The 224674-nt window shown below is 67.5% G+C and carries 218 protein-coding genes, 5 tRNA genes, 1 other RNA gene and 1 pseudogene (1 of these 225 only partly in view); 138 read left to right on the top strand and 87 right to left on the bottom strand.

From position 1 onward, the window contains the following. Positions 1-38: 38 nt before the first annotated feature. On the bottom strand, positions 39-1928 hold the full coding sequence (gene parE / locus AC1DCJ_RS01610) for a DNA topoisomerase IV subunit B (protein WP_038689167.1): 1890 nt from the start codon (positions 1926-1928) through the stop codon (positions 39-41). Positions 1929-2090: 162 nt separating this feature from the next. Here parE and AC1DCJ_RS01605 point away from each other — a divergent pair, with 162 nt between their 5' ends. From AC1DCJ_RS01605 to truD, 8 genes are all read left to right on the top strand, one after another. Next, positions 2091-2330: a hypothetical protein gene (locus AC1DCJ_RS01605; protein ID WP_137189126.1), complete on the top strand. Its 240-nt coding sequence runs from the start codon at positions 2091-2093 to the stop codon at positions 2328-2330. 379 nt (positions 2331-2709) lie between these two features. Then, a complete protein-coding gene (locus tag AC1DCJ_RS01600) occupies positions 2710-4368 on the top strand; it encodes a CTP synthase (RefSeq protein WP_313243816.1) in 1659 nt (552 codons plus the stop codon). Positions 4369-4405: 37 nt separating this feature from the next. Continuing rightward, on the top strand, positions 4406-4750 hold the full coding sequence (locus AC1DCJ_RS01595) for a hypothetical protein (RefSeq protein WP_478069921.1): 345 nt from the start codon (positions 4406-4408) through the stop codon (positions 4748-4750). 128 nt (positions 4751-4878) lie between these two features. Next, positions 4879-6171, top strand: coding sequence for a phosphopyruvate hydratase (eno, locus tag AC1DCJ_RS01590; protein ID WP_428711954.1), 1293 nt, complete (start codon positions 4879-4881; stop codon positions 6169-6171). 4 nt (positions 6172-6175) lie between these two features. After that, positions 6176-6523: a cell division protein FtsB gene (ftsB, locus tag AC1DCJ_RS01585; RefSeq protein WP_038689160.1), complete on the top strand. Its 348-nt coding sequence runs from the start codon at positions 6176-6178 to the stop codon at positions 6521-6523. Next, a complete protein-coding gene (ispD, locus tag AC1DCJ_RS01580) occupies positions 6520-7218 on the top strand; it encodes a 2-C-methyl-D-erythritol 4-phosphate cytidylyltransferase (protein WP_478070121.1) in 699 nt (232 codons plus the stop codon). Before ftsB ends, ispD begins: the two co-directional genes overlap by 4 nt. Positions 7219-7253: 35 nt before the next feature. Continuing rightward, complete coding sequence (gene ispF / locus AC1DCJ_RS01575; RefSeq protein WP_038689156.1) at positions 7254-7751, top strand: 2-C-methyl-D-erythritol 2,4-cyclodiphosphate synthase; 498 nt, start codon at positions 7254-7256, stop codon at positions 7749-7751. Beyond that, positions 7748-8785: a tRNA pseudouridine(13) synthase TruD gene (gene truD, locus AC1DCJ_RS01570; RefSeq protein ID WP_313243818.1), complete on the top strand. Its 1038-nt coding sequence runs from the start codon at positions 7748-7750 to the stop codon at positions 8783-8785. The genes ispF and truD overlap by 4 nt, the downstream gene beginning before the upstream one ends. Positions 8786-9339: 554 nt before the next feature. Here the strand turns inward: truD and AC1DCJ_RS01565 are convergent. Next, positions 9340-9879, bottom strand: a complete 540-nt coding sequence (locus tag AC1DCJ_RS01565; RefSeq protein WP_137189132.1) for a Smr/MutS family protein — start codon at positions 9877-9879, stop codon at positions 9340-9342. Between the two features lie 187 nt (positions 9880-10066). On the opposite strand from AC1DCJ_RS01565, the gene surE reads away from it, so the two are divergent. From surE to AC1DCJ_RS01545, 4 genes are read left to right on the top strand one after another with little or no spacing between them, the layout of a single operon-like run. Then, a complete protein-coding gene (surE, locus tag AC1DCJ_RS01560; RefSeq protein WP_038689150.1) occupies positions 10067-10846 on the top strand; it encodes a 5'/3'-nucleotidase SurE in 780 nt (259 codons plus the stop codon). Beyond that, positions 10843-11520: a protein-L-isoaspartate(D-aspartate) O-methyltransferase gene (locus AC1DCJ_RS01555; RefSeq protein WP_038689147.1), complete on the top strand. Its 678-nt coding sequence runs from the start codon at positions 10843-10845 to the stop codon at positions 11518-11520. Before surE ends, AC1DCJ_RS01555 begins: the two co-directional genes overlap by 4 nt. Positions 11521-11539: 19 nt before the next feature. Beyond that, complete coding sequence (locus AC1DCJ_RS01550) at positions 11540-12154, top strand: YqaA family protein (RefSeq protein WP_314404598.1); 615 nt, start codon at positions 11540-11542, stop codon at positions 12152-12154. Continuing rightward, on the top strand, positions 12151-12933 hold the full coding sequence (locus AC1DCJ_RS01545) for a peptidoglycan DD-metalloendopeptidase family protein (protein WP_038689143.1): 783 nt from the start codon (positions 12151-12153) through the stop codon (positions 12931-12933). Before AC1DCJ_RS01550 ends, AC1DCJ_RS01545 begins: the two co-directional genes overlap by 4 nt. 243 nt (positions 12934-13176) lie before the next feature. Here the strand turns inward: AC1DCJ_RS01545 and AC1DCJ_RS01540 are convergent, their stop codons facing one another. Then, entirely contained in the window at positions 13177-13551 is a 375-nt protein-coding gene (locus AC1DCJ_RS01540) for an Mth938-like domain-containing protein (RefSeq protein WP_137189133.1), read from the bottom strand. A gap of 13 nt (positions 13552-13564) precedes the next feature. Beyond that, positions 13565-13870, bottom strand: a complete 306-nt coding sequence (gene yhbY, locus AC1DCJ_RS01535; protein WP_038689139.1) for a ribosome assembly RNA-binding protein YhbY — start codon at positions 13868-13870, stop codon at positions 13565-13567. A 65-nt stretch (positions 13871-13935) separates the two neighbouring features. Here yhbY and rlmE point away from each other — a divergent pair, with 65 nt between their 5' ends. The 18 genes from rlmE to AC1DCJ_RS01445 all read left to right on the top strand — a co-directional run bounded on the left by rlmE (position 13936) and on the right by AC1DCJ_RS01445 (position 31847). After that, positions 13936-14568 (top strand): 23S rRNA (uridine(2552)-2'-O)-methyltransferase RlmE, encoded by a 633-nt coding sequence (rlmE, locus tag AC1DCJ_RS01530; protein ID WP_038689137.1) that lies wholly within the window; start codon positions 13936-13938, stop codon positions 14566-14568. A 53-nt stretch (positions 14569-14621) separates the two neighbouring features. Continuing rightward, on the top strand, positions 14622-16568 hold the full coding sequence (ftsH, locus tag AC1DCJ_RS01525) for an ATP-dependent zinc metalloprotease FtsH (RefSeq protein WP_038689135.1): 1947 nt from the start codon (positions 14622-14624) through the stop codon (positions 16566-16568). A gap of 100 nt (positions 16569-16668) precedes the next feature. Further along, positions 16669-16857, top strand: a complete 189-nt coding sequence (locus AC1DCJ_RS01520; protein WP_038689133.1) for a hypothetical protein — start codon at positions 16669-16671, stop codon at positions 16855-16857. 91 nt (positions 16858-16948) lie between these two features. Further along, entirely contained in the window at positions 16949-17449 is a 501-nt protein-coding gene (locus tag AC1DCJ_RS01515; RefSeq protein WP_320488253.1) for a hypothetical protein, read from the top strand. 57 nt (positions 17450-17506) lie between these two features. After that, on the top strand, positions 17507-18406 hold the full coding sequence (gene folP, locus AC1DCJ_RS01510; RefSeq protein ID WP_478069920.1) for a dihydropteroate synthase: 900 nt from the start codon (positions 17507-17509) through the stop codon (positions 18404-18406). Beyond that, positions 18406-19359 (top strand): tRNA (adenosine(37)-N6)-dimethylallyltransferase MiaA, encoded by a 954-nt coding sequence (miaA, locus tag AC1DCJ_RS01505; protein ID WP_478069919.1) that lies wholly within the window; start codon positions 18406-18408, stop codon positions 19357-19359. Before folP ends, miaA begins: the two co-directional genes overlap by 1 nt. Before the next feature lie 106 nt (positions 19360-19465). Continuing rightward, positions 19466-19750, top strand: a complete 285-nt coding sequence (gene hfq, locus AC1DCJ_RS01500; RefSeq protein ID WP_137190031.1) for an RNA chaperone Hfq — start codon at positions 19466-19468, stop codon at positions 19748-19750. Between the two features lie 26 nt (positions 19751-19776). Beyond that, on the top strand, positions 19777-21087 hold the full coding sequence (gene hflX, locus AC1DCJ_RS01495; protein ID WP_038689128.1) for a ribosome rescue GTPase HflX: 1311 nt from the start codon (positions 19777-19779) through the stop codon (positions 21085-21087). A 447-nt stretch (positions 21088-21534) separates the two neighbouring features. Next, positions 21535-22029 carry a CinA family protein gene (locus AC1DCJ_RS01490; protein ID WP_137189137.1) on the top strand — a complete coding sequence of 165 codons (495 nt, stop codon included), beginning with the start codon at positions 21535-21537 and terminating at the stop codon, positions 22027-22029. Positions 22030-22064: 35 nt separating this feature from the next. Further along, the gene (gene ubiB, locus AC1DCJ_RS01485; RefSeq protein ID WP_478069918.1) at positions 22065-23741 is read left to right on the top strand and encodes a 2-polyprenylphenol 6-hydroxylase; all 1677 of its coding nucleotides are present in this window, start codon (positions 22065-22067) and stop codon (positions 23739-23741) included. A gap of 751 nt (positions 23742-24492) precedes the next feature. Further along, positions 24493-25143, top strand: coding sequence for a transcriptional repressor LexA (gene lexA, locus AC1DCJ_RS01480; RefSeq protein WP_128096926.1), 651 nt, complete (start codon positions 24493-24495; stop codon positions 25141-25143). A 204-nt stretch (positions 25144-25347) separates the two neighbouring features. After that, on the top strand, positions 25348-26388 hold the full coding sequence (recA, locus tag AC1DCJ_RS01475; protein WP_137189140.1) for a recombinase RecA: 1041 nt from the start codon (positions 25348-25350) through the stop codon (positions 26386-26388). A gap of 115 nt (positions 26389-26503) precedes the next feature. Continuing rightward, positions 26504-26995, top strand: coding sequence for a recombination regulator RecX (recX, locus tag AC1DCJ_RS01470; protein WP_313424594.1), 492 nt, complete (start codon positions 26504-26506; stop codon positions 26993-26995). A gap of 105 nt (positions 26996-27100) precedes the next feature. Further along, positions 27101-29749: an alanine--tRNA ligase gene (gene alaS / locus AC1DCJ_RS01465; protein WP_478069917.1), complete on the top strand. Its 2649-nt coding sequence runs from the start codon at positions 27101-27103 to the stop codon at positions 29747-29749. Positions 29750-29890: 141 nt separating this feature from the next. Then, entirely contained in the window at positions 29891-30094 is a 204-nt protein-coding gene (gene csrA, locus AC1DCJ_RS01460) for a carbon storage regulator CsrA (RefSeq protein WP_019183311.1), read from the top strand. An 81-nt stretch (positions 30095-30175) separates the two neighbouring features. Continuing rightward, positions 30176-30268: transfer RNA gene (locus AC1DCJ_RS01455), tRNA-Ser, on the top strand. A gap of 200 nt (positions 30269-30468) precedes the next feature. Then, a complete protein-coding gene (locus tag AC1DCJ_RS01450; protein ID WP_478070120.1) occupies positions 30469-31470 on the top strand; it encodes a sensor histidine kinase in 1002 nt (333 codons plus the stop codon). Beyond that, a complete protein-coding gene (locus tag AC1DCJ_RS01445) occupies positions 31470-31847 on the top strand; it encodes a response regulator (protein WP_137189143.1) in 378 nt (125 codons plus the stop codon). The genes AC1DCJ_RS01450 and AC1DCJ_RS01445 overlap by 1 nt, the downstream gene beginning before the upstream one ends. 70 nt (positions 31848-31917) lie before the next feature. Here AC1DCJ_RS01445 and AC1DCJ_RS01440 read toward each other — a convergent pair whose 3' ends face one another. Further along, the gene (locus AC1DCJ_RS01440; RefSeq protein WP_137189144.1) at positions 31918-32289 is read right to left on the bottom strand and encodes a hypothetical protein; all 372 of its coding nucleotides are present in this window, start codon (positions 32287-32289) and stop codon (positions 31918-31920) included. Between the two features lie 331 nt (positions 32290-32620). Here AC1DCJ_RS01440 and AC1DCJ_RS01435 point away from each other — a divergent pair, with 331 nt between their 5' ends. Then, a complete protein-coding gene (locus AC1DCJ_RS01435; RefSeq protein ID WP_478070119.1) occupies positions 32621-34768 on the top strand; it encodes a TonB-dependent siderophore receptor in 2148 nt (715 codons plus the stop codon). Between the two features lie 140 nt (positions 34769-34908). Then, the gene (locus AC1DCJ_RS01430; protein ID WP_478069916.1) at positions 34909-36057 is read left to right on the top strand and encodes an aldo/keto reductase; all 1149 of its coding nucleotides are present in this window, start codon (positions 34909-34911) and stop codon (positions 36055-36057) included. Between the two features lie 54 nt (positions 36058-36111). On the opposite strand, the gene AC1DCJ_RS01425 is transcribed toward AC1DCJ_RS01430, so the two are convergent. Then, positions 36112-36813, bottom strand: coding sequence for a pirin family protein (locus tag AC1DCJ_RS01425; protein ID WP_478069915.1), 702 nt, complete (start codon positions 36811-36813; stop codon positions 36112-36114). Positions 36814-36955: 142 nt separating this feature from the next. Here AC1DCJ_RS01425 and AC1DCJ_RS01420 point away from each other — a divergent pair, with 142 nt between their 5' ends. Together AC1DCJ_RS01420 and AC1DCJ_RS01415 are read left to right on the top strand one after the other, a co-directional pair. Further along, positions 36956-37882, top strand: a complete 927-nt coding sequence (locus AC1DCJ_RS01420) for a LysR family transcriptional regulator (protein ID WP_478069914.1) — start codon at positions 36956-36958, stop codon at positions 37880-37882. 130 nt (positions 37883-38012) lie between these two features. After that, positions 38013-39158, top strand: coding sequence for an alpha/beta hydrolase family protein (locus AC1DCJ_RS01415; RefSeq protein ID WP_478070118.1), 1146 nt, complete (start codon positions 38013-38015; stop codon positions 39156-39158). A gap of 307 nt (positions 39159-39465) precedes the next feature. Here AC1DCJ_RS01415 and AC1DCJ_RS01410 read toward each other — a convergent pair. The 10 genes from AC1DCJ_RS01410 to AC1DCJ_RS01365 form a co-directional block, all read right to left on the bottom strand. After that, a tRNA-Arg gene (locus AC1DCJ_RS01410) sits at positions 39466-39542 on the bottom strand. A gap of 82 nt (positions 39543-39624) precedes the next feature. After that, positions 39625-39701 (bottom strand) — tRNA-Arg (locus AC1DCJ_RS01405). A gap of 53 nt (positions 39702-39754) precedes the next feature. Beyond that, positions 39755-39831: transfer RNA gene (locus AC1DCJ_RS01400), tRNA-Arg, on the bottom strand. 61 nt (positions 39832-39892) lie between these two features. After that, the gene (locus AC1DCJ_RS01395) at positions 39893-40732 is read right to left on the bottom strand and encodes an alpha/beta hydrolase family protein (RefSeq protein WP_478069913.1); all 840 of its coding nucleotides are present in this window, start codon (positions 40730-40732) and stop codon (positions 39893-39895) included. Continuing rightward, complete coding sequence (gene thiD, locus AC1DCJ_RS01390; RefSeq protein ID WP_478069912.1) at positions 40729-41538, bottom strand: bifunctional hydroxymethylpyrimidine kinase/phosphomethylpyrimidine kinase; 810 nt, start codon at positions 41536-41538, stop codon at positions 40729-40731. The genes AC1DCJ_RS01395 and thiD overlap by 4 nt, the downstream gene beginning before the upstream one ends. Before the next feature lie 36 nt (positions 41539-41574). Next, positions 41575-42246, bottom strand: a complete 672-nt coding sequence (locus tag AC1DCJ_RS01385; RefSeq protein WP_313243835.1) for a YoaK family protein — start codon at positions 42244-42246, stop codon at positions 41575-41577. A gap of 42 nt (positions 42247-42288) precedes the next feature. Continuing rightward, positions 42289-42795, bottom strand: a complete 507-nt coding sequence (locus AC1DCJ_RS01380) for a hypothetical protein (protein ID WP_478069911.1) — start codon at positions 42793-42795, stop codon at positions 42289-42291. Beyond that, positions 42792-44189, bottom strand: a complete 1398-nt coding sequence (locus tag AC1DCJ_RS01375) for a PhoH family protein (protein ID WP_478069910.1) — start codon at positions 44187-44189, stop codon at positions 42792-42794. Before AC1DCJ_RS01375 ends, AC1DCJ_RS01380 begins: the two co-directional genes overlap by 4 nt. 81 nt (positions 44190-44270) lie before the next feature. After that, a complete protein-coding gene (locus AC1DCJ_RS01370; protein ID WP_478069909.1) occupies positions 44271-44750 on the bottom strand; it encodes a peroxiredoxin in 480 nt (159 codons plus the stop codon). Positions 44751-44828: 78 nt separating this feature from the next. Then, a complete protein-coding gene (locus AC1DCJ_RS01365) occupies positions 44829-45389 on the bottom strand; it encodes a glycine cleavage system transcriptional repressor (RefSeq protein WP_038689096.1) in 561 nt (186 codons plus the stop codon). Positions 45390-45552: 163 nt separating this feature from the next. Between AC1DCJ_RS01365 and dapA the strand changes: the two genes are divergently transcribed. After that, the gene (dapA, locus tag AC1DCJ_RS01360; RefSeq protein WP_141058677.1) at positions 45553-46446 is read left to right on the top strand and encodes a 4-hydroxy-tetrahydrodipicolinate synthase; all 894 of its coding nucleotides are present in this window, start codon (positions 45553-45555) and stop codon (positions 46444-46446) included. Positions 46447-46473: 27 nt separating this feature from the next. Continuing rightward, entirely contained in the window at positions 46474-46995 is a 522-nt protein-coding gene (locus AC1DCJ_RS01355; protein WP_137189154.1) for a hypothetical protein, read from the top strand. 231 nt (positions 46996-47226) lie between these two features. Here AC1DCJ_RS01355 and fdxA read toward each other — a convergent pair whose 3' ends face one another. Together fdxA and AC1DCJ_RS01345 are read right to left on the bottom strand one after the other, a co-directional pair. Next, positions 47227-47550 carry a ferredoxin FdxA gene (gene fdxA / locus AC1DCJ_RS01350; RefSeq protein WP_137189155.1) on the bottom strand — a complete coding sequence of 108 codons (324 nt, stop codon included), beginning with the start codon at positions 47548-47550 and terminating at the stop codon, positions 47227-47229. A 254-nt stretch (positions 47551-47804) separates the two neighbouring features. Next, positions 47805-48713 (bottom strand): SMP-30/gluconolactonase/LRE family protein, encoded by a 909-nt coding sequence (locus AC1DCJ_RS01345; protein ID WP_137189156.1) that lies wholly within the window; start codon positions 48711-48713, stop codon positions 47805-47807. Between the two features lie 328 nt (positions 48714-49041). Here AC1DCJ_RS01345 and AC1DCJ_RS01340 point away from each other — a divergent pair, with 328 nt between their 5' ends. Continuing rightward, positions 49042-50472: a sugar porter family MFS transporter gene (locus tag AC1DCJ_RS01340; protein ID WP_313424569.1), complete on the top strand. Its 1431-nt coding sequence runs from the start codon at positions 49042-49044 to the stop codon at positions 50470-50472. A gap of 152 nt (positions 50473-50624) precedes the next feature. Here the strand turns inward: AC1DCJ_RS01340 and AC1DCJ_RS01335 are convergent. Beyond that, positions 50625-50699 (bottom strand) — tRNA-Glu (locus tag AC1DCJ_RS01335). Between the two features lie 50 nt (positions 50700-50749). Here AC1DCJ_RS01335 and pcnB point away from each other — a divergent pair. The 6 genes from pcnB (at position 50750) to pgi (ending at position 56418) form a co-directional block, all read left to right on the top strand. After that, a complete protein-coding gene (gene pcnB, locus AC1DCJ_RS01330; RefSeq protein WP_038689084.1) occupies positions 50750-52123 on the top strand; it encodes a polynucleotide adenylyltransferase PcnB in 1374 nt (457 codons plus the stop codon). Positions 52124-52126: 3 nt separating this feature from the next. Then, positions 52127-52615 (top strand): 2-amino-4-hydroxy-6-hydroxymethyldihydropteridine diphosphokinase, encoded by a 489-nt coding sequence (gene folK / locus AC1DCJ_RS01325; protein ID WP_478069908.1) that lies wholly within the window; start codon positions 52127-52129, stop codon positions 52613-52615. Positions 52616-52646: 31 nt separating this feature from the next. Further along, positions 52647-53462 (top strand): 3-methyl-2-oxobutanoate hydroxymethyltransferase, encoded by an 816-nt coding sequence (gene panB, locus AC1DCJ_RS01320; protein WP_141058681.1) that lies wholly within the window; start codon positions 52647-52649, stop codon positions 53460-53462. Next, entirely contained in the window at positions 53459-54301 is an 843-nt protein-coding gene (gene panC, locus AC1DCJ_RS01315) for a pantoate--beta-alanine ligase (RefSeq protein ID WP_137189159.1), read from the top strand. The genes panB and panC overlap by 4 nt, the downstream gene beginning before the upstream one ends. Positions 54302-54526: 225 nt before the next feature. Next, positions 54527-54907: an aspartate 1-decarboxylase gene (gene panD, locus AC1DCJ_RS01310; RefSeq protein WP_038689075.1), complete on the top strand. Its 381-nt coding sequence runs from the start codon at positions 54527-54529 to the stop codon at positions 54905-54907. Then, complete coding sequence (gene pgi, locus AC1DCJ_RS01305) at positions 54904-56418, top strand: glucose-6-phosphate isomerase (protein ID WP_038689073.1); 1515 nt, start codon at positions 54904-54906, stop codon at positions 56416-56418. Before panD ends, pgi begins: the two co-directional genes overlap by 4 nt. Before the next feature lie 377 nt (positions 56419-56795). Here pgi and AC1DCJ_RS01300 read toward each other — a convergent pair whose 3' ends face one another. Both AC1DCJ_RS01300 and AC1DCJ_RS01295 read right to left on the bottom strand, forming a co-directional pair. Next, the gene (locus AC1DCJ_RS01300; protein WP_038689071.1) at positions 56796-57374 is read right to left on the bottom strand and encodes a response regulator transcription factor; all 579 of its coding nucleotides are present in this window, start codon (positions 57372-57374) and stop codon (positions 56796-56798) included. Continuing rightward, complete coding sequence (locus AC1DCJ_RS01295; RefSeq protein ID WP_038689069.1) at positions 57371-58597, bottom strand: ATP-binding protein; 1227 nt, start codon at positions 58595-58597, stop codon at positions 57371-57373. Before AC1DCJ_RS01295 ends, AC1DCJ_RS01300 begins: the two co-directional genes overlap by 4 nt. Positions 58598-58725: 128 nt before the next feature. On the opposite strand from AC1DCJ_RS01295, the gene ispG reads away from it, so the two are divergent. The 3 genes from ispG (at position 58726) to AC1DCJ_RS01280 (ending at position 61550) form a co-directional block, all read left to right on the top strand. Further along, positions 58726-59991 (top strand): flavodoxin-dependent (E)-4-hydroxy-3-methylbut-2-enyl-diphosphate synthase, encoded by a 1266-nt coding sequence (gene ispG, locus AC1DCJ_RS01290; RefSeq protein ID WP_478069907.1) that lies wholly within the window; start codon positions 58726-58728, stop codon positions 59989-59991. Further along, entirely contained in the window at positions 59972-60721 is a 750-nt protein-coding gene (locus tag AC1DCJ_RS01285; RefSeq protein ID WP_313243849.1) for a phosphatase PAP2 family protein, read from the top strand. The genes ispG and AC1DCJ_RS01285 overlap by 20 nt, the downstream gene beginning before the upstream one ends. Before the next feature lie 181 nt (positions 60722-60902). Then, positions 60903-61550 (top strand): response regulator, encoded by a 648-nt coding sequence (locus AC1DCJ_RS01280; RefSeq protein WP_038689063.1) that lies wholly within the window; start codon positions 60903-60905, stop codon positions 61548-61550. A 109-nt stretch (positions 61551-61659) separates the two neighbouring features. On the opposite strand, the gene AC1DCJ_RS01275 is transcribed toward AC1DCJ_RS01280, so the two are convergent. From AC1DCJ_RS01275 to zwf, 5 genes are all read right to left on the bottom strand, one after another. After that, complete coding sequence (locus AC1DCJ_RS01275; protein WP_141058686.1) at positions 61660-62319, bottom strand: bifunctional 4-hydroxy-2-oxoglutarate aldolase/2-dehydro-3-deoxy-phosphogluconate aldolase; 660 nt, start codon at positions 62317-62319, stop codon at positions 61660-61662. A 198-nt stretch (positions 62320-62517) separates the two neighbouring features. Next, on the bottom strand, positions 62518-64434 hold the full coding sequence (edd, locus tag AC1DCJ_RS01270) for a phosphogluconate dehydratase (RefSeq protein ID WP_448135627.1): 1917 nt from the start codon (positions 64432-64434) through the stop codon (positions 62518-62520). Positions 64435-64479: 45 nt separating this feature from the next. Continuing rightward, positions 64480-65202, bottom strand: a complete 723-nt coding sequence (pgl, locus tag AC1DCJ_RS01265; RefSeq protein ID WP_141058688.1) for a 6-phosphogluconolactonase — start codon at positions 65200-65202, stop codon at positions 64480-64482. Beyond that, the gene (gene glk, locus AC1DCJ_RS01260) at positions 65199-66206 is read right to left on the bottom strand and encodes a glucokinase (protein WP_313243851.1); all 1008 of its coding nucleotides are present in this window, start codon (positions 66204-66206) and stop codon (positions 65199-65201) included. The genes pgl and glk overlap by 4 nt, the downstream gene beginning before the upstream one ends. Beyond that, positions 66203-67645, bottom strand: a complete 1443-nt coding sequence (zwf, locus tag AC1DCJ_RS01255) for a glucose-6-phosphate dehydrogenase (protein WP_313424545.1) — start codon at positions 67643-67645, stop codon at positions 66203-66205. The genes glk and zwf overlap by 4 nt, the downstream gene beginning before the upstream one ends. 354 nt (positions 67646-67999) lie before the next feature. On the opposite strand from zwf, the gene AC1DCJ_RS01250 reads away from it, so the two are divergent. Further along, positions 68000-69094, top strand: a complete 1095-nt coding sequence (locus AC1DCJ_RS01250) for an ABC transporter ATP-binding protein (protein ID WP_137189171.1) — start codon at positions 68000-68002, stop codon at positions 69092-69094. A gap of 269 nt (positions 69095-69363) precedes the next feature. On the opposite strand, the gene ygfZ is transcribed toward AC1DCJ_RS01250, so the two are convergent. Then, on the bottom strand, positions 69364-70227 hold the full coding sequence (ygfZ, locus tag AC1DCJ_RS01245) for a CAF17-like 4Fe-4S cluster assembly/insertion protein YgfZ (RefSeq protein ID WP_478069906.1): 864 nt from the start codon (positions 70225-70227) through the stop codon (positions 69364-69366). A 39-nt stretch (positions 70228-70266) separates the two neighbouring features. Here ygfZ and AC1DCJ_RS01240 point away from each other — a divergent pair, with 39 nt between their 5' ends. The 10 genes from AC1DCJ_RS01240 (at position 70267) to AC1DCJ_RS01195 (ending at position 77502) form a co-directional block, all read left to right on the top strand. After that, entirely contained in the window at positions 70267-70440 is a 174-nt protein-coding gene (locus AC1DCJ_RS01240; protein ID WP_081797234.1) for a DUF1674 domain-containing protein, read from the top strand. A 56-nt stretch (positions 70441-70496) separates the two neighbouring features. After that, positions 70497-70889 carry a succinate dehydrogenase, cytochrome b556 subunit gene (sdhC, locus tag AC1DCJ_RS01235; RefSeq protein ID WP_038689047.1) on the top strand — a complete coding sequence of 131 codons (393 nt, stop codon included), beginning with the start codon at positions 70497-70499 and terminating at the stop codon, positions 70887-70889. Beyond that, on the top strand, positions 70886-71272 hold the full coding sequence (gene sdhD, locus AC1DCJ_RS01230) for a succinate dehydrogenase, hydrophobic membrane anchor protein (RefSeq protein ID WP_038689045.1): 387 nt from the start codon (positions 70886-70888) through the stop codon (positions 71270-71272). The genes sdhC and sdhD overlap by 4 nt, the downstream gene beginning before the upstream one ends. Positions 71273-71303: 31 nt before the next feature. Next, the gene (gene sdhA, locus AC1DCJ_RS01225; RefSeq protein ID WP_141058690.1) at positions 71304-73094 is read left to right on the top strand and encodes a succinate dehydrogenase flavoprotein subunit; all 1791 of its coding nucleotides are present in this window, start codon (positions 71304-71306) and stop codon (positions 73092-73094) included. A 163-nt stretch (positions 73095-73257) separates the two neighbouring features. Then, on the top strand, positions 73258-74043 hold the full coding sequence (locus AC1DCJ_RS01220; RefSeq protein WP_038689041.1) for a succinate dehydrogenase iron-sulfur subunit: 786 nt from the start codon (positions 73258-73260) through the stop codon (positions 74041-74043). A gap of 185 nt (positions 74044-74228) precedes the next feature. After that, on the top strand, positions 74229-74477 hold the full coding sequence (locus AC1DCJ_RS01215) for an FAD assembly factor SdhE (protein WP_038689039.1): 249 nt from the start codon (positions 74229-74231) through the stop codon (positions 74475-74477). Then, the gene (locus AC1DCJ_RS01210) at positions 74428-74877 is read left to right on the top strand and encodes a hypothetical protein (protein ID WP_478069905.1); all 450 of its coding nucleotides are present in this window, start codon (positions 74428-74430) and stop codon (positions 74875-74877) included. Before AC1DCJ_RS01215 ends, AC1DCJ_RS01210 begins: the two co-directional genes overlap by 50 nt. 23 nt (positions 74878-74900) lie before the next feature. Further along, complete coding sequence (locus tag AC1DCJ_RS01205) at positions 74901-76142, top strand: lipoprotein-releasing ABC transporter permease subunit (RefSeq protein WP_478069904.1); 1242 nt, start codon at positions 74901-74903, stop codon at positions 76140-76142. Beyond that, positions 76135-76953 (top strand): ATP-binding cassette domain-containing protein, encoded by an 819-nt coding sequence (locus AC1DCJ_RS01200; RefSeq protein WP_137189176.1) that lies wholly within the window; start codon positions 76135-76137, stop codon positions 76951-76953. The genes AC1DCJ_RS01205 and AC1DCJ_RS01200 overlap by 8 nt, the downstream gene beginning before the upstream one ends. Positions 76954-77040: 87 nt before the next feature. Continuing rightward, positions 77041-77502 (top strand): DUF6491 family protein, encoded by a 462-nt coding sequence (locus tag AC1DCJ_RS01195; protein WP_428711797.1) that lies wholly within the window; start codon positions 77041-77043, stop codon positions 77500-77502. A 93-nt stretch (positions 77503-77595) separates the two neighbouring features. Here AC1DCJ_RS01195 and AC1DCJ_RS01190 read toward each other — a convergent pair whose 3' ends face one another. The 3 genes from AC1DCJ_RS01190 to ftsY all read right to left on the bottom strand — a co-directional run bounded on the left by AC1DCJ_RS01190 (position 77596) and on the right by ftsY (position 80638). Next, on the bottom strand, positions 77596-77865 hold the full coding sequence (locus AC1DCJ_RS01190; RefSeq protein WP_038689032.1) for an oxidative damage protection protein: 270 nt from the start codon (positions 77863-77865) through the stop codon (positions 77596-77598). Between the two features lie 3 nt (positions 77866-77868). Beyond that, entirely contained in the window at positions 77869-79008 is a 1140-nt protein-coding gene (gene mutY, locus AC1DCJ_RS01185) for an A/G-specific adenine glycosylase (RefSeq protein WP_478069903.1), read from the bottom strand. Between the two features lie 181 nt (positions 79009-79189). Beyond that, positions 79190-80638, bottom strand: a complete 1449-nt coding sequence (gene ftsY, locus AC1DCJ_RS01180) for a signal recognition particle-docking protein FtsY (RefSeq protein ID WP_478069902.1) — start codon at positions 80636-80638, stop codon at positions 79190-79192. A 518-nt stretch (positions 80639-81156) separates the two neighbouring features. Here ftsY and AC1DCJ_RS01175 point away from each other — a divergent pair. Then, positions 81157-81444, top strand: a complete 288-nt coding sequence (locus AC1DCJ_RS01175) for a hypothetical protein (RefSeq protein WP_478070117.1) — start codon at positions 81157-81159, stop codon at positions 81442-81444. 275 nt (positions 81445-81719) lie between these two features. Here AC1DCJ_RS01175 and htpG read toward each other — a convergent pair whose 3' ends face one another. After that, complete coding sequence (htpG, locus tag AC1DCJ_RS01170) at positions 81720-83618, bottom strand: molecular chaperone HtpG (RefSeq protein ID WP_478069901.1); 1899 nt, start codon at positions 83616-83618, stop codon at positions 81720-81722. 532 nt (positions 83619-84150) lie between these two features. Here htpG and rsmD point away from each other — a divergent pair. The 6 genes from rsmD (at position 84151) to AC1DCJ_RS01140 (ending at position 88955) form a co-directional block, all read left to right on the top strand. Further along, a complete protein-coding gene (gene rsmD, locus AC1DCJ_RS01165; RefSeq protein ID WP_478069900.1) occupies positions 84151-84756 on the top strand; it encodes a 16S rRNA (guanine(966)-N(2))-methyltransferase RsmD in 606 nt (201 codons plus the stop codon). A 7-nt stretch (positions 84757-84763) separates the two neighbouring features. Further along, positions 84764-85273 carry a pantetheine-phosphate adenylyltransferase gene (gene coaD / locus AC1DCJ_RS01160; protein ID WP_038689023.1) on the top strand — a complete coding sequence of 170 codons (510 nt, stop codon included), beginning with the start codon at positions 84764-84766 and terminating at the stop codon, positions 85271-85273. 48 nt (positions 85274-85321) lie between these two features. Continuing rightward, the gene (locus AC1DCJ_RS01155; RefSeq protein WP_038689021.1) at positions 85322-85813 is read left to right on the top strand and encodes a hypothetical protein; all 492 of its coding nucleotides are present in this window, start codon (positions 85322-85324) and stop codon (positions 85811-85813) included. Positions 85814-85938: 125 nt separating this feature from the next. Beyond that, entirely contained in the window at positions 85939-86220 is a 282-nt protein-coding gene (locus AC1DCJ_RS01150) for a YfhL family 4Fe-4S dicluster ferredoxin (protein WP_038689019.1), read from the top strand. Next, the gene (gene ggt / locus AC1DCJ_RS01145; RefSeq protein WP_478069899.1) at positions 86217-87959 is read left to right on the top strand and encodes a gamma-glutamyltransferase; all 1743 of its coding nucleotides are present in this window, start codon (positions 86217-86219) and stop codon (positions 87957-87959) included. The genes AC1DCJ_RS01150 and ggt overlap by 4 nt, the downstream gene beginning before the upstream one ends. 108 nt (positions 87960-88067) lie before the next feature. Beyond that, entirely contained in the window at positions 88068-88955 is an 888-nt protein-coding gene (locus AC1DCJ_RS01140; RefSeq protein WP_038689015.1) for an MBL fold metallo-hydrolase, read from the top strand. A 235-nt stretch (positions 88956-89190) separates the two neighbouring features. Here the strand turns inward: AC1DCJ_RS01140 and AC1DCJ_RS01135 are convergent, their stop codons facing one another. Together AC1DCJ_RS01135 and upp are read right to left on the bottom strand one after the other, a co-directional pair. Beyond that, entirely contained in the window at positions 89191-89475 is a 285-nt protein-coding gene (locus AC1DCJ_RS01135) for a PsiF family protein (protein WP_478069898.1), read from the bottom strand. Between the two features lie 105 nt (positions 89476-89580). Further along, positions 89581-90216 (bottom strand): uracil phosphoribosyltransferase, encoded by a 636-nt coding sequence (gene upp, locus AC1DCJ_RS01130; RefSeq protein ID WP_141058702.1) that lies wholly within the window; start codon positions 90214-90216, stop codon positions 89581-89583. A 199-nt stretch (positions 90217-90415) separates the two neighbouring features. On the opposite strand from upp, the gene AC1DCJ_RS01125 reads away from it, so the two are divergent. The 6 genes from AC1DCJ_RS01125 (at position 90416) to AC1DCJ_RS01100 (ending at position 97074) form a co-directional block, all read left to right on the top strand. Beyond that, positions 90416-92920 carry a TonB-dependent receptor gene (locus tag AC1DCJ_RS01125; protein ID WP_392732936.1) on the top strand — a complete coding sequence of 835 codons (2505 nt, stop codon included), beginning with the start codon at positions 90416-90418 and terminating at the stop codon, positions 92918-92920. Next, complete coding sequence (locus AC1DCJ_RS01120) at positions 92920-94020, top strand: phytase (protein WP_478069897.1); 1101 nt, start codon at positions 92920-92922, stop codon at positions 94018-94020. The genes AC1DCJ_RS01125 and AC1DCJ_RS01120 overlap by 1 nt, the downstream gene beginning before the upstream one ends. Then, entirely contained in the window at positions 94017-95399 is a 1383-nt protein-coding gene (locus tag AC1DCJ_RS01115) for a purple acid phosphatase family protein (protein WP_478069896.1), read from the top strand. The genes AC1DCJ_RS01120 and AC1DCJ_RS01115 overlap by 4 nt, the downstream gene beginning before the upstream one ends. 49 nt (positions 95400-95448) lie before the next feature. Further along, the gene (locus AC1DCJ_RS01110; RefSeq protein ID WP_478069895.1) at positions 95449-96084 is read left to right on the top strand and encodes an inorganic diphosphatase; all 636 of its coding nucleotides are present in this window, start codon (positions 95449-95451) and stop codon (positions 96082-96084) included. A 31-nt stretch (positions 96085-96115) separates the two neighbouring features. Further along, positions 96116-96559: a hypothetical protein gene (locus AC1DCJ_RS01105; RefSeq protein ID WP_478069894.1), complete on the top strand. Its 444-nt coding sequence runs from the start codon at positions 96116-96118 to the stop codon at positions 96557-96559. Positions 96560-96645: 86 nt separating this feature from the next. Continuing rightward, complete coding sequence (locus tag AC1DCJ_RS01100) at positions 96646-97074, top strand: hypothetical protein (RefSeq protein ID WP_137189192.1); 429 nt, start codon at positions 96646-96648, stop codon at positions 97072-97074. A gap of 6 nt (positions 97075-97080) precedes the next feature. On the opposite strand, the gene AC1DCJ_RS01095 is transcribed toward AC1DCJ_RS01100, so the two are convergent. From AC1DCJ_RS01095 to AC1DCJ_RS01075, 5 genes are read right to left on the bottom strand one after another with little or no spacing between them, the layout of a single operon-like run. Next, positions 97081-97407: a tetratricopeptide repeat protein gene (locus AC1DCJ_RS01095; protein WP_478069893.1), complete on the bottom strand. Its 327-nt coding sequence runs from the start codon at positions 97405-97407 to the stop codon at positions 97081-97083. Continuing rightward, positions 97398-97964, bottom strand: a complete 567-nt coding sequence (locus AC1DCJ_RS01090) for a flavin reductase family protein (RefSeq protein WP_478069892.1) — start codon at positions 97962-97964, stop codon at positions 97398-97400. Before AC1DCJ_RS01090 ends, AC1DCJ_RS01095 begins: the two co-directional genes overlap by 10 nt. Then, the gene (locus AC1DCJ_RS01085; protein ID WP_478070116.1) at positions 97964-98593 is read right to left on the bottom strand and encodes a superoxide dismutase; all 630 of its coding nucleotides are present in this window, start codon (positions 98591-98593) and stop codon (positions 97964-97966) included. The genes AC1DCJ_RS01090 and AC1DCJ_RS01085 overlap by 1 nt, the downstream gene beginning before the upstream one ends. 55 nt (positions 98594-98648) lie before the next feature. After that, the gene (locus AC1DCJ_RS01080; RefSeq protein WP_478069891.1) at positions 98649-99095 is read right to left on the bottom strand and encodes a hypothetical protein; all 447 of its coding nucleotides are present in this window, start codon (positions 99093-99095) and stop codon (positions 98649-98651) included. After that, positions 99092-99697 (bottom strand): RNA polymerase sigma factor, encoded by a 606-nt coding sequence (locus AC1DCJ_RS01075; RefSeq protein ID WP_478069890.1) that lies wholly within the window; start codon positions 99695-99697, stop codon positions 99092-99094. Before AC1DCJ_RS01075 ends, AC1DCJ_RS01080 begins: the two co-directional genes overlap by 4 nt. 105 nt (positions 99698-99802) lie before the next feature. On the opposite strand from AC1DCJ_RS01075, the gene AC1DCJ_RS01070 reads away from it, so the two are divergent. Beyond that, on the top strand, positions 99803-100129 hold the full coding sequence (locus AC1DCJ_RS01070; RefSeq protein ID WP_038688996.1) for a hypothetical protein: 327 nt from the start codon (positions 99803-99805) through the stop codon (positions 100127-100129). Between the two features lie 6 nt (positions 100130-100135). On the opposite strand, the gene AC1DCJ_RS01065 is transcribed toward AC1DCJ_RS01070, so the two are convergent. Beyond that, entirely contained in the window at positions 100136-101209 is a 1074-nt protein-coding gene (locus AC1DCJ_RS01065) for a catalase family protein (RefSeq protein WP_478069889.1), read from the bottom strand. A gap of 182 nt (positions 101210-101391) precedes the next feature. Continuing rightward, positions 101392-101970 carry an SMI1/KNR4 family protein gene (locus AC1DCJ_RS01060; protein WP_478069888.1) on the bottom strand — a complete coding sequence of 193 codons (579 nt, stop codon included), beginning with the start codon at positions 101968-101970 and terminating at the stop codon, positions 101392-101394. A gap of 140 nt (positions 101971-102110) precedes the next feature. Here AC1DCJ_RS01060 and AC1DCJ_RS01055 point away from each other — a divergent pair, with 140 nt between their 5' ends. Next, positions 102111-103526, top strand: a complete 1416-nt coding sequence (locus AC1DCJ_RS01055) for a cryptochrome/photolyase family protein (protein ID WP_478069887.1) — start codon at positions 102111-102113, stop codon at positions 103524-103526. A gap of 136 nt (positions 103527-103662) precedes the next feature. After that, on the top strand, positions 103663-104358 hold the full coding sequence (locus AC1DCJ_RS01050) for a YiaD family glycine zipper/OmpA-like lipoprotein (RefSeq protein WP_137189199.1): 696 nt from the start codon (positions 103663-103665) through the stop codon (positions 104356-104358). Positions 104359-104839: 481 nt separating this feature from the next. Here the strand turns inward: AC1DCJ_RS01050 and AC1DCJ_RS01045 are convergent, their stop codons facing one another. Together AC1DCJ_RS01045 and AC1DCJ_RS01040 are read right to left on the bottom strand one after the other, a co-directional pair. After that, entirely contained in the window at positions 104840-107881 is a 3042-nt protein-coding gene (locus AC1DCJ_RS01045; protein WP_478069886.1) for a TonB-dependent receptor, read from the bottom strand. Positions 107882-108196: 315 nt separating this feature from the next. Next, positions 108197-109219, bottom strand: a complete 1023-nt coding sequence (locus AC1DCJ_RS01040) for a LysR family transcriptional regulator (RefSeq protein ID WP_137189201.1) — start codon at positions 109217-109219, stop codon at positions 108197-108199. Between the two features lie 141 nt (positions 109220-109360). On the opposite strand from AC1DCJ_RS01040, the gene AC1DCJ_RS01035 reads away from it, so the two are divergent. The 7 genes from AC1DCJ_RS01035 to AC1DCJ_RS01005 all read left to right on the top strand — a co-directional run bounded on the left by AC1DCJ_RS01035 (position 109361) and on the right by AC1DCJ_RS01005 (position 117603). Further along, positions 109361-109588, top strand: a complete 228-nt coding sequence (locus tag AC1DCJ_RS01035; RefSeq protein WP_038688981.1) for a hypothetical protein — start codon at positions 109361-109363, stop codon at positions 109586-109588. Then, a complete protein-coding gene (locus tag AC1DCJ_RS01030) occupies positions 109585-110358 on the top strand; it encodes an SDR family NAD(P)-dependent oxidoreductase (RefSeq protein ID WP_038688979.1) in 774 nt (257 codons plus the stop codon). The genes AC1DCJ_RS01035 and AC1DCJ_RS01030 overlap by 4 nt, the downstream gene beginning before the upstream one ends. A gap of 90 nt (positions 110359-110448) precedes the next feature. Continuing rightward, positions 110449-111663 carry an efflux RND transporter periplasmic adaptor subunit gene (locus AC1DCJ_RS01025; protein WP_478069885.1) on the top strand — a complete coding sequence of 405 codons (1215 nt, stop codon included), beginning with the start codon at positions 110449-110451 and terminating at the stop codon, positions 111661-111663. A gap of 160 nt (positions 111664-111823) precedes the next feature. Then, positions 111824-114994, top strand: coding sequence for an efflux RND transporter permease subunit (locus AC1DCJ_RS01020; protein WP_141058712.1), 3171 nt, complete (start codon positions 111824-111826; stop codon positions 114992-114994). Between the two features lie 25 nt (positions 114995-115019). After that, positions 115020-115757: an SDR family oxidoreductase gene (locus tag AC1DCJ_RS01015; RefSeq protein WP_137189203.1), complete on the top strand. Its 738-nt coding sequence runs from the start codon at positions 115020-115022 to the stop codon at positions 115755-115757. After that, positions 115751-117181 (top strand): efflux transporter outer membrane subunit, encoded by a 1431-nt coding sequence (locus AC1DCJ_RS01010; RefSeq protein ID WP_038688971.1) that lies wholly within the window; start codon positions 115751-115753, stop codon positions 117179-117181. The genes AC1DCJ_RS01015 and AC1DCJ_RS01010 overlap by 7 nt, the downstream gene beginning before the upstream one ends. Positions 117182-117336: 155 nt before the next feature. Next, positions 117337-117603 (top strand): hypothetical protein, encoded by a 267-nt coding sequence (locus AC1DCJ_RS01005; RefSeq protein WP_241658870.1) that lies wholly within the window; start codon positions 117337-117339, stop codon positions 117601-117603. 1 nt (position 117604) lies between these two features. On the opposite strand, the gene AC1DCJ_RS01000 is transcribed toward AC1DCJ_RS01005, so the two are convergent. The 5 genes from AC1DCJ_RS01000 to AC1DCJ_RS00980 form a co-directional block, all read right to left on the bottom strand. Next, complete coding sequence (locus AC1DCJ_RS01000; protein ID WP_478069884.1) at positions 117605-117988, bottom strand: VOC family protein; 384 nt, start codon at positions 117986-117988, stop codon at positions 117605-117607. Between the two features lie 151 nt (positions 117989-118139). Then, on the bottom strand, positions 118140-119006 hold the full coding sequence (locus AC1DCJ_RS00995; protein WP_478069883.1) for an endonuclease/exonuclease/phosphatase family protein: 867 nt from the start codon (positions 119004-119006) through the stop codon (positions 118140-118142). Positions 119007-119138: 132 nt separating this feature from the next. Next, on the bottom strand, positions 119139-119381 hold the full coding sequence (locus tag AC1DCJ_RS00990) for a hypothetical protein (protein WP_137189206.1): 243 nt from the start codon (positions 119379-119381) through the stop codon (positions 119139-119141). 880 nt (positions 119382-120261) lie between these two features. Further along, on the bottom strand, positions 120262-120930 hold the full coding sequence (locus AC1DCJ_RS00985) for a hypothetical protein (RefSeq protein ID WP_137189208.1): 669 nt from the start codon (positions 120928-120930) through the stop codon (positions 120262-120264). A gap of 2 nt (positions 120931-120932) precedes the next feature. Next, the gene (locus tag AC1DCJ_RS00980; RefSeq protein ID WP_137189209.1) at positions 120933-121343 is read right to left on the bottom strand and encodes a g-type lysozyme inhibitor; all 411 of its coding nucleotides are present in this window, start codon (positions 121341-121343) and stop codon (positions 120933-120935) included. A gap of 120 nt (positions 121344-121463) precedes the next feature. On the opposite strand from AC1DCJ_RS00980, the gene AC1DCJ_RS00975 reads away from it, so the two are divergent. Genes AC1DCJ_RS00975 through AC1DCJ_RS00965 form a run of 3 tightly spaced genes read left to right on the top strand, consistent with a single transcriptional unit; the run spans position 121464 to position 123084 of the window. After that, positions 121464-121775, top strand: coding sequence for a hypothetical protein (locus AC1DCJ_RS00975; RefSeq protein ID WP_137189210.1), 312 nt, complete (start codon positions 121464-121466; stop codon positions 121773-121775). Positions 121776-121809: 34 nt separating this feature from the next. After that, positions 121810-122481 carry a hypothetical protein gene (locus AC1DCJ_RS00970; RefSeq protein WP_137189211.1) on the top strand — a complete coding sequence of 224 codons (672 nt, stop codon included), beginning with the start codon at positions 121810-121812 and terminating at the stop codon, positions 122479-122481. Between the two features lie 54 nt (positions 122482-122535). Continuing rightward, positions 122536-123084: a GNAT family N-acetyltransferase gene (locus AC1DCJ_RS00965; RefSeq protein WP_137189212.1), complete on the top strand. Its 549-nt coding sequence runs from the start codon at positions 122536-122538 to the stop codon at positions 123082-123084. Here AC1DCJ_RS00965 and AC1DCJ_RS00960 read toward each other — a convergent pair. After that, on the bottom strand, positions 123042-123563 hold the full coding sequence (locus tag AC1DCJ_RS00960) for a DUF1203 domain-containing protein (protein ID WP_478069882.1): 522 nt from the start codon (positions 123561-123563) through the stop codon (positions 123042-123044). The two genes, AC1DCJ_RS00965 and AC1DCJ_RS00960, sit on opposite strands and share 43 nt — an antisense overlap. Positions 123564-123749: 186 nt before the next feature. Between AC1DCJ_RS00960 and AC1DCJ_RS00955 the strand changes: the two genes are divergently transcribed. Next, entirely contained in the window at positions 123750-124475 is a 726-nt protein-coding gene (locus AC1DCJ_RS00955; protein WP_478069881.1) for an enolase, read from the top strand. A gap of 133 nt (positions 124476-124608) precedes the next feature. Beyond that, positions 124609-125040 carry a GNAT family N-acetyltransferase gene (locus AC1DCJ_RS00950; RefSeq protein ID WP_478069880.1) on the top strand — a complete coding sequence of 144 codons (432 nt, stop codon included), beginning with the start codon at positions 124609-124611 and terminating at the stop codon, positions 125038-125040. Positions 125041-125071: 31 nt separating this feature from the next. Here the strand turns inward: AC1DCJ_RS00950 and AC1DCJ_RS00945 are convergent, their stop codons facing one another. Then, positions 125072-125581, bottom strand: coding sequence for a P-loop nucleotide/nucleoside kinase family protein (locus AC1DCJ_RS00945; protein ID WP_478069879.1), 510 nt, complete (start codon positions 125579-125581; stop codon positions 125072-125074). A gap of 245 nt (positions 125582-125826) precedes the next feature. On the opposite strand from AC1DCJ_RS00945, the gene AC1DCJ_RS00940 reads away from it, so the two are divergent. Then, positions 125827-126732, top strand: coding sequence for an ADP-ribosylglycohydrolase family protein (locus AC1DCJ_RS00940; protein ID WP_478069878.1), 906 nt, complete (start codon positions 125827-125829; stop codon positions 126730-126732). A gap of 97 nt (positions 126733-126829) precedes the next feature. Here AC1DCJ_RS00940 and ssrA read toward each other — a convergent pair. The 6 genes from ssrA to smpB all read right to left on the bottom strand — a co-directional run bounded on the left by ssrA (position 126830) and on the right by smpB (position 130304). Then, positions 126830-127229: a transfer-messenger RNA gene (gene ssrA, locus AC1DCJ_RS00935) on the bottom strand. Between the two features lie 114 nt (positions 127230-127343). Beyond that, entirely contained in the window at positions 127344-128414 is a 1071-nt protein-coding gene (locus tag AC1DCJ_RS00930) for a tetratricopeptide repeat protein (protein ID WP_478069877.1), read from the bottom strand. A gap of 89 nt (positions 128415-128503) precedes the next feature. Continuing rightward, the gene (locus AC1DCJ_RS00925) at positions 128504-128866 is read right to left on the bottom strand and encodes a DUF6713 family protein (RefSeq protein WP_478069876.1); all 363 of its coding nucleotides are present in this window, start codon (positions 128864-128866) and stop codon (positions 128504-128506) included. 49 nt (positions 128867-128915) lie between these two features. Next, positions 128916-129275: a hypothetical protein gene (locus AC1DCJ_RS00920; protein WP_038688945.1), complete on the bottom strand. Its 360-nt coding sequence runs from the start codon at positions 129273-129275 to the stop codon at positions 128916-128918. Positions 129276-129366: 91 nt separating this feature from the next. Then, positions 129367-129804, bottom strand: a complete 438-nt coding sequence (locus AC1DCJ_RS00915) for an N-acetyltransferase family protein (protein ID WP_478069875.1) — start codon at positions 129802-129804, stop codon at positions 129367-129369. Continuing rightward, positions 129801-130304 carry an SsrA-binding protein SmpB gene (gene smpB / locus AC1DCJ_RS00910; protein WP_038688943.1) on the bottom strand — a complete coding sequence of 168 codons (504 nt, stop codon included), beginning with the start codon at positions 130302-130304 and terminating at the stop codon, positions 129801-129803. Before smpB ends, AC1DCJ_RS00915 begins: the two co-directional genes overlap by 4 nt. A gap of 59 nt (positions 130305-130363) precedes the next feature. Here smpB and AC1DCJ_RS00905 point away from each other — a divergent pair, with 59 nt between their 5' ends. After that, positions 130364-130792: a type II toxin-antitoxin system RatA family toxin gene (locus tag AC1DCJ_RS00905; protein ID WP_128096163.1), complete on the top strand. Its 429-nt coding sequence runs from the start codon at positions 130364-130366 to the stop codon at positions 130790-130792. 3 nt (positions 130793-130795) lie between these two features. Further along, positions 130796-131056: an RnfH family protein gene (locus tag AC1DCJ_RS00900; RefSeq protein ID WP_478069874.1), complete on the top strand. Its 261-nt coding sequence runs from the start codon at positions 130796-130798 to the stop codon at positions 131054-131056. Between the two features lie 17 nt (positions 131057-131073). On the opposite strand, the gene AC1DCJ_RS00895 is transcribed toward AC1DCJ_RS00900, so the two are convergent. Further along, the gene (locus AC1DCJ_RS00895) at positions 131074-131469 is read right to left on the bottom strand and encodes an outer membrane protein assembly factor BamE (protein ID WP_137189221.1); all 396 of its coding nucleotides are present in this window, start codon (positions 131467-131469) and stop codon (positions 131074-131076) included. 103 nt (positions 131470-131572) lie between these two features. Between AC1DCJ_RS00895 and fur the strand changes: the two genes are divergently transcribed. After that, positions 131573-131989: a ferric iron uptake transcriptional regulator gene (gene fur / locus AC1DCJ_RS00890; RefSeq protein ID WP_038688936.1), complete on the top strand. Its 417-nt coding sequence runs from the start codon at positions 131573-131575 to the stop codon at positions 131987-131989. A 166-nt stretch (positions 131990-132155) separates the two neighbouring features. Further along, positions 132156-132641: a CPCC family cysteine-rich protein gene (locus AC1DCJ_RS00885; RefSeq protein WP_478069873.1), complete on the top strand. Its 486-nt coding sequence runs from the start codon at positions 132156-132158 to the stop codon at positions 132639-132641. A 25-nt stretch (positions 132642-132666) separates the two neighbouring features. On the opposite strand, the gene AC1DCJ_RS00880 is transcribed toward AC1DCJ_RS00885, so the two are convergent. Then, positions 132667-133890: an SGNH/GDSL hydrolase family protein gene (locus AC1DCJ_RS00880; RefSeq protein ID WP_478069872.1), complete on the bottom strand. Its 1224-nt coding sequence runs from the start codon at positions 133888-133890 to the stop codon at positions 132667-132669. A gap of 95 nt (positions 133891-133985) precedes the next feature. Here AC1DCJ_RS00880 and AC1DCJ_RS00875 point away from each other — a divergent pair, with 95 nt between their 5' ends. Continuing rightward, positions 133986-134903 carry a LysR family transcriptional regulator gene (locus AC1DCJ_RS00875; RefSeq protein ID WP_478069871.1) on the top strand — a complete coding sequence of 306 codons (918 nt, stop codon included), beginning with the start codon at positions 133986-133988 and terminating at the stop codon, positions 134901-134903. Positions 134904-134995: 92 nt separating this feature from the next. Here the strand turns inward: AC1DCJ_RS00875 and recN are convergent, their stop codons facing one another. Continuing rightward, a complete protein-coding gene (recN, locus tag AC1DCJ_RS00870; protein ID WP_478069870.1) occupies positions 134996-136657 on the bottom strand; it encodes a DNA repair protein RecN in 1662 nt (553 codons plus the stop codon). Positions 136658-136768: 111 nt separating this feature from the next. On the opposite strand from recN, the gene hrcA reads away from it, so the two are divergent. The 6 genes from hrcA (at position 136769) to AC1DCJ_RS00840 (ending at position 144047) form a co-directional block, all read left to right on the top strand. Next, positions 136769-137836, top strand: coding sequence for a heat-inducible transcriptional repressor HrcA (hrcA, locus tag AC1DCJ_RS00865; RefSeq protein WP_038688925.1), 1068 nt, complete (start codon positions 136769-136771; stop codon positions 137834-137836). A gap of 84 nt (positions 137837-137920) precedes the next feature. After that, positions 137921-138436 (top strand): nucleotide exchange factor GrpE, encoded by a 516-nt coding sequence (grpE, locus tag AC1DCJ_RS00860; protein ID WP_478069869.1) that lies wholly within the window; start codon positions 137921-137923, stop codon positions 138434-138436. Between the two features lie 186 nt (positions 138437-138622). Further along, entirely contained in the window at positions 138623-140551 is a 1929-nt protein-coding gene (gene dnaK, locus AC1DCJ_RS00855; protein ID WP_137189226.1) for a molecular chaperone DnaK, read from the top strand. A gap of 161 nt (positions 140552-140712) precedes the next feature. Then, complete coding sequence (gene dnaJ / locus AC1DCJ_RS00850; RefSeq protein ID WP_038688919.1) at positions 140713-141846, top strand: molecular chaperone DnaJ; 1134 nt, start codon at positions 140713-140715, stop codon at positions 141844-141846. 186 nt (positions 141847-142032) lie between these two features. Further along, positions 142033-142941, top strand: coding sequence for a pyridoxal kinase (gene pdxY / locus AC1DCJ_RS00845; protein ID WP_478069868.1), 909 nt, complete (start codon positions 142033-142035; stop codon positions 142939-142941). Beyond that, a complete protein-coding gene (locus tag AC1DCJ_RS00840; protein ID WP_448133448.1) occupies positions 142938-144047 on the top strand; it encodes a prephenate dehydrogenase in 1110 nt (369 codons plus the stop codon). The genes pdxY and AC1DCJ_RS00840 overlap by 4 nt, the downstream gene beginning before the upstream one ends. Positions 144048-144215: 168 nt before the next feature. On the opposite strand, the gene AC1DCJ_RS00835 is transcribed toward AC1DCJ_RS00840, so the two are convergent. From AC1DCJ_RS00835 to AC1DCJ_RS00815, 5 genes are all read right to left on the bottom strand, one after another. Continuing rightward, a complete protein-coding gene (locus tag AC1DCJ_RS00835) occupies positions 144216-144419 on the bottom strand; it encodes a hypothetical protein (RefSeq protein WP_137189229.1) in 204 nt (67 codons plus the stop codon). Between the two features lie 71 nt (positions 144420-144490). Continuing rightward, on the bottom strand, positions 144491-146257 hold the full coding sequence (locus tag AC1DCJ_RS00830) for an ABC transporter transmembrane domain-containing protein (RefSeq protein ID WP_141058735.1): 1767 nt from the start codon (positions 146255-146257) through the stop codon (positions 144491-144493). Then, complete coding sequence (locus AC1DCJ_RS00825; RefSeq protein ID WP_313243926.1) at positions 146250-146858, bottom strand: IMPACT family protein; 609 nt, start codon at positions 146856-146858, stop codon at positions 146250-146252. The genes AC1DCJ_RS00830 and AC1DCJ_RS00825 overlap by 8 nt, the downstream gene beginning before the upstream one ends. Before the next feature lie 42 nt (positions 146859-146900). Continuing rightward, positions 146901-147881 carry a hypothetical protein gene (locus AC1DCJ_RS00820; RefSeq protein WP_478069867.1) on the bottom strand — a complete coding sequence of 327 codons (981 nt, stop codon included), beginning with the start codon at positions 147879-147881 and terminating at the stop codon, positions 146901-146903. Continuing rightward, a complete protein-coding gene (locus AC1DCJ_RS00815) occupies positions 147878-148396 on the bottom strand; it encodes an RNA polymerase sigma factor (RefSeq protein WP_244880244.1) in 519 nt (172 codons plus the stop codon). The genes AC1DCJ_RS00820 and AC1DCJ_RS00815 overlap by 4 nt, the downstream gene beginning before the upstream one ends. 272 nt (positions 148397-148668) lie before the next feature. On the opposite strand from AC1DCJ_RS00815, the pseudogene AC1DCJ_RS00810 reads away from it, so the two are divergent. Further along, positions 148669-151494, top strand: a pseudogene (locus tag AC1DCJ_RS00810) (bifunctional diguanylate cyclase/phosphodiesterase); the annotation flags it as partial. Between the two features lie 67 nt (positions 151495-151561). Here the strand turns inward: AC1DCJ_RS00810 and AC1DCJ_RS00805 are convergent. Further along, positions 151562-152155, bottom strand: coding sequence for an LOG family protein (locus AC1DCJ_RS00805; RefSeq protein WP_038688904.1), 594 nt, complete (start codon positions 152153-152155; stop codon positions 151562-151564). A gap of 258 nt (positions 152156-152413) precedes the next feature. Next, positions 152414-153910: an aminotransferase class III-fold pyridoxal phosphate-dependent enzyme gene (locus AC1DCJ_RS00800; RefSeq protein WP_478069866.1), complete on the bottom strand. Its 1497-nt coding sequence runs from the start codon at positions 153908-153910 to the stop codon at positions 152414-152416. Positions 153911-154123: 213 nt separating this feature from the next. On the opposite strand from AC1DCJ_RS00800, the gene queA reads away from it, so the two are divergent. The 6 genes from queA (at position 154124) to fabV (ending at position 161672) form a co-directional block, all read left to right on the top strand. Further along, positions 154124-155188, top strand: coding sequence for a tRNA preQ1(34) S-adenosylmethionine ribosyltransferase-isomerase QueA (queA, locus tag AC1DCJ_RS00795; protein ID WP_137189235.1), 1065 nt, complete (start codon positions 154124-154126; stop codon positions 155186-155188). 261 nt (positions 155189-155449) lie between these two features. Further along, positions 155450-156580 carry a tRNA guanosine(34) transglycosylase Tgt gene (gene tgt / locus AC1DCJ_RS00790; protein ID WP_128096752.1) on the top strand — a complete coding sequence of 377 codons (1131 nt, stop codon included), beginning with the start codon at positions 155450-155452 and terminating at the stop codon, positions 156578-156580. A 151-nt stretch (positions 156581-156731) separates the two neighbouring features. Continuing rightward, positions 156732-157079: a preprotein translocase subunit YajC gene (gene yajC / locus AC1DCJ_RS00785; protein WP_038688897.1), complete on the top strand. Its 348-nt coding sequence runs from the start codon at positions 156732-156734 to the stop codon at positions 157077-157079. Positions 157080-157139: 60 nt separating this feature from the next. After that, positions 157140-158993 carry a protein translocase subunit SecD gene (gene secD / locus AC1DCJ_RS00780; RefSeq protein ID WP_137189236.1) on the top strand — a complete coding sequence of 618 codons (1854 nt, stop codon included), beginning with the start codon at positions 157140-157142 and terminating at the stop codon, positions 158991-158993. A 16-nt stretch (positions 158994-159009) separates the two neighbouring features. Next, the gene (gene secF / locus AC1DCJ_RS00775; protein ID WP_038688893.1) at positions 159010-159987 is read left to right on the top strand and encodes a protein translocase subunit SecF; all 978 of its coding nucleotides are present in this window, start codon (positions 159010-159012) and stop codon (positions 159985-159987) included. Positions 159988-160415: 428 nt separating this feature from the next. Continuing rightward, a complete protein-coding gene (fabV, locus tag AC1DCJ_RS00770; RefSeq protein ID WP_428712701.1) occupies positions 160416-161672 on the top strand; it encodes an enoyl-ACP reductase FabV in 1257 nt (418 codons plus the stop codon). 51 nt (positions 161673-161723) lie between these two features. Here the strand turns inward: fabV and AC1DCJ_RS00765 are convergent, their stop codons facing one another. Both AC1DCJ_RS00765 and AC1DCJ_RS00760 read right to left on the bottom strand, forming a co-directional pair. After that, complete coding sequence (locus tag AC1DCJ_RS00765) at positions 161724-162929, bottom strand: MFS transporter (protein ID WP_478069865.1); 1206 nt, start codon at positions 162927-162929, stop codon at positions 161724-161726. Further along, the gene (locus AC1DCJ_RS00760) at positions 162926-164167 is read right to left on the bottom strand and encodes an MFS transporter (protein ID WP_478069864.1); all 1242 of its coding nucleotides are present in this window, start codon (positions 164165-164167) and stop codon (positions 162926-162928) included. Before AC1DCJ_RS00760 ends, AC1DCJ_RS00765 begins: the two co-directional genes overlap by 4 nt. A 133-nt stretch (positions 164168-164300) precedes the next feature. On the opposite strand from AC1DCJ_RS00760, the gene AC1DCJ_RS00755 reads away from it, so the two are divergent. Next, a complete protein-coding gene (locus AC1DCJ_RS00755; protein WP_478069863.1) occupies positions 164301-164888 on the top strand; it encodes a TetR/AcrR family transcriptional regulator in 588 nt (195 codons plus the stop codon). A 62-nt stretch (positions 164889-164950) separates the two neighbouring features. Here the strand turns inward: AC1DCJ_RS00755 and AC1DCJ_RS00750 are convergent, their stop codons facing one another. The 3 genes from AC1DCJ_RS00750 to AC1DCJ_RS00740 form a co-directional block, all read right to left on the bottom strand. Beyond that, the gene (locus AC1DCJ_RS00750) at positions 164951-167023 is read right to left on the bottom strand and encodes a GGDEF/EAL domain-containing response regulator (protein WP_314403421.1); all 2073 of its coding nucleotides are present in this window, start codon (positions 167021-167023) and stop codon (positions 164951-164953) included. Between the two features lie 90 nt (positions 167024-167113). Next, on the bottom strand, positions 167114-168298 hold the full coding sequence (locus tag AC1DCJ_RS00745; RefSeq protein WP_102100685.1) for a BaiN/RdsA family NAD(P)/FAD-dependent oxidoreductase: 1185 nt from the start codon (positions 168296-168298) through the stop codon (positions 167114-167116). An 8-nt stretch (positions 168299-168306) separates the two neighbouring features. Continuing rightward, a complete protein-coding gene (locus AC1DCJ_RS00740) occupies positions 168307-168855 on the bottom strand; it encodes a YaeQ family protein (protein WP_478069862.1) in 549 nt (182 codons plus the stop codon). Positions 168856-168977: 122 nt separating this feature from the next. Here AC1DCJ_RS00740 and AC1DCJ_RS00735 point away from each other — a divergent pair, with 122 nt between their 5' ends. Continuing rightward, positions 168978-169364: a hypothetical protein gene (locus AC1DCJ_RS00735; RefSeq protein WP_478069861.1), complete on the top strand. Its 387-nt coding sequence runs from the start codon at positions 168978-168980 to the stop codon at positions 169362-169364. After that, positions 169361-170242, top strand: a complete 882-nt coding sequence (locus tag AC1DCJ_RS00730; RefSeq protein WP_478069860.1) for a pseudouridine synthase — start codon at positions 169361-169363, stop codon at positions 170240-170242. Before AC1DCJ_RS00735 ends, AC1DCJ_RS00730 begins: the two co-directional genes overlap by 4 nt. A 228-nt stretch (positions 170243-170470) precedes the next feature. Here the strand turns inward: AC1DCJ_RS00730 and AC1DCJ_RS00725 are convergent, their stop codons facing one another. Then, entirely contained in the window at positions 170471-170947 is a 477-nt protein-coding gene (locus tag AC1DCJ_RS00725; protein WP_141058446.1) for a YaiI/YqxD family protein, read from the bottom strand. A 300-nt stretch (positions 170948-171247) separates the two neighbouring features. Between AC1DCJ_RS00725 and AC1DCJ_RS00720 the strand changes: the two genes are divergently transcribed. From AC1DCJ_RS00720 to pcaC, 16 genes are all read left to right on the top strand, one after another. After that, complete coding sequence (locus tag AC1DCJ_RS00720; protein ID WP_017356920.1) at positions 171248-171457, top strand: cold-shock protein; 210 nt, start codon at positions 171248-171250, stop codon at positions 171455-171457. Between the two features lie 154 nt (positions 171458-171611). Beyond that, a complete protein-coding gene (locus AC1DCJ_RS00715) occupies positions 171612-172304 on the top strand; it encodes a glutathione S-transferase family protein (RefSeq protein ID WP_478069859.1) in 693 nt (230 codons plus the stop codon). Positions 172305-172341: 37 nt separating this feature from the next. Then, positions 172342-173907, top strand: coding sequence for a protein adenylyltransferase SelO (locus AC1DCJ_RS00710; RefSeq protein WP_478069858.1), 1566 nt, complete (start codon positions 172342-172344; stop codon positions 173905-173907). A 300-nt stretch (positions 173908-174207) separates the two neighbouring features. After that, the gene (locus AC1DCJ_RS00705) at positions 174208-175719 is read left to right on the top strand and encodes a right-handed parallel beta-helix repeat-containing protein (protein WP_478069857.1); all 1512 of its coding nucleotides are present in this window, start codon (positions 174208-174210) and stop codon (positions 175717-175719) included. Between the two features lie 23 nt (positions 175720-175742). Further along, the gene (locus AC1DCJ_RS00700) at positions 175743-177038 is read left to right on the top strand and encodes a carbohydrate porin (protein ID WP_478069856.1); all 1296 of its coding nucleotides are present in this window, start codon (positions 175743-175745) and stop codon (positions 177036-177038) included. Beyond that, the gene (gene aroD / locus AC1DCJ_RS00695; RefSeq protein WP_258317445.1) at positions 177038-177925 is read left to right on the top strand and encodes a type I 3-dehydroquinate dehydratase; all 888 of its coding nucleotides are present in this window, start codon (positions 177038-177040) and stop codon (positions 177923-177925) included. The genes AC1DCJ_RS00700 and aroD overlap by 1 nt, the downstream gene beginning before the upstream one ends. A 49-nt stretch (positions 177926-177974) precedes the next feature. After that, positions 177975-179294, top strand: coding sequence for an MFS transporter (locus tag AC1DCJ_RS00690; RefSeq protein ID WP_478069855.1), 1320 nt, complete (start codon positions 177975-177977; stop codon positions 179292-179294). Between the two features lie 10 nt (positions 179295-179304). Further along, complete coding sequence (locus tag AC1DCJ_RS00685) at positions 179305-179448, top strand: hypothetical protein (RefSeq protein ID WP_161578696.1); 144 nt, start codon at positions 179305-179307, stop codon at positions 179446-179448. After that, positions 179445-180140 carry a 3-oxoacid CoA-transferase subunit A gene (locus AC1DCJ_RS00680; protein ID WP_038688858.1) on the top strand — a complete coding sequence of 232 codons (696 nt, stop codon included), beginning with the start codon at positions 179445-179447 and terminating at the stop codon, positions 180138-180140. Before AC1DCJ_RS00685 ends, AC1DCJ_RS00680 begins: the two co-directional genes overlap by 4 nt. Beyond that, on the top strand, positions 180137-180784 hold the full coding sequence (locus AC1DCJ_RS00675) for a 3-oxoacid CoA-transferase subunit B (protein ID WP_137189252.1): 648 nt from the start codon (positions 180137-180139) through the stop codon (positions 180782-180784). Before AC1DCJ_RS00680 ends, AC1DCJ_RS00675 begins: the two co-directional genes overlap by 4 nt. Position 180785: 1 nt before the next feature. After that, positions 180786-182000: a 3-oxoadipyl-CoA thiolase gene (gene pcaF, locus AC1DCJ_RS00670; RefSeq protein WP_478069854.1), complete on the top strand. Its 1215-nt coding sequence runs from the start codon at positions 180786-180788 to the stop codon at positions 181998-182000. Between the two features lie 106 nt (positions 182001-182106). Then, positions 182107-182817, top strand: a complete 711-nt coding sequence (gene pcaH, locus AC1DCJ_RS00665; RefSeq protein ID WP_478069853.1) for a protocatechuate 3,4-dioxygenase subunit beta — start codon at positions 182107-182109, stop codon at positions 182815-182817. 4 nt (positions 182818-182821) lie between these two features. After that, positions 182822-183385, top strand: a complete 564-nt coding sequence (gene pcaG, locus AC1DCJ_RS00660) for a protocatechuate 3,4-dioxygenase subunit alpha (RefSeq protein ID WP_478069852.1) — start codon at positions 182822-182824, stop codon at positions 183383-183385. A gap of 69 nt (positions 183386-183454) precedes the next feature. Continuing rightward, on the top strand, positions 183455-184798 hold the full coding sequence (locus AC1DCJ_RS00655) for a 3-carboxy-cis,cis-muconate cycloisomerase (protein ID WP_478069851.1): 1344 nt from the start codon (positions 183455-183457) through the stop codon (positions 184796-184798). A 19-nt stretch (positions 184799-184817) separates the two neighbouring features. Further along, complete coding sequence (pcaD, locus tag AC1DCJ_RS00650) at positions 184818-185594, top strand: 3-oxoadipate enol-lactonase (protein WP_478069850.1); 777 nt, start codon at positions 184818-184820, stop codon at positions 185592-185594. Positions 185595-185838: 244 nt separating this feature from the next. After that, positions 185839-186231, top strand: coding sequence for a 4-carboxymuconolactone decarboxylase (gene pcaC, locus AC1DCJ_RS00645; RefSeq protein ID WP_313243949.1), 393 nt, complete (start codon positions 185839-185841; stop codon positions 186229-186231). A gap of 89 nt (positions 186232-186320) precedes the next feature. Here pcaC and AC1DCJ_RS00640 read toward each other — a convergent pair whose 3' ends face one another. Both AC1DCJ_RS00640 and AC1DCJ_RS00635 read right to left on the bottom strand, forming a co-directional pair. Next, positions 186321-187175 (bottom strand): IclR family transcriptional regulator domain-containing protein, encoded by an 855-nt coding sequence (locus AC1DCJ_RS00640; protein ID WP_141058436.1) that lies wholly within the window; start codon positions 187173-187175, stop codon positions 186321-186323. A gap of 95 nt (positions 187176-187270) precedes the next feature. Further along, the gene (locus tag AC1DCJ_RS00635; RefSeq protein ID WP_478069849.1) at positions 187271-189697 is read right to left on the bottom strand and encodes a membrane-bound PQQ-dependent dehydrogenase, glucose/quinate/shikimate family; all 2427 of its coding nucleotides are present in this window, start codon (positions 189695-189697) and stop codon (positions 187271-187273) included. Positions 189698-190004: 307 nt separating this feature from the next. Here AC1DCJ_RS00635 and AC1DCJ_RS00630 point away from each other — a divergent pair, with 307 nt between their 5' ends. Then, positions 190005-190541 carry an adenine phosphoribosyltransferase gene (locus tag AC1DCJ_RS00630; protein ID WP_478069848.1) on the top strand — a complete coding sequence of 179 codons (537 nt, stop codon included), beginning with the start codon at positions 190005-190007 and terminating at the stop codon, positions 190539-190541. Between the two features lie 241 nt (positions 190542-190782). Here AC1DCJ_RS00630 and dbpA read toward each other — a convergent pair whose 3' ends face one another. Genes dbpA through AC1DCJ_RS00615 form a run of 3 tightly spaced genes read right to left on the bottom strand, consistent with a single transcriptional unit; the run spans position 190783 to position 193494 of the window. Beyond that, entirely contained in the window at positions 190783-192159 is a 1377-nt protein-coding gene (gene dbpA, locus AC1DCJ_RS00625) for an ATP-dependent RNA helicase DbpA (RefSeq protein ID WP_038688839.1), read from the bottom strand. A gap of 48 nt (positions 192160-192207) precedes the next feature. After that, positions 192208-192492 carry a hypothetical protein gene (locus tag AC1DCJ_RS00620; protein WP_137189258.1) on the bottom strand — a complete coding sequence of 95 codons (285 nt, stop codon included), beginning with the start codon at positions 192490-192492 and terminating at the stop codon, positions 192208-192210. A gap of 27 nt (positions 192493-192519) precedes the next feature. After that, positions 192520-193494 carry a YeiH family protein gene (locus tag AC1DCJ_RS00615; protein WP_478070115.1) on the bottom strand — a complete coding sequence of 325 codons (975 nt, stop codon included), beginning with the start codon at positions 193492-193494 and terminating at the stop codon, positions 192520-192522. Positions 193495-193704: 210 nt separating this feature from the next. Here AC1DCJ_RS00615 and AC1DCJ_RS00610 point away from each other — a divergent pair, with 210 nt between their 5' ends. Both AC1DCJ_RS00610 and AC1DCJ_RS00605 read left to right on the top strand, forming a co-directional pair. Then, positions 193705-194613: a LysR family transcriptional regulator gene (locus AC1DCJ_RS00610; RefSeq protein WP_478069847.1), complete on the top strand. Its 909-nt coding sequence runs from the start codon at positions 193705-193707 to the stop codon at positions 194611-194613. A gap of 36 nt (positions 194614-194649) precedes the next feature. Continuing rightward, positions 194650-196533 carry an ATP-binding cassette domain-containing protein gene (locus tag AC1DCJ_RS00605; RefSeq protein WP_478069846.1) on the top strand — a complete coding sequence of 628 codons (1884 nt, stop codon included), beginning with the start codon at positions 194650-194652 and terminating at the stop codon, positions 196531-196533. A 301-nt stretch (positions 196534-196834) separates the two neighbouring features. On the opposite strand, the gene AC1DCJ_RS00600 is transcribed toward AC1DCJ_RS00605, so the two are convergent. Then, on the bottom strand, positions 196835-197296 hold the full coding sequence (locus tag AC1DCJ_RS00600; protein ID WP_038688828.1) for a c-type cytochrome: 462 nt from the start codon (positions 197294-197296) through the stop codon (positions 196835-196837). A gap of 9 nt (positions 197297-197305) precedes the next feature. Then, on the bottom strand, positions 197306-197716 hold the full coding sequence (locus tag AC1DCJ_RS00595) for a c-type cytochrome (RefSeq protein ID WP_137189262.1): 411 nt from the start codon (positions 197714-197716) through the stop codon (positions 197306-197308). Between the two features lie 205 nt (positions 197717-197921). Between AC1DCJ_RS00595 and AC1DCJ_RS00590 the strand changes: the two genes are divergently transcribed. From AC1DCJ_RS00590 to AC1DCJ_RS00580, 3 genes are read left to right on the top strand one after another with little or no spacing between them, the layout of a single operon-like run. Continuing rightward, positions 197922-199070 carry an efflux RND transporter periplasmic adaptor subunit gene (locus tag AC1DCJ_RS00590; RefSeq protein WP_428712687.1) on the top strand — a complete coding sequence of 383 codons (1149 nt, stop codon included), beginning with the start codon at positions 197922-197924 and terminating at the stop codon, positions 199068-199070. Beyond that, entirely contained in the window at positions 199067-202573 is a 3507-nt protein-coding gene (locus tag AC1DCJ_RS00585; RefSeq protein ID WP_478069845.1) for an efflux RND transporter permease subunit, read from the top strand. Before AC1DCJ_RS00590 ends, AC1DCJ_RS00585 begins: the two co-directional genes overlap by 4 nt. Next, a complete protein-coding gene (locus AC1DCJ_RS00580; protein ID WP_313424342.1) occupies positions 202570-205659 on the top strand; it encodes an efflux RND transporter permease subunit in 3090 nt (1029 codons plus the stop codon). Before AC1DCJ_RS00585 ends, AC1DCJ_RS00580 begins: the two co-directional genes overlap by 4 nt. A gap of 749 nt (positions 205660-206408) precedes the next feature. On the opposite strand, the gene AC1DCJ_RS00575 is transcribed toward AC1DCJ_RS00580, so the two are convergent. The 6 genes from AC1DCJ_RS00575 to ykgO all read right to left on the bottom strand — a co-directional run bounded on the left by AC1DCJ_RS00575 (position 206409) and on the right by ykgO (position 211189). Further along, the gene (locus AC1DCJ_RS00575) at positions 206409-207644 is read right to left on the bottom strand and encodes a TraB/GumN family protein (RefSeq protein WP_478069844.1); all 1236 of its coding nucleotides are present in this window, start codon (positions 207642-207644) and stop codon (positions 206409-206411) included. Further along, positions 207637-208167, bottom strand: coding sequence for an N-acetyltransferase family protein (locus AC1DCJ_RS00570; protein ID WP_478069843.1), 531 nt, complete (start codon positions 208165-208167; stop codon positions 207637-207639). Before AC1DCJ_RS00570 ends, AC1DCJ_RS00575 begins: the two co-directional genes overlap by 8 nt. A 19-nt stretch (positions 208168-208186) precedes the next feature. Further along, positions 208187-209074: a carbon-nitrogen hydrolase gene (locus AC1DCJ_RS00565; RefSeq protein WP_137189268.1), complete on the bottom strand. Its 888-nt coding sequence runs from the start codon at positions 209072-209074 to the stop codon at positions 208187-208189. A gap of 417 nt (positions 209075-209491) precedes the next feature. Next, positions 209492-210529 (bottom strand): agmatine deiminase family protein, encoded by a 1038-nt coding sequence (locus AC1DCJ_RS00560; RefSeq protein WP_478069842.1) that lies wholly within the window; start codon positions 210527-210529, stop codon positions 209492-209494. Positions 210530-210581: 52 nt separating this feature from the next. Further along, the gene (locus AC1DCJ_RS00555; protein ID WP_038688813.1) at positions 210582-210908 is read right to left on the bottom strand and encodes a hypothetical protein; all 327 of its coding nucleotides are present in this window, start codon (positions 210906-210908) and stop codon (positions 210582-210584) included. A 155-nt stretch (positions 210909-211063) separates the two neighbouring features. Next, entirely contained in the window at positions 211064-211189 is a 126-nt protein-coding gene (gene ykgO / locus AC1DCJ_RS00550) for a type B 50S ribosomal protein L36 (RefSeq protein WP_005409283.1), read from the bottom strand. A 194-nt stretch (positions 211190-211383) separates the two neighbouring features. Between ykgO and cmk the strand changes: the two genes are divergently transcribed. The 8 genes from cmk (at position 211384) to galU (ending at position 219690) form a co-directional block, all read left to right on the top strand. Continuing rightward, positions 211384-212064, top strand: a complete 681-nt coding sequence (cmk, locus tag AC1DCJ_RS00545; RefSeq protein ID WP_038688809.1) for a (d)CMP kinase — start codon at positions 211384-211386, stop codon at positions 212062-212064. A gap of 193 nt (positions 212065-212257) precedes the next feature. Next, on the top strand, positions 212258-213943 hold the full coding sequence (gene rpsA, locus AC1DCJ_RS00540) for a 30S ribosomal protein S1 (RefSeq protein ID WP_038688807.1): 1686 nt from the start codon (positions 212258-212260) through the stop codon (positions 213941-213943). 87 nt (positions 213944-214030) lie between these two features. Next, the gene (locus AC1DCJ_RS00535; RefSeq protein ID WP_017355596.1) at positions 214031-214336 is read left to right on the top strand and encodes an integration host factor subunit beta; all 306 of its coding nucleotides are present in this window, start codon (positions 214031-214033) and stop codon (positions 214334-214336) included. 98 nt (positions 214337-214434) lie between these two features. Next, the gene (locus AC1DCJ_RS00530) at positions 214435-214725 is read left to right on the top strand and encodes a LapA family protein (RefSeq protein WP_038688804.1); all 291 of its coding nucleotides are present in this window, start codon (positions 214435-214437) and stop codon (positions 214723-214725) included. Positions 214726-214731: 6 nt separating this feature from the next. Next, the gene (gene lapB / locus AC1DCJ_RS00525) at positions 214732-215910 is read left to right on the top strand and encodes a lipopolysaccharide assembly protein LapB (protein WP_137189270.1); all 1179 of its coding nucleotides are present in this window, start codon (positions 214732-214734) and stop codon (positions 215908-215910) included. Positions 215911-215925: 15 nt separating this feature from the next. Beyond that, entirely contained in the window at positions 215926-216885 is a 960-nt protein-coding gene (locus AC1DCJ_RS00520; protein ID WP_478069841.1) for an MraY family glycosyltransferase, read from the top strand. Between the two features lie 16 nt (positions 216886-216901). Continuing rightward, positions 216902-218809 (top strand): polysaccharide biosynthesis protein, encoded by a 1908-nt coding sequence (locus AC1DCJ_RS00515; protein ID WP_038688798.1) that lies wholly within the window; start codon positions 216902-216904, stop codon positions 218807-218809. Continuing rightward, on the top strand, positions 218806-219690 hold the full coding sequence (galU, locus tag AC1DCJ_RS00510) for a UTP--glucose-1-phosphate uridylyltransferase GalU (RefSeq protein ID WP_081797227.1): 885 nt from the start codon (positions 218806-218808) through the stop codon (positions 219688-219690). Before AC1DCJ_RS00515 ends, galU begins: the two co-directional genes overlap by 4 nt. A 311-nt stretch (positions 219691-220001) precedes the next feature. On the opposite strand, the gene AC1DCJ_RS00505 is transcribed toward galU, so the two are convergent. The 3 genes from AC1DCJ_RS00505 to AC1DCJ_RS00495 form a co-directional block, all read right to left on the bottom strand. Further along, positions 220002-221210 (bottom strand): acetyl-CoA C-acyltransferase, encoded by a 1209-nt coding sequence (locus tag AC1DCJ_RS00505; RefSeq protein ID WP_137189272.1) that lies wholly within the window; start codon positions 221208-221210, stop codon positions 220002-220004. Positions 221211-221232: 22 nt separating this feature from the next. Beyond that, the gene (locus tag AC1DCJ_RS00500) at positions 221233-223605 is read right to left on the bottom strand and encodes a 3-hydroxyacyl-CoA dehydrogenase/enoyl-CoA hydratase family protein (protein WP_447593185.1); all 2373 of its coding nucleotides are present in this window, start codon (positions 223603-223605) and stop codon (positions 221233-221235) included. A gap of 75 nt (positions 223606-223680) precedes the next feature. Continuing rightward, on the bottom strand, positions 223681-224343 hold the full coding sequence (locus AC1DCJ_RS00495) for a TetR/AcrR family transcriptional regulator (protein WP_038688790.1): 663 nt from the start codon (positions 224341-224343) through the stop codon (positions 223681-223683). 320 nt (positions 224344-224663) lie between these two features. Between AC1DCJ_RS00495 and ndk the strand changes: the two genes are divergently transcribed. Next, positions 224664-224674, top strand: the 5' end (the start) of a protein-coding gene (gene ndk, locus AC1DCJ_RS00490; RefSeq protein ID WP_038688788.1) for a nucleoside-diphosphate kinase. It continues 415 nt past the right edge of the window; 11 of the gene's 426 nt are visible here — the first part of the coding sequence; it begins with the start codon at positions 224664-224666; its stop codon lies beyond the right edge, outside the window.

The following is a 224674-nucleotide window of genomic DNA, read 5'->3' as shown; positions in this document are numbered from 1 at the left end:
AGGCGGGCTTTCTCATCGGGCGGCGGCTGGCGCTGCGATCACACTTCCAGCGAGGCCAGGTCGCCCTTGTTCTCCAGCCATTGCTTGCGGTCGCCCGCGCGCTTCTTGGCCAGCAGCATGTCCATCAGCGAGTGCGTCTGTTCGCCATCGTCGATGGTCAGCTGCACCAGGCGGCGCGTATCGGGGTGGATGGTCGACTCGCGCAGCTGCGGTGGATTCATCTCGCCCAGGCCCTTGAAGCGGGTCACGCTGACCGTGCCCTTGATCTTCTCGCGCTCGATCTTGTCCAGCATGGTGCGCTTCTCTTCTTCATCCAGCGCGTAGAACACCTGCTTGCCCACGTCGATACGGAACAGCGGCGGCATTGCCACGAACACGTGGCCGGCATCGACCAGCGCCGGGAAATGCTTCAGGAACAGTGCGGTCAACAGCGTGGCGATGTGCAGGCCGTCCGAGTCGGCGTCGGCCAGGATCACCACCTTGCCGTAGCGCAGCCCGCTGATGTCGTCTTTGCCCGGGTCGCAGCCGATCGCGATGGCGAGGTTGTGCACTTCCTCCGAGGCCAGCACGCTGCCCGAGGACACTTCCCAGGTGTTCAGGATCTTGCCGCGCAGCGGCATGATCGCCTGGAAATCCTTGTCGCGCGCCTGCTTGGCACTGCCGCCGGCCGAGTCGCCTTCCACCAGGAACAGCTCGGTGCGCGACAGGTCCTGGCTGATGCAGTCGGCCAGCTTGCCAGGCAGGGCAGGGCCCTGGGTGACCTTTTTGCGGGTCACCAGCTTTTCGGTCTTCAGGCGCGCGCTGGCGCGCTCGATGGCCAGCTGGGCGATCTTCTCGCCCATGTCCACGTTCTGGTTCAGCAGCAGGCTGAAGGCATCGTGTGCGGCACCCTCCACAAACCCGGCGGCCTGGCGCGAGGACAGGCGCTCCTTGGTCTGGCCGCTGAACTGCGGGTCGGTCATCTTCAGCGACAGCACGAACGACACCCGGTCCCACACGTCTTCCGGGGCCAGCTTGACCCCGCGCGGCAGCAGGTTGCGGAAGTCGCAGAACTCGCGCAGCGCCTCGGTCAGGCCGGTGCGCAGGCCATTGGCATGGGTGCCGTGCTGGGCGGTCGGAATCAGGTTGACGTAGCTTTCCTGGACCAGCTCGCCTTCCGGAATCCAGGCCAGGGCCCAGTCCACGATCTCGTTTTCTTTCTTCAGGTGGCCCACGAACAGGTCGGCCGGCAGCATCTCGCGCTCGCCCAGCTCGGCCTTGAGGTAATCGCTCAGGCCATCTTCGTAGTACCAGGTGTCCTGCTCGTCGGTGGCTTCGTCGCGCAGCTTCACGGTCAGGCCGGGGCACAGCACCGCCTTGGCGCGCAGCAGGTGGCGCAGGGCGCGCAGGTTGTACTTGGGCGTATCGAAGTACTTCGGGTCGGCCCAGAAGCGCACGCGGGTACCGGTGTTCTTCTTGCCGACACTGCCCACCACTTCCAGCGGGCTGGCGCGGTCGCCATTGCGGAAGGTGATGCGGTGTTCGCTGCCCTCGCGCTTGATGTGCACCTCGACCAGGGTCGACAGCGCATTGACCACGCTCACGCCCACGCCGTGAAGGCCGCCGGAGAAGGTGTAGTTCTTGTTGTTGAACTTGCCGCCCGCGTGCAGGCGGGTCAGGATCAGCTCGACGCCGGGGATCTTCTCCTCGGGGTGGATGTCCACCGGCATGCCGCGGCCGTCATCGCTGACCTCGCAGCTGCCGTCCTTGTACAGGGTGACCTCGACCGTACGGGCATGCCCGGCCAGGGCCTCATCGACGGCGTTGTCGATGACTTCCTGCGCCAGATGGTTCGGGCGGGCGGTGTCGGTGTACATGCCGGGGCGGCGCTTGACCGGGTCCAGGCCGGACAGGACTTCAATATCGGCGGCGTTATAACGGGCGTTCATCTGTTTTCATATAGCGCAAAGCGACGGCGAAGTTTGCGGTCTGGACGGTTTTTTTGCACGCCGCACGTTCAGGGGGCGGCCGACCAGGGGTGGATACACTGTGCGTGGTGGAAACCGTACCCCGGCGACCCCATCCCAAGCCGATACCGCGAGGAGTGACCCATGAAGAAGTTGCTGACCATCGTTGCCATTGCCGCCGCCGTCGTGGCCGTGCCGCTGGCCATGGCCCAGAACGCCGGACAGGGCCAGCCCACGCCGCAGCAGGGCGAGCAGGCCGACAAGGCGCAGTCCGAGGCGGACGCCAAGGCCAAGCGCCGGGCCCAGGCCACGGCCGAGATGAAGGCCAAGGGCGCGCAGGCCCCGCAGAAGGAAGAAGAGGAAGAGGCCAAAAAGAAGCGCTGAGCCTTCTTCCGCTGCCATGGGCGCCCCGGCCTTGCCGGGGCGCCTTTTTTTGTGGGGACCGCAATCCAGTGCTTGGGCTTGCGGCCTCCAATCTGTAAACTAGCGCTTTCCGGGAGCAGTGCGTGTCATCCATCAGCGAATGGACTGGCCTGATCGTGCGCGATCGCCAGCAGGGTAGGCAGAAGGTGACGGTCCCAACGGCGACCGGCACGGCCACCCCGACCTCGCCGACCGGTCCCCGCGCTGCCTCCCCGATCCCGTCCCCGGTGCGTGTGTCCGCCGCCCCGACCGACCGGATCCGCCCCCTTTTCCCCTTCACGTCGTCCGCCGCCCTGCGCGCCGGCGCCGTCTCCCCCTTCCTGACAGGACACCCCCAGCCATGACTCCCTTGATCTTCGTAACCGGCGGCGTAGTGTCCTCGCTCGGCAAAGGCATTGCCGCCGCGTCACTTGCCTCCATCCTTGAAGCCCGTGGCCTCACCGTCACGATGATGAAGCTCGACCCGTACATCAACGTCGATCCGGGCACCATGAGCCCGTTCCAGCACGGCGAGGTCTACGTCACCGACGACGGCGCCGAGACCGACCTGGACCTGGGCCATTACGAGCGCTTCGTGCGTACCCGCCTGAGCCGCAAGAATTCGGTCACCACCGGCCGCATCTACGAGAACGTGATCCGCAAGGAGCGCCGCGGCGACTACCTGGGCGCCACCGTGCAGGTCATCCCGCACATCACCGACGAGATCCGCCGCTGCATGGACGAGGCGACCGAAGGCTTCGACGTGGCCCTGGTCGAGATCGGCGGCACCGTGGGCGACATCGAGTCGCTGCCCTTCCTGGAGGCGATCCGCCAGGTGCGCACCGAGCGCGGCCCGGAAAAGGCGCTGTTCATGCACCTGACCCTGGTGCCGTACATCGCCGCTGCCGGCGAGCTGAAGACCAAGCCCACCCAGCACTCGGTCAAGGAACTGCGCTCGATCGGCATCCAGCCGGACGTGCTGCTGTGCCGTTCCGAGCAGGTGGTGCCGGATTCGGAGCGCCGCAAGATCGCCCAGTTCACCAACGTCTCCGAGCGCGCGGTGATCAGCGTGCCGGACGTGGACGTGCTGTACCGCATCCCGATGGGCCTGCACGCCCAGGGCCTGGATGACATCGTCATCAACCAGTTCAAGCTCGGCGACAAGGCCGGCCCGGCCGACCTGCACGAGTGGGAAGCGGCGGTGGACGCCACCCTGCACCCGCTGGACGAGGTCACCATCGCGGTGGTCGGCAAGTACGTCGACCACCAGGACGCCTACAAGTCGGTCGGTGAGGCGCTCAAGCACGGCGGCCTGCGCCAGCGCACCAAAGTCAACCTGAAGTGGCTGGAAGCCCAGGACCTGGAAGGCAGCGACATGGGCGCGCTGAAGGACGTCGACGGCATCCTGGTGCCGGGCGGCTTCGGCGACCGCGGCTTCGAAGGCAAGGTGCTGACCTCGCAGTTCGCCCGCGAGCAGCAGGTGCCGTACTTCGGCATCTGCTACGGCATGCAGGCCGCGGTGGTCGATTTCGCCCGCCACGTGGCCGGCCTGGAAGGCGCCAACAGCACCGAGAACGATCGCCAGTCGCCGAACCCGGTGATCGGCCTGATCACCGAATGGCGCACCGCCACCGGCGATGTGGAAAAGCGTGACGACAAGAGCGACCTCGGCGGCACCATGCGCCTGGGCCTGCAGGAGCAGCGCCTGAAGCCGGGCACGCTGGCCCGCGAGCTGTACGGCAAGGACGTGGTGTCCGAGCGCCACCGCCACCGCTACGAGTTCAACAACCGCTACCGCACCCAGCTGGAAGATGCCGGCCTGGTGATCGCCGGCAAGTCGATGGACGACACCCTGGTGGAAGTGGTGGAACTGTCGCGCGACCAGCACCCGTGGTTCCTGGCGTGCCAGGCCCACCCGGAGTTCCTGTCCACCCCGCGCGATGGCCACCCGCTGTTCATCGGGTTCATTCGTGCCGCGCGTGAGCGCAAGGCCGGCGCCCCGCTGGACGCGGGCGCCTGATCGCGCTGCGCACCGGTCGCCCTGCCGGGCGGCCGGCATGAGCCCGGACCCGCAGGCGGCGCAGAACGTGCGCCGCCGCTGGCGCGCCTGGCCCTGGGGCTGGGCCGCGCTGCTGCTGTCGATCGGCGCCTGGGCCTGCACCTTCATGCTGGTGGTGCTGGTGATGACCAGCATGGGCATGCCGGGCGATGGCAGCCATGCCCTGCAGGGCAGCGCCCCGTACCTGTATTTCACCCTGGCGCTGGGCGTCGGCCTGCTGCTCGGCGGCGTGGTCGCCAGCGTCCTGGCCATGCGCCTGCGCCGACAACCGGCCGGGGGCGTGTGCGCGCTGGTGCTGATGGCGCTGCTGCTGGTGGCGCTGCTGGTACCGGCGCTGTTCTAGGCCGCTGTCGCCGCGGCCCGCCCGCACGCCGATTTGGCAAGCGGCAGGTGGATGGCGATAATCACGCGGCAGCTTTTTCAGCGCTCCTTTTTTGGCGTTTCCCCTTCCTGACTGGTAACCGGCCCACCATGACCACGATCCGCAGCATCCACGCCCGTGAAATCCTCGACAGCCGTGGCAACCCCACGCTGGAAGCCGATGTCATCCTCGAGGACGGTTCGTTCGGCCGCGCCGCGGTTCCGTCGGGCGCCTCGACCGGCAGCAAGGAAGCAGTGGAGCTGCGTGACGGCGACAAGACCCGTTACCTGGGCAAGGGCGTGCGCAACGCCGTGGCCAACGTCAACACCACCATCGCCAACGCGCTGAAGGGCTATGACGCCGCCGACCAGGAAGGCCTGGACCGTCGCCTGATCGACCTCGACGGCACCGAGAACAAGGGCCGCCTGGGCGCCAACGCGCTGCTGGCCGTGTCCATGGCCACCGCGCACGCCGCTGCCGCCGCCAACAAGCAGGCGCTGTGGCAGTACCTGGCCGCCAAGACCGGCGTGACCCCGTCGCTGCCGGTGCCGATGATGAACATCATCAACGGCGGCGCGCATGCCGACAACAACGTCGACTTCCAGGAGTTCATGGTGCTGCCGGTCGGCTTCACCTCGTTCTCCGAAGCGCTGCGCGCCGGCACCGAAATCTTCCATTCGCTCAAGTCCGTGCTCAAGGGCCATGGCCTGAGCACCGCCGTGGGCGACGAAGGCGGCTTCGCGCCGGACTTCCGCAGCAACGTCGAAGCGCTGGATACCATCCTGGAAGCGATCGGCAAGGCTGGCTACACCGCCGGTGAAGACGTGCTGCTGGGCCTGGACGTGGCGTCCACCGAGTTCTACGAAAACGGCAAGTACAACCTGGTGGGCGAGAACAAGCGCCTGACCTCCGAGCAGTTCGTCGACTTCCTGGCCGACTGGGCCGCGCAGTACCCGATCATCACCATCGAAGACGGCCTGGCCGAGAACGACTGGGCGGGCTGGAAGCTGCTCACCGACCGCATCGGCAGCAAGGTGCAGCTGGTGGGCGACGACCTGTTCGTGACCAACCCGAAGATCTTCAAGGAAGGCATCGCCTCGGGCACCGCCAACGCCATCCTGATCAAGGTCAACCAGATCGGCACCCTGACCGAGACCCTGGAAGCGATCGCCATGGCGGACGCGGCCAACTACGCAGCCGTGGTCTCGCACCGTTCGGGCGAAACCGAAGACACCACCATCGCCGACATCGCCGTGGCCACCACCGCCACCCAGATCAAGACCGGCTCGCTGTGCCGCAGCGACCGCGTGGCCAAGTACAACCAGCTGCTTCGCATCGAAGAAGCGCTGGGTGCGGGTGCGCGCTACGCCGGCCGTGATGCGTTCGTGTCGCTGAAGCGCTGATCCCATGCGCAACTGGCGTTGGATGTTGCTGCTGCTGGCGCTGTTGCTGGCGTGGCTGCAGTACCGTTTCTGGTTCGGCCCGGGCAATTCAGGTGAAGTGATGACCCTGGAAGCCCAGGTCGACAACCAGAAGCGCGACAACGCCGGTCTGCAACAGCGCAATGACGCGCTGGCCGCCGAGGTCAAGGACCTCAAGGAAGGCCAGGCGGCCATCGAAGAACGGGCGCGCAGCGAGCTGGGCATGATCAAGCCCGGCGAGAAGTTCTACCGCGTGGTGGAAGATGCCCCGGTTGCGCCCGCGCGCGCGCCGGTGGCCGTCGACCCCGACGCCCCGCACCAGGACGTGCCCTGATGGGTACGGTCTGGGCGGTGGTGCCCGCGGCCGGCCGCGGCACCCGCTTCGGCGGGGAGACCCCCAAGCAGTATCTGGTCGCGGGCGACCGGGTATTGCTTGCCCATACGCTGGAAGCCCTGCTGTCGCACCCGGTCGTGGCCGGGGTGATGGTGGTGGTCGCCGACGGCGACACCGACTGGCCGGGCTGGCAGTCGCTGGCCGACAAGCCGATCCTGACCTGCATCGGTGGCGCCACCCGCGCCGCCTCGGTGCTGGCGGGGTTGCAGGCCTTGCCCGACAGCGTGCGGGCCGATGATTTCGTGCTGGTGCATGACGCCGCACGGCCCAATCTGGCGGCCGCCGACCTCGGCCGGCTGCTGGAAGTGGGACGCAATGATCCGGTCGGGGCGATCCTGGCCTCGCCGGTGCGCGACACCCTCAAGCGTGCCGGCGACGACGGCGGCATCGATGCCACCGAGCCGCGTGCCCGCCTGTGGCGCGCGCTGACCCCGCAGCTGTTCCGCCGCCACCAGCTGGCACGGGCCCTGCAGGAGGCGGCCGACGCCGGCGTGGAGGTCACCGACGACGCCATGGCGATGGAGCGGCAGGGGCTGCGCCCGTTGCTGGTGGAAGGCAGCGAGGACAACTTCAAGGTCACCACCCCGGCCGACCTGTCCCGATTCGAATTCGAGCTGGCGCGTCGCGGGTACTGAGCTCGCGCGCGTCGCCACAACTGCAGGTTTTTGCCATGAACACCGCACCATTCCCGCCGGTCCGCATCGGACAGGGCTACGACGTCCACGCCTTTGGCGAGGGCGACCACGTGATGCTGGGCGGTATCCGCGTGCCGCACAGCTGCGGCGTGCTGGCCCACAGCGACGGCGATGTGATCCTGCATGCGCTGTGCGATGCGATGCTGGGCGCGCTGTCGCTGGGCGACATCGGCGTGCACTTCCCGCCGACCGACATGCGCTGGAAGGGAGCCGACAGCGCGCACCTGCTCGACCATTGCAACGGCCTGCTGCGCGAACGCGGCTGGCAGGTCGGCAACACCGACATCACCGTGATCTGCGAGCGGCCCAAGGTGGGACCGCACGCGGCCGCCATGCGCGAGCGCATCGCCAGCGTGCTCGGCGTGGCGCTGGACTGCGTGAGCGTGAAGGCCACCACCTCGGAGAAGCTGGGCTTCACCGGGCGCGGTGAAGGCATTGCCGCTCAGGCCGTCGTGCTGCTGGTGGCGCTGTGATCGCGCTGCCGCTGGCGTTCGGCGCGCCGTTGCTGACCGCGAAGATCCGCACCACCCCCGACGATTTCCAGGTGGACGAGCTGCCCGCGTTCGAGCCGAGCGGGGAGGGCGAGCACCTGCTGCTCACCATTCGCAAGCGCGGCGCCAATACCGTGCACGTGGCAAAGGTGCTTGCCCGCTGGGCCGGGCTGCCGGACATGGCGGTCAGCTACGCCGGCATGAAGGATCGCCATGCGGTCACCACCCAGCGTTTCAGCGTGCACCTGCCCAAGCGGATCGCGCCGGACCCGGCGCTGCTGGCCTCCGATGAAATCGAGGTGGTCGAATCCACGTGGCACAACCGCAAGCTGCAGCGCGGTGCGCTGGCCGGCAACCGCTTCAAGCTGGTGTTGCGTGACGTGCAGGGCGATGCGGCGGCGATTGACGAGCGGTTGTCGTTGATCGCCGCGCGCGGCCTGCCGAACTGGTTCGGCGAGCAGCGCTTCGGTCGCGACGGCGGCAACGTGCCGGCCGCGCTGGCGATGTTCGGCGGGCGCCGGATGCGCCCGGACCAGCGCTCGCTGCTGCTCTCGGCGGCGCGCTCGGCGTTGTTCAACCAGGTGCTCGCCGAGCGCGTGGCGCAGGGCAACTGGGACGCCCCGCTGGACGGCGAGGTGTGGATGCTGGACGGCAGCCGCAGCGTGTTCGGTCCCGAGCCGTTCACCGACCTGCTGGCCGACCGCCTGGCGCGGTTCGACATCCATCCCAGCGGCCCGTTGTGGGGTGAAGGCGAGCTGCGCAGCAGCGAAGCGGCCGCGGCGCTGGAACTGGCCGCGGTCAGCGACGAGCAGTCGCTGGCGCTGCGCGCAGGGCTGGAAGGGGCACGCCTGAAGCAGGAACGCCGCGCGCTGCGCCTGCGCCCGGCGATGCTGCAGCACCAGTGGCTGCAGCCGGACGTGCTGGAACTGAGCTTCGCGCTGCCGCCGGGCTGCTATGCCACCGCGGTATTGCACGAGCTGGGGCCGGTAGAAGACGCCAGTCAGCCCGACGCCTGAACCACGCGCCGGAACGGAATGCAGCCGACCAACGGTCGGCCAGACCCACACCCAGGTAGAGCCGACCGTTGGTCGGCGTGGCGCGGTGCGTGGCTCCCCGGTGCCGGAACGGAAGGCAGCCGACCAACGGTCGGCTCTACGCGTCAAATCCACGCGCCGGAACGGAAGGCAGCCGACCAACGGTCGGCTCTACGCGCCAGATCCACGCGCCGGAATGAAATGCAGCCGACCCACGGTCGGCCAGATCCGTGTCCGGTAGAGCCGACCGTTGGTCGGCTTGGCGCGGTGCGTGGCTTCCCGGTGCCGGAACGGAAGGCAGCCGACCAACGGTCGGCTCTACGCGCCAGATCCACGCGCCGGAATGAAATGCAGCCGACCCACGGTCGGCCAGATCCACACCCGGTAGAGCCGACCGTTGGTCGGCTTGGCGCGGTGCGTGGYTTCCCGGTGCCGGAACGGAATGCAGCCGACCAACGGTCGGCTCTACCCGCCAGATCCACGCGCCGGAACGGAATGCAGCCGACCAACGGTCGGCTCTACCGCTGTGGCGGGTGTTATCGGTTGCTCAGAAGCACCAGCACCGCGCCGGTGCCGCCTTGGCCGGCCGGCGCCGAATGGAAGGCCAGTACGTCGTTGCGCTGGCGCAGCAGGCGGTCGACCAAGTTCTTCAGTACCGGTGCGCCGCCGTCGGACTGCAGGCCTTTGCCGTGAATGATGCGCACGCAGCCATGCTCGTGCGCATGCGCTTCCAGCAGGAACTGGCGCAGCAGGGTTTCGGCCTGCGCCACCGTGGCGCCGTGCAGGTCCAGTTCGTCCTGCACCGAATACTGGCCACGCTTGAGCCGCTGGAACATGCGCGCAGGCAGGTTGTCGCGGCGGTAGCTGGCGGTGTCGCCGGCTTCCAGCGGGCTGCTGTCGCGCAGCAGCCGCGCGAACTCGCCGCGTGCCTCCTGGTCATCGCGTTCGGCCATGCGCGCGCGCGGCTTCGGCTTGGGCGTGGGCGGTGGCGCCGCCGCGGGCTTGCGCAGGGGTGTGACCTCGCCGATGGCCGAACGGAACAGCGCGGCGGGGTCTTCGTCTTCAGGATGTGACATCCGTACAGCGTAATGCCAGGCGAGGGCAGCTGCCTACGGTTTCCGGGGTAGGACGATCTGCCCGCTTGCGGCACAATAGCTGACGCACTTGCGCGGTCGACCCGCCCCATCTGGGGACGCGCCGGCCCCGCCAACGCTGGAAAGTGATGGAATCGAAGTCTTGAAAAATCAAGCGGTTAAATCGCAGATGCGGATCCTGGTCAGCAACGACGACGGTGTCGACGCCCCCGGCATCAAGATGCTTGCGTCGGTATTGCGTGACGCCGGTCATGAAGTGACGGTGTTCGCCCCGGACCGTGACCGCTCCGGCGCCAGCAATTCGCTCACCCTGGACCTGCCGATCCGGCTCAAGCGCATCGACCACTACACCTGTTCGGTGGCCGGCACCCCGACCGACTGCGTGCACCTGGCGCTGACCGGCGTGCTCGAGTACGAGCCGGACATCGTGGTGTCGGGCATCAACAACGCGGCCAACCTGGGCGACGACGTCATCTACTCCGGCACCGTGTCGGCGGCGATGGAAGGGCGGTTCCTGGGCCTGCCGGCGGTGGCCATGTCGCTGGTGACCCGCAACCACGAGCCGCGCAACTTCGAGACCGCCGCGCGCGCCGCGGTGGAGATCGTGACCCGGCTCAAGGCCGACCCGCTGCCTGCCGACACCATCCTCAACGTCAACGTGCCAGACCTGCCCTGGAGCGAGATCCGCGGCTTTGAGGTCACCCGCCTGGGCAACCGGCACCGTGCCGAAGGCTGCATCGCCCAGCGCGATCCGCGCGGCAACGAGGTGTTCTGGATCGGCCCGGCCGGGCGCGAACAGGACTCCGGCCCCGGCACCGATTTCCACGCGGTACGCAACGGCTTCATTTCGATCACCCCGATCCAGGTCGACCTCACCCGTTACCAGGCACTGGAGAAGGTGGCTAGTTGGGTAGGTGGGCTGACCGCCGCGCTGGACCAGCCCGCATGAGCCCGCGCCTGCGCCTGCAGCCCGAAGCGGTTGGCATCGGCATGACCTCCCAGCGCGTGCGCGACCGGCTGGTCGAGCGCCTGCGCGAGGCCGGCATCGCCGACGAAGACACGCTCAATGCCATCCGCGTGGTGCCCCGCCATCTGTTCATCGACGAAGCGCTGGCCTCGCGTGCCTACGAAGACACCGCGCTGCCGATCGGCCACGGCCAGACCATCTCCCAGCCGTGGGTGGTGGCCCGCATGACCGAAGCGGTGCTGAAATGCGCACCGAAGACCGTGCTGGAAGTGGGCACCGGCTCGGGCTACCAGGCCGCTGTACTCGGCGCGGTAGGGCTGGAGGTCTACACCGTGGAGCGCATCGGCGACCTGCTGCGGCAGGCACGCAAGCGTTTCCGGGCGCTGGGCATGAACATCCGCACCAAGCACGACGATGGCCGTGCCGGCTGGGCCGAGCACGGTCCGTTCGATGCGATCGTGGTGACCGCCGCGGCACCGGCGCTGGTGGATGCGCTGGTGGAACAGCTGGCCGTGGGCGGCCGCCTGGTGGCCCCGGTGGGTGGCCCCGGTGCGCAGTCGCTGGTGCAGTTGACCCGTCGCGACGACGGCAGCATTGAACAGCAGGTACTGGCGCCGGTCACGTTCGTGCCGTTGCTGTCTGGCATGCTGGATTGATTCCCAGGAGCGTTACGTCATGAAGATCTTTGGTCCGCTGTACGAGCGGGCGATGAAGTGGGCCGCGCACGAGCGCGCCCCGACCTATCTCACCGTGCTCAGCTTCATCGAGGCCATCATCTTCCCGGTGATGCCCGAGGTGATGCTGGCGCCGATGTGCGTGGCCCAGCCCAAGCGCGGCTGGTGGTTTGCCACCCTGAGCCTGTCCGGCTCGATGGCCGGTGCACTGGTCGGCTATGCGTTGGGACATTACGCCTTTGAAGTGCTCAAGCCGGTGTTCGCCGCGCTGGGCATGTTGACCAGCATCGAGAGCGGCATCGCGGTGGTGCAGGAAAAGATGGCCGAGTCGCCGTGGGCGGTGTTCACCTTCCTGGTGCTGGGCGGCTTCATGCCGATCCCGATGAAGGTCTTCACATGGGCATCGGGTATCGTCGGCGTGCCGTTGCCGCAGTACTTCCTGAGCATGTTGATCGGCCGGGGCAAGCGCGTGTTCGTGCTGGCCGCGGTGATCCGTATTGGTGGACCGCGCGCGGAAGCTGCGCTGCGGCGTTGGATTGAACCGCTGGGCTGGATCGCGACCGTGCTGGTCGTGGCGCTGGTCGCCTGGCTTGTCTGGAGGTCGAAGTTCGCATGAGTGCTGATCGGTTGAACAAGGGAATGCGCGCCACGGCGCTGCTGCTGGCGGTGGCCACGCTGGGCGCGTGCGGTACCGCGACGGTGGTGAAGCCGGCTGGCGGCCGGGGCGGCACTGTCCACACCACGCCGCAGGCGTCGGTGGCCAAACCGGGCCAGACCGCGGTGATCCGCAAGGGCGACACCCTGTATGCGCTGGCGCGCATCCACAACATCACCCCGCGCGATTTGGCCGCCTGGAATGGGCTGTCCGAGCCGTACACGATCTACCCGGGGCAGACCCTCAAGCTGTATCCGGGTGGCGGCGCACCGGGTCGGGCACCGACCACGGTGGTGACCGCGCCGCGTCCCGGCACGACCACCCCGGTGGCCACGCCGACGCCGTCGCCGACCACCGCCATCAAGAGCAACATCAGCTGGCGCTGGCCGGCCGATGGGGCATTGGTGGGCAGGTTCGTGGGCGCCGATGTGACCAAGCAGGGCGTGGACATCGCCGGCAGCAGCGGCCAGCCGGTCCGCGCCACCGCGCAGGGCGTGGTTGTTTACTCCGGTGCCGGCCTGGTCGGCTTCGGTGAGCTGATCATCATCAAGCACAGTGACCAGTGGCTGTCGGCCTATGGGCACAACCGCAAGCGCCTGGTCAACGAGGGCCAGAGCGTGAAGGCGGGTGAGCAGATTGCCGAGATGGGCCGTACCGGTACCACCCGCGACATGCTCCACTTCGAGATCCGTTACAACGGCAAGCCGGTCGACCCGCTGCTGTACCTGCCGCCGCGGTAATCAGGGCAGCCGACCAACGGTCGGCTCTACCGGGGATTCCGCGCAGCCGACCAACGGTCGGCTCTACCGGGCGTTCCGGGCAGCCGACCGACGGTCGGGTTTACCGGGTGTTTCGGGCAGCCGACCGACTGTCGGGTTTACCGGGTGTTTCGCGCAGCCGACCAATGGTCGGCTCTACCGGGCATTCCAAAGGCACAAAAAAGGCCGCTCGCGGCGGCCTTTCCTGAACGAAATTCGCCGGTTTCAGCCGGTGAGGATGAACGCCGCCGCCACCTTGCGGCCTTCGCCGGCCAGGATGTTGAAGGTCCGGGCCGCTGCCGGGTTGTTCATCACTTCCAGGCCGATGCCACGGGTCAGGCAGGCGGCCATCACGGCGGCCGGCGGGAACACCTGGGTTTCGCCCGTGCCCAGGACCACCAGCGCCGGATTCAGCGCCAGCACCGGCTGCAGGTGCTCGGGGGTCAGTTCGGCGATATTGGCCACCGGCCACGCCTCGATCAGCGTCTCCGGGGTCAGCACGAAGCTGCTGGCCAGGGTGCGGTCATTCACCTTCGCGGTGCGGCCATCGGCGGCGCGCAGGGCGTAGGCGTAATCGGGCAGTTCGTGACTCAGTTGCATCGTGGGGTCCGGATCAGCCGCGCGGCAGCACGATCTGGCGCATTTCCTTGCTCGGGCGGTACAGCACGGCCACATGGCCGATGCGCTGCACCAGCGCGGCGCCGGAGGCGGTGGTCAGTTCGGCGATCATCGCGTCACGGGCATCGCGGTCTTCGGCAGCCACCTTCACCTTGATCAGTTCGTGGCGTTCCAGAACTTCCTCCAGTTCGGCCAGGAAGGCCGGCGTGACCCCCTTGCCGCCGATCTGCAGCAGGGCTTTCAGATCATGGGCATGGCCGCGGAGGAAGCGGGTCTGGGCAGAGGTCAGGGCAATAGACATTCAGGAACAAGCGGTTAACTGGGGCGATCAGGGTATCATGACCACCCGTTCCGGCCCTATTACCAATGGTATCGCGCAGCAAGAGCAGTCAACGCTGGTTGAAAGAACACTTTTCCGACCCCTTCGTGAAGAAGGCGCAGGCAGAGGGCATGCGCTCGCGCGCCGCTTACAAGCTGGAGGAGCTGCTCGCGCGTGACCGGTTGCTGAAGCCGCACATGGTGGTGGTCGACCTGGGCGCGGCCCCGGGCGGCTGGTCCCAGCAGGTGCGCCGGCAGATTGGCGACACCGGCCGGGTGCTGGCCCTGGACATCCTGGAGATGCCGCCGCTGGCCGGCGTGGAGTTCCTTCACGGAGACTTCAGGGAGCAAACCGTCCTATCGGAGTTTGAAGCGATGCTGGGGGATCAGCCGGTAGACCTTGTTCTGTCGGATATGGCCCCCAATAAAAGTGGCATGGACGCGGTCGACCAGCCGCGGATGATGCACCTGGCGGAGTTGGCGTTGGAATTTGCCGACAACCATCTCAAGCCGGGTGGTGCGTTCCTGATCAAGCTGTTCCAGGGCGTGGGCTTTGACGACTACGTGCGCGAGATGCGCCGCCGGTACGACAAGGTCGCCATCCGCAAGCCGGAAGCGTCCCGCAAGCGCTCTCCCGAGGTGTATGCCTTGGGGCAGGGCAAACGCGCGCAGATCAAGTAAGCTCAACCATACGAATCGCGTCAGGAATTAGAGGAACACCGGAGCCAATGAGGATGAACGACTTGACCAAGAACCTCCTGCTATGGGTGGTCGTCGCCGTGGTGCTGATGGTGGTCTTCCAGAGCTTCTCGCCCAAGAGCAGCGGCGCGGGAGCCCAGGGCGCGACCTATTCGCAGTTCCTGGACCAGGTGGACAGCGGCAACGTACAGAAGGTCACCTTTGCCGGTGACGTGCGCGGCGGCACCAGCCAGCTTTCCTACACCACCCGTGGCGGCCAGTCGGCCACCATCACCGCGCCCTACGATCGTGACCTGATCAACGTGCTGCGCGGCAAGAACGTGGAAATCGTCCAGGAAGAGCCGTCCAGCGGCATCTCGCTGGGCGCCATCCTGATGAACTTCCTCCCGGTGATCCTGATCATCGGCTTCTGGTTGTTCATCATGCGGCAGATGCAGGGCGGCGGTGGCGGCTCCAAGGGCGCCATGTCCTTCGGCAAGTCGCGCGCCAAGCTGCAGGGCGAGGACCAGATCAAGGTCACCTTCGCCGACGTCGCCGGCTGCGACGAAGCCAAGGAAGAAGTGGGCGAACTGGTCGACTTCCTGCGCGACCCGACCAAGTTCACCAAGCTGGGCGGCAAGATCCCGCGCGGCGTGCTGATGGTCGGTCCGCCCGGTACCGGCAAGACCCTGCTGGCCCGCGCCATCGCCGGCGAGGCCAAGGTCCCGTTCTTCTCGATCTCCGGTTCGGATTTCGTGGAAATGTTCGTCGGCGTCGGCGCCAGCCGCGTCCGCGACATGTTCGAGCAGGCCAAGAAGCAGGCGCCGTGCATCATCTTCATCGACGAAATCGACGCCGTCGGCCGCCACCGTGGTGCCGGCCTGGGCGGCGGTCATGACGAGCGCGAGCAGACCCTGAACCAGCTGCTGGTCGAGATGGACGGCTTCGAGGGAGGCGAGGGCGTGATCGTCATCGCCGCCACCAACCGTCCCGACGTGCTGGATCCGGCGCTGCTGCGTCCGGGTCGCTTCGACCGCCAGGTCGTGGTGGGCCTGGCCGATGTGCGCGGCCGCGAGCAGATCCTCAAGGTGCACATGCGCAAGCTGCCGCTGGCCGACGACGTCGAGCCGATGGTGATCGCGCGCGGTACCCCGGGCTTCTCCGGTGCCGACCTGGCCAACCTCTGCAACGAGGCGGCGCTGTTCGCCGCGCGTGGGGGCGAGAAGGAAGTCCGCATGGACCACTTCGACCGTGCCCGCGACAAGATCCTGATGGGTGCCGAGCGCCGTTCGATGGCGATGAGCGAAGAAGAAAAGACGCTCACCGCCTACCACGAAGCCGGCCACGCCATCGTCGGCCGCCTGGTGCCCGAGCATGATCCGGTCTACAAGGTCACCATCATCCCGCGCGGTCGCGCGCTGGGCGTGACCATGTACCTGCCGGAAGGCGACAAGTACTCGATGAACCGCGTGGCGATCGAATCGCAGCTGTGCTCGCTGTACGGCGGCCGTGTGGCCGAAGAGCTGATCTTCGGTACCGACAAGGTCACCACTGGTGCGTCCAACGACATCGAGCGCGCCACCAAGATGGCCCGCAACATGGTCACCAAGTGGGGCCTGTCCGACGAGCTGGGTCCGATCGCCTATGGCGAGGAAGACGATGAAGTGTTCCTGGGCCGTTCGGTCACCCAGCACAAGAGCGTCTCCGACGACACCGCGCGCCGCATCGACGAAGTGGTGCGCAGCATCCTGGACAAGGCCTACGCCCGGACCACCGAACTGCTGACCGCCAACCTCGACAAGCTGCACACCATGTCGCAGCTGCTGCTGCAGTACGAGACCATCGACGTGCCGCAGATCGATGCGGTCATGGAAGGCCGCGATCCGCCGCCGCCGATGGGCTGGGAAAAGTCCAACAAGGACGGTGGCAACGGCAGCAACAACGACAAGGGCGGCGACGCCCGTCCGGTGCCGCCGATCGCCGGTCCTGCCGAGCAGCTGTAAGCAGGCAGTGATGTGAATGACGAAGGCCGGGGCAACCCGGCCTTCGTCGTTTCCGCGCCATAATGGCGCCCTCGTTTTCGTCGTCCGTTCCGGAGCTGCCATGTCCATCCCGCCCCCGACCCCGGTGTCGCACACCGCCGAAATGGTGATCGCCACGGTGGTGGGTGTAGGCATCGGCCTGTTCCGCGACAACTTCCTGCTGGGCGCCGGCATCGGCATCGCGTTGGGCATCCTGCTGAGCATTGCCAAGACCCTTTACGTGGATCGCAAGCGCCGCCAGCAACGCTGAGCGAGGCTTGCGCTGCGGTCAGGGTGGCGGCAGGATGACGCTGCCGCGCGGCACACTCGGTGATCGCGCGCCTACATTCCAGGGGGAATCCATGCGTCATTCGTTGCGCGCCGCTGTTGCGGCGCTGTCGTGCTGTGCCACACCGGTACTGGCTGCCGAGATCCACGTGCAGGACCCGGTGCCCTATGCGGCGTCGTCCTACATTGCCGAGAACATCAAGACCGAATGCCGCATCGGCGCGCAGCTGGCCAGCGCGTTGGGCAAGGATGCGCCCAGGCATGGCAACACCATCGTCTTCGACACCGCGCTGCCTACCGACCACGGTCGGGTGCTGCAGCTGGAGCTGGTCGAGGCGCAGAGCGCCGGCAATGCGTTCTCCGGCCACTTCAAGTCGGCCACCGCGCGGGGTGTGTTGTTCCAGGACGGGAAGCAGATCGCCTCGGTCACGGCGCGGCGCACGTCGCGTGGCGGAGCGTTCGCCGGCTTCAAGGGCTCCTGCGACGTGCTGGAGCGCACCGTGAATGCGATCGGCAGCGATCTGGCGCAGTGGCTGGCCAATCCAGTGGACGGCGCCAAGCTCGGCGATCTCTGACGGTCGCAGCGGTACGCCAGCGTAAACTACGCGCTGGCGTATTCCGTGGACCTGCCCATGTTCGACATTTCCCCCCAGCTCGATTGCGGCGGCCGCGTGCTGCGGCTGGACCGCCCGCGCGTGATGGGCATCGTCAACGTCACCCCGGATTCGTTTTCCGACGGCGGCGCGCACGACACCGTGGAGGCGGCGGTCGCGCATGGCCTGCAGCTGGTGGCCGAGGGTGCCGACCTGCTGGACATCGGGGGCGAGTCCACCCGTCCCGGCAGCGCGCCGGTGCCGCTGGAGGAAGAGCTGCGCCGGGTGATCCCGGTGATCGAGCGGTTGGCGGCGGAAACCGCGGTGCCGATCAGCATCGACACTTTCAAGCCGGCGGTGATGCGTGCCGCCGTGGCCGCTGGCGCCGGCATGATCAACGACATCCATGCCCTGCGTCAGCCCGGTGCACTGGACGCGGCCGCCGACCTCGGCGTGCCGGTGGTGCTGATGCACATGCAGGGCGAGCCGGGCAGCATGCAGGACACCCCGCACTACCACGACGTGGTGGCCGAGGTGCATCGCTTCCTGACCGAGCGCATGTTCCAGGCCGAGATGGCCGGTGTGGCCAAGAAGCACCTGGTCATCGACCTGGGCTTCGGCTTCGGCAAGACCACCGAACACAACATGACCTTGCTGGCACGCTCGGCGCGGTTCCTCGATCTCGGCGTACCGATGCTGGCCGGCCTGTCGCGCAAGCGCAGCATCGGCGAGCTGACCGGTCGGGAGCAGCCGCGCGACCGCGTGGCCGGCTCGGTGGCCGCGCACCTGATTGCCGCCCAGCGCGGCGCGATGCTGCTGCGCGTGCACGACGTGGCTGCCACGGTCGACGCACTCAAGGTGTGGGCCGCGGTGGACGCGGTGCCGATGCCGCGCGTGGACGCCGCCCCGGCGATGCCGCGCTGGCCGGACGACGCCTGATGGGCGCAGACCAGCGTCCGCTGGCGATCGCGGTGATGGGCCCGACCGCGTCGGGCAAGACCGCCACCGCGATCGCGCTGGCCCAGCAGCTGGGCGGCGAGATCGTCAGCGTCGATTCGGCGCTGGTCTACCGCGGCCTGGAGATCGGGTCGGCCAAGCCGGATGCGGCCGAGCGCGCGCAGGCCCCGCACCACCTGCTGGACCTGCGGGATCCGTGGCAGACCTATTCAGCGGCCGAGTTCGCCGCCGATGCCGCGCGCGCGGTCGCCGACATCGTCGCCCGCGGTCGCATGCCGATACTGGCCGGCGGTACCGGGCTGTACTTCCGTGCGCTTCTGCAGGGACTGTCGCCGATGCCGCCGGCCGATCCCGACACCCGCGCGCGGATTGCCGAACAGGCGGCCGCCGAGGGCTGGGCGGCGCTGCACGCCGAACTGGCCGGCATCGACCCGGTGGCCGCGGCGCGCATTCACGCGACCGACCCCCAGCGCATCCAGCGTGCGCTGGAGGTGTACCGGCTGAGCGGCACCCCGATCAGCGAATGGCAGAAGCTGCCCGGCGTGGATCGCCTGCCGGTGCGCACCCTCAAGCTGGTGCTGGCCCCGCGCGAGCGCAGCGTCCTGCACCAGCGCATCGAGACCCGTTTCGACGCCATGCTGGCCCACGGCTTCCTGGACGAGGTCCGTGCCCTGCGCGCCCTGCCGGAGATGGCCCGGGTGGCAGCGCCGCTGGACCTGCCGGCGATCCGCGCGGTCGGTTATCGCCAGGCGTGGGAGTTCCTGGACGGGCAGGGCAGTGCCAGCCAGTTCCGCGACCGGGGCATCCAGGCCACCCGCCAGCTGGCCAAGCGCCAGCTGACCTGGCTGCGCGGCGAGCTTGATGTGCGCTGGTTCGACCCCCATCTGGATAAGGCTTCCCTGGCAGACGCGGTGTCGACCTTCGTCGCACGCTGACTCCACGCCTTCTCCCCTCCGGCCCGTGTACCATCAAGGATTCCGGTGGGCGGCGGGGGCCGTGGAACTGCCGGAAGACCATAAAAACAATAATCAGGAGTTGGCAATGTCCAAGGGGCAATCGCTGCAGGACCCGTTTCTCAATGCACTTCGGCGCGAGCGCGTGCCGGTTTCGGTGTATCTGGTCAACGGCATCAAGCTGCAGGGAACGATTGAATCGTTCGATCAGTTCGTGGTGCTGCTGCGTAATACGGTGAGCCAGATGGTGTACAAGCACGCCATTTCGACCGTGGTCCCGGCACGCAACGTGCGGGTCGGTCCGGGCGGCGGCTATGTGCAGTCCAATGAAGGTGGCGCCGAAGGCGTCCAAGGTGAAGACGACGTTGAGTAATACGTTCGGTATTTTCGGAGAACTGCGTGTTTGACCGTTCCAAGCGAGGCGAACACGCACTCCTGATCCAGCCGCATTCCGGCCGGCTCGAAGACGATGTGCTTGAAGAGTTCACCGATCTGGCCCGCTCGGCAGGGGCCAGCATCGCGGCGACCGTGACCGCGCGCATCGATCGGCCCAATCCGTCGATCCTGATCGGCACCGGCAAGCTGGACGAGGTGAAAGCCGTGGCCGATGCCACCGGCGCCGACCTGATCCTGGTCAACCATGCGCTGTCGCCGGGGCAGGAACGCAACCTCGAACGCTTCCTGGAACGGCGCGTGATCGACCGTTCCGGGTTGATTCTGGACATTTTCGCCCAGCGCGCGCGCAGCCACGAAGGCAAACTGCAGGTCGAGCTGGCGCAGTTGCGCCACATGTCCACCCGGCTGATCCGCGGCTGGACCCATCTGGAGCGTCAGCGCGGCGGTTCCATCGGCCTGCGCGGCCCGGGTGAAACCCAGTTGGAAACCGACCGCCGCCTGCTCCAGAAGCGGGTTGAGCAGCTGCAGAAGAAGCTGGAAAAAGTAGAAGTGCAGCGCACCCAGATGCGCCGCGCGCGCGTGCGCAGCGAGTTGCCGCGCGTGGCCCTGGTGGGCTACACCAATGCGGGCAAGTCGACGCTGTTCAATGCGCTGACCGGTGCCGAGGCGTATGCCGCCGACAAGCTGTTTGCCACCCTCGACCCGACCGTGCGCCGCATCATCGTGCCCGGTGGCAGCGTCGTGCTGGCCGACACCGTCGGCTTCGTGCGCGACCTGCCGCATGAGCTGGTGGCTGCGTTCCGCTCGACCCTGAGCGAAGCGCGCGAAGCCGATTTCCTGCTGCACATCGTCGATGCGGCCGATCCGCACCGCGAGGAGCGCATCGCCCAGGTCGACGAAGTACTGGCCGACGTCGGTGCCGGGGATCTGCCGCAGCTGCTGGTCTTCAACAAGATCGACCGCATCGACGGTGCCGACGTGCGTCACGACGCGCAGGACGGGATCCCCGATGAGGCGCGCCGTGAGCGGGTCTGGATTTCCGCGCGCGACGGGCTTGGCCTGCCGTTGCTGCAGTCCGTGCTGGGCAAGCGGCTGGGCCTGCAGCATGTCACCGGCGAACTGCGGCTGCCGCCCAGTGCCGGCCGGCTGCGCTCGCGCCTGCACCAGCTGGAAGTGGTGCGCAGCGAACAGGCCGACGAAGACGGCTGGCTGCTGGACGTCGACCTGCCCATCGCCGAAGCCGAGAAACTGGCGGCGGGCGAGGGCGGCGAACCGATCCGCGCCCTGCTGCCGGAAAAGCTGCCGGAGTGGTAATYCCGGCCGGCCCCCACGCCCCGTAGAGCCGGGCTCTCCCCGGCTGTCAGCGCCCCCGTAGAGCCGGGCTCTGCCCGGCTGTTCGCGATTCGTAGCGCCGGGCTCTGCCCGGCTGTTCGCGATTCGTAGCGCCGGGCTCTGCCCGGCTGTTCGCGATACGTAGCGCCGGGCTCTGCCCGGCTGTTCGACACCTTCAAGCCGGGCAGAGCCCGGCTCTACGTGTATCAGGGCATCAGCCGGGCAGAGCCCGGCTCTACGTGCATCAGGGCATCAGCCGGGCAGAGCCCGGCTCTACGTGCATCAGGGCATCAGCCGGGCAGAGCCCGGCTCTACGTGCATCCGCCGTCCGTCTGCACCGGTCGCGACACTGCGTCGCACGCCCCGCACACGACACCGCCGTCGATTTCGGCTAAAACGGGGCATTCGTTCCCCCGTTCCAGGATCCCCATGCACGTCCCCACCGATGCCGAACTCGGCGTCCTCGCCCGTGATGTCGGCCAGCGCCTGCAGCAGGCTGCCCTGCAGCTGGTCAGCGCTGAAAGCTGCAGCGGCGGCTGGATCGCCAAGGCGATGACCGACGTGGCCGGCTCGTCGGCGTTCTTCGATTGCGGCATGGTGGTCTACAGCTACGAGGCCAAGCAGCGGCTGCTCGGCGTGCGCGCACACACCCTGGAACAGTTCGGCGCGGTCAGCCGTGAAACCGTGCTGGAAATGGTGTCCGGCGCGTTGATCAATTCCGGCGCCGGCATGGCCGTGGCGGTGACCGGCATCGCCGGCCCCGGCGGCGGCAGCCCGGACAAACCGGTGGGCAGCGTCTGGATCGGCTGGAAGCAACGCGGCGGCTACGCCCGGGCGCAGCTGTTCCAGTTCGACGGCGACCGCGATGCCATCCGCCGCCAGACCGTGCAGCAGGCGCTGACGGGAATTTTCGCCCCGGTGTGACATCCTGAGCGCGTGCGTCGACAGGAGCTGTACCGATGTGGGAAACGCTGGGCACCGTGCGCGACCTGGGGCGATTGCAGGAAATCGCCTCGGTCCTGATCCGCTATGGCTTTGGCGACCTGGTGCGCCGGATCGGCCTGGCCGATGTGCTGGAACGGGCCGGTCGCCTGCTGCACTGGAACGACACGGAGATGCTGCGCATGACCGCCCCGGTGCGGGTGCGTCGGGCGATGGAGGACCTGGGCCCCACCTTCGTCAAATTGGGCCAGGTGCTGGCCACGCGCGTGGACCTGTTCCCGCCGGACTGGATCGCCGAATTCTCCGAACTGCAGAACGCCGTGCCGGCGCTGCCCTACGCGCAGGTGCGCGAGCAGCTGGAGGCCGACCTCGGCGCGCCGGCCACCGAGGTATTCGCGTGGCTGGATGAAACCCCGATGGCGGCCGCCTCGCTGGCCCAGGCCCATCGCGCGACCCTGCACGACGGCACCGCGGTGGTGTTGAAGATCCGCCGGCCCGGCATCCGCGAAGTGATCGAGGCCGACCTGCGCCTGCTGGCCCGGCTGGCCGAGATTGTCGAAGCGCGCCTGCCGGACCTGCAGCGCTACCGCCCGGCCGAAGTGGTGCAGCAGTTCCAGGTGTCGCTGCGTCGCGAGCTGGATTTCGCCGCCGAATGCCGCAATGCCGAGCGCATCGCCCGCAACTTCCAGGGGCGCCAGGACATCCTGATACCCAACGTACACTGGCAGTGGACCTGCGAAAGCCTCAACGTGCAGGACTTCGTGGATGGCATTCCCGGGCGCGACCTGGCCGGCGTCGACGCAGCCGGCCTGGACCGCGTGCAGCTGGCGCGTCGTGGCGCCTACATCGTGCTCAAGATGGTGCTGGAGGACGGGTGTTTCCATGCCGACCCGCACCCGGGCAACATCATTTACCTGCGCGACGGGCGGATCGGTGTGATCGATTTCGGCATGGTCGGCGCCATTTCCGAGCAGCGTCGCTTCCAGGTCGCGCAGCTGCTGCACGGGCTGGTGAGCCAGGAGCCTGAAGCGGTGTCGGACGTGCTGCTGGACTGGGCCGGCGGCGTGGACGTGGACGAATCGCGGCTCCAGCAGGACATCAGCACCTTCGTTGACCAGTACCGTGGCGTGCCGCTCAAGGACCTGCACATGGGCCTGATGCTGGGCAACATCACCACGCTGCTGCGCCAGTACTCGCTGACCCTGCCGGCCGACCTGGCGCTGATGATCAAGACCTTCCTGACCCTGGAGGGCATGGGCCGCCAGCTCGACCCGCAGTTCGACATGGCCAGTGCGGCGCGGCCCTACCTGGAACGGGTGATGTGGCAGCGCTATGCGCCCGGCGCGGTGCTCAAACGCGGCAAGCGCAGCCTGGTCGGGGTGATGGACCTGCTCGGCGACCTGCCGCGCGACGTCCGCCGCCTGCTGCAGATGGCACGCCGCGGGCGCCTGCAACTGAAAGTGGAAACCACCGCGCTGCAAGGCTTCGGCGACCAGGTCAACCGCGCCGCCAACCGGCTGGTGATGGGCATCGTGACCGCCGCGCTGATCATCGGCTCCTCCATCGTCATGCACAGCGTAGGTGGCGTCTCCAGCCGCTGGCTGCTGGCACTGGGCGTGGCCGGCTTCATCGGCGCGGGCTTCTGTGGCGTGTGGATACTGTTTTCGATCTGGCGCAGCGGCAAGAACCCCTAGGGTTCTTGCCGCTGGGATCCGAAGGATCCCGCAATCTGCCGCCAACGCGGCAGATTGCACGTAGAGCCGACCGTTGGTCGGCTGCTCTACCTGGCCGCCCTCATGACCCTCCAGCTAACGTCGCCGCCCGTCCTTCGCCGGCCGTGAACGCCCGATTGCGACCACCGACCAACGGTCGGCGGCTACCGGCTCAGCCAACACAGCACAGGTTCGCCGCCCACACGCGCTTGCCGCACGATCAGACACCACCCGGTAGAGCCACCCAATGGGTGGCTGCTCTCCGTTTCGGTCGTCATGGAACCCTGATCCATGGGATTACACACGCCAAACCCCGGAACCCTAGCCGAAGCCGACAAGAATCCGCGCCGGCATGCAGTGCCGCGCCTTCGCGCGGTCACCGACCAACGGTCGGTGGCTACCGGTCCAGCCAACACAGATCTGGTTCGCCCATGCGTGCTTGCCGAAGGATCAGACACCACCCGGTAGAGCCACCCCATGGGTGGCTGCTCTTCGTTTCGGCGTCATGAATCTCTGGCCCATGGGATTGCACACGCCAAACCCCGGAAACACAGTCGAAGCCGACCAGAATCCGCGCCGGCATGCAGTGCCGCGCGTTCGCGCGGTCACCGACCAACGGTCGGTGGCTACGGAGTGCTGAAGGCTTCGGTGGGGGTGGGATGGTCCTGCCGCTTCCTGCTCTTCTTCTGTGGGCACTTGCGTGCCCACATCGTTAGTAGTAATACTACTAACCATGGACCTGACCGATACCCAGCAGGCGATCCTGCAGTTGATCGCCGAGCGTATAGAGACCGATGGCGCACCGCCGTCGCAGACGGAAATCGCCCGCGCGTTCGGCTTCAAGGGCGTGCGCGCGGCCCAGTACCATCTGGAAGCGCTGGAGCAGGCCGGGGCGATCCGTCGCATTCCCGGGCAGGCGCGCGGCATCCGGCTGGTGCAGGCGCCGCCGCTGCAGGACGGCCTGCCGGCCTCGCTGTCGGTGCCCGCATTGCCCGACCACGTACTGCGCCTTCCGGTGCTGGGCCGGGTCGCTGCGGGTCTGCCGATCGGCGCGGACATCGGGTCCGACGATTTCGTGGTGCTCGACCGGGTGTTCTTCTCGCCTGCGCCGGATTACCTGCTCAAGGTGCAGGGCGATTCGATGATCGACGAAGGCATCTTCGACGGCGACCTGATCGGCGTGCACCGCACCCGCGACGCCCGCTCGGGCCAGATCGTGGTGGCGCGCATCGATGACGAGATCACCGTCAAGCTGCTCAAGATGGGCAAGGACCGCATCCGGTTGCTGCCGCGCAACCCCGATTACAAACCGATCGAAGTGCTGCCCGACCAGGACTTCGCAATCGAAGGCCTCTATTGCGGCCTGCTGCGGCCCAACCGCTGACCCCTCTACTACGTAAAACCTGCACGGTCTTTTGTGGCGATTCTCTGGTTCCGCTGAGGTTGGTACGGATGTCCGATAATTTTTTTCCGAACGCCGGGCAGAATCTCAGCCTGTGCGATACGCCAGCCTTAAAGTGAACCCATGGCCAAGAAGACTTCCAAAGACAGCACCTCCACCGACACGACCTCTGCAAGGACCACTCCGATGGACGAAAACAAAAAGCGCGCCCTCACCGCCGCGCTGAGCCAGATCGAAAAGCAGTTCGGCAAGGGCGCCGTGATGCGCATGGGCGACCGCGTCGTCGAAGCGGTCGAGGTCATCCCCACCGGTTCGCTGATGCTGGATATCGCACTCGGCATTGGTGGCCTGCCCAAGGGGCGTGTCGTTGAAATCTACGGTCCGGAATCCTCGGGCAAGACCACCCTGACCCTGCAGGCCATTGCCGAATGCCAGAAGAAGGGCGGCACCGCTGCCTTCATCGACGCCGAGCATGCACTGGACCCGATCTACGCCGCCAAGCTGGGCGTGAACGTGGACGACCTGCTGCTGTCGCAGCCCGATACCGGTGAGCAGGCGCTGGAAATCGCCGACATGCTGGTGCGGTCCAGCTCGGTGGACATCGTGGTGGTCGACTCGGTTGCCGCGCTGACCCCCAAGGCCGAAATCGAAGGCGAAATGGGCGACCAGCTGCCGGGCCTGCAGGCCCGTCTGATGAGCCAGGCGCTGCGCAAGCTCACCGGCAACATCAAGCGCTCCAATACCCTGGTGGTGTTCATCAACCAGTTGCGCCACAAGATCGGCGTGATGATGCCGGGCCAGAGCCCGGAAGTGACCACCGGCGGCAACGCCCTGAAGTTCTACGCCTCGGTCCGCCTGGACATCCGCCGCATCGGCGCGATCAAGAAGGGCGACGAGATCATCGGCAACCAGACCAAGATCAAGGTCGTCAAGAACAAGCTGGCACCTCCCTTCAAGCAGGTCATCACCGAGATCCTGTACGGCGAAGGCATCAGCCGCGAAGGCGAACTGATCGACATGGGCGTGGAAGCCAAGCTGGTCGAGAAGGCCGGCGCCTGGTACAGCTACGGCGATGAGCGCATCGGCCAGGGCAAGGACAATGCCCGCGGTTACCTGCGCGACAACCCGCAGATCGCCCAGCGCTTGGAAGCCGAGCTGCGCGAGAAGTTCCAGCCGGAAGAGGCTGCCCGTGAAGGCGGCGACGACGCCGAAGACGACGTCGAGTGAGTTTCCTGCGGGGCAGGGCAGCGCCGTCAGTGACGCTCGCCCTGCACCGCGGTTTCCGTATTCCCCCGACGGGGGGAGCGCCAGGGACGGCGCATTTGATTGAGTAAAGGTGGCCATGCAGGATTCCGACAGCCCGGCACCCCGCCGTAAACGCCGTGTCAGTGAACAGACCCCGGTCCAACGGGCGCTGGGCCTGCTGGTGCGCCGGGAGCATTCGCGCAAGGAACTGACCCGCAAGCTGCAGGCCCGGGGCATCGAGACCGAGGCCGCCGTGGCGGCGGTCGACAAGCTGAGCGAGGCCGGCTGGCAGGACGACACCCGGTTCGCCGAGAACCTGGTCCGGATCCGGGCCAACACCGGCTACGGTCCGATCCATATCCGTGCCGAACTGGGCACCCATGGGCTGGACAGCGAACAGATCGCCCTGGCCATGGACACCTTCGAGGGCGATTGGGCCGAAAATGCCCGGGATCTGGTCTGCCGTCGTTTCGGCGAGGCCGGCCCCCAGGAGCTGCCGCAACGCCGTAAAGCGGCCGATCTGCTGGCCCGGCGCGGGTTCGACGGCGACACCATTCGGCGCGCCACCCGCTACGACCCTGACGACTGAGCGGCCCGGGCCTGATACCCTTTGTGGTTTCGGCGGTCCAGCAGCGACACCCGGCCATTGGGGCTGAGTGCCATGGACCGGCCGGCCCGCATAAAGCCAGCCCCCATGAACGCATCCGTCACATTCACTACCTCCCAGATCCGCAGCGATTTCCTTGAGTTCTTCAAGGGAAAGGGCCACACCATCGTGCCGTCGGCGCCTCTGGTGCCGGGCAATGATCCGACCCTGCTGTTCACCAACTCCGGCATGGTGCAGTTCAAGGACGTGTTCCTTGGCGCGGAAAAGCGCAGCTACGTGCGCGCCGCGGACGTCCAGCGCTGCCTGCGCGCCGGCGGCAAGCACAACGACCTGGACCAGGTCGGCTACACCGCGCGCCACCACACCTTCTTCGAAATGCTGGGCAACTGGTCCTTCGGCGATTACTTCAAGAAGGACGCCATCGCCTGGGCCTGGGAGCTGCTGACCCAGGTCTGGAAGCTGCCGGCCGAGCGCCTGCTGGTCACGGTCTACCAGACCGATGACGAGGCCTACGCGCTGTGGCGCGACATGATCGGCATCCCGGAAGCGCGCATCGTACGCATCGGCGACAACAAGGGTGCGCCGTTCGCGTCGGACAACTTCTGGCAGATGGCCGAAACCGGCCCGTGCGGCCCGTGCACCGAGATCTTCTATGACCACGGCGACCACATCGCCGGCGGCCCCCCGGGCTCGCCGGACGAAGACGGCGACCGCTTCATCGAAATCTGGAACCTGGTGTTCATGCAGTTCGATCGCCAGCCCGACGGCACCCTGGTGCCGCTGCCGGCGCCCTGCGTGGACACCGGCATGGGTCTGGAGCGCCTGGCCGCGATCCTGCAGCACGTGCACACCAACTATGAAATCGACCTGTTCCAGGCGCTGATCCGCAAGGCCAGCGAACTGACCGGCATGGCCGACCTGGAGAACAAGTCGCTGCGTGTCATTGCCGACCATATCCGGGCCTGCTCGTTCCTGATCGTCGATGGCGTGCTGCCGTCCAACGAAGGCCGCGGCTACGTGCTGCGCCGGATCATCCGTCGCGCGCTGCGCCACGGCTGGATGCTGGGCGTGCGCCAGCCGTTCTTCAGCAAGCTGGTGCCGACCCTGGTCGAGCAGATGGGCGTGGCCTATCCGGAACTTCCGGCCCAGGCCGATACCGTGGTGCGCGCGCTGCAGGCCGAGGAAGAGCGTTTCGCTGAAACCCTCGACTCGGGCATGAAGATTTTCGACGACGTGGCGGCCAAGGTCAGCGACGGCGTGATCCCGGGCGTGGATGCCTTCCGCCTGTATGACACCTACGGCTTCCCGGTCGACCTGACCGCCGACATCGCCCGCGAGCGCGACATGACGGTGGACATGGACGGCTTCAACGCCGCGATGGACAACCAGCGCGAAACCGCGCGCGCCGCCGGCAAGTTCGGCGGCGGCGTGACCCTGTCCGCCGACCTGGTGGCCACGCTCAAGCCGACCGTGTTCCTGGGCTACGACCGCCTGCAGGCCGACGGCCTGACCGTGCTGGCCATGCTCAAGGACGGTCGCCCGGTGGACGCGGCGCAGGCCGGTGACGAGGTGATCGTGATCACCGACCAGACCCCGTTCTACGCCGAATCCGGCGGCCAGGTCGGCGACACCGGTGAACTCGCCGGTGCGGGTGGGCAGGTACAGGTCAGCGACACCCAGAAGTTCGCCGGCCAGTTCCATGGCCACGTCGGCTCGATCACCCAGGGCAGCCTGAAGGTGGGCGATGTGCTGCGTGGCCAGGTCGATGGCGAGCGCCGTGGCGCCACCATCCTCAACCACTCCGCCACCCACCTGCTGCACGCCGCCCTGCGCGAAGTGCTGGGCACCCATGTGCAGCAGAAGGGCTCGCTGGTGGCGCCGGACCGCCTGCGCTTCGACTTCGCGCACTTCGCCCCGATCAGCGCCGAGGACCTGGCGGTCGTCGAGCGCAAGGTCAACGCGCAGGTGCGGGCCAACAACGCCGTCGAAGTGCACAACATGGCCATGCAGGAAGCGCTGGACTTCGGCGCGATGGCGCTGTTCGGCGAGAAGTATGGCGAGAACGTGCGCGTGCTGAAGATGGGCGATTACTCCACCGAACTGTGCGGCGGCACCCACGTGGGCCGCACAGGTGACATCGGCCTGTTCAAGATCACCTCCGAAGGCGGCGTGTCCTCGGGCGTGCGCCGCATTGAAGCGGTGACCGGGCAGGGTGCGCTGGATTACGTGGCCCACGAAGAGGCCGTGCTTGGCGAAGCGGCGTCGCTGCTCGGCGGCAACGCCGGCGACGTGGTCGACAAGATCCGCCAGCTCGGTGAGCGCCAGAAGAAGCTGGAACGCGAACTGGACGCATTGAAGGCCAAGCAGGCCGCGGGCGCCACCGCCGATCTCGGTGCGTCGGCGGTCGAGGTCAACGGCATCAAGATCCTGGCCGCGCGCCTGGAAGGCTTCGATGCCAAGGCGCTTCGTGACGCAATCGACCGCCTCAAGCAGCAGCTGGGCGACTCGGTGATCGTGCTGGCCGGCACCCAGGACGGCAAGGCAGCCCTGGTCGCCGGCGTGAACGGCAGTGCAATGGGCAAGGTCAAGGCGGGGGAACTGTTGTCCCATATCGCCAGTCAGACCGGGGGCAAGGGCGGCGGCCGCCCGGATCTCGCCCAGGGTGGTGGCGAGGACGGGCCCGCCCTTGCTTCTGCCCTTGCGGCCGTTGTCGACTGGGTCACTCCCCGTATCTGAACACCTGAAGCTTCCTGCTCCTTGAAGGGGCGGGAGGCCTGACGGTACTATGGCTAATCCTTTCCCTTTGTCGTGTGGCGTTCCTTGGCTGGGCGCCGAGCCGGTGGGGAAGATCCACCGGTTCCCTGGAGACTTGCAAAAATGTTGATCCTGACTCGCCGCGTAGGCGAAACCCTGATGATCGGTGACTCGGTCAGCGTGACCGTGCTCGGCGTCAAGGGCAACCAGGTGCGTATCGGTATCACTGCTCCGAAGGACGTGGCCGTGCACCGCGAAGAGATTTACCAGCGTATCCAGCGCGGCGATGAGCCGAATGCATCCGGAAGTGAAAATTCTTCGGATTAAGGCTTTACCTTCGGGCGCGGAAAACGTTATTATTCGCGCCCCCGCTGAGATGATTCAACGCAGCGGCGGAACCAGAACACTGGAGCGGTGCCCGAGTGGCTGAAGGGGCTCCCCTGCTAAGGGAGTATAGGGCTTAAAACTCTATCGAGGGTTCGAATCCCTCCCGCTCCGCCAGATGTGAGAAAAGCCCTTGAGCGCAAGCTCAGGGGCTTTTTTTTGCGTCTTTTTTTACCCCTCTGCAGGGAAGGGATGCGTCAAGGTAGGCCCCGTCCTTCGACGGCGGATGCAGCATGAACGCCCGCCTGCTGCGCTGACTCGTCTTTCACGGGTGTACACCTATGGTTCTCTGCCGACTGTGGATGGGCCCTTCTGTGCTGCACGAACACGAACACGACACCGCGAAGTGGCGTATCTACGAGGCCCTCCTGCAGGCCACGCCGGATCTGTCGTATGTCTTCGATCTGCAGCATCGTTTCATCTATGCCAACAAGGCGTTGCTGGACATGTGGGGCATGCGGTGGGAAGAGGCAGCCGGCAAGACCTGCCTGGAACTGGGCTATGCGCCATGGCACGCCGCCATGCATGACGACGAGATCGAGCAGGTGATCGCCACCCGTCGACCGGTACGTGGCGAGGTGCCGTTCCCGCACACCACCGAAGGCACCCGCGTCTACGACTACATCTTTACGCCGGTGTTCGGGCCGGACGGGCAGGTGGAAGCCATTGCCGGCAGCACCCGCGACATCACCGAACGCACCCGCCACGCCGAGCACCTGCAGTTGCTGGTCAACGAATTGAATCACCGGGTCAAGAACACGCTGGCCACTGTGCAGTCGATCGCGCGGCAGACCTTCGCCAATGCCGAGGGCATGGACGACGCCTGCGGCAAGATCGAAGAGCGCCTGCTCGCCCTGGCCAGCGCGCACGATGTGCTGACCCGCGAAAACTGGCACAGCGCAGACGTCGCCGAGCTGGCCCGTGGGCTCGCTGCACAGGGCCGGTTTGATGCACGACAGTTCGAGGTGCAGGGCGAATCGTGCCGGATCGATCCGCGCCGCGCGATGGCACTGGCCATGGCACTGCATGAGTTGTGTGCCAACGCGGCCCGACACGGCGCGTTGTCCACGCCAGACGGGTCGGTGCATATTGCCTGGCAGCGCAACCGGCGCGGCGACGGCGAGGAGCTGGAGCTGGTGTGGCGCGAGCGCGGCGGCCCGCAGGTACAGCCGCCGGCCCAGCGCGGCTTTGGATCGCGGCTGCTGGAACGCGGACTCAAACACGACATGGGGGGTAACGTGGATCTGGCCTTTGAGCCCGAGGGTGTAACCTTCCGGGTCTCGATTCCCCTGCCTGACGATGCACACGAGGTTGACTGATGAAGGCGCGCGTACTGGTGGTTGAAGACGAATCGCTGGTCGCGATGATGGTCGAAGACTGCCTGATTGAACTCGGTTATGAAGTGGCGGCGGTGGCCGCCAATGTGGATGCCGCACTGGCGGCGCTGCAGGGCGGCGGCATCGACTGCGCCATGCTCGATGTGAACCTCGGCGGCACGCCGTCGTTCCCGATTGCCGAAGCGCTGGAAGCGCGCGGCATCCCCTACATGTTTGTCACCGGCTACGATGGCACCGCCATCCCGCCGAATTTCCGGGCGCGGCATGGCCTGCAGAAACCGTTCCGGATGCGCGAACTGCAACAGGCGATGGCCGGGCTGCAGGATGCCCCGGCGGTGCCGGGCGATCTGATCGCCTAGCGCGCGTCGCCCGGCGTCCGGGGTGTCCCGGCACGCCGTGGCAGGGCAGGGCGGCCGCGCCGCCCGGTGATCAGGCCGCGCGTGCCTGCGCCAGGGCCAACCGCACTACACCTTCGAAACGCTCCAGTTCGCCGCTGTCGGTGCTGGCGCGCTGGTACTGCGTCGGGTCGTCGAGCACATCCAGAACCACGGCGGTACCGCTGCCATCGTCGGCCATGACAATCACACTTTCGTAGATGCAGCCGCTGGTCAGCGCGCGCCAGCACCGCAGGGTGGTGCCGTCCAGCCACACCGCCCAGCGATCGTCGCTGGCGCGGGGCCACAGGCCGTCGCGCAGCTGCGCCAGTTCCTCGGCGGAAAAGCCATGGCCGCAACGGATCGGCCAGCGGGTGCCGGTCAAGGGCGGAAGGCCGCCGCGCTGGGCGGGGGAGAAATCGATCATGTGCGTGCCTCGTGGGCCGTTGTGAGTGCATGCGCTGCGGTGACGCATGCCGGCACACAGTCTACCGGTGAGTTAGTAGTTTTGCTAATTTCGCGCGCGCCCACGGGCCCAGCGCCTGCGATGGCCAAGGCAGGCTGCGTCATCGTGGACCGCGACAGCCCGCGGCTGCGCGAGTAGAATCGCGCCGCACTGAAGGCGTTGCAGCCTTCAACCCCCCTTTCCCTCCAGCCGCCGCCAGAGGACTTCTTTCCTTGCTGGAGGCGTTGCCGTGTCCGTTGCTTCGTTCCGTGTTGTCCCCACCCGCGTCGGTCGCGCTGCGTCGTCGCCGTCGTTGTCCCCGTTGAGCCTGGCACTGGCCAGCGCACTTGGCCTTGCCGTGTTTGCCACGGCCGCACAGGCCGACGACGCGCCGGCACCGCCCAAGGACGACGCAGCGCAGACCCTGCAGACCGTGCAGGTCACCGCCAACCAGTTGGGCACCGTCACCGAGGGCAGCGATTCGTACACGCCCGGCACCATCGCCACCGCCACCCGGCTGGTGCTGAGCCCGCGGCAGACGCCGCAGTCGATCAGCGTGATCACCCGGCAGGAGATGAGTGACTTCGCGCTCAATGGCATCGACGATGTCATGAAGGTCACCCCGGGCATCAGCATCGTTACCTACGACAGCGAGCGCACCGAGTACTACGCGCGCGGCTTTGCGGTGCAGAACTTCCAGTACGACGGCATTCCGATGGCGCGCGATTCGGCGTACTCGGCCGGCAATACGCTCAGCGACATGGCCATCTACGACCGCGTGGAAGTGCTCAAGGGCGCCACCGGCCTGCTCACCGGTATGGGCGACCCGGGCGCGACCATCAACCTGGTGCGCAAGAAGCCGACCCGCGAACTGGCCGGCAGCGCCACGCTGGGTGTGGGCTCGTGGGACAGCTACCGCGCCGAGGTGGACGTCGGCGGGCCGCTGACCGAAAGCGGGCGCGTGCGTGGCCGCGTGGTCGGGGCCTACCAGGACAAGCATTCCAACGTGGACCACTACCAGCGCAGCAACCAGGTGTTCTACGGCATCCTGGAAGCCGATCTCGACGACAGCACGCTGCTCACCGTCGGCGCCGACTACCAGGACAGCGATCCGCGCGGTTCCAGCTGGGGCGGCATTCCGCTGCTGGACAGCACCGGCGCCTTCAACGACATGCCGCGTTCGTTCAACAACGGGGCGCGCTGGAGCCGCTGGGGCCAGTACAGCCGCACCGCCTTCGCCACGCTGGAGCACACCTTCGGCAATGACTGGGTGGCCAAGCTGCAGCTCAACCACCAGGTCAACGGGTACGACGCCTCGCTCGGCGCGGCCGCCGGTGGCAACCCGGACCCGGTGACGGGGGAGGGCGTGAGCATGTGGCTGGGCCAGTACATCGGCAAGACCACCAGCAACGCCGCCGACCTGTATGTCAGCGGCACGTTCGACTGGTTCGGTCGCCAGCACGAACTGGTGGTGGGCGGTAGCGTGTCGCGCAAGCGCTGGGTCAACAACGGTTACTCGCCGCAGCCCGGCTACATCAGCAGCGTGGCCGACTACTACAGCTGGACCGGTGACGTGCCCGAGCCGGACTGGCAGTGGGGCTACGGCGACAACCAGGTGACCCGCGAGAGCGGTGCGTACGTGGTGGGCCGCTTCGACCTGGCCGATCCGCTCAAGCTGATCGTCGGCAGCCGCATCGCCAACTATAAATCGCCAGATACCGACGAAAGCGGCGTGATCGTGCCGTACGCCGGCGTGGTCTACGACCTCAACCGCAACTTCTCGGTCTTCGCCAGCTACAGCACCATCTTCAAGCCGCAGGGCAACCAGGACGAGCAGGGCAAGACGCTCGACCCGATGGAAGGGCGCAGCTACGAGGCCGGGCTGAAGGCCGAATTCCTCGAGGGCCGCTTCAATGCCAGCGCGGCGGTGTTCCAGCTCGACCAGGACAACTACGCCGAACCCACCGGTGGCCGCACCCCCAGCGGTGGCATCGCCTACCGCGGGCTGATGGGCGTGCGCACCAAGGGCTACGAGCTGGAGATGTCCGGCCAGGTGGCGCCGGGCTGGCAGGTCCAGGGCGGCTACGCGCACAAGATCGCGCGGCAGCAGTCGACCAAGGTCTCCACGCTGGAGCCGGAAGACCAGTTCAGCCTGCACACCAGCTACCGCCTGCAGGGCGGCGCGCTGCAGGGCTGGAGCGTGGGCGGCGGTGCGCGCTGGCAGGGCAGCACCTTCGGCACCATCACCAACCCGGCCAACGGTGCCAGCCTGGTCCACCGCACCGAGCCGTACTGGCTGCTGGACGCGATGGCGCGGTATGAGTTCAACGACCAGCTGTCGGCCACGCTCAACGTCAACAACCTGCTGGACAAGCGTTACTACACGATCTTCAGCTGGTACAGCACCTACACCTGGGGCGAACCGCGCAACGTGCGGCTGACCCTCAACTACAAGTTCTGATGATGCGCAGCACCCCGGCCCGTGCGCCGGGGTGCTGCAGGCGGTCCAGGCCGCTATTGCCGTTACGTTGACGCCGTCCACGCATGGCGTGCACCGCGCGAATGCGAGGGTGGGCATTGGTCCGCCCTGCAGGAGTCGCCGTGAACGCACGTCGCCAGTTTCTTTCCGCCGCCGCTGTCGGCACTGCCGCATTGGCGGCGTCCCCGTTGCTCGCCCAAGCCGCTGGCCCGGGCAGCGTGCTGCCCACGCGCGGGCAGGTCAGTGCGCGCACGCTGGCCACCAACGCGGCGGGGCAGGCGGGGCGCTATCGGCCGCACACCCGGCTGGGACTGGGCGGGGTGGCGATCGGCAATGGCTTTGCGGCCACCACCGATGCCATCAGTGAGGCGACGCTGGCAGCGGCCTATGCGGCCGGCGTGCGCTGTTTCGATACCTCGCCCTGGTATGGGCTGGGCCTCAGTGAGCGTCGTTACGGCCATCACCTGCACAACCACCCGGCACGCGAGTACACCCTGTCGACCAAGGTCGGCCGCCTGCTGACGGCCACGACGGGCGCACTGCAGAAAACGATGTGGCAGGAACCGTCACCGTTCCACTACCGGTACGACTATTCGGCCGACGGCACCCGCCGCTCGGTGGAGGACAGCCTCAACCGGCTCGGCGTGTCGCAGCTGGACGTGGTGTTCATCCACGACCTGTCTCCGGACAACGAGAAGGACCTGGGCATGCCGTGGGAGCAGCGCTTCACCGAGGCGGCCAAGGGCGCGATGCCGGCGTTGACCCGCATGCGCGAAGAGGGGCTGATCAAGGCGTGGGGATTCGGCGTGAACCGCCCCGAGCCTGCGCTGCGCGCGATCGACGAGGCCGACCCGGACATCTTCCTGCTGGCCTGCCAGTACTCGCTTCTGGACCACGACCAGGCCCTGCACGACACCTTCCCGAAGATCGCCGCGCACGGCGCGTCGGTGGTGGTGGGGTCGCCGCTGCTGGCCGGCTACCTGGCCGGGCGCGAGCGGTATCTGTACGACGGCACAGTGCCTGCCTGGGCGCCGGACAAGCGCGCCAGGGTCCAAGCCATTTGCGATCGTCACGGCGTCGACCTGCGCACCGCGGCGCTGCAGTTCGCCGATGCGCCGGCGGTGGTGTCGGCGGTGATCCCCGGGGCGCGCACGCCCGAACAGGTACTGGCCAACGTGGCCTCGATGTCGGTGGCCATCCCGGCCGCGTTCTGGGCCGAACTGAAACAGCAGCAGCTGATCGCCGCGGATGCGCCGGTGCCCACGGCCTGACGCGCAGCAGGCGACCCCGATCGGGTCGGGGCCGCCTGCATTCATCGCACGGGCTTACAGCGGAAGGTCGAACACCAGCACTTCGGCATCGGTGGCGTTTTCCAGCGTCACCTGCGCCTCGTCGCTGATCTGCAGCGCGTCGCCGGTGTCCAGGGGGATGCCGTTGACCTGCACCTGGCCCCGGGCCACCTGCACATAGACACCGCGACGCGGGGCCAGCGGCAGCTGCACGCGATCGTTGCCGTCCAGGATCGTGGCGTAGATGTTGGCGTCCTGGTAGATCAGCAGCGCGCCGTCACGCCCATCCTTGGCGGCGATCAGGCGCAGCTGGCCGCGCTTGGCCTCGGGGGCGAAATGGGTCTCCTGGTAGCTCGGGGCGATGTTCTCCTGGTCGGGGAACAGCCAGATCTGCAGGAAGTGCACCGTCTCGTCGGCCGAATGGTTGAACTCGCTGTGGCTGACCCCGCTGCCGGCGCTCATGCGCTGCACGTCGCCGTAGCGCAGCACCGAGCCGGTGCCCATCGAGTCCTTGTGCTCCAGTGCGCCGCCGAGCACGTAGGAGATGATTTCCATGTTGGCGTGGCTGTGGGTGCCGAAGCCCTGGCCGGCCTGCACGCGGTCCTCGTTGATCACCCGCAGCGGGCCGAAGCTGGTGTAGCGCGGGTCGTAGTAGTTGGCGAAGGAGAAGGTGTGCATGGAGTTCAGCCAGCCATGGTCGGCCTTGCCACGGGTGGTGCTCTTGCGGATCTGCAGCATGGTGGATCTCCTCGGGTATTCGATGGTTTCGATGGTGGTCCGGGAGGCGTTTGCCGTGTCCCTTTCCTGTTGGCGCCAGTATCCGCTTGCGCCTGGGGTTTGAAAAACGGATAGTTTCGCAAGCCATCATCGAAAAATTCGAATGCTCAAGCTCAGCCTGGATGCCCTGCAGATCCTGGACGCCATCGACCGCCGCGGCTCGTTCGCCGCGGCCGGCAAGGCGCTGCACAAGGTGCCGTCGACCATTTCCTACACGGTGTCCAAGCTGGAACAGGACCTGGGCGTGCAGCTGTTCGACCGGGTGGGCCCGCGCGCGCAGCTGACCCAGGCCGGGCAGGCGCTGCTGGAAGAGGGGCGGCACCTGCTGCGTGCCGCGCGCGAGCTGGAGATGCGGGTGCGCCGGGTGGCCTCGGGCTGGGAAGCGGAGCTGACCGTCGCGGTGGACTCGATGTTCCAGCCGGCGCTGTTGGCCGAGGACGTGCGCGCGTTCAATGCAGTGGCCGAACAGACCCGCGTGCGGCTGATCAGCGAGTCGCTGTCGGGCACCTGGGAGGCCCTGCTGGACCGGCGCGCGGACCTGCTGGTGGGCGCGGCCGGCGAAGGGCCGAGTGGTGGCGGCTACGTAGTGGAGCCGATGGGCGTGGTGGAATTCGTGTTCGCGGTGTCGCCCTCGCATCCGCTGGCGGCGGCGCCCGGGCCCTTGGGGCGCGAACAGCTGGCCGCGCACTGTGCGATCGCGGTGGCCGATTCGGCGCGGCGGTTGCTGCCGCGCACGGTGGGCCTGCTGATGGGGCAGGAGACGGTGACGGTGCCCGATACGGTCAGCAAGTTCCGCCTGCAATGCGCCGGGCTCGGGTTCGGTTTCCTGCCGGCGCCGTACGTGCAGCAGGCGGTCCAGCAGGGTCGGCTGGTGATCAAGCAGGTGGAAGAGCCCAAGCCCGACGAGACCTTCTGGCTGGCCTGGCGGCCGGGCGAGGAGGGGGCCGCGCTGCGCTGGTGGCGGACGCGCATGCAGGGCCCGGCGGTGATGGCCGGCTGGTGGCCGACGATGCAGGGCTGGCTGGGATGAGGTGCCTGACCGGGCGCGGCCAAGCTGAATCGCCGCTGCGCTGTCATCGCACGGTCATGTGGATGCGATAGAGCGCGTCGGCATCGGTCGGTACCCTGCCGGGCTCAATCTGGTTTTCCGTGTGTCCCTCATGAAGCGCCTGCTGCTGTTGTTGCTGGCCGGGGCCGGCCTGTGGCTGGCTGCCTGCTCCTCGCTCACCTCCACCGCTGCCTCGACCTCGCTCAGCGACCGGCTGGTCGCGCCCGGTGGCGTGTCCACGTTGCTGGACACCGCGCGCATTGCCGCGGCGGTGGACGGCGTGCCCAACCGGCATGGCCGGGTCACCAGCCGGGCCGGCGTGCCGATCTTCTGGCGGGCGTTCGACCCGGGCCAGTACGGGCTGCGCTACGAATATCTGGCCCAGCAGCACGAGAACGGCGAGCCGCTGCAGACCGGACTTGCGTTGGCGCTGCCTGCGCCGTTCCGCGCGCAGCCGCCGCGCGGCACCGTGGTGCTGCTGCACGGCTGGATGATGAACGGCGATGCGATGCTGCCGTGGTCGCTGCAGCTGGCCCAGGCCGGCTACCGCGTGGTCACCATCGACCTGCGCAACCACGGCCATTCCGGTGCGGGGCCGTCGGGCTATGGCACGTTCGAGTCGGACGATGTGATCGACGTGATCGATGCGCTGCAGGCGCGCGGTGAAGTGGTGGGGCCGCTGTACCTGTTCGGTGTGTCCTACGGCGCGGCCACGGCGGTGTTTGCCGCCGACAAGCTGGGCGACCGGGTCAGCGGCGTGGTGGCGATGGAGTCCTTCGCCAATGCCGGCGATGCCATCCGCAGCATGATCCCGCACCTGATGGCATTGCAGCCCAGCGCGTGGAAGGCCCAGGCGATGGCCGCCTACGGGCGCTGGCGCTACGGCGGGCAGGACATCGACGCGGTGATTGCCGCGGCCAGCCAGCGCCTGGACCTGGACCTGGATCGCGTCGATGTGGCGCGCGCGCTGGCCGACACGCGTGCCTGCGTATTGCTGGTGCACGGGCAGGATGATCAGCACGTGCGGGTGGACCAGGGCCGACGGCTGGCCTTGGCCAGCCCGCGCGTGCACTACATCGAAATGCGCGGCGAAGACCACATCACGCTGCCGTTGCGGCTGGACCTGCTGGGTGGGGTGGTGGACGACTGGCTCGCGCAGGAGAGCCCTGCCGGCGCGCAGTGCGCCGCGCCGGAGATGCCGCATGAGGCCGACCAACTGGTGATGGCGCAGCTGCAGGCGCAAGCGCCGCGCGGATGATCGCGGGATAGGTGTCGCTGGCCGACACCAGGCGATCCCAGCATCCCGTAGTGCCGGCCGCTGGCCGGCTCCACGCAAATCTCCCAGCGTTCATGGCGAGCCGGCCAGCGGCCGGCACTACGCGTGGTGGTTCGAGGATCATGACGAGCCGGCCAGCGGCCGGCACTACGCGTGGTTGTTCAAGGGTCATGACGAGCCGCCCATACGCGGTCGTTCGAAGGTCAAGGCGGGTCGGTCGACGCGCGTTGGCTGATCCAGAACGCAAAAAAAAACAGCAGCCCAAGGCTGCCGTTTTTCATCGATGCAATGGTGCGCCCGGAGAGATTCGAACTCCCGACCGCCTGGTTCGTAGCCAGGTACTCTATCCAACTGAGCTACGGGCGCATTTGCATTGTCTGGTTGTGCGTCCTGCCGTACGTGTTGCCACGTTCGACGGGAGGGCAGGCGAGCCTGCTGTGCGATGTAATGGTGCGCCCGGAGAGATTCGAACTCCCGACCGCCTGGTTCGTAGCCAGGTACTCTATCCAACTGAGCTACGGGCGCATTTACATCACGTTGTACTGCTAATGCCAACGGCGGAGTTGGCAACCTGTTGATGGTGCGCCCGGAGAGATTCGAACTCCCGACCGCCTGGTTCGTAGCCAGGTACTCTATCCAACTGAGCTACGGGCGCGTCAACAGGAGCGGAATTATGCGGATGTGGGCCGCATTCGTCAACGCCTTTGTGAAGAACTTCACTCAAATGAATGAAAAAGCAGCGTGGCCACGGCCTGCGGCGATTTCATCCATGCGAAGTGATCCGCATCGGTTCCCAGCGTCGCCGCATCGAGCACGCGCAGCGTGGCCTGCACCTGCGGCAGCTTGGCCAGCAGGCCCTGCATCGAAGGGACCGGCGCCAGCCAGTCCTGCGCCATCACCACGGCCGTGGCGCGGCCGCGCACGGTGCGCAGGCCGGCTTCCAGGTCGTCGGTGATGCCGACGCCGGCGAAATGATTGTTCAGCCCGACCCGGGCCCAGTCGCCGATCAGGCCGCGTGCCTCGGTGCCACCGAACCCCAGCCGGCGCCCGTGCAGCACACCCTGGCGTTGCGCCAGCCAGGGCAGGAAGCGGTAGATCAACGGCAGCGTCCAGCCGCGTGGGCCGGGGAAGGTGCGCCAGTACGGCGTGCCGCTGGCGACCAGCCACAACCGCTGGAACACCGCCGGATGCAGCCCGGCAAAGCAGCAGGCCAGCTGCCCGCCCAGACTGTGCCCGCCGATGAGCGTGTCCATCGCGCCGTCCCGCGGGAGGGCGGCCAGGCTGGCCGGCAGGTCGTGGTAGAGGATCTCGCGATAGCCCCAGTCCTGCGTGCGCGAGGGGCGCAGGCTGCTGCTGCCGTTGCCGCGCCACTCGTGCAGGTACACGGCGATGCCGTGCGCGGCCAGCGCATCGGCCAGCGGCAGGTAGTGGCGTGCCGCCACGCCCAGTGCCGGCAGCCACAGCAGGCGCGCGCGTGGTTGGGCCGGCACGCGGGCCAGCAGGTCGAAACGGTGGTCGTCGGCGGCAACGACCGGTAACGTCAGCGCCTCGATCATGCCGGGCGCGCCGCGCCGAAATGGTCGATCACCAGCACCTCGCTGCGCCCCGGGTAGTAGCCCCCCTGCAGGCCGCGGGCGACGTAGTCGATGGCCGCTTCACAGGCATTGGGCAACGACAGGCCCTGGCACAACTGCGCGGTGATCGCCGAGGCCAGCGTGCAGCCGGTGCCATGGGCGTCCACCGGCAGGCGGGCGTGGATGAACTCGTCGCGGGTGACGCCGTCGAAGTAGCGGTCGACCACGCGGGCACCTTCTTGCAGGTGCCCGCCTTTCAGCAGCACCGCGCCGGCACCGAGATCGAGCAGGGCCGCAGCGGCATCCTCGGCTTCGTCGGCACTGGTGATGGGGCGGCCGAGCAGCAGCTCCGCTTCGGGAATGTTCGGGGTCAGCAGCGTAGCCAGTGGCAGCAGGCGCGTGCGCATCGCGTGCAGCGCGCTGTCCTCCAGCAGCCTGGCACCGCTGGTGGCCACCATCACCGGGTCCAGCACCACGTGCGTGGGGCGGTACTTCTCCAGCGCATCGGCCACCAGCCCGATCACCTCGGCATTGGCCAGCATGCCCAGCTTCACGGCGTGGATGTCGAAGTCGGCAAAGCAGGCGTCGATCTGTGCCTGCAGGAATGCCAGCGGCGGCACGTGGACCGCGCTGACGCCGCGGGTGTTCTGCGCGGTCAGCGCGGCAATCGCCGACAGGCCATGCACGCGGTGGGCGGCGAACGCCTTGAGGTCGGCCTGGATGCCGGCGCCACCGCCGGAGTCGGAGCCGGCGATGGTGAGGGCGGAAACGGGAGAGGAGGGCGTCATGCGGCGATTGTGCAATGTTTGCCGCTGGCGTGCTGCTCAGCGCGCGCGCCACCGCCGCCATTGCTGGAACAGCATGTAGCCCAGGCCGGTGCAGCCGGTCAGCAGGGCAGGGGCGAGCAGCGCGTCGTACCCCCAGCGCAGGAACAGCCACGCACCCAGGATGCCGCCGGCGAGGAAGCCGCTGACGATCAGCCCGCTCAGGGTCAAGCGCCGGATCGGCAATGGCAACCCGCGCAGCAGGTGGCCCAGGCCGATGCCCAGGTCGGTGAACATGCCGCTGAGGTGGGTGGTGCGCACCACCGCACCGCTGAAGGTGGTGGCCATGGCGTTCTGCAACCCGCAGGCCATCGCCGCGGCCAGTGCGCCCCAGATCTGGTGCTGTTTGAACAGCGGGATGGCGGCCAGCAGCAACAGCGATTCCAGCGTGAGCACCACCCCATAGCGGCGGCCCAGTTGCAGGGTGCTGTCCTGCACGATCATGCCGCTGAGCATCGCGCCCAGGCAGAACGCGATCAGCAGGCCCCACAGGTGGCCGACCACACGCCAGTCGCGTTGTGCCAGCGCCATGCCAAGCTGGCTGGTGGTGCCGGTCATGTGGCTCACCGCCTGGTGTTCGAATCCCAGGAAGCCGACCACATTGACCATGCCGGCCACGCAGGACAGCGCGATCGCACCGATCCAGACCCAGGTCGGAAGCCGGATGCTCATCCGGCGTGCGGGCGGCTCATCGCGGCACGGTCAGGGCCATGCTCAACGGCCCTTCGGCGGGCCGTTGAACTGCACATCGGAGAAGCTGCCGGTGGCCGGATCGAACACCGCGCCCCAGAACTGCGCCCCGCCGTCACAGACCCGGATGGCGTCGCGCGCCGGGTCGATGTCGGTGCCGTCGGGCAGATGGAAGGCGTTGAGGTAGATCAGCTGCCTGCCGCCCATCTCGATGCCGACGTACTGCCGGTCGAAATCGGCGGCATGGGGCACCTGGGCGTCCAGGCCGGGCAGCTGGGCTTCCAACTGCTCCACCTGCTGGCGGCTGGGCGCCCAGTAGCCGGTGACCGCCCCGGCCTCGCGGCCGGGGCTGGAACGTGAGCAGGTGTCCAGCACCTGGGCGGCGATCACCGGGCGGGTGACCACCCAGGACTGGCCGGTCTTGACCGCGGTGGGCACGCTGGCGCCCGGGCGGACGTTGGCAGGCGTGCAGGCGGCCGCCAGCGCGGCAAGCGCCAGCGGCAGGACGGCACGGGACAGGGAACGGCTCACAACACCTCCGAGGCGTAATCGGCCAGGCGCGAACGCTCGCCACGACGCAGCGTGACGTGGGCGCTGTGCGGCCAGTTCTTGAAGCGGTCCACCGCGTAGGTCAGGCCCGAGGTGGTTTCGGTCAAGTACGGGGTGTCGATCTGTTCGACGTTGCCCAGGCAGACGATCTTGGTGCCGGGGCCGGCACGGGTGATCAGGGTCTTCATCTGCTTGGGGGTGAGATTCTGCGCTTCGTCCAGGATCAGGTAGCGCGACAGGAAGGTACGCCCGCGCATGAAGTTCAGCGAGCGGATCTTGATCCGGCTGGCGATCAGGTCGTTGGTGGCCGCACGGCCCCACGCGCCGCCTTCCTGGGTGTGGGTGAGCACTTCCAGGTTGTCGGTGAGCGCGCCCATCCACGGCGTCATCTTTTCTTCCTCGGTGCCCGGCAGGAAGCCGATGTCTTCGCCGACGCTGACCGTGGCACGGGTCATGATGATCTCGCGGTAGCGCTGCTGGTCCATGGTCTGGGCCAGGCCGGCGGCCAGTGCCAGCAGGGTCTTGCCGGTACCGGCGGTGCCGAGCAGGGTGACGAAATCGATCTCCGGGTCCATCAGTGCGTTGAGGGCGAAATTCTGCTCGCGGTTGCGCGCGCTGATGCCCCACACCGCGTGGCTGCCGTGGCGGAAGTCGTTGACCAGCGACAGGGTGATCTTGTCGCCGTCCACCTTGGCCACGCGCAGTTCGACTTCATCGTCGCCCGGCAGGTAGGCGTACTGGTTGGGGTGCCAGCTCTCGTCTTCGCTGGCGATGATTTCGTAACTGGTGCGGCCCTTGTCGCTCCAGCTGCGCAGGTTGTCGGTGTGCTTCTTCCRGAAGTCTTCCGGCAGCTCGGTGGCGCCGGTGTAGAGCAGGCTGAAATCGTCCAGCGCGCGGTCGTTCTCGTAGTCTTCGGACACGATGCCGGCGATGGCCGCCTTGATCCGCAGGTTGATGTCCTTGGAAACGAACACCACCGGAATCTCGGGGATCTGCTCCTTCAGCGCCAGGATCGCGCCGAGGATGGCGTTGTCCGGGATGACCGCGCCAAAGCTCTTGCCCGCGTCGAAATGACTGGTCTGGAAACGCAGCAGGCCCACGCTCTGCTTGCCGCGCAGCTGCAGCCCGTTGGGCCGAAGCAGCGGAATGCCGTCGGCCAGGTTGTCCAGGCCCGACGCCTGCACCAGCTCGTTGAGGAAACGGCTGACCTGGCGCGCGTTGCGGCTGGCCTCGGTGGTGCCCTTCTTGCCGTTGTCCAGCTCTTCGATCACCTGCATCGGCAGGTAGACATCATGCTCCTCGAACTTGAACAGCGCGGTCGGATCGTGCATGAGCACGTTGGTATCCAGAACGTAGATGCGCTTGCCTCGGGTCATCGTCATTTCCTGGTGGCAGAACAGGGACAAGCCATCACAGCCTGCAGGGCAGGGTGATGGCCATTGGGGGGTGCAGGTTGGTCACTGGGTTTTCGCGGCCTTCAGGGCTTCAAGGACGGTGTCTGCGTGGCCGGCCACCTTGACCTTGCGCCACGTCTGCACGATACGACTGTCCGGCGAAATGAGGAAGGTGCTGCGCTCGATGCCACGCACCTGCTTGCCGTACATGTTCTTGAGCTTGATCACGTCGAAGGCGGTGCACAGCGCTTCGTCGCCATCGCTGATCAGCGGGAAGGCGAAGCCCTGCTTGGCGCAGAAGTTGTCGTGGGATTTGACCGAATCGCGGGAGACGCCGAACACGCGCGCATCGAGGCGGGTGAATTCGGGCAGCAGGGCGTTGAAGTCGATGCCTTCGGTGGTGCAGCCCGGGGTGCTGTCCTTCGGGTAGAAGTACAGCACCAGCCACTGGCCGGCGAGTGCGCCGAGAGAGGTGTGCTCGCCGCCGGACAACGCCAGCGGCAGTGCGAGGGTGGTGCTGTCCAGGGTGTCGCCGTCGTTCATGGGTTCCTTTCCGGATCCTGGGGTCGTGCCATTACAACTGCATGAAACGCTGCGCGCCCGTGACGAACGCGCGAACGATCAGAACTTCATCGGATCCATGATGGCATCCAGGTTCAGGTGGTCGCAGAACTCGAGGAAATCGTCGCGCAGCGCGGCGATGTGCATGTTGGCCGGCACCCCGATGGTGACCTGCGCCGAGAACATCTCCGCCCCGGTCTGCATCGCCCGGTAGCGGGTGCTCTGCAGATTTTCGATGGTGATGCCCTGGCGGTCGAAGAAATCGGCCAGCTGGAAGAGGATGCCCGGCTTGTCGGCGGCGATCACTTCCACGATGTACGGCAGCAGGTTGGACTGCGCCTGCTTGGCACCGGTGCGGTACCACACCAGCTTCAGGCCTTCTTCGCGCTCGAGCCGGGTCAGCATGGCTTCCAGCTTGGCCACCGCGTCCCACGAGCCGGTGGCCAGCGCGGTCACCGAGACGTCGCGGCCCACCGTGGCCAGGCGTGCATCGACCAGGTTGCAACCGCTGTCGGAGATACGCCGGGTGACGGGCAGCAGGGGGGACTCCGGATGCGTCGTGTAGGCGTTGATCAGGAGATGGTTTTCGGTCGGCGCAGGCCGCGGCGTGGTGTCGGTCAAGAGGGTTCCGGGTGATGCAAGGTGAGTCTGAACGGCCGGCGACGGCACGTTCGCCGGAGTCCAGCATACTTGCCCGTGCTTTCGACCCGCAAGTAACATGCAACGTACATCCGGCCGGCGTTTAGGCCCGCTGGGTTCCCCCTTTCTTCCGAGCAACGTTTCCTTGTCCCTTTCCGGTCTCATCACCGCGCTGGCCACGCCTTTCAAGGCCGATGGCGCATTGGATCCCGACGGTTGGCAGCGCCTGCTGCATCTGCAACTGGAGGGTGGCGTTCACGGGGTGGTGGTCGCCGGTTCGACCGGCGAGGCCGCCACCCTGTCCGACGACGAGTACGACCAGCTGCTGCGCAGCGCGGTCAAAACCGTGGCCGGGCGCATCCCGGTGCTGGCCGGGACGGGCCTGTCGGGCACGGCCAAAACCATCGAACAGACCCGCCGTGCGGCCGCCAGCGGCGCCACCCATGCGCTGGTGGTGACCCCGCCCTACGTGCGCCCCACCCAGGAAGGGCTCATCGCCCATTACCGCGCCGTCGCCGACCAGGGCGGGTTGCCGGTGATCCTGTACAACGTGCCCGGCCGGACCGGCTGCGACATGCTGCCCGAGACCGTGGCCGTGCTGGCTGCCCACCCGAACATCGTGGGCATCAAGGAAGCGGTGGGCGATGTGGGCCGCGTGCAGGCCCTGCTGGCGCTGCGTTCAGCCGATTTTGCCGTTCTCAGTGGCGATGACGGCACCGCGGCGCGCTCGATCCTGTCCGGCGTGGATGGCTTGATCTCGGTGGGCTCCAATGCCTTGCCGGGCGCGTACCGACGCATGTGCGACCTGGCTGCGGCCGGCGAGCGCGAGGCGACCGAGGCGTGGGATGCCCGCCTGGAACCGTTCCATGAATTCTGCGGCGTGGAGTCCAATCCGATCCCGGTGAAGGACCTGCTGCGCCGGATCGGCATCGGCCACGGGCTTCGCCTGCCGCTGCTGTCCCTGTCTGCGGCGCACCATGCCGCTGCCGAACACCTGGCCACCGATATCGGTGCGCTGGAAGCACTATCCAACCACTGACCACCCGTGGTCACCCAGGAGATTCCCATGCGTCAATCCGTTTCCGCCATCCGCGTGTTGTCCTTCGCGATCCTGGCCACTGCCACCCTCGTGGGTACCACCGGTTGCTTCAAGCGCGGGGCCAAGGGCGACTACGCGCTGGCGCCGGAAATGCGTCCGCTGGAAGTGCCGCCGGACCTGAACGCCCCGGGCGGCAGCCCGGCCGCCCAGGTACCGGTGTTGGCGTCGCAGGCGGCCAAGCCGGCGCCGGCGGCAGCGTCCACCCAGGCCCCGACCAACGCGGCAGGCTTCACCGTGCCGGGCAGCAAGGACGAGGTGTTCGGCAAGGTCGGCACCGCGCTGGAATCGGTGGCCGGCGTGAAGATTGCCAGCAAGGCACAGCTGCTGGGGTCCTATGACGTGGCCTACGAAGGCAGCGACTTCCTGGTCCGCGTGGTCGGCGTGGAAGCCGGCGCCTACGTGTCGGCCGTTGACCCGCGCGGCCTGCCGGCCACCGGTGCCGCCCCGACCAAGCTGCTGGGCGAGCTGAAGGCGAAGCTGGCTCCGTAAGGAAGCCCGCGGTAGGTCCGGTTGCTGGCCGGGCAGGTGTGCATTGCGTGCCTGCCCGGCTCTGACGCTTATGGCGTTGGGGCGAAGGGCAGCCGGCCAGCGGCCGGCACTACCGGGGATCCGGTTCGGGAAACAAAAGGGCGCCCTAGGCGCCCTTTTTCGTTCGGGGATCCGGCTGGAGAAACGAAAAGGGCGCCCTCGGCGCCCTTTTCGTTTGCGGCATGCTGCGGCTCAGCGTTCCAGAAGGGGCAGCTTGTCCGGCTTGCCGTCCCATTCGCCGGCGTCGGCGGGCGGGTCCTTGCGCACGGTCAGCACCGGCCAGGCCTTGGCCAGCTCGGCGTTCAGGGCGACGAACGCTTCCTGTCCGGCGGGCACGTCGTCTTCGGGGAAGATCGCGTTGACCGGGCATTCGGGTTCGCACAGGGTGCAGTCGATGCACTCGTCCGGGTCGATCACCAGGAAGTTCGGGCCTTCATGGAAGCAATCCACGGGACACACTTCCACGCAATCGGTGTGTTTGCACTTGATGCAGTTTTCGGTGACGACGAAAGGCATGGGGAAATCCGGCGTTAAGCCGCGTAATTCTAGAACAGGTTGTGCCTGAATGCTGGCGTGGCGTGCTAAGTCGGCCCGCCCGGATGTCCAGGTAAGTCGGGGCAGCCCTTGTGCAGCAACGCGTTGCGGGGTCTGCATGGCGATCGGGCCGGACGGTTGCGGTGTCTGCGCACCCGCGCGCTGGGCGCGGGGATTCCCTGTGCACGTGTGTCTCCGCTGCCTGACCGCCCGGTGCATGCCCGGCCCGCAGCCGGTCAGGCCACGTGGACCCGGCTCTCCGGCAGACCGGGGTGGTCCTGGCGCGCGCTGAACAGGCTGCCCGCATGCGGGCTTGCGGCCAGTGCCTCGGGCGTGTGGTCCAGCTGTGAACTGATCACGTACAAGGTGCGCAGGTCGGGGCCGCCGAAGGCAACGCAGGTGGGGTTCTTGACCGGCACCGGCTGCACCTGCAGCAGTGTGCCGTCGGCGCCATAGCAGCTCACCTGGCTGGCCCGCCATTGCGCGTTCCAGACCCGCCCGTCGGCGTCCACCGCCGACCCGTCGGGCTCGGCAGCGCGGTTGGCCAGCGTGGTGAACACACGCACGTTGGCGGTGCTGGCGCGCTCGGGGTCGTAATCGCAGGCCATGATCTGCGGCGTCACCGAATCACACCAGTACAGCGTGCGGCCATCCAGGCTGAAGCTGATCGCGTTGGGAATCACGATGCCCGGCAGCGGCAGTGCGCGCAGGCCGTGGCGGCTGGAGTACTGATAGAAGCGGCCATCGGCGGCCCGCGCCGGGTGTTCGTTCATGGTGCCGAACACGAAGTTGCCGTGGCGGTCGGCGCGGCCATCGTTGCTGCGCGTGTACGCGTTGTGTGGGTCCACATCGGCCAGCCACTGCAGCGGCAACGCATCGTCGGTGGCGGCAGCCAGGTCGGCGCGATGCAGCGAACTGACCAATGCAACCAGCAGCGTGCCATCGTCGAACAACCCGATGCAGCCGGGGCGGTCCGGCAACACCCAGTGGCGCGTGCTGCCGCTGGCCGGGGTGTGCTGCCACAGCCGACGTTCGGCGATGTCGATCCAGAGCAGGCTCTGCCGCCGGTCGCACCAGAGCACGCCCTCGCCGTGGGTGCAGCGGCTGTCCACCGCCAGCGTGGCCGGCGCGCGTTCGAGGCTCATTGCGACGCACCGGTGGGCATCCGCACGATCGGCGTGGCGCCACAGCGGGATGGGGTGATCGGGCGAACGAACATGGGCATGGGCAGGCGCTCCTCGACAATGCCGCGCCACGCCCGGGAGTGGGCAGGGCGGCCAGGCGGGCATGGTCGCAGTGGAGGGCGTCGGTGATCAACCGGTGGTCCAGCGCGGCGATGCGCGCACGCCGCCGCGGGCCGTCGCCGTGCCCCGGCCCACCCGCCGCCGCCCAGCCGGCGCGAAAGGTATGAGAACCTGCGCCATCCGTCCCTGCTGCGGTCGTGCGCAGCGTCCCTTCAACCCAGGGTTTCCCATGACCAGTGCTTCGCTCAGCAGTACACGTGCCGGCAGCGGCGAGAACACCGGCTTCATCATCCTGATCAGCTGCGTGGCCACCATCGGTGGCTTCCTGTTCGGGTTCGACAGCGGCGTGATCAACGGCACCGTCGATGGCCTCAAGGACACGTTCCAGTCCAGCTCGGCCGGGATCGGCTTCGAGGTGGCCTCGATGCTGCTCGGCTGCGCGATCGGTGCGTTCTTCGCCGGCCGCCTTGGCGACCGGCTCGGCCGCCGCGGCGTGCTGATCATCGCCGCGGTGATGTTCCTGTTCTCGGCCCTGGGGGCCGGTGCGGCGCACAGCTCCACGGTGTTCATCATCGCCCGGGTGATCGGCGGCTTCGCGGTGGGTGCGGCCAGCGTGATGTCGCCGGCCTACATTGCCGAGGTGGCCTCGGCCCGGTACCGCGGGCGGCTGGCCACGGTGCAGCAGATCGCGATCATCAGCGGGTTGTTCTGCGCCTTCCTGAGCAACTACCTGCTGGCCAAGGCGGCCGGCGCCTCCACCGAGTCCCTGTGGCTGGGCCAGGCGGCATGGCGCTGGATGTTCTGGATGCAGGCCATCCCCTCGCTGCTGTTCCTGTGCCTGCTGCTGGTGATCCCGGAAAGCCCGCGCTTCCTGGTGGTCAAAGGGCGCCGTGACCAGGCCTTGGCGGTGCTGACCCGTCTGTACGGGCCGGCCGAGGCGCAGGCCAAGATCACCGAGATCGAAGGCTCGTTGTCCCAGGACCAGCACCGCCCGACCTTCTCCGACCTGATCAGCAAGGCCACCGGCAAGCTGCGCCCGATCGTCTGGATCGGCATCGGTCTGGCCGTGTTCCAGCAGCTGGTGGGCATCAACGTCGTCTTCTACTACGGCGCGGTGCTGTGGCAGGCGGTGGGTTTCTCGGAGAACGACGCGCTGCTGATCAACGTACTCTCCGGTGCGCTGAGCATCGGTGCCTGCCTGGTCACCGTGGTGCTGATCGACCGCATCGGCCGCAAGCCGCTGCTGTGGATCGGCTCGGTGGGCATGGCGATCTCGCTGGCGCTGGTCACCATCGCCTTCGCCAGCGGCTCGCTGGATGCCGGCGGCAAGCTGCAGCTGTCCGACAGCATGGGCGTGCTGGCGCTGGTGGCGGCGAATGTCTACGTGATCTTCTTCAACATGTCCTGGGGCCCGGTGATGTGGGTGATGCTGGGCGAGATGTTCCCCAACCAGATCCGCGGCTCGGGGCTGGCGGTGGCCGGCGCGGCGCAGTGGACGGCCAACTTCGCCATCACCGTGTCCTTCCCGGTCCTGCTGGGCAGCATCGGTCTGGCCGGGGCGTACGGCATCTATACGGTGGCCGCGGTGCTGTCGGTGTTCTTCGTGCTGCGCTTCGTCAAGGAGACCAAGGGCAAGGAACTGGAGCAGATGGAGGGCTGAGCGCGCGCCCGACCGGGGCGACCCGGTCGGCCGGTGCAGCGGGCAGTGTGTGCTCCCCGCTGCGCGCCTGGCAGGGCAGGGGCCGGCGGGCCCGGGCCTGGAACGCAAAAAACCCCGCCGTGGCGGGGTTTTTGGCTTCCGTGCAGCGCGACTGGTGCTCCCTAGGGGACTCGAACCCCTGTTTTAGCCTTGAGAGGGCCACGTCCTAACCATTAGACGAAGGGAGCAGGCTTTGTCGCGAACTGCGCAGCGCGCTAGTATATGGACCTAGATGCCATTGGGCAATCCCGAAAACTCAACCGGAAGCGCCAACATCAATTCTTCTGCTACATCACCGTTCAGCCTGCGCGTGATTCCGCGCGACCAGCACACCATCTCCCGCAAGGACATCAGCCCCAACGCGTTGCGCGTGTTGTACCGGCTGCGTGATTCCGGGTTCGCTGGCTACCTTGTCGGGGGCGCCGTGCGCGACCTGCTGGTCGGAGGCAACCCCAAGGACTTCGACGTGGCCACCGATGCCACCCCGGAACAGGTCAAGGCGCTGTTCCGCAACTGCCGCCTGATTGGCCGCCGCTTCCGGCTGGCCCATGTGGTGTTCGGTCGCGAAATCATCGAAGTGGCCACCTTCCGCGCCAACATCGACGATGGCAGCGGCGACCGCGAGATGGAAAACGGCATGCTGGTCCGCGACAACGTCTACGGCAGCATCGAAGACGACGCGATCCGCCGTGACTTCACCTGCAACGCCCTGTACTACGCGATCGAGGACTTCTCGGTGCGCGACTACACCGGCGGCTTCGAAGACGTCCAGGCGCGCCTGATGAAACTCATCGGCGACCCGGAAAAGCGCTACCAGGAAGACCCGGTGCGGATGCTGCGCGCGGTGCGCCTGGCGGCCAAGCTCGGCTTCCAGATCGACGACGCCAGCGCCGAGCCGCTGCCGCGGCTTGCCGGCCTGCTGGCCGAAGCCGCGCCGGCGCGCCTGTTCGAGGAAGTGCTCAAGCTGTTCCTGTCCGGGCACGGCGTGGCCAGCTTCGAAGGCCTGGAGCGTTACGGCCTGCTGGACGTCATGTTCCCGGAAAGTGCCGCCGCGCTGCGCAGCAACCGCAGTGGCGCGCTGCGCCGCATGGTCATCGAAGGTCTGCACAACACCGACCTGCGCGTGGCCAATGATGAGCCGGTGTCGCCGTCGTTCCTGTTCGCGCTGCTGCTGTGGCCGGCGTTCTGCCGCGCCCTGGCCAGCCTGCAGAAGCAGGGCGTGGCGCTGGAAGAGGCGCAGCGTCGCGCCGCCGACCGCGTCACCTTGCACCAGCTGACCACCATCGCGCTGCCGCGCCGCTTCTCGCTGCCGATGCAGGAGATCTGGCTGCTGCAGGGGCGTTTCAGCTCGCGCCAGCGCAAGCGCGTGATCCGCACCCTGACCCATCCGCGCTTCCGCGCCGCCTACGACTTCCTGGTGTTGCGCCAGGTGGCCTCCAGCGAGCACAGCGCCGACGTCGAGTTCTGGCGCGAAGCCCAGCTGCAGTCCGGCCCGGAGCTGGATTCGGCGCTGGATGCGGCGCATGTCGAGGGTGAGGTCGACGAAGACGGTGCACCGCGCAAGCGTCGGCGCCGGCGCCGTCGTCCGGGCGGGGCCGCCACGGGCGAGTAAGACGTGACCGCTGCCTGCATTGGATTGGGCGCCAACCTGGGCGACGCCGCGCAGACCCTGCGCGACGCGTTCGAGGCCCTGGCAGGGGTGCCGCGCACCACGCTGCGCGCGCGCTCCCTGTTGTACAGCACGCCGCCCTGGGGCAATGAAGACCAGCCGGCGTTCGTCAACGCCGCCGCGCTGCTCGACACCGCGCTGAGTGGCCCGGAACTGCTGGACGCGCTGCTGGGCATCGAGCGCGACTTCGGCCGGGTCCGCCAGCCGGGCGTGCACTGGGGGCCGCGCACGCTGGACCTGGACCTGCTGCTGTTCGGCGAGGACGTGATCGACCTGCCGCAGCTGAAGGTCCCGCATCCCTACCTGCACGAACGCGCGTTCGCGCTGCTGCCGCTGGCCGACGTTGCCCCGGACGCGGTGATTCCCGGCCACGGCCGTGTGCGGGATGCTGTGATGCGGGTCGAGGCCTGCGGGATCGCGCCAATAGGGGGATAATGCGGGGCTTATCGCCACCGGTTATCAGCTCATGAGTACCCACGCAGACAGCAAGCCCTGGACCGTTCCCGCCCTGGCCGAGGCCAAGCGCAACGGCCAGAAGCTGGTGATGTTGACCGCCTATGACGCCGGGTTTGCGCGTGCGTTCGACGCCAACGGCGTGGACCTGATCCTGATTGGCGACTCGCTGGGCATGGTGGTGCAGGGGCATGATTCGACCCTGCCGGTGACCACCGACGACATGGTCTACCACACCCGCGCCGTGTCCCGCGTGCTGCAGCGTGCGCTGCTGGTGGCCGACCTGCCGTTCGGCGCCGACGCCACGCCCGAACGCGCGCTGGATGCCTCGCTGCGCCTGCTGCAGGCCGGCGCGGAGATGGTCAAGATCGAAGGCGCCGGGTTCAAGCTGGACATCATCCGCTACCTGGTCGAGCGCGAGATCCCGGTCTGCTCGCACCTGGGCCTGACCCCGCAGTCGGTGCTGCGCCTGGGCGGTTACCGCGTGCAGGGCCGGGGCGATGCCGCCCAGCAGCTGCGCGACGACGCCAAGGCGGCGGTCGCCGCCGGTGCCACCCTGATCGTGCTGGAGTGCGTGCCTACCCCGGTCGCCACCCAGGTCACCGCCGACGTGTCCGTGCCCACCATCGGTATCGGCGCCGGCCCCGGCTGCGACGGCCAGGTGCTGGTGCTGCATGATTTCCTTGGCCTGGACAGCGGCCATCGCCGACCGAAGTTCGTCAAGGATTTCCTTGCCGACGGCGGTTCGGTCGCCGGTGCTGTCCGTGCCTACGCCGACGCCGTGCGCGACGGCTCCTTCCCCGACGCAGAACACGCCTACGCCTCATGATCGAAACCGTCACCGAACTGTCCCGCCTGCGCGCCGTCGTCAACGGCTGGAAGCGTGAGGGCCTGCGCGTCGCGCTGGTCCCCACCATGGGCAACCTGCATGCGGGCCACTACTCGCTGGTCACGCTGGCCCGGCAGTACGCCGACCGCGTGGTCTCCAGTGTCTTCGTCAATCCGACCCAGTTCGGCCCCAACGAAGACTTCACCCGCTACCCGCGCACCCCGGAAGCCGACACCTCCGGGTTGGAGCAGGCTGGCTGCGACGTGCTGTGGCTGCCGACTGTCGAATCGATGTATCCGTTCGGCATCGAACTGGCGGCCAGCGTCAACGTGCCGGGCATCAGTGGCCTGCTGGAAGGCGCCCACCGCCCGGGCCATTTCGATGGCGTGTGCACGGTGGTCTCGCGCCTGTTCAACCAGGTGCAGCCGGACGTGGCCGCCTTCGGCAAGAAGGACTACCAGCAGCTGGCGGTGATCCGCCAGATGGTGGAAGACCTGGCCTTCCCGATCCAGGTGGTGGGCGGGGACATCGTGCGTGAAACCGACGGCCTGGCGATGAGCTCGCGCAACCAGTACCTCAACGCCGACCAGCGCCCGGTCTCGACCACCATCCACCAGGTGCTGCTGGGCATGCGCGAGGGCTTCATTGCCGGCAAGACCCGCAGCCTGATCGAAGCCGAGGCCACCGCCGCCCTGCAGGCCGCCGGGTTCCAGGTGGACTATGCGGTGGTGCGCAAGCCGGACCTGTCCGAGCCGGCCGACGCCAATGACGGCACCCGCGTGGCCCTGATCGCCGCGCGCATCGGCAACACCCGGTTGATCGACAACCTGGAGTTCTGAGGGGCAACCCCCGGGATTGAGGGGGTACCCCGGGGCGTCCACCGTCCCGCGGATGTGACCCCAGATGACCGTGCAGCCACCCATGGGGTGGCAATACCGCGGGTCGGGTGGGGTCGTGACGATGCTGAACCGCTGGCAGCCCCCGGCGCGGGCGGGCGCGGCTTGCCCTGCCCGTTGTCCGGCGGGTGCTAGAATTTCCCTTTCCTTTACCGTTGTCCCGTTGCCATGCATCTGTCCCTGCTCAAGACCAAGATCCACCGCGCCACCGTCACCCACTCCGAGCTGAACTACGAAGGTTCCATCGCCATCGATGACAACCTGCTGCAGGCCACCGGCATCCGTGAGTTCGAACAGGTGCACATCTGGGACGTCACCAACGGTGCGCGTTTCTCCACCTATGCCATCCGTGCCGAAGCCGGCAGTGGCGTGGTGTCGCTCAACGGCGGCGCGGCGCGCCACGTGCAGGTCGGCGACATCATCATCATCGCGGCGTTCGCCAGCATGAGCGAAGAAGAAGCTGACAGCTTCAAGCCGAAGTTGGTATATGTGGACGGCAAGAACCAGATCTCCCACACCAACGACAGCATCCCGACCCAGGCCGCATGACACAGCACAACGGATTCGACCCGCTCCACTCCCATGCCCAGCGCCTGCGTGGCGCAAGCATCCCTTCGTTGATCGCCGCCGAACCGGGCCGCGCACAATCGCTGGGGTTGCGGGTCGGTCCGTTGTACGTCAATTTCGCGCGGCAGAAGTACGACCGCGCGGCGTTGGACGCACTGCTGCAGCTGGCCGCCGAGCGCGATGTCGCCGGCGGCTTCCAGCGCCTGTTCCGCGGTGAAACGGTCAACCTGACCGAAGGCCGCGCAGCGCTGCATACCGCATTGCGGGGCGACCTCAGCGGCGCACCGGTGGCCGGCGAAGCCTTCGCCACTGCCGCCCAGGTCCGCGCGCAGATGGGCGACCTGATCGCCGCGCTGGAAAAGACCAACGTCACCGACATCGTCAGTGTCGGCATCGGTGGCTCGGACCTCGGCCCGCGCCTGGTTGCCGACGCGTTGCGCCCGGTCAGTGGCGCGCGCTTCCGCGTGCATTTCGTTTCCAACGTGGACGGCGCCGCCATGCAGCGCACGCTGGCCACGCTCGACCCGGCCACCACCGCCGGCGTCCTGATTTCCAAGACCTTCGGCACCCAGGAAACCCTGCTCAACGGGCAGATCCTGCATGACTGGCTGGGCGGCAGCGAACGCCTGTACGCGGTCAGCGCCAACCCGGAGCGGGCGGCCAAGGCCTTCTCGATCGCCGCCGGCCGCGTGCTGCCGATGTGGGACTGGGTGGGCGGGCGCTACTCGCTGTGGTCGGCGGTCGGGTTCCCGATCGCGCTAGCGATCGGCTTCGAGCGTTTCGAACAGCTGCTGGCCGGTGCCGCGCAGATGGACGAACACGCGCTCACCGCGCCGCTCGAGCAGAACCTGCCGGTCCTGCATGCCCTGACCGATATCTGGAACCGCAACCTGCTGGGCCATGCCACGCATGCGGTGATGACCTACGACCAACGTCTGGCGCTGCTGCCGGCCTACCTGCAGCAGCTGGTGATGGAAAGCCTGGGCAAGCGTGTGCAGCTCGATGGCAGCCCGGTTGCCAGCGACACCGTGCCGGTGTGGTGGGGCGGGGCAGGCACCGACGTGCAGCACAGCTTCTTCCAGGCACTGCACCAGGGCACGAGCGTGATTCCGGCCGATTTCATCGGCTGCGTGCGCAACGATGACCCGTACGTGGTCAACCATCAGGCGCTGATGGCCAACCTGCTGGCACAGACCGAAGCGCTGGCCAACGGCCAGGGCAGCGACGACCCGCACCGCGCGTATCCCGGTGGCCGCCCGAGCACGCTGATCCTGCTCGACGCGCTCACCCCGCAGTCGCTTGGCGCGCTGATCGCCATGTACGAACACGCCGTGTACGTGCAGTCGATCATCTGGAACATCAACGCCTTCGACCAGTTCGGCGTGGAGCTGGGCAAGCAGCTGGCCAGCCAGTTGCTGCCGGCGTTGCAGGGTGAAGCGCATGCGATCACCGACCCGGTGACGCTGGAGTTGCTGGGCCGCCTGACCGCCTGACCACCGCGTAGATCCGACCGTTGATCGGCTAAAGGCCGGGTAGAGCCGACCGTTGGTCGGCTAAAAGGGCAGGTAGAGCCGACCGTTGGTCGGCTATCGCGCGCAACGCGCGGTGTTGGTCGTCGTGGCGAAGAGCAGCCGACCAACGGTCGGCTCTACCGGTTGATGCGCCCGTGTTTGAGCAGCCGACCAACGGTCGGCTCTATCGATGCAGGTTCAGTGCGGGTAGGGCCGACTAAAAGGGCAGGTAGAGCCGACCGTTGGTCGGCTATCGCGCGCAGCGCGCGGTGTTGATCGTTGTGGTGAAGAGCAGCCGACCAACGGTCGGCTCTACCGGTTGTTGCGCCGGTGTTTGCGCGGTCGATTCGCGCTGGGCCTTACCGGCTCGGGTCGCGTTCCGGACTCGGCCGCTTGGCCAGCTTGCGCTGCAGCGAGCGGCGGTGCATGCCGAGCAGGCGCGCGGCGGCCGATACGTTGCCGCCGGTTTCGTGCATGGCCTGCTGGATGTGTTCCCACTGCAGCCGGCTGATCGGGGTCATCGCGTCCGGTGGCTCCAGGTCGCCATCGTCGGCCGGGCCATCGTCTTCTTCGCCCAGCGCACGCAGGATCATCGGCACGGTGGCCGGCTTGGGCAGGTAATCGTCGGCGCCCAGCTTGATCGCTTCCACCGCGGTGGCGATGCTGGCGTAGCCGGTGACCAGCAAAATCCGCATGTCTTCGCGCAGGGCGCGCAGCGGCTGGATCAGCGACAGGCCGGATTCGGAGCCCAGCTTCAGGTCGATCAGCGCATATGCCGGCGGGTTCTGCCGGGCCAGCAACAGCGCCGAGGCAATGTCGCTGGCGGTCACCGTTTCCAGGCCTTTGCGGCCCAGGCTGCGCTGCAGGGTGCGCAGGTACAGCTCGTCGTCGTCGACCAGCAGGCCATGGCTGGCAGCGGGCAGGGTGGGAATGTTCATGCGGAAGTCTCCGAAGACGTCAAAGGCAGGCGGAAGCCGACGCGGGTGCCGGCGCCGTTGGCCGGGCGCATCCACAGTTCGCCGTCCAGGCGTTCAATGGTGGCGTGCGACAGGGCCAGGCCCACGCCCATGCCCTGCGCCTTGCCGCTGTTGAACAGGGTGCCGGGCAGAACCGCCTGGCGGGCATCGAAGCCGTGGCCGTAGTCGCGCACTTCGCCGATCAATGTGTCCCCTTCAATGCGCAACGTCAGGTCCACCTGCGGGCGCTCGGCTTTCTCGCCGGCGTCGGCGGCGTTGTTGAGCAGCACCATCAGCAGGTGCCCGATGCCCGGGTCCAGTGGCAGTTTCAACGGTGCGTCGTCGTTGCGCTTGAGGGTGATGGTCGGGCGCACCAGCCGCCACTGTTCCAGCACCTGCGGCAGGGTCACGGTGTCGCGCCCGGGGGCGTCGCCGGCGGCCGGGCGGGCCAGCGCCAGCACCCGCTCGCGGCACTGCACCAGCAGCTCGCGCAGTGTATCCACGTCATCGCGCACTTCGCTGCTGTTGGTCTGGTCGGCGATGTCATCGGCCAGCAGGGTCATGGTGGCCAGCGGCGTGTTGAGCTCATGGGCCACCGACGCGGCATGGGTGGCCAGGGCGACGATGCCTTCATTGCGCACGAAGCGTTCGCGCAGCAGGGCCAGCTCATGCTCGCGGTGGCGCAGGGCGATCGCCAGGCGGGTGGCGAACACCAGCACCACCGTGGCCGACAACAGGAAGTTGCAGACTACGCCCCACTGGTGCATCTGCATGGCGGTGAAGTAGCCGGCCGGCAAAGGCAGCCCGAAGATGCCGCTGACCGCGTAGCCGATCAGGCAGGTCGCGGCCACCGCCAGGGTCCAGCGCAGGGGCAGGGCGAGCGCGGCCAGGGCGATCAGGATCAGGAACAGCGAGCCGAACGGATTGCCGATGCCGCCGCTCCAGCCGACCATCCAGGTGAGCACGCTGACGTCCACCAGGATGTGGCCGAAGGCGGTCACCGGCGCGGTGTCGGCGTCGTTCACGCGCAGCTGCGCGTACAGGTTGAACAGGGTCAGCGCGGCCACCCCCGCCCACAGCGGCAGCTGCGGCAGTTCCAGCCCCAGCACCGAGGTGGCCACCAGGATCGTGGCGGCCTGGCCGGCCACGGCCAGCCAGCGCAGGCTGCACAGGGTTCGGAGGAAGGGGGCGTCGGTGCCGGTCATTGCGCACATCCTATGCGCTCGGGGGCTGGCCTGCCTGCGACAATCGGCCGCATCGGTTGAATGAGTGCCGACCAACGGTCGGTAGCCACCCCGCGCGCGTGAACACGCGTGGCGCGCTAAAATGGGGGATGCATGACGCCGTGACCCAACCGACCCAACCGTCCGACACCTCCGTGTGGGCCCGCCGCCAGACCCAGGCCGTCCGCATCGGCGGCGTGGTCGTGGGCGGGGGCAGCCCCGTGGTGGTGCAGTCGATGACCAACACCGACACCGCCGACATCGCCGCCAGCGTCAAGCAGGTGGCCGAACTGTGGCGGGCCGGGTCGGAGATGGTGCGGCTGACGGTCAACAACCCCGAGTCGGCCGCGGCCATCCCGCGGATCGTGGAAAAGCTGCAGATGATGGGCATCGACGTGCCCCTGATCGGCGACTTCCACTACAACGGCCACCAGCTGCTGACCCAGGAGCCGGCCTGCGCCGAAGCCCTGGCCAAGTACCGGATCAACCCGGGCAACGTCGGGTTCGGCAAGAAGAAGGACACCCAGTTCGCGCAGCTGATCGAGTTTGCGATCCGCTACGGCAAGCCGGTCCGCATCGGCGCCAACTGGGGCTCGCTGGACCAGTCGCTGGCCGCCCGCCTGATGGATGAGAACAGCCAGCGGGCCACCCCGTGGGATGCCGGCCGGGTGCTGCGCGAGGCGCTGATCCGTTCGGCGCTGGATTCGGCGCATACCGCGGTCGAACTGGGCCTGCCGCGCGATCGCATCGTGCTGTCGGCCAAGGTCAGCGGCGTGCAGGAGCTGATCGCGGTCTACCGCGACCTGGCGCAGCGCTCGGATTTCGCGTTGCACCTGGGCCTCACCGAGGCCGGCATCGGCAGCAAGGGCATCGTGGCCTCCTCGGCGGCGCTGGCCGTGCTGCTGCAGGAAGGCATCGGCGACACCATCCGCATTTCGCTCACCCCCGAGCCGGGCCAGTCGCGCACCGCCGAGGTGATCGTGGCCCAGGAACTGCTGCAGACCACCGGGCAGCGTGCCTTCACCCCGCTGGTTACGGCCTGCCCGGGCTGCGGCCGCACCACCTCCGAGTTCTTCCAGGAGCTGGCCAAGGTGGTGCAGAACCACGTGCGCGAGAAGATGCCGGTCTGGAAGGTCAGCCACCCGGGTGCGGAGAACATGACGCTGGCGGTGATGGGCTGCATCGTCAACGGGCCGGGCGAGTCGCGCCACGCCAACATCGGCATTTCGCTGCCGGGTACCGGTGAAACCCCGGCTGCGCCGGTATTCGTCGATGGCGAGAAGGCCGTGACCCTGCGTGGCGACCACATCGCCCAGGATTTCGTGGCGCTGATCGACGATTACGTTGAGCGAAAGTATGTCCGCAGCGTCGGATAAGCCCGACGTGCTGGCCGGCCGGGAGCCGGTCGCCGGTTTCCGCCAGTGGATGGCGCACAACGCGTGGCGGTTCGTCCTGCTGTTCGCCGGCGTGCTGCTGCCACTGGCCGGCTTCGTCGCACTGGCCGACGAGGTGCACGAATTTGAATCGTTCCACTTCGATGCGCCGCTGCTCTGGAAGATGCACGGCCTGCATTCGCCGGGGCTGGACCAGTTCTTCACGCTGCTCTCCAAGCTGGGCTACGAGTGGTTCCTGATCCCGGCCGATGTGCTCATCGTGGTGGCGCTGCTGTGGGGTAAACGGTGGCGCGAGGCCAGTTTCGTGGCCATCAGCTTCGTCGGTTCGGCGCTGTTGAACCTGGGCAGCAAGCAGTTCTTCCAGCGCGACCGGCCCAGCCTGTGGGAATCGATCGCCCCGGAAAGCACGTTCAGCTTTCCCAGTGGCCACGCGATGGGCTCGATGACCCTGGCGGTCACGGTGGCCCTGCTGGCCTGGAACACCCGCTGGCGCTGGCCGGTGCTGGTGCTGGCACCCGGGTTCAGCGTGCTGGTCAGCGTGTCCCGGGTGTACCTGGGGGTCCACTATCCGTCGGACATCCTGGCCGGTTGGTGTGCCGCCCTGGTTTGGGTGGTAGGGTGCTTCCTGGTCATGTTCAGGCGCCGGCATCCCTGGCGCCACCGCCCCCTCGCCGGGCTGTCGGCCGCAAAGGCCGATCGCGACGGGGTATAGGCGTACAGTAATAGGCGTAGTAAACCGATATGGCCTGGGGTGAAAGGCTAAGGGGTAGGGGTAATCCAGCTTGGTTGTGATGCGGGCACCAGAACGCGCCGACGGGAAGGTTTCTTCCTTGTTATCGCATCATCCCGCCGCTAGGCTTGCCCCCGTTCGCAGCGTTTGAAGAGGTACGTGGATGACGATTCGAGTGTATCTGGTGGACGATCATGCGCTGGTGCGAACCGGCATGAAGATGATCCTGTCCAACGAGACCGATATCGAGGTAGTCGGTGAAGCGGACTCCGGCGAAGATGCGTTGCCTGACATCCGTCAGCTGCGACCGGACGTGGTGCTGTGCGACCTGCACCTGCCGGGCGTCAGTGGTATGGAAGTCACCGAACGGGTGGTGCGTGGCGACCACGGCACCCGCGTGGTGATCGTCTCGGTGCTCGAAGACGGCCCGATGCCCAAGCGCCTGCTCGAAGCCGGTGCCTCCGGCTACATCGGCAAGGGCTGCGATGCACAGGAACTGCTGCGTGCCGTGCGCGACGCCGCGCTGGGCCGGCGTTACCTGGGCAGCAGCATCGCGCAGAACCTGGCGCTGTCCAATGTCGAAGGCACCCAGTCGCCGTTCGACGCCCTGTCCCCGCGCGAACTGGAAGTGGCCCTGCTGCTCACCCAGGGCCTGCGCCAGGAAGACATCGCCAAGCGCTTGAGCCTGAGCGCCAAAACCGTCAACACGCACAAGGCGCGCCTGTTCGAGAAGATGGGCATCCACGACAACATCGCGCTGGCCCGCATGGCCAGCCAGTACGGTCTGGTGGATCCGGCACGGCCGATGTAACCGGCGGCACCAACGTCGTGTACAAAAACGCCCGGGCATGCCCGGGCGTTTTGTTGTGATCGGTTACCGGTAGAGCCACGCCATGCGTGGTTGCTCCCCCGACAGTGCCTCAGTGCGCGCGAACCCGCGCCACGATCTTCGCCGCCTGCGCCGCGCTGTCGCGCACCTTGTCCCACTGCCCGTGCTCGATCCAGCTGCCCGGCACCATCCACGAGCCGCCGATGCAGACCACGTTCTTCTGCTCCAGGTACTCGGCCGCCGTATCCTCGGTGATGCCACCGGTCGGGCACAGCTTCAGGTCCGGAATCGGCCCGGCCAGGCCCTTGATCATCGCCAGCCCACCCACTGCCGAAGCCGGGAACAGCTTGCACACCCGGAAGCCCCGCGCATACAGCGCCAGCATCTCGGTCGGCGACGCCGCACCCGGCACCACCGGCAGTGCCGCCTGCGCCAACGCATCGGCCATGTGCGCCGGCGTACCCGGCGTCACCAGGAAATCCGCGCCCGCATCGATCGACTGCTGCATCTGCGCCACGGTCAGCACCGTCCCGGCACCCACCACCACATCGGGCAGCTCACGCTTCAGCATCGCCAGCGCTTCCATCGCCACCGGCGTACGCAGGGTCAACTCGATCGCCGGCAACCCACCTTCCAGCAACGCCGCACTGACCGCACGGGCCTGGTCGAGCGTATGCACGGTCACCACCGGCAGAATGCCGGCTGCATGCAGCAGCTCGGCTGCGCGCTTCTGATGTTGCTCGATGCTCATTGTTGTCTTTCCCTTTGCTGATTCGAGCGACGCCATCAAGGCGCCGCGATATGTCGGGAGGGAGCGGTTGGCCCCCTTCGGGACCGTCCAAAACATGGATGTTTTGGACGAGCCCCCATGGATGGGTTCACGGCGTGTCCCGAAGGGGGCCAACCGCTCCCTCGGCACGGGACAGCCGCCGCTGCGTCGGTCGTCGCCTCAGGCGTCCTTGGCCTCATGCGGCGCTTCCGCCGCCGCTGCATCACGCCCCAGGTCGTACTCGGCGTCGTAATTCCAGATATCGCCGTCGGCCGTTGCCGGCCCGCACGAAATCGAAATCGCGCCCTGGTCGGCCGGACCGACCACGCGCCGGTTCAGCGCGAACAGATTGCGCCCCATGTCGTGCGCCGCCGGTGCCGTGTTCGGTGCCGGTGCGCGCGCCGCGAACTCCGCCGCGTCCACCAGCAGCTCCAGCGTCCCCGCTTCGCCATCCAGACGGATCATGTCGCCCTCGCGCACCCGTGCCAGCGGCCCGCCGCGCGACGCTTCCGGCGTCATGTGGATCGCCGCCGGGAACTTGCCCGACGCGCCCGACAGACGACCATCGGTCACCAGCGCCACACGCCGCCCCTGGTTCTGCAGCAGCCCCAGCAACGGCGCCAGCGAATGCAGCTCCGGCATCCCGTTCGCGCGCGGCCCCTGGAAACGCACCACCGCCACGAAATCGTGCGGCAGCACACCGGCGGCATGCAGCTTGTTCAACACCTGCGGTGCGTCCACCACCACCGCCGGTGCCTCGATCGTACGGAACTGCGGCTTCACCGCCGACAGCTTGATCAACGAACGCCCCATATTGCCGCGCAGCAGCCGCAGCCCACCCTGGGCCTCGAACGGATCGGCCACACCGCGCACCACGTCCGCATCCGCGCTCGCGCGCAGCCCGTCGACGTACGCCAGCGTGCCATCACGCAGCGCCGGCTCCTGCCCGTACTGCGCCATCCCGCCTTCGGCCACCGTCTGCAGGTCGGCATGCATCAGCCCGGCCTCCATCAGCTCGCGGAACACGAACGCCGTACCGCCCGCAGCCGCGAAGCGGTTCACGTCGGCCTCGCCGTTCGGATACACCCGCGCCAGCAGCGGAATCAGCTGCGACAGCTCGTCCATGTCGTCCCAGGTCAGCACGATACCGGCCGCCCGTGCCACCGCGATCCAGTGGATGGTGTGGTTGGTCGAGCCGCCGGTGGCCATCAACGTCACTACCGCATTGACGATCGCACGCTCGTCGATCAGCCGGCCGAGCGGACGGAAATCGTCCCCCAGCGCGCAGATCTCCAGCGCACGCTCGCCGGCGCGGCGGGTCAACGCATCGCGCAGCGGCGTATCGGGATTGACGAACGACGCGCCCGGCAGCTGCACGCCCATCGCTTCCAGCAGCGTCTGGTTGGAGTTGGCGGTGCCGTAGAACGTGCAGGTGCCTGCACCGTGGTACGACGCCGCTTCGGCTTCCAGCAGCTCCTCGCGGCTGGCCAGCCCGGCCGCATAGCGCTCGCGCACTTCGGCCTTCTGCTTGTTCGGAATGCCCGGCGTCATCGGACCGGCCGGCAGGAAGATCGCCGGCAGGTGGCCGAACGCCAGCGCGCCGATCAACAGGCCCGGCACGATCTTGTCGCACACCCCGAGGTACACGGTGGCGTCGAACATGTCGTGGCTCAAGCCGATTGCCGTGGACTGCGCGATCACATCGCGCGAGAACAGCGACAGCTCCATGCCGCCGCGGCCCTGGGTGACGCCGTCGCACATCGCCGGCACGCCGCCGGCCACCTGCGCGGTGGCGCCCATGTCGCGCGCAACGGCGCGCAGGATCTCCGGGTACGACTCGAACGGCTGGTGCGCCGACAGCATGTCGTTGTAGGCGGTGATGATGCCCAGGTTCGGGGTGACACCGCCGCGCAGGCGCGACTTGTCGGTCGGCCCGCACGCGGCGAAGCCGTGGGCGAGGTTGCCGCAGCTCAGGCGCGAACGGAACGGCCCGTCGCGCAGCGACGCATCGATCCCGGCCAGGTAGGCCGCGCGCGAGGCGACGCTGCGCTGGATGATGCGCTGGGTGATGGCATGAAGTTGGGGATGCAGGCTCATTGGCTACCGGCTATGAGAGGGCGGACGAACAACACCGGGGACAGGTCAGTCACACCAGTGGACGCGCAGTTTCGCGCCGTCGAGGTCGATCGCGTTGAGGATGGGATACAGCTGCGGGTTGTTGCTTTCCAGCGCCTGTTTGAGCACTTCCAGCTTCTGCTTGCCACGCAGCAGCAGCAGGCGCTGGCCGCTGTGCCTGAGCCCGTGCGGGGTCAGCGTGATGCGCAGCGGCCACTGGTTCGCACCCGGGCAACCGGTGGCGTCCAGGGCGGCGTAGGGCAGGGTGCTTTCCAGTGCCCGGGCCAGGTCCTTGGAACCGGGGAACAGCGACGCGGTGTGGCCGTCGTTGCCCATGCCGAGCACGCTCAGGCACGGCGCCTGGCTGTGCTGGGCCTGCAGGTTGGCGGTATACACGCATTCCGGCAGCGGCTTGCCGACCCGCACCAGCGGATCGAAATGCGCGCCGTCGGCGCGGCCGAGGAAACTCTCGCGCACCAGCCAGGCGTTGCTGTCACGGTCCTGCGGCGACAGCCAGCGCTCATCGACCAGGCTGACTTCCACCCGGTCCCAGTGCACGTCCAGTTCGGCCAGCGCCTGGTACACCGGTGCCGGCGTGGTGCCGCCGGACAGCAGCATGCGCGCGCGCCCGAAGGTGGCGATATCGTTGTTCAACGCCTGCGCCATTTCGGCGGCGATGGCTTCGATCCAGGCATCGGCGTCGCCGTGGCGGATCAGGGTGAAGCGATCGGATGTATCCAGGCTGTTCATGCGTTGGTTCCTTGCAGGTCGCGTTCAACATCGGCGGCATAGGCAGCCGAACCCAGCAGGCCGGCATGCGGGTGCATCACCGCCAGCGACGGCACGCGGGCCATGATCGAAGAGAAGCGCCCCTTGTGCTCGAAGCGCTGGCGGAAACCGGAGTGCTGCAGCGAATCGAGCATCTTCGGGGTCAGCCCGCCGGTCAGGAACACGCCGTCCCAGGCGCCCTGCATCAGCACCAGGTCGCCGGCGATGGCGCCGAACACCGCGCAGAACACATCCACCGCACGCATGGCCTGCGGGTCGCCGTGCAGCGCACGGGCGGTGACATCCACCGGCTGCAGCTGGCCCGGATCGATGTCGGCCATCTCGCACACGGCGCGATGGATGTTGACCAGGCCCGGGCCGCAGATCAGGCGCTCGTTGGAGACCCGGCCGAACTGCTCGGAGAGGATTTCCAGGATGCGGATTTCCTCAGGCGTGCCCGGCGGGAAGCTGACATGGCCGCCTTCGGTTTCCAGCGGATAGCAGCGGCCATGGCGCAGGATCAGGCCACCGACGCCCAGCCCGGTACCCGGGCCGATCACCGCGTAGTTGCGCGGCTGGCCCGGCTTGCCCGGCACCCACGCCGCGCCGCCCACCTGGACCACGTCCTGCGGCTGCAGCAGCGAAATGGCCATCGCCTGGGCGGCGAAATCGTTGATCAGGTGCAGCTCGTCGAAGCCGAGCATGTGCGCGGTGCGGCTGCGCGAGATCACCCACGGGTGGTTGGTGATGCGCGCTTCATCGCCGTCCACGCGGCCCGCCACGGCGAACACGCCACGCGTGGCCGAGGCGCCGACCTGTTCCAGATAGTGCCGCGCCGCATCGCCCAGCGAAGGGAAATCGGCTACCGCGAATTCGCGGATGCTGTCCTGCTGCAGCGGGGCCTCAAGGGTGGTGTCGGCAAGCGCGAAGCGGGCGTTGGTGCCACCGATATCGGCAACCAGGACCGGTTGGTTCTGCAGCGTCATGCGTCGCCGTCCTTGCGGCCGGCGTCGGCATCCACTTCAGCGGGCAGGAAGCCGGCCGCTTCGGCCGGACCCCATTCGCCGGCCGGGTAGGGCTGCAGCGGCAGGCTGGCGGCCTTCCAGGCATCGCTGACACTGTCGATCCAGGCCCAGGCGGCACGCACTTCGTCGTCACGCACGAACAGCGCGTGGTTGCCGTTGAACGCATCCAGGAACAGGCGTTCGTAGGCGATGCGGCGGTGCAGGCCGGTCGGCACGGACAGTTCCAGTTCCAGCGGATGCAGTTCCAGCGCGCCCCATTCCGGGCCGGCCAGCGAACTCATCAGGCCCAGCTCGATGTTCTCCTGCGGCTGCAGCTGGAACACGATGCGGTTGGGGGTGGCGTTGCGACGATGCGGCCGCTCGAACAGCCAGTGGGTGACCGGCTTGAGCGTGACCACCACGCGGGTGGTGCGCTCGGCCAGGCGCTTGCCGGTGACCAGGTGGAACGGCACGCCGGACCAGCGCCAGTTGTCGATATGCGCGGTGACCCCGGCGAAGGTTTCCACGTCGCTGCCTTCCGGCGGCTGGTAGGCCTGGGCCGGCTGGCCGTTGATGGTGCCGGCGGTGTAGCGGCCGCGCACGCTGTCGCGGGCGGCGTGCTTGGCGTCCAGCGGGCGCAGCGCACGCAGCACCTTGACCTTCTCGTCGCGGATGCGGTCGGCTTCCAGCGAGGCCGGCGGCTCCATCGCCACCAGGCACAGCAGCTGCAGGATGTGGCTCTGGACCATGTCGCGCAGCGCGCCGGAGCGGGCGTAGTACGCATCGCGCCCGTCCACACCCTCGCTTTCGGCCACAAGGATGTGCACCGACTCGATGTAGTTGCGGTTCCACACCGCTTCCAGCAGCGTGTTGCCGAAGCGCAGCGCGATCAGGTTCTGCACCGCGGCCTTGCCCAGGTAGTGATCCAGGCGGAACACGCGGTCTTCGTCGATCCACTGGCCGATGGTGGAGATGATCTCCTCGGCGCTGGTGCTGTCGCTGCCGATCGGCTTTTCCAGCATCAGGCGGTGCGGTGCGGCCAGGGCGCCGCCCTTGGCCAGGCCTTCGCAGGTGGAGATGTACAGGCCCGGGGGAATGGCCAGGTAGCTCACGCAGTGGCGGTTGACCAGATCACTGACCGACTCGGCCACCGAGTCCGGGTTGCGCAGGTCCACCGACCGGTAGTCGATGCGCGACAGCAGCGACTGGATGTCGTCCTGGCTGGCCATCGGCATGGCCTGCTGCAGGCGCGGGCGCAGGATGTCGCGGAAACCCTCGGTGTCGTGCGGGCTCAAGGCCAGCGCACGGATCTTGAAATCCTCCGGCAGCAGGCCGTCGCCGAGCAGGCGCAGCAACGAAGGGAACAGGTAGCGCTGGGCAAGGTCGCCGGTAGCGCCAAACAGGAAGAGGGTGTCGTGCATCGCTCGAGTTTCAGATCCGGGTGACATCGTTGTCAATCGCTTCTCGTCTATGTTCTCGGGGGTCCAGCTGGGCATGGTGTCCAGTGCTGCAGGTGCAACATGAACAGGCACCGGGCCAGCGCATCATGGGGCATGCACGGGGCGAATCGGGAGACTGTGCGGCTCCCGATGCGTCGCGGTCATGACCGACCAACGGATACTGCCACGTGAAAACGTTTACATGGCAGAATGAGCAGACTGTATTCGATTGCAGTGGTCGCCGTCATGCGGCACCACGCCATCGACCTGCCATCGGGAGGGCCGAAGGCAGTTCCGCATCAACAGCCCGGCAGCGGGCGGACTGGAATGGGTGATATGGCAAAAGTGCAGTTGCAGGGCGTTCGCAAGGTCTACGACAACGGCCAGGTGGCCGTCCAGGGCGCGACCTTCGAAGTGGCCGATGGCGAATTGATGGTGCTGGTGGGGCCGTCGGGGTGTGGCAAGTCGACCTTGCTGCGCATGGTGGCCGGCCTGGAAGAAATCAGCGGGGGCACGCTGACCATCGGTGACCGGGTGGTCAACGACGTGGCGCCCAAGGACCGCGACATCGCCATGGTGTTCCAGAGCTATGCGCTGTACCCGCACATGACCGTGGCCGAGAACCTGGCCTTCGGCCTGAAGCTGCGCGGCCACGACAAGGCCACGATCAGCAAGCGGGTGACCGAAGCAGCCGACACGCTGGGCCTGACCGACATGCTCGACAAGCTGCCCAAGGCGATGTCCGGCGGCCAGCGCCAGCGCGTGGCCCTGGGCCGCGCCCTGGTGCGCGAGCCGGCGGTGTTCCTGCTCGACGAGCCGCTGTCCAACCTGGACGCCAAGCTGCGCCACAGCGTGCGCACGGAAATCGCGCAGCTGCACCGCAAGCTGGGCACCACCATGATCTACGTCACCCACGACCAGGTGGAAGCGATGACCCTGGGCCAGCGCATCGTGGTGCTCAAGGACGGCGTGATCCAGCAGATCGACACGCCGATGGCGCTGTACGACCGCCCGGCCAACCTGTTCGTGGCCGGCTTCCTGGGCAGCCCGGCGATGAACGTGCTGCGTGGCACCCTGCAGCGCAACGACAGTGGCGTGGTGGTGCAGGACACCCAGCTGACCGCGCCGCTGGGCCAGGCGGCGATCGATCCGGCCTGGATCGGCCGCACCGTCGCCGTGGGCGTGCGCCCGGAGCACCTGCAGCCGGCCGCCGCCGACGATGCCACCGCGTTTGTGGCCACCATCGACGGCATCGAGCCGGTGGGCAACGAGATCTTCGTCAACATGACCGGTGGCGGCCAGCCGCTGGTGATGCGCGTGGCCCCGCAGGCGCTGCCGGCAGTGGGCGAGACCATCCGCGTGGCGATCCACCCGCAGGGCCTGCATTTCTTCGATGCGGAAAGCGGCGAGCGGTTGAACGCGGCCGGGTAGGTCACGACCGTTGGTCGTGACCGCGATGCCCGTGACGGCGAGACGGGGTGTGGCCCGCATGCATCGACCAACGGTCGATGCCTACCGGGTGGTAGGTCACGACCGTTGGTCGTGACCGCGATGCCCGTGACGGCGATACAGGTGTGGCCCGCATGCATCGACCAACGGTCGATGCCTACCGAGCGGTAGGTCACGACCGTTGGTCGTGACCGCGATGTCGGTGACGGCGATACGGGTGTGGCCCGCATGCATCGACCAACGGTCGATGCCTACCGGGCCAGGCCATCCAGCAGCGGCAGGTGCACGGCGTCCACTCCGTCCACCGACAGCGGATCGCTGGCGATCTCCAGCGGCAGCACCGCCAACGCCAGGTCGCCGGCCACGCTGGCCACCGTGCCGATCGCCGCCCCGTTCTGCTGCACCTGTGCACCGCTGGGCGTGCCATCGCCCACCCGCAGCAACTGCAACGCGCGCTTGGCCTTGCCCAGGAAATGGGTGCGCGCCACGATCTCCTGGCCCGGGTAGCAGCCCTTCTTGACGCTGTACCCGTTCAAACGGTCCAGCCCCAGCTGCTGCGGCGTCCATTGCTCGCGCTGGTCGGCGGCCAGGCGCGGCAACCCGTAGCGCAGATCCGATTGGCGCCAGGCCAGCACGAAGCCGGCATCGTCGGCGGCGGTGGCACCGTCCAGCGGCGCGATCCGCAGCGTCCGGGGCAGGGCATCGCTGCCCACATCCAGCTCCAGCGTCTCACCGTGTACCGCGATTGCGGCGTCCGACGCCGCTTCCGGCGCAGTGAAGCTGCCGGCCACGATCCGGTCATCGCGCACCGCGATCTTGACCTTCCGACGGAACACAAAACGCTGCAATTGCGACGCAATCGCATCGGCGTCGCCATCGGCCAGCACCAGCAGGATCCGTTCTTCATCCACCCGGATCAGCTGGAACACAGCAATGGTGCGGCCTTTGGCGCTCAGCCAGGCGCTCCACTGCCAATGCCGGACGGGCAGGGCGGTGACGTCGCTGGAAAATTGGGCGTGGGCGAACGCGGCCGCATCGGGACCATCCAGACTGAGCAGCTGGTGACCGGAGAGGCGCGGAAAACCGTTGAAATCCATGGGCAGGTTGTCAGGCACGTGAACGGGGTCTAAAATTTGTGCGTTGCGAGACCACCCATGATAGGCCAAACAACCCCCACTCCAGATTCCGACTCCGAAGCCCCGCAGGTCGATGAGAAGCAGCCGCTTCCGCAGACCCCTGTGGTGCCCGTGGAGATTGGTGGCCGCGGCGGACTCGATCCGGTGCGGTATGGAGACTGGGAGAAAAACGGACGCTGCATCGATTTTTGATCAGCATTGAGCCAACGCGGCATTGCGCCGCCCAGCCGAGACAACGAGCCCAGCGAATGGCCGCCAGAGAACGTCCCCTTTCCCCGCACCTTCAGGTGTATCGCTGGCAGATTCAGATGGCCACCTCGATCCTGCATCGAGCATCCGGCATCTTTCTGTCTGTTGGAGCCCTGATCATCGCCGGCGGCCTGCTCGCCCTGATGATGGGTCCTGAATCCTGGAACTGCTTCACCGGCCACGCCGGTAGCTGGTACGGCAAGTTGTTCCTGTTTGCATGGACGTGGGCCTTCGCCTACCACCTGTGCAACGGCATCCGGCACATCGTGCAGGACTTCGCGATCGGCTTCTCCATTCCTGCCTTCGTGCGCAGCAGCTGGATCTCGGTCTTCGCCAGCCTGGTGATCACCGCCCTGGTCTGGGCCTACGTCTTCGCCGGAGCCGCCGCATGAACAAGTTCCGTACCCCGCTGAAAAACGTGCGTGGCCTTGGCGCGGCCAAGACCGGTACCGAGCACTTCGTGATGCAGCGCCTGACCGCCACCGCGCTGGTCGGCCTGACCATCTGGTTCCTGGTGTTCGTGCTGAGCCTGATCGGCGCCGATTACGTGACCGCCACCGACGCGGTGTCCAAGCCGTGGAATGCGGTGCTGCTGGTCGGCTTCCTGGTCGCGATGTTCTGGCACGCCCAGCTCGGCCTGCAGGTCGTGCTGGAAGACTACATCCACAACTCGCTGCTGGCCCTGGCGCTGCAGACCACGGTGAAGTTCATCGCCGTGCTCGGCGCGATCGTCAGTGTTTTTGCGGTCGCCCGCATTGCGCTCGGCGTTGCCTGAGTCCAGGCACCAAGACAGGAATCCAGATTAGATGTCCGCTTACAAGATTACGGAACACAAGTACGACATGGTCGTGGTCGGCGCCGGTGGCGCTGGCCTGCGCGCTACGTTCGGTCTTGCCGCCAAGGGCCTGCAGACCGTCTGCCTGACCAAGGTCTTCCCGACCCGTTCGCACACCGTGGCCGCGCAGGGCGGTATTTCCGCCGCGCTGGGCAACATGGGTGAAGACGACTGGCGCTACCACTTCTTCGACACCATCAAGGGCTCCGATTGGCTGGGTGACCAGGACGCCATCGAGTACATGTGCCGCGAAGCGATTCCGGCCATCATCGAGCTGGAACACTACGGTGTGCCGTTCAGCCGTACCGAAGAAGGCAAGATCTACCAGCGTCCGTTCGGTGGCATGACCACCAAGTACGGCGAAGGCCCGTCCGCGCAGCGCACCTGCGCCGCGGCCGACCGTACCGGCCACGCCATGCTGCACACGCTGTACCAGCAGTCGCTGGCGCACAACGCGCGCTTCATGATCGAGTACTTCGCCCTCGACCTGATCTTCGATGACGAAGGCGTCTGCCGCGGCGTGCTCGCCCTGGACATGGCCGACGGCTCGCTGCACCTCTTCCGCGCCCATGGCGTGGTGCTGGCCACCGGCGGTTACGGCCGCGCCTACTTCAGCGCCACCTCGGCCCACACCTGCACCGGCGACGGCGGCGGTCTGGTCATGCGTGCCGGCCTGCCGATGCAGGACATGGAGTTCGTGCAGTTCCACCCGACCGGTATCTACGGCGCGGGCTGCCTGATCACCGAAGGCGTGCGTGGCGAAGGCGGCATCCTGCGCAACAGCAACGGCGAGCGCTTCATGGAGCGCTACGCACCGCACTACAAGGATCTGGCCTCGCGCGACGTGGTGTCGCGTTCGATGACCATCGAAATCCGCGAAGGCCGCGGCGTCGGCGAGCACAAGGATCACATCCTGCTCGACCTGACCCACCTCGGCCCGGGCGTGATCGACGACAAGCTGCCGGGCATTGCCGAAAGCGCCCGCATCTTCGCCGGCGTGGACGTGCACAAGCAGCCGATCCCGGTCATTCCGACCGTGCACTACAACATGGGTGGCATCCCGACCAACTATCACGGCGAAGTCGTGCGCAAGCTGGGCGACAACAACGATGCCGTGGTACCGGGCCTGTACGCCATCGGCGAAGCGGCCTGCGTGTCGGTGCACGGCGCCAACCGCCTGGGCTCCAACTCGCTGCTCGACCTGGTGGTGTTCGGTCGCGCCGTGGCCAACCGCTGTGCCGAGACCATCAAGTCCGGCGCGCCGCACAAGACCCTGCCGTCCGATGCGTGCGACAAGGCGCTGGGCCTGCTGGACAAGCTGCGCTACGCCAACGGCGACACCCCGACCTCGGTCATCCGCGACAACATGCAGCGCACCATGCAGAACGACGCGGCGGTGTTCCGGACCAGCAAGACCCTGGAAGAGGGCTGCAGCAAGATGGCCGAGATCTTCGACTCCTTCCAGGACGTCAAGGTCACCGACCGCTCGCTGGTGTGGAACTCGGACCTGATCGAAACCTACGAGCTGAACAACCTGCTGCTCAACGCGGTGGCGACGATCAACTCGGCCGAACAGCGCAAGGAAAGCCGTGGCGCGCATGCGCATGAGGACTTCCCGGACCGCGACGACGTCAACTGGCAGAAGCACACGCTGGTCAACGTCGACGACAAGGGCAAGTGCAGCTTCGACTATCGCCCGGTGCACATGTACACGTTGAGCAAGGACGTGGACGTGGTACCGCCGAAGCCGCGCGTGTACTAAGAGACCTGCGGGATGACCTCCGGCCACGCAGCGCCTGCCCACCTTCCTGCCCGCACGGGCAGGGTGGTGCGCGCGCTGCGGGTCGGCGGTGTCAACCTCCTCATCTTCCGTGCTAGCCGCGCCTGCATCGCAGCGCGAGCCGCCTGAGCCAACGAGAACAGCCATGGCCGAGTTTTCCCTCCCCAAGAATTCCAAGATCGGAAAGGGCAAGCACTTCCCCGCCAAGAGCGGTGCGAAGAACACGCGCACTTTCAAGATCTACCGCTGGAGTCCCGACGACGACAGCAACCCGCGGACCGATACCTACGAGATCGATCTGGACAGCTGCGGCCCGATGGTTCTGGACGCGCTGATCAAGATCAAGAACGAGGTCGACCCGACCCTGACCTTCCGTCGTTCGTGCCGCGAAGGCATCTGCGGTTCGTGCGCGATGAACATCGACGGCACCAACACGCTGGCCTGCACCCGTGCCATTGCCGATTGCGGCAAGGCCGAAGTGCCGATCTACCCGCTGCCGCACATGAGCGTGGTCAAGGACCTGGTGCCGGACCTGACCCACTTCTACGCGCAGTACGCCTCGATCAAGCCGTGGATCCGCACCCAGACCCCGCCGCCGCCGGATCGTGAGCGCCTGCAGTCGCCGGAAGACCGCAAGAAGCTGGACGGCCTGTACGAGTGCATCCTGTGCGCGTGCTGCTCCACCAGCTGCCCGAGCTACTGGTGGAACGGCGAGCGTTACCTGGGCCCGGCCATCCTGCTGCAGGCCTACCGCTGGATCGTCGACTCGCGCGATGAAGACACCGGTGCGCGCCTGGACGAGCTGGAAGACCCGTTCAAGCTGTACCGCTGCCACACCATCATGAACTGCTCGCGGACCTGCCCGAAGGGCCTGAACCCGGCGCTGGCCATTGCCGAGATCAAGAAGCTGATGATGGCGCGCCGCGCCTGAGTGCACGTAGAGCCGGGCTCTGCCCGGCTGTGCACGTAGAGCGGGGCTCTGCCCCGCTGAAAGTAGAGCGAGGCTCTGCCCCGCTGAAAGGAACCGGGCTTGCCCGGCTGCATCAACGCCGGGCGCGACCCGGCTGCACGTTCGGCCGGGCCATGCCCGGCCTTGCTGTTTCCGGAGCCTGATCGATGGACGAAGCCACTGAACTGAAGAAGCTGCGCTGGCGTTGCCGGCGTGGCATGCGTGAACTGGACCAGCTGTTCGGGCGTTACCTGGACCGTTGCTGGCTGCAGGCACCTACCGAAGAACGCGAGGTTTTCCTGTTCCTGCTGGAAAGCGAAGACGATAGGTTGTGGCGCTGGTTCATGGGTTACGAGGAGTGCCCGCATGCCCAGCCTGCCGCGCTCATCGCCCGGATCCGCGCCCTGCCGGCTTGAATGGCGGCCTTCCCGCTGGCAGTGCGGTGCGCATTGGCTGATCACCGCGCTGCTGCCGTGGGCGGTATGCAGCACTGATCTGGCCGACCGCTGGCACGGGCCGGTGGCCCTGCTGGCCGTGGCCATGGGCGCAACCGGCGCCTGGCGCTACGGGCGCATGCCCGCCCAGGCCATCGTGATACCCCCCGGTGACGCCCCGGCGCAGGTGGATGGTCAGCCGGTCGATGACCTGCAGCTGTCCGATCGTGGCGTGCTGCTGCAACTGGCCTGGCGCCAGCAGGGACACCGCCGCTGGCGGCTGTTCTGGCCCGACACGCTCACCCCGGCGCAACGACGTGAACTGCGACTGGCCGTGCGCGCACGCTGCATTTCCCGTTCACGTCCAGCAGTGGCACCATAGCCTGAATTGTCCGGCGCACCTGCATGTTCAAACCCATACCTGTTTCAATCGGTCTGCGCTATCTGCGCGCCAAGCGCCGCAACGGCTTCATCTCCTTCATCTCGATGGCCTCCATCCTCGGCATCGCGCTGGGCGTGACCGTGCTGATTACCACGCTGGCCGTGATGAGCGGCTTCCAGAAGGAAATCCGCGACCGCCTGCTGCAGATGACCGCCCATACCACCATCACCAGCGATGGCGCGCCGATGTCGGACTGGCAGCGTGCGGTGGATGCGGCCAAAAAGGATCCGCGCGTGGCCGGCGCCGCGCCGTACATCGAGATCCAGGCCATGCTCAGCGGTCCGCGCGTGCAGGGTGCGATCGTGCAGGGCATCGACCCGGCGCTGGAGCCGGGCGTGTCGGTGATCAACCAGAAGCTGGTCAAGGGCAGTTTCGACAGCCTCACCCCGGGCAGCTACAACCTGCTGGTGGGCAAGGAACTGGCGATCTGGCTGGGCGTGAATGTCGGTGACACCGTGCTGGTGACCCTGGCCGAAGTGCAGGGCACCCCGGTCGGCGCGATGCCGCGTCTGAAGCGCTTCACCGTCAGCGGCATCTTCGAGGCCGGCTACAACGAGATCGACAAGGGCGTGGCGTTTGCCAACATGGCCGACATGGAACGCGTGCTGCGCATGGACGGGGTGACCGGCGTGCGGCTCAAGCTGCATGACATGGACAAGGCGCTGGACGTTGGCGTGGACCTGGCCCACAGCCTGGGCGGCGCGTACCGGGTCAGTGACTGGACCCAGCAGAACGCCAATCTGTACCACTCGCTGCGCATGGAAAAAGTGGTGATGGGCATCCTGCTCTCGCTGATCATCGCCATGGGCGCGTTCAACCTGGTGTCGTCGCAGGTGATGCTGGTGACCGACAAGCAGGCCGATATCGCCATCCTGCGTACCCTCGGCCTGACCCCGGGCGGAGTAATGCAGGTGTTCATGGTGCAGGGCTCGTTGATCGGCATCATCGGCACCGTCGCCGGCGTGATCGGCGGCATCACCCTGACCTTGAACCTGGAACGCATCCTCGGCGCGATCGAGACGGTGTTCAACATCAAGCTGTTGCCTGAAGACGTCTACTACATCACCGGCCTGCCCACCGACATGCAGGCCCCGGACATTGTCATCATCACCATCACCGCGCTTGTCATGAGCTTCCTGGCGACCCTGTACCCCGCGTGGCGTGCTGCCCGCACCCAGCCGGCGGAGGCCCTGCGTTATGAATAACGTGATCAACCGCGGCGACGAAGTGATCCGCGCCCAGTCGCTGGCCAAGGTGTACGCCGAAGGCCGCATGCAGACCCATGTCTTCAATGGCCTGGACCTGAGCGTCAGTGCCGGTGAGACGGTGGCGATCATCGGTGCCTCCGGCGCTGGCAAAAGCACCCTGCTTCACCTGCTGGGCGGGCTGGACACGCCCACCGCCGGCGAGGTGTATGTGGGCGGCCAGCGCATGTCCGGCCTGTCCGACGGCCAGCGCGGTGAGCTGCGCAACCGCGCGCTGGGCTTTGTGTACCAGTTCCATCACCTGTTGCCGGAATTCACCGCGCTGGAAAACGTGATGATGCCGATCCTGCTCACGCCGATGCGCTCGCCGTTGTCGCAGCGCTTGATGTACGCCGGCTTCGGCGTGATCGGCACGACGCTGGCCAGCATCGTCAACGGTGCCACCGCCTTCGTTCGCGGTGGACCGCAGGTGGCCGAGGCGCGTGCGCGGGCGACTGCGTTGCTGGAATCGGTGGGGCTGGGCCACCGCCTGGAACACAAGCCGGGCGAACTGTCCGGCGGCGAACGTCAGCGTGCGGCCGTGGCGCGCGCGCTGGTCAACAAGCCGGCCTGCGTGCTGGGCGACGAACCCACCGGCAACCTGGACGACAAGACGGCCGCGACGGTGTTCGAACTGATGCTCGAACTCAACCGCGCGCACCACACCAGCCTGGTGCTGGTGACCCACGACCGCAGCCTGGCGCGCAAGCTGGACCGCGTGCTGGAGCTGCGCGAAGGGCGCCTGCACGAACTGGCCAGCAGCGAGGTCTGAGCTGGCCGCTGAATGGCCGGCGCGGGCGTCTCGCCGGCCTCACCCGACAGGTGCATCATCGGCATGTTCATCCTTGAAGGTGGTGCCATGAAAACCCTGATCGGAGCGGCTGCGCTGTGCCTTGCCCTGGTGGCGTGCGCCACCACCGGGCGCCTGTCCAGCCAACAGCGGCTGGAGCTGTACCGGGCCCATGCCGGTCCGCCACAGGACAGCCTGCAGTACTTCGGATCATTGAATGGCTGGACCGAACTGGGCGACAGTGCGCTGGCGGTCTGGACCCGCCCCAGTGAGGCGTATCTGCTGGAACTGCGCGGTCCGTGCCAGGGCCTGGACTACGCCACGGCCATCGGCCTGACCAGCCAGATGGGGCGGGTGTCGTCGCGGTTCGACAAGGTGCTGGTGCGTGACCCGACGCCGGGGCCCACCCTGCCGTGCTTCATCGGCAGCATCCGCAAGCTGGATGTCCAGGCCTTGCGTTCGACCGAGAAGGAGCTGCGCCAGGCGCAGGTGCAGGAGCGCCAGGACGCCCAGGACGTACCGGCGAAGTAGCGGGCAAAGGTCCTGCCGAGGAGCCCGGTAGCTGCCGACCGTTGGTCGGCAGGCTATCCCGGCAGCTGCCGACCGTTGGTCGGCAGGCCGCAATCACGCTTCGGGAACGAATCCTGCCGGCTTTTCGGCATCCTTCTCGAACAGGTATTTCACCAGCTCGGTTTCCAGGAAAGCACGGTGCTTGGGATCGCGCGGCGACAGCCGGTTTTCGTTGATCAGCATGGTCTGGTGCGCCAGCCAGGCGCTCCAGGCGCTCTTGCCGATGCCATTGAAGATGCGCTGGCCCAGCTCGCCGGGGTAGGGCACGAAGTCCAGGCCTTCGGTGTCGCGTTGTTCGTACTGGCAGAAAACGGTGCGGGGCATGGCTTACTCGGACTCGGGTGAAGGTGGTGCGCCCCGCATTGTACGGCGCTTGGGCCGGGCCGGCGGCGCGCCGGTGTCCAGCAGCTTGCGGATCGGCGCAGGCAGGCCGAGGCTGGGCAGGTCGGCGGCGGCTACCCAGCGCAGCGACGGGTCATCGCGCTGCAGGCCGTCCACGCGCTGCACCAGCACCTGCAGGTGCAGCCGGTAGTGGCTGAAGGTGTGCTCCAACACGGGCAGCACCTCGGCGTCGTCCAGCGAACCGGTCACGTGGGCATCGAACCAGTCCTGCAGATCACTGCCGGTGTCAGCCTGCGGCAGCGTCCACAGTTGCGCCCAGATCCCGGTATCCGGGCGCTTCTGCAGCAGCACGCGGCCGTGGCCGTCGCGCAGCAGCAGCGCGGTGGCCTCGCGTTCGGGCAGGGTCTTGGTGGGCTTGGGCGTGGGCAGCTGATCGGTGCGGCCTTCGCGGCGCGCCACGCAGTCCGCCTGCAGCGGGCAGATCACGCAGGCCGGCCGGCTGCGGGTGCAGACGGTGGCGCCCAGGTCCATCTGCGCCTGTGTGTAGTCGGCCATGCGCGCGTCGGGCACATGCGCCACGTGCGCGTCGGCGAGGTCCCACAGCACCTTCTCCACCTTGGGCAGGCCGGGGAACCCGTCAATGCCGTGGTAGCGCGTCAGTACCCGCTTGACGTTGCCGTCGAGGATCGCAAAACGGTCGTTCCACGCCTGGCTCAGGATCGCCGCGGCGGTGCTGCGGCCGATGCCGGGCAGCGCGTTCAAGGCCTCGACATCGCGCGGCAGCGCGCCATCGTGCCGTTCAACGCAGCGCTGCGCGGCCGCATGCAGGTTGCGGGCGCGGGCGTAGTAGCCCAGCCCGGCCCACTGCGCCATCACCGCATCGTTGCTGGCCGCGGCGAGGTCGGGCAGGGTGGGGAACACGCGCAGGAAGGCCAGGAAGTACGGAATGACCGTGCCGACCTGGGTCTGCTGCAGCATGATTTCCGACAACCACACCCGGTACGGCGAGCGCGGATGCTGCCACGGCAGGTCGTGCCGGCCATGCCCGTCGAACCACGGCAGCAGCCGCGCGACGAAGGCATCGTCGGCGGGGACAGGGGCGCTGGCAGTGGGCTGGCGTGGCATGGGGATTCCTGGACGGGGGTAGAGCCACCCGATGGGTGGCTGCTCTATCCGGGCGGGGCAGCGCAAACTGCCGACGACGCATCCTGTGCGATACAGCCACCCATGGGGTGGCTCTACCAACCCGGGTGCGGCGATGCATTCACCGGGGGCGCGCGGGACGTACGCCCACCGCGCCGTTGGATCAGCTGCCCAGCGCTTCGGGCAGCAATGCGTCGACGAAGGCTTCCGGGTCGAACACGCGCAGGTCTTCCGGGCGCTCGCCGATGCCGGCGAAGCGGATCGGAATGCCGAACTCGCGGGCCAGCGCGAACACCACGCCGCCCTTGGCGGTGCCGTCCAGCTTGGTCACCACCAGCCCGGTCACGTTGACCGCGGCATGGAACTGGCGCAGCTGCGACAGCGCGTTCTGCCCGGTGGTGCCATCGATCACCATCAGCACCTCGTGCGGTGCCGCCGGGTCGATCTTGCCCAGTACGCGGCGGATCTTGCCCAGTTCGTTCATCAGCCCGCCCTGGGTGTGCAGGCGGCCGGCGGTGTCGGCGATCAGCACTTCGGTGCCACGGGCCTTGCCGGCCTGCAGGGCATCGAATGCCACCGAGGCGGCATCGGCGTTCTGGCCCTGGGCGACCACGGTTACACCGTTGCGTTCGCCCCAGATCTGCAGCTGGGCCACGGCGGCGGCACGGAACGTATCGCCGGCAGCCAGCATCAGGCTGTGGCCATCGTCCTTGAAGCGTTTGGCCAGCTTGCCGATGGTGGTGGTCTTGCCCACGCCGTTGACGCCGACGGTGAGGACCACGAACGGCTTGGCGCTGCGGTCGATGACCAGCGGCTTGGAGACCGGTTGCAGGATGGCGATCAGGTCGCTGCGCAGCGCAGCCAGCAGCGCGTTGGCATCGGCGAATTCGCGCGCCTTCATGCGCTTGCGCAGGCCCTCCACCAGCGCGGTGGTGGCGCCCACGCCGACATCGGCGGTGATCAGCGCGGTTTCCAGTTCGTCCAGCAGGTCGTCATCGAGCTTGGGATTGCGCGAGAACAGGCCGCCGAAACTGCGCGCGATGACGCTGTTGCGCAGGCGGTCGCGCCAGCCCAGCTTGCCCGGCGCTGCGGCAGCGGTGCCTTCACCGGGTTCGGTGGCCAGCGGCTGCGCGGCTTCCTGGGTGATCTGGTTGGCCACTAGTACCGGCGGCGGCAAAGGCGCGGCGATGGGTTCGGCCACCACCAGCGGGGCCGGGGTGGTCGGTGCGGCAACGGCGGGCGCCACGGTGGCGGCCGTGTCGGGCACGGCGACCGGAACCACGGCAGGTGCGGCCACAGGGGCGGCGACCGGTGCTTCGGGCGTGACCGGTGCTGGCGCGACGGTGGCAGCAGGCACAACCGGCGGCAGCGGCGCGACGGGCGGCGCAACGGGTGCCTCGGCCGCAGGCGTCTCGGCAGCCGGCACGAGAGCGGCGGGCACCTCAGCAGCAGGCACCTCGGCAGCAGGTGCCTCGATCGGCGTCGGCGCCGACGGGCCATCCTGGCTGGCCTGCGGGAACGCCGCGGCCAGTTCTTCGGCCGAATAGTGCTGGGTCTTGGGCGCGTCCTGGGGAGCGTCCTGGGTCTTTTTGCGACGGAAGAAACTGAGCATTGGATTCGGCGCTGAAATCAGGGGGATATGCTACCACTGCACCCTTGGAAGGCAGTGCGAACGTGGGTGGTGCAGCATTGCTGCGGGCAGCCGACCAACGGTCGGCTCTACCGGCCACCACCCACCACCAGGTAGACCCAACCGGTAGATCGGCCCGGTAGAGCCGACCGTTGGTCGGCTACCGCAGAACCAACCGGGTAGAGCCGACCGTTGGTCGGCTACCGCAGAACCAACCGGGTAGAGCCGACCGTTGGTCGGCTCCCGCAGAGCCAACCGGGTAGAGCCGACCGTTGGTCGGCTGCCGCAGAGCCAACCGGGTAGAGCCGACCGTTGGTCGGCTACCGCAGAGTCAACCGGTAGAGCCGACCGTTGGTCGGCTGCCGTAGAGCCAACCGGTAGAGCCGACCGTTGGTCGGCTGCCGTAGCTAAAGCCAGCGCCGCGGCAGCCGCTAACGGCTGTGAAGCACTGCGTCATGCGGACGCAGCTGTACCTCGTGGAGTGCCGAACCGTGAACGTGATGTCCATTGCCAGCGCGGGCCTGCGCGCCGCCACACTCGGGGTGCAGGCGGCCGCGTCGAACGTGGCGCGCCTGCCGGTAGCCGAGGCCACCCGGACCGGCGTGACCCAGACCGCAGTGGCCGGCGGCGGGGTGGACGCCAGCCTGGTCGAAGCGGCGCCCGATCCGGCTGCGCCGGTGTCGGACCTGCTCGCCGCGAAAGAGGCGGTGCTGACGTTTGCGGCCAACGCCACGTTGATTCGCCGCAGCGACCAGATGCTGGGCGCGTTACTGGACGAGCGCGCCTGACCCCGGACCACCACAGCCGGTAGTGCCGGCCGACGGCGCGGTTGCGTCCAGGCAATGCCGACCAACGGTCGACATCTACCGGCGACATCCGGTCGGCCACGCGGCCGACCCGACATCGATCCGCTCCACCGGTAGGTGCCGACCGTTGGTCGGCACGGACCCCCAGAATTGCATTGCCGGTACGCAATGCCGGCCACGCGGCCGACCCGACATCGATCCGCTCCACCGGTAGGTGCCGACCGTTGGTCGGCACGCTCCATCCAGCATCCGTCGCCTTACGCCGACAATTCCAGCAGCAGCTTGTTGAGCCGGCGCACGTAGGCGGCCGGGTCCTTCAGCGTGTCACCGGCAGCCAGTGCGGCCTGTTCGAACAGCACGCGGCTGAGGTCGTCGAAGCGGGTGCTGTCGGCTTCCTGGTCCAGCTTGCCGATCAGTGGGTGGCCGGGGTTGAACTCGAACACCGGCTTGCTGTCGGGCACCTTCTGGCCGCTGGCTTCCAGGATCTGGCGCATCTGCAGGCCCAGGTCCTGTTCGCCGATGGCCAGGATCGCCGGGGAATCGGTGAGACGGTGCGACACGCGCACGTCGGCGACATCCTCGCCCAGCGCGGCCTTGATGCGGTCGACCAGGCCCTGCTTGTCCTTGGCGGCCTCTTCCTGGGCCTGCTTGTCCTCGGCGCTTTCCAGCGCGCCCAGGTCCAGGTCGCCGCGGGCGACGTCGACGAACGACTTGCCATCGAACTCGGTCAGGTACCCCATCAGCCATTCGTCGATGCGGTCGGTGAACAACAGCACTTCGATGCCCTTCTTGCGGAACACTTCCAGGTGCGGGCTGTCCTTGACCTGGGTGTAGCTGTCGCCGGTCAGGTAGTAGATCTTGTCCTGGCCCTCGATCATGCGGCCCACGTAATCGGCCAGCGACACGCTCTGCTCGCCGCTGGCGTCATGGGTGGAGGCGAAGCGCAGCAGGCCGGCGATCTTTTCGCGGTTGTTGAAGTCTTCGGCGGGGCCTTCCTTGAGCACCTGGCCGAACTGCTTCCAGAAGCCGGCGTAGACGTCGGGCTTGTCGGTGGCCAGCTTCTCCAGCATGTCCAGCGAGCGCTTGGTCAGGGCCGACTTCATGGAGTCGATGACCGGGCCGGACTGCAGGATTTCGCGCGAGACGTTCAGCGACAGGTCGTTGGAATCGACCACGCCCTTGATGAAACGCAGGTACATCGGCAGGAACTGTTCGGCCTGGTCCATGACGAACACGCGCTGCACGTAGAGCTTCAGGCCCTTGGGCGCGTCGCGGTGGTACAGGTCGAACGGGGCGTGGCCGGGCACGTACAGCAGCGAGGTGTACTCGAGCTTGCCTTCGACCTTGTTGTGGCTCCACGCCAGGGCATCCTGGTGGTCGTGGGCGGCGTGCTTGTAGAACTCCTGGTACTCGGCGTCGCTGATCTCGGTGCGCGGGCGGGTCCACAGGGCGCTGGCGCGGTTGACGGTTTCCCATTCAACCTCGGCCGGGGCGTTGTCGCCGTGGTGTTCCTTGACCATCTGGATCGGCAGGCCGATATGGTCGGAGTACTTCTTGATGATGCCGCGCAGGCGCCAGCCATCGGCGAAGTCGTGCTGGTCGTCCTTGAGGTGCAGGACGATGCGGGTGCCGCGCTCGGGCTTGTCGATGGGTTCGACGTCGAACTCGCCTTCACCGCGCGAGGACCAGTGCACGCCCTCGCTGGCGGGCAGGCCGGCACGGCGGGAGTAGACGTCGACCTGGTCGGCGACGATGAAGGCGCTGTAGAAGCCGACGCCGAACTGGCCGATGAGCTGGGAGTCTTTCTTCTGGTCGCCGGAGAGCTGGCGCAGGAAGTCACCGGTGCCGGACTTGGCGATGGTGCCGAGGTGCGCGATGGCATCCTCGCGGCTCATGCCGATGCCGTTGTCGTCGATGGTGAGGGTGTGGGCGTCGGCATCGAAGCTGACGCGGATGCGCAGGTCGCCGTCGTTTTCGAGCAGGGCCGGCTGGGTCAGCGCTTCAAAGCGCAGTTTGTCGGAGGCATCGGCGGCGTTGGAGATGAGCTCGCGAAGGAAGATTTCCTTGTTGGAGTACAGCGAGTGGATCATCAGCTGCAGCAGCTGTTTGACTTCGGTCTGGAAGCCCAGGGTTTGTTTTTGGGTCTGCTCGGTCACGGTGACGATGCTCCTTGGACGATGCCGCGCCCGGCGCGGCGGCTGGCTCAAGGGGTAGGGGTGGTGGGGGTGGTTTTCAAGAGCGGGGGCAGGAGCCGAGGCCGAAGCCGAAGCCGAAGCCGAAGCATGAAGCCAGAGCATGAAGCCAAAATCTCGGCGCCTACCTGTTTGCGTAGGAGGCCGGTGGGGATGCGGTCCCGGGACACGGCGTAAATCCGTCCCTGGAGCCTCGTGGGCAACATCCATGTTGCCCAACGGTCCCGGGACCGCATCCCCACCGGCCTCTGGCAGACGTTCCGAGTGACGCGGGTAGAGCCACGCCACGCGTGGCTGATTTTCGTTCCGGGGCAGGGATGTTGGTAGCGGCCGGTAGAGCCACGCCATGCGTGGCTGCTCGTCGTTCTGGAATCGGTACTCGTGGTGGAGACGGTGGCCGGACCGCCTAGAATGGCGCCCTGAATCGCCTGATCTTCGTGCCCATGACCTGTTCCCGCCCGTTCGACCCGTCCGCTCTTTCCTTCTGGAGCCGCGCATGAAGCCGCGCCTGCCGGTGGCGGCGGCCGTGGGCCAGGTGCGGATCATCGGCGGCAAATGGCGCGGGACGAAGTTGCCGGTGCCGCTGTCGCCGGGGCTGCGACCCAGCAGCGACCGGGTCCGGGAGACGTTGTTCAACTGGCTGATGCCGCGGATTGGCGGCGCGCGGGTGCTGGACCTGTTTGCCGGCAGCGGGGCGCTGGGGCTGGAGGCGGTGTCGCGTGGGGCCGGGCAGGCGACGCTGGTCGAGCGTGATGCCGGATTGGCCCGGCAGCTGCGCGAATCGGTAGCCAAGCTGGGCGCGCAGGGGCAGGTGGCGGTGGTGCAGGCCGATGCGCTGCAGTGGCTGGCGCAGCCGCCGGCGGGGCAGGCCGATATCGTGTTCGTGGACCCGCCGTTCGCGGCCGGGCTGTGGGATCAGGTGCTGGCGGGGCTGGGGCCGCATCTGGCCGCCGATGCCTGGCTGTACCTGGAGGCACCGGCCGAGCAGGCGCCGCGGGTGCCCGCGCCGTGGCTGCTGCACCGCGAGGGCGGGACCCGGGAGGTGCGTTTTGCCCTGTACCGCCGCGCCACTGCTACACTTTCACCAGATCACAACGTGTAGCTGACGTATGACCGTGGCCAACCGCCGCATTGCCGTTTACCCGGGCACCTTCGATCCGATCACCAACGGTCACATCGACCTGGTGAACCGGGCCGCGCCGCTGTTCGAGAAGGTCGTGGTTGGCGTGGCGCAGAGCCCGTCCAAGGGCCCGACGCTGCCGCTGGAGCTGCGCGTGCAGCTGGCGCGCGATGCGCTGGGCCACAACCGCAACGTCGAGGTCATCGGCTTCGATACCCTGCTGGCGCATTTCGTGCGCTCGGTGCAGGGCGGGGTGCTGCTGCGCGGGCTGCGCGCGGTGTCCGATTTCGAGTACGAATTCCAGATGGCGAGCATGAACCGTCACCTGATCCCGGAGGTCGAGACCCTGTTCCTGACCCCGGCCGAGCAGCACAGCTTCATTTCGTCTTCGCTGGTCCGCGAGATCGCCCGCCTGGGCGGCGACGTGTCCGGCTTCGTGCCCGCCTCGGTTCTCGAGGCGCTGCGCAAGGTCCGTGAAGCGAAGTCGGGCCCGTCGTAAACACCTGTCAGATCCACACATACCAAGAATCACCAAGGGAGGAATTCCATGAACAACACCATGCGTGCCATGTTGATCGCGTCGTTCGCGCTGGCCTTCACCGCCTGCAAGAAGGAAGAGGCTGCTCCGGTTGCCGAAGCCCAGCAGGCGCTGGTCGCCCCGGACGCCAATGACGACGCCGGCTGGAAGAAGTACCTGCAGGCCGTGGCCGTGCAGAACATGGGCAACATCACCAACAGCCCGTTCCTGTACTACCTGTCCCCGGAATCGGACCCGGAGTTCGCCGCCAAGTACGAGCGTCAGGTCGAGAGCGCCACCCAGGCCGTCGCCCGCGGCATCCAGCCGGGCAACATGCTGGCCTTCGGTTCGTCGGCCTCCTCGAAGATGGCCGACATGATCCAGGCCGTGTTCAAGGATGTGCCGGCGGACTCGATGAAGAACGTGCGCGTGGTGTTCATCGGCAAGGCCGCTGACAACGCCCGCGTGCAGTCCATCATCCAGCCGACCGGCGCCGAGTACATCTTCGTAGAAGCCAAGTAACCCGTGCAGTGGCGGCCGCGCGTCCCGCGTGGCCCGGGCGGCTTCTGCGAGGAAGCCGCCGATGACCGGCCGGCGCGTATGCGCTGGTCGGTCTTCATCCGCCGGCGCGGGCGTGGAGTAACGCCATGTCGCTGAAAATCAATGAGCTCTGCGTCAACTGTGACGTGTGTGAGCCAGCCTGTCCCAATCAGGCCATCTCGATGGGTGAAACCATCTACGTGATCGATCCGGCCCGCTGCACCGAGTGCGTGGGACATTTCGACGAACCCCAGTGCGTGGTCGTCTGCCCGGTCGAATGCATCGATCCCGATCCGGACATCCCGGAAACCCAGGACGCCCTGCTGGCCAAGTTGTTCGGGCTGCAGCGCGACCATCCCGAACTTTATGCGGAGCCCCCATCCGAATGAACATGTTGTCGCGTCGTTGGTTGCTGCTCGTCCTGTTGTGGTCCCCGGTGGCATGGTCCGCCGCACCCGTACAGGGTTCCCTGGCCAGCCATCCGGACGGCGCGGCCATTGCCAGCGGCCACCACCTGGCCACCGAGGCCGGCATGGAAATCCTGGCCAAGGGCGGCAATGCATTCGATGCGGCGGTGGCGGTGTCGTCCACCCTGGCGGTGGTCGAGCCGATCAGCTCGGGGTTGGGCGGCGGCGGGTTCTTCCTGCTGCATGATGCCCGGACCGGCAAGGATGTGATGCTGGATGCGCGCGAAACCGCGCCGCAGGCCGGCACCGAGGCCGCCTTCCTGGACAGCAAGGGCGAACTTGACCGCGACCGCTCGGTCAACGGCCCGTGGTCGGCCGGCATCCCCGGCCTGCCGGCGGCGCTGGTGGAGCTGTCGTCCAAGCACGGCAAGCTGCCGCTGCGCACCTCGCTGGGCCCGGCGATGCGGATCGCCAGTGACGGGTTCCCGGTGTATGCCCGCATGGCCAAGGGCTATGCATCACGCCGCGAAGTGATGGAGCGCTACCCCGGCACGCGCGAGGTGTACCTGCGCAACGGCAAGCCGATCGCCGAGGGCGACCTGTTCCGCCAGCCCGAACTGGCTGCCACGCTGGAGCGGTTGGCCGACAAGGGCTTCGACGGCTTCTACCGCGGTCAGACCGGCAAGGCGCTGCTGGCCGGCGTGAAGCAGGCCGGCGGCACGTGGACCGCCGACGAGCTGGCCGGCTACCGGGTCAAGCTGCGCGAACCGATCGTGTTCAAGTACCGCGACTGGACCATCACCACCGCCTCGCCGCCGTCGTCCGGTGGCATCGCGTTGGCATCGATGCTGCAGATCCTGGAAGGCTGGGATCTCAAAGCGATGGACCAGGCCCACCGCACCCACCTGGTGGTGGAAGCGATGCGCCGCGCCTACCGCGACCGCACGTTCTTCCTGGGCGACCCGGACTTCGTGCAGATTCCGCAGAAAGTGCTGACCAGCAAGGACTACGCCCAGGGCCTGCGCGCCACCATCCACCCGGAGAAGGCCACCCCGAGCGACCTGCTGTCGGGCAACCCGACCCCGCTGGAAGACGACGAAACCACGCACTTCTCGATCATCGACCGCGATGGCAACCGCGTGGGCGCTACCCAGACGGTGAACCTGCTGTACGGCTCGGGCCTGATTCCCAAGGGCACCGGCGTGCTGCTCAACAACGAAATGGACGATTTCGCGCTGAAGCCGGGCACGCCCAATGCGTTCGGCGTGATGGGCTATGCGGCCAACGCGCCCAAGCCGGGCAAGCGCATGCTCAGCTCGATGACCCCCACCTTCATGGAATCGTCCGACAAGGTGGTGGTGCTGGGCACCCCGGGCGGCAGCCGCATCATCACCATGGTGCTGCTGGGCATCCTGGGCTACGACGACGGCCTGACTGCACAGCAGGTAGCCGCCTTGCCGCGCTACCACCACCAGTGGCTGCCCGACGAGATCTCGGCCGAAACCGGCGCGCTGTCGGTGGACACGATCAAGCAGCTGCAGGCGATGGGCCACAAGATCGAGCTGCCCGGCGACAGCGCCGAGGGCGGCCGTGGCTCCAGCCATGTGTGGGGCAACCTGCAGACCGTGGAGTGGGACCGCAAGGCGAACGTGCTCAGTGGCGGCAGCGACCCGCGCAATCCGGTGGGCAGTGCGGCGGTAACGCCTGCCGCCGCGCGCTGAGCCGGCGTCACCCGATCCCGCGAAAACCCCGCCTGCCGGCGGGGTTTTTCGTTGTGTGAACCGATGCGCCTAGCGAATATTTAACGCGCCGCGCCGGATAATTTGCGCATGAAACTATGGTCGATACGCGGTAACTCACAGAAGCTCGACGGCGGTGCGATGTTCGGCAATGCGCCGCGCGCGGTCTGGGAAAAATGGGCGGCACCGGATGATCTCAACCGGATCGAGCTGGCGTGCCGCGCCCTGCTGGCCAGCCCGCTGGCCGGCAAGACGGTGTTGTTCGAGACCGGTATCGGCGCGTTCTTCGAGCCCAAACTGCGCGACCGCTACGGCGTGCAGGAACCGCGCCACGTACTGATGGAATCGCTGCGCGAGGCGGGTTTCGAGCACGAGGATATCGACGTGGTGGTGCTCAGCCACCTGCATTTCGACCACGCCGGTGGCCTGCTGGCGCAGTGGAGCGAAGGGCGCGAGCTGGAGCTGCTGTTCCCCAATGCCACCTTCCTGGTAGGCGCCGAGCACTGGCAGCGTGCGCTGCACCCGCACCCGCGTGACCGCGCCAGCTTCATTCCCGAACTGCCCGGCCTGCTGCAGGCCAGCGGGCGGCTGGAGATCGTGGACGGCCCGTACTCCAAGGCGCTGGGCAACAGCGTGCGCTTCAGCTTCAGCGACGGGCATACCCCGGGCCTGATGCTGGCCGAAATCGTCGGCCCCGAGCAGGTCGATGGCCAGGCGCGTGGCGGGGTGGTGTTCTGCGCCGACCTGATTCCGGGCCGGTCGTGGGTGCACGTGCCGATCACCATGGGCTACGACCGCAACGCCGAACTGCTGATCGACGAGAAGCGCAGCTTCCTGGAAGACAAACTCGCGCGCAACGTGCACCTGTTCTTTACCCACGACCCGCAGTGCGCGCTGGCGCAGGTGGTGCGCGACGACAAGGGCCGGTTCGGCACCGTCCACGAGCAGGGCGAACTGAAGGCCCGCGCGCTGGCGTGACACACCCCGCAACGCCGGTAGGTGCCGACCGTTGGTCGGCACGTCATGGTAGTGCCGGCCGCTGGCCGGCTCCACGTTATGCGTCCGGGGCTCCACGTTACGCGTCCGAGGTTCATGAAGAGCCGGCCAGCGGCCGGCACCACCGTGGGAGCGTCCGTCCAAGCGCACCGGTAGGTGCCGACCGTTGGTCGGCACGGCACCCCATCCGAGCACCGGGTACAACCCGGCGCGACCCTCAATGCGCCTTAAGACACCCGCTCATGAAGGTCTTGCGCGCATCGCCGGCCAGCTTCTTCGCGGCGGCATCGGCATTGCAGGTTTTCATGCGTTCCTGCGGCGTGGTCGCCACCGGTGCCGGCCCGCTCAGGCAGGCCTTCTGCGCGGACTTGTAGGCCTCGCCGGTCTTGCCCTTGTTCTTGGCCGAACAGTCGGCCATGCGCTGCTGCTGCGGGGTAGCGGCATGGGCCAGGACGGGGCTGCCGATCAGCAGCAGGCAGGCCAGCAGGGACACAGTCTTCATGGCAACACTCCACGCACGGGTAGGGTTGCGCGCAGCTTCTGCCTCGCCCTGAGCAGGCCGCGTGAAGAAGCCGGCGGCCGCGCAGGCCGCCAGCCAACGCGTGGATCAACCGACCACGCGGGTACCGAAGATGCGATCACCGGCATCGCCCAGGCCCGGCAGGATGTAGCCCTTTTCGTTGAGCTGGGCATCGATGGCGGCGGTGAAGATCTCCACGTCCGGGTGCACGGCCTGCACGGCGGCGATGCCCTCCGGCGCAGCCACCAGGAAAATGCCCTTGATGCGGCGCGCGCCCGCGCGCTTGAGCATGTCGATGGTGGCGATCAGGGTGCCGCCGGTGGCCAGCATCGGGTCCAGGATCAGCGCATCGCGCTCTTCCAGGCGACCGGTCAGGCGCTCGAAGTAGGGCACCGGCTGCAGGGTTTCCTCATCGCGCTGCAGGCCCACCACGCTGACCCGCGCAGCCGGGATCAGCGACAGCACGCCGCTGAGCATGCCCAGCCCGGCACGCAGGATCGGCACCACGGTGATCTTGGCCCCGGCAATGCGCTGCACCGTCACCGGACCGGCCCAGCCGTCCATGGTATGGGCTTCGGTGTCCAGGTCGGCGGTGGCCTCGTAGGCCAGCAGGCCGCCGAGCTCGTTGGCCAGTTCGCGGAAATCCTTGGTGCTCAGGGACGCATCGCGCATCAGGCCGATCTTGTGCTGCACCAGCGGATGGCGCACTTCGACGATTTTCATGGGGAAAGGCAACGGTAAGCAGGAAGGCCACTAGTGTGCCGCAAGCCCCACCGAAGCCAAAGCCCGGCGCCGCAGCACACGGTGTCACGCCCATGCAACCTCCCGGACATACCGTGCTGACCCAATCTTTACGCCGTTGGGGAATGCCGTGCAGAACAAGAGCGTGTTGGGCCGGGCGATCAGCCTGTCGTTGTTGGTGATGGCCAGTCCGTCGGTGTTCGCCGCCGACACCAGCGTGGGCACCGCGGCCAGTGGCGCCGGGGCGATCGACCTGGACCGGGTCGAAGTCCGCCCGCAGCTGGAGTCGCAGACCCGCGCGGTCGACCTCAAGCGCAGCAGTGACGCCATCGAGGACGCGGTATCGTCCGACGCCATGGGCGTGTACCCGGACAAGAACGTGGCCGAGTCGCTGCAGCGCCTGCCCGGCGTCAGCGTGACCCGCGACCAGGGCGAGGGCCGCTTCGTGGTGATCCGTGGCCTGGACGCCAACCTCAACAGCGTCAGCGTCGACGGCATCGCCATCGGCACCCCGGAGGATTCCAGCCGCGCCGCACCACTGGATGTGATCCCCTCCGACTCGACCGAGCGCCTGCGCGTGGTCAAGTCGCCCACCCCGGACATGCCCGGCGACGCCATCGGCGGTGCGATCCTGGTGGAATCGGCCTCGGCCTTCGACCGCGACGGGCGCAGCCTGCGCGGCAAGATCGAAGCCAGCCACCAGCAACTGTCCGGTGAGACCAGCCCCAAGGCGGCCTTCAACTACAGCGAGGTGTTCGCCGACACCTTCGGCGTGGCGGTGGGCGTGAACTACCAGAAGCGCAGCTTCGAATCGGACAACACCGAGGTGGAGTACGGCACCTTCGAGGGCGGGGCCGACGATGACCTGTTCGCCAACAGCCTGCAGCGCCGCAAGTACGAGATCGAACGCAAGCGCATCGGCGCCAACCTCAACCTGGATTGGCATCCCGACGAGGACAACCGCTACTACCTGCGCACGCTGTACAGCCAGTTCGACGATGCCGAAACGCGCCAGCGCACCATCTTCGATTTCGGCGACGAGGGCATCACCGCGCTGGGCGGCAACCAGTACCGCGTGGATGACCTGGCCGCCGACAGCATCCAGAAGCGCATGCGCTACCGCACCAAGAAGGAAAATACGTTCGCCGCCAGCGTCGGCGGTGAGAACCGCCTGAGCGGTGCGGTGGTCGACTACAAGGTGGGCTACACGCGCACCGAAGAGCGCGTCAACGACGAGATGGAAGCGCGGTTCGAATACGCCGGTGATGACCTGTCCGCCACCGTCGACCAGAACAGCCGGGTGCCGCGCATCGCGCTCAGCGATGCAGGCTGGATGGACAACGGCAGCTACGACTTCGACCGCATGGTGCTGTCGCCCAAGCGCGTGGACGACAAGGAACACAGCGCGCAGGTCAACCTGCGTTTCGACGGCGACAACGCCAGCTACAAGTTCGGCCTGCTCGGTCGCTGGCGCGACCGCGACGTGGACACCAACGAGCGCGAGCTGCGCGTTGGCCCGGACATCGCCCTGTCCGACTGGACCACCGGCACACCCGAGCACCGCGGCGGCACGCTGGGCCAGGGCATGAGCTCGGATGCGATGCGCCGTTACTGGGCGCAGTTCGGTGGCCAGTACAGTGCACGCCCGCAGGATGCCGGTGGCAATGCGCTGGCGTCGCTGGAAGAGGACTACACCGCCCGCGAGGACATCTTCGCCAGCTACGCGATGGGCACCTGGGACATCGGGGCACTGCGCATCATCGGCGGCGTGCGCGTGGAGAACACCCAGTTCAGCGCAACCGGCAACAGCGTGGACGTGGCCAGCAATGGCCGCACCTACACCGTGACCCCGCTCACCGTCAGCCGCAGCTACACCAATGTGCTGCCGGGCCTGCACCTGCGCTACGACGCCGGTGATGCCTGGGTGCTGCGCGCGGCCGCCAACAAGACCGTCTCGCGCCCGTCGTTCGGCGACATCGCCCCGCGCATCGGCCTGAGCCGTGGCGACGAGGAAGTGCGTATCGGCAACCCGCAGCTGGACCCGTACGAATCGAAGAACATCGACCTGTCGATCGAGAAGTACATCGGCACCACCGGCATCCTGTCGCTGGGCCTGTTCCACAAGGCGATCGACGGCTACATCGTCAACACGGTGAGCACGACCGACCCGGCGTACCCGGACTTCAAGGTCACCCGGGTGATCAACGGCAACAAGGCCACCGTCAAGGGCGCCGAGTTCAACTGGCAGCAGCAGCTGGCGTTCCTGCCGGCCGGCTGGGACGGCCTGCTGGTGGGCGCCAGCGGCACCTGGCTGGATACCGATTTCGATCCGGGCCTGGCCGGGCGCGAGCGCGACGACTTCATGCTGCCGCGCGCCTCCAAGCACGTCTACACCGCGCACATCGGCTATGAGAAGGCCGGCTTCAGCACCCGCGTGGCGGCGGTGTACCGCAGCGAGTACCTGGACACGCTGGGTGACAGCGCTGCCTACGACATCTACGTGGCGCCCAACACCCAGCTGGATTTCAGCCTGGACTACAAGATCACCGCCAACGTGAGCGTGTACCTGGAAGCGCAGAACCTGCTCGACAAGCCGCTGGAGCTGTACCAGGGCACGCGCTCGCGCACCCTGCAGATGGAAGAGTACGGCCGCACCTATGCGCTGGGCCTGAAGGTGGCGCTGTGATGCGCGCACGTCATGCCATGGCGGTGGTGAGCCTGGCGCTGCTGGCGGCGTGCAAGGCGGCGTCCGGCCCGGCGGCCGATGCGCCGGCCGGCGCGGCTGCAGCGCGTTCGGTGGCCACGGTGGCCGAAGCCTTCCTTACCCCGATGACCCCGGCCGACAACATCGACTCGCCGGCCAGCTGGACCGCCCCCGACGGCAGGCAGTGGCTGATCGCCACCGCCAAGACCACCCACAAGCTGGTGGTCTATGACGGCCAGACCGGCGCGCACCTGCGTGACGTGGGCAGCCAGGGCACCGCCCCGGGTCAGTTCGACCGCCCCAACGGGATCGCCGTGATCGACGACCTGGTGCTGGTGGTGGAGCGCGACAACCACCGCGTGCAGGTGCTGCACCTGCCCGATTTCACCCCGCTGGGGGTGTTCGCTGCGGCCGACCTGCGCAAGCCCTATGGGCTGTGGGTGAACAAGCAGCGCGAAGGCTACGACGTCTACGTCACCGACTCCTACGATGCCGGCGAAGATGCGCAGGGCAATGACCTGCTGCCGCCCCTGGCCGAACTGGACAAGCGCGTGCGCCGCTACGCACTCACGCTGAAGGGGAACGCGCTGGACGCGACCCTGGTGGGCAGCATCGGCGACACCAGCGAGGCCGGCGCCCTGCGCGTGGTCGAATCGATCTGGGGCGACCCGGCCAATGACCGCCTGTTGATTGCCGAGGAAGACGAGACCTACGCCAGCGAGATCAAGGTGTACACGCTGGAAGGCCGCTTCACCGGTACCACGTTTGGCCGCGATGCCTTCCAGGCGCAGGCCGAAGGCGTGATGCTCAAGACCTGCGGCAAGGATGGCTGGTGGATCACCACCGAGCAGGGCAAGCAGCGCAGCGTGTTCCACCTGTTCGACCGCCACACCTTGAAGCATGTGGGCGCGTTCCAGGGCAACACGGTGGCCAACACCGACGGCATCTGGCTGGATCAATCGGCGTCTGCGCGGTTCCCGCACGGCGTGCTGTATGCCGTGCATGACGACCAGGGCGTGGTCGCGTTCGACTGGGCCAACGTCGCCCGGCAGTTGTCGTTGCCGCTGGAGTGCGCACCATGACGCGCGCCACGATTACCACTGCGGCATTGCTGTTGGTGCTGCTGCTGGGCAACGTCACGGCGGCCGCAAAGGCATCCGACAGCGCTGCCGAACCCAACACCCAGGTGCCCGCCGGCAACCGCCACTATGCGGCCACTGGTTTCCCGGACCGCATGGTGGCCTCGCCGGCACAGGACGCCGCGCGCGGCTTCGGCGTGTCCTGGCGGACCGATGCCTCCGTCAGCGCGCCAACCCTGGAGTGGGTGGTGGCCGGTGACTCGCCGGACGTGGGCACGCCCACCCGCATCACGGCGGCCACCCGCGCGCTGGAGACCGAGAACGGCCCGGCCCATTACCATCGCGCCGACGTGGCCGGGCTGCAGCCGGACACGCTGTATCTCTGGCGGGTGCAGGGCAACAGCACCTGGAGCGCGTGGCACCAGCTGCGCACCGCAGGCACCGCCCGGCAGCCGCTGACGTTGCTGTACTTCGGCGACACCCAGAACAAGAACCTCAGCCACGTCTCGCGCGTGCTGCGTGCGGGCATCAAGGCCGCACCGGACGCGCGCCTGAGCCTGTTCGCCGGTGACCTGGTCAGCGGCGGCGACGGCCAGGACGACAGCGAGTGGGGCGAGTGGTTCGCTGCCGCGGGCTGGCTGCCGCAGGAAACCGCGGTGGCCCCGGCCATCGGCAACCACGAGTATTTCGAGGAATTCGAAGACACCCCGCAGGAGCGTCGCGTGCTGGGCCGGCACTGGCCGGTGACCTTCGCGCTGCCGCGCAATGGCGTGGACGCCGCCGACACCAGCACCTACTGGTTCGACTACCAGGGCGTGCGCATCGCCGTGCTCGACGGCACCTCGGCACTGGACCTGGGCACCGCGCAGGCGCAGGCCGCGTGGCTGGACACGGTGCTGGCCAACAACCCGCACCCGTGGAGCATCGTGCTGTTGCACCAGCCGTTCTACTCGCCGCGCGAGGGCCGCGAGAACGCCGAACTGCGCGACGTGCTGCTGCCGGTGGTGCGCCGCCATCAGGTGGACCTGGTGCTGCAGGGCCACGACCACACCTATGGCCGTCGTGGCGAGGGGCAGGGCGCCACCCCGCAGTTCGTGGTCACCGTGGCCGGTCCCAAGCAGTACCGCCTGTCTGAGCAGGCGCGCGCGACGATGGCGCCGGTGGGCGAAGACACCCAGCTCTATCAGGTCCTGAAGATCGACCCGCAGCACCTGCGCTATGAAGCACGCACGGTCACCGGCCAGCTCTATGACGGCTTCGAACTGACCCGTGCCGCCAATGGACGCAAGCGCAAGACCGAACTGACGCAGGGACGCATCGCCCCCCGTGACTGCACGCGCGTGCAGACCCTCAAGGGCCGCGCCGACCGTTGCTGGGAATGACCCCCGGGCCGGGCCGTTGCGACGCGCCCGGCCGATGCTGGAGAAGAAGATGACCACCCGACGCGCTCTGCCCCTGGCCGCCATCGCCGCTGCCTTGCTGCTGCTGGCCGGTGCCGGTGGCGCCACCAACGCCGTGCTGCACCCGTTCCTGGCCGCCCAGCCCAAGGAGGCCCCGGACGAGGCCAACCTGGCGGTGGAAATACCGGCCGGCAGTTTCACCAAGTACGAGATCAAAGAAGACGGCCTGGTCCATGTGGACCGCTTCCAGTCGATGCCGGTGGCGTACCCGGCCAACTACGGGTCGATGCCGCGCACGCTGGCCGGCGACAACGACCCGCTCGACGCGCTGGTGCTGACCCGCGGGCCACTGCATCCCGGCGTGATCGTGCGGTTCCGCCCGATCGGATTCCTGAAGATGCTGGACAACGGCGAGCATGACGAAAAGGTCATCGGCGTACCCACCGACAAGCTCGACCCCACCTACGCCGGCATTCGCGACCTGCAGGACCTGCCACTGATCGAACGCCAGCGCATCGAAGCGTTTTTCCGCGTGTACAAGGACCTGCCCGAAGGACGCAATCCGGTGCAGCTCGATGGCTGGGGCAACGCCGCCGAGGCCAAGGCGCTGATCCGTGCCTCGATGCAGCGCTTCGACCTGCAGCAGCAGCGCCGCAAGGGCGATTGAGGCGCTCGGCGCCGATGTATCCTCTGCCCACATGGACGAGGGCCTGGCGATGGAGAAGGCGGGGTGGGCAGCGCAGCTGAGTGTGGTGCTGCTGGTATGGGAACTGCAACTGCTGGCCGTGCCGATGACGGCGCTGAGCGTGTTTGCGCTCGCGTGGTTGTGGGGACCTGCGTTTCACCCTGACCACGTACCGATGCGGGCGGCGGTGGTGGTGGCCCTGATCGCCCTGGTGGGCTTCTGGCGGCTGGTGCTGGGGTTCTATCGCGCCGGCCTGCGCCTGGACGGGACACCGCTGTGGGCACGCGTGTGCACCGCTGCCGGCGCGACGCTATGCGCGGCGGGGCTGGCGGTGGGCATGTTCCAACGTCCCACCGGTTGGGCCTACATCGGGGTCATGGGCGTGCCGATGCTGCTGCCACTGGGACACATGCTGGCCCTGTCGTGGCGTACCACCCGGCAACCACCGGTGCGCTGAGAAGGCGCGCCGCGCCGCCTGGCCGCCACGTACATGGGCTAGCCCGCCCGTTGTATGCTCGGCGCACTACAGCCGGGGGGCGGATGATGGGCAAGTCGCAGTGGGCCAATGGGTTTGGCGTGGCCTTGCTGGTGCTGGAGCTGCTGTTGCTGGCACTGCCCGTCACCCTGCTCGATGGCTTCGGCCTGTTGATGCTGTCGCGTCCGACCGGTCACCCGGATTACGCGCCGATGCTGGTCGGCGTGTTGCTGGCCAGCGTGGCACTGGTCGGCTTCTGGCGGCTTGCGTTCGGCTTCCTGCTCGATGGCCTGACCCTGCACGGTGCGCCGCGCTGGGCGCGCTGGTGTACCGGCACCGGTGCCGTGCTGTGCCTGGGGGCGTTGCTGATTGCCGGCCTCTTCAACCGGCTCAACGCACTGGCCTTTGTCGGCGTGCTGGGGCTGCCGGTGATGGTGCCGCTGGGCCACATGCTGGTGGTATCCCAGCGCGTGCCCACGCCACCGCCGCTGCCGTAGGCGTGCTCAACCGCGCGCGGCGGCCGCTTTATCCACGCGGCGTTTGAACACGGCCATTTCCTTCTCGGCCTGCTTGTCGCCGTTGCGCTGCGCCACGGCAATTCCTTCCTGCCATGCCCGTGCCGCTGCATCGGTATCGCCGGCGGCCAGCCACGCCTTGCCCAGCAGTTTCCAGCCCGCAGAATAGGCCGGGTCCTGGGCCAGGCAGCACTCCAGGTGCGCGGCCGCCTCGGCGGGCTCGCCCGCGTCCAGCAGGCCCTTGCCCAGGCTGAAGCGCAGCAGCGCACTGTCGCGCCCGGCGTCGAGCATGCGCTGCAGGGCGGTCATGTCCATGGCAACGCATCCACGTCGGCGCGGCCGTCGATGCGCGTGTAGCGGCTGCGGTGGTAGGCCAGTGCCGCGCCCGGTGCCGCCTCGAAACACTCAACCCGGCCCACGATCAACACGTGGTCGCCCAGTGGCAGGCTGCGCTCCACCGTGCACAGCAGCCAACCGACCGCATTGCGCACCCGCGGTGCGGCGCCCCCCAGGTCGAGCACGTCCGCAGCGACCGGTGTGCGACGCCGCAGCGGGTCGGCGAAGTGGCGCGCCACCGCTTCCTGGCCGGACGACAACAGGCTGATGCCGAAGTACGCCGCGTCGCGGAACATGGGCAGGTCGGCGGCGCGCTCGCCGATGCTCCACGCCACCAGCGGTGGCTGCAACGACAGCGTGGTGAACGAGTTGATGGTCATCGCCACCGGCATGCCCGCCGCGCCGTGCACGGCGACAACCGCCACGCCGGTCGTGTACTGCCCGAACACGTGGCGCAGTGCAGCCGTGTCGGGCCCGGCACCGGACGCATCGGCGGCCACGACCGGTGCCGCAGCAGGTGCCGGGCCCGCGCGCATCAGCGCCCGCCCGCCGCCTCGAAGCGACGTGCCACTTCGCTCCAGTCGATCAGTTTGAAGAACGCGCCGATATAGTCGGGGCGGCGGTTCTGGTAGTGCAGGTAATAGGCGTGCTCCCACACGTCCAGGCCCAGGATCGGCGTGCCGCCGGACAGGTTGGCGTAGGCGCCCATCAACGGGCTGTCCTGATTGGGGCTGCTTTCCACCAGCAGGCGACCGTCGCGGCCCAGCGTCAACCAGGCCCAGCCGCTGCCGAAGCGGGTCTGCGCGGCCTTGGTGAAGGCGTCCTTGAAGGCGTCGTAGCCGCCCAGGTCCCGCTCGATTGCCGCCGCCAACGCACCGGCCGGGCTGCCACCCTGAGTGCTGAGCACGGTCCAGAACAGGCTGTGGTTTGCATGCCCGCCGCCGTTGTTGCGCACGGCGGTGCGCACGCTGTCGGGCAGCGCCTCGATATCGGCGATCAGCTGTTCAACCGGCATCGGTTCAACGCCGGCGTCGGCAAGCGCGGCGTTGAGATTGTTGACGTAGGTCTGGTGGTGACGCGCATGGTGGATCTCCATCGTCTGTGCGTCGAAGTGCGGTTCCAGTGCGTCGTAGGCGTAGGGCAGGGCGGGCAGGGTGTAGGTCATCGAAGACAACTCCGTCAGGGGAGGAGACATCTTCGGACCTCAAGTATGGTTGAGGTCAAGCGTGCCGGTGCAGCGCGTCAGCCATCGTTGGGGCAGGCCGGCGCAACCAACGCCGGCACACCCGCGAGGCGAGCATGCAGGCAGCCAGGGCGACGGCCCAGCGGATGCCATCGTGGCCTACGTAGAGCTGCACCAGCTGCCACCAGTACCGGCCGAACAGCAACACCATACCCGCGGTCACCACCACCAGCACGGCGATCAGCACAGGCACCAGCCGCTTCTCGACGCCGGCCTCGTGCACGCTGACCTGTCGCAGTACCGCGGCGGTGAAGTCCGGCGGCGGCGCGCTGCGCGGCAACGATCGCAGCGCCATCGCGATCTGCCGGTAGTCGGCCGACGCCGCATTGGTACGGGCGTCTGCTGGGTCGCCTGCATGCAGCCGACCTTGCTCCTGGGCCGCCCATTCGTTGGCATCGGAAGGGGAGATGCGATCACGGTTCATACGGTAGCTCCCATGCGGGCGTGCAGAATCTGCCGCAGTTGCCGGCGGCTTCGAAACAGATGACTCTTGATGGTGCCTTCGGCAAGCGCAGTCACACTGGCGATCTCCGCAATGGGCATCTCTTCCAGATGATAGAGCGTGAGCAGTGTCCGCTGCAGCGGCGGTAGTGCCTCGATGGCGGCATGCAGCAGGGCGTGGTCCTCCTGCGTGCTGGTGTGGGTTTCAAGGTCGAACCCGTCGCTGACCCGTTCTGCTGCGGCATGCATCTGCCCATCCGGGCCATTGTCGGCGATGGGAATGCGACGGCGTTCGAGGTGCCGCTTGGCCACCGAGTAGGCGACCTGCGCAATCCATGCTTTCAGGGGGCGTTCGCCACGGTACTGGTGCAGCGACTGATGCACGCGCAGGAAGGTCTCCTGGCACAGCTCACGGGTGTCGTCGGGATGGCGGACCATGCGGTCCACGATATGCCAGCACAGGCCCTGGTAGCTGCGCACCAGCTGTTCGAACGCACCCGGTGTGCCGGCAAGGACAGCGGTGACCAGCGCGTGGTCGGCGTGCAGTGTGGCGTCGTCGGGAGCGATGGGGTCGGGCATTCCCATAGGGATACGTCCTGCGGCCGATCGGTTGCAAGTGCGCTTGGTGCAACCGCCGCCGCCCGCACCGTATCTCCTTCTGCACACACCCCAACCACAGCGAGGCATTCCATGGATTTCAACCTCATCCTGCCGATCATCCTGATTCTCGGCGTCGTCTACACCATCAAGAGCGTGGTCGACGCCGGTACGCGGCGCCGGATCATCGCCGCCCACGGGTCCGAGGCGCTGGTGCGCTCGCTGCTCGATGGCGACGCCAGCAAGCGCCGGCAGTCGGCGCTGCACTGGGGCAGCGTGCTGGTGGCGGTGGCGCTGGGCTTTGGACTCATCGACCTGCTTGGCATCAACGAGGTGACCCCGGGCGCGATCGCGCTGTTGCTGGGTGCTACCGGGCTGGGCAACCTGGCCTATTACCTGCTGGAACGGCGGGTCCGCTGAGGGCGGTCACGGTTCGTGGATCGGGCAGCGGTTGAACCGGGAACGGAACTGCCGCGATGCCGCCATCACCACCCGGCGTGCGCGGTTGAGGCTGCCCAGCGGGCGGTGCGCAGCAAGCGCGTGCCAGGGTGCGAAGGCCAGGGCATCTTCGCGCGCTTCCGCATCGGCGCTCCATGCCGGCTGTGCGCCGATCGACAACTGCCCCACCGGCAGGAACGGGCTGAGGCCTTCTGGCCAGGCCACGGAGGCATCCTCGATGGGCATCTGCGCCAGGTCGCGGCACAACTGCACGCGCAGCTCCCACATCACCGGGGCGGCCAGGTCGGCGAAGAATGCGGCGATGGCATCGCGCTGGGCATCGGCGCCGGAGGGCAGTGGCTGTCCACGCAGCGCCAGCAGGGCCGGTGACACCGGCACCCACGAAAACTTGGCCATGTACGGGCCGTACAGGAACGGCACCTGGGTAAAGAAGGTTTCGCCCAGCGGATGATGCTGTGGCTCGCCGCCCAAGGCCTTCAAGGTGGCGCTTTGCCCGCCCACTGCTTCCAGCACCGCTTCGGCACCGCGCAACGTGGCCGACAGCACCTGCTTGGTGCGCGGCATGCGCTCGGTGGTGGCCGCCAGCAGTTTCGCCGCGCGGAGGAAACCCTGCACGCCCGGCGTACTGAACGCCGGTCCGTTGACCATCAGGAAGTCCTGGCTGTGCTGCTCATCGCCGCCTTCCACGCGCGCACCCTGCACGCCCAGAATCTTTACGGCCATCGCGCGCGGGGTGGAAACGCTGTCCGGCAGCTGTTCGGCCGGCGGTGACGACAGCCGCACCAGCGCGTCATACGCGCCGGGGCGGGCGAACAGCCCATGGGCAAGGTCGGCGGGCAGGTCGTGTGCTACCTGGAAGCGTGCGCGCAGCAGTGCATGACCCTTGGCATGCACCGCCCGATGCGCATGGCCTTCATGCTCGGCGACCGTGCTGGCCATGTCGGTGAACAGCCTGGCCAGGGCAGTGATGGTCTCTTCTTCGTCCGGTGCGCGGTGTTCAACGTCGGGCGAATAGGCAACAGCGGGCGCGAACGGGGGCATGGGGCGGCATCCTGGGCAACGGGAGGAAGTGCCGGCTGGAGTGACCGTGGATTACGCCCTGGCAGCAGCCGGCTGGGGCATCGCATGCAGCCACCTTGAACGCCGCCGCGTGCAAGGCCGGTGCACGGCGCATGGCTGCCGTGCGAAGGACGCGCCCTGTTGCCCGCCGCCGCCTGCCGGCGTCACCACTCCAGCGTCTCGAAGAAGGTGTCGGCCGCCTCGTCATCGCCCAGCACATCGGCCGCTGCCTGCAGGGCCGCGTCACGATGCGCCGGGCGAAGCTCGCCGTCGTCGTCTTCCAGGTCGTCGCCGGCCTTCAAGTACACCGTGCCGACGGCTGCAAGCACGGCGACGAAGGTGGGCAGGTCCTCGGTGAGCACCGTTGCCTCCCACGTACCGGCTCCGTGGAAGGCAAACAGCACCTGCCCACTGTCGAGGTCCAGGATGAACGGGTCCGCGTTCTGGTCGGCGATCACCAGCCACTGTTCGGGCCAGTCCGCGATGCGCGCGCCGGCATCGCCTTCCCAGCGATAGCCCGCCTGCAGCGCCCACAAACGGTGCAGCGGCGGGAACGCGACGTTGACCCCGGGCACGCTGATGCCGACCGGGCCGACGCTGGCATGCACGGTCTCGCCCCACGGGCCGACCTGCGCATAGAACGCGGCGAGCGCCGGCGGCAGTGGGACGTCGCCTTGCCAGAGGTCGGTCGATTGCGCCTGCAGCGGGCCGAAGCGGGCAAACGAAGCGTGCAGTGCGTGCATGGTGCGGGTCCATCCGGGCGGGACTGCGAAGACTAGCCAGCATCGAGGCAGCGCACAAACCCGGTGTGGCGCCGGGCCAGTGCGTGTTCTTCACCGGGGCTGGCTATCATGGCCACGGTTTTTTCGTCTGGGTGGTGGTTGTGACGGTAGCGCTGGTGTGGTTTCGCCGTGATCTGCGGCTGCAGGACAACCCGGCCCTGCAGGCCGCGCTGGATGCGGGCCATGTGCCGGTACCGGTCTACATCCATGCGCCGCACGAAGAGGGTGATTGGGCCCCGGGGGGCGCATCCAATGCCTGGCTGCACCGGTCGCTGGTGGCGCTGGACGCCGACCTGCGCGCGCGCGGCTCGGCGCTGGTGCTGTGCCAGGGTGACAGCCATGCCGAGCTGGAGCGTCTGATCGCGCAGACCGGGGCGGTGGCCGTGTACTGGAACCGCAAGTACGAACCGGCCACCCAGCCGCGGGATGCGGCCATCAAGCGCGCGCTGCGCGAGCAGGGCATCAATGCCGAAAGCCACAACGGCAGCCTGCTGCTGGAGCCGTGGGATATCGCAACGCTCCAAGGCAACCCGTACAAGGTATTTACCCCGTTCTGGCGCAACGCACTGACTCGCCTGCAGGTGCCGGCCCCGATGCCTCCGCCGGCGCGCTTGCCTGCGCACGCGGTGCAGGGCGTTGCATTGGACGCGCTGCAGCTGGCCGCGGCGCTGCCTTGGGACGCGCAGTTCTGGGACCACTGGCAACCCGGTGAAGCCGGCGCGCACGAGGCGCTGACGGTGTTCATCGACGGCGCGCTCAACGGGTATCGCCAGCAGCGTGACCTGCCCGACCGGGTGGGTACCTCGCTGCTGTCGCCGCACCTGCATTTCGGCGAGATCGCGCCTTGGCAGATCGTGCGCCGGCTGCAGGACGAACGCAGTGCCAGCCGTGACGCCGACATCGACGGCTACATCCGCGAGCTGGGCTGGCGCGAGTTCTCCTACCACCTGCTGCACCACTTTCCACAGACCCCGGACCACAACCTCAACCCGCGTTTCGACGGGTTCCGTTGGACGCCGCCCAACGCCACACAGCTGCAGGCGTGGCAGCAGGGGCGCACCGGCATTCCGATCATCGATGCGGGCATGCGCGAGCTCTGGGCCACCGGCTACATGCACAACCGCGTGCGCATGCTGGTGGCCAGCTTCCTGTGCAAGCACCTGCGCCAGCACTGGCGCGAAGGCGCGCGCTGGTTCTGGGACACCCTGGTGGATGCCGATCTGGCCAACAACACCATGGGCTGGCAATGGGTGGCCGGTACCGGTGCCGACGCTGCGCCGTATTTCCGCATCTTCAACCCGGTCACCCAGTCGGAGAAGTTCGACCCGCAGGCGCGCTACATCACCCGGTGGGTGCCCGAGCTGGCCCCCCTGCCGCTGAAGGCCCGCTTCGCGCCGTGGCAGCACCCGCACCTGCTGGCCGAGCACGCGCCAACGTATCCCACCCTGCCATTGGTGGACCTGGCGGCGGGACGGGATGCCGCATTGGCCGCTTACCGTCACACCGGAAGCGTGTAAACCCGGCTGCGCGGGCCCCGCTCAGAAAGCTGAACGGGGAGCTGGCACGGGTTTGCATCGTCATGCCGGCATCGCGTCTGCGTGTTTATCCTTTGGGCGCTCGCACGCCGGTAGACCGGTAACCAAGGAGAACACCATGATTCGACCCGCAACCCGTAACGTGGCCCTGGCCCTGATGACCGCCGCTGCCTTGACGGCCTGCGCCACCGGCGGCTCGTACACCCAGTCCGATCCGTACGGCAATCCCACCCAGCAGCAGAACAAGACCGGCCGCAACGCGCTGATCGGTACTGCCGTGGGTGTGGCCGCCGGCCTGCTCAGTGGCAACAGCGCCACCGAGCGTCGCCAGCACGCGATGATCGGTGCCGGTATCGGCGCGCTCAGCGGCGCGGCCATCGGCCAGTACCAGGACCGGCAGGAGCGCGCGCTGCGCGAACGTACCGCCAACACCGGTATCGACGTGTCCCGCGATGGCGACAACCTGACCCTGAACCTGCCGGACGGCATCACCTTCGACTTCGGCAAGTCCACGCTGAAGCCGCAGTTCTACGGCTCGCTCAATGGCGTTGCCAGCACCCTGGCCGAGTACAACCAGACCATGATTGAAGTGGTGGGCCATACCGACAGCATCGGCAGCGACGCGGTCAACAATCGCCTGTCCAAGGAGCGTGCCGATTCGGTGGCGGCCTACCTGACCGCCCAGGGCGTGCAGGGTGCCCGTATCGAAACGCTGGGCGCCGGCAAGGCTTACCCGATCGCCGACAACAGCACCGATGCGGGCCGCGCGCAGAACCGCCGTGTGGAAATCCGCGTGATTCCGCTTCGTCAATAACGCGCAGCGTTATTGACGGGTCCGGCTCACGGCCGGAGCAAAATGCCGCCATTTCAGGCGGCATTTTTGTGGGTACCGGCCGTTGGCCGGTACGCCATGTACACGTCCGCGCGTTCGCGGGCCCGTGCCGACCAACGGTCGGCACCTACCGGCGGTGGGTGGGTACCGGCCGTTGGCTGGTACGTCATGAACACGTCCGTGCGTTCGCGGCGCCGTGCCGACCAACGGTCGGCACCTACCGGCGGTGGGTGGGTACCGGCCGTTGGCCGGTACGCCATGAACACGTCCGCGCGTTCGCGGGCCCATGCCGACCGACGGTCGGCACGGGCGGGGTTGCGGTAGGTACCGGCCGTTGGCCGGTACGTCATGAACACGTCCGTGCGTTCGCGGGCCCATGCCGACCAACGGCCGGCACGGGCGGGGTTGCGGTAGGTACCGGCCGTTGGCCGGTACGCCATGAACCCATCCGTCTGCGCGGCTCTTACCAGTCGTACTGCACCTGCAGCCGGGCGTACCGCGGGGTGGTGTTGTAGCGCGCCTTGCCGTAGTTGAAGTAATCGGTGATCGTCCCGGCGGCATTGACGTCGTAGCGTTGCTCGTACACCTGCACCGGCTTGACCGAATTGAACAGGTTGATCACCGACAGCTGCACGCTCAGCCCGGCCAGCGCCGTCGGCGAATACACCACGTTCGGGTTGAAGGTCGCCGTCCACGGCGTACGGCCGCTGCTGCCCAGCTTGGCGATGTCGTCCTCACCCACGTTGCAGGTGTGGAATACCCCGCGGTAGCCGAATTCCGTGCCGAAGGTGCCGTTGCCGCCGCCCAGGCAGCTGATCGGCGTGCCCGACTGCACCAGCAGGTTGGCGCCCACCTGCCACTGCGGGCTCAACTGGTAGCTGCCGAACAGCTTGATGCTGTGGCGACGGTCGTTGAACAGGTAGCCGTCGGCGCCGTAAGACAGCTCCTTGAAATCGAAGTCCGAGGTGGTGCCGGTGTCATCCTGGCCGTTGGTGCTCTTCACCAACCCTTCGTAGTTGCCGTGCAGCTTGGCCCACGTGTAGCTGGCACTGGCATACCAGCGTTCGGTGCGCTTTTCGGCGGACAGGGTCAAGGAGGTGTAGCGGCGCTTGGCCTTCGGTCCCAGGTCCTCGCCGGGGACGCGGATGCTGTCGGGCGTACCGTCGCCGTCCACGTCGATGTCCAGCACCAGGTCGCTGCCCGGGTTGTACAGCCAACAGCCGGGCAGGCCGCCGGGCACTTCCCACTCACTGTCCCAATGCGAGACGTCGTAGCCGGACGCCTTGGCGGCGTTGTAGAGCGCGCGCGAATCGCAGGTGTCATCGATCACCTGGTTGATCCGGCGCAGGGTGAGCTTGGCGCCGAGGGTCCAGCCATCGACCCAGTCGTTACCCGAGTGCAGTTGCCGCTGGTAGCCGAGGATGAGTTCGTCCTGGGTATACGGCTTGAGCCCCTGTGAGGCGACCGCGCGCGGGTTGGGCGTGCTGCCGTCGGCCCCGTTGACCACACTGTCGGCACTGCCATCGCGGTAGGAGCCGGTGATGTTCGGCTTGCCCGTCACCGGGTCGTACCCGTCGTAGGTGAAGTAGTCCATCGTGTAGTACGAAGCGGTGGCGGCGCGCAGCGCCACGTTGGCCGCGATCGGCAACGAGTAGCGGCCGAGCGAGGCGTACAGCTTGCTGTCCCCGTCACCGGTGGGATCCCACGACAGGCCCAGCCGTGGCTGCCAGATGTTGTCCTGTTTGACGAACGTGGCGCCGCTGCCGTTGCGGTTGTCGAACGAGTCGTTGCGCAGCCCGGCGTACAGCATCAGCCGGTCGGTGACCTGCCAGTGGTCTTCCAGGTACCACGATGCCTGCTTGACGCCGATCGCGCCCCCGGTACGGAAGTTGATGCGCTGGGCGTAGTTCGCGTAGAGGTTCCAGTAGGCACCGCTGGAGTACGCCGTGCCTTGCACCGAGGTCCAGTCTTCCTGGCTGTAGCCGCCGCCGAGCTGGTGGTTGCCGAGTTGCCAGACCAGGTCGGCCTGGGTGGTGCGGCGTTCGTTGCTGCCGCTGCGCAGGCCCAGCTGGCTGTCCACTGCACAGCCCACCTGCTTGCCGAGTACGCGGTCCACCACGTACGGGCATTCACCATCGGGAGCGTTGATGTCGCCCTCGTAGTCGCCGCGCTTTCCGTCCGGGCTGAGCGTGTACTCGCCGGTGTGGTTGCGCATGCGGCCATGCTGCACGCTGGCGGTGAGGTCGTCGGTGAGCTGGCTGGTCCACTTGAACACATGGGTGGTGCCACCGGCGCGACCTTCCTTGCGGCCGCGATAGTCGCTCTTGCCGGGCTCGGCATCGGGCTGGTCGCTGCTGTAGTCGGCGTCGTAGTAGTCGTAGCGGTAGCGTTGGCGGTTGTCGAAGCCGGTGTATTCCAGGTGGTTGCGGTCATTGAGGTACCAGTCCAGCTTCAACAGCCAGTACGGGTCGCGCGAGCGGTAGTCTTCCGCCGATGCCGACAGCGAGGCGGGTGGTACCGGGGTGTCCGGGTCGCTGGCGCGACGCGGGCCGCTGGCCGTGCGGCCACCGAAGGCGGTGCTGTCCGAGCGGCTCAGGCTGCCCAGCGCGAACACGAACAGTTTGTCCTCGATCAGCGGGCCACCGGCCCAGGCGCTGGCCACGTCGCTGGACCTGCTGTTGTTGTCGTACGAGCGCAGGATGCTGCCATCGCTGCGCAGGGTGTCCGGCGCATTCTCCCGCAGCGCGGAAGGCTCGGTGGTCCAGCTGAACCCGCCTTTCCAGGTGTTGGTGCCGCGCTTGACGTTGACGCTGGTCACGCCGCCGGTGGAGAACCCATAGCGTGCGCCATAGCCCCCGGTCTGCACGTCCAGCTGGTCGATGGCCTGGAACGGCACCTCGGAGAAGGACAGGCTGTCGAACAGGTTGGTGACGTTGAAGCCATTGACGTAGTAACTGTTTTCCGCCGCCGAGGCGCCACCGAACGAGGCCGGACCAAAGAAGCTGCTGCTGGCCACGGTGCCCGGTGTCAGCAGCGAAATGCTGGTGATGTCGCGTGCCACCGGCAACGTGTTGAGCTGCTCGGCGGTGAAGGTGGTGCGCGTTTCCACGCTGCCCAGGTCGATAGGGGCGGCGGCAATGGCGCGCACCCTGACCGTCTCCAGCGTGGCTGCCCGGGCGAAGTCCGCCTGCGTGGTCTGGCCCGCCACCACGGTTACGTGGCGTTGCTCGCTGCTGCCGTCGGCGCGGGTGATGCGGACCTCGTACTGGCCGGTGGACAGTGCCGGCAGGCGGAAGCGGCCGTCAGGGTTGATCCGGGTCTCACGCGTGGTGCCAGCGTCCAGGTGCCGGATCTGCACCGTGCCCTGGGTGGCGCCGGGGACGTGGCCGAGGATGTCGCCGACCGTGCTCTGCGCCATCGCGGGCAGCGGCGACAGCAGGGCCACCAGCAACAGGGAAAGACGGGTCTTGCGCGGTTGGGTCCGTGCGCGGAACGGGTGGTGCATGTGTCGCCTCCAGTGCATCCGGCCGGGCTGGCCAGGTCGCGTGGGGCGGAACCTAACGCCGCGTAGACAGTTGAAGTGCGCAGTGGTTCGCGGGAACGGCGTTCAATGTGACGCGGGTCGGAGAAACAGGGATGGGAATGATCAAAGGCGTGATGCAGTTCGCGCTGAACGCCTCCGCAGCAGTGCGATGGATGCAGTGCGCAACGACGCCGATCACGACAATCCGCGCAGACAGTGCCAGATGCGACAAGGCCGCCCGGAGGCGGCCTTGTGCGGCAGCGGATCGACAATCCACCGCAGGGAAAAAACCCGCGATCAGGTCGCGGTGACCGTCTCCAGAATCCGCTTCCCAGTGGCCTGCAGTTCCTCTTCGGCCTGCGCATTCTGCTGCTTGGCGAACTTCGCGTTCGGGCACTGCGCCAGCATGTAGTTGGCGTCGAAGTCGAGCTTGGCCACCAGGAAATCAACGAACGCACGCACCTTCGGCGAGACCAGCCGGCCGCCGGCGAACACTGCATTGAAGTCCACTTCAGGGCCGGTCCAGCCGGCCAGTACGCGGCGCACCATGCCCGATTCGACGAATGGCTTGGCCATCACGTCACCGGTCAGCAGCAAGCCTTCGCCGCACACCAGTGCACCGTTCAGCGCGGAGGGATCATTGGCCACCAGCAGCGGATTGACCGGGAAGTCACGCAGGTCGCCGCCGTTCTCGCCCAGCTGCCAGAAGAACCGGTTGTTGTTGAGGTTGCGCGCCTTGCGCATCGCCAGGATGCGATGGAACTGCAGTTCGTCCGGATGCAGCGGCTCGCCGTAGCGCTCGATGTAGGCCGGGCTGGCGAACACCTGGGTGCGCAGGCTGCCCAGCTTGCGCGCCACCAGGTTGGAGTCGGGCAGGGTGCCCACGCGCAACGCCAGGTCGGCTTCGCCAGCAATCAGGTCGAGCTTTTCGTTACCCAGGTGCATGTCCAGCTGGATTTCCGGGTACTGCGCATGGAACTCGCCCAGCAGCGGCGCGATCCAGGTGATGCCGATGGAGTAGGGCACGGTGAAGCGCAGCCAGCCACGCGGACCGGACTGCAGCTGGTTGACTGCACCTTCGGCTTCTTCCAGTTCGCGTGCGATGCGCTGGCAATGCTCGTGGTACACCGACCCGGCCTCGGTCAGGCCCAGCCGGCGCGTGGTCCGGTGCAGCAGGCGCGCGCCCAGGCGCGTTTCCAGTTCCTGCACCTTGCGGCTGACCGTGGTCTTGGGCAGGCCAAGCGCAGTGGCGGCGGCAATGAAGCTGCCTTGCTCGACCACCTTGACGAAGATCAGCGTGTCGTTGAGATCGTGGGCCATGACGGGTCCGAAGTCGGGGAGGGGATAGGGTGCCCGAAAGATTGTGCCGGGTACGGGACGATTATTCCCCTTAATCCGGACTAATCAAGTGGGAGTTTGAGGACTAATCTGGCGCCATTCCCGAATTGAAGGACCTCCGCCATGTGGTTGCGGAACATTCTTGGCCGCGTACTGACCGGCCGCACAGCCCCGCTGGACCTGGCGATGACCGTTGAGAAGCGGCCCTCGTCCTTGTCCTACAAGGCTTTCCGAGAGTTCACCCCGCCCGCCAAGATGCAGCGCGGCGGCAGCCTGCGCCTGGGCAATCGTGATCTGGGCCGACTGGGCCGGATTGGGATTATCCCGGCGGCGGGAGTGAAAGTCCCATGAGTGGGACGCTGGCCCCCGAGGTCCTTGTTCTGGGCGGCACCGGTAGTGTCGGCCAGGGCATCGTGGCTGCGCTGCTGGAGGCCGGTAGCCCGGTCCTGGTGGTCGGCCGCGACCCCGGTCGGCTGGCGGCCCTGCAGGAACAGTTCGCCGATGAGCCCGGTCTGGAGACCCTGCTGGGTTCCTTCGGCGACGACGCCTCGGCGCAGACCGTGGCCGAGCGCATCGCGCCGCGCCGGCGCGCGTTGTCGGCCGTGGTCGATGCGATGGGTGGGCCTTACAACCGCGGCCGGGTGACCGATCGCAGTGGCGACGCGCTGCTGCAGGCGCTGCAGGCCGACGTGATGCCGCACGTGCATGCCGGCCGCCACCTGTTGCCGTTGCTGCGCGGTGGCACCCATCCGCGCCGCTACGTGTTGATCGGCGGTCCGGCCGGCTTCAAGCCGTGGGCCGGGCACGGTGAATCGTCCATCACCATGTCGGCCACGCGCATGTACGCGCAGGTGCTGCACCAGGAAGCGCAGGCGCTGGGCGTGCGCGCGCAGATGCTGGAAGTGTGCAACCCGGTCTGCACCCCGGCCAATGCGGCCAACGCCTGCATCGAGTGGCCCAGCGCGTTGCTGGTGGGCCGCCGCCTTGTATCGCTGCTGGACACCTGTACCGACAACCGCGCCATCGTGCGTTGCGATGCGCGCGATGCCGAACTGCCGCGCGGCCTGCTGCACAGGGATTGGCCTCCCCCGATGTCGCGCGACACCGCTGGCGCTGCTTGACCTCTACCAAGGTTGAGGTCGCAGGATGCGCCACCCACGTTCTGCACTACCCCGATTTCCGAATACCACCCCTCCGTACGGATGCATGTCATGACCTCCTCCAATTCCACTCCGCATAGTCTTACCCGACGGCTGGCCATGGCCGGCGTCTCGATCCTCGCCGCCGCCGTGCTGGCTGCCTGCAGCGGTGGCCACGCAGAAGAAGCCGGCATGCCGCCGCCGCCGCAGGTGAGCGCCGCACCGGTGCTGATCAAGCCCGTCAGCCAGTGGGACGACTTCAGTGGCCGCGTTGAAGCGGTGCAGAGCGTCGAGCTGCGCCCGCGCGTGTCCGGCTACATCGACAAGGTCAACTACGTCGAAGGCGAGGAAGTGAAGAAGGGCGACGTGCTGTTCACCATCGACGCCCGCAGCTACCAGGCCGAGTACGACCGCGCCCGTGCCGAACTGGCGCGCGCCCGCACCCAGTCCACCCTGGCCCGCAGCGAATCCGAACGCGCCAAGAAGCTGTCCGACCAGCAGGCCATCTCCACCGAAACCTGGGAGCAGCGGCGTGCCGCGGCAGACCAGGCCGGTGCCAGCGTGCAGGCCGCGCAGGCTGCGCTGGATGCCGCCGCGTTGAACCTGGAGTTCACCAAGGTGCGCGCGCCGATCAACGGCCGCGCCGGCCGCGCGATGGTGACCGCCGGCAACCTGGTCACCGCCGGCGACAGCGCCAGCGTGCTGACCACGCTGGTGTCGCTGGACACGGTGTTCGTGTACTTCGATGCCGACGAAGCCACCTTCCTGCGCTACGCCCAGATGGCGCGCAAGGGCGAGCGCCCGAGCGAGCGTGACAGCGATCTGCCGGTCAAGGTCGGCCTGTCGGGCGAGGACGGCTACCCGCACGAAGGCAAGGTCGACTTCCTCGACAACCAGGTCACCCGCAGCACCGGCACCATCCGCGTCCGCGCACTGCTCGACAACGCCGATCGCACCTTCACCCCGGGCCTGTTCGCCCGCGTGCAGCTGCTGGGCAGCGGCCAGTTCCAGGCCATGCTGATCGACGAGAAGGCCGTGCTGACCGACCAGGACCGCAAGTATGTGTACGTGGTCGACAAGGACGGCAAGGCACAGCGCCAGGACATCACGCTGGGCCGCAATGCCGACGGTCTACGCATCGTGCAGCAGGGTCTGAAGGCCGGCGACCGGGTGATCATCGACGGCGTGCAGAAGGTCTTCATGCCGGGCATGCCGGTGCAGGCCAAGGCCGTTGCCATGCAGCCGGTTGCCGCGCCGGTCGCTGCGCCGGCTGTCGCAAAGAACTGAAGAGCAGCCGACTGACCGTCGGCTCTACGTAGGAGCCGACCCACGGTCGGCTCTACCGTGACTGCCATCGCCCCGTGCAGGGGAGCCCGCCACCGCTGTCACCTGTGACAGCGGCCGGGGTCGTGCACGCCGGCGATGGTGAAACCCCAGGAATCCACCCATGGACTTTTCCCGTTTCTTCATCGACAGGCCGATTTTCGCGGCGGTGTTGTCGATCGTGATCTTCGCCGCCGGCCTGATCTCCATTCCGATGCTGCCCATCGGCGAGTACCCGGAAGTGGTGCCGCCGTCGGTGGTGGTGCGTACCGTGTACCCCGGCGCCAACCCCAAGGTGATCGCCGAAACCGTGGCCACCCCGCTGGAAGAGGCCATCAACGGCGTCGAAGGCATGATCTACCTCAAGTCGGTGGCCGGCTCTGACGGCGTGCTGCAGATGACCATCACCTTCCGCCCGGGTACCGACCCGGACGAAGCGGCGGTGAAGGTGCAGAACCGCGTTGCCCAAGCCCAGGCGCGCCTGCCCGAGGATGTCCGCCGCCAAGGCGTGACCACCCAGAAGCAGTCGCCCACCTTCCTGATGGTGGTGCACCTGACCTCGCCCAACGGCAAGTACGACACCCTGTACCTGCGCAACTACGCCCGCCTGCACGTCAAGGACGCCCTGGCGCGTATCCAGGGCGTGGGCGATGCGCAGATCTTCGGCGGTGGCGACTACGCCATGCGCGCCTGGCTCGACCCGGACAAGGTGGCCGCGCGCGGCCTGACCGCGAGCGACGTGGTCGGTGCCATGCGCGAGCAGAACGTGCAGGTCTCGGCCGGCCAGCTCGGCGCCGAGCCGATGCCCAACAGCCAGTTCCTGACCCTGATCAATGCCCAGGGCCGCCTGCGCAGCGAAAAGGAGTTCGGCGACATCGTGCTCAAGAGCGGTACCGACGGTGAAGTGGTGCGGCTGTCGGACGTGGCCCGGGTGGAACTGGGCGCCGGCGACTACACCCTGCGCTCGCAGCTGGACGGCAAGAACGCGGTCGGCATCGGTATCTTCCAGGCCCCCGGCGCCAACGCGCTGGAGATCCGCGATGCGGTGATGGCCAGCATGGACGAGATGCAGAAGACCATGCCTGCCGATGTGAAGTACGAAGCGGTGTATGACACCACCATCTTCGTGCGCGACTCGATCAAGGCCGTGGTGTCCACCCTGCTGGAAGCCATCGCGCTGGTGGTGCTGGTGGTGATCCTGTTCCTGCAGACCTGGCGCGCCTCGATCATTCCGTTGATCGCCGTGCCGGTGTCCATCGTGGGTACGTTCGGTGCGCTGTACCTGCTGGGCTTCTCGATCAATACGCTGAGCCTGTTCGGCCTGGTGCTGGCCATCGGCATCGTGGTCGACGATGCGATCGTGGTGGTGGAAAACGTTGAACGCAACATCGAAGAAGGCCTGACCCCGCTGGCGGCCGCGCATCAGGCGATGCGTGAAGTGTCCGGCCCGATCATCGCCATCGCGCTGGTGCTGTGTGCCGTGTTCGTGCCGATGGCGTTCCTGTCGGGCGTCACCGGCCAGTTCTACAAGCAGTTCGCGGTCACCATCGCCATCTCCACGGTGATCTCGGCGATCAACTCGCTGACCCTGTCGCCGGCCCTGGCCGCCCGCCTGCTCAAGCCGCATGGCGCGCCGAAGGATGCCCCGACCCGCATCATCGACCGTCTGTTCGGCTGGGTGTTCCGTCCGTTCAACCGCTTCTTCAAGTCCAGCTCGGAGAAGTACGAGCGCGGCGTGTCGAAGATCCTCGGTCGCCGCGGTGCGGTGTTCGTGGTGTATGCGGTGCTGCTGGTGGGTACCGGTTTCATCTTCAAGCTGGTGCCGCCGGGCTTCATCCCGACCCAGGACAAGCTGTACCTGATCGCCGGCGTGAAGCTGCCGGAAGGCTCGTCGATCGCGCGTACCGATGAAATGCTGCGCAAGGTCGCCAAGATCGCCCAGGAAACCGATGGCGTGGCCCACACCATCTCGTTCCCCGGCCTGAACGCGCTGCAGTTCACCAACACGCCCAACACCGGCGTGGCGTTCATTCCGCTCAAGCCGTTCAACGAGCGCCATGGCCGCACCGCCGCGCAGATCAACGCCGAGATCAACCAGAAGATCGCCGGGCTGCAGGAAGGCTTTGCCTTTGCGATGATGCCGCCGCCGATCCTGGGCCTGGGTAACGGCAACGGCTACCAGATGTTCATCCAGGACCGGGGCAACCTGGGCTACGGCGCGTTGCAGAACGCGGTGCAGTCGATGCAGGGTGCGGTCGCGCAGACGCCGGGCATGGCGTTCCCGATCACCAGCTACCAGGCCAACGTGCCGCAGCTGGATGCCGAAGTGGACCGCGTCAAGGCCAAGGCACAGGGCGTGCAGCTGACCGAGCTGTTCGACACCCTGCAGACCTACCTGGGCTCGTCGTACGTCAACGACTTCAACCAGTTCGGTCGTACCTGGCAGGTCATCGCCCAGGCCGACGGTCAGTTCCGTGACAGCGTCGAGGACATCGGCAAGCTGCGTACCCGCAACGATCGCGGTGAAATGGTGCCGATCGGTTCGATGGTCACCGTCAAGGAAACCTTCGGCCCGGACCCGGTGCTGCGCTTCAACGGCTACCCGGCCGCCGACCTGGCCGGTGAGGCCGATCCGCGCCTGCTGTCCTCGGCGGAAGCGATGACCAACCTCACCGCCATCGCCGCCAAGGTGCTGCCGGTGGGCATGGCCACCGAATGGACCGACCTGAGCTACCAGCAGGCCACCCAGGGCAAGGCCGCCTTCATCGTGTTCCCGGTGGCCATCCTGCTCGCGTTCCTGGTGCTGGCTGCGCTGTATGAAAGCTGGTCGCTGCCGCTGGCGGTGATCCTGATCGTCCCGATGACCCTGCTGTCGGCGTTGTTCGGCGTGTGGATGACCGGTGGCGACAACAACGTGTTCGTGCAGGTTGGCCTGGTGGTGCTGATGGGCCTGGCGTGCAAGAACGCGATCCTGATCGTCGAGTTCGCCCGGGAGCTGGAGATGGGGGGCAAGGGCATCGTGGAGGCCGCGCTGGAAGCCTGCCGCCTGCGTCTGCGCCCGATCGTGATGACCTCCATCGCCTTCATCGCCGGCACCATCCCGCTGGTGCTCTCGCACGGCGCTGGCGCCGAGGTGCGCTCTGTCACCGGCATCACGGTGTTCGCCGGCATGCTGGGCGTGACCCTGTTCGGCCTGTTCCTGACCCCGGTGTTCTACGTGGCCCTGCGCAAGTTCGTCAGCCGTAACGGCGGCGGGCAGCTGGTGACCCACGGCGAACCCACCATCCACCATTGATCCCATCCCCCGCGAGGTTTCATACATGAATACCGCTACCCAAACGATCGCCCTGGTCACCGGTGCCACCCGCGGCATCGGCCTGGAAACCGTCCGCCAGCTGGCCCAGGCCGGCGTGCATACGCTGCTTGCCGGGCGCAAGCGCGACGTCGCCGTGGCCGAGGCGCTGAAGCTGCAGGCCGAGGGCCTGCCGGTGGAGGCGATCCAGTTGGACGTGGGTGATGCCGCCAGCATCGCCGCCGCCGTGCAGACCGTGACCGAACGTCACGGCCGCCTGGACATCCTGGTCAACAACGCCGGCATCCTGCTCGATGACATCAAGCTGGCCCCGTCGGCGCAGACCCTGCAGACCTGGCGCGACACCTTCGACACCAACGTGTTCGCGGTCATCGCCGTGACCCAGGCGTTCCTGCCGCTGATCACCGCCTCGCCGGCGGGCCGCATCGTCAACGTGTCCAGCATCCTGGGCTCGCTGACCCTGCACAGCCAGCCGGGTTCGCCGATCTATGGCTTCGCGGTGCCGGCCTACAACGCCTCCAAGAGCGCGGTGAATGCCTGGACCGTGCAGCTGGCCTATGAGCTGCGCGAGGGCACCACCAAGGTCAACACCGTGCACCCGGGCTACGTCAAAACCGACATGAACGGTGGCGAAGGCGAGATCGAAATCAGCGAAGGCGCACGCTCCAGCGTGGGCATGGCGTTGATCGGCGCCGACGGCCCGAACGGCAGCTTCACCTACCTCGGCGAGGTGCTGCCATGGTGATCCGCCTGTTGACCGTGGCCGTGACCAGCGCGCTGCTGGCCGGCTGCGTCAGCGTCGGCCCCAACTACCAGGCGCCACCGGCTACACCGGTGACCCTGCAGGGCGCCGCCGCGCCGGTGTTCACCTCCGCCTCGCCGGTGGCCAGCTGGTGGGCACAGTTCGATGACCCGGTGCTGGAACAGCTGGTGCACGACGCACTGGGCACCAACCTGGACCTGCGTATCTCGATGGCCCGCGTGCGTGAAGCGCGCGCGGTGTTCGTCGAACAACGCCTGGACCAGTTGCCGCACGTCACCGCCGGCGGCAGCTACGACCGCCGCAAGCAGCCCGATGCCACCGTGGGCGGCGAGCGTGTCTTCAGCGAGACCTACCAGCTCGGCTTTGACGCCGGCTGGGAGCTGGACCTGTTCGGTCGCCAGCGCCGTGCCGCCGAAGCGGCGCGTGCGGACCTGGGGGCCGAGCAGGACAACCTTGCCGATGCCCAGGTCACCGTGGCCGCCGAAGTGGCGCGCAACTACTTCGAACTGCGTGGGTCGCAGAAGCGCATCGACGTGGCCAAGCGCACCCTGGTGAATCTGCGCGATACCCAGCGCCTGACCGAGGCCCGCTGGGAACTGGGTGCCGGCAGCGAGCTGGACGTGCAGAGCAGTCGCGCACGCCTGAAGGCGATCGAGGCCGACATCCCGCTGCTGGAAGTGGCTGAAGTGCAGTCGCGGCATCGCCTGGCGGTGTTGCTGGGGCAGCGTCCGGATGCACTGGACGAGCTGCTGCAGCCGCGCGAAGTACCGGCCTACGCCAAGCAGCTGCCGTTGGGTGACACCACCGACCTGCTGCGCCAGCGTGCCGACGTGCGCAGTGCCGAACGCCGCCTGGCCGCCGCCACTGCCCGCGTGGGCGTGGCCACGGCCGATCTGTTCCCGCGGATCAGCCTGACCGGCTTCGTCGGCTTCCTGTCCGGCGATGCCAGCGGCCTGGTCAACGGTGCCAACAAGGCGTGGTCGGTGACCCCGTCGATCAGCTGGGCCGCGTTCGATTTCGGTACCGTGCGGGCGCGCCTGCGTGCCAGCAAGGCGCAGGCCGACGGTGTGGCGGCCGAGTACGAGAAGGCGGTGCTGTTGGCGCTGGAAGACACCGAGAACGCGCTCACCCGGTATGCCAAGCAGCAGTCGCGGCTGGCCATCGTCGCCGAGCAGGCGCAGGCCGCGCGGCGTGCCGAGCAGCTGGCGCAGATCCGCTACCGCGAGGGTTCGGAAGACTTCCTGACCCTGCTGGATGCGCAACGCACCCAGCTGGCGGCGGACGACGCACTGGCGGCGGCCGAATCCACGGTCAACGTCAGCGTTGTGGGGGTTTACAAGGCTCTGGGTGGTTGGGGCCAGCAGCAGGATGCGGCACCACCGGCCGTGGCCGGCACGCTGCGCTGACCTGGCAGGTGAGGGCGGCCTGGCCGCCCTCACCTGTGCGCTGCGTCAGAGTTTGCCGCGACAGTGAGCCAGAAAAGGGGCCGTTGGCGGCTTTGCCACTGCCGTACACATCAATCCAGGTGATACAAAGCGTCCCTCTTACCGGGGACGTTTCCATGATCACACCCAACCCGTGGCGAGGCGACGCCGCGCCCGCCCAGAACGGGCAGTCTGCGTTGTCGCCCGGCGCGATCATTCTGCTGGTGCTCGCCGCCTTGATGGTGGCGCTTGGCTTTGCCAGGCTTCCCGACACGCTGCTGGCCATCGGCGTCCTTCTGATCGGGGTGTTCCTGGCCATCGTGGCCCGGGTCTGCCAGGCGCGCGACCAGCATCTGGCGCTGTGCCGGCTGTTGGGGGAAAGCGCCCGCCAACGCATGCGCTGAATCAGTCCCAGTGGTTGGCCGTTGCGCCTTCCTGCCCATCGCGCATGCGCACGATGCAGAACCGATGGCCGGTAGGGGCTTCCATCACCCACCAGCGTTTGACGAAGCCGATCCGGCGCGCGCCCAGTGCTTCCAGCCGCGCGGCCTCGGCGTCGATGTCGTCGCTTTCGATATCCAGATGCACGCGTGACGCGTGCTCTACCCGTTGCACTTCCACATTCAGCCCGGCCGGTGCGCCCACCAGGTCGGCGTACTCGGCCCCCTCTTCGCTGTAGGCCGGTTGGGCGCGGTACCCCAATGCTGCCGACCAGAAGGCAGCGGYCTCGTCGGCGGGGGTGGTGTGGCAATCTATGATGAAACCGGCCAGGCGGCTGCGGTGGGCCATGGTGGGCATCTCCAGGGTGGGAGGGTGCCGGTATCGCACCGCGGGCATCGACGTGGCGTGATGTGGCCCGGCCAGCGCTATCCCAACCTGCCGCGGCCGCCGTGATGCCCAGGCCGCGCCGTGACGTGCGGCACGGCCTGGACGGGGTGCCTCAGCGCGCTGCCGCCGCCGGGAAGCGCAGGTCGGCCTGCACCGGATAATGATCCGACGGCAGCACGCCGCCGGGCGCATCGTCGAGCGTCTGGAAACGGTCGACCTTGAGGCCGCGCACCAGGATCCAATCCAGTTCCACGGTCGGCTTGCCGGTGAAGTCGTGGAAGGTCAGGCGCGGGCCCTCCACCTTGGTGGCCAGCTTGCGGGCATCGCCCAGCGCTGCGGTGAAGGCCTGATAGGTGGTGCTGCCCGGTTCGCTGTTGAAGTCGCCGGTGACCACCACCGGGATGTTCTTGGGCAGCGTGGCCAGGCGCGTGGCGATCAGCTCGGCGCCCAGCACGCGGCGCGGCTCGTCCTCGTCGCGGTAGGGCAGGTGGGTGTTGAGCAGGTAGAACTGCTTGCCGTCGGCCTGGCGCTGGAACAACGCCCAGGTGACCATGCGCGGCATGAGGTTGCCCCAGGTGATGCTGCCCGGCACGTCGGGCGTGTCGGACAGCCAGAAATCGCCCTGTTCCACCACCGTCAGCTGCGCGCTGTCGTAGAACACGCCCATGTGTTCGTCGCCGCTGCCGCCGCGACGGTCCTTGCCGAACCAGCGGTACCCGGGCAGGTGGGCCACCAGGTAATCGGCCTGCTTCTGCACCAGTTCCTGCGTGCCGAACACCGCCGGATGCTGCTCGCGCAGCAGGCTGACCATCGCATCGCGGCGGTCGTCCCAGCGGCGACCGGGTTCGGTATCCACGGGGGTGCGCACATTGAATGACATCACCCGCAGCGGGGCAGCCGTTTCAGCCAGTGCGTGGCCGGCCGGCAGTGACAAGGCCATCAGCGCCAGCAGCGCGGTACGACGAAAACGAGACAACATTGGAATCCCTCCATCCCATGAAAACGTTTCCCCCGAAGGGTTGCATGGAATGGGGCCAGGGGGAATTGCACGCATTGGCGGCTGGCGGGGCAGGCGGAGCGCGCCTACCCCGTGCGGCTCAACGCCGCCGTCTTACTCGTTGGGCACGTACCACTGCCCGTCCTGGTCGATGTGGTAGACACTGGCAACGTGGCGATTGCCGTTCTCGTCCAGGTAATAGGTGGTGCACCGCTGGTGGTACACGTACTTGGCGACCATGAACGGGACGCACTCGGTGAAATGACCGTCCAGTGGCGAGGCCTTGGCCATGCCGACGGTTCCGGTTGCACCCAACGTGACTACCAATGCGGCCATCGCGGCCAAATGCAGTTTCATCAGCAGGTTCCTTGCTTCTGCAGCGCACATGCGCCTGCGCTGTTTAGCATGCAGGTACGTGCGGGGCAATCCATGTGCGAAGGCTGGGCTGCAGAGCGGTGGAACAGAGAAGGAGTGATGACTGACGCCAGCCCTCAGACGAGAGCTGGCGTGACGGTGTTTCAATCACTTACGGAAGCGCGCACCCGGCGCCCCTCATGCATCGCGAAAATGTGCCGAAACAGATGCCTTCACTGGTTCCCGCGGCCTGGCAGGCCCGGTAGTTGGTGTAGCAGATACTGCACGGATAAGGCTGGGCCGTGGCCGTGGCCATTCCCAACGTAAATGCGATTGAAGCGATCGCAACAGACAGCCTGAGTCCAATTTTCATGCTTTCTTCCGTTGTCTGCCCTCCTTGGGCAAGGTCGAGGCTACAACCTGTAATTGCGGCTTTCAACCGGCACCCATCGTGATAATGCGAAGACCGATACCCAGTATGCGCATCGAGACATGGGGTAGGAAGTTACCGACAAGCTTTCGTGACGTCCGTTCCATATGTGACGAAGAGGATCCGCTAATTTTGATTCGCTCGGTGATTGGGCCTATCACGGAGTGATACGCAATTCGCAGATTCAAACGTCTGGTCGCCGTCGCTGTATTCTCTTCCGCCTGTCTTGGCGCCACTGCCTTTGCCCTCCTGGCGAACTCCTGCAACTGGGGCTGCACGCGGGCGTACTTTGCCTGCATGGACAGCGGTGAGAACGCCGCCGTGCGCTGAAGCACGCGAACACTGTACTGAAAGCTGCGGCGGATAAGCCTCGGGCGGGCCTCAGCCGGCTGGGCCTATCACCTGTGGTGGACGAGCGCGGCGGCAGGCCCGTCCCATCGCACTGCCGCACGCTCAGTTCGCCAGCAGGATCCAGCCGATCAGGCTGTTGATCACGATGCCCAGCATCAGCACCCACGCGGTGGACAGCACCGTGTTCGGCCACGACCGCTGCAGGGCCACCTTCAGCCAGCCAGCCTGCACCACCGCATACCAGAGCAGCGACAGCACCGACACCGCAATGCCGATCTGGGTGGACAGCGTGCCCGGCAACCGCACGAACACCATGCTGGTCGACAACGCCACCGCGAACGGGGCCGTCAGGTAGCACTGCATGAAGAACGGGCGGCGCAGCGATTCGCGGGTCATCGCCACCTTCTTGCGCCGCAGCAGGTGCACGCTGCTGATCAGCGGCCACACCGCAAAAGTGATCGAGCGATACAGCAGCAGGCTTTCCTCGTTGCCGAACACCGTGCGCGACAGCTGCCCGGTCCCGGTCACCTGTTGGTGCATCAGCAGCTCCACACCGTGTGCGACCAGCACCGCCAGCATCAGGAACATCGGCGGGCTGATCGCATCGTCGAACTGGTTGTCCAGCTTCTGGGTCAGCTCGGTGTTGACGTACTGCGCCATGCGCCGCGGATGCACGATGACCCGGTACAACGTGCGCGGAAAGAACAGGAACCAGGTGCAGAGTTCGTAGAGAAACTCTTCCAGCGACCGGAGCAGTTTGAGGAAATCCATGGTCAGTGGATGGCGACGGTCAACGTATGCGGTGCCTTCTCGCCGCGACGTGCCTGCGCACGCATCTGATAGACCTGCACCACATAGGTGCCGGAGGCGGGCAGGGTGCCGGTCCAGCGCCGCTTCTCATCGGTGCTGCCCAGTGCCTCGCCCTGGCCGGGCACCACGCCCGGCGCGTACACGTTGAAACTGGCGTTGGCGCTGCCCGCCAGCGTGACGGTCATGGTCTGGCCGGCGCGTGCGCCAACCGTGTAGCGCACGGTGTCGTAGCCGGCAACGGTGCCACGCAGCGTGGCGCTGCTGGTGCCCTTGGCGAACTGCACCGGCGTGGTGGTGACCTTGTCGGCCGCGCCGGCCAGGGTCGGGGCCAGTGCGAGCAGGGCGGTCAACAGGATCGAACGGAAGGGGGCCATGGCAATCTTCGCAGTCCGGGAGGGGATGACCGGAGCATGATCGCCTGCACATCAAGGTGTTGTCGATGACGCCAGGGAGGGTAACCTTGGCGGTTCCCTTCTTGAACGGCAGGCCCCCCGATGGATTACCAGCTTGTGATCAAGTTCTGGAGAAAGTCACTGGACGACGAGGCCTTCCTGGCCACCCTGGAGGCCGAGCTCAGCCAGGTCCTGGGCACGACGGCGGCGCTGGACGGCCACGACATCAGTGCCAAGGAAATCAACCTGTTCATGTTCACCGACGACCCGCGCTCGGTCTTCCGGCGGGCCAAGGACGTGCTGGACCGGCTTGGCGTGCTGCACAGCGTCTCGGCCGCCTACCGGCTGGTGGGGGGCGCGCAGTTCACCTCCGTGTGGCCGCTGCGCATGGCCCGGAAATTCACGCTGCCGTGAGCGAGCGTCGGTACCGTCACAAGGAGCGTCACGCGTGACCCAGGCTACCCAGGCAATGTTGAAGACCCTGACCGCTGCCGTCGCCGCCGAGTTCGCGGCCGCGGGATTCGTGCTCAAGCGCGGGCGCCATTTCGAGCGCGTCAGTGCATCCGGCCGCACCCACCGTTACACGGTGGGGTTGTCCAAGCAGAAAGGGTGGTACTCGCTCCACCTGACCCTCGGCCTGCTTGATCGCACGCTGATGGCAGGGGTGAACGCCGTGCTGGAACAGGCACTGCGCGACGAGGCGTTCGATTATCCGGAGAGTTGGCCGCCCGCTCTGGTTGAATCCACGATCAAGGAGCGTGTGTCCAACCCTGTGGTGGCGGAGCTGACCGATTGGCGGAGCCTCCGGGATGGCGCTGAGACGCTGGAGGCCTTCAACGCACGGTTCTGGATCTGGCTGCGCGCGTTCGACAGCCTCGACGAAGTGCCGGGCTGGCAGGCGCAGCTGTCCGCGAGCGTCACGCTATCGTTGGAGTGGTTCCGCACGGCGGACGCAGCGGAATGGATCGAAGCCAACACCGACTATCCCGCGCTGTATCTGTTGCACCGGCGCTCGGCACACGACGCGCTGCAGGCGCGCTACCAGGCGCTGTTGGAGCGCGCGCCCGATCCGCAGGAGATGCGGCTGTTCCATAAGCACCTGAGCGCGGCGGCGGGTTGACCCATCCGGTGTTACGGGGGCAGATTGAGACAAACCGCACCGGCACCCAGCATCATGCGCAACAGCATTCCGTCTTCCGGGCACCCCGAGGTCAGCCTGCGTCCCTTGGTGCGGGACGACGCCGACGCGTGGTATGCCTGCCTGATGCAACCGGGCGTACTGGCGCGCACCAGTTGGCAGCTCTCCTCCGTGGACGATCTGGCCCCGATATTCGACGCGCTGGAAGCAACCAGTACGCCTACCCAGATCCGCATGGCAGTCGTCGACCGCGCCGGTGCCTTGGTGGGTAGCATCGGTTTCCACAGCATCCAGTGGCCGCATGGCACCGCAGAAATCGCCTATGAGCTGTGCCCGGCGTACTGGGGGCGCGGGATTGCCAGCGCGCTGTGCCTGTCGGTCAGCCAATGTGCGTTGGCGGCATTCGGCTGGCATCGCATCCAGGCCTGCGTGCTGGACAGCAACGCGGCCTCCGCTTCCGTGCTGCGCCGGTGTGGTTTCCGGCATGAAGGCCGGCTGCGCCACTTCCGGCAGGTGCGCGGTGTGGCGCGTGACTTTGATGTCTATGGATTGATCTCGACCGACGGCGGCGTCGCGTCGGGCTGAACGTCGGTCGTGCAGCGTTCGGCACGGCAGGAAAAGCAACCGCGCCCGGCGTTGTGCAGATGGACCTGGTGCACGTGGGGATCATCGAACAGCTGGTCCAGCGTGGCGGCCACTTCAGCGCCTTCGCAGACCTGTCCGCTCAGCATGAACGCCCCGGCGTCGTAGGCGCGTACCGACATCTGCCGGCGATGCACGTAGGGCGGCACCACGCCGGGTGGCAACACGCAGCGTACTGCCTGGCACCGGATGAACACCGGCCCGGATGCGCGGTAGGGTGAGGTGCATGCCAGGTGCGTGTAGGGAAGCAGCAACAGTTCTTCGCCGACGCGTGCGTCGACGAGGCTGATGCGGCACGGGAATCCGTGATCCTGCGTGGCTACGCAGCGCACGATCCCGCGCGCTGCGAGGTCGCTGTCATCCATCTCAACGAGGTATTCGAATTGGCGGTGGTCAAGGCCGCTCAGATGCCAACGGTGCATGCGCGTCTCCTGGTGTGCGCCCATCGTGATGCGATGCAGGGGAAGTTGCTCGCCATCTTTGGACACCACACCATCGGGCAGCACAACACAGTATTTTTGGCGCCGTCGGAGCCGCAGCGATTCCTTCGCTCGCTGGCCGGGTGCACACTACGACCTATCCCGCCTTCTTCTCATGCACGGACCCCCATGTTCTACCAGACCGATATCCGCGAGCTCCAGCCGGGCATCACCCCGTTTCCTACCGAGGTATTCGCTTCCGGGCAGACTTGGTTGGCGGCGCATCTGCTGCCGCTGATCTCCGTGGACCTGGGCATTCTGCGTCCGGCACTGGCAGGCACCGTGGCCACGATGCTGTGTCCGGTCGAACCCTATGAAGGATGCCTTGGCGAAGAGACCGAGGCGCATCACAACGCATGCATCGGCACCAACTGGATCGCGTTCGAGCTGACGACCGACAACCGCATGCGTTTCCTCGGGGAAGAAGGCTACTTCCTGGGGAGCAACGTGCAGGACCCGGAGCTGGTGGAGCACATCGGCGAAATGCGGGACAGCTACGCAAGGGCGAAGGCCTATTTCAAGGCGCATGGGCGGTTGGCCAGCTATTCGCACTTTGGCGAAGGCGGCCCCAACGAGCAGGCCTACCTGGACACGCTGGGTGGACAGATCTCCGACGGGAACTGGACCGAGACCGCGCCCATCCCGCCTGCGTTCGAGCTGTGGCTGGATCCGCTGATGTACGAGCGCGATCGCGTGGCCGATGCGGAGAATGTGCGCATCACCCGAGCGGGCAGGCCGTTCTTCGCGGTCGCCACGGTTGCCGGCTACAACTGGTGTGCCACCGGCCCGGATGCCATCGTGATGCTGTATGAGCCGGACAGCCGCACTGTGCTGTTCTCGTTTGATTGGACCTGACGGACGGCGGGGTGTTGAGGCGGCGGGCGAAAGAGCGGGCGGGGGAAGGTGGTGCCCACAGGATCCGCTGTCGCTGCGGAGCAGCTCCGATTTGCTAGGATCCAAGGTCCCAACACTGCCAGCAGATGGAACCATGCAGTTCGATATCTCCATCACAGACTCGCCTGGTGCAGAGGCGCTGGATCTGATCGCCAATGGATTGGATGGCTTCAATTTGGATGCGGCCGGTTACGCCGACCGACGTGCGTTGGCGGTTCTGGTCACTGATCCCGAAACCGGCAAGGTGCTGGGCGGTCTGACTGGCCGGACATCATTGGGGATGTTGTTCATTGATCTGTTCCACCTTCCGGCAGAACTGCGTGGGCATGGCCTCGGCGCGCGCATTCTCGCGACCGCTGAGGACGAAGCCAGGCGGCGTGGGTGCTGCTCTGGTGTGCTGTACACCATCAGCTTCCAGGCGCCGGATTTCTATGTGAAGCATGGTTGGCAGGTGTTCGGCGAGATACCGTGCGAACCGGCCGGAACGCGTCGCGTGTTTCTCAGCAAAGACTTGTCAGCGGCCTGAGCGCCGGACGACCCCAGCGAGGGGGGGCGGATCACCCGCGACCGCCAATCAGGTGCTGGGTGACGATCGAAACGGCTTGCACCGGTGACATCAGTGCCGTGTCTATTGAAAACGGTGCATCGGCCCACGCTTCATACTCGTGATCCAACACCGATTGCCAAGAGGGGGGTGTCAGCCCCGGAACATCGCCCGGCCTTGTTTCCACCCGCCGCTGATGTTCACCTTTATCCGAGCAGATCACTTCAATATTCACCAGCTCAACGCCAGCCGTCGAGGCGATCTCGCTCCAGGCAATTCGGCTCTCCATCACGGGATTCACACCATCAACGATGACTGTCCGTCCCAGAGTTAGATTGCTCAGCGCAAGCGCATTGGCAACCATGTAGCCACTACGCCCCACGTCTTGCGCAAGCGCACCGGAGTTTCGAAGCGCTTGCTCAATCGTATCGATCCGCAGATACAGAGCGCCAGTTTTCGCGGCGAGCCCCTTGGCGATAGTGGTTTTTCCGGTGCCCGGAAGGCCGCTGAATACGATAAGCACTCTCTGTCCTTGCGGTGGGGTCGACTCAATAGGCGCGTTAGCCGGATACACGATGGCCGCTGCCCAACCTCGCTCGCCGCTACGTCTGCACGCGGGTCAGTTCCTGCATCAGATTAGCAGCTGTGGAGAGCGGGCTCAGGCAACGACAGCGCGCCGTACGTCGCGGTTGTTGCGCGGCGTTTTCACCGCGCGCCTGAAGCAATGGGCCTGCATCGCGGGTGGCGCTGTTGTCCTAGAATGGCCACATGGACCTACAGAATCGATACCGAGGCGCTCTGCTCGGCTTGGCCGCAGGCGACGCCGTTGGCACCACGCTGGAGTTCAAGCCACGCGGCAGCTTCGAACCGCTGACCGACATGGTGGGCGGCGGGCCCTTCGAGCTGGAGCCAGGACAGTGGACGGACGACACGTCCATGGCCCTGTGCTTGGCCGAGAGCCTGATCCGCTGCGACGCGTTCGATCCACGGGATCAGATGAACCGCTACGCCAATTGGTATCAGCATGGCTACTGGAGTTCGACGGGCACCTGCTTCGATATCGGCGTGGCAACACGCGGCGCGATCCACACCTACCTCGTGACCGGGGAGCCTCTGGCGGGCAACACCGACCCCGATAGCGCGGGTAATGGATCGATCATGCGCTTGGCGCCCGTGGTCCTTCGGTTTGCCAGAAAGCCGGAGCTGCAGGCCATGGCCGTGCTGAGTTCCCGCACGACGCACGCGGCGGGGGAGTGTCTGGACGCGTGTCGCCTGCTGGCCGTGGCGCTTGAACGCGCGCTGGCGGGGTGCGACAAGGCGGAGGTGTTGGACCTGGCCGCCATCGAGGTGTCCAGCCAGCGTCTGCGCAACATCGCCGCCGGCGGATACCGGAGCGCCACGCGCGACCAGGTACGTGGCACAGGCTACGTCGTGGACAGCCTGGAAGCCGCCTTGTGGTGTTTCCACCAGCACGACACCTTCGCTGGTGCGGTGCTGGAGGCGGCGAACCTCGGTGACGATGCGGATACCACTGCGGCGGTTGTCGGTCAGCTGGCGGGTGCCTTCTACGGCGTGGCCGGCATCCCAGCGGCTTGGCTCGCCCGTGTGCACCGGGGAGACGAGATCGCGGCATTGGCGGACGGCCTGCTGCAGCGCAATCTTACCGAGGCATAGGCTGGCTGCGCACAGCGCATGCCGGAAATTAAAAAGCCCGGGAACCCTTATTGTGTAAGGATTCCCGGGCTTCTTCGGATTCTTTCGAACCCGTCATTGGTGGAGGTGGGCGGAATTGAACCGCCGTCCGAAGGCACTCCATCCCCGGTACTACATGCTTAGCTCGCCGTTGAATCTCGCCCTGTGGCAGCACGGCGTGCAAAGCGCACCCCAGGACCAGCCTGCTTTAGTTAAGTCGTGACTGACAGGCAGCCATCACAACCGGTTCCGTGATAATGACCCTACATCTACGAGCACGGGCACAAGTAGGTTCGGGGGTTCGCCTTAGGCGGCTGTAGAACTAAAGCAACTGCTGCTGTTTAGGCGGCGATTGCGAAGTCCGAACCGTAGTTGTCGTCGTTGGCAACTAAAAGTTTGCTGCTGGATTAACGAGGAAAGCTGCCCCCTCGGCATGCACCAAGTAACTTCACAACCCCCGTCGAAACCAATGCACCCCCGGTTTCTTCAAGAACCGCAAGACGTCTGGCGACCCAGACGCTACTTGACGGGGCCAATGCTACTCCACTCCAGCTGAACAGTCACGCGAGCACGTTGGTGCGCGCGGGGCGGGTTCACAGGTATGTCCCCTCGCTATGCAGCAGTTGACGGATGCTGCGGAACAGCTGCAGCGCTTCGGCCTGCTGGGCCTCGGTCATGCGGGCCTGGAACATGGCCACCTGGTTGGCGAACTGGCGGTCGTCGATCGGAAGCCCCTCGTCGTGCGCCGCCAGTGCGTAGGCATAGGCCTTCACGTCGTCCTGCTCGACGCCCGTGCCGTACTCGTGCAGCGCGCCGAGCTGGGCCAGACCGGGCGGGTGGCCCAGTTCGGCGGCGATCAACGTGTAATGCGCGCCCTTGGCCAGGTCCTGGGGCACGACGTCGCCGCGGCCATACAGGTACTGGTCGGCCAGGTAGAACACCGCATGGGCGCGGCGCTCCTTGCCGATCACCTCCAGCCAGCGCTCGGCCTGCACCGGATCGGGGTCGACGCCGAGCCCGGCGAGGTAGGCGATGGCCAGCTGTTCCTGTGCGAACGCGTCGCCGGCCTCGGCCGCCTTCAGGTACCACCGGGCCGCCTCGGGCAGGTCGACCGCGATGCATTGGGCGCCGGTGGGGTAGCGGTTGTAGCGGTTGATAGGGCCGCCGATGGCGTGGATGTCACCCAGCCGGCGCATCGCCTCCGCATGGCCTTGCGCCGCGGCCTGGCGGTACAGGGTGATCGCGCGGGGCAGGTTGGGCGGCGTGCCCAGTCCGAACAGATGGGCCTCGGCCAGGCTGGACTGGGCGGCGGGAAGCCCCTGTTGCGCCGAACGCTGGTACCAGCGCAGGGCCTCATCCGGATCTCGGAGGACGCCGTTTCCGGCGGCGTAGGCGTGGCCCACCCGGTTCTGAGCAGGCGCATCACCGGCCTGGGCCAGCACCAGATCCGCCGCGAAGGTGCCGTCGGGTTCCTGCAGGGCCGTGCCTCTCATGCTGGCGGCGTCATCGGGGGTTTCCATGCGGTCGTCCGCGATGCGTCGGCGGTCCGCTTCGTCGGCCGTGCAGGCGTGCATCGCGGGGATGGCGGCGGGTCTGGCGGCCGTCGCCGCGGTCGCCGTGGCGGCCAACGCACTGAACAACAGCAGTGGGGTCAACGTGCGCATCGTGAATGTCCTTTGCGGAATGGGGTGCATCCCGAAAGGGCCACCGGTACTACGTACAGGGCCTACCGTTGCCGGCGGCGTGGTCTGGCTCAGGTCGTCGCGGTGCGTCGGCTGCGCCACCCGAGCCACAGGCCGGCCAGCAGGCAGGCGGCGATGATCGCAATGGACAGGGGAAGGTGGAAGCTGCCTTCGCCGGCCACGGCGAAGCCGACGTGGATGAGGAAGGTGGCGATCCCGAGTGCCGCGCAGATCCGCGCGTACATCCGCGCCTGCGGGCTGCCCAGCACGACGTGCCGGTACCCGAGCAGCAGCACCGGCAGGGCCAGCAGGTTGAACAGCAGGTAGCCCTGCACGCCGCCCGGCAGGTGGAACAGGTCCCACTCATGCCAGTAGGCGGCGTCGATCTGGTGCACGATCAGTGCCAGCAGCGTGGCGAAGTAACTCTTTTCCATGAGGTGCCGGCAGGCGTCCGTTCCTGTTCTGTCTGCGTGCCGCGGTGGTTCAGCGCTTGCCTTCGCGCTGGCGCTTGCTGTCGGCCTGGTGCTTGGCCTTCAGCTTGCGCTGGTGGTTCTGTTCGTTGCGCTGGGAAATGGCCTGCTTGCGGGCCTCCGGCTGGACCTGCGCCATCAGCGCGTCCACGCGTGCCACCAGGCGGCGGTGCTCGAGGGTATCGAAGGTCTGGTTCTCGGACGCGTCGCGCTTGGCATTGCGCACCAGGTAGGTCAGCACCTTGAGCAGGGCAGCCGGGTCCATCGCGCGGGTCAGCTCGGCGAAGATCGACTCATAGGCGGCGATATCGGCCTTGATTTCAGCGATCGGGTCCGCGCTCGCGGTGGTTTCCTGGGGGATTTCCTGTGTCACGCAACGCTCCAGCCTGGGTAATAAGCGGGGATTCTGACACTTGTGGGTGCGCTGCGGGAAAATGCCGTGCGCGTGGCCCGGCCGTGTGCGCTCAGGCGCTGGCCAGCCGCTTGCGCAGGTAGCTTCGGTGATGCCCGGGCGGAAAGTCCTCCAGCCGCCCGAAGACCTCATAGCCCTGCTTGAGGTAGAAGCCCTCGGCCTGCCAGGAAAACGTATCGAGCATGGCCGAATGGGCGCCCATCGCCCGCGCCTGCTGCTCGGCATCGGCGAGCAGGGCCTGGCCCAGCCGACGGCCGCGCTGGCCGGCGTCCACCCACAGGGCGTGCACCATCAGCCAGCCGCCGTAGACATCGGCCACCAGACCGGCGCAGGGCTGGCCCTGCGCGTCGCGGATCACCCGATGCAGGGGCTGGTCGTCCAGTGCCGTGCCGCAGGCGGCGTCGTTGAACGCACGCAGCCCGGCCAACACCGCCGCCGCGTCGTCGGCCGTGGCCGGTTCGATACGGGGTGACGGGGCAGGGGCGGTCACGCGTCGCGGTTGTGGCGGCGCATGGTCCGCGACTTCTCGCGGGCCCAGTCGCGGTCCTTTTCGGCGTCGCGCTTGTCGTGGGTCTGCTTGCCCTTGGCCAGGGCGACCTCGAGCTTGATCTTGTTCTTGCTCCAGTACATGGCCGTCGGGACGATCGTGTACCCGTCGCGCTGGACCCTGCCGATCAGCTTGTCGATCTCGCTGCGATGCAGGAGCAGCTTGCGCTCGCGGCGGTCGTTGGCCACCACGTGGGTGGAGGCCTGGATCAACGGGGTGATCTGCGCCCCGATCAGGAAGATCTCGCCATCACGCACGTAGGCGTAGGCATCGACGATGTTGCCGCGCCCGGCGCGGATCGACTTGACCTCCCAGCCCTGCAGGGCCAGGCCAGCCTCGAAGCGATCTTCGATGTGGTACTCGTGGCGGGCACGCTTGTTGAGCGCGATGGTTTTGTTGGCCGTCGCGCTCTTTGCTTTATCCTTGCCGCTGTTCTTGCTCATGTCCGTATTGTCTCCGATTCGGGCCTCCCCGGTCGATTCATCAGCAATCAGTAATCGAAATGCCAACTATCCGCCGTAGTGCCCTGGTCGAACATTCGGCTGCCCGCATGTTTGACCTGGTCAATGATATCGATGCCTATCCGCGCCGCTTCCGCTGGTGTTCGGCTGCGCAGATCCTGGAATCCGGACCGGACCGCCTGGTGGCGCGCCTGGACCTGGGGTTGGGCGCGTTCTCGACCTGGTTCATGACCGAAAACACCCTGCAGCGCCCGAGCAGCATTGATATGCAGCTGCGCGACGGGCCGTTCAAGCGCCTGCACGGGCGCTGGGAATTCCATGCGCTGGCCGAAGATGCCTGCAAGGTCAGCCTGACCCTGGAGTTCGAACCCACCTCGCGCCTGCTGGGACCGGCGCTGGCGCTGGGCTTCCAGGGATTGGCCGACCGCATGGTCAATGACTTCGTCAGCGTCGCCGATGCGCAGGACTGAGCCGTGATTGCGGTGGAGGTGGTGCTGGCCTGGCCAGACCGGGTGGTGTCGCGGCAGCTGCAGTTGCCCGCCACGGCCACGGTTGGCGGGGCCATCGCGGCCGCTGCGCTGGAGGGCAGTGCGCTGTGCCCGGCAGTGGCCGTGCACGGGGTGCTGGCCCGCCCGACCCAGCAGCTCCGCGAGGGAGACCGGGTCGAGCTGTTGCGTCCGCTGCTGGCCGACCCCAAGGACAACCGCCGCCGGCGCGCCCGCGCCAGCAGCTGAAGCGGGGTCAGGCTGGCTCAGCGGCCGCGCTGCTTCTTCTTGTCCTTGGCCAGGTTGCGGCCGAACTGGCGCACGCTGGACTTGGCAAGCTCGGCATCCCGGTTGGGGAAGTACTCGCCGTCCCAGCGGGTGACCTGGTCATTCTCGAAGTAGACCGTGAAGTTCTTCACTTCGGTCTGGCCGAGGCGGTTGACCCGCTCGCTGGCGGTGTAGTCCCAGCGCTGGGCGTGGAACGGGTCCGGGATCGAGGGGGTGCCGAGCAGAGCGTTGACCTGCTGCTTGCTCTGGCCCACCTGCAGCTGACCGACGGCCTGCTCCCGGATCAGGTTGCCCTGATAGATGGGTTGCTTATAGATGATGCCGCAGCCCGTGGTGGACAGGGCAACGGCGGCGACCAGCAGGAGATTGCGCATCGGGAATGGCGTTTGGGGAAATCCAGTCGATGATACACTCACGACGCGTCGCCGCGACCCAATCCGAGGCAGCTGGCGCTAAATCGCCAATGAACGGAGAACTATGGAAACCCACGACCTGCGCAAAGTCGGCCTGAAGGTGACCCATCCACGGATGCGGATCCTGGCGTTGCTTGAACAGCGCAATGCCCAGAATCATCAGCACCACATGACCGCCGAAGACATCTACCGCCAGCTCCTGGAGCACGGTGACGAGATCGGCCTGGCCACGGTGTACCGGGTGCTGACCCAGTTCGAGGCCGCCGGCCTGGTGCTGAAGCACAACTTCGAGGGCGGCCAGGCCGTCTACGAACTGGACCGCGGCGGTCACCACGATCATATGGTGGACGTGGACAGCGGCAAGATCATCGAATTTGAAAGCCACGAGATCGAGGAGCTGCAGCGCAAGATCGCGGCTGACCACGGTTACGAGCTGGAAGAGCACTCGCTGGTGCTGTACGTGCGCAAGAAGCGCAAGTAAGCCCCTTGAACAGCCGAGTGTGACGAGACCCCGGGCATGCCCCGGGGTTTTTCGTTATCCGTCGCCGTCGCAATCGGCCTCGACGGCGTCTTCGGATGGCGCGACTCTGAAGTATTGTGCGGAAAGCGGGGAAGCGGGAATGCGTAGCGTTGGAAGGTCGGCTGCGTTGGCCGTATTGGCGGTGGATCGGCTGTCCCAGCTGTCGACAGCCGAGCTGGAAGACCATCTGTCTGCGGACTATCTGGATGAGACGTCTGGCCAGCCCTTGCCCTACGGCAGTGTGTTCGACGAGGCGGCGCAGGCGTTCCTGCTGCGGCATTTCGTCGAGGTGGTCCTTCTGGGGGTCTCAAACGAGGCCCTTGAGACGCATTTGTCCGCCTGTATGGGGCGACCGGTGGCCGTGGTCGGCAATGAGCCGCCGCTGGAGGCCTGCCCCTGCTGCGGGTTCCTGACCCTCTCCCAGCGGGGTGAATATGACATCTGCCCTGTCTGCACCTGGGAGGACGAGGGCAAAGGCGCGCACGACCCCTCTCTGTACAGCGCCCCCAACCGCGCCTCGCTGCAGGACGTTCGGGTACGCGTCAGCGAGCGGATCGACAGTCGAGGCCGTTGGTACAGGCGGGCACGAATGCCAGAGGGACGACCGGAGTGAGACGCCCTGCGGCGCTCGCTGGATATCACGGGCGCATCAGAATCGGGTCCAGATCCACCGCCTCGGCCATCGCCCGGTTGCCCGCATCGCCCGGGTGCAGGTGGTCGCCGGAGTCGTAAGCAGCCGCCATCCGTGAGGGATCGGCCGGATCACGGAGCGCCGCGTCGAGGTCGATCACCGCGTCGAACGGGCTGTCGGTGCGCAGCCACGCGTTGAGCTGGCGGCGCAGCGCGTCCTTGTCCGCGGCGTAGTAGTCGTCCAGCGGCGTGCCGGGCAGGGCGCCGGCGAACGGGGGCAGGGTGGCGCCGAGGATGCGCAGGCCCCGTGCGTGGGCGCGCGTGGCCAACGCGCGATAGCCTGCCTGCAGTTCGCCCAGCGTGGGTCGGGCCTGGTTCCGGGCGAACGCGGTGCCGGGCCAGCTGATGTCGTTGATGCCGATCAGCACGATCAYGCTGGCGACGCCGGGCTGGTCGAGCACGTCGCGCTGGAAGCGCCCAAGGGCCGATTCGCCCATGCCATCGCGCAGCAGGCGTCCACCCGAAATGCCGGCGTTGACCACCGCCACGCCATGTGGGGCCAGCCGTTCGGCCAGGTGGTCGGTCCAGCGCTGGTCGCGGTCCAGGCTGGCGGTGGCGCCGTCGGTGATGGAATCGCCGATCACCACCACGCTGCGGGCGCCAGCCGCCGCCTGCACCTCGATCGCGGTCACGAACAGGCGCGCGGTGGTGGTCGACGCCGGGTCCATCCGCGGTGCCAGGGTCTGGTCGCCGGCCCCGATCGATGCGGTTTGCCGGCCGTCCCAATGGAACGTGCGCAGCGGGGTATGCGCGGGAACGTAGACGCTGACCTGCACGGTCTGGAGGTCGCGGGTGGGCAGCAGCACGGGGTCGCTCAGGCCTGCCTGGCCCGGGGCGATCTGCGTGCCGGGCCGCCCGTCGAAGGTCAGCGCAAGCGGTGCCTGGCCGTCAGCGCCGGCCACGCTGGCCGCGCCGATCTGCAGTGGCGCCGTGCCATACGCGTTGCTCAGGCGTACCCGCAGCTGGTCCCCGCCCAGGCTGAGGCGGGCGGTCTGGCGGAAGGTCTGCCCTTCCAGGGCGGCTGGGACCAAGGTGGGAAACAGGAACGCCGCATCCCAGACCGGCTGTGGACTGGCCTGCCAGCTGGCCACCCACGGGGCGGGCGACTGGGCGTGCGCTGCGGTCGATGCGGCGAGCAGGGCCAGGGCGGTGAGACGGGTGAGGGCGTTCATCGGGCAATCCGTTGGAGGGGACGGCCATCGTGATCTTCGCTGCATCTGTGAACTAGACTGCGCACGGACAATCATCTGTGAACTGGATTCATCACATGGCAGGCACCGACATCAACCGTTCGGGCGAACTGGAAGTGTTCGTCCGGGTCATCGAAACCGGCGGCTTCTCGGCCGCCGCGCGCTCGCTGGAGCTGAGTCCCTCGGCGGTCAGCAAGCTGGTGTCCCGGCTGGAACAGCGGCTGGGCACGCGGCTGCTGCAGCGCTCCACCCGCCAGTTGCAGTTGACCCCCGAGGGCTGTGCGTTTTACGAGCGCGGGCTGCGCGTGCTGGCCGACCTGGATGAGGCCGAGCGCTGCGCCAGCGCCCATGCCGAGCCGCGCGGGCGCCTGCGGGTGAATGCCAACGTGCCGTTCGGGCACCACTTTCTGTTGCCGCTGCTACCCGGCTTCCTCGCCGCGCATCCGCAGGTGGGCGTGGACGTGGTGCTGACCGACGAGGTCATCGACCTGCTTGAGCAGCGCACCGATGTGGCGGTGCGGGCGGGGCCATTGAAGAGTTCCAGCCTGGTGGCGCGGCGGCTGGGCGCGACCCGGATGATGATCGTGGCGGCGCCCGCCTACGTGGCGCGGCATGGGATGCCGCAGAGCGCCGACGCCCTGCAGGCGCACAACCGGCTGGATATCGCGCACCCGCGTGCGCAGTCCGGCTGGCCGCTGGTGGTCGACGGCGAGCGGCAGGTGGTGCAGACCGGCGGCAGTGCGCGTGCCAGCGATGGCGAGGCGTTGCGCCGGCTGGTGCTTGGGGGCGTGGGACTGGCGCGGCTGGCGGCGTTCCAGGTGCAGGCTGATGTTGCGGCCGGGCGCCTGCTGCCGGTGCTGGAGACGGCCAATCCGGGCGATCTGGAAGAGGTGCACGCGGTGTTTCAGGGGCAGGGCGGGTATTTGCCGCTGCGGGTGCGTGCGCTGCTGGATTACCTGATGGCCCACGTGGATCTGGCCAAGCCGTTGGGGTGAGCGGCGTGCGGGTGGACGCACCGGGTGGTAGGTACCGACCGTTGGTCGGTACGCCAAGCGGGTAGGTACCGACCGTCGGTCGGTACCCGACCTCACACCTGCAACAGCTTGCGCGCCGCCGCGCGGGCTTCCTTGCTGACTTCCACCCCGCCCAGCATCCGCGCCAGTTCTTCCTCGCGGGCCTTGGGGTCCAGCTTTTCCACCGCGCTCTGGGTCATGCCGTCCACCGGCGCCTTGCTGACCCGGTAATGGGCGTGGCCCTTGGAGGCCACCTGCGGCAGATGGGTGACGCACAGCACCTGGCGCTTCTCGCCCAGGGCGCGCAGCTTGTGCCCGACGATGTCGGCCACCGCGCCGCCGATACCCGAATCCACTTCGTCGAAGACCATGGTCGGCACCGCGTCCAGACCCAGCGCCGCCACCTCGATGGCCAGCGAAATACGTGACAGTTCACCGCCCGAGGCAACCTTGCGCAGCGCGCGCGGCGGTTGCCCGGCATTGGCCGCCACCAGGAACTCCACGCGCTCGGCGCCGTTCGGGTCGGGCTTGGCCACCGCCTGCGGTTCGATCTCGATCAGGAACTGGCCGCCGCCCATGCCGAGCTCGCCGATCAGGGTAGTGGTGGTGTCCGACAGCGCCTTGGCGGCCTTGCGCCGGCTGGCGCTGAGCGTGTCGGCCACGGTCTGCCACTGGCTGGCGGCGCGCTCGATCTGGCCCGCCAGCGCCTGCAGGCGGGTGTCGGCACCGCGCAGCTGCTCCACTTCGGCTTCCATCGCGTCGCGGTGCTCGCCCAGCGTCTCCATCGGCACCCGGTGCTTGCGCGCCAGGTCGTGCAGGCGGCCCAGCCGGCGTTCGATGTCCTCGAACTGCTCGGGATCGGCATCCAGATCGTCATGCACCCGGTCCAGCAGCGCCAGGGCCTCGTCCAGCTGGATGGCGGCGCTGTCGAGCAGCGCGTCCACCTCGCCCAGGCGCGGGTCGTGTTCGGCCACGCGCGCCAGTTCGTGGCGGGTCTGCTGCAGCAGCTGCAGCGCCGAAGTGTCCTCGTCGCCATTGAGGCGGGCCACGGCGACATCGCAGGCGGCGATCAGGGCGCTGGCATGGGCCTGGCGGCGATGGCTGCTGCCCAGCTGGGCAATCGAGGCCGGATCGAGGTCTTCGCGCTGCAGCTCGCCCAGCTGGTGTTCCAGATAGCCGATGCGGTCGCTGACATCGCCCTGGCGCGACAGGGCCTCGGCCTCGTCCACCAGCGCCTGCCAGCGTGCGGCGGCCTGGCGGACCTGGCTGCGCTCGGCGTCGTTGCGCGCGAACGCGTCCAGCAGCGCCAGCTGCGAGGGCCGCGTCAGCAGGGCCTGCTGTTCGTGCTGGCCGTGGATTTCGACCAGGGTCGAGGCCAGTTCGGTCAGCTGGGTGAGGGTGACCGGGCGGCCGTTGATCCAGGCGCGGGAGCCGCCATCGGCGCGGATGATCCGGCGCAGCTGGCACTGGTCCTCGTCGTCCAGTTCGTTCTCGCGCAGCCAACGCCGCGCCGGGGCGTCCTCGCCGGGGGCGAATTCGGCCGACAGTTCCGCGCGGGCGGCGCCGTGGCGGACCACGCCGCTGTCGGCGCGCAGCCCGGACAGGAAGCCGAGGGCGTCGACCATCAGCGACTTGCCGGCGCCGGTCTCGCCGGACACCACGGTCATGCCCGGCCCGAATTCGAGTTCGGTGGCACGGACGACGGCAAAATCCTTGATCGATAGATGTTTGAGCATGGTTGTCTGTTCTTGAGCCGCGCAACGCTAGCATGGGGCGGGGACAGCTCCAATAACTTGCCTTCGGTCCCCGGAGCCATTATCTAGGATGGCGTCTCACAGGCTGATTCCATGCACCCCACTGCGTCACATCTTGCGCCCCGCGCCCGCCACCTGCTGCGGACGCTGATCGCCCGCCACATCCAGGACGGCGAGCCGGTTGGCTCGCAGACACTGGCGCGGCTGGCCGGGCTGGATGTCAGCCCGGCCACCATCCGCAACATCCTGGGCGACCTGGAAGACCTGGGCCTGCTCAGTTCGCCGCATACCTCGGCCGGGCGGGTGCCCACCGCGCACGGCTACCGGGTGTTCGTGGACAGCCTGGTCAAGATGCAGCCGCCCGGCGAGGGCGAGCTGAGCCGGCTGCGCACCGAACTGGCCAGTGGCAGCGGCACCCAAGCCCTGCTGGGCAGTGCCTCGGAGCTGTTGTCGGCGATGAGCCACTTCGTTGGCGTGGTCAGCGCGCCGCGGCGTGAACAGTTCGCCTTCCGGCATATCGATTTCGTGGCGCTGGACGCGCGCCGGGTGCTGGCCATCCTGGTGTTTGCCGACAACGAAGTGCAGAACCGGGTGATCGAGCCCCGCCGCAGCTTCGGCCCCGGCGAGCTGGAACAGGTGGCCAACTATCTCAATGCCAACTGCGCCGGGCGGCCCTTGTCGGAGATCCGCCAGCGGCTGCTGCTGGAGCTGCGCGACGCGCAGTCGGAAATGGAGCAGCTGCTGGCCCACGGCATCGAGCTGGCCGAACAGGCGCTGGTGCCGCCGGCCGACGACATGGTGCTGGCCGGCGCGACCCGGCTGATGGGCGTGCAGGACCTGTCCGACCTGGAGCGGCTGCGCGAGCTGTTCGAGGTGTTCGCCAGCAAGCGCGAGATCCTGCAGCTGCTCGAGCGCACCATCCAGGCCCCGGGGGTGCGCATCTTCATTGGCGAGGAGACCGGGGTGATGCCGCTGGAAGGGGTGTCGCTGGTGACCGCGCCGTATTCGGCCGGTGGCCAGGTGCTCGGCGTGCTGGGGGTGATCGGGCCCAAGCGCATGGCCTATGACCGCATGATTCCGCTGGTGGAGGCCACCGCCCAGGTGCTGGGCGCGGCGTTGGCCGACCCGGCCGGCGGCGGATTGTCCCGCGATCGCACATAAAACCCACCGCTGGACTCTTGAAACGGGACCCCGCGCCCACATAGGGGTGGGTGGAGGCGGAGAGTCACCGCCAAGGATCCGGAAATGAACCAAGATCAGCCTGATATCGCATCCCAGAATCCCGCCGGTGAACCGGCTGCCGAGCCGTCCCTGCAGCAGCAGCTGGACAGCCTGCACAATGAAGTGGCCCTGCTGCGCGCCGAATCGCTGCGCGAGCGCGCCGACCTGGACAACCAGCGCAAGCGCGTGGCCCGTGACGTCGAACAGGCCCGCCGCTTCGCCAACGAAAAGCTGCTGGGCGAGCTGCTGCCGGTGTTCGACAGCCTGGACGCCGGCCTCAACAGCGCCGGTGCCGAGCCCAGCCCGCTGCGCGAAGGCCTGGAACTGACCTACAAGCAAATGCTCAAGGTCGCCGCCGACAATGGCCTGACCCTGCTCGACCCGACCGGCCAGGCCTTCAACCCGGACCATCACCAGGCCATCAGCCAGGTCGACGCGCCCGGCGCGGCGCCCGGCAGTGTGGTCCAGGTGTTCCAGAAGGGCTACCTGCTCAACGATCGTCTGCTGCGCCCGGCCCTGGTGGTCGTGGCCCGCGACTGATCCAGGCATCGGCTGGCCGGTCATTGGCCAGCCGGGCAGAGCCCGGCTCTACGGACGCTGAACACGTTGGGCCGCCATCGGACACTGTGTTTGGTGGGTGGCTTGAAAGTCCTCCCGGCGTCCCACACATCCCATTCATAACCCGGCAACTGCCGGATGTTCCCCGACATTTCAGGAGTCTCCCTCATGGGCAAGATCATTGGTATCGACCTCGGCACCACCAACTCGTGTGTGGCGATCATGGACGGCGGCAAGGCCCGCGTCATTGAAAACGCCGAGGGTGACCGCACCACCCCGTCCATCGTCGCCTACACCAAGGACGGCGAAGTGCTGGTCGGCGCCTCGGCCAAGCGCCAGGCCGTCACCAACCCGAAGAACACCTTCTACGCCGTCAAGCGCCTGATCGGCCGCAAGTTCACCGACGCTGAAGTCCAGAAGGACATCGCGCACGTGCCTTACGGCATCCTGGCCCACGACAACGGCGACGCCTGGGTCCAGACCAGCGACGCCAAGAAGATGGCCCCGCAGGAAATCTCCGCCCGCGTGCTGGAGAAGATGAAGAAGACCGCCGAAGCGTACCTGGGTGAAACCGTCACCGAGGCCGTGATCACCGTGCCGGCCTACTTCAACGACAGCCAGCGCCAGGCCACCAAGGACGCCGGCCGCATCGCGGGTCTGGAAGTCAAGCGCATCATCAACGAGCCGACCGCCGCGGCGCTGGCCTATGGCCTGGACAAGGGCGACAACAAGGATCGCAAGATCGTGGTGTACGACCTGGGCGGCGGCACCTTCGACGTCTCGGTGATCGAGATCGCCAACGTCGACGGCGAGAAGCAGTTCGAAGTGCTGGCCACCAACGGTGACACCTTCCTGGGCGGCGAAGACTTCGACAACCGCGTCATCGAGTACCTGGTCGACGAGTTCAACAAGGACCAGGGCATCGACCTGCGCAAGGATCCGTTGGCCCTGCAGCGCCTGAAGGACGCCGCCGAGCGCGCCAAGATCGAGCTGTCCAGCGCCCAGCAGACCGAAGTGAACCTGCCGTACGTCACCGCGGACGCGTCGGGCCCGAAGCACCTGAACATCAAGCTGACCCGCGCCAAGCTGGAAGCGCTGGTGGAAGAGCTGATCAAGAAGTCGATCGAGCCGTGCCGCGTGGCGTTGAACGACGCCGGCCTGCGCTCGAGCGACATCAGCGAAGTGATCCTGGTCGGCGGCCAGACCCGTATGCCGAAGGTGCAGCAGGCCGTCACCGAGTTCTTCGGCAAGGAACCGCGCAAGGACGTCAACCCGGACGAAGCCGTGGCATTGGGTGCGGCGATCCAGGGCGGCGTGCTGGGCGGCGACGTCAAGGACGTGCTGCTGCTGGACGTGACCCCGCTGTCGCTGGGCATCGAAACCATGGGCGGTGTGTTCACCAAGATCATCGAAAAGAACACCACCATCCCGACCAAGGCCTCGCAGGTGTTCTCCACCGCCGAGGACAACCAGTCGGCCGTGACCGTGCACGTGCTGCAGGGTGAGCGCGAGCAGGCCCGCTTCAACAAGTCGCTGGCCAAGTTCGACCTGTCCGGCATCGAGCCGTCGCCGCGCGGCATGCCGCAGGTGGAAGTGTCCTTCGACATCGACGCCAACGGCATCCTGCACGTGTCGGCCAAGGACAAGAAGACCAACAAGGAACAGAAGGTCGAGATCAAGGCCGGTTCGGGTCTGTCCGAGGACGAGATCGCGCGCATGGTCGCCGATGCCGAAGCCAACCGCGAAGAAGACAAGAAGTTCCATGAGCTGGTCCAGGCCCGCAACCAGGCCGACGCGCTGATCCACGGTACCCGTACCGCGATCACCGAGCACGGCAGCAAGGTCGGTGGCGATGTGATCGGCAAGGTCGAGTCGGCCCTGGCCGACCTGGAAACCGCCATGAAGGGCGACGACAAGGCGCAGATCGAAGCCAAGTCGAAGGTGCTGGAAGAAGCCGGCCAGGCGCTGTTCGCTGCATCGGCCGCAGCCGATCAGGGCGGTGCTGCGCCGGGCCCGGACGCCGGTGCCAACAACGGCGCGCACGACGATGTGGTCGACGCCGAGTTCACCGAAGTCAAGGACGACAAGAAGTCCTGATCCGGCCCAGACACGGGGCGTTGCGCAGGCGACGTCCCGTTGTCGTTTTCCCTGGGTCCTGGCAGCCGTAACACGGTTTGTCGGGGCGCCCGACGAAAGAGCGGACCTGGTTCCGCTCTTCCGCTTTGACGAATCCCGACCTCCGGATACCGATTCAAGTTATGAGCAAGCGCGACTATTACGAAGTGCTGGGCGTGTCCCGCACCGCCAGCGAAGAAGAGCTGAAGAAGTCCTATCGCCGCTGTGCGATGAAGTTCCACCCGGATCGCAATCCGGGCGATGCGGCGGCCGAAGCCTCCTTCAAGGAGTGCAAGGAAGCCTACGAAACCCTGTCTGACACCAACAAGCGCCGCATGTACGACGCCCACGGCCACGCTGCGTTCGAGCATGGGATGGGTGGCGGCGGTGGTGGCCCGGGTGGTCCGGACATGGGCGACATATTCGGTGACATCTTCGGCAACATCTTCGGCGGTGCCGCCGGCGGTGGTCAGCGCCAGGCCCGTCGCGGCGCCGATGTCGGCTACGTGATGGAGCTGGACCTGGAAGAAGCGGTGATGGGCGTGGAGCGCCGCATCGAGATTCCGACCCTGGCCGAGTGCGACGACTGCGATGGCAGTGGGTCCGAAGACGGCAAGGTGGACACCTGCAGCGTGTGCCATGGCCACGGCCAGGTGCGCATCCAGCGCGGCATCTTCGCCATGCAGCAGGCGTGCCACAACTGCAACGGGCGCGGCAAGATCATCCAGACCCCCTGCAAGACCTGCCACGGCAACGGCCGTGTGGAGGAAGACAAGGTGTTGTCGGTGAAGGTGCCTGCGGGCGTCGATACCGGCGACCGCATCCGCCTGTCGGGCGAAGGCGAGGCCGGTCCGGCCGGCACGCCGCCGGGCGACCTGTACGTGGAAGTGCGGGTGCGCGAGCACGCGATCTTCCAGCGCGACGGCGACGACCTGCACTGCGAGGTGCCGATCCGGATTTCGCAGGCGGCCCTGGGCGATACCGTCCGCGTGGCGACCCTGGGCGGTTATGCGGAGATCCGCATTCCGGCCGAAACCCAGACCGGCAAGCTGTTCCGCCTGCGTGGCAAGGGTGTGCGTTCGGTGCGCAGCCGCAGCGAAGGCGACCTCTACTGCCGCGTGGTGGTGGAAACGCCGGTCAACCTGACCACCGAGCAGCGCAAACTGCTGGAACAGTTTGAAACCACCTTCACCGGCGAAGAAGCGCGCAAGCACTCGCCGAAGTCGGCGACGTTCATCGACGGCGTGAAGGGCTTCTGGGACCGGATGACCTCGTAAGCGAGGCCGGTTCCTGCGATGTAGCTCAAGGCCCGCTGGCAACAGCGGGCCTTTTTTTGTGTACGCAGACCGGTAGAGCCGCCCCATGGGTGGCTGCGCCCATGGGTGGCTGCACGCGGTATCAGGTTGGTCGACAGCCACCCATGGGGTGGCTACCCGGGGGCGCGCCGGGCGTAAAATGGCGGCATGAACGAATCCCTCGAAAGCCATCTGGTCCATGGACGCCGCCAGCGCCCGGACGGTCCGTCGCCGGTCGACGTCATTTCGGTGCAGTCGCAGCTGGTGTACGGCTATGCCGGCAACAGCGCGGCGGTGCCGCCGCTGCGCGCGCTGGGCGTGCGGGTGGCCGAAGTACCGACCACGCTGCTCAGCAATGCGCCGTTCTATCCGACCACGCGCGGTCGCGTGCTGCCGGCCGACTGGTTCGCCGAGCTGCTGCTCGGCGCCAGCGAACGCGGCCTGCCGCAGCGCGCCCGCATGCTGGTGTCCGGCTACTTCGGCAGCGTCGGCAATGGCGCGGCCTTCGCCGACTGGCTCGACCAGGTGCTGCCCACCGCGCCACAGCTGCGGTACTGCCTGGACCCGGTGATCGGCGACACCCACACCGGCCCCTATGTCGAACCCGGCCTGGAAACCATCTTCGCCGAGCGGCTGCTGCCGCATGCCTGGCTGGTGACCCCCAACGCCTTCGAACTGGGCCGCCTGACCGGCATGCCCAGCCTGGCCGAAGACGATGCCATCGCCGCCGCGCAGGCGCTGCTGGCGCGCGGGCCGGAGTGGGTGCTCGCCCACAGCGTGGGCGGCGAACCGGGCCAACTGGTCACGCTGGCGGTGAGCCGCGAGGCGATCTGGCGCTGGTCCTCGCCGCACCTGCCGGTGGACGTGGCCGGCACCGGCGACGTGCTGATGTCGCTGCTGGTGGCTTTCCTGCTACGGGGCGAATCGTTCGAGCAATCGATCTCGCGTGCGATCGCCGGCGTGCACGTGGCGCTGGAAACCACGCTGGCCAATGGTCACGAGGAGTTCGACGTGCTGGCCGCCGCACCGGCCGCGTTGGCGCTGCCGCAGCGCTTCGTGCCCGAGCGCATCGCGTGACCGCACGGGTAGTGGGCATCGTCGGCAGTGCCGGCGCGTATGGCCGTTGGCTGCGGGGTTTCCTGCAGCAGCGAATGGGCGTGGAGGTGATCGGCCACGATCCCGCCGACCCGCAGTCGCACACGCCCGACCAGCTGCTGGAGCAGGCCGATGTGCTGGTCTTTTCCGCGCCGATCCGGCACACCCCGGCGCTGATCGCCGACTACGTCGCGCGGTCGGCCGGGCGCGAAGCCGGTCGTCTGTGGCTGGACGTGACCTCGGTGAAAAGCGCGCCGGTGGCCGCGATGCTGGCCTCGCAGGCCGAGGTGGTGGGCCTGCATCCGATGACCGCACCGCCCAAGGCGCCCACGCTGAAAGGCCGGGTGATGGTGGTCTGCGAGGCGCGCCTGGCGCGCTGGCAGCCGTGGGTGCAGCAGTTGTGCGACGCGCTGGAAGCCGAATGCGTGCGCGCCACGCCCGAGCACCACGACCAGGTGATGGCGCTGGTGCAGGCGATGGTGCATGCCACCCACCTGGCCCAGGCCGGCGTGCTGCGCGAGTACGCGCCGCTGCTGGGCGCGCTGCCCGCGTTGATGCCGTACCGCTCGGCGTCGTTCGAACTGGACACGGCGATCATCGCGCGGATCCTGTCGCTGAACCCGGCGATCTACGAGGACATCCAGTTCGGCAACCCGCACGTGGCACCCATGCTGGACCGGCTGCTGGCCCAGCTGCAGCAGCTGCGCGCGCAGGTCGGGCAGGGCGATGATGCCGCGCGTGCGGCGTTCCGCCAGCAGCTGCTGCTGGACAACCGTGACAGCCAGGGCGAGACGGTGCTGGCCGAAGGCAACTACACCTTCGAACGGGTGGGCTATCTGCTGGCCGACCTGACCGAGCGCAATGCCATCAGCGTGCACCTGCCCGAAGACCGGCCCGGTTCGCTGCGCGAACTGCTGCACGTGTTCGAGCGGCACGCGGTGAGCCTGGCGTCGATCCACTCCTCGCGCACGCCAGGCGGGGAAGTGCACTTCCGTGTTGGCTTCGTGGCCGGCAGCGATGTGCAGGCGCTGCAGCGCGCCGCCGTGGAAATCGATGCCACCGGGATCGGCCGGGTTCTGCCGCGCTGACGTGTTGCAACGCCGCATTCATCCACAGGGGGTGTGGATGAGTTGCGCACAAACGTGTGGATAACCGCGCGCAGCCGTTGCAGGCAAAGGCTGTCAAGATGGCTGGTCATAAAATGACCAGCCTGTCGCAAACTTTTTTCGGTCGCGCCGATCCGCCGCGTCGCGCGCTCAGGTGGTGAGCGTCAACTCACCGCCACGGGTGCGGAATTGGCGGCCATCGCGGACCAGGTGGCGGCCATCGGCCAGCTCGTAACGGACGTTGGCGTCCGCGGGCGCAGCCGACGCTGCGGCGGCGGCCTCGTCCTGCTTGAACTCGATGATCACGTAGCTTTCGCCCGTGGCGTCGGTGGCGGGAAACTGTCGAAACGACATGAAGCACCTCCTGCAGTGGCATCGACCTGTGACCTGCGCACCATGCAACCGGGAGCGTTAGCGGTGCGTCATCAATCGATGAACTGCAGCCGTGCCAGCTCCGCGTACAGCCCACCCTCGGCCAACAGTTGTTCGTGGGTGCCCTGGGCGATGATGCGGCCGTGGTCCATCACCACGATGCGGTCGGCCTTGAGCACGGTGGCCAGGCGGTGGGCGATGACCAGCGTGGTGCGCCCCGCCATCAACCGTTCCAGCGCCTGCTGCACCGCGCGCTCGCTCTGCGCATCGAGTGCACTGGTGGCCTCGTCGAGCAGCAGGATCGGGGCATCCTTCAGCAGCGCCCGTGCGATCGCGATGCGCTGCTGCTGGCCGCCGGACAGGCGCGCACCGCGCTCGCCCAGCTCGCTCAGGTAACCGTCGGGCAGTGCCTGCAGGAACTCGTCGGCTTCGGCGGCCTCGGCGGCGCGCTGCACCTCGTCATCGCTGGCTTCCAAGCGGCCGTAGCGGATGTTGTCCAGGGCGGTGGCGGCAAACAGCGTGGGCTGCTGCGGTACCAGTGCCATCTGCGCGCGCAGCTGCGCCGGGTCGACCTGGCGCACATCCACGCCGTCGACCAGGATGCTGCCGGTGGCCGGATCGTGGAAGCGCAGCAGCATCGACAGGACCGTGCTCTTGCCGGCGCCGGACGGGCCTACCAGGGCAACCGTCTCGCCGGGCCGCACATGCAGGTCGAACCCTTCCAGCGCCGCGGTGTCCGGGCGCTGCGGGTAGTGGAACACCACGTTGTCGAAGCGGATCTCGCCCCGCAGCGGCAGCGGCATCGCCACCGGGTTGGCCGGTGCGGTGATCTCGATGTCTTCCTGCAGCAGTTCGGCGATCCGTCCCATGCCGCCGGAGGCGCGTTGCAGCTCATTCCAGACCTCGGCCAGCGCGCCGACCGAGCCGCCGCCGATCATCGCGTACAGCACGAACTGGCCCAGCGTGCCGGCCGTCATGCGGCCGTCGTTGACATCGTGCGCGCCCAGCCACAGCACCCCCACGATGGCACCGAACACCAGCACGATCGCGGTGGCGGTGACGATCGACTGCGCGCCGATGCGGCGGCGCGCGGCCTTGATCGATTCGGCCAGCGCGACGTTGAAACGGCCACGTTCATAGGGCTCGCGTGCGTGCGCCTGCACGGTGCGCACCGCGCCCAGGGTTTCGGCGGCCAGGCTGTTGGCGTCGGCGACGCGGTCCTGGCTGGCGCGGGAGATGTTGCGCAGGCGGCGTGCGCCGATGATCACCGGCAGCACCGCCAGGGGAATGCCCAGCAGCGACCACACGGCCAGACGCGGGCTGGTGACAAACAACATCACCAGGCTGCCGATCACGGTGATGCTGCTGCGCAGGGCCACCGACATGGTCGAACCGATCACGCTGCGCAGCAACTCGCTGTCGGCGGTCAGCCGGGACACCAGTTCGCCGCTGCGGCTGCGGTCGTGGAAGCCGGCGCCCAGGGTGATCAGATGGGTGTAGAGCTGGCTGCGCAGATCGGCCACGACCTTTTCGCCCAGCAACGACACGAAGAAGAAGCGCGCGGCGGTGGCCAACCCCATCACCACCGCGACCAGGAACAGCAGGCCGAACGCGCGATTGATCTGGCCGTTGTTGTTGAAGCCATGGTCGATCATCAGCTTGACCGCCGGCGGCAGGCTCAGCGTGGCCGCCGACGATACCGCCAGGGCGATCAGCCAGGCAGTGAACAGCCCCGAATGGCGACGTACGAACGGCCACAGCGTGCCCAGACTGCCCAGGCGGCGCAGCGCGGGGGTCGGGGCGGGGGTGGTCTCAGTCATCAAGGGGGCCTGGTTCGGTGCATCGTTGGATGCGGATACGATCACGGGTGGCGTCGCGGAGGCGGTTTTTCAACGGCTCGGCCTGGTCGGCCGGCAATTCAACCCGCAATTCGACCCCGGACGGGGTAAAGGACTCATCGAGTTTCTCGGCCGCGTGGCTGGACAGCGCGGCATGCAATGCGCCCAGGTCCTCGAACGCGGCCTGCACGTGCAAGCGGGTCAGGGCCACAAGCGGCAGGCGCGGTGCGGTACGCAGGCATTCGGCTGCCGTGCCTCCGTAGGCCCGGACCAGACCGCCGGCGCCCAGCTTGATCCCACCGTACCAGCGGATCACCACCACCATTACCCGGTCGAAGCCCTGGCCGTCGATGGCGGCCAGGATCGGTCGGCCAGCGGTGCCGGCCGGTTCGCCATCGTCACTGGAGCGGTACTCGCTGCCGTGCCGGTAGGCCCAGCAGTTGTGGGTGGCATCGGGGATCGCCACCTGCTGCAGAAACGCCAGCGCGGCAGCCGCCGTGTCGATCGGCGCCGCATGCGCGATGAAGCGGCTGTGCTTGATCTCCAGGCTGTGGCTGACGACGGTGGCGAGCGTATCGGGCATTCCCACCATTGTAGGTGACGACCGTCGGTCGTCACGTGCCCCTCAGTTGTCCAGCAGCTGGCGTACGTCGCGTGGTACGCGCGCTTCCGGGTACTGCTGCAGGTAGCGCTCCAGGCTGGCGCGCGCGGTATCGCGGTCGCCGGCATCGCGACGCTCGCGGATGCGCTTGAGCCACTGCTTGCGCGGCAGCAGGGCATCGGCCGCAACGGCCGCATCGACGGCGCTGGCCGACAACGCGCCGCCCACGGCCGGCGATGCCGCGCGTCGCATCACCCCGGGGGCGCCTTTCATCGGACGCGCCGCTTCGTTGGCCATCGGTGCGGGTGCGGCGGTGAGCGCCTCGTCGCGCGTCCGCGCGCCGGTCACGGTGACGGTGTCGTTGGGGCGCGCCTCTGCGCTGTCCATCACGTACGCGTCTGCACGCGGGGCAGCGGCGGCCTGCATCGGGGCGGCCGCGGGTGCCGGCGGGGCCGGCGGCATCGGCGGGGTTACTACCGACGGCGCGGGCTGTGCCGCCATCGGCCGCGGCACGTCGTGAGGTGGCGGAGGCGGCGCGTCGGCCACCGAGCGTTGCTTGGCCTGCGGCTGGGCCACCGGCGCAGCGGCGGCATCGGCCATCTCGGCAGCGGCCATCGCGGGGGCGGCAGCGTCGGCGGCCGGTGCCTGCACGGCATCCTCGGCGGGTGCGGGTGCGACCTCTGCCAGCGCGGGCGGGGTCGGGGCGTCGGGCTTGAGCTGCCAGGCGATGCCGACCGCGAACACCACCGACGCGGCCAGGCCCAGCGCGGCGGGCAGCCGCGACCGCGGCCGGCGCGGGATGGGCGCGGCCGCCTTGGGCGGTTGAGAGGCCGCCTCCGGGTCGCCGACAGGGACGGCCGTGACCACCGGTGCGGCCTGCACGGCCGCCCTGGCGGCCGCCAACACGGCGTCATCCAGCGCAGCCGACGGAGCGCTGGGCGCCGCACGGCCGAGCAGGCGCGCCAGTTCGCGTTCTTCGGGGGTCAGCGGATCCGAGCGGTTCATTCGGACAACCCCGCGCGCAGCTTGTCCATCGCATAGCGCAACCGTGATTTGACCGTTTCGCGGCCCACGCCGGTGATCTGTGCGATCTCTTCCAGGCTCAGTTCCTGCTCCAGCCGCAACTGCAGTACCTCGCGCTGTTCATCGGGCAGCTGTTCCATCGCCAGCTGCAGGCGCCGGCGTTGTTCGAACTCGGACAGCTGGCTTTCCGGGGTGCGGGTATCGCTCATGCGTGCCACCCGCTCGTCGGCGTCGCCGGGCGCTGGCGGACGGTGCCGCGCGGCGCGCCAGTGATCGTTGAGCCGATTGTGGGCGATCCGGAACAGCCACGTGGTGAAGGCGGCGTCGGGCTGCCAGCCGGCGCGCGCGGCGATGACCCGCTGCCAGACGTCCTGGAACATTTCGTCGGCCAGCGCGGCATCGCGCAGCTGGCGCAGCAGGAAGCTGTACAGGCGGCTGCGGTGGCGCGCATACAGGGTTTCAAACGCGCGCAGCTCCCCGCCGGCCCAGGCCAGCATCAGCGATTCGTCGGTTGGCAGGGCAGCGGCGTCCACGGCGCACAGGGTAAGCGCTGGGCCGCCGTCCGCATAGCGGGGCGGGGCGGCGAGGGCAGGCGACAGCAGGGGCGCGGGGACGGGGGACATGACCTGTTCAACGTCCGAACGTGCTGAACGGGGTTGTGGGCTTCCATTGCCCCCCGCCCGCCGCGTTATGCTCAGGGCACAGGGGAGGTGCCGGGCATCCGGCGCCAGAAGAGATCAGCATCGTGTCCAGCCAGGTAGCGACATCCGTGCGGCATTCCGATCATGACGCGGTGGTTTCCGCTGCGCTCGCGCAGGCGTTGGGCGCGCTGCTGCCCGGCGACGCGCAGGTGGCGCTGGCCTGGTCCGATCCGGGCCTGGGTGAAGGCTGCCAGGCCGATCCCGCCCCCGCGCAGGACCCCGCCGCGCTGCTGGAGGCGCTGCTCGGCGGTGCCACCGGGGCGGAGACCGCGCTGTGTCGCTGGCAGGACCATGGCAGCGAACTGGCGGTACAGGCGCTCACCGCCGACGGCGACGTGCCCGACCAGGCCTGGTGGGACATCGCCCGCCAGGCGCTGCAGGACGCCGTGGCACTGGCCCGGCAGCGGGCCCAGATCCGCTCGCTGGAGACGTCCAAACGGCTGCAGCAGGCGCTCTACGAGATTGCCGACCTGGCCGGCGCGGACCTGGAAATGGCCGACATGCTGCGCCACTTCCACCGCGTGCTCAATTCGCTGATGTACGCGCAGAACTGCTACATCGTCGAGTACGACGACGTGCGCCGACGGGTGCGTTTCCTCTATTTCGCCGACCAGCGCGACAGCTTCGTGGCCGACCCGGACCGCAGCTACGAAGAACACGAAATGCCGCGCAGCCTGACCTTCGCGCTGCTGCGCCACGGGCAGCCGCTGAGCGGGCCGTCCAACGAGCTGCTGGCGGCGATGAACGACGAATACGACCCCAGCCGCGGGCCGGAAAGCCTGGACTGGCTGGGCGTGCCGATGCTGCGCGAAGGCCGCGTGTGCGGGGCCATCGTGGTGCAGAGCTACGAGCACCGGGTGCGCTACAACGAGGCCGATCGCACCCTGCTGGGCTACGTCGCCCAGCACATCCTCACCGCGATGGACCGCCGCCAGGCCCAGGTGCAGCTGGAACGCCAGGTGGAGCGGCGCACGCTGGAACTGCAGCGCGCCAACCGCAGCCTGCAGGACGAAGTGGTGGAACGCCGCCGCGCCGAGAAGCTGCAGCTGGCATTGTTCAACATTGCCGAAATGGCGATGAGCGCCGAGAGCCTTGCCCAGTTCTACGTGCAGGTGCATGGCGTGGTTGGCACGCTGCTGGATGCACGCAATTTCTACATCGCGCTGGTCAACGAGGTCGGCGATGGGCTGGATTTCGTGTACTCGGTGGATGAGTACAACGCGTCGCGCGCGCCGCGTCCGTTCAGCCAGGGCCTGACCGAGTTCATCGTGCGCAACCGGCAGCCGCTGCTGGCCTCGCGCGAGCACATCGACGCCCTGCGCGACGCCGGGCGGGTACGCGAGTTCGGTGCGCGCTCGCATTGCTGGCTGGGCGTGCCGCTGCTGAGCGACGACGACGTGGTCGGGGTGATCGTGGTGCAGAGCTACTCGCCGGAGGTGAGCTTCACCGCGCACGACCAGCGCCTGCTCACCTTCGTGGCGCAGAACATCGGCAACGGCCTGGCCCGCCAGCGCGACCAGGAGCGCCTGCGCAACGCGCATGCCGAGCTGGAAAAGCGCGTGGACGAGCGCACCCGCGAGTTGGCCGAGGTGAACGACAAACTGCTCGGGCAGATCGGCGAACGCCTGCGCGCCGAGCAGCGCCTGACCCACCAGGCCATGCACGACGCGCTGACCGGGTTGCCCAACCGCCTGCACCTGCTGGACCGGCTGGAAGATGCCATCGCCCGCGCCCGGGTGCCCGACGGCCCACGCTTTGCGGTGCTGTTCCTGGACCTGGACCGGTTCAAGCTGGTCAACGACAGCATCGGCCACGCGGCCGGCGACCAGATGCTGGTCGAGGTGGCCAAGCGGATCGTATCGATGATCGGCCCGGGCGATGTGGTGGCGCGGCTGGGCGGCGATGAATTCGCGATCGTGCTGCAGTGTGACCACGGGCTGGATTCGGCCCGCGAGTTCGCGCAGCGGATGCTGGTGGCGCTGGAAGAGTCGATGTGGGTGAAGGGGCGCGAACTGTTTCCGTCTGGCAGCCTGGGCATCGCGATGTGGAACCCGCGCTACCGCAATGGCGAGGAACTGGTACGCGACGCCGACGCGGCGATGTACCGGGCCAAGGCGCAGGGCAAGGACCGCTGCGCCGTGTTCGACGAGGCCATGCGCGAGGAAGCCCTGCGCAGCCTGGACCTGGAAGCGGACCTGCGCCGGGCGATCATCAACCGTGACTTCCTGCCGTATTACCAGCCGATCGTGCGGCTGTCCGACGGCGCGGTGGTGGGCTATGAAGCCCTGCTGCGCTGGCGCCACGAACGCCGCGGGCTGCTGCTGCCCAGCGCGTTTCTCGACCTGGGCGAGGAAAGCGGGCTGATCGAGCAGGTGGACTGGCTGCTGTACGAAGAGGTGATCGGGCAACTCGCGCGGGGCGGCGAGGGCTATCTGTCGGTGAACGTGTCGCCGCGGCATTTCCGTTCGGCTGATTTCAGCACCCGCCTGTTCGGGCTGATCGAGGCGGCCGGTGCCGATCCCCATCGCCTGCGCCTGGAGATCACCGAAGTGGCGCTGCTCGACGACGGTCCGCGCACGCTGCGGATCCTGCAGACGCTGCGCGAGCGCGGCGTGCTGGTGCAGCTGGATGATTTCGGTACGGGCTTCTCGGCGCTGTCCTACTTGCACCGGTTCCCGATTTCGACGTTGAAGATCGATCAGAGCTTCATCGCCGGCCTGCACGGGCAGGACATGCAGAGCACCTACGCGCTGGTGCAGGGCGTGCTGTCGCTGGCCCGCACGCTGGGCATCGAAACGGTGGGCGAGGGCATCGAAAACGATGCCCAGCGCCAGACCCTGCTGCAGCTGGGCTGCGACTACGGCCAGGGCTACCTGCTCGGCCGCCCCGCCCCCATGGAAACCTTCGAAGCCCGGTWGTGCCGGCCGCTGGCCGGCACCCCCACATCACTGGATCAAGCGATCACACCAACGCGGCGCGACGCTTTTCATCGATCCACTTGGACGCCTGCGCCGGCTCATAGGCGCGCATCCAGTCCAGCATGGCGTCGATGTCCGAGCCGTACCAGAGGTCGGCGCGCTGCTCCGGGTGCAGGAAGCGCTCTTCGACCATGCGGTCGATCATGCCGATCAGCGGGGCGTAGAAACCATCGACGTCCAGGAACGCGCACGGCTTGTTGCCGATGCCGAGCTGGCGCCAGGTGAGCATCTCGAAGATCTCTTCCATGGTGCCGAAGCCGCCGGGCAGGGCCACGAACGCGTCGGACAGCTCGAACATGCGCGACTTGCGCTCGTGCATCGAGCCGACGATCTCCAGCTCGGTCAGGCCGCGGTGGGCCACTTCCCAGTCGGCCAGCTGCTGCGGGATCACGCCGGTCACTTCGCCGCCGCCGGCCAGCACGGCATTGGCCACGGTGCCCATCAGGCCGACGTTGCCGCCGCCATAGACCAGGCGCAGGCCGTCGCGGGCGATGCGGTCGCCCAGCGCGATGGCGCGCTCGGTGTAGATCGGCTTGCTGCCGGGGTTGGAGCCACAGTAAACGCAAATCGACTTCATTGGATCTTCCTGTGTTCGGAACGGGTGCGGCGGAAACGAAAAAGCCCCGCCGATGACCGATGTTCCGGCCTCGTGACGGGGTTCGTTCCGCGAATGCGGGGGGTGATTATCGCGCGTTCGTGGCGCGGAGGCCAATCGGCCCATCGCCGGTAGAGCCGACCGCTGGTCGGCTGCCATTGCCCGGGTAGAGCCGACCGTTGGTCGGCTGCCGTGTCGCGGAACCGACCGTGCGGGTTCACACCCGCACGGCCACGGGCCTCAAGYCGCCTGCGACTGCTCCCGGCGCGGGCCTTCCTTCAACGCCCGGCCCACCAGCCCCACCAGCAGGTCCAGCTCTTCGCTGTCCATGCCGAAATGCGGGGTGAAGCGCAGCGAGTTCTCGCCGCCGTGGATGACGTTGATGCCGTGGTTGCGCAGCCATTCCTCGGTGGAACCGGCGCCGTAGCACTTGAACTGCGGGGCCAGCTCGCACGAGAACAGCAGGCCGGTGCCCTGCACCTTGGTGATCAGGCCGCCCAGCTCGCTCTTGAGCTGCTCCAGCTTGCGCACCGCTTCCTCGCCGCGCACGCGGATGTTGTCGCGCACCTGCGGGGTCAGCAGCGACAGGGTGGCGCAGGCCACGTCCAGCGCACGCGGGTTGGAGGTCATGGTGTTGCCGTAGATGCCCTTGCGGTACAGCTGCGCGGCATGTTCGGTGACCGCCAGGACTGACAGCGGGAACTGCGCCGCGTTGAGCGCCTTGGAGTAGGTCTCCATGTCCGGCGCGTCCAGGCCCTCGAAGCCGGGGTAGTCCACCAGCGACAGCACGCCATGCGCACGCAGGCCGGCCTGGATCGAGTCGATCAGCAGCAGGCTGCCGTGCTGGCGGGTCAGCTCACGGGCCAGCGCATAGAACGACGGCGGCACCGAACGGCCCGGGTCGCCTTCGCCCATCACCGGCTCCAGGAACACCGCTTCGATGAACCAGCGGTTCTGCTCGGCCTCGGCGAACACGCGCTTGAGCGCCTCCTCGTCGTACGGGGCCAGGGCGATGACGCTGTCTTCGCCGCGGTAGCTTGCCAGATGCTGGGTGTAGGTCTTGCGGCTGGAATCGGAGTACAGGCCGGGGCGATCGGTGCGGCCGTGGAAGCTGCCCTTGATCACCACCCGCTTGATCTTCGCGCCGGCATGGCGGGCGCCCGGGTCGGTCTGCAGTTTGGCGTTGACGTCGGCGATGCGCGCGGCCAGGCCGACCGCCTCGGAGCCGGAGTTCAGGCACATGAAGTGGCTGAACGGGCAACCGCCGCGACGGTGGCCGATTTCCTTGCGCAGCGCCTGGATGAAGCGCTGCTGGGACAGGCTGGGCGTCATCACGTTGGCCATCACCTGCGGGGCGGCCATCGCCTCCATCACCGCCTCGGGGGTATGCCCGAAGCCGAGCATGCCGTAGCCGCCGGCGTCATACAGCACCGCACCCTTCAGGGTGACCACCCAGGAGCCGCGGGCGGCGAGGGCGACATACGGGGTCACCGCATCGTCGGCATAGAAATTGACGAAGCCGTCCTGCATCGCATCGATCTGGGCGCGTTCGTCGGCGGCCAGCAGCGCGCCAAGGTCGGCGCGCACGCGCTCGAATTCGGCGGCGGCAGCGTCGATCGCGGCAACCAGGTGCGGATGGCCAGCGGCCAGGCGTTCCAGCGTGGCGTCATCCAGGCCGGCGGTGAGGCGGGTGCCGGGCTGGGCGCGAAGGGGGGCGAGGCGTTCGATGAAGCTCATTGCAGATCTCCTGAAACAATTGGCGGCACGGCGCAAAACGCAAAACGCGCGTCTATTCGCGCGCGCTCGGGGTATTCCTGCTCGTGCATCTGACTTCCAGCCCGATGCTATCACGCGGTTTTTCGCGCGATAACCCCGTTAAAAACTGTTGCATAGCAGCATTTTGCGCGACGTTCGGTAAAAGCTGCGTTGCCACCGAGGGCCAGTCGTACAATGGCCGACATTGCCTACACGTTGCCGTGCGCTGCCTTGAAGAAGTCCGATTTCAACTACGAACTGCCGCCCGAGCTGATTGCCCAGGCGCCCCTGGCCGAACGCTCCGCCAGCCGCCTGATGCTGGTGCCGCAAGCGCCGGCCGCCTTCGATCACCGCCATGTGCGCGACCTGCCGGACCTGCTCAACCCGGGTGACCTGCTGGTGTTCAACGACACCCGCGTGATCCCCGCGCGCCTGTTCGGGCAGAAGGCCAGCGGCGGCCGGGTCGAGATCCTGATCGAGCGCCTGCTGGGCGCGCAGCAGGCCCGTGCCCAGGTGGGCGCGAGCAAGTCGCCCAAGCCCGGTAGCCGGATCGCGCTGGACGCGGGCGGCGAGGCGGAGGTGCTGGGGCGCGATGGCGAGTTCTATGTGCTGCAGTTCCACGTGCCCGAGGCATTGGAGCAGTGGCTGCTGCATGCCGGCCGGCTGCCGTTGCCGCCTTACATCCAGCGTGAGCCGGGGCTGGACGACCGCGAGCGCTACCAGACCGTGTTCGCCCGGGAAGTGGGCGCGGTGGCCGCGCCGACCGCCGGCCTGCATTTCGACGAAGCGCTGCTGGCGGCCTTGAAGGACAAGGGGGTTGATTTCGGCCATGTGACCCTGCACGTGGGCGCCGGCACCTTCCAGCCGGTGCGGGTGGACGACCTCACCGACCACGTGATGCACCGCGAATGGCTGAACGTGGGCGCCGAGCTGGTCCAGCAGGTGCGTCGCACGCGCGCCGCTGGTGGGCGGGTGATCGGGGTGGGCACCACGGTGGTGCGCGCGCTGGAAAGCGCGATGCGCGACGGCGAACTGCTGCCGTATGCCGGCGAGACCCAGATTTTCATCACGCCGGGTTACCGGATCCGCAGCGTGGACGCGATGGTGACCAACTTCCATCTGCCGGAAAGCACGTTGTTGATGATGATTTCGGCGTTTGCCGGCCAGGCGCGGGTGTTCGAGGCCTACAGGGCCGCGATCGCGGAGAAGTACCGGTTCTTCAGCTATGGCGACGCGATGTTGTTGTTCCCGCAGGGGTGAATTGAGGGCAGCCGGCCCACGGGCGGCCGACCAACGGGCAGCCGACCAACGGTCGGCTCTACGTCGGTGGCGCGCGGCCGATGAAATGACGGGTCCGCCGTGCGGGTGGGCGGCCGACCAACGGTGGGTCCACGCGTTCGGGTAGGTACCGGCCGTTGGCCGGTACGGTTGGCGGGCACGATCTGTGCCCGTCCGGCCCCCGCCGGCCATCTCCGCCGCTTTTCGGCGATAATCGGCAATTATTTGCCCGAATCCCGCTCCATGTCCCGACTCCAGTTCCAGCTCCAGACCACCGACGGCCGTGCCCGCCGGGGCCGCCTGACCTTCCCCCGTGGCACCGTGGAAACCCCGGCCTTCATGCCGGTGGGCACCTATGGCTCGGTCAAGGGCATCCTGCCGGAGCAGATCCGGGCGCTGGGCGCGGAAATCATCCTGGGCAACACCTTCCACCTGTACCTGCGGCCGGGCCTGGACGTCATCGCCGACCACGGCGGCCTGCACGGCTTCGCGCGCTGGGATGGCCCGATCCTGACCGATTCGGGCGGTTTCCAGGTGTTCTCGCTGGCCCATCGCCGCAAGATCACCGAACAGGGCGTCACCTTCTCCTCGCCGAACGACGGCGCACGCGTCTTCCTCGGGCCGGAAGAAAGCATGCGCATCCAGAAGGTGCTCGATTCGGACGTGGTGATGATCTTCGACGAGTGCACCCCGTACCCGGCCACCGAGCCGGTCGCGCGCACCTCGATGGAACTGAGCCTGCGCTGGGCCCAGCGCAGCCGCAACGCGCATGACGAACTGGGCAACGACGCCGCGCTGTTCGGCATCGTCCAGGGCGGGGTCCACCACGACCTGCGCAGCCGGTCGGCCGAGGGCCTGCAGAAGATCGGCTTCGACGGCTACGCCATCGGCGGGCTGGCCGTGGGCGAGCCCGAGCACGAGCGCAACGCCATGCTCGACCACATGCACCCGATCCTGCCCGCCGACCGCCCGCGCTACCTGATGGGCGTGGGGCGCCCGGAAGATCTGGTCGAAGGCGTCGCCCGTGGCGTGGACATGTTCGATTGCGTGATGCCCACCCGCAACGCCCGCAACGGCCACTATTTCACCTCGGCCGGCACCATCCGCATCCGCAACGCGCGCTACCAGCGCGACATGGACACCATCGAGCCGGGCTGTGGCTGCCACGCCTGCACCAGTGGCTACACGCGTTCCTATCTGCGCCACCTGGACCGCTGCAACGAAATGCTGGCCCCCATGCTGGGCACCATCCACAACCTGTATTACTACGAAAAGCTGATGGCCGACATGCGCGCGGCCATCGAGGCGGGAACCTTTGCCGCCTTCCGTGAGTCCTTCTACGCAGCCCGTGGCATGGCCACGCCGGCGTTGTAAGGGCCACGCGCAGTCCAAATCCGCGCGCAAACCCTGCCAAACGGCCCAAGGACGAACTCCCGGGCCCATGGCATACTTCGTGGCTGACCCCCGTTTCGCGGCGACTCCCCGGCCCACCTGGGCGGGGCGCCTCCCAACCCAAGGACACAAGATGAACCTGATCGCTTTCCTGATTCCCGCCGCCCACGCCCAAGCTGCCGGTGGCTCGCCGCAGGGCGGCATGGGTCTGACCACGCTGCTGTTCCCGATCATCCTGATCGCGATCATGTACTTCCTGATGATCCGCCCGCAGATGAAGCGCCAGAAGGAACACAAGGCGATGCTGGAGAAGATCAAGCGCGGCGACGAAGTGCTGACCAACGGCGGCATCGCCGGCACGGTCACCGACATCGGCGACAACTTCATCACCCTGGAAGTGGCTGACAACGTGCGCATCCGCGTGCAGAAGGGCGCCGTGGGCAACGTGCTGCCCACCGGCACGCTGAAGTCGGCCAACTAAGCCACTCCTTTCCGAAGCACAACCGCGGCGCCGGGATGGGCGCCGCGCGGGACCCAAGCAATGCTCGAATTTCCACGCTGGAAGTATTTCCTCATCCTGATCGTGCTGGCGCTCAGTACCCTGTACGCGCTGCCCAACGTCTATCAGAAGGACCCGGCCGTCCAGATCACCGCCAACCGTGGCGGCCAGATCGACGATGCGCTGCGTGACCAGGTGCTGGCCGACCTCAAGAAGGCCGGTATTGCCACCATGGGCGCGGAAAAGGAAGGCGACAGCCTGATCGTCCGCCTGCCGGACCTGCAGGCGCAGGCCGCCGCCAGCGACACGCTGCGCGACAGCGTGGGCGAAAACTACGTGGTGGCCCTGAACCTGGCCTCGACCGTGCCGGACTGGCTGGCCAAGCTGGGCGGTCGCCCGATGGTGCTGGGCCTGGATCTGCAGGGCGGTGTGCACTTCGTGCTGCAGGTCGACCAGAAGGCGGCCCTGGACAAGCGCCTGGATGCCTACGCCGAAGACGTGCGGACCAGCCTGCGTGATGCCCGCGTGGCCTACCAGTCGGTGGAGCGTCGCCCGGACAACAGCATCGTGGCCACCATCAGCCCGTCGGCCGGCGAAGAAGCGGTCACCAAGGCGCGTGATGTGATGGCCAAGGCGCAGCCCACCCTGGGCTACAACGTCACCGGCAACCGCATCGCCATCACCGTGCCGGAAACCGAGCTGAGCCAGATCGCCAACGGTGCGATCGAGCAGAACATCAATACGCTGCGCAACCGCGTCAACCAGCTGGGTGTGGCCGAGCCGATCATCCAGCGCCAGGGTGCCGACCGCGTGGTCGTGCAGCTGCCGGGCGTGCAGGACACCGCCGAAGCCAAGCGCATGATCGGTGCCACCGCGACGCTGGAATACCGCGCCGTGGTCGATGGCAACGCGCAGGACGCCATCACCAGTGGCCGCATCCCGCCGGAAGCCAAGGTCTACCAGCGCCGTGACAACGGCGGCCCGGTGCTGCTCAACAAGCGTGTGATCGTCACCGGTGACCAGATGGTCGCCGCGCAGGCTACTACCGACCAGAACGGCTCGGCCGCGGTCAGCGTGACGTTGAACAACGTCGGCGGCCAGCGCATGTTCGACTTCACCAGCGCCAACGTGAACAAGCCGATGGCCGTGGTCTACACCGAGCGCATCCCCACGGTGAACATGGTCGATGGCAAGGAAGTGCGCAGCTTCCGCGTCAAGGAAGAGGTCATCTCGGTGGCCAACATCAACGGCGTGTTCGGCAAGAACTTCCAGACCACCGGTCTGGAGAAGAAGGAAGCCGAAGACCTGGCCAAGCTGCTGAAGTCCGGCTCGCTCGCCGCGCCCATGGACTTCGTGGAAGAGCGCGTGGTCGGCCCGAGCCTGGGTGCCGAGAACGTGCAGAACGGTATCACCGCCGTGGTCTACGCGTTCCTGTTCACCCTGGTGTTCTTCAGCGTGTACTACCGCATGTTCGGCGTGATCACCTCGCTGGCGATGCTGTTCAACCTGCTGATCGTGGTGGCGGTGATGTCGATGTTCGGTGCCACCATGACCCTGCCGGGCTTTGCCGGTCTGGCGTTGTCGGTGGGCCTGTCGGTCGACGCCAACGTGCTGATCAACGAGCGTATCCGTGAAGAGCTGCGGGCCGGCATGCCGGGCAAGACCGCCATCGTGACCGGTTACGACCGCGCCAGCGGCACCATCCTCGACGCCAACCTGACCGGCCTGATCGTCGGTGTGGCCCTGTACGCATTCGGTACCGGTCCGCTGAAGGGCTTCGCGCTGACCATGATCATCGGTATTTTCGCCTCGATGTTCACTGCGATCACCGTATCGCGCGCCCTGGCGACGCTGATCTACGGCCGTCGCAAGAAGCTCCAGAACGTGGCCATCTGACGGGACGACTCGCACAATGAAACTGTTTCCGCTGCACATCCTCCCGAACGACACCAAGATCGACTTCATGCGGTGGCGTCATGCCGCCATGGTGGTCACCCTGCTGCTGTTCATCGGTTCGATCGCACTGATCGCCACCAAGGGCTTCAACTACGCGCTGGATTTCACCGGCGGCACCCTGATCGAGGCCCGTTTCGAGCGCAAGGTGGACGTCGAAGACGTCCGCGCCAAGCTCGAAGCCAACGGCTTCGAAGGTGCCCAGGTGCAGAGCTTCGGTGGCAACACCGACCTGCTGATCCGTCTGGCGCCGCAGGGCGAGCACGCACCGGGCACCGGCAACTCGGCCAGTGACCAGCGCACCGCTGCTGCGGTGGTCAAGGCGATCTCGCTGAGCGACAACCAGGCCACCATCCAGCGCAACGAGTTCGTTGGTCCGCAGGTCGGCAAGGACCTGGCGATGAACGGGCTGTACGCCACGCTGTTCATGCTGGTGGGCTTCCTGATCTACATCGCGTTCCGCTTCGAATGGAAGTTCGCGATCACCGCCAGCATCGTGGCCCTGTTCGATCTGCTGGTAACGGTGGCCTACATCTCGGCCACCGGCCGCGAGTTCGACCTCACCGTGCTGGCCGGCCTGCTGTCGGTGATGGGCTTTGCCATCAACGACATCATCGTGGTGTTCGACCGCGTCCGCGAAAACTTCCGCAGCCTGCGCGTGGAGCCGCTGGAAGTGCTGAACCGTTCGATCAACCAGACGCTGTCGCGTACGGTGATCACCGCGGTGATGTTCTTCCTGTCGGCCCTGGCGCTGTACATGTACGGCGGCACCTCGATGGAAGGCCTGGCCGAAACCCACATGGTGGGCGCGGTGATCGTGGTGCTGTCCTCGATCCTGGTGGCCGTGCCGATGCTGACCATCGGCGCCCTGCGCGTGACCAAGCAGGACCTGCTGCCCAAGGCCAAGGACATCGAGGCGCTCGAGCGTCGTCCGTAAGCCACCGGCTGCAAGAAGCACCTGAAAAGCCGCGCCCTGCGCGGCTTTTCTTTTGCGCGGCGGCAAAGCCCAGCCGGGCAGAGCCCGGCTCTACGGGGCGTAACAGCGCGTAGAGCCGGGCTCTGCCCGGCTGCTCTTCTCTCCGCGCGCAGCCCACTGTCGGGCGAGGGACGGGATGGGCGTGGCGGGACCGTTGGGCCGCATGGATGCGGACCACGAGCCCCCAAGGATGGGTTTACGGCGTGTCCCGCCATGCCCATCCCGTCCCTCGCAACACCGGGGCAAGCAACCCGCCATACACCCCCGTCGGTTGTGAAACACCGCCCCGCACACTACGATCCCATGCGTTCCGCGCAGCCGCCCCGGTGGCGCGCACCGCCCCTTTTCATCGCGCAGGCCCGGCCTGCGCCAGTCCAAACGAGGTTTCCATGGTCATCAAACCGCGTGTGCGCGGCTTCATCTGCGTCACCACCCATCCCGTCGGCTGCGATGCGGCCGTCAAGCAGCAGATCGACTACATCCAGGCCAAGCCGAAGATCGCCAATGGCCCCAAGAAGGTGCTGGTGCTCGGCGCCTCCACCGGCTACGGCCTGGCCGCGCGCATCACCGCCGCCTTCGGCAGCGATGCCGCCACGCTGGGTGTGTTCTTCGAGCGCCCGGGCACCGAAACCAAGCCCGGCACGGCCGGCTGGTACAACACCGCCGCCTTCCACAAGTATGCCGAGCAGGCCGGCCTGTACGCCAAGAGCGTCAACGGTGATGCCTTCTCCGATGAAGTGAAGGCCAAGGTCATCGAACTGATCAAACAAGACCTGGGCCAGGTCGACCAGGTGGTGTACAGCCTGGCCGCGCCGCGCCGCAAGCATCCCAAGACCGGCGAGATCATCAGCTCCACGCTCAAGCCGATCGGTGCGCCGATCACGCTGCGCGGCCTGGACACCGACAAGGAAGTGATCACCCAGACCACCATTGAACCGGCGACCCCGGAAGAAGTGGCCGGCACGGTGGCGGTGATGGGCGGCGAAGACTGGCAGATGTGGATCGACGCGCTGCTGGAAGCGGGCGTGCTGGCCGACGGCGCCACCACCACCGCCTTCACCTATGTGGGCGAAGAAATCACCCAGGCCATCTACTGGAACGGCTCGATCGGCGCGGCCAAGAAAGACCTGGACAACAAGGTGCTGGGCCTGCGTGAAAAGCTGCAGGCCATCGGCGGCGATGCACGCGTGTCGGTGCTCAAGGCGGTGGTCACCCAGGCCAGCTCGGCCATCCCGACCATGCCGCTGTACCTGTCGCTGCTGTTCAAGGTGATGAAGGCCAAGGGCACCCACGAAGGCTGCATCGAGCAGCTCGATACGCTGTATGACATCGTCTACGGCGGCAAGGACACCGGCACCGCGACCGAACGCCTGCGCCACGCGCTTACCGATGGCGACCGCCACGTTGACCTGATCGACGACGCGGGCCGCCTGCGTGCGGACTACAAGGAAATGGCGCCGGACGTGCAGGGCGAAGTGGTGGCCCTGTGGCCGCAGGTGACCAACGAGAACCTGTACGAGATCAGCGACCTGGCCGGCTACAAGGCCGACTTCCTGCGCCTGTTCGGGTTCGGCGTGGACGGTGTGGATTACGACGCCGACGTGGCCACCGACGTGCAGATTCCGAACCTGGTCGACATGGCCTGACCCAGGGCGCCCCAGCAGGGGCACGCCTGAGCTGCACTGCAAACGCCGGGATTACCCGGCGTTTGTCGTTTCCGTCCGCCGCGGCTGCCCACGTGCGGTCAGCACCGCCGCCAGAATCAGCGCGGCGCCGGCACAGCCGGCCGACGCCCACAGCATGCTGCTCAGCCCCGGCCCGTCCATCAGCTGGCCGCCGCTCCATGAGCCCAACGCGATGCCCACGTTGAACACGCCGACATACAGCGCGCTGGCCATTTCAACGGCGTGCGGCGCGGCCCGCATCACCCAGGTCATCAGCGCCACCGACACCCCGCCGTAGGCCAGGCCCCAGACCAGCAGCACGGCGGTGCCACCGGCGACCGTGTCGCCGAGGGTCAGAAACAGCACCGGCGTGAGCAGCAGGCCCAGCGCAATGGCCGCGACCGTCGGTGCCGTGCGGCGGGCAGCCGCGGTGCCGGCGAGGAAATTGCCGCCGATGCCCGCGATGCCGTAGCCGAACAGCACCGCACCCATCCAACGCGGATCGATGCCGGCCACGCCGACCAGCAGCGGCCGCACGAAGGTGAAGGTCATGAAGTGGCCGCCGACCAGCAGCAGCGTCAACAGCAGCCCCGCCTGCAAGGCCCGGTTGCCCAGCTGCCCGCGCAACTGCCGCAGGGTGGGCGACGACGCCACTGGCAGCGCGGGCATCGCCAGAAGATGCAGCGCCAACACCGCCGCGCTGAGCATCGCCATGCCGGCAAAGGCCCATCGCCAGCCGGCCAGGTCGCCGACCCAGGTGCCCAACGGCACGCCCAGCACCGACGCGGCCGCGACACCGCCGAAGATGATCGACGTGGCCAGGCCCACGCCCTCGGCCGGCACCAGCCGCGCCGCCAGGCCACCGGCGATGGCCCAGATGCCGCCCATGCAGAACCCCACCAGCACGCGGGCGGCGAGCAGCCAGTAAATATCCACCGCCAACGCCGAGGCCAGGTTGGCGACCACCAGCAGGGCCAGCAAGCCCGCCAGGACCCAGCGGCGGTCAATGCCCCCGGCGCCGATCACCGCGATCGGGGCGAACAACGCGGCCAGCAGCGCCGGTAGCGAGAGCGTCAGACCCACGGTGCCGGTGCGAGTGCCCAACTGTTCGGCGATGCTCGACAGCAGGCCGACCGGCAGCATTTCGGTGGTGACCACCGAGAACGTGGCCAGGCCGGCGGCCACCACCGCCAGCCATGGACGCAGTGCGAAGGAGGGGGCAATGGAAACGCGGGTCATCGGTCGGATCCTGCAGCAAGGGAGGCGGGCGCTTCGGCCGCATCGGGTGCGGTGCCAGTCTTGCCGGGCAGCCGCTGATGTACCCACAGCGTGGTGATCACCACCAACGCAGCACCGGTCACGGCGACCCCGAACCCTGCGCGTGCACCGGCGATATCCACGATCTGGCCGGCACCGGCCGCACCCATCGCCACGCCCACGTTGAGACCGGCCAGCAGCCAGGTCATGCCTTCGGTCAGCCGATGCGCAGGCACCAGCCGTTCCACGATCGACATCGCCACGATCATGGTCGGGGCGAAGAACACCCCGGCCACCAGCACGGCCACCGCAAGCGCGGCGATGCTGTCCACCTGCAGCAGGGGCAGGGTGGACAGCGCGGTTGCCATGCCGCCCAGCAACAGCAGCCGCCGCAGGGGCCAACGCAGCGACACCGCACCGAACAACAGGCCGGCCGCGCACGAGCCCAGTGCATAGGCGGACAGCACCACGCTGGCGGCACCGGGCACGCCGCGCTGCGCGGCGAAGGCGACACTGGTGATGTCCACGGTGCCGACAATCACACCCATCGCCACCATCAGCAACGCCAGCAGACGCACGTTCGCCACGCCGAGCGCCGACCCGTGGCGGTCGCCCGCATCGATGGGCTGCAGCGGCGGTTCGCTGCCGCGTTGCACGACCAGCGCGGCGACGCCCAGGGCCAACAGCACGGCGGCGGCGAACAGGCCGGCCAGCGGATCGATCGCCACCGACAGCCCCACCGCCAGCGGCGGACCGGCAATGAAGGTCACTTCGTCCAGCACGGTTTCCAGTGAGTAGGCGGTCTGCAGGCGCGGTTGCCCCCGGAACATGGCGGCCCAACGCGCGCGCACCATCGCCGACATGCTGGGCATGGACCCGGCCAGCACCGCCCCGGCAAACAGCGTCCATGCCGGTGCCTGCCGCCAAGCGGCCGCGAGCAGCAGCGCCATGCCGAACACACTGATCGCCGTGGCGACCGGCAGCACGCGCGATTGCCCATGGCGGTCCACCAGGCGTGAGATCTGCGGCGACAGCAGCGCGTAGGTGAGGACGAAGGTGGCGGCCACGCTGCCGGCCAGGGCGTAGCTGCCGCGCAGTTGCGCAAGCAGGGTGATGATGCCAATGCCGGTCATCGGCAAGGGCAGGCGCGCCAGCAACCCGGCCAAGGCGAAGCGCCCGGTTCCGGGGGCGGTGAACAACATTCGGTACGGGGCGAGCATCGGTGTTTCTCCAGGATTCGGCCGTCGGCCCGAGGGGCGGACGAACATACATACGGCGTGTATGAATAAAATCCTATATACATACGGAGTGAATGTAAATAATCATACGTACCGTATGTAAGGAGCTGACCGGATGGCCCGCCGTACCCGTGCCGAGATGGAAGAAACCCGCGCGGCCCTGTTGGCGACCGCGCACGCCGTGTTCACCGCGCAGGGCTATGCGGACGCCTCGATGGACGATCTGACCGCGCAGGCCGGGCTCACCCGGGGCGCGCTGTACCACCACTTCGGCGACAAGAAGGGATTGCTGCAGGCCCTGGTGGCGCAGCTGGACGCCGCCATGGACGCCCGCCTACAGACGATCTCGGCCACGGCGGCCGACCCATGGGACGGGTTCCGCAGCCGCTGCCATGCCTACCTGCAGATGGCCCTGGAGCCGGATATCCAGCGCATCGTGCTGCGCGATGCGCGCGCGGTGCTGGGCGGGGCATCACCGGAAGCGCAGCGCCATTGCGTCGCCTCGATGCAGGGCCTGATCGAAAACCTCATGCGCCTGGGCGTGGTGGCGGACGCCAACCCGCAGGCGCTGGCCTCGCTGATTTACGGCAGTCTGGCCGAAGCGGCGTTCTGGATAGCCGAGGCGCCCGAGGCGACCGAGCGTCTGCGCCAGGCACAGGCCGCGCTTGATCTGCTGCTGCGCGGCCTGCTGGCCACCCGGTAACGGGTCACGACCGTTGGTCGTGACGCAAGCCGGTAGGTCACGACCGTTGGTCGTGACGCCCCTTACGCGAAATCGAAATTCATCACCGGCCCGGCGGGGCCGACGAAGTCGCCCTGCACGTAGTCCACCCCGGCACTGAACAACAGACTCATCGAGTTGGCATCGGCGACGAACTCGGCGATGGTGCGGATGTTGGCCGACTGCGCGCGTGCGGTGATCTCGCTGATCTTTTCGCTGTGCTCGCGGGTGCTGGCCACATCGCGGGTGAAGTCGCGGTCCAGCTTGAGGAACTGCGGCTGGAAGTGCGCCAGCAACTGGAACGAATCCAGCCCCGAGCCGAACTGCTCCAGGCCGATCCGGCAGCCCAGCGGCGCCACGTCGGCCAGGAACTGCTGGGCATTGCGCAGGTGGGTGAACACCTTCGCTTCCGGCGCATGCAGCCACAGCCGCTCGCCCGGCACGCCCTGGGCCTGCAGTTCGCGGCGCAGGGTGGCCACCATCTGCGGGTCGTTGAACGATTCGGGGGTGATCTTGACCATCATGTGGGTGGGGTGGCCGGCGCGTTCGCGCTCGCCCAGCACGCCGATGGCGTGCGCCACCACCCAGCGGTTGATGTCGGCCAGCAGGCCATGTTCCTCGGCGATGCCCAGGAACGCGGTGGGGCTGAGCAGCTCGCCGTTGTTGTCCAGGCGCAGGTACGCCTCGTACAGCTCCAGCGGCTCGCCCTGCAGGCTCAGCACCGGCTGGTAGTGCAGCTGGAAGCCGTCGCCGCCCAGCGCTTCGCGGATGCGGGTGACCCAACGCTGGATGCGTTCTTCTTCCACCCGGTCGATGGCGGCCGGATCGAAGATGCGCGTGGTGTTGCCCAGTTCCGACGCCGCCTGCTGGCATTCGGTGGCGCGCGCCAATACTTGGCCGATGCTGGCGATCTTCTCGCCCACCTGTACGCCGCCGATGCTGACGGTGACCGTGGCTGAGCGCTCGCCGATGCTGAACACCTGGCCGGCGAACGCATCGCGGATCTGGTCAGCCAGGGCCACCGTCTGCGCGTAGGCCCCTTCGGTCAGCACCGCGAAGCTGTGTTCGCCAAAGCGGGCCACCTGTGCCACATCGCCGACGCTGGCGGCCAGCACCTGGCCCAGTGCGCCGATCAGCGCATCGGCCGAATCCAGTCCGATGTCCGGCAGCAGGCGTGCGTAGTGGTCCGGCTCGATCAGCAGCAGGCCGAACTGGCCCTCGCTGCGGCCGGCCTGGGCCACCGCGTTCTCCACGTGCAGCATGAAGGTGGGGCGGTTGAGCAGGCCGGTGACCTGGTCGCGCTGGCGCAGGTCTTCGACCTCGCGGGCCAGTTCCGGGTCGAACTCCATCCGCCGGCGGCGGAACACCACCTGCAGGCAGGATTCGCCTTCGTAGCTGGCCTGGGTGAATTCCATGGTGGCCGGGAATACCGCGCCGTCCTGGTTGCGCGCATCCACCTGGTACTGCGGCGGCGGCGCCTCCCCCTTGCTCATCGACTTGAGCAGCTGCTTGAAGCCGTCCACGTGCTGCGGGGCCACCATGTCCAGCAGCGAAATACCTTCGACGTCGTCGAAGGATTCGTAGCCGAACATCTCCAGGTACGCCTCGTTGGCGCGGATGTGCATGCCTTCGTGGACGTAGGCGATGGGGTCGCGCGAGGAGGAGATCAGGGCATCGCAGCGGCGTTCGGTTTCGCGCATCTGCGCTTCGATGCGGCGCAGCCCGCGGCGCGCGTGCAGGTCGGTCCACTCGTTGCGCACCACCGCCAGCAGGTGCTCGGGGCGGTTGCGCAGGGCGATGGCGCGGATGCCGTTGGCCCCGGCTTCCACCCATTCGTTCTCGTCGATCGACTCGGCCAGCAGGATCATCGGGATGTCCTTGCCGCTGGCCGCGATCTGCTGGGTGACCAGCAGCAGCGGAATGCTCTGCGCAGGCGCGGCCAGCACCAGGTCGATCGGCTGGCTGCCCAGGATCTGGGCCAGCTCCTCGGCGTGCTGCGGGCGCGCCGGGCGCACCGCGATGCCGCTGTTGCGCAGCGTGCTGACGATGGTTTCAGCGTTTTCACCGCTGTCATCCACGATCAGCAGGCGCACGGTCATGTCATTCGTGTTCTGCATTCACTACTCCCCGGACTGCAAACTTGATACACGATGGCTGTGGATACGTCCATGCGGCAAACGGTAGCCGGTCACGAATCCGTCGCCGGCTTACACCACCTGGCCTGCGGCATGGCCGCTGGCCCAGGCCCACTGGAAGTTGTACCCGCCCAACCAGCCGGTCACGTCCAGCACTTCCCCCACGAAGTGCAGGCCGGGGACCAACTGCGATTCAAACGTACTGGACGACACCTTGCGGGTGTCCACGCCCCCCAGGGTGACCTCGGCGGTACGGTAACCCTCGGTGCCGCTGGCCACCAGCGGGAAGCCCTGCAGCAACGCAGCGGCCTCGCGCAGCTGCGGTTCGTCAATCTGCTTGACCGGGCGGTCGGGCAGCCAGTGCTCGCACAGGCGCAGCGCCAGCCGCCGCGGCAGCACCTCGGACAGCACCGTGCGCAGTTCGGCGGCGCCGCGGTCGCGCTTCATCGCGCGCAGCCAGCCTTCCGCGTCCTGGCCTGGCAGCAGGTCCAGGCGCAGGTCGTCGCCGGGCTGCCAGAACGAGGAGATCTGCAGGATGGCCGGGCCGCTGATGCCGCGGTGGGTGATCAGCATGGAGTTGCTGAAGGCCACATCGTTGCAGCGCGCCGTCACCGGCAAGGCCACCCCGCTGAGGTCGTTGAAGCGTTCCTGGTGCTTGCCACTCAGGGTCAGCGGGACCAGCCCGGCGCGCGTGGGCAGCACCTCATGCCCGAACTGGCGGGCCAGCTCGTAGCCGAAACCGCTGGCGCCCAGGCTGGGGATGGACAGCCCGCCGGTGGCCACGACCAGCGAGGCGGCGTGGAACTGCCCCTGTGCGGTGGTGACATGGAAACCGTCGCTGCCGCGCTCGACCTTGGTGACCCCGCAGTCGGTGCGCACCTGCACGCCGGCGGCCTGGCACTCGTCCATCAGCATGCGCACGATCTGCTTGGAAGAGATGTCGCAGAACAGCTGGCCCAGTTCCTTCTCGTGGTAGGCGATGCCGTGGCGTTCGACCATCTCGATGAAGTGCCACGGCGTATACCGGGCCAGCGCCGACTTGCAGAAGTGCGGGTTGGCCGAGAGGAAATTGGCTGGCGTGGTGCCGGTGTTGGTGAAGTTGCAGCGCCCGCCGCCGGACATCAGGATCTTCTTGCCGACCTTGTTGGCATGGTCGATCACCTGCACCATGCGGCCGCGTTGGCCGGCGGTGAGCGCACACATCAGCCCGGCCGCGCCGGCGCCGATCACCAGCACGTCGCATGCAATGGGCTTCATCGCCTGGCTCATTCCTTGATGCGCTTGCGCCAGGTCGGGATCACGTCCAGCTGCATATGGTCGTTGATCAGCTGCACTTCGCCATCCTGGATCAGCACATTCCAGCGCATGGCGCGCTGGATCTGCTCGGCCCAGCGTTCCACGAAGGTGCTGTCCAGATCCAGCACCGAGAGGTTGTCGAAGCGCTCCAGGCCCTTGGCCTGCTTGCTCCACCAGATATCGGCGCCGTGCCCGGCGAAGGTGATCACCTGCACCTGCCGGCTGCGGTTGCAGGCTTTGCGGATGCGCGATTCGTCGGGCTGGCCCAGGTCGATCCACTGCAGGATGTCGCCGGTGTAGTCGCGGTGCCACAGGTCCGGCTCGTCGTCCGTACTCAGGCCTCGGCCAAACTCCAGGCGGTCCTCTGCATTCAGCGCGAAGGCCAGCAGGCGCACCATCAGGCGCTCATCGTTTTCCGACGGGTGCTGGGCCAGGGTCAGGTTATGGGTCGCGTAGTAGCCGCGATCCATGTCGCTGATCTGCAGTTCGGCCTTGCGGATAGTGGCGGTGAGGGCCATGGGGATACCGGGAGCAAAGAGGACCATGATAGTGGTTTGCCCCGGGGGTGTCCGGGGCGATGCTTCTGGAGGAGGGCGTTTGGTGGCACGCTGGGGCCTTCGCGGTCCGGTTGTCGCCCTGCATGTCACGTTCCCCGCCACGCCGTCTGGTCATCGACGGTGCTCCCTTTATCTGCAGCGTCCGGCGTGGGCCGGTCACCGCCGACCCGGCCTGGACGGTGCTGTCGGCCTACGGCGCCGGGCGCCGCCTGCGTATCCGCTTCGCTGCCGATCCGGCCAGCGGTCGCCTGTCGGGCGACGCGGGGCTGGCCACGGGCAGCGTGCGGACCGCCGACGGTCAGTGGATCAACCTGCACCGGCCGGCGGTGATGCGCGCGCTGATCGACGCCGGGCTGGCTGCAGCCGATGTGCGGGGCGATGAGCGTGATGGCTGGGCGCTACTGGCGGTGGTCACGCTGCCTGCCGATGCCGATGCCGATGCCGACGCTGGCAGCGGGGCATCGCCATGACCCCGCCCAGTCGCCTGCAGCTCCCTCCGGGCACGTGGGCAACGCTGCTCGACGGCCTGTGCGCGCGCTTCCCGCGGATCGACCGGGCGCAATGGGAAAGCCGCTTTGCACGCGGGCGGGTGCTGGACGCGCAGGGCAGGGCGCTGGCGCCGGACCGGGCGTGGCAGGTGGGGTTGGAGATCCAGTATTTTCGGGAGGTGGCCGAGGAGCCGGTGATTCCGTTCCTTGAAACGGTGGTGCATCAGGATGCGCATCTGTTGGTGGCCGACAAGCCGCACTTCCTGCCGGTCACCCCGGCCGGGGCGCATGTGCGCGAAACCCTGCTGGCGCGACTGGTGGCGCGCACCGGCAATGCGGACCTGGTGCCGCTGCACCGGCTGGACCGCCTCACCGCCGGGCTGGTGCTGTTCTCCACCCGCCCCGATACCCGTGACGCCTACCAGCGGCTGTTCCGCGAACGACGCATCGACAAGACCTACGAGGCGCTGGCCCCGGCGCTGCCCGGACGAACCTTTCCGCTGGAACGGCATACCCGGCTGGTAGCAGGCGAACCGTTCTTCCGCATGGCCGAAGTGCCCGGCGAGCCCAATGCCCGCACCCGCATCGAGGTCATCGACGCCGATGGCCCGATCTGGCGCTACCGGCTGCTCCCCGAATCCGGCCGCAAGCACCAGTTGCGCGTGCACATGGCCGCGCTGGGCGCCCCGATCGAGGGCGACGACCTGTACCCGGTGCTGCGCACGGCGGGCGAGGGCGACGCCGCGGCACCGCTGCAACTGCTGGCCCAGGCGCTGTCATTCATTGACCCGCTGACCGGCAAACCGCGTCATTTCAGCAGCGACCGGAAGCTCACAGCCAACGTGGCAACCCCCCGGTAGTGCCGGCCGCTGGCCGGCTCCCCGCAAAAACCCCGTAGCGCCGGGCTCTGCTATATGCCGTAGCGTTGGCCTCTGGGGCCGGCTCCCCGCAATGCCAGATTTCATGAGGAGCCGGCCAGCGGCCGGCACTACCGTGGCGTTTGGATTTCATGAGGCGCCGGCCAGCGGCCGGCAGCCCATGTGGCGCCCGAATTTCATGAGGAGCCGGCCAGCGGCCGCCCTCCCGGTTCAGCGCCCTGAACGCTTCGCCAGCCAGCGATCCAGTTCGGCCGCGAACGCCTGCCGTTCACGCGGGCCCAGCGGCGGTGGGCCGCCGGTCTGCACGCCGGCGCCGCGCAGCTCCTCCATGAAATTGCGCATCGACAAGCGCTCGGCCATGTTGTCGGGGGTATACAGCTGCCCGCGCGGGTTCAGCGCCACGGCCTGCTTGGCAATCACCAGCGCCGCCAGCGGGATGTCCTGGGTGACCACCAGGTCGCCGGCGGCCACCCGCTCGACGATGGCGCTGTCGGCCACGTCCAGCCCGGCCGGCACCTGAAGGAAATCGATCACCCGCGAGGGCGGGGTACGCAGCCAGTGGTTGGCTACCAGGGTCAGCGGCACCTGCACGCGCTCGGCGGCCCGGAACAGGATCTCCTTGATCACCCCGGGGCAGGCGTCCGCATCAACCCAGATGCGGCATATGGCGGAACTTGAATCGGGCATTTGGCTGATCTTAAGGTAGGAAAAGTCTGAATGGGGCGTGCGAAATCGTGTACGATGCGCCAATCCCTTGTCCCGTCAGGCGTGACGGGGGGATGGCTGAATAAACCAGCTATCGCTTTTTAGGTAAAACACGAGTATCGTCACCCACACTGTGTTTGCTAGGGTCACCGTGAATCGTGGCCTGGTGCAGTTGATCTCACGATCTGCTCATCGATCCGCTTTACCAACGCCTGCAACTCAGTCTCGGCTCCGATAAGCGGCGGCCGCGATTATTTCAACTATTGTTTCAGGAGTTAGTACATGTCTGATCGTCAGCAGGGCACCGTGAAGTGGTTCAACGATGCCAAGGGCTTCGGCTTCATCACCCCGGAAAGCGGCCCGGACCTTTTCGTGCACTTCCGTGCCATCCAGGGCACCGGCTTCAAGTCGCTGCAGGAAGGCCAGAAGGTGACCTTCGTCGCCGTGCAGGGCCAGAAGGGTATGCAGGCTGATCAGGTGCAGGCGGTCTAATCGACCCCCCGCTACCGTCAGGTTGCAATGAAACGCCGGGAGCGAAAGCTTCCGGCGTTTTTTATGCGGGGTGTTTTTTCATCCGTGGGCGGTCGATGACATCGGCAGGGCGCGTACCTCGTTACGATGTCGCTTTGAACCTGCGGACCCGTCAATGATCAAGGTGCACCATCTGGACCACTCGCGCTCGCAGCGCGTGCTGTGGATGCTCGAAGAGCTGGGCCTGCCGTACCAGTTGGTCAACTACCAGCGCGATCCCAGCACCTGGCTGGCGCCACCGGCGCTGCGCGAGATCCACCCGTTGGGCAAATCGCCGGTGCTGCAGGACGACACCCTGGTGCTGGCCGAGTCGGGGGCCATCCTGGAATACCTCGCCGACCGCTACGACAGCGCCCGCCAGCTGTCGCCCGAACTGCTGCCGGCCCAGGCCACCGAGCGCGTGCGCTACCGCTACTGGATGCACTACGCCGAAGGCTCGGCGATGCCGCCGTTGCTGTTGAGCCTGGTGTTCGCGCGGGTCCGCAAGGCGCCCATGCCGTTCTTTGCCAAGCCGATCGCCCGTGGCATTGCCGACAAGGTGATGAAGGGGTTCGTGGGCCCGCAGCTGAAGCTGCACCTGCAATGGATGGAGCGCGAGCTGGGCCAGTCGCCGTGGTTCGCCGGCGAACGCTTCACCGCCGCCGACATCCAGATGAGCTTCCCGATCCAGGCAGCTGCGTCGCGTGCTGGCAGCATGGACGCGTACCCGAAACTGCAGGGCTTCCTGCAGCGCATCGAACAGCGCCCGGCCTATCAGCGCGCCACCGAGCGCGGCGGCGCGCTGGACCTGGGCGCGGGCGCGGCGTGAACTTGCGGGGGCGCAGCGGCGCCCCCATCTGGTGAGCATGGATACCCAGCCCCTGCGCTTCGACAACCGATTCATCGGCGACCTTCCCGGCGACGAGGAAACCGGCCCGCGCGTGCGCGAGGTGCGCGGTGCCGCGTGGTCGTCGGTGATGCCCACGCCGGTGGCCGCGCCGCAGCTGCTGGCGCTTTCCACCGAGGTGGCCGACCTGCTGGGCCTTGGCCCGGACCTTACCGGCAGCCCGGATTTTGCGCGGGTGTTCGGCGGCAACGCGCTGTACGCCGGCATGCAGCCGTGGGCGGCCAACTACGGGGGCCACCAGTTCGGGCATTGGGCCGGGCAACTTGGCGATGGTCGCGCCATTTCGCTGGGCGAGCTGCTGGCCCCCGACGGCGCGCGCTGGGAACTGCAGTTGAAAGGGGCCGGGCGCACCCCGTACTCGCGCGGGGCCGACGGCCGCGCGGTCCTGCGCTCGTCCATCCGCGAATTCCTGTGCAGCGAAGCCATGCACCACCTCGGCGTGCCGACCACGCGCGCGTTGAGCCTGGTGGGCACCGGCGATGCGGTGGTGCGCGACATGTTCTACGACGGCCACCCGAAGGCCGAACCCGGCGCCGTGGTGTGCCGGGTGGCACCGTCGTTCATCCGTTTCGGCACCTTCGAACTGCCGGCTTCGCGCGGCGACGTGGCCTTGCTGCGGCAGCTGGCCGATGCCTGCATCACGCGTGATTTCCCGTCGCTGGCCGATGCCGGCGCGCAGCGCTATGCGCAGTGGTTCGCGCAGATCTGCGAGCGCACCGCGATCCTGGTGGCGCATTGGATGCGGGTCGGCTTCGTGCATGGGGTGATGAACACCGACAACATGTCCATTCTGGGCCTGACCATCGACTACGGCCCGTATGGCTGGGTGGACGACTACGACCCCGACTGGACCCCGAACACCACCGACGCACAGGGCCGCCGCTACCGCTTCGGCACCCAGCCGCAGGTGGCGTACTGGAACCTGACCCGGCTGGCGCAGGCCCTGTCGCCGCTGTTCGACGACGTCGCGCCGCTGCATGACGGACTGGCCCGTTTCCAGGCCGTGCACGCCCAGCGCGAGCGCGAGGACATCGCGGCCAAGTTCGGCCTGGCCCAGTGCGGCGATGACGACGTGGCGATGATGGCCGCCTGGTTGCAGATCCTGCAGGACGGCGAGATGGACATGACGCTGGCCTTCCGCGGCCTGATGGCGCTCGATCCGCAGGCGCCGTCGGTGCAGGTGCTGGACGCGGCCTTCTACAGCGCCGAGCGGCGCGAGGCCGTCCTGCCCGCCGTGCAGGCCTGGCTGCAGCAGTACGCCGCGCGCCTGCGTGCCGATACGCTGGATGCGGCCATGCGCCAGCAGCGGATGGCGGCGGCCAACCCGGTGTATGTGCTGCGCAACTGGCTGGCGCAGGCGGCCATCGAACAGGCCGAGCAGGGCGACATGAGCGGTGTGCACACGCTGCTGGAGGTGCTGCGGCATCCCTATGACGTGCAGCCGGGCCGTGCGCATTTCGCCGGCAAGCGCCCTGACTGGGCGCGCGACAAGGCCGGCTGTTCGATGCTGTCCTGCAGCTCCTGAGCCCGGGTGCGCGGTACGCCGCGCCTTCACTGCGACCCTTCTGACTGCACGCCATCGCATGCCACCGCGCCTGCGGTGGCCGTTGTCGTGCCTGCGTCTACGACAATGGTCGTAGCGGTAAAATCCGATAATCGCACACGTAGTCGATAAACGCACTTGAATGGTGCAGTGCGATAAACCTACTTTCAATCCCGTTCCAAGCGATCCACCTCTGGCGGGCGAGGGCAGTGCCACTACGGTACTGAAGCCAGGTACAGGGGAAAGACCGCCGGAGTCCCTTTCCCTGTGCGGAGCCTGCGCATGCGTTGCCGTCTGTCTGTTGTTTCCCTGACCCTGCTTGCCCTGCTGCCGTCGCTGGCGCTGGCCTACCAGGCCGAGCCGCCGCGCGAGTCGCTGCAGGTCCTGCACGTGGACCGCTATGCCGACGACGCCGCCCCCGGGTCGCTGCGCTGGGCGATCACCACTGCCAACCAGGCTCCCGGCCGCTACCGCATCGAGATTGCCGCGGTGGGCAGCGCGCCGTACGTGATCCGTCCGGCATCGCCGCTGCCGGAGATCGTCGGCCCGGTTCAGATCGTCGGCACGCCGTGGGCGAGCGCCGGCCAGTACGTCGCCATCGATGGCGGCGGCTACGTTACCGGTACCGGCACCGATGCCTGCCCGGGCGCCGAGCCGGGCCAGTCCGGCACCAACGTGCGCACCACCACGCTGCCGGGGCTGGTCCTGCGCGACACCACGGGCGTTGAGCTGAGCGGCCTTGAGATCCGCAACTTCTGCATCGGCGTGCTGATCAACCGCAGCAGCCACAGCGACATCCACGACAACCGCATCGTGGCCAACAAGGGCGGCGCCGGCATCATGCTGACCGGCGACGACGGCAAGGGCCAGTCCACCGCCACCACCACCGTGCACAACCGCATCGTGCGCAACCAGTTCGTGGACAACGGCGATGGGTTGGAGCTGACCCGCGGCGCGGCCTGGAACCTGGTGGCCGACAACCTGTTCCAGTCCACCGCCGCCAACCCGGAGCCGTCACAGGGCATCGAAATTCTGTGGGGCAACGACAATACGGTGGTACGCAACCGCTTCGTCGACTATTCCGACGGCCTGCAGATCAACTGGGGCAACCGCAACTACATCGCAGCCAACACCTTCACCGGCAATTCGATCGGGGTCAGCGTCACCGGCAGCGACAACGTGGTGGACGGCAACACGATTACCGGCAACGGCATCGGCATCGCGGTGCGTCCGCAGCCGGTGAGCGCACCGAACCGCTTCAGCGCCAACCAGATGGTGGGCAACGGGCTGAAGATCGCGCGTTGCGAAGCCGGTGGCGCCTGCGCCACGGGCCAGCCGCGCGGGGCGATCGTGTTCGGCGTACCGGGGCTGGAACACGCGACCTTCGTGGGCTCGCGCGGCCGCGGCGTGGATACCGACCCGTCCAAGCGCGCGCGCATCTGCAGCGGCACCGACACCACCGGGTGCCAGCCGGCGCCCAACCTGGGCCAGGCCGCGCCGGTGTTGCAGGCGGTGCAGGGCACCGGCACCGCGCGCACCGTGCAGGGGGTGTTCCAGGGCGTGCCGGGGCAGCGCTACCAGCTGGAGGTGTTCGGCAACCGTGCCGCGAACGGCGGCGACGCCGAGCGCCTGCTCGGCACCGTCGACGCCGTCACCGATGCGCAGGGGCAGGGCCGTTTCACGCTGGCGCTGCCGACCACCGGCGAGGCTGCCGGTATCGCCACGCTCACCGCCACCGCGACGTCCGCGCTGGGTGCCACCTCCCCGTTGAGCGCGCCGCTGTCGCTGCGCTGACCCATCGACCCCGAGAGACTCCGATGCGATTTCCGAACCCCACTCCGCTGGCCCTGCTGTTGTCCGCTGCCGTGCTGGCGCCCGTGCTGGCCCACGCGCAGGACAGCAATCGTTACGACGGCAAGACCCTCACGGGCGACTGGGGCGGCACCCGTACCGCGCTGGACGAACGCGGCATCCGCTTCCGTGGCGACTACGTGGGCGAGGCGATGGGCGTGGTCGACGGCGGTTACGGCCGCACCGGCGCGCGCTATGCGCAGCAGGTCCGGGTCGGCGTCGACCTGGACATGGGCCGCCTGGCCGGCTGGGACGGCGGCGCCTTCCACGTCACCCTCAACGACCGCCGCGGCAACAGCGCCTCGGCCGACCTGGTCGGCAACCGCTTCCCGATCCAGGAGGCCTACGGCGGGCAGTACACCCGGCTCACCGAGGCCAGCTACGACCAGACCTTCAACGCCGGGCAGTCGTATTTCAAGCTGGGCTACTACGCGATGGGCAATCAGTTCGGCCTGCACAGCCTGCTGACCCACTTCGTCAACGCCGCTTTCTGCGCCCATCCGCTGGCAATGTCGGGCAACAGCGGCTGGTACAACTACCCCACGGCGCGCTGGGGCGGTGAAGTGGCCCAGCAGGTGAGCCCGGCGCTGAACGTGCGCACCGGCTGGTTCCAGGTCAACCCGAACCTGGGCGGCAACATCGAACGCAATGCGTTCCGTCCGTTCGTGTCGGGCACCACCGGCTCGCTGATTCCGCTGGAAGTGACCTGGACCCCGGACAAGGGCGGGGCGCATCCGGGCGTGTACAAGTTCGGCGGCTACTACGACACCTCGCGGGTGGACCAGCGTGGGCTGGATACCTCGCCCACCACCGGCCGCCACGGTGCGTATGTGCTCGCCGAGCAGCGGCTTACCCGCGAAGCCGGCGACCCGCAGCGCGGGCTGACCGCCTTCGCGCAGTACATGGTGTCGGACACCGACACCGCGCAGATCCGCCGCTGGTATGCACTGGGTGGTGTCTACCAGGGCATCGGCTCACGCGCGCAGGACAGCATCGCGCTCGGCTACGTGGGCGCGGACATCAACCGCCGCCTGGTCGACGCCCGCCGCGCCACCCTGGCCGACGCGGGCGTGCCGCTTGACTCGCCGCTGTACCAGCTCAGCCAGGCCGAGGAGCTGTTCGAACTGTCCTACAGCGTCCAGGTGAATCCCTGGCTGATGATCCGCCCCGACGTGCAGTACATCGTCAACCCCGGCACGTTCGCCTACACCCGCACCGACAACGCGTGGGCCGTGGGCGTACAGGCCAAGGTGACCTTCTGATGCGCACCTTCCTTCCCTCGTTCCTGGTGAACCGCATGCGTCCGCTCACTCCCTTCATGCTGGCCGCCGTGCTCGGCGGCGCCGCCGCCGTTGCCCACGCCGCGCCGGTACCGGTCACGCCCTTGCAGGTAGGGACGCTGCGCATCGGCGAAGGCGCGCCGCGCACCATCGTGCCGATCACCGGTGCCACCGCCGAACAGGCCCTGCAGCAGGCCGCCGTGATCGCCGCCAGCCCGGCCACCGACCTGGCCGAATGGCGCATCGACTACCTGGACATCGCCACCGACGGCAAGGCGCTGGTGACCCTCGGCAAGCGCATCGCGCGCACGCTGGACGGCAAGCCGATGATCCTCACCTTCCGCACCCAGGCCGAAGGCGGCAGCAAGCCGATCAGCGACGCCGACTACGCCGCGCTGTACGCCACGCTGCTGCGCGGCGGCTTCACCCAGTTGATCGACGTGGAAATGTTCCGCGATCCGGAGCGGGTGGCGGCACTGGTCGCGCAGGCGCACACGGCCGGGGTGAAGGTGGTGATGTCCAGCCACGACTTCCACGCTACCCCGGCGCGCGAGGAGATCGTGGCGCGGCTGCTGCGCCAGGAGGCGATGGGCGCGGACGTGTTGAAGATCGCGGTGATGCCGCGCGACGCCGGCGACGTGCTTGCCCTGCTGGATGCCACCTGGCAGGTGCGCCAGCGCAGCAGCAAGCCGCTGCTGACCATGTCCATGGGCGGCACCGGCGTGGTCTCGCGGTTGGCCGGGGAAACCTTCGGCCAGGCGCTGACCTTCGGCATGATCGGCACCCCGTCGGCGCCGGGCCAGGTCGAGGTCGAGCAGCTGCAGCAGGTGCTCCAGGTCATCCATGCCTCCAGCCAGGCCGGTCGTTGAGACCTCCCCGCCGGACGCCCTCCGCACTACGTCGTCGCAGGATCCCCGTATGAGCCATGCCACCGCCGCCGCTTCCCCGCTCGTGCTCGAGCGGATGACTCCCTTCCAATGGACGGCGATCGCCATCTGCGTGCTGTTGAACATGCTCGATGGCTTCGACGTGATGGTCATGGCGTTCACCGCGCCGCACGTGTCGGCCGACTGGGCGCTGTCGGGCAAGCTGCTGGGCATCATGCTCAGCGCCGGTCTGGTTGGCATGGCGCTGGGCTCGTTCCTGCTGGCGCCGTTGGCCGACCGCTGGGGCCGGCGGCCGATGATCATGCTGTGCCTGGTGATCCTCACCGGGGGCATGGCGTTGTCGGCGCTGGCCAGCAACGCGTGGCAACTGGGCGCGCTGCGCGTGTTCACCGGTGTGGGCATCGGCGGCATGCTGGCCGGCGTGGGCGTGATCACCGCCGAGTACGCCAACCCCAAATGGCGCAGCACCGCAGTGGCGCTGCAGGCCACCGGCTACCCCATCGGCGCCACCCTGGGCGGCGTGCTGGCGGCCTGGATGCTGCAGCATTTCAGCTGGCACAGCGTATTCCTGATCGGCGCCGGCGCGTCGTTGCTGTGCATCCCGCTGGTGCTCAAGTGCCTGCCCGAATCGCTGGATTTCCTGGTGGCACGGCGTCCGCCGGATGCCTTGCCGCGGCTCAACGCGTTGCTGGCGCGCATGCACATGCCCGCGTTGCAGGCGCTGCCGCCGGCACCGGTGCGCGCCGATGGGCGCAAGGGCTACGCGGCGCTGTTCGTCGGTGACCTGCGCCGGGTGTCGGTGCTGATCGCGATGGCGTTTTTCCTGCACATGTTCGCGTTCTATTTCGTGCTGAGCTGGACGCCGAAGTTGCTGGTGTCGGCCGGCGTGTCGGCCCAGCAGGGCATCACCGGCGGTGTGCTGCTCAACCTCGGCGGGATTGTCGGTGGCAGCCTGTTCGGCTGGCTGGCGTCGCGCTGGGCGTTGTCGCGGCTCACCGCAGCCAGCCTGCTGCTGGCGATGGTGGCGATGCTGGCCTTCGCCGGGTTCAACACCCAACTCGGTATCGCCTTCCCGGTGGCGTTCGTGATCGGTGCGGCCCTGTTCGGCGCCATGGCCGGGCTGTATGCCGCCGCGCCGGTGGTATTTGCCGCCGACGTGCGCACCACCGGGCTGGGCTGGGCGATCGGCATTGGCCGGGTCGGCGCCATTCTGTCGCCGCTCACCGTCGGCCTGCTGGTTGATGCGGGCTGGTCGCCCACCGCGCTGTACGTGCTGTGTGCGCTGCCGTTGGCACTGGCGGCGTGGGCCTGCCTGGGCCTGCGCGTCGGCGTTGGCCAGACGCGCAATTGAGCCGACGGGCATGGACATCCGCGTGTGCGATTATCGCATCATGAGTCCGATTATCGGATTGACCGCGTCGTCGCCGCTGCGCACCATGTCCGCGTCCCGTTTTCCCCCGTATGTCGCCGCCGCCTGCAAGGCACGGCAAGGAGCAACGCAGTGATCGACAAGACCGTGGCCAACGCTGACGCAGCGGTGGCCGACATCCACGACGGGGCGACGGTGATGATTGGCGGGTTCGGTACCGCCGGCATGCCCGACGCCCTGATCGATGCCCTGATCGCGCAGGGCGCGCGCGGGCTGACCATCATCAACAACAACGCCGGCAACGGCGACACCGGCCTGGCCGCGCTGATCCGGCACAAGCGCGTGCGCCGCATCGTGTGCTCGTTCCCGCGCCAGGCCGACTCGCAGCATTTCGATGCGGCCTACCGCGCCGGCGAGATCGAACTGGAGCTGGTGCCGCAGGGCAACCTGGCCGCGCGCATCCATGCCGCCGGCTCGGGCCTGGGTGCGATTTTCACCCCCACCGGTTACGGCACCGAACTGGCCCACGGCAAGGAAACCCGCGAGATCGACGGGCGTCACTACGTGCTGGAATACCCGCTGCACGCCGACTTCGCACTGATCAAGGCCCACCACGGCGACCGCTGGGGCAACCTGGTGTACCGCAAGACCGCGCGCAACTTCGGACCGCTGATGGCGATGGCCGCGCGCTGTGCGATCGTGCAGGTGGACGCCGTGGTGCCGCTGGGCGACCTGGACCCGGAAGCCGTGGTGACGCCCGGCATCTTCGTACAGCGCGTGGTTGCCCTGGATGCCACCGCTACCGCCACCGCTGGAGCCCGCGCATGAACCGCCTGAGCCGCGAACAGATGGCCGCGCGCGTGGCGCGCGATATTCCCGAAGGTGCCTACGTCAATCTGGGCATCGGCCTGCCGACCACGGTGGCCAACTTCCTGCCGGCCGACAAGGAGATCTTCCTGCAGTCGGAAAACGGCCTGCTCGGCATGGGCCCGGCACCGGCAGCGGGCGAAGAGGACCCAGACCTGATCAATGCCGGCAAGCAGCCGGTGACCCTGCTCACCGGCGGCTGCTATTTCCACCATGCCGATTCGTTCGCGATGATGCGCGGCGGTCACCTGGACATCTGCGTGCTGGGTGCATTCCAGGTGTCGGCGCAGGGCGACCTGGCCAACTGGAGCACCGGTGCGGCCGATGCCATTCCCGCCGTCGGTGGGGCGATGGACCTGGCCATCGGCGCCAAGCAGGTCTTCGTGATGATGGACCTGCTGACCAAGCAGGGGCAGAGCAAGCTGGTGGAGGCGTGCAGCTACCCGCTCACCGGGCTGCGCTGCGTGTCGCGCGTGTATACCGACGTGGCCGTGTTCGACCTCGGCGAGGCGGGCGCGCGCGTGCTGGAAATGGTGGACGGGGTGAGCCTGGAGCAGCTGCGTGAGCTCACCGGCCTGCCGCTGCAGATGAGCGAAGGAGCCTGACATGACCCTGCATGACACCTACATCATCGATGGCATTCGTACCCCGATCGGCCGCTACGGCGGTGCGTTGGCCGGCGTGCGCGCCGATGACCTCGGCGCGATCCCGTTGAAGGCGCTGCTGGCGCGCCATCCGCAGCTGGACCCGGCGTTGATCGACGAGGTCTACCTGGGCTGCGCCAACCAGGCCGGCGAAGACAACCGCAACGTGGCCCGCATGAGCCTGCTGCTGGCCGGCCTGCCGGTGAGCGTGCCGGGCAGCACCGTCAATCGGCTGTGCGGCTCGGGGCTGGATGCGATCGGCACGGTGGCGCGCGGCATCGCCGCCGGTGAGCTCGGGCTGGCCATTGCCGGCGGCGTGGAGTCGATGTCGCGCGCGCCTTACGTGATGGGCAAGGCAGGCACACCCTTCTCGCGCGACCAGGTGATGGAAGACACCACCATGGGCTGGCGTTTCATCAACCCGCAGCTGCGCGCGCTGTATGGCGTGGAGACCATGGGCCAGACCGCCGAGAACGTGGCCGAGCGGTACGCGGTGTCGCGCGCCGACCAGGACGCGTTCGCGCTGCGCAGCCAGCAGCGCGCCGCCGCCGCCCAGCAACGCGGGTTCTTCGACGGCGAGATCGTGGCGGTGGATGCACCCGGGCGCAAGCGCGGTGAAACCGTGCGCGTGGCGCGCGATGAACACCCGCGCGCGGACACCACGCTGGACGCGTTGGCCGCGCTCAAGCCGTTGTTCCGCCAGCCCGGCACCGTGACCGCCGGCAATGCGTCGGGCATCAACGACGGCGCCGCCGCGGTGCTGCTGGCGTCGGGCGCACAGGCGCGCGCACTGGGCCTGACTCCGCGCGCGCGCATCCTGGGCTTTGCCAGTGCCGGGGTCGAACCGGCGGTGATGGGCATGGGCCCGGTGCCGGCCACCCAGCGCCTGCTGGCGCGGCTCGGGCTGTCCGTCGCCGATTTCGATGCGATCGAGCTCAACGAAGCGTTTGCTTCGCAGGGGCTGGCGTGCCTGCGCCAGCTCGGTGTCGCCGACGATGCCGCGCACGTCAACGCCAATGGCGGTGCCATCGCGCTGGGCCATCCGCTGGGCATGAGCGGTGCGCGCCTGGCGCTGACCCTGCTGCGCCAGCTGGAAGCCAGCGGGGGTCGGCGTGGCCTGGCCACCATGTGCATCGGCGTGGGCCAGGGGGTCGCGCTGGCCATCGAGCGCGTGTGACCGCCCCTGTTTTTTCCTGCTTCACGGCCGCTGCCGCCTTCGCATGGCAGCGTGCCACTGCCTTTCAGCTGCGGCCCCAACGGCCGCCCGCCAACCGGAGTACGCCATGAGCGATCCCACTGACCTGCGCGGCTACCGCAGGCCCTATCCCGGCACCCAGCCGGACCGCATCCACCTGCCGTATGCGTCCACCCGCCTGCGCGGCCCCGGGCGTGACCCGATCCAGATCCCGGCCACGCTGTCCGAAGTGACCGGGCCTACCCTGGACCGCATCACCCTTGGCGAGCACGCCGCCGACCTGACCGCCGGCTTCAAGGGCCAGCCGCTGGGTGAGCGCATCGTGGTCAGTGGCCGGGTGCTGGACGAGAACGGCCGCCCGGTGCGCAACAGCGTGGTCGAGGTATGGCAGTGCAACGCCGCCGGCCGCTACCTGCACAAGGGCGACCAGCACGACGCACCGCTGGACCCCAATTTCACCGGCACCGGCCAGGTGCTCACCGATGACCACGGCCGTTACCGCTTCACCACCATCAAGCCCGGCGCTTACCCGTGGCGCAACCACTACAACGCGTGGCGACCGGCGCACATCCACTTTTCGCTGCACGGCGAAGGCATCGGCCAGCGCCTGGTCACGCAGATGTATTTCCCCGGCGACCCGTTGCTGGCGTATGACCCGATCTACAACTGCGTGGACGACGTAAAAGCCCGCGAGCGCATGGTGTCCTCGTTCGACTGGGAAAACACCGCCAACGAATTCGCCCTCGGCTACCGCTTCGACATCGTGTTGCGCGGTCGCAAGATGACCGTGTGGGAGTAAGCAGATGAGTTTCCAATCCACTCCGTGGCAGACCGTGGGCCCGTACTACCGGCTGGGCCTGGAACCGCTGTACCGCACCGACATCGCGCCGGCCCAGGCGCAGGGGGAGCGCGTACAGGTGCAGGGCCAGGTGTTCGATGGCCTGGGCGTGCCGGTGTCCGATGCCGTGCTGGAAATCTGGCAGGCCGACGCGCAGGGCATCTACGCGCATCCGGAAGACCCGCGCCACGACGCGCATGACCCGGCCTTCAATGGCTGGGGCAGGGTGCCCACCGACGCGCAGGGCCGCTTCGCCTTCACCACCGTGCGCCCGGGCAGTGTGGCCGGTCCCAAGGGGCAGCCGCAGGCACCGCACCTGATGGTGCTGGTGTTCATGCGCGGTCTGTTGCGCGCGGCCAGTGCACGGGTGTACTTCAGCGACGCGCCGGGCAACGCCGACGATCCGATCCTGGCCCTGGTGCCGGCCGAACGCCGCGCCACGCTCATCGCCCAGGCGCAGGGCAACGGCCTGTACCACTGGGACGTGCGCATGCAGGGCGAGCTGGAAACCGTGTTCTTCGACTACTGATGCCGGCCTGCACGCGCGGCCTGACGGCGCGCGGGTAAGCTGGGTCCACCTTTGACTGGATGGCGTTTGATGAGCGATTTCCCCTCGCTGCTTGGCGGCCTGTTCGGCGCGCCGGAGGTGGACGCGGTGTTCACCGACACCGCGCGCCTGCAGGCGATGCTCGACGTGGAAGCCGCGCTCGCACGCGCGCAGGTGCGCTGCGCGGTGATTCCGCCGGCCGCGCTCGGCGCGATCGAAGCGGCCTGCCGGGCCGACCTGTACGCCGTGCCGGCGCTGGGCCAGGCCACGTTGCTGGCGGGCAACCCGGCCATTCCGCTGGTCAAGGCGCTGACCGCGCAGGTGCGCCACGCCGATGCCGACGCCGCGCGCTGGGTGCACTGGGGCGCCACCAGCCAGGACATCATCGACACCGGCGCGGTACTGCAGCTGCGCGAGGCAGTAGGGCTGGTGCAGGAGCGGCTGCACGTGCTGTGCACCGCGTTGGCGGTGCTGGCCGATGCCGAGCGCGATACCGGCCTGCCCGGACGTACGCTGTTGCAGCAGGCGGTGCCGGTGACCTTCGGGTTGAAGGCCGCCGGTTGGCTCGACGCATTGCACCGCAGCCAACGGCGCCTGCACGCGTTGTACGACGACACGCTGGTGCTGCAGTTCGGCGGTGCGGCCGGCACCCTGGCCTCGCTGCAGACGCGCGGCCTGGACGTGGCCCAGGCCCTGGGCGACGAACTGCAGTTGCCGGTGCCGGCGCTGCCGTGGCACACCGCCCGCGACCGGGTGGCCGAACTCGGCAGCACGTTCGCGCTGCTCACCGGCACGCTGGGCAAGATCGCCACCGACATCGTGCTGCTGATGCAGTCCGAAGTGGCCGAAGCATTCGAGCCGGCCGGCGAGGGCAGGGGCGGGTCGTCGGCGATGCCGCACAAGCGCAATCCGGTGGGCTGCGTGGCGGCCATTGCCGCGGCCACGCGGGTGCCGGGCCTGTTGTCCACCTTGTTCGTGGCGATGCCGCAACCGCATGAGCGCGCGGCCGGGCAGTGGCACGCCGAGTGGGAAACCGTGCCGGAGATCGTGCGCCTGTGCGCCGGCAGCCTGGCCCAGGTCACCGTCGTGGTGCAGGGTCTGCAGTTGGACCGGGCCCGCATGCGCGACCACCTGGACAGCCACGGGGGGCTGCTTTACGCAGAAGCGGTGGCGGTGACGCTGGCTGAAACGCTGGGCAAGGCCACCGCGCATGCGCAGGTGGAGCAGGCCGCACGCCAGGCGCTGGCGCAGTCGCGGCACCTGCGCGAGGTGCTGCAGGAGATGCCGGACGTGAGCGCGCAGCTGTCGTCGACGCAGCTGGCGGCGTTGTTCGCCCCCGACAGCTGGCGTGGCATGGCCGACACCTGGATCAACCGCGTGCTGGCGCAGCGCTGAACCTTATTGGAGGGGTGCAATGGACTTTCTCGAGCTTGACACACATCGCCTGCATTACCGCATTGACGGGCCGCACGATGCGCCGTGGTTGACCTTCTGCAACTCGCTGGGCACCGACCTGCACATGTGGGACCCGCAGGTGGCCGCCTTGTCGGGGCGGTTCCGGATCCTGCGCTATGACCGCCGTGGGCATGGCCACTCCAGCGCGCCGCCGGGCCTGTACAGCGTGGCCGACCTGGGCGCGGACGTACTGGCCCTGTGGGATCACCTGGGCGTGGCGCGCAGCCATTTCTGCGGGCTGTCGATCGGTGGCTTGACCGGGCAATGGCTGGGCGTGCATGCCGGCACGCGCCTGCACACGCTGACGGTGGCGGCTACCGCCGCGAAGATCGGCACGGCCGAGAGTTGGGAGACGCGCATCGCGCAGGTGCGCGAGCAGGGCCTGTTGCCACTGCGCGACGGCACGGCCGAACGCTGGTTCACGCCTGCGTTCGTCGCGGCGCAACCGGCGCAGGTAGAGGACATCCTGCAGCGCTTTGTCGCCACCAGCGTGGCCGGCTACATCGGCTGCTGCCACGCCGTGGCCACTGCGGACTTCCGTGACCAGCTGGCACAGATCGGCGTGCCGACCCTGGCCATCGCCGGCGACGACGATCCGGTCTGCCCGCCCGCAGACCTGCAGGCCATCGCGCGCGGGGTCGCCCACGGCCACGCCGTCGCCGTGCCCGGTCGTCACATCTGCAACATCGAATCGGCCGACGCATTCACCGCCGCCCTGACCGCCCACACATCGTAGGTACCGACCGTCGGTCGGTACACCCCAGACACCGATCGTGACCGGCACCCCCACACACGTAGGTGCCGACCGTTGGTCGGCACGCCCAGACACCGATCGTCACCGGCACGCCCATACACCGTAGGTACCGACCGTTGGTCGGTACATCCAGACACCGCAGGTACCGACCGTTGGTCGGTACATCCAGACACCGTAGGTACCGACCGTTGGTCGGTACACCCCACCCAAAACGAGGCATCCCCCAATGGACGAACAGGAACGCTACGAAGCCGGCCTGACCGTGCGCCGCGCCGTACTAGGCGAGGCCCACGTCGAGCGCTCGCTGCAGGCGCGCACCGACTTCACCCACGAATTCCAAGACTTCATCACCCGTACCGCGTGGGGCACGGTGTGGACCCGCGACGGCCTGCCGCGTCACACCCGCTCGCTGCTGACCATCGTGATGATGGTGGCGTTGGGCCATGACGAAGAGTTCAAACTGCACATCCGCGCCGCGCGCAACAACGGCGTCACCCCGGACGAGATCAAGGAAGTGCTGCTGCAGGCCGCCATCTACTGCGGCGTACCGGCCGCCAACCACGCCTTCGCGCTGGCCAAGCCGATCCTCGAAGAACAAGCCAACGAACCACCGCGCTGAGCCCAGCACCGGTAGTGCCGGCCGCTGGCCGGCAACCCGACACACCCGAACGAAACCGGATACCGCCGGCCGCTGGCCGGCAGCCCGCCTCAATGCAACAACGTACCCAACCGCTGCGCCGCTTCCCGCAGCCGTGGCAGCAGCTGTGACTGCATCACCCCCAGGCTGATCCGCCCGGCCTGGGTCCCGATGTTCAGCGCGCCCACCACCGCACCACTGCGCGCGTGCACCGGCACGGCGATCGAGCGCAGCCCGATCTCCAGCTCCTGGTCCACCAGCGCAACGCCTTCGCGGCGCACGCGTTCCAGCGTGTCCAAAAACTCGTCCATGCGCGTCACGGTACGCTCGGTGCGCGGCCGCAGCGGATTGCGTTCCAGGTAGCTTTCCAGCGTGTCGTGCGGCAACGCGGCCAGCAGCACGCGGCCCATCGAGGTGCAGTACGCGGGCAGGCGGCTGCCCGCGCGCAGCCCGATCGACATGATCCGCACAGTTTCGGCGCGGGCCACATACAGCACGTCATCGCCATCCAGCACGCCCAGCGAGCACGACTCGTGCACATCGTCGCGCAGGGCATCCAGCACCGGCTGCGCCGCCGCGGTCATCGACGACGACGCCACATACGCCCCGCCCATGCCCAGCACGCGCGGCAGCAGCACGAAACCGCGCCCCTGTTCGCCCACGTAGCCCAGCTTCTCCAGCGTGTACAGCACGCGCCGCACCGCCGCGCGCGAGATGCCCGTTTCGGTGCTGATCTGCGACATGGTCACTTCACGCGGGTGCTGCGAAAACACGCTCAGCACCACCAACCCGCGACCCAGGGAGGTCATGAAATCCGGATCGCCCTGGTTGTCCTGGATCAGCTGCATCAGCTCGTGGCTGAGCCCGCGATCCTGCGGCGGGGCAGGGGCGCGCTTGGGGCGACGGCTGGGAGGTGCGGCAGACATGGCGGTGGTTCGTGCTCGGTGATCGTGCATGGTAAGGGCTGCACGCGGCGAAGCGAAGCTGCGCGCCACGGTGGGAAGACCGTGGCGCGCGTGGCTCAGCGCGTGGCCGGCAACGCGTAAGCGATCACGTAGTCGCCGCGATCCGGCGACTGGCGTGCGCCGCCGGCGGAAATCACCACGTACTGGCGACCGGTCTTCGGCGACACATAGGTGATCGGCGTGCCCTGGCTGCCCACCGGCATGCGTGCCTTCCACACTTCTTCGCCGGTGCGGCTGTCATAGGCGCGCAGGTAGTAATCCTGGGTGCCGGCGAAGAACAGCAGGCCCGACTGGGTGGCCAGTGAACCGCCCAGGGTCGGCATGCCGATCGGAATCGGCAGGCGCATCTTGACGCCCATCGGGCCGGTGTCCTTCACCGTGCCCACCGGCACCTGCCAGACCAACTGGTGGGTGGCCAGGTTGATCGCCGACAGCGTGCCGAACGGCGGCTTCTGGCACGGAATGCCCAGCTTGGACAGGAAGCGGTCGCGCAGCGAACCATACGGCGTGCCGGTCTGCGAGGCTGCGCCCATTTCCACGCCGCCGGCACCTTCGGTCATGTCCGCGCGCGGAATGAGCTTGGTCCACAGGCCCAGGCGCATGTCGTTGACGAACAGGTAGCCGGTGGTGGGATCCACCGACGCGCTGCCCCAGTTCATGCCCCCCAGCGAACCGGGCCACTGCAGGGCCAGGTCCTCGCCCGGCGGGGTGAACATGCCGTCGTAGCGGAAGCCCTTGAACTGGATGCGGCACAGCATCTGGTCGATCGGCGTGGCGCCCCACATGTCCGATTCGGTCAGGGTCTGCGCCCCGATCTGCGGCAGCCCCACCGACAGGCGCTGCGTGGGCGAGTAGCGCTCGCCCGCGGCGTTGCCCTGCGGTGCCGGGATGTCGCGCACCTCGGTGATCGGCTGGCCGGTGGCGCGGTTGAGCATGAATACCTGGCCGGCCTTGGTGATCTGCAGCAGCGCGGGCAGGGTGCCGCCCTTGCCATCGGGCACGTCGGTCAGGGTGGGCTGCGCGGGCAGGTCGTAATCCCACAGGTCGTGGTGCACGGTCTGGTAGACCCAGCGTTCCTTGCCGGTGGCCACATCCAGTGCCACCACGGCCGAGCTGTACTTGTCGTCCTGCGGGGTGCGCTCGCCGGCCCACTGGTCCGGCGTGGTGTTGCCGGTGGGCAGGTAGACCAGGCCCAGCTGCGGGTCATAGGCCATCGAGGTCCACACGTTCGGGGTGGCGCGGGTGTAGTGGATGGACGGATCCAGCGGCACGTCCGGGGTTTCCCGGGACAGGTCCCAGACCCAGGCCAGCGCGCCGCTGCGCACGTTGTAGGCACGCACCACACCGGAGGGTTCGTTGACCTCGATGTTGTCGGCCACCCGGCCGCCCACGATCACCAGTTCACCGGCCACCAGGGGCGCGGCGGTCAGCGTGTAGAAGCCGGGCTTGATCTCGCCCATGCCACGCTTGAGATCCACCACGCCGCCCTCGCCGAAGTCCGGGCAGGGCGCGCCGGTGGTGGCGTCCAGTGCGAACAGGCGCGCGTCGATCGAGGTCATCAGGATGCGCTTCTCGCACAGCGCCGGAGCCGTTGCAGCGGCGACCGTGGCCGGTGCGGCAGGACTCGGTGCGGCGGCCACGGTGGGCGCGCCGACCAGCGGCTGGCCTGCGTCGAAATAGCCCAGGCCACGGCAGCGCTGCCAGTTCGGCGCGGTTGCCTTGGGATCGAACGCCCAGCGCTGCTTGCCGCTGTCCACGTCCAGCGCCACCACCTGGTTGTGCGGCGTGCACAGGTACAGGGTGTCGCCGATCTGCAGCGGGGTGTTCTGGTCTTCGGCGCCGAAGCCATCGCTCTGCGGCACGTCGCCGGTATGCGCGGTCCAGGCTACCTGGAGCTGGGTGATGTTGGCCGGGGTGATCTGGTCCAGCGCGGCAAAACGGGTGCCGGCGGTGGTGTTGCCCCAGTGCTGCCAATCACGCTGCTCGCTGCCCTTGGCCACCGGCACCACGGCCGGTGACGCGCCCTGCGCGGTGACCACCGGGCGCGGCTGGAACGCCGACACCGCCGTGCCCAGCAGGCCCACCAGCAGCAGTGCGGCCACGCCGTAGGCCGCGCGCCCGGGGCGCTGGCCGCGGCTGCGTCGCAGCACCGGCCAGGTCAGCGCGACCAGCATCGCCAGCACGGCGGGCATCACCAGCCGCGACACCAGCGGCCAGAATTCCAGCCCGGCATCGGCCAGCGCCCAGGCCACGGTGGCGACGAACGCCACCCCATACAGCAGCGCGCCCAGCGGGCGACGCAGGGCCAACAGGCCGCCGGCCACCAGCGACGCGGCGCCCATCAGCAGGAAGTACCAGCTGCCGCCGAGCTGGGCCAGGCGCACACCGCCCACCAGCAGAACCAGGCCGAACAGCATCACCACGATGCCAATCAGGACCACCAGGGTGCGGCACAGGGCCGACGGTTTCGTGTTCTCGTCCACGTTGCATGAACCTCTACAGGAAACCCGGTACCGACCGGCACCGGGCAGGCCCGCGCGCGCCATGCGTGGCGGGGACCGTTGGCCATCACACCCCGGCATTCCCTTGCCCTGCAGGGGCGTGGGAATGCTTCGCTGGTTATCGCGGAAACGGAGTGAACGACCGGTTAGGGCGATTATCGCACCGTTGTGCGATTTAGGCGTGAACCCGCGGTGCCACCGATGGAACGCAGCAACGCAGCGGGATGGCCGGGCGGGCAGTGCCGCGCCGAAGCGTTTACCCTATGCCACCCCGTTCGTTGCCTGCCCCATGACCGAGTCTTCCGCCACGCCCGCCTGGGCCGGCCGCCTGCGCGATATCGCCGATTTCCCCAAGCCGGGCATCCTGTTCAAGGACATCATGCCGCTGCTGGCCAATGGCGATGATTTCGCCGCGGCCATCGATGCGATGGTGCAGCCGTGGCGCACGGCGAACCTGCAGGCGGTGATGGGCATCGAATCGCGCGGCTTCATCCTGGGTGCGGCCATGGCGCGCGTGCTGGGCGTCGGCTTCGTGCCGGTACGCAAGCCGGGCAAGCTGCCGGGCCGCACGCTGAGGCAGGAGTACACGCTGGAATACCGCACCGACACCATTGAAGTGCACGCCGACGCCTTGCCGGCCGGTGCGCGCGTGCTGGTGGTCGATGATGTGCTGGCAACCGGCGGCACGTTGCTGGCCGCGTTGTCGCTGGCGCGCCAGTTGCAGGTGGAGGTCGTGGGCGCGGCGGTACTGGTCGAACTGGCCGGACTGGGCGGACGCGAGCGCTGGGACGGCGATGTGCCGTTGTTGGCCAACCTGGTGTATTGAGGCCGGGCTCTGCTGGTGGTTTGACATCGCGTAAGCCGACCAACGGTCGGCTCTACCGGGTGGGCACGTAGAGCCGGGCTCTGCCCGGCTGCTCGACATGGCGTAAGCCGACCAACGGTCGGCTCTACCGGGTGGGTGCGTAGAGCCGGGCTCTGCCCGGCTGTTCGACATGGTCGAAGCCGACCAACGGTCGGCTCTACCGGGGTGGTGCGCAAGCCGACCAACGGTCGGCTCTACCCCGTTACATGCGGCGGACGCGGAAGCGGCGGCCCTTGATTTTGCCTGCTTCCAGCCGGTCGATCGCGCGGCCTACCTGCTCGCGTGCGATCGCCACGTACGAGCGCGTGGCGTAAATGTCGATCTTGCCGATCACCTTGGCCGACAGCCCGGCTTCCCCGGTCAACGCCCCCAGGATGTCGCCCGGGCGCAGCTTGTCGGTCTTGCCGCCATCGATGCGCAGGGTTTCCATCGCGGCCTGCGGCAGCACGGCGGGGCGGGCCGTCGCCAGCGGGGTCTTCTGCCAGTCCAGCGGCTTGCCCTGCGCCGCTTCCAGCGCATCGGCGCGGTTGCGCTCGCGGCCGGTTACCAGACTCACCGCCAAGCCAGACGCGCCGGCGCGGCCGGTGCGGCCCACGCGGTGTTCGTAGGTTTCGATGTCGGTGGGCAACTCGTAATTGATCACGGCCGCCAGGTCCTGCACGTCCAGCCCGCGCGCGGCCACGTCGCTGGCCACCAGCACGTTGCAGCTGCGGTTGGCGAAGCGCACCAGCACTTCATCGCGGTCGCGCTGTTCCATTTCGCCGTGCAACGGCAGTGCCGAGAAGCCGAACTGCTGCAGCGAATTGGCCACATCGTCCACGTCGCGACGGGTATTGCAGAACACCACCGTCGATTCGGGGTTGTACTTCAGCAGCAGGCCGGCCAGCGCCTTCTGCTTGCTGGCCAGGTCCACTTCGCAGAACAGGTGGCGAATCGCCGGTGCGTTGTCGGCACCCTGGACGGTCACTTCCACCGGATCGCGCAGCAGCACGCGGGCGATCTCGCGGATCTCATCGGGGTAGGTGGCCGAGAACAGCAGCGTCTGGCGGTCCTTGCTGGTGCGCCCGGCAATCTCGCGGATCGGCTCTTCAAAGCCCATGTCCAGCATGCGGTCGGCTTCGTCCAGCACCAGCGTGGTGACACCGCCCAGCTTCAGGGCGCGCTTGCGGCCGAGCTCCTGGATGCGGCCGGGCGTGCCGACCACCACGTGCGGGTCGTGCGCTTCCAGCGAGGCCAGCTGCGGGCCCAGCGGCATGCCGCCGGTCAGCACCACCAGCTTCAGGTTGGGAATGCCGGTGGCGAGCTTGCGGATCTGCTTGCCCACCTGGTCGGCCAGTTCGCGGGTGGGGCACAGCACCAGTGCCTGGGCGCGGATCACCGACGGGTCCAGGGCCTGCAGCAGGCCCAGCCCGAAGGCGGCGGTCTTGCCGCTGCCGGTAGGGGCCTGGGCGATCAGGTCGCGGCGCTCAAGGATCGCCGGCAGGCTCTGCGCCTGCACGGGGGTCATCTGGGTATAGCCCAGCGCGTCGATGCCCGCCGCCAGCGAGGCCGACAGGGGCAGTTCGGAGAATTCATTCATGGCGCATTCTACCCGCTGCGCCGCCTGTCGGGCGTGTGCCGGCGCTGCTCAGGCCAGATCCAGCGCCCGCAGCCCCTCCATCAACGCGGTGTGCTGGGCATGGCTGAACGCGCCCGGGCCGTCGCTGACATCCAGAATCAGCGTGTGGAACCAGGGATTGGGGTGGCTGACATCCTGCTCCCAGCGGACCGCGACATCCGGGCCCAGCACCCGCTGCAGCAGGTCGATCAGGTCGTCTTCGGCTTCATCGACGGCGCCATAGCGATCCAGCACCAGCCGGTACGGGATGTGCAGGCGGCGGCGATCGACGGGGGGAACGCGCTCACGCTTCATCGCCCCAGTGTTGCATGCGGCACGCGCTCACCCCAGCAGCGCGTGCACGCCCACGTTGATACCCAGGCCCCCCGCCAGCAACCAGGCAAACAGCAGCAGGGCCAGCAGCAGCGGCTTCATGCCGGCCTGACGCAGCGCCGAAACGTGGGTGGTCAACCCCAGCGCCGCCATGGCCATGGCCAGCAATACCGTGTCCACCTCGATGGCCACGGCCACCCAACTGGCGGGCAGCAGGTGCAGCGAATTGAACCCGGCCACCGCAACGAACCCGAAGGCGAACCAGGGCACCACGATCTTCGCGCGTGTCGCTCCGGGCTGGGCGCTGCCGCCGCGGGCCAGCAGCAATGACAGCGCGATCAGGAACGGGGCCAGCATCATCACCCGCACCATCTTGGCGATCACCGCGGTATCGGCGGCCCCTTCGCTGACCGCGCGCCCGGCTGCGACCACCTGCGCCACTTCGTGCACGGTCGAGCCGGTGAACACGCCATAGAACGCCTCGCTCATCGGCAGCACGCCGTGCGCCAGGTTGAGCTGGTACAGCGCCGGGTACAGGAACATGCCCAGCGTGCCGAACACCACCACCGTCGACACCGCCACGGTGACCTGTTCGGCACGCCCGCGCACCACCGGTTCGGCGGCCATCACCGCCGCCGCGCCGCAGATCGCGCTGCCGGCGCCGATCAGTAGTGCGCTGGTGCGGTCGATCCCGAACCAGCGGGTGCCGGCCCACCATGCCAGCCCGAAGGTGCTGGCCAGCACCAGCGCATCGATCAGCACCCCGGCCACGCCGACCTGGCCGATGTCCTGGAAGGTCAGGCGCAGGCCGTACAGCACGATGCCGGCGCGCAGCAGCCACTGCTTGGAAAAGCCCACGCCCGCCGCGGCCCGGGGCGCCATGCGCGGGTACACACTGTTGCCCAGCGCGATGCCGAGCACGATGGCCAGGGTGAGGGCACTGATGCCGTGCGCCTGCAGCCAGGGCAGGGTGGCCAGCGCCATCGCCGCCAGGGCGACTCCGCCCGCCAGCAGCAGGCCGGGCAGGCGCCCGCGCCAGCGCTGGGCGAGGGCGGGCAGGAACAGGGCAGGGCGGGGGCTGGACGCGTTCACAAAGCGGCTCCATGTAGGGAGCGTCCAGCCTGCGCTTGGCCCATAAACCTGTAAAACGCATTGTTGATGTGATTTCAACCGGTTTTATGGGTTAATGCGCGCATGCGCATCAGTCTTCGCCAATGGCAGGTATTCGTGGCCGTGGCCGACGCGGGCACCACCGCCGCCGCCGGCGCGCAGCTGGCGTTGTCGCAGTCGGCCACCAGTGCGGCGCTCAACGAACTGGAGGCGCAGTTGCCGTCGCTGCTGTTCGATCGCATTGGCCGCCGCCTGATCCTCAATGCGCAGGGCCGGGCCCTGCTGGACCCGGCGCGCGGGCTGCTGGCCGCGTCCGCGGACCTGGAGGCGATGGCCGGGGCAGGGCGGCCGGCATCGGCCACCGGGGTACCGCTGCAGCTGCGGATCGGGGCCAGCACCACCATCGGCAACTACCTGCTGCCCGCCCGGGTCGCCGCCCTGCTGGCCGACCAGCCGAACGTGGACGTGGACGTGGACCTGCGTATCGGCAACAGCGCCGAGGTGGTCGCGGCGGTGCAGCGGCTGGAGGTCGACCTGGGCCTCATCGAAGGCCCGTGTCACGAGAGCGGGCTGAACGTGCTGCCGTGGCAGCAGGATGCCCTGGTGATCGTGGCCGCCGCCGCGTCCCCGCTGAGCGCCCGCCCCGACCTTTCCGACCTGTCTGCCGCGCGCTGGCTGCTGCGCGAACCCGGCTCGGGGACCCGCGAGGCGGTGGAACAGGCGTTGCTGCCGCACCTGCACCACTTCGCCCGCGCCATGCAGCTGGGCAGCACCGAGGCCATCAAACAGGCCGCCGCCGCCGGGCTGGGCGTGGCCTGCCTGTCGCGGCACGCGGTGGCCGATCTGGTGGCGCTGGGCAGCCTGCGCATCCTGGACACCCCGTTGCCGCCGCTGTCGCGCCAGTTGTGGGTGGTCCACCACCCCGGCAAGCACGTGCCGCCGCCGCTGCGCGCCCTGCTGGGGCTGGCCGCGGACGCTTTTGCATCCGGTTGAGCGACGCCGCACACCGCCACACCGTACAATGGTCGGATGCCTCTGATTACTCTGCAAAACGTCGACTTCAGCGTCGGCGGCCCCCTGTTGCTGGAAAAAGCCGAACTGTCGATCGAACCGGGCGAGCGTATCGCCCTGATCGGCCGCAATGGCGCCGGCAAATCGACCCTGCTCAAGCTGCTGTCCGGCGACCACAAGCCCGACGACGGAGAAGTCCGCGTGCAGCAGGGGGTGCGCATCACCCGCCTGGAACAGGAAGTCCCGCACGGTGCCGCCGGCAGCGTGTTCGACGTGGTGGCCGATGGCCTGGGCGAGCTGGGCCAGTGGCTGGCCGAGTTCCATCACCTGAGCATGGCCGACGAGTTCGACGGCGATGCCTTGTCGGCCGTGCAGGCCAAGATCGACGCTGCCAACGGCTGGGGCCTGGACCAGCGCGTCAGCGAAACCCTGACCAAGCTTGACCTGGACGGCGAAGCCGAATTCGCGCGCCTGTCCGGCGGCATGAAGCGCCGCGTGCTGCTCGGCCGCGCGCTGGTGTCCTCGCCGGACCTGCTGCTGCTCGACGAACCGACCAACCACCTGGACATCGAAGCCATCGACTGGCTGGAAATGTTCCTCAAGAACTGGAACGGCAGCGTGGTGTTCGTCACCCATGACCGTCGCTTCCTGCGTGCACTGGCCACCCGCATCGTCGAAATCGACCGGGGTCAGGTCACCAGCTGGCCGGGCGACTGGGCCAACTACGAGCGCCGCCGCGAAGAACGCCTCAATGCGCAGGCGCAGGAAAATGCGCGCTTCGACAAGCTGCTGGCGCAGGAAGAAATCTGGATCCGCCAGGGCATCAAGGCCCGCCGCACCCGCGACGAAGGCCGCGTGCGCCGCCTCAAGGCGATGCGCAATGATCGCTCGCAGCGCCGCGAACTCGGCGGCAACGTGCGCATGGAAGCGGCGCAGGCGGAGAACTCCGGCAAGAAGGTCATCGACGTCAAGGACATCTCCTTCGCCTTTGGCGAACGCGTGATGGTCAAGGATTTTGAAACCGTCATCCTGCGCGGCGACCGGATTGGCCTGATCGGGCCCAACGGCAGCGGCAAGACCACGCTGCTGAAGCTGCTGCTGGGCGACCTGCAGCCGCAGAGCGGCGAAGTGCGCGCCGGCACCAACCTGCAGATCGCCTACTTCGACCAGTACCGTGCGGTGCTGCGCGAAGACTGGACCGCGATCGAGAACGTGGCCGAAGGCCGCGATTTCATCGAGTTCAACGGCAAGCGCAAGCACGTGCATGCCTACCTGCAGGACTTCCTGTTCTCGCCCGAGCGCGCCCGCGCGCCGATCACCCGCCTGTCCGGTGGCGAGCGCAACCGCCTGCTGTTGGCCAAGCTGTTCGCGCAGCCGTCCAACCTGCTGGTGATGGACGAACCGACGAACGATCTGGACGTGGAAACCCTGGAGCTGCTCGAAGAGCTGCTCAGCGATTACGCGGGCACCCTGTTGCTGGTCAGTCATGACCGTGACTTCCTCGACAACGTGGTGACCTCCACGATGGTGATGGAAGGCGACGGCGTGGTGGGCGAGTACGTGGGCGGCTACAGCGACTGGCAGCAGCATGCCGCGCGCGTGGCGGCGGCTGCCGCTGCACCGGTGGTGGCGGGCAAGCCGGCGGCCTCGGCTGCGGCATCACCGGCCGAGCCGGCTGCCGCCAAGCGCAAGCTGAGCTACAAGGATGCGCGCGAACTGGAACAGTTGCCGCTGAAGATTGAAACCCTGGAGAAGGACGTCGAAGGCCTCACCGCCGCGATGAACGACCCGGCGTTTTACCAGCGCAGCGCGGCGGACATGGCGGCGCACAATGCGAAGCTTGCCAAGGTGCAGGCGGAGTTGGATGCGGCGTACGCGCGCTGGGAAGAACTGGACGCGTGACGCGCCCGTAGCGCCGGGCTCTGCCCGGCTTGGGTCGGGCGTTCATGGCCCGGACGGAGGGCAGCCGACCAACGGTCGGCTCTACCGGTTGGGGTTCATAGCGCGGACGGAGGCAGCCGACCAACGGTCGGCTCTACCGGTTTGGGGTTCATGGCCCGGACGGAGGGCAGCCGACCAACGGTCGGCTCTACCCGGTGGGGTTCATGGCGCGGACGGAGGGCAGCCGACCAACGGTCGGCTCTACCCGGTGGGGTTCATGGCGCGGACGGAGGCAGCCGACCAACGGTCGGCTCTACCGTGGTCATTTCAACCCGTGCAGGTCCCGCAATTGCGTGGGGCGCGAGCCGAAGTAGGCGGCCAGGTCGGCGATGTCCTGATCGCTCAGGTCGGTCGCCTGCGGGGTCATCAACGCGTGCTGGCGGTCGCCGGCGCGGTACGCCTGCAGTGCGTGGGCCAGGTAGTCACCGTACTGCCCACCCAGCTTCGGGTAGGTGGGGTCGATCGGCTTGTTGCCGTCGGCGCCGTGGCAGTCGATGCAGCTCTGGCCGGTGGCCTTGCCCTTGACCTGGGCACGGGCCTCGCCGGCGGCGATGCGTCCGGTGGGTAGACCGGCCGATGAGCCGGACCCGTGCTCGCCACTGGCGTGGCCCGGGTCGGCGGCGGAATCTGCGCTGTTTTCCACCTGCGACTGCGAACACGCAGCCAGCAGCAGGGCAACGGACAGGGCGATGGCATAACGCTTGAAGGGCGCGGCTTTCGTCATGGGCGGTGCTTACTTGACGGTGGACAGGTAAACAGCGAGATCGGCGATCTCCTGTTCGCTGAAACTCATGGACTGCGCCTGCATCGTCGGATGCTTGCGCTTGCCCTGGCGGTACTCGCTCAGCGCCTGGCTGAGGTACTGCTGGGTCTGCCCACCAATCTTGGGCACTTTGTAGCTGGGGTAGGCGTTCTTGTAGCCGGTGATGCCGTGGCACCCCTGGCAGGTGTAGGCCAGGACCCGACCATTGTCGAAACTGCCCGTCAGCCCAGCCGGAGCGGCGGGGGCGGGCGGGGTAGCGGCAGGGGCGGGTACGGGTGCGGCAGGTGCGGCGGGTACTGCTGGAGCAGTTGCGGCCTGTGCGGCGGCCCCGAGGGGCAGGAGGACGGCCAGAAGACAAGCGGCGAGCGGCTGCGGGCGCATGATGTCCTTTCCGGTGTACGGGTCTGGTCGTTCCGGCGTGGGGTACGGAACTGGCCCGAGTATAGCCTGCGTTTTCATCTAGCTGAAACCGGGGTCGGTAAGGGCGTTGCCGCAGGTCACCATGACCTTTGGGATATGGTGTGATCGTGACGTGGTGCATTACTTTGCTACCACACCTGCCCACGCATCCCTCAGGGACACGACGATGTCGCGAATTTCTTTCCTGCACGGCCGCACCGGAACCTGCGCCGCTGCACTGCTGATCACCACCTCGCTGCTGCTCAGCGGCTGCGGCGCTGGCGCCGGTACCGCCGATGCGCAAGCCGCCGAAAAAGACCCCAAGGCTGAAAAAGCCGTCGACGCCGTGCCGGTCGAGGCGGTCGCCGCCAGCCGTCGCGCCGTCGCCGCCAGCTACACCGGCACCGCCGCGCTGGAAGCGCGCGCCGAATCGCAGGTGGTGGCCAAGACATCCGGTGTTGCCTTGGCGGTGCTGGTCGAAGAGGGCCAGGCCGTGCGTGCCGGGCAGCCGCTGGTGCGCCTGGACCCGGACCGTGCGCGGCTGGCCGTGGCCCAGAGCGAAGCGGTGATGCGCAAGCTGGAGAACAACTACCAGCGTGCGCAGAAACTGATCGGCCAGCAGATGGTCAGCGCCGCCGATGTGGACCAGATCAAGTACGACGTGGAGAACGCCCGGGCGCAGTACCGCCTGGCCACGCTGGAGCTGTCCTACACCACGGTGGTTGCACCGATCTCCGGCGTGATCGCCTCGCGCTCGATCAAGACCGGCAACTTCGTGCAGATCAACACGCCGATCTTCCGCATCATCGACAACTCGCGCCTGGAGGCCACCCTCAACGTGCCCGAACGCGAACTGGCCACGCTGCGTGCCGGCCAGCCGGTGACGCTGGTGGCCGATGCGCTGCCGGGCAAGTCGTTCCCCGGCGTGGTCGACCGCATCTCGCCGGTGGTCGACGCCGGCAGCGGCACCTTCCGCGTGGTCAGTGGGTTCGGCGAAGACGCGCAGGGCCTGCAGCCGGGCATGTTTGGCCGCATCCGCATCGACTACGACCAGCGCGCCGACGCACTGGTGGTGCCGCGCCTGGCGCTGCTCGACGATGGCGAGCCGGCGGTGTTCCGGGTGCGCGCCGGCAAGGTGGCACGGGTACCGGTGAAGCTGGGCTATGCCGAAGGGCCGTGGGTGGAAATCCGCGAGGGCCTGGCCGAAGGCGACCAGGTGGTGACCGCCGGCAAGGTGGCGCTGCGTGATGGCACGGCGGTGCAGGTGATCGGCGACAAGCCGGCCACCGCCACCGCATCGGCGCAACCGGCGAAGAAGGCGGAGAGCCGTCAATGACCTCGGCCGGCAACGACCACGGCAACGATCCGCACCACGGCGACCGCCCGGGTGCACAGGGCGGGGGGCTGGTGGAATTTGCCACCCGCCGCCGCGTCACCATCGCCATGTGCACGGTGACGCTGATGCTGTTCGGCGTCATCGCGCTGGGCAACCTCAAGGTCAACCTGCTGCCCGACCTGAGCTATCCCACCCTGACCGTGCGCACCGAATACACCGGCGCGGCCCCCACCGAAATCGAAACCCTGATCAGCGAACCGGTCGAAGAGGCCGTGGGCGTGGTCAAGAACCTGCGCAAGCTCAAGTCGGTCTCGCGCACCGGGCAGAGCGATGTGGTGCTCGAGTTCGCCTGGGGCACCAACATGGACCAGGCCAGCCTGGAGGTGCGCGACAAGATGGAAGCGCTGAACCTGCCGCTGGAGGCCAAGGCCCCGGTGCTGCTGCGCTTCAATCCGTCCACCGAACCGATCATGCGCCTGGTGATCTCGGCCAAGGCCGACGCCGCCACCGATGCCGACGCGGTCCGCCAGCTCACCGAGCTGCGCCGCTATGCCGATGAAGACCTGAAGAAGAAGCTCGAACCGGTGGCCGGCGTGGCCGCGGTCAAGGTGGGCGGCGGCCTGGAAGACGAGATCCAGGTCGACATCGACCAGCAGAAGCTGGCCCAGCTCAACCTGCCGATCGACAACGTGATCAAGCGGCTCAAGGAAGAGAACATCAACATCTCCGGCGGTCGCCTGGAGGAAGGCTCGCAGCGCTTCCTGGTGCGTACCGTCAACCAGTTCGCCGACCTGGAGGACATCCGCAACCTGCTGGTGACCACCCAGGGCAGCAACGGCAGCGCCGCCGACGCGGCCATGCAGCAGATGTTCGCCATTGCCGCCTCGACCGGCTCGGATGCGGCTGTTGCCGCCGCCTCGGCCGCGCAGAGCGCATCCAGCAGCAGTTCCTCGACCATCGCCAATGGCGTGCCGGTGCGGCTGAAGGACGTGGCCAGCGTGCGCCAGGGCTACAAGGAACGTGAGGCGATCATCCGCCTGGGCGGCAAGGAAGCGGTTGAACTGGCGATCTACAAGGAAGGCGACGCCAACACCGTGGCCACCGCCGAGGCGCTGCGCGCGAAGCTGGAGCAGATCAAGGCGCAGATTCCCGGCGACGCCCAGCTGACCACCATCGAAGACCAGTCGCGCTTCATCGAACACGCCATCAGTGACGTCAAGAAGGACGCGGTGATCGGCGGCCTGCTGGCCATCCTGATCATCTTCCTGTTCCTGCGCGATGGCTGGAGCACGTTCGTGATCAGCCTGTCGCTGCCGGTCTCGATCATCACCACGTTCTTCTTCATGGGCCAGATGGGCCTGAGCCTCAACGTGATGTCGCTGGGCGGCCTGGCGTTGGCCACCGGCCTGGTGGTGGACGATTCGATCGTGGTGCTGGAGAGCATCGCCAAGGCGCGTGAGCGCGGCCTGGGCATCCTGCAGGCGGCCATTGCCGGTACCCGCGAAGTGAGCATGGCGGTGGTCGCCTCGACCCTGACCACCATCGCGGTGTTCCTGCCGCTGGTGTTCGTCGATGGCATCGCCGGGCAGCTGTTCCGCGACCAGGCGCTGACCGTGGCAATCGCCATTGCGATCTCGCTGCTGGTGTCGATGACCCTGATTCCAATGCTGAGCTCGCTCAAGGGCCGCCCGCCGCTGGCGTTCCCGGACGAGCCGGCGCACGCGGCATGGCAGCCCGAAAAGCGTTGGCTCAAGCCGGTCGCCAGTGGCCGCCGCGGTGTCGGTGCGCTGGTTCGTTGGGCCTGCTTTGGCGTGGCCTGGGCGATCATCCGCGTGTGGCGCGGCGTGGTGGCCATTGTCGGGCCGGTGATGCGCAAGGCCAGCGACGTGGCGATGAAGCCCTATGCGGGCGCCGAACGTGGCTACCTCAAACTGCTGCCGGGCGCGCTGCATCATCCGGGCAAGGTCCTGGGCTTTGCCGCGCTGGCCTTCGTGGCCACCATGGCGCTGGTGCCGATGCTGGGCGCCGACCTGATCCCGCAGCTGGCCCAGGACCGCTTTGAAATGACCGCCAAGCTGCCGGCCGGCACGCCGCTCAAGCAGACCGATGCGCTGGTCCGCGAACTGCAGCTGGCCCATGCCAAGGACGACCAGATCGCCTCGCTGTATGGCGTCAGCGGTAGCGGCACCCGACTGGATGCGAGCCCGACCGAAAGCGGTGAGAACATCGGCAAGCTCACCGTGGTGATGGCCGGTGGCGGCGATGCGCGCACGGAAGCGGCCATCACCGAGCGCCTGCGCAATTCGATGCAGCAGCACCCGGGCGTGCAGGTCGATTTCGCGCGGCCGGCCTTGTTCAGCTTCTCCACCCCGCTGGAAGTGGAACTGCGCGGCCAGGACATGGCTACGCTGGAGCGCGCTGGCCAGGCACTGGCGGCGATGCTGCGCAACAACCCGCACTACGCCGACGTCAAATCGACGGTGGAAGAGGGCTTCCCGGAAATCCAGATCCGCTTCGACCAGGAACGCGCCGGTGCGCTGGGCCTGACTACCCGCCAGATCGCCGATGTGGTGGTGAAGAAGGTGCGCGGCGACGTGGCCACCCGCTACAGTTTCCGCGACCGCAAGATCGACGTGCTGGTGCGTGCACAGGAAGGCGACCGCGCCAGCGTGGAGAGCATCCGCCGGTTGATCGTCAACCCGGGCAGCAGTCGTCCGGTCACGCTGGACGCGGTGGCCGAAGTGGTCGCCACCAACGGCCCCAGCGAGATCCATCGCGCCGATCAGACCCGCGTGGCGGTGGTCTCGGCCAACCTGCGCGATATTGACCTGGGCGGCGCCGTGCGCGAAGTGCAGGACATGGTTGCCAAGCAGCCGCTGGGTGCCGGTGTGGGCATGCACATCGGCGGCCAGGGTGAGGAGCTGGCCGATTCGGCGCGCTCGCTGATCTTTGCCTTCGGCCTGGCCATCTTCCTGGTGTATCTGGTGATGGCCTCGCAGTTCGAGTCGCTGCTGCACCCGTTCGTCATCCTGTTCACCATCCCGCTGGCGCTGGTCGGTGCGATCCTGGCGTTGATGCTGACCGGCAAGCCGATCTCGGTGGTCGTGTTCATCGGGTTGATCCTGCTGGTGGGCCTGGTGACCAAGAACGCGATCATCCTGATCGACAAGGTCAACCAGCTGCGCGAGGCCGGTGTGCCCAAGCGCGAGGCGTTGGTGGAAGGCGCGCGCTCCCGCCTGCGGCCGATCATCATGACCACCCTGTGCACGCTGTTCGGCTTCCTGCCGCTGGCGGTGGCGATGGGCGAGGGTGCCGAAGTGCGCGCGCCGATGGCGATCACCGTGATCGGTGGGCTGCTGGTGTCCACGCTGCTCACCCTGGTGGTGATCCCGGTGGTATACGACCTGCTCGACCGTCGCGGTGATGCCTACTACCGTGAGCGCGGCCGTAAGCATGCCGGCCACGCCGAGCCCGTCGGCGGCGCTGCGCAGGAGCCGGCATGAGCATCGCCGAGTTCTCCATCCGCCGCCCCATCACCACCATCATGTGTTTCGTGTCGCTGGTGGTGGTGGGCCTGATCGCCTCGTTCCGGCTGCCGCTGGAAGCGCTGCCGGACATCTCTGCGCCGTTCCTGTTCGTGCAGGTGCCCTACACCGGCTCCACCCCGGAAGAAGTGGAGCGCAACATCATCCGCCCGACCGAAGAAGCGCTGGCCACCATGACCGGGATCAAGCGCATGCGCTCCTCGGCCACCGCCGAAGGCGCCAGCATCTTCATCGAGTTCACCGACTGGGACCGCGACATCGCCATCGCCGCCTCCGATGCGCGTGAGCGCATCGATGCGATCCGCAGCGACCTGCCCGACGACCTGCAGCGCTACAACGTGTTCAAGTGGTCCAGCAGCGACGAACCGGTGCTGAAGGTGAGGCTGGCCAGCAGCACCGACCTGACCGGCGCGTACGACATGCTCGACCGCGAGTTCAAGCGGCGCATCGAACGCATCCCCGGCGTGGCCCGGGTCAACATCTCCGGCGCACCGCCGAACGAGGTGGAAATCGCGATCAGCCCCGACCGGCTTACCGCGCACAACCTCAGCATCAACGAGCTCAGCGACCGCCTGCGCACGCTGAACTTCTCCATCTCGGCCGGGCAGATCGACGACAACGGCCAGCGCGTGCGGATCCAGCCGGTGGGTGAAATCACCGACCTGCAGGAGCTGCGCGACCTGGTGATCGACACCAAGGGCCTGCGCCTGGGCGACATCGCCGAGATCCGGCTCAAGCCCACCCGCATGAACTACGGCCGTCGCCTGGACGGCAACCCGGCCGTGGGCCTGGACATCTACAAGGAACGCAGCGCCAACCTGGTGGAGGTCTCGCGCGCCGCGTTGGCCGAGGTGGAAGCGATCCGCACCCAGCCGTCGATGCGCGACGTGCAGATCAAGGTCATCGACAACCAGGGCAAGACCGTGACCTCCTCGCTGCTGGAACTGGCCGAGGCCGGCGCGGTGGGCCTGCTGCTGTCGGTGACGGTGCTGTTCTTCTTCCTGCGCCATTGGCCGTCCACGCTGATGGTGACCCTGGCCATCCCGATCTGTTTCGTGATCACGCTGGGCTTCATGTACTTCGCCGGGGTCACCCTCAACATCCTGACCATGATGGGCCTGCTGCTGGCCGTGGGCATGCTGGTGGACAACGCGGTGGTGGTGGTGGAGAGCATCTACCAGGAACGCGAGCGCATGCCCGACCAGCCACGGCTGGCCTCGATCATCGGCACCCGCAACGTGGCCATCGCGCTGAGCGCCGGCACCTTGTGCCACTGCATCGTGTTCGTGCCCAACCTGTTCGGCGAAACCAACAACATCAGCATCTTCATGGCGCAGATCGCGATCACCATCTCGGTGTCGCTGCTGGCCTCCTGGCTGGTCGCGGTCAGCCTGATCCCGATGCTGTCCGCACGCATGCAGACGCCCAAGCTGGTGCATTCGGAAACCGGCGTGATCGCCCGCCTGCAGCGCCGCTACGCCAAGGTGCTGCAGTGGACGCTGGAGCACCGCGGCTGGAGCGTGTTCGGCATCCTCATGGTGGTGCTGATCAGCCTGGTGCCGATGAAGCTGACCAAGATCGACATGTTCGGTGGCGAGGGCGGCAAGGACATCTTCATCGGCTACAACTGGAAGGGGGCCTACACCTACAGCCAGATGTCCGAGGAGGTCGCGCGCGTGGAGCGCTACCTGGACGAGAATCGCGAAAAGCTGCACATCACCCAGGTCTATTCCTGGTACAGCGAGCAGGAAGGCAGCAGCACCACCGTGACCTTCGACGAGAAGCACGCCGACAACCTGCCCGCCGTGCAGGAGGCGCTGCGCAAGGGCCTGCCGCGTTCGGCGCGCACCGATTACATCGTCGGCAACCAGGGCGGCGATGGCGGTGGTGGCGGTGGCAACCAGTCGGTGCAGGTGCAGCTGGTGGGCGACTCGACCAAGATGCTGCAGGAGATCGGCGAAGACGTGGTGCCGCTGCTGGCGCGGCGCAAGGAACTGCGCGACGTGCGCATCGACAACGGCGAGAAGGGCAGTGAGCTGTCCATCCACGTCGACCGCGAACGCGCGGCCGCGTTCGGCTTCAATGCCGAGCAGGTGGCCAGTTTCGTCGGCCTGGCGCTGCGTGGCGCGCCGCTGCGCGAGTTCCGCCGCGGTGACAGCGAAGTACCGGTATGGGTGCGTTTCGCCGGGGCCGAGCAGAGCAGCCCGGAAGACCTGGCCAGCTTCACCGTGCGCACCGGCGACGGTCGTTCGGTGCCGCTGCTGAGCCTGGTGGATGTCTCGATCAAGCCCTCGGCCACGCAGGTGGGGCGCACCAACCGCCAGACCACGCTGACCATCAAGGCCAACCTGGCCGAGAAGGTCACCGCGCCTGAAGCACGCAAGGCGATGGAGGAAACCCTCACGCCGATGAGCTTCCCGGCCGGCTACACCTTTACCTTTGACGGCGGCGATTACGGTAACGACAACGAGGCCATGCAGCAGATGCTGTTCAACCTGATCATCGCGCTGGTGATGATCTACGTGGTGATGGCCGCGGTGTTCGAATCGCTGCTGTTCCCGGCGGCGATCATGAGCGGGGTGTTGTTCTCGATCTTCGGCGTGTTCTGGCTGTTCTGGATCACCGGCACCTCGTTCGGGATCATGTCCTTCATCGGCATCCTGGTGCTGATGGGCGTGGTGGTGAACAACGGCATCGTGATGATCGAGCACATCAACAACCTGCGCCGGCGTGGCATGGGCCGCACCCAGGCGCTGGTGGAAGGCTCACGCGAGCGGTTGCGCCCGATCATGATGACCATGGGCACGGCCATCCTGGCGATGGTGCCGATCTCGCTGACCGACACCCAACTGCTCGGCGACGGCCCGCCGTACTACCCGATGGCCCGCGCCATCGCCGGCGGCCTGGCGTTCTCCACCGTGGTCAGCCTGCTGTTCCTGCCGACCATCTACGCCATGCTCGACGACATGAGCAGCGCGGTCTCCCGCATCATCCGCCGCGCCCGCGGCCTCCCGGCCAAGGGCGAAGCAGCAACGCCCGCGTAACGCCACAGAACCCGGTAGAGCCGACCGTTGGTCGGCTCCACGGAATGCGTAGGTACCGGCCGTTGGCCGGTACGCCCACGAACGGCAGCCGACCAACGGTCGGCTCTACCGATGTATCCGGGCATTCGTGTTCGCCCACGATGCGTAGGTACCGGCCGTTGCCCGGATCCGGTAGTGCCGGCCGCTGGCCGGCTCCACGGAATGCGTAGGTACCGGCCGTTGGCCGGTGCGCGTTCGAACGGCAGCCGACCAACGGTCGGCTCTACCGACGTGTTTGGGTGCACCCGCGTTCACCCGCGATGCGTAGGTGCCGGCCGTTGCCCGGATCCGGTAGTGCCGGCCGCTGGCCGGCTCCACGGAATGGGTAGGTACCGGCCGTTGGCCGGTACGCACACGAACGGCAGCCGACCAACGGTCGGCTCTACCGAGGTATTCGGATCCATCCGCGTTCGCCCGCGATGCGTAGGTACCGGCCGTTGGCTGGTACGCGAACGAACGGCAGCCGACCAACGGTCGGCTCTACCGACGTGTTCGGGTGCACCCGCGTTCACCCGCGATGCGTAGGTGCCGGCCGTTGCCCGGATCCGGTAGTGCCGGCCGCTGGCCGGCTCCACGGAATGCGTAGGTACCGGCCGTTGGCCGGTACGCTCGCGGCCCACAGCCGACCCACGATGGACACCCCAACACCCGGTCCGACAACAAAAAAGGCCACGCAGTGCGTGGCCTCTTGCTTGTGTCGGCGTGCAGAGTTACCCCGCCACCTTGCCCCACACCTGCAGCCCGGTCAGCCACAACCCCAACATGCTTCCCAGGTTGGTCAGCATGAAGGTCAACACCACCCGGGTCACCCGGTTGCGGTACCAGCCTTTCACGCTCTGTGCGTCGTCACGCAGCTTGAGGAAATCCTCATACGCCGGCTTGCGCAGGCGCGTTTCCACCAGCGCGGCGAACGCGCCGGTGGGAATGCTCAACCGGAACGGCTTGAACGGCGCCACCACGATCGCGGTCAGGATGCTCAGCGGATGGCTGCCTGCCAGCAGGCAGCCCAGGCCCGCCAGGCCGCCGGTGTACATCGCCCAGGTCAGCAGCAGTTCGCCGCCCATGCCCAGGCCGCCCCGGTAGAAGCCCAGTGCGATCCCGGCCAGCACCACCGCCAGGATGGTCAGCGTGATCCAGGGAATGTTGCGCTTCTTCGGCACCGCTTCCAGCGACTCGCGCAGCGGGCCGGGGGCGTCGGTATCGGTTTCCAGGTACTTGGCCAGGCCGGCCAGATGCCCGGCGCCGACCACCGCCAACACCTCGCGCTGGGAAGGGTCGTGCACTTCGCGCAGGCGCGTGGCCATGTAGCGGTCGCGCTCGCCGATGATGGTTTCATACAGCGCAGGGCTTTCGCTGGCGAACTCGCCGAAGCTGGCTTCCAGCATGTCGCCCTGCTTGAGCTTTTCGATCTCGTCTTCGCCAACCTCGTCGGACGCGAACAGGCCGGCGCCCAGGCCCATCACCAGCTTGATCCGGCCGAAGAACCCCAGCCGCTGCGAGGCGCGCTTGAAGGTCAGGCCCACTTCGCGGTCGATCAGGTGCACCGGCAGGTTGTGTTCGTTGGCCAGGGTCACCGCACGCTTGAGTTCGGCGCCCGGCTCGATGCCGAGCTGCTCGGCCAGGCGACGCTGGTAGGCGGCCAGCGCCAGGTTGGCGGCRAACAGCGCCACGCGGCCCTTGCGTATGACCTCGACCAGATCCAGCTTGGCCAGGGCATCGGGGTTGGTCAGGGCCTGCAGGCGCTGGGCGTCCAGTTCCACGGCGACGGCGTCGAAGCGGCCACTGCCGATCGCCCGTTCCACCGCTTCCACGCTGGCCTGGGACACGTGCGCGGTGCCGAGCAGGGTGTAGCGCACGCCGTCGCGTTCGACCACGCGGACGGGCTGGCCGGCGAACAGGGTGTCGCCGGTGTCATCGAGTTGGGGTTCAGTCATTGCATCATTCATTCGAAGGGGCGCTGTCGGCACCATCGCCGAGCGCGCGCTGCATCTGGACGGTGTCCAGCCAGCGGCCATGCTTGCGGCCGAGGCCGCGGAAAATGCCCACGGTGTGGAAACCGAAGCGCTCGTGCAGTTTGATCGACGCGGTGTTGGTCGGCTCGCCGATCACCGCCACCATCTGGCGGTAACCGCGTGCGACGCAGGCGTCGATCAGGCCCTGCATCAGCGTGGTGCCGACGCCGCGGCCCTGGAAGGCGGCATCCACGTAGACCGAATTTTCCACGGTCCACTGGTAGGCGATGCGCCCGCGGTAGGTGTTGGCATAGGCATATCCGGCCACCTGGCCATCGACCTCGGCCACGATGTAGGGAAAGCCGCGGCCCACGATGTCGTGCATGCGCCGCTGCATTTCCGCCGCGTCGGGCACGTCGTACTCGTAGGTGTTGACCAGGTCGGTGACCTCCACCGCGTAGATCGCGGTGATGGCATCGATGTCGGTATCGCAGGCGTCGCGCAGCAGCACGGTCACGGGGTGGGGGTCCTGGGGGTCAGTCGATGTAGCGCTTGAGCAGGTCGCCGTATGCATCGATGCGGCGATCACGCAGGAACGGCCAGATGCGGCGCACGTGCTCGCTGCGCTGCAGGTCGACCTCGCACAGCAGCACGGTGGGCTCGCCACCGGCTTCGGCGATGAATTCGCCCTGCGGGCCGAGGACGTGGCTGTTTCCCCAGAACTGGATGCCCGAGGCACCCAGCGGCGAGGCTTCATGGCCCACGCGGTTGCAGCTCAGTACGGGCACGCCGTTGGCCACGGCATGGCCGCGGTGGCTGAGCACCCAGGCATCGCGCTGGCGGCCCTGTTCGTCCTGCTGGTCGTCGGGGTCCCAGCCGATGGCGGTGGGGTAGAGCAGCAGTTCGGCGCCGGCCAGTGCCATGAGGCGGGCGGCTTCGGGGTACCACTGGTCCCAGCAGACGAGCACGCCGAGGCGGCCGACGGAGGTGTCGATCGGCTTGAAGCCGATGTCGCCGGGGGTGAAGTAGAACTTTTCGTAGAAGCCCGGATCGTCCGGGATGTGCATCTTGCGATACTTGCCCAGCAGCGTGCCGTCCTTTTCGAAGACGACGGCGGTGTTGTGATACAGGCCGGCGGCACGGCGCTCGAACAGGGAGCCGACGATGACCACGCCGTGCTTTTTGGCCAGTGCGCCAAGGCGTTCGGTGCTGGGGCCGGGGATCGGCTCGGCGAGGTCGAATTCGTCCACCGATTCGTGCTGGCAGAAGTACGCGCCGTTGTGCAGTTCCTGCAGCAGGATCAGCTTGGCACCCTGGGCGGCCGCTTCCGCCACGCGCGTTTCGATCACGGCCAGATTGGCGGCGGCGTCACCGTGGTTGCGCTCCTGGATCAGGGCGACGGAAAGGGTGTGGCGTGAGCTCATCCGGGTGCGGTCCTGCAGGGGGAAAAACGCAGTTTATCGCGGATGGGTGCACGCAGCGTGCTGGGCGCTAAATGCGCGGCGGGCACCCGCTCGTAGAGCCGGGCTCTGCCCGGCTGGACCGTATCCGTAGAGCCGGGCTCTGCCCGGCTGGACCGTATCCGTAGAGCCGGGCTCTGCCCGGCTGGACCGTATCCGTAGAGCCGGGCTCTGCCCGGCTGCCTCACCACCACGTCAAACCGACAGCCCTGGCCTGGGAATGCCCGAGCTGGCCCGGCGGGGATGGGGGTTCACGGCATCCCCCGCAAGCTCGCCCCGACCTACCAGTCCCGCGAGCGCGCAGACACCCGTGCGTTGCCGAAAACAAAAAGCGCCGGGCAAAAGCCCGGCGCCAGGTGGTGCGTCGATCGGGGTGTGGCGTTACGCCAGCAACCCCTCCGGCAACTGCATGGTGATGCAGTGCAGGCTGCCGTTCTGCCAGATCAGCGAGCGGCACGGCACCGGGACGATCTCGCGGTCCGGGTAGGCCTGCGCCAGCACGGCGCGGGCGGCCTCGTCGGCGGCATCCCCATAGGCCGGCATCAGTACCGCGCCGTTGAGGATCAGGTAATTGGCGTAGGACGCCGCCAGCCGGCGGCCATCGTCGATCACCGGCTGTGCCCACGGCAGCGGGAACAGGCGGTACGGCGCACCGTCGGCGGTCCGCAGCGCGGCCAGTTCGTTGCCCATCGCCTGCAGTTCGGCAAAGTGCGAATCACTGCTGTCGTCGCAGGCCTGGTAGACGATGCTGTCCACCGACGCGAAGCGTGCCAGCGTGTCGATGTGCGCGTCGGTGTCGTCGCCTTCCAGGTAACCGTGGTCCAGCCACAGCACACGGTCCTGCTGCAGCCAGCCGGCCAGGTCGGTGCTCAGCGAGGCGCGCTCGCGGTCCGGGTGGCGCTCGTGCAGGCACTGCCAGGTGGTCAGCAGCGTGCCTGCGCCGTCGGTCTCGATACCGCCGCCTTCCAGTGCGAACGGAATGCTCTGCACGTCCGCGTTCGGCGCGAACACGCCGGCAGCGTGCAGCACGCCGACCAGCTGGTCGTCCAGGCTCGCGTCAAACTTGCCGCCCCAGCCAGTGAAGCGGAAATCGAGCAGCCGGAAGCTGCCGTCGGCCCGCTTGAGCGTGATCGGGCCCGAATCGCGCAGCCAGGTGTCGTCGTACTGCGCGGTGACGAACCGGACCCGGTCCATGTCGATCCGGTTGGAGCGCAGGCGCGCATCGGCGTAGGCCTCCAGGTCATCGTCGGCAACGATGATCAGCACCGGCTGGAAGCGGGTGATGGCCGCCACCAGGGCGATGTAGGTGTCCTCGACGTCACCCAGGCGGTCGGCCCAGTCGGTGTCGGCGTGGGGCCAGGCGATCAGGATGGCGGACTGGGTTTCCCATTCGGCCGGAAAGCGGAGCGTGTCGTTCATGGTCTCGGTGCGATGGCCCGCCGTCGTGTGGCGGGCGGGAGAAAGGAAAGAATCAGCGGATCGGCGGCTTCGGGCCGACCTCGTTGGCGTCGGCCTTGTTGGCCACCACGTCGATCACCTTCTGCTTCTCGAAGTAGACGGTGAACTGGGGGTACACCCAGCGGTTGATGGTCGGCCACTGGCGCTTCTGTCCGCCGCGCGGCTCCAGGCGCTCGCCCGGGTCGCCGAACTGCGACTGCACCTGCTGCATGCTCTGGCCGCGGACGGGCAGGGCGGTGGCGGGCTTTTCCTGGCTGCGGTCGATCAGCAGCGTGTCGGCATGGGCGCTGGCGCAGGCCAGCAGGGCCAGCAACGGCAGGGTGGTCAGGTAACGCTTCATCTCGATCTACTCCCCAGTGGTCAAGAATACGGAAGGGGCCACGACCGACAGTCGTGACCCACCCGGCGATTACAACAAAAACGGCAATAAAAAACCGCCCGGAGGCGGTTTTTTATTCAGGTTGGTCGCGGCCGTAGGCCGTGACGCCCTAAGGCTCAGCGCTGGCGAGCCTTGAAACGCGGGTTCGACTTGCAGATCACGAAGATCTTGCCGCGGCGACGGACGACCTTGCAGTCGCGGTGACGGGCCTTGGCCGACTTCAGGGAAGACAGGACTTTCATTGCATACCTCGGCGTAAACGTTGGATTCGGTTGGAGCGCGGCCGCGATATGCAGATGACAATCGGCAGGTGACGCCCGTTCAAGCCCGCAATTGTACCGGTCTTTTTTCCATCCTTTCAAGTGGTTGCACGAAAAAGGTCTCGGGCGGCCCCGGGCGGGGGCTAGAATGGGCGGTCCATTCCACAGGGAAACCCATGAACCAGCTTCCTCCCGTGCTCACCATCGACGGCCCATCCGGGGCCGGCAAGGGGACTGTCAGCCGCATTGTCGCACGCCGCCTGGGCTGGCATTACCTGGATTCGGGCGCCCTGTACCGCGCCGTGGGCGTGGCCGCCAGCTGGGCCGATATCGATACCTCCGACGCCTCCGCGCTGGTGCGCTGCACCTTCGACACCCATGTCCGGTTCGTCGAAGCGGCCGATGGCGGGCTGCGGGTGGTGGTCAACGATACCGATGCCACCGATGAGCTGCGCCTGGAGACCACCGGCGCGCTGGCCTCGGCCATTGCGGCCATCCCAGAGGTGCGGGCCGCCCTGAAAGAGCGCCAGCGCGCATTCAGGGTTCTGCCAGGCCTGGTCGCCGATGGCCGCGACATGGGCACGGTGATCTTCCCCGACGCCCCATTCAAGGTCTTTCTGACCGCCAGCGCCGAGGAGCGGGCCGGGCGCCGGCATAAGCAGTTGAAAGACAAGGGGGTTTCTGTTAACTTTGAAGACCTCCTGCGCGAGATCATGGCCCGCGACGCCCGTGATGCACAGCGCACAGTGGCGCCCCTGAAGCCGGCAGACGATGCCGTCATCATCGACACCAGTGGCATCGGCATCGACGCAGTCGTTGCCAACGTGTTGGATCTGCTTCCGGTTTCGGGTGCCTGATCCGTTGTACAGGAGAACCGCCAGCCCATCGGCGGTGTCGCACATCGCAAGGCAACAAAAGCTCCGTCCCGCAATAGTGCGTGGCGGTTTTCCTACTTAACACACGACTCGCCGTACCGGGGTCGACCAACAGGCGGGCAGTAAGCGGTTCCCTTCGGGGGCCAATGCCCATGTGTCCAACAGAGTAAATCTAATGACCGAATCATTTGCAGAGCTGTTCGAAGCCAGTCAGGCCAATCTGGCCAAGCTGAAGCCGGGCTCGATCGTCAGCGGTGTCGTTGTTGAAGTCCGCGGCGATGTCGTGGTGATCAACGCCGGCCTGAAGTCCGAAGGCATCGTGCCGATCGAACAGTTCCGTAACGACGCTGGCGAGATCGACGTTGCTGAAGGCGACGTCGTCAAGGTCGCCCTCGATTCCATCGAGAACGGCTTCGGTGAAACCGTCCTGTCGCGCGAGAAGGCCAAGCGCGCGATGGTGTGGGACGAGCTGGAAGAAGCGTTGGAAAAGAACGAAACCATCACCGGTCGCATCAGCGGCAAGGTCAAGGGTGGTTTCACCGTGGACATCAAGGATGTCCGCGCGTTCCTGCCGGGTTCCCTGGTCGATGTGCGCCCCGTGCGCGATCCGGCCTACCTGGAAGGCAAGGAGCTGGAATTCAAGCTCATCAAGCTGGACCGCAAGCGTAACAACGTCGTGGTCTCGCGCCGCGCTGTCGTCGAAAGCGAGCACTCGGAAGAGCGCGAGCAGCTGATGGACAAGCTGCAGGAAGGCGCGATCCTGAAGGGTGTCGTCAAGAACCTGACCGATTACGGCGCATTCGTGGACCTGGGCGGTATCGACGGCCTGCTGCACATCACCGACATGGCCTGGAAGCGCGTGCGCCATCCGTCCGAAGTCGTGAACGTCGGCGACGAGCTGGACGTCCGCGTGCTGAAGTTCGACCGCGAGCGCAACCGCGTTTCGCTGGGTCTGAAGCAGCTGGGTGAAGATCCGTGGGACAACATCGCCCGTCGTTACCCGGCCAACAGCCGCGTGTTCGGCAAGGTCTCCAACGTCACCGATTACGGCGCATTCGTCGAGATCGAGCCGGGCGTCGAAGGTCTGGTGCACGTCTCCGAAATGGATTGGACCAACAAGAACGTCAACCCGTCCAAGGTTGTGCAGGTCGGTGACGAAGTTGAAGTCATGGTCCTGGACGTCGACGAGGAGCGTCGCCGCATCTCGCTGGGCATGAAGCAGGTTGCCGCCAATCCGTGGGAAACCTTCGCTGCCATCCACAAGAAGGGCGACAAGGTGTCGGGCCAGATCAAGTCGATCACCGACTTCGGCATCTTCATCGGCCTGGACGGCGGTATCGATGGCCTGGTGCACCTGTCCGACATCAGCTGGAACACCACTGGCGAAGACGTGGTCCGCAACTACAAGAAGGGCGACAACCTGGACGCCGTCGTCCTGGCCGTCGATCCGGAGCGCGAGCGCATCAGCCTGGGCGTCAAGCAGCTGGAGCAGGATCCGTTCGGCCAGTACATGGCGGCCAATCCGAAGGGTTCCAAGGTCGAAGGCGTGGTCAAGGAAGTGGACGCCAAGGGCGCAACCATCGAACTGGCTGACGGCATCGAAGGCTACGTGGCTGCACGCGATGTTGCCAACGAGCGCGTCGACGACGCGACCCAGTTCCTGAAGGTCGGCGACAAGGTGGAAGCCAAGTTCGTGGGCATGGATCGCAAGGGTCGTACCCTGCAGCTGTCGATCAAGGCCAAGGACGACGCGGAAATGCGCGAAGTGCTGGAGGAATACCAGTCCTCTTCGGCTTCCAGCGGCACCACCCAGCTCGGCGCGCTGCTGCGTGCACAGCTGAACAGCAACAAGTCCGAGTAATCGGCCTCACGCTGTCGTAGTTTCCTGGACGGCCCGGACATCAGTCCGGGCCGTTTCAGGGTCTGAGTTCCCCCCGAAGAGCCCGTAATGACCAAATCCGAGCTGATCGAAATCCTGGCGCGCCGACAGGCGCATTTGAAGTCGGACGATGTCGATCTGGCAGTGAAGTCGTTGCTGGAAATGATGGGTGGGGCGCTGGCTGGCGGGGATCGCATCGAGATCCGCGGGTTCGGCAGTTTTTCGTTGCACTACCGGCCACCCAGGCTGGGGCGCAACCCCAAGACCGGGGAATCGGTCGCGTTGCCGGGCAAGCATGTCCCGCACTTCAAACCAGGCAAAGAACTGCGCGAGCGCGTCAGCGCCGTGGTGCCGCTGGAAAGCGACCCCGCGTAGAGCGGACCGTTGGTCCGCTGCTTTTTTCGTTCCGGGCCTCTTTGTCCCGCTGCTCTATATTCCGCTACTCTTGAATCCCCCGGAACTGGAGCTGCTCCATGAAAGTCGTACGTCTCCTTATCCTGCTGGCGGTTCTCGTCGCCGGGCTCATCATCGGTGCGCTCAACTCGGACAAGATGGTCCTGAGTCTGGGCTTTACCCAGATCACCACCACCACCGGCCTGGCGATCATTGTCGCCCTGTTGACCGGTGCGCTCATCGGCGGCGGCATCGTGCTGGCCAGCCTGGTGATCCCGCTGTACGCCAAGCTGCGCAAAGCGCAGAAGGCAAGCCCGACCGTGGTCGTGGCACCTGCTTCCACCCCTTCTTCTACTTTCGACGGACGCTGAGCCCCGATGGAATTTGTCTCCGAGTGGTTCTGGTTCTTCCTGTTCCTTCCGCTGGCCGCGCTGTCCGGCTGGGTGATCGGGCGTCGTGGCGGTCAGCGCCATGGCGACAACCAGGTCAGCCGCCTGTCCAGTACCTATTTCCGTGGCTTGAACTACCTGCTCAACGAGCAGCCGGACAAGGCCATCGAACTGTTCCTGCATATCGCCGAGCTGGACAAGGAAACCTTTGAGACCCAGGTCGCCCTGGGCCATCTGTTCCGCCGCCGCGGTGAAGTGGACCGCGCCATCCGCCTGCACCAGGGCCTGGTCAACCGTGCCGACCTGACCGATGCACAGCGCGTCCAGGCACTGCTGGCGCTGGGCGAGGACTACATGAAGTCCGGCCTGCTGGACCGCGCCGAAACCGTGTTCACCGAACTGGCCCAGCTCGACCAGCGGGCGCCGCAGGCGCTCAAGCACCTGATCGGCATCTACCAGGCCGAGCGCGACTGGGAAAAGGCGATCGACAACGCCAGTCGCTTCGAAGAGGTCACCGGCGAGCCGATGGGCAAGCTGATCGGGCAGTTCGAGTGCGAGCTGGCCGAGCGCTTCCGGGGCGCCGGCAAGATCGAAGAGGCGAGGGCGGCCATCGCGCGCGCCTACCAGGCCGATGCCATGTCGGTCCGCGCCGGCATCATCGAAGGGCGCCTGGAAACCGATGCCGGCAATGCCGAAGCGGCCGTGCGCGCGTTCGAGCGTGCTGCCCGCAGTGATCCCGAGTACCTGCCTGAAGTGCTGCAGCCGCTCATGCAGAACTACCGCAAGGTCGGTGACCTCGGCGGTGCACGTGCGTTCCTGTCGGAGATGACCGAGCACTATCGGGGCATCGCCCCGGTGCTGGCGTTGACCCAGCTGATGGAAGAGCAGGAGGGCGTGGCCCCGGCGCGTGCCTACCTGGGCCGCCAGCTCAAGGACCGCCCCTCGGTGCGCGGTGAGTCGGCGCTGATCGACCTGACCCTGGCCGAAGGTGCCGACTCCACGGCCACCCTGCACGATCTCAAGCACATCACCGACCAGCTGCTGGTGCGCAACCCGGCTTACCGCTGCACCCGCTGCGGCTTCGGCGCGCGTACCCACCATTGGCAATGCCCCAGCTGCAAGGAGTGGGGAACGGTCAAGCCGCTGCTGAATTACGCGGTGCTCTAAGTGCCCGTGGCCTGGATGATCGGTCTGCCAGCCGTGCTGGCGATCGCGGCGGCGCTCACCTGGGGCGCGCGCCACTACGCGCTGCGCCGCAACCTGATGGACCAGCCCGGCGAACGCCGCAGCCATGGCGTGGCGACCCCGCGCGGGGGGGGGATCGCCATCGTGGTGACCCTGCTGCTGGCTGCTGCCGTGGCCGCCTTGGCGTGGCCGGCCGCGCGCGCCACGCTCGGGGTATTCAGCCTGGGCCTGGCGCTGGTGGCCGGCATTGGCTGGTGGGACGACCACCGCCCGCTGCCGGCCATTCGCCGGCTGCTGGTGCACATGGTGGCCGCCACGCTGCTCGGCGCCTTGGTCTGGCAGGCCAGTGGCAGCCTGGTGCACGCGGTGCTGGCGGTCCTGTTCACCACCTCGCTGGTCAACATCTGGAATTTCATGGATGGCATCAACGGCATTGCCACCAGCCAGGCGATCCTGGCCGGGCTGGCCTTTGCCATGGTGATGCCGCTTCCGTTCGCGCTGGCCGGCATAGTGCTGGCGTTGGCCTGCCTGGGCTTCCTGCCGTTCAATTTCCCGCGGGCACGCATCTTCATGGGGGACGTCGGCAGTGGCGCGCTTGGCTATGCCATCGCGGCGCTGGTGTGCCTGGCCAGCGTGGTCACCGAGATCAACTGGCTGCTGTTGCTGGTGCCGCTGTCGGCCTTTCTCGTGGACGCAGGCTTCACACTGCTTTCGCGCATGCTGTCCGGGCAACGGTGGATGGAAGCCCACACCCAACACCTGTACCAGCGTGCGATCAAAAGTGGTGCAAGTCACACCTTGGTGACTTCGCTGTATTTTGTTTTTGGCCTGTTCAGTATTACAGTGTTTAATGCTTGCAGTGATCTGCAGCCGAGGTGGGAGGCTGCCGTGGCGGGTACGTGGATGATCTTCGCGACCGGCTTGTGGCTACTCCTGCGCAATGGATTGCGCAACTAGAAGGATTGTTTGTTTTATGACGCCTTGGCAGGACCGTCTTACCAGTTTGCTTCCGCGCGCCGCGATCGTCGCCCACGACCTGTTCATGGTCTGGGCGTGCTGGCAGCTGTTGCATGCCGGCCGCTATTCGATGCTGGCCGATGCCCCCTCCCTGCCACTCTGGAACATCGACACCTCGCTGGTGCTGGCGATCCAGGCCGTGGTGTTCTGGCGGGTGGGCCTGTACCGCGGCCTGTGGCGCTTTGCCAGCGTGGCCGACCTGCTCAACATCTTTAAGGCCAGCTTCATCGGCCTGTTGGCCATTGTCGTGGCCCTGGCCTACAAGCGCTTCGCCGGCGTGCCGATGTCGGTGCTGGTGATCTATCCGTTCGCGCTGTCGGCCCTGCTCGGCGCCCCGCGCCTGCTGTACCGCGCGTGGAAGGACTACCAGGCGCTGCAATCGGATGCCAGCGCCCGCCGCGTACTGATCCTGGGTGCCGGCCAGGCGGCCGAAGCCCTGGTCCGTGACCTGCGCCGCTCGGGCGACTTCCATCCGGTGGGCCTGCTCGACGATGCGCCGCACCTGCAGGGCGCCAAGCTGCAGGGCCTGCCCATCCTGGGCACGCTGGACGATGCCCCGTCGGTGGTGCGCGAGACCGCAGCCAAGCTGCTGGTGATTGCCATTCCGTCGCTGGATGCAGTCGGCATGCAGCGGGTGGTGGCGTTGTGCGAAGCCACCGGCGTGCCGTTCCGCATGGTGCCCAAGCTCAACGATGTGCTGCTCGGGCATTCGCTGCCCGGTGAACTGAAAGAGGTTGCGATCGAGGACCTGCTCGGGCGCAAGCCGATCCTGCCGGACTGGTCGCTGATCCGCGGCTGGCTGGGTGGGCGCACGGTGCTGGTGACCGGCGCCGGCGGCTCGATTGGTTCGGAGCTGTGCCGCCAGTGCGCGCGCCACGGTGCTGGCCGGATCATCCTGCTGGAGATGAGCGAGCTGTTGCTGCTCACCATCGAAGCTGAGCTGACGCGCAGCTTCCCGGACCTGGACGTGCAGGCCGTGCTGGGCGACTGCGGCGATCCGTCGGTGATCCGGCATGCGTTGTCGCTGGCCAGCGTGGATGCGGTCTTCCATGCGGCCGCGTACAAGCAGGTGCCGGTGCTGGAGCGCCAGCTTCGCGAAGCCGTACGCAACAACATTCTGTCGACCGAAACGGTGGCGCGTGCCTGCGTGGAAGCGCGCATCGAGCATTTCGTGTTCATCTCCACCGACAAGGCGGTCGATCCGGTCAACGCGCTGGGCGCCAGCAAGCGCTACGCGGAGATGATCTGCCAGAGCCTGGACCAGAAAACCAGCCACACGCGGTTTGTCACGGTGCGCTTCGGCAACGTGCTGGCCTCGGCCGGCAGCGTGGTGCCGCTGTTCCGCGACCAGATCATGAAGGGCGGGCCGGTGACCGTGACCGATCCGGAAGTCACCCGTTACTTCATGACCATTCCCGAGGCCTGCCAGTTGATCCTGCAGGCAGCGGCGTCGGCATCGCATGGCGCGATCTACACGCTGGACATGGGCGAGCCCGTGCCGATCCGGGTGCTGGCCGAGCAGATGATCCGTCTGGCGGGCAAGCAGCCGTACAAGGACATCGCGATCATCTACACCGGGCTGCGCCCGGGCGAAAAGCTGCACGAGACCTTGTTCTATTCCGACGAGGACTACCGGCCGACCGCGCATCCCAAGATTCTCGAGGCTGGCGTGCGCACGTTCGCGCGCGATCAGGTGCTGGGCAACATACCGCGCCTGCGCGACGCCATCGCAACCTACGACACCGACGCCATCAACAGCATTCTGTTCGCGACCATGCCGGAGTTCTCGCCCCTGCAACAGGACGATCACGTCGCGTCGGCTAAAGTACTTCCTTTCCCGGCACGAGAGGCCAACAGGCTGTGACGAACAAGCGTATTCGCAAGGCGGTTTTCCCCGTGGCAGGACTCGGTACCCGGTTCCTCCCCGCGACCAAGACGGTGCCCAAAGAGATGCTCCCGATCATCGATCGGCCGCTGATCCAGTATGCCGTCGACGAGGCGATCGAAGCCGGCTGCGACACCTTGATTTTCATCACCAACCGCTACAAGCATGCGGTGGCCGACTACTTCGACAAGGCCTACGAACTGGAGCAGAAGCTCGAGCGCGCTGGCAAGCTGGAGCAGCTGGAGCTGGTGCGCCACGTATTGCCCAACGGCGTGCGTGCGATCTTCGTTACCCAGGCTGAAGCCCTCGGGCTGGGTCACGCGGTGCTGTGTGCCAAGGCGATCGTCGGTGACGAACCGTTCGCGGTACTGCTGCCCGACGACCTGATCTGGAACCGTGGCGATGGTGCGCTCAAGCAGATGGCCGATGCGAACCAGGCCAGCGGTGCAAGCATCATCGCGGTGGAAGACGTGCCGCACGAGAAGACCGGCAGCTACGGCATCGTCGCCACCGACGCGTTCGATGGCCGCCAGGGCCACATCAGCGCCATCGTCGAGAAGCCCAAGCCGGAAGACGCGCCCAGCGACCTGGCCGTGGTTGGCCGGTATGTGCTGAGCCCGAAGATCTTCGAGCTGCTCGAAGCCACCGGCACCGGTGCCGGCGGTGAAATCCAGCTCACCGACGCCATCGCCGAACTGCTCAAGAGCGAGCCCGTGGACGCGTACCGTTTCGAAGGCACGCGCTTCGATTGCGGCACGCACCTGGGCCTGGTCGAAGCCACCATCCGCTTTGCGTTGAACAACGACAAGCTGGCCGGCCCGGCGCGCGAGATCATGAAGAAGGCGCTGGCCGAAGGTTGATCGCGGTCGCGATCACCCGGGTAAGTACCGACCGTCGATCGGCACGCGGCCCCCGGTAGGTACCGACCGTTGGTCGGTACACGGAAAGGGGTAGGGTGCCGACCGTTGGTCGGTACGCTTATCCCAACAAAAAGGGCAGCCTCGCGGCTGCCCTTTCGTGTTTTTCGTACCGACCAACGGTCGGTATCTACCATGTGTTTTTCGTACCGACCAACGGTCGGTACCTACCGCGGGTTCTCCGCATCAACCAACCGCCAATGCCGTCCAGCAGGGCAGGGTGCCGGCCTTTGGAGCCGGCACCGCCCACTGCATCACAGCGACTCGAAGATACCCGCCGCGCCCATGCCGGTGCCGATGCACATGGTCACCATGCCGTACTTCTGCTGGCGACGGCGCAGGCCGTGCAACAAGGTGGCGGTGCGGATCGCGCCGGTCGCACCCAGCGGGTGGCCCAGGGCGATCGCGCCGCCCAGCGGGTTGACCTTGGAGGGGTCCAGGCCGCAATCGCGGATCACCGCCAGCGACTGCGCGGCGAAGGCTTCGTTGAGCTCGATCCAGTCCAGCTGGTCCTGGGTGAGGCCGGCCTGCTTGAGCGCCTTCGGGATCGCAGCGATCGGGCCGATGCCCATCACTTCCGGGCGCACACCGGCGACCGAGAAGCTGACGAAGCGGGCCAGCGGGGTCAGGCCGTAATCCTTGATCGCCTGCTCGGAGGCCAACAGCACCGCACCGGCGCCGTCGCTCATCTGCGAGGAGTTGCCGGCAGTGACGGTGCCGCCGAACTGGCCGTTGCGGAACACCGGGCGCAGCTTGGCCAGGCCTTCAGCGGACGAATCCAGGCGCGGGCCTTCGTCGGTATCGACGATCGTGTCGCGGGTGATGATGCGGCGGCCGTCGGCCAGGTCCGGCTGGCGGGTGCGCACGTCGTAGGGGCTGATCTCATCCTTGAAGTCGCCGTTCTGGATCGCTGCGATGGCCTTCTGGTGCGAGGCCAGCGCGAAGGCGTCCTGCTCCTCGCGCGAGACCTTCCACTCTTCAGCGACCTTCTCGGCGGTGATGCCCATGCCGTAGGCGATGGCGACGTGGTCGTTGTCGAACACGCTCGGTGCCATGGCGATCTTGTTGCCCATCATCGGCACCATCGACATCGACTCGGTGCCGCCGGCCAGCATCAGGTCCGAATTGCCCAGACGGATCTGGTCGGCGGCCATGGCCACGGCCTGCAGGCCGGAGGAGCAGAAGCGGTTGACGGTCTGCGCGGCGATGGTGTCCGGCAGGCCGGCCAGCAGCACGCCGATGCGGGCCACGTTCATGCCCTGCTCGGCTTCCGGCATCGCGCAGCCGATGATCGCGTCATCGATGCGGTTGAGGTCGATGCCCGGGGCCTGCGCGACCACGGAGCGAAGCACGTGGGCGAGCATGTCGTCGGGACGGGTGTTGCGGAACACGCCCTTGGGCGCCTTGCCCACCGGGGTGCGGGTGGCGGCGACGATGTAGGCGTCCTGGATTTGCTTGGTCATTGCAGTGATCTCTCTAAAAGGGTCAGTTGCGCAGCGGCTTGCCGGTCTTGAGCATGTGCGCGATGCGGGCCTGGGTCTTTTCCTGCTGGGCCAGTTCGACGAAGTGCTTGCGTTCCAGGGTCAGCAGCCACTCTTCGTCGACCAGCGTGCCGCGGTCCACTTCGCCACCGCACAGCACGGTGGCGATGCGCACGGCGATCTCGTAGTCGTACGGGCTGATGAACCGGCCTTCCAGCATGTTCACCAGCATCATCTTGAAGGTGGCGATGCCGACGTCGCCGGCGACCTGGATGCGGCGAGCCGGCATCGGCGGACGGTAGCCGCCTTCGGCCAGCGCCAGCACTTCGGCCTTGGCGATATGCAGCGCTTCGAAGCTGTTGAACACCACCTTGTCGGTGGCGCGCATCAGGCCCAGTTCCTTGGCGTTGACCGCCGAGTTGGAGACCTTGGCCATGGCCACGGTTTCGAAGGTCTTCTTCAGTTCGGCGAACACGTCACCGCCCGGACCTGCGGCCTGCGAGGCGCGCACGGCCAGTTCCTTCAGGCCGCCACCGGCCGGCAGCAGGCCGACGCCGGCCTCGACCAGGCCGATGTAGCTTTCCAGCGCGGCCACGCTCTTGGCGCTGTGCATCTGGAATTCGCAGCCACCGCCCAAGGCCAGGCCGCGCACCGCGGTCACCACCGGCACCAGCGAGTACTTGATGGCCTGGCTGGTGCGCTGGAAGTTGTGCACCATCTCTTCGAACTGGTCGACCTTGCCGGCCTGCAGCAGGCCGAGCGCGCCGGCCAGATCGGCACCGGCGGAGAAGGGCTCCTTCTGCTGCCAGATCACCAGGCCCTTGTAGTCCTGTTCGGCGCGCTTGATCGCTTCCTGCAGGCCGTTGAGCACGTGGTCGGAAACGGTGTTCATCTTGGTCTTGAAGCTGACCACTGCGATACCGTCGCCGTCGTGCCACATGCGTACGCCGTCATTCTCGAACACGGTTTCGCCCGGAGCGAACTTCTCGCCCAGCAGCGGATCCGGGAAACGCTGGCGCTGGTACACCGGCAGCGCCGAACGCGGCAGCTTGGCGTTGCGGGTCGGGCTGTAGCTGCCTTCGGCGGCATGCACGCCGTCGCGGCCGTCGAACACCCAATCGGGCAGCGGGGCGTTGCTCATGCTCTTGCCGGCCACGATGTCATCGGCGATCCACTGCGCCACCTGCTTCCAGCCGGCGGCCTGCCAGGTTTCGAACGGGCCCAGCGACCAGCCGTAGCCCCAGCGGATGGCCAGGTCAACGTCGCGCGCGGTTTCGGCGATGTCGGCCAGGTGGTAGGCGCTGTAGTGGAACAGGTCACGGAACGTCGCCCACAGGAACTGCGCCTGCGGGTGCTGGCTTTCGCGCAGCTTGGCGAACTTTTCGGCCGGGTTCTTGATCTTCAGGATCTCGACCACTTCCGGTGCGGCGGTGCGGTCGGCGGGGCGGTAGTCCTGCTTCTCCAGGTCCAGCACCACGATGTCCTTGCCGACCTTGCGGAAGATGCCGGCACCGGTCTTCTGGCCGAGCGCGCCCTTGGAAATCAGCGCGTCCAGCCACTTCGGCGACTTGAAGAACTCATGCCACGGATCGTTGGGCAGGGTGTCGCCCATGGTCTTGATCACGTGCGCCATGGTGTCCAGGCCGACCACGTCGGAGGTGCGGTAAGTGGCCGACTTCGGGCGGCCGACCAGCGGGCCGGTCAGTCCGTCCACTTCATCGAAGCCCAGGCCGAATTCCTGGGTGTGGTGAATGGTGGACAGGATCGAGAACACGCCGATGCGGTTGCCGATGAAGTTCGGGGTGTCCTTGGCGTACACCACGCCCTTGCCCAGCGTGGTGACCAGGAACGCTTCCAGGCCTTCCAGCACGGCCGCGTCGGTGGTGCTGGCCGGGATCAGCTCGGCCAGGTGCATGTAGCGCGGCGGGTTGAAGAAATGCACGCCGCAGAAGCGGTGGCGCAGCTGCTCGGGCAGCACGTCGGCGAGCTTGTTGATGCCCAGGCCCGAGGTGTTGGAGGCCAGCACGGCGTGATCGGCCACGAACGGGGCGATCTTCTTGTACAGGTCCTGCTTCCAGTCCATCCGTTCGGCGATGGCCTCGATGATCAGGTCGCAGTCCTTGAGCTGCTCCAAACCGGTCTCGTAGTTGGCCGGGGTGATCGCCTCGGCGTAGGACTTGCTGGCCAGCGGGGCAGGGCTGAGCTTGCCCAGGTTGGCGATTGCCTTGAGCACGATGCCATCGGCCGGACCTTCCTTGGCGGGAAGATCGAACAGCACGGTGTCGACGCCGGCGTTGGTCAGGTGGGCCGCAATCTGGGCACCCATGACGCCGGCACCCAACACGGCGGCGCGGCGGACTAGCAGGGAATTGGACATGTCGATAAGCCTTTGTTGGTCTGGCAGCCGGGCAGGGCCCGGCTCTACGGAGGGTTCAGTGGGCAGAGCCCGGCTCTACGGGGTGGAAACGGAGGTCGACGGAGCGTCGGTAACCGCGCTGGCGCGGAAACCGGCTTCGGCGAAGTGGATCAATTCGCGGGCGGCATGGGCACGATGCGCTGCTTCGGTGACACCGGCGGGTCGCTTGATCAGGCCGAAGTCGGCCATCGCGTAGGTCAGCGAGCCGGCCAGGAAGTCCAGCCGCCAGTACAGTTCTTCCTTGCTCAGCTCCGGCACGCAGGCGGCAATGGCCTTGCCGAAGTCGCGCAGCACGTGGCCGTAGTGGTCGGACAGGAACTTGCGCAGGTTGTCGTTCTTCTCTGCGTAAGCGCGGGCGATCACGCGGACGAAGGCGCCCCCGGTCTGGCGGTCCTGGGCCATCGCCAGCGCCGGCTCGACAAAGGCGGCCAGCACCGGGCGCAGCTGGCCGGGGTGCTCGCGGCGGGCGCTGTCCAGCTGGGCCAGGCGGGCGGTGGTCATCTCATCCATGCGCCGGCGGAAGACCTCGTTGACCAGGTTTTCCTTGGAGCCGAAGTGGTAGTTGACCGCCGCGATGTTCACATCGGCCTGGCTGGTGACCTGGCGAAGCGAGGTCCCGGCGAAGCCATGCTGCGCGAACAGCTCCTCGGCAGCGCCGAGAATGCGGTCCTTGGTGGAGAAATGAGCGGGCTTGGCCATGGGTCGGACAGGGTTCAATCAAACGATTGTTTGATATTAGACCCGGGGCTGCGCGGGCGCATTGTGCGGCGCACAATGGAAGGAGGGGTTCGTTCATCTGGCCCCGGGTGGTGCCGGCCGCTGGCCGGCAACCCCGTACAGCTGAACGGGCGCGCGTCGCTTGGGGTTCATGGGGTTGCCGGCCAGCGGCCGGCACTACCGCGGGGGCGGGTTACACGTTAGAATTGCCTCACGTATATCAGGCTAAGCCCGCGTTTCGACGCGGGTTTTTTTCATGTTACTCTCGGGCCGATCAGTGGCCCGCCCAACGGAGAATTCCCATGGCGCTGGA

The sequence above is a fragment of the Stenotrophomonas sp. 10N36 genome (assembly GCF_056395005.1).
The sequence above is the reverse complement of the archived record's forward strand: the minus strand, read 5'-3'. Positions and strand labels throughout refer to the sequence as shown.

Excerpts from the sequence above, each read along its gene's own strand:
- parE (WP_038689167.1), bottom strand. The coding sequence starts at position 1,928 with ATGAACGCCCGTTATAACGCCGCCGATATTGAAGTCCTGTCCGGCCTG.
- AC1DCJ_RS01605 (WP_137189126.1), top strand. The coding sequence starts at position 2,091 with ATGAAGAAGTTGCTGACCATCGTTGCCATTGCCGCCGCCGTCGTGGCC.
- AC1DCJ_RS01600 (WP_313243816.1), top strand. The coding sequence starts at position 2,710 with ATGACTCCCTTGATCTTCGTAACCGGCGGCGTAGTGTCCTCGCTCGGC.
- AC1DCJ_RS01595 (WP_478069921.1), top strand. The coding sequence starts at position 4,406 with ATGAGCCCGGACCCGCAGGCGGCGCAGAACGTGCGCCGCCGCTGGCGC.
- eno (WP_428711954.1), top strand. The coding sequence starts at position 4,879 with ATGACCACGATCCGCAGCATCCACGCCCGTGAAATCCTCGACAGCCGT.
- ftsB (WP_038689160.1), top strand. The coding sequence starts at position 6,176 with ATGCGCAACTGGCGTTGGATGTTGCTGCTGCTGGCGCTGTTGCTGGCG.
- ispF (WP_038689156.1), top strand. The coding sequence starts at position 7,254 with ATGAACACCGCACCATTCCCGCCGGTCCGCATCGGACAGGGCTACGAC.
- AC1DCJ_RS01565 (WP_137189132.1), bottom strand. The coding sequence starts at position 9,879 with ATGTCACATCCTGAAGACGAAGACCCCGCCGCGCTGTTCCGTTCGGCC.
- surE (WP_038689150.1), top strand. The coding sequence starts at position 10,067 with ATGCGGATCCTGGTCAGCAACGACGACGGTGTCGACGCCCCCGGCATC.
- AC1DCJ_RS01555 (WP_038689147.1), top strand. The coding sequence starts at position 10,843 with ATGAGCCCGCGCCTGCGCCTGCAGCCCGAAGCGGTTGGCATCGGCATG.
- AC1DCJ_RS01550 (WP_314404598.1), top strand. The coding sequence starts at position 11,540 with ATGAAGATCTTTGGTCCGCTGTACGAGCGGGCGATGAAGTGGGCCGCG.
- AC1DCJ_RS01545 (WP_038689143.1), top strand. The coding sequence starts at position 12,151 with ATGAGTGCTGATCGGTTGAACAAGGGAATGCGCGCCACGGCGCTGCTG.
- AC1DCJ_RS01540 (WP_137189133.1), bottom strand. The coding sequence starts at position 13,551 with ATGCAACTGAGTCACGAACTGCCCGATTACGCCTACGCCCTGCGCGCC.
- yhbY (WP_038689139.1), bottom strand. The coding sequence starts at position 13,870 with ATGTCTATTGCCCTGACCTCTGCCCAGACCCGCTTCCTCCGCGGCCAT.
- rlmE (WP_038689137.1), top strand. The coding sequence starts at position 13,936 with ATGGTATCGCGCAGCAAGAGCAGTCAACGCTGGTTGAAAGAACACTTT.
- ftsH (WP_038689135.1), top strand. The coding sequence starts at position 14,622 with ATGAACGACTTGACCAAGAACCTCCTGCTATGGGTGGTCGTCGCCGTG.
- AC1DCJ_RS01520 (WP_038689133.1), top strand. The coding sequence starts at position 16,669 with ATGTCCATCCCGCCCCCGACCCCGGTGTCGCACACCGCCGAAATGGTG.
- AC1DCJ_RS01515 (WP_320488253.1), top strand. The coding sequence starts at position 16,949 with ATGCGTCATTCGTTGCGCGCCGCTGTTGCGGCGCTGTCGTGCTGTGCC.
- folP (WP_478069920.1), top strand. The coding sequence starts at position 17,507 with ATGTTCGACATTTCCCCCCAGCTCGATTGCGGCGGCCGCGTGCTGCGG.
- miaA (WP_478069919.1), top strand. The coding sequence starts at position 18,406 with ATGGGCGCAGACCAGCGTCCGCTGGCGATCGCGGTGATGGGCCCGACC.
- hfq (WP_137190031.1), top strand. The coding sequence starts at position 19,466 with ATGTCCAAGGGGCAATCGCTGCAGGACCCGTTTCTCAATGCACTTCGG.
- AC1DCJ_RS01490 (WP_137189137.1), top strand. The coding sequence starts at position 21,535 with ATGCACGTCCCCACCGATGCCGAACTCGGCGTCCTCGCCCGTGATGTC.
- ubiB (WP_478069918.1), top strand. The coding sequence starts at position 22,065 with ATGTGGGAAACGCTGGGCACCGTGCGCGACCTGGGGCGATTGCAGGAA.
- lexA (WP_128096926.1), top strand. The coding sequence starts at position 24,493 with ATGGACCTGACCGATACCCAGCAGGCGATCCTGCAGTTGATCGCCGAG.
- recA (WP_137189140.1), top strand. The coding sequence starts at position 25,348 with ATGGACGAAAACAAAAAGCGCGCCCTCACCGCCGCGCTGAGCCAGATC.
- recX (WP_313424594.1), top strand. The coding sequence starts at position 26,504 with ATGCAGGATTCCGACAGCCCGGCACCCCGCCGTAAACGCCGTGTCAGT.
- alaS (WP_478069917.1), top strand. The coding sequence starts at position 27,101 with ATGAACGCATCCGTCACATTCACTACCTCCCAGATCCGCAGCGATTTC.
- csrA (WP_019183311.1), top strand. The coding sequence starts at position 29,891 with ATGTTGATCCTGACTCGCCGCGTAGGCGAAACCCTGATGATCGGTGAC.
- AC1DCJ_RS01445 (WP_137189143.1), top strand. The coding sequence starts at position 31,470 with ATGAAGGCGCGCGTACTGGTGGTTGAAGACGAATCGCTGGTCGCGATG.
- AC1DCJ_RS01440 (WP_137189144.1), bottom strand. The coding sequence starts at position 32,289 with ATGATCGATTTCTCCCCCGCCCAGCGCGGCGGCCTTCCGCCCTTGACC.
- AC1DCJ_RS01425 (WP_478069915.1), bottom strand. The coding sequence starts at position 36,813 with ATGCTGCAGATCCGCAAGAGCACCACCCGTGGCAAGGCCGACCATGGC.
- AC1DCJ_RS01420 (WP_478069914.1), top strand. The coding sequence starts at position 36,956 with ATGCTCAAGCTCAGCCTGGATGCCCTGCAGATCCTGGACGCCATCGAC.
- AC1DCJ_RS01415 (WP_478070118.1), top strand. The coding sequence starts at position 38,013 with ATGAAGCGCCTGCTGCTGTTGTTGCTGGCCGGGGCCGGCCTGTGGCTG.
- AC1DCJ_RS01395 (WP_478069913.1), bottom strand. The coding sequence starts at position 40,732 with ATGATCGAGGCGCTGACGTTACCGGTCGTTGCCGCCGACGACCACCGT.
- thiD (WP_478069912.1), bottom strand. The coding sequence starts at position 41,538 with ATGACGCCCTCCTCTCCCGTTTCCGCCCTCACCATCGCCGGCTCCGAC.
- AC1DCJ_RS01385 (WP_313243835.1), bottom strand. The coding sequence starts at position 42,246 with ATGAGCATCCGGCTTCCGACCTGGGTCTGGATCGGTGCGATCGCGCTG.
- AC1DCJ_RS01370 (WP_478069909.1), bottom strand. The coding sequence starts at position 44,750 with ATGAACGACGGCGACACCCTGGACAGCACCACCCTCGCACTGCCGCTG.
- AC1DCJ_RS01355 (WP_137189154.1), top strand. The coding sequence starts at position 46,474 with ATGCGTCAATCCGTTTCCGCCATCCGCGTGTTGTCCTTCGCGATCCTG.
- fdxA (WP_137189155.1), bottom strand. The coding sequence starts at position 47,550 with ATGCCTTTCGTCGTCACCGAAAACTGCATCAAGTGCAAACACACCGAT.
- AC1DCJ_RS01345 (WP_137189156.1), bottom strand. The coding sequence starts at position 48,713 with ATGAGCCTCGAACGCGCGCCGGCCACGCTGGCGGTGGACAGCCGCTGC.
- AC1DCJ_RS01340 (WP_313424569.1), top strand. The coding sequence starts at position 49,042 with ATGACCAGTGCTTCGCTCAGCAGTACACGTGCCGGCAGCGGCGAGAAC.
- panB (WP_141058681.1), top strand. The coding sequence starts at position 52,647 with ATGAGTACCCACGCAGACAGCAAGCCCTGGACCGTTCCCGCCCTGGCC.
- panC (WP_137189159.1), top strand. The coding sequence starts at position 53,459 with ATGATCGAAACCGTCACCGAACTGTCCCGCCTGCGCGCCGTCGTCAAC.
- panD (WP_038689075.1), top strand. The coding sequence starts at position 54,527 with ATGCATCTGTCCCTGCTCAAGACCAAGATCCACCGCGCCACCGTCACC.
- pgi (WP_038689073.1), top strand. The coding sequence starts at position 54,904 with ATGACACAGCACAACGGATTCGACCCGCTCCACTCCCATGCCCAGCGC.
- AC1DCJ_RS01300 (WP_038689071.1), bottom strand. The coding sequence starts at position 57,374 with ATGAACATTCCCACCCTGCCCGCTGCCAGCCATGGCCTGCTGGTCGAC.
- AC1DCJ_RS01295 (WP_038689069.1), bottom strand. The coding sequence starts at position 58,597 with ATGACCGGCACCGACGCCCCCTTCCTCCGAACCCTGTGCAGCCTGCGC.
- ispG (WP_478069907.1), top strand. The coding sequence starts at position 58,726 with ATGCATGACGCCGTGACCCAACCGACCCAACCGTCCGACACCTCCGTG.
- AC1DCJ_RS01285 (WP_313243849.1), top strand. The coding sequence starts at position 59,972 with ATGTCCGCAGCGTCGGATAAGCCCGACGTGCTGGCCGGCCGGGAGCCG.
- AC1DCJ_RS01280 (WP_038689063.1), top strand. The coding sequence starts at position 60,903 with ATGACGATTCGAGTGTATCTGGTGGACGATCATGCGCTGGTGCGAACC.
- AC1DCJ_RS01275 (WP_141058686.1), bottom strand. The coding sequence starts at position 62,319 with ATGAGCATCGAGCAACATCAGAAGCGCGCAGCCGAGCTGCTGCATGCA.
- edd (WP_448135627.1), bottom strand. The coding sequence starts at position 64,434 with ATGAGCCTGCATCCCCAACTTCATGCCATCACCCAGCGCATCATCCAG.
- pgl (WP_141058688.1), bottom strand. The coding sequence starts at position 65,202 with ATGAACAGCCTGGATACATCCGATCGCTTCACCCTGATCCGCCACGGC.
- glk (WP_313243851.1), bottom strand. The coding sequence starts at position 66,206 with ATGACGCTGCAGAACCAACCGGTCCTGGTTGCCGATATCGGTGGCACC.
- zwf (WP_313424545.1), bottom strand. The coding sequence starts at position 67,645 with ATGCACGACACCCTCTTCCTGTTTGGCGCTACCGGCGACCTTGCCCAG.
- AC1DCJ_RS01250 (WP_137189171.1), top strand. The coding sequence starts at position 68,000 with ATGGCAAAAGTGCAGTTGCAGGGCGTTCGCAAGGTCTACGACAACGGC.
- AC1DCJ_RS01240 (WP_081797234.1), top strand. The coding sequence starts at position 70,267 with ATGATAGGCCAAACAACCCCCACTCCAGATTCCGACTCCGAAGCCCCG.
- sdhC (WP_038689047.1), top strand. The coding sequence starts at position 70,497 with ATGGCCGCCAGAGAACGTCCCCTTTCCCCGCACCTTCAGGTGTATCGC.
- sdhD (WP_038689045.1), top strand. The coding sequence starts at position 70,886 with ATGAACAAGTTCCGTACCCCGCTGAAAAACGTGCGTGGCCTTGGCGCG.
- sdhA (WP_141058690.1), top strand. The coding sequence starts at position 71,304 with ATGTCCGCTTACAAGATTACGGAACACAAGTACGACATGGTCGTGGTC.
- AC1DCJ_RS01220 (WP_038689041.1), top strand. The coding sequence starts at position 73,258 with ATGGCCGAGTTTTCCCTCCCCAAGAATTCCAAGATCGGAAAGGGCAAG.
- AC1DCJ_RS01215 (WP_038689039.1), top strand. The coding sequence starts at position 74,229 with ATGGACGAAGCCACTGAACTGAAGAAGCTGCGCTGGCGTTGCCGGCGT.
- AC1DCJ_RS01210 (WP_478069905.1), top strand. The coding sequence starts at position 74,428 with ATGCCCAGCCTGCCGCGCTCATCGCCCGGATCCGCGCCCTGCCGGCTT.
- AC1DCJ_RS01205 (WP_478069904.1), top strand. The coding sequence starts at position 74,901 with ATGTTCAAACCCATACCTGTTTCAATCGGTCTGCGCTATCTGCGCGCC.
- AC1DCJ_RS01200 (WP_137189176.1), top strand. The coding sequence starts at position 76,135 with ATGAATAACGTGATCAACCGCGGCGACGAAGTGATCCGCGCCCAGTCG.
- AC1DCJ_RS01195 (WP_428711797.1), top strand. The coding sequence starts at position 77,041 with ATGAAAACCCTGATCGGAGCGGCTGCGCTGTGCCTTGCCCTGGTGGCG.
- AC1DCJ_RS01190 (WP_038689032.1), bottom strand. The coding sequence starts at position 77,865 with ATGCCCCGCACCGTTTTCTGCCAGTACGAACAACGCGACACCGAAGGC.
- mutY (WP_478069903.1), bottom strand. The coding sequence starts at position 79,008 with ATGCCACGCCAGCCCACTGCCAGCGCCCCTGTCCCCGCCGACGATGCC.
- ftsY (WP_478069902.1), bottom strand. The coding sequence starts at position 80,638 with ATGCTCAGTTTCTTCCGTCGCAAAAAGACCCAGGACGCTCCCCAGGAC.
- AC1DCJ_RS01175 (WP_478070117.1), top strand. The coding sequence starts at position 81,157 with ATGTCCATTGCCAGCGCGGGCCTGCGCGCCGCCACACTCGGGGTGCAG.
- rsmD (WP_478069900.1), top strand. The coding sequence starts at position 84,151 with ATGAAGCCGCGCCTGCCGGTGGCGGCGGCCGTGGGCCAGGTGCGGATC.
- coaD (WP_038689023.1), top strand. The coding sequence starts at position 84,764 with ATGACCGTGGCCAACCGCCGCATTGCCGTTTACCCGGGCACCTTCGAT.
- AC1DCJ_RS01155 (WP_038689021.1), top strand. The coding sequence starts at position 85,322 with ATGAACAACACCATGCGTGCCATGTTGATCGCGTCGTTCGCGCTGGCC.
- AC1DCJ_RS01150 (WP_038689019.1), top strand. The coding sequence starts at position 85,939 with ATGTCGCTGAAAATCAATGAGCTCTGCGTCAACTGTGACGTGTGTGAG.
- ggt (WP_478069899.1), top strand. The coding sequence starts at position 86,217 with ATGAACATGTTGTCGCGTCGTTGGTTGCTGCTCGTCCTGTTGTGGTCC.
- AC1DCJ_RS01140 (WP_038689015.1), top strand. The coding sequence starts at position 88,068 with ATGAAACTATGGTCGATACGCGGTAACTCACAGAAGCTCGACGGCGGT.
- AC1DCJ_RS01135 (WP_478069898.1), bottom strand. The coding sequence starts at position 89,475 with ATGAAGACTGTGTCCCTGCTGGCCTGCCTGCTGCTGATCGGCAGCCCC.
- upp (WP_141058702.1), bottom strand. The coding sequence starts at position 90,216 with ATGAAAATCGTCGAAGTGCGCCATCCGCTGGTGCAGCACAAGATCGGC.
- AC1DCJ_RS01125 (WP_392732936.1), top strand. The coding sequence starts at position 90,416 with ATGGCCAGTCCGTCGGTGTTCGCCGCCGACACCAGCGTGGGCACCGCG.
- AC1DCJ_RS01120 (WP_478069897.1), top strand. The coding sequence starts at position 92,920 with ATGCGCGCACGTCATGCCATGGCGGTGGTGAGCCTGGCGCTGCTGGCG.
- AC1DCJ_RS01115 (WP_478069896.1), top strand. The coding sequence starts at position 94,017 with ATGACGCGCGCCACGATTACCACTGCGGCATTGCTGTTGGTGCTGCTG.
- AC1DCJ_RS01110 (WP_478069895.1), top strand. The coding sequence starts at position 95,449 with ATGACCACCCGACGCGCTCTGCCCCTGGCCGCCATCGCCGCTGCCTTG.
- AC1DCJ_RS01105 (WP_478069894.1), top strand. The coding sequence starts at position 96,116 with ATGGACGAGGGCCTGGCGATGGAGAAGGCGGGGTGGGCAGCGCAGCTG.
- AC1DCJ_RS01100 (WP_137189192.1), top strand. The coding sequence starts at position 96,646 with ATGGGCAAGTCGCAGTGGGCCAATGGGTTTGGCGTGGCCTTGCTGGTG.
- AC1DCJ_RS01095 (WP_478069893.1), bottom strand. The coding sequence starts at position 97,407 with ATGGACATGACCGCCCTGCAGCGCATGCTCGACGCCGGGCGCGACAGT.
- AC1DCJ_RS01090 (WP_478069892.1), bottom strand. The coding sequence starts at position 97,964 with ATGCGCGCGGGCCCGGCACCTGCTGCGGCACCGGTCGTGGCCGCCGAT.
- AC1DCJ_RS01085 (WP_478070116.1), bottom strand. The coding sequence starts at position 98,593 with ATGACCTACACCCTGCCCGCCCTGCCCTACGCCTACGACGCACTGGAA.
- AC1DCJ_RS01080 (WP_478069891.1), bottom strand. The coding sequence starts at position 99,095 with ATGAACCGTGATCGCATCTCCCCTTCCGATGCCAACGAATGGGCGGCC.
- AC1DCJ_RS01075 (WP_478069890.1), bottom strand. The coding sequence starts at position 99,697 with ATGGGAATGCCCGACCCCATCGCTCCCGACGACGCCACACTGCACGCC.
- AC1DCJ_RS01070 (WP_038688996.1), top strand. The coding sequence starts at position 99,803 with ATGGATTTCAACCTCATCCTGCCGATCATCCTGATTCTCGGCGTCGTC.
- AC1DCJ_RS01065 (WP_478069889.1), bottom strand. The coding sequence starts at position 101,209 with ATGCCCCCGTTCGCGCCCGCTGTTGCCTATTCGCCCGACGTTGAACAC.
- AC1DCJ_RS01060 (WP_478069888.1), bottom strand. The coding sequence starts at position 101,970 with ATGCACGCACTGCACGCTTCGTTTGCCCGCTTCGGCCCGCTGCAGGCG.
- AC1DCJ_RS01050 (WP_137189199.1), top strand. The coding sequence starts at position 103,663 with ATGATTCGACCCGCAACCCGTAACGTGGCCCTGGCCCTGATGACCGCC.
- AC1DCJ_RS01045 (WP_478069886.1), bottom strand. The coding sequence starts at position 107,881 with ATGCACCACCCGTTCCGCGCACGGACCCAACCGCGCAAGACCCGTCTT.
- AC1DCJ_RS01040 (WP_137189201.1), bottom strand. The coding sequence starts at position 109,219 with ATGGCCCACGATCTCAACGACACGCTGATCTTCGTCAAGGTGGTCGAG.
- AC1DCJ_RS01035 (WP_038688981.1), top strand. The coding sequence starts at position 109,361 with ATGTGGTTGCGGAACATTCTTGGCCGCGTACTGACCGGCCGCACAGCC.
- AC1DCJ_RS01030 (WP_038688979.1), top strand. The coding sequence starts at position 109,585 with ATGAGTGGGACGCTGGCCCCCGAGGTCCTTGTTCTGGGCGGCACCGGT.
- AC1DCJ_RS01025 (WP_478069885.1), top strand. The coding sequence starts at position 110,449 with ATGACCTCCTCCAATTCCACTCCGCATAGTCTTACCCGACGGCTGGCC.
- AC1DCJ_RS01020 (WP_141058712.1), top strand. The coding sequence starts at position 111,824 with ATGGACTTTTCCCGTTTCTTCATCGACAGGCCGATTTTCGCGGCGGTG.
- AC1DCJ_RS01015 (WP_137189203.1), top strand. The coding sequence starts at position 115,020 with ATGAATACCGCTACCCAAACGATCGCCCTGGTCACCGGTGCCACCCGC.
- AC1DCJ_RS01010 (WP_038688971.1), top strand. The coding sequence starts at position 115,751 with ATGGTGATCCGCCTGTTGACCGTGGCCGTGACCAGCGCGCTGCTGGCC.
- AC1DCJ_RS01005 (WP_241658870.1), top strand. The coding sequence starts at position 117,337 with ATGATCACACCCAACCCGTGGCGAGGCGACGCCGCGCCCGCCCAGAAC.
- AC1DCJ_RS00995 (WP_478069883.1), bottom strand. The coding sequence starts at position 119,006 with ATGTTGTCTCGTTTTCGTCGTACCGCGCTGCTGGCGCTGATGGCCTTG.
- AC1DCJ_RS00990 (WP_137189206.1), bottom strand. The coding sequence starts at position 119,381 with ATGAAACTGCATTTGGCCGCGATGGCCGCATTGGTAGTCACGTTGGGT.
- AC1DCJ_RS00985 (WP_137189208.1), bottom strand. The coding sequence starts at position 120,930 with ATGGATTTCCTCAAACTGCTCCGGTCGCTGGAAGAGTTTCTCTACGAA.
- AC1DCJ_RS00980 (WP_137189209.1), bottom strand. The coding sequence starts at position 121,343 with ATGGCCCCCTTCCGTTCGATCCTGTTGACCGCCCTGCTCGCACTGGCC.
- AC1DCJ_RS00975 (WP_137189210.1), top strand. The coding sequence starts at position 121,464 with ATGGATTACCAGCTTGTGATCAAGTTCTGGAGAAAGTCACTGGACGAC.
- AC1DCJ_RS00965 (WP_137189212.1), top strand. The coding sequence starts at position 122,536 with ATGCGCAACAGCATTCCGTCTTCCGGGCACCCCGAGGTCAGCCTGCGT.
- AC1DCJ_RS00960 (WP_478069882.1), bottom strand. The coding sequence starts at position 123,563 with ATGCACCGTTGGCATCTGAGCGGCCTTGACCACCGCCAATTCGAATAC.
- AC1DCJ_RS00955 (WP_478069881.1), top strand. The coding sequence starts at position 123,750 with ATGTTCTACCAGACCGATATCCGCGAGCTCCAGCCGGGCATCACCCCG.
- AC1DCJ_RS00950 (WP_478069880.1), top strand. The coding sequence starts at position 124,609 with ATGCAGTTCGATATCTCCATCACAGACTCGCCTGGTGCAGAGGCGCTG.
- AC1DCJ_RS00940 (WP_478069878.1), top strand. The coding sequence starts at position 125,827 with ATGGACCTACAGAATCGATACCGAGGCGCTCTGCTCGGCTTGGCCGCA.
- AC1DCJ_RS00930 (WP_478069877.1), bottom strand. The coding sequence starts at position 128,414 with ATGCGCACGTTGACCCCACTGCTGTTGTTCAGTGCGTTGGCCGCCACG.
- AC1DCJ_RS00925 (WP_478069876.1), bottom strand. The coding sequence starts at position 128,866 with ATGGAAAAGAGTTACTTCGCCACGCTGCTGGCACTGATCGTGCACCAG.
- smpB (WP_038688943.1), bottom strand. The coding sequence starts at position 130,304 with ATGAGCAAGAACAGCGGCAAGGATAAAGCAAAGAGCGCGACGGCCAAC.
- AC1DCJ_RS00905 (WP_128096163.1), top strand. The coding sequence starts at position 130,364 with ATGCCAACTATCCGCCGTAGTGCCCTGGTCGAACATTCGGCTGCCCGC.
- AC1DCJ_RS00895 (WP_137189221.1), bottom strand. The coding sequence starts at position 131,469 with ATGCGCAATCTCCTGCTGGTCGCCGCCGTTGCCCTGTCCACCACGGGC.
- fur (WP_038688936.1), top strand. The coding sequence starts at position 131,573 with ATGGAAACCCACGACCTGCGCAAAGTCGGCCTGAAGGTGACCCATCCA.
- AC1DCJ_RS00875 (WP_478069871.1), top strand. The coding sequence starts at position 133,986 with ATGGCAGGCACCGACATCAACCGTTCGGGCGAACTGGAAGTGTTCGTC.
- recN (WP_478069870.1), bottom strand. The coding sequence starts at position 136,657 with ATGCTCAAACATCTATCGATCAAGGATTTTGCCGTCGTCCGTGCCACC.
- hrcA (WP_038688925.1), top strand. The coding sequence starts at position 136,769 with ATGCACCCCACTGCGTCACATCTTGCGCCCCGCGCCCGCCACCTGCTG.
- grpE (WP_478069869.1), top strand. The coding sequence starts at position 137,921 with ATGAACCAAGATCAGCCTGATATCGCATCCCAGAATCCCGCCGGTGAA.
- dnaK (WP_137189226.1), top strand. The coding sequence starts at position 138,623 with ATGGGCAAGATCATTGGTATCGACCTCGGCACCACCAACTCGTGTGTG.
- dnaJ (WP_038688919.1), top strand. The coding sequence starts at position 140,713 with ATGAGCAAGCGCGACTATTACGAAGTGCTGGGCGTGTCCCGCACCGCC.
- pdxY (WP_478069868.1), top strand. The coding sequence starts at position 142,033 with ATGAACGAATCCCTCGAAAGCCATCTGGTCCATGGACGCCGCCAGCGC.
- AC1DCJ_RS00835 (WP_137189229.1), bottom strand. The coding sequence starts at position 144,419 with ATGTCGTTTCGACAGTTTCCCGCCACCGACGCCACGGGCGAAAGCTAC.
- AC1DCJ_RS00830 (WP_141058735.1), bottom strand. The coding sequence starts at position 146,257 with ATGACTGAGACCACCCCCGCCCCGACCCCCGCGCTGCGCCGCCTGGGC.
- AC1DCJ_RS00825 (WP_313243926.1), bottom strand. The coding sequence starts at position 146,858 with ATGCCCGATACGCTCGCCACCGTCGTCAGCCACAGCCTGGAGATCAAG.
- AC1DCJ_RS00820 (WP_478069867.1), bottom strand. The coding sequence starts at position 147,881 with ATGAACCGCTCGGATCCGCTGACCCCCGAAGAACGCGAACTGGCGCGC.
- AC1DCJ_RS00815 (WP_244880244.1), bottom strand. The coding sequence starts at position 148,396 with ATGCTGGCCTGGGCCGGCGGGGAGCTGCGCGCGTTTGAAACCCTGTAT.
- AC1DCJ_RS00805 (WP_038688904.1), bottom strand. The coding sequence starts at position 152,155 with ATGAAGTCGATTTGCGTTTACTGTGGCTCCAACCCCGGCAGCAAGCCG.
- queA (WP_137189235.1), top strand. The coding sequence starts at position 154,124 with ATGGCCGACATTGCCTACACGTTGCCGTGCGCTGCCTTGAAGAAGTCC.
- tgt (WP_128096752.1), top strand. The coding sequence starts at position 155,450 with ATGTCCCGACTCCAGTTCCAGCTCCAGACCACCGACGGCCGTGCCCGC.
- yajC (WP_038688897.1), top strand. The coding sequence starts at position 156,732 with ATGAACCTGATCGCTTTCCTGATTCCCGCCGCCCACGCCCAAGCTGCC.
- secD (WP_137189236.1), top strand. The coding sequence starts at position 157,140 with ATGCTCGAATTTCCACGCTGGAAGTATTTCCTCATCCTGATCGTGCTG.
- secF (WP_038688893.1), top strand. The coding sequence starts at position 159,010 with ATGAAACTGTTTCCGCTGCACATCCTCCCGAACGACACCAAGATCGAC.
- fabV (WP_428712701.1), top strand. The coding sequence starts at position 160,416 with ATGGTCATCAAACCGCGTGTGCGCGGCTTCATCTGCGTCACCACCCAT.
- AC1DCJ_RS00765 (WP_478069865.1), bottom strand. The coding sequence starts at position 162,929 with ATGACCCGCGTTTCCATTGCCCCCTCCTTCGCACTGCGTCCATGGCTG.
- AC1DCJ_RS00760 (WP_478069864.1), bottom strand. The coding sequence starts at position 164,167 with ATGCTCGCCCCGTACCGAATGTTGTTCACCGCCCCCGGAACCGGGCGC.
- AC1DCJ_RS00755 (WP_478069863.1), top strand. The coding sequence starts at position 164,301 with ATGGCCCGCCGTACCCGTGCCGAGATGGAAGAAACCCGCGCGGCCCTG.
- AC1DCJ_RS00750 (WP_314403421.1), bottom strand. The coding sequence starts at position 167,023 with ATGCAGAACACGAATGACATGACCGTGCGCCTGCTGATCGTGGATGAC.
- AC1DCJ_RS00745 (WP_102100685.1), bottom strand. The coding sequence starts at position 168,298 with ATGAAGCCCATTGCATGCGACGTGCTGGTGATCGGCGCCGGCGCGGCC.
- AC1DCJ_RS00740 (WP_478069862.1), bottom strand. The coding sequence starts at position 168,855 with ATGGCCCTCACCGCCACTATCCGCAAGGCCGAACTGCAGATCAGCGAC.
- AC1DCJ_RS00735 (WP_478069861.1), top strand. The coding sequence starts at position 168,978 with ATGTCACGTTCCCCGCCACGCCGTCTGGTCATCGACGGTGCTCCCTTT.
- AC1DCJ_RS00730 (WP_478069860.1), top strand. The coding sequence starts at position 169,361 with ATGACCCCGCCCAGTCGCCTGCAGCTCCCTCCGGGCACGTGGGCAACG.
- AC1DCJ_RS00725 (WP_141058446.1), bottom strand. The coding sequence starts at position 170,947 with ATGCCCGATTCAAGTTCCGCCATATGCCGCATCTGGGTTGATGCGGAC.
- AC1DCJ_RS00720 (WP_017356920.1), top strand. The coding sequence starts at position 171,248 with ATGTCTGATCGTCAGCAGGGCACCGTGAAGTGGTTCAACGATGCCAAG.
- AC1DCJ_RS00715 (WP_478069859.1), top strand. The coding sequence starts at position 171,612 with ATGATCAAGGTGCACCATCTGGACCACTCGCGCTCGCAGCGCGTGCTG.
- AC1DCJ_RS00710 (WP_478069858.1), top strand. The coding sequence starts at position 172,342 with ATGGATACCCAGCCCCTGCGCTTCGACAACCGATTCATCGGCGACCTT.
- AC1DCJ_RS00705 (WP_478069857.1), top strand. The coding sequence starts at position 174,208 with ATGCGTTGCCGTCTGTCTGTTGTTTCCCTGACCCTGCTTGCCCTGCTG.
- AC1DCJ_RS00700 (WP_478069856.1), top strand. The coding sequence starts at position 175,743 with ATGCGATTTCCGAACCCCACTCCGCTGGCCCTGCTGTTGTCCGCTGCC.
- aroD (WP_258317445.1), top strand. The coding sequence starts at position 177,038 with ATGCGCACCTTCCTTCCCTCGTTCCTGGTGAACCGCATGCGTCCGCTC.
- AC1DCJ_RS00690 (WP_478069855.1), top strand. The coding sequence starts at position 177,975 with ATGAGCCATGCCACCGCCGCCGCTTCCCCGCTCGTGCTCGAGCGGATG.
- AC1DCJ_RS00685 (WP_161578696.1), top strand. The coding sequence starts at position 179,305 with ATGGACATCCGCGTGTGCGATTATCGCATCATGAGTCCGATTATCGGA.
- AC1DCJ_RS00675 (WP_137189252.1), top strand. The coding sequence starts at position 180,137 with ATGAACCGCCTGAGCCGCGAACAGATGGCCGCGCGCGTGGCGCGCGAT.
- pcaF (WP_478069854.1), top strand. The coding sequence starts at position 180,786 with ATGACCCTGCATGACACCTACATCATCGATGGCATTCGTACCCCGATC.
- pcaH (WP_478069853.1), top strand. The coding sequence starts at position 182,107 with ATGAGCGATCCCACTGACCTGCGCGGCTACCGCAGGCCCTATCCCGGC.
- pcaG (WP_478069852.1), top strand. The coding sequence starts at position 182,822 with ATGAGTTTCCAATCCACTCCGTGGCAGACCGTGGGCCCGTACTACCGG.
- AC1DCJ_RS00655 (WP_478069851.1), top strand. The coding sequence starts at position 183,455 with ATGAGCGATTTCCCCTCGCTGCTTGGCGGCCTGTTCGGCGCGCCGGAG.
- pcaD (WP_478069850.1), top strand. The coding sequence starts at position 184,818 with ATGGACTTTCTCGAGCTTGACACACATCGCCTGCATTACCGCATTGAC.
- pcaC (WP_313243949.1), top strand. The coding sequence starts at position 185,839 with ATGGACGAACAGGAACGCTACGAAGCCGGCCTGACCGTGCGCCGCGCC.
- AC1DCJ_RS00640 (WP_141058436.1), bottom strand. The coding sequence starts at position 187,175 with ATGTCTGCCGCACCTCCCAGCCGTCGCCCCAAGCGCGCCCCTGCCCCG.
- AC1DCJ_RS00630 (WP_478069848.1), top strand. The coding sequence starts at position 190,005 with ATGACCGAGTCTTCCGCCACGCCCGCCTGGGCCGGCCGCCTGCGCGAT.
- dbpA (WP_038688839.1), bottom strand. The coding sequence starts at position 192,159 with ATGAATGAATTCTCCGAACTGCCCCTGTCGGCCTCGCTGGCGGCGGGC.
- AC1DCJ_RS00620 (WP_137189258.1), bottom strand. The coding sequence starts at position 192,492 with ATGAAGCGTGAGCGCGTTCCCCCCGTCGATCGCCGCCGCCTGCACATC.
- AC1DCJ_RS00615 (WP_478070115.1), bottom strand. The coding sequence starts at position 193,494 with ATGGCGCTGGCCACCCTGCCCTGGCTGCAGGCGCACGGCATCAGTGCC.
- AC1DCJ_RS00610 (WP_478069847.1), top strand. The coding sequence starts at position 193,705 with ATGCGCATCAGTCTTCGCCAATGGCAGGTATTCGTGGCCGTGGCCGAC.
- AC1DCJ_RS00605 (WP_478069846.1), top strand. The coding sequence starts at position 194,650 with ATGCCTCTGATTACTCTGCAAAACGTCGACTTCAGCGTCGGCGGCCCC.
- AC1DCJ_RS00600 (WP_038688828.1), bottom strand. The coding sequence starts at position 197,296 with ATGACGAAAGCCGCGCCCTTCAAGCGTTATGCCATCGCCCTGTCCGTT.
- AC1DCJ_RS00595 (WP_137189262.1), bottom strand. The coding sequence starts at position 197,716 with ATGCGCCCGCAGCCGCTCGCCGCTTGTCTTCTGGCCGTCCTCCTGCCC.
- AC1DCJ_RS00590 (WP_428712687.1), top strand. The coding sequence starts at position 197,922 with ATGTCGCGAATTTCTTTCCTGCACGGCCGCACCGGAACCTGCGCCGCT.
- AC1DCJ_RS00585 (WP_478069845.1), top strand. The coding sequence starts at position 199,067 with ATGACCTCGGCCGGCAACGACCACGGCAACGATCCGCACCACGGCGAC.
- AC1DCJ_RS00580 (WP_313424342.1), top strand. The coding sequence starts at position 202,570 with ATGAGCATCGCCGAGTTCTCCATCCGCCGCCCCATCACCACCATCATG.
- AC1DCJ_RS00565 (WP_137189268.1), bottom strand. The coding sequence starts at position 209,074 with ATGAGCTCACGCCACACCCTTTCCGTCGCCCTGATCCAGGAGCGCAAC.
- AC1DCJ_RS00560 (WP_478069842.1), bottom strand. The coding sequence starts at position 210,529 with ATGAACGACACGCTCCGCTTTCCGGCCGAATGGGAAACCCAGTCCGCC.
- AC1DCJ_RS00555 (WP_038688813.1), bottom strand. The coding sequence starts at position 210,908 with ATGAAGCGTTACCTGACCACCCTGCCGTTGCTGGCCCTGCTGGCCTGC.
- ykgO (WP_005409283.1), bottom strand. The coding sequence starts at position 211,189 with ATGAAAGTCCTGTCTTCCCTGAAGTCGGCCAAGGCCCGTCACCGCGAC.
- cmk (WP_038688809.1), top strand. The coding sequence starts at position 211,384 with ATGAACCAGCTTCCTCCCGTGCTCACCATCGACGGCCCATCCGGGGCC.
- rpsA (WP_038688807.1), top strand. The coding sequence starts at position 212,258 with ATGACCGAATCATTTGCAGAGCTGTTCGAAGCCAGTCAGGCCAATCTG.
- AC1DCJ_RS00535 (WP_017355596.1), top strand. The coding sequence starts at position 214,031 with ATGACCAAATCCGAGCTGATCGAAATCCTGGCGCGCCGACAGGCGCAT.
- AC1DCJ_RS00530 (WP_038688804.1), top strand. The coding sequence starts at position 214,435 with ATGAAAGTCGTACGTCTCCTTATCCTGCTGGCGGTTCTCGTCGCCGGG.
- lapB (WP_137189270.1), top strand. The coding sequence starts at position 214,732 with ATGGAATTTGTCTCCGAGTGGTTCTGGTTCTTCCTGTTCCTTCCGCTG.
- AC1DCJ_RS00520 (WP_478069841.1), top strand. The coding sequence starts at position 215,926 with ATGATCGGTCTGCCAGCCGTGCTGGCGATCGCGGCGGCGCTCACCTGG.
- AC1DCJ_RS00515 (WP_038688798.1), top strand. The coding sequence starts at position 216,902 with ATGACGCCTTGGCAGGACCGTCTTACCAGTTTGCTTCCGCGCGCCGCG.
- AC1DCJ_RS00505 (WP_137189272.1), bottom strand. The coding sequence starts at position 221,210 with ATGACCAAGCAAATCCAGGACGCCTACATCGTCGCCGCCACCCGCACC.
- AC1DCJ_RS00500 (WP_447593185.1), bottom strand. The coding sequence starts at position 223,605 with ATGTCCAATTCCCTGCTAGTCCGCCGCGCCGCCGTGTTGGGTGCCGGC.
- AC1DCJ_RS00495 (WP_038688790.1), bottom strand. The coding sequence starts at position 224,343 with ATGGCCAAGCCCGCTCATTTCTCCACCAAGGACCGCATTCTCGGCGCT.